Annotated in this window: 231 protein-coding genes, 1 tRNA gene, 4 riboswitches and 1 other annotated feature; of the genes, 165 read left to right on the top strand and 67 right to left on the bottom strand. The window is 47.0% G+C overall.

Features of this window, described 5'->3' with window-relative positions:
- From L7D49_RS04760 to L7D49_RS04735, 6 genes are all read left to right on the top strand, one after another.
- Positions 1-197 (top strand): hypothetical protein (locus L7D49_RS04760; RefSeq protein ID WP_238079671.1); only part of this gene is annotated, 197 nt, incomplete at its 5' end.
- 476 nt (positions 198-673) lie between these two features.
- Positions 674-1,741 (top strand): PepSY domain-containing protein, encoded by a 1,068-nt coding sequence (locus tag L7D49_RS04755; RefSeq protein ID WP_238079670.1) that lies wholly within the window; start codon positions 674-676, stop codon positions 1,739-1,741.
- A gap of 168 nt (positions 1,742-1,909) precedes the next feature.
- The gene (locus tag L7D49_RS04750; RefSeq protein ID WP_238079669.1) at positions 1,910-2,611 is read left to right on the top strand and encodes a response regulator transcription factor; all 702 of its coding nucleotides are present in this window, start codon (positions 1,910-1,912) and stop codon (positions 2,609-2,611) included.
- Positions 2,608-3,969 carry a sensor histidine kinase gene (locus tag L7D49_RS04745; RefSeq protein WP_238079668.1) on the top strand — a complete coding sequence of 454 codons (1,362 nt, stop codon included), beginning with the start codon at positions 2,608-2,610 and terminating at the stop codon, positions 3,967-3,969. Before L7D49_RS04750 ends, L7D49_RS04745 begins: the two co-directional genes overlap by 4 nt.
- Entirely contained in the window at positions 3,966-4,724 is a 759-nt protein-coding gene (locus tag L7D49_RS04740; protein WP_238079667.1) for a PepSY domain-containing protein, read from the top strand. Before L7D49_RS04745 ends, L7D49_RS04740 begins: the two co-directional genes overlap by 4 nt.
- An 18-nt stretch (positions 4,725-4,742) precedes the next feature.
- The gene (locus L7D49_RS04735) at positions 4,743-5,888 is read left to right on the top strand and encodes a glycerate kinase (protein ID WP_238079666.1); all 1,146 of its coding nucleotides are present in this window, start codon (positions 4,743-4,745) and stop codon (positions 5,886-5,888) included.
- Between the two features lie 498 nt (positions 5,889-6,386).
- Here L7D49_RS04735 and L7D49_RS04730 read toward each other — a convergent pair whose 3' ends face one another.
- The 6 genes from L7D49_RS04730 to L7D49_RS04705 form a co-directional block, all read right to left on the bottom strand.
- Positions 6,387-7,490, bottom strand: coding sequence for a nitric oxide synthase oxygenase (locus L7D49_RS04730; protein ID WP_238079665.1), 1,104 nt, complete (start codon positions 7,488-7,490; stop codon positions 6,387-6,389).
- 385 nt (positions 7,491-7,875) lie between these two features.
- A complete protein-coding gene (locus L7D49_RS04725; RefSeq protein ID WP_238079664.1) occupies positions 7,876-8,613 on the bottom strand; it encodes an MBL fold metallo-hydrolase in 738 nt (245 codons plus the stop codon).
- A gap of 58 nt (positions 8,614-8,671) precedes the next feature.
- Positions 8,672-9,265 carry a hypothetical protein gene (locus L7D49_RS04720; RefSeq protein ID WP_238079663.1) on the bottom strand — a complete coding sequence of 198 codons (594 nt, stop codon included), beginning with the start codon at positions 9,263-9,265 and terminating at the stop codon, positions 8,672-8,674.
- Between the two features lie 26 nt (positions 9,266-9,291).
- Complete coding sequence (locus L7D49_RS04715; protein WP_238079662.1) at positions 9,292-9,588, bottom strand: hypothetical protein; 297 nt, start codon at positions 9,586-9,588, stop codon at positions 9,292-9,294.
- Position 9,589: 1 nt separating this feature from the next.
- The gene (locus L7D49_RS04710; RefSeq protein ID WP_238079661.1) at positions 9,590-10,156 is read right to left on the bottom strand and encodes a hypothetical protein; all 567 of its coding nucleotides are present in this window, start codon (positions 10,154-10,156) and stop codon (positions 9,590-9,592) included.
- Positions 10,157-10,254: 98 nt separating this feature from the next.
- The gene (locus tag L7D49_RS04705) at positions 10,255-10,890 is read right to left on the bottom strand and encodes a BMQ_0737 family morphogenetic spore coat protein (RefSeq protein WP_238079660.1); all 636 of its coding nucleotides are present in this window, start codon (positions 10,888-10,890) and stop codon (positions 10,255-10,257) included.
- Positions 10,891-11,093: 203 nt separating this feature from the next.
- Here L7D49_RS04705 and L7D49_RS04700 point away from each other — a divergent pair, with 203 nt between their 5' ends.
- The 4 genes from L7D49_RS04700 to L7D49_RS04685 all read left to right on the top strand — a co-directional run bounded on the left by L7D49_RS04700 (position 11,094) and on the right by L7D49_RS04685 (position 13,582).
- A complete protein-coding gene (locus L7D49_RS04700) occupies positions 11,094-11,771 on the top strand; it encodes a hypothetical protein (RefSeq protein ID WP_238079659.1) in 678 nt (225 codons plus the stop codon).
- 117 nt (positions 11,772-11,888) lie between these two features.
- Positions 11,889-12,527: an exosporium glycoprotein BclB-related protein gene (locus tag L7D49_RS04695; protein WP_238079658.1), complete on the top strand. Its 639-nt coding sequence runs from the start codon at positions 11,889-11,891 to the stop codon at positions 12,525-12,527.
- 139 nt (positions 12,528-12,666) lie between these two features.
- Positions 12,667-12,870: a hypothetical protein gene (locus L7D49_RS04690; protein WP_238079657.1), complete on the top strand. Its 204-nt coding sequence runs from the start codon at positions 12,667-12,669 to the stop codon at positions 12,868-12,870.
- A 274-nt stretch (positions 12,871-13,144) separates the two neighbouring features.
- Positions 13,145-13,582 carry a hypothetical protein gene (locus L7D49_RS04685; protein WP_238079656.1) on the top strand — a complete coding sequence of 146 codons (438 nt, stop codon included), beginning with the start codon at positions 13,145-13,147 and terminating at the stop codon, positions 13,580-13,582.
- A 242-nt stretch (positions 13,583-13,824) separates the two neighbouring features.
- On the opposite strand, the gene L7D49_RS04680 is transcribed toward L7D49_RS04685, so the two are convergent.
- On the bottom strand, positions 13,825-15,057 hold the full coding sequence (locus L7D49_RS04680; protein WP_238079655.1) for an MFS transporter: 1,233 nt from the start codon (positions 15,055-15,057) through the stop codon (positions 13,825-13,827).
- Positions 15,058-15,196: 139 nt separating this feature from the next.
- Between L7D49_RS04680 and L7D49_RS04675 the strand changes: the two genes are divergently transcribed.
- The 4 genes from L7D49_RS04675 (at position 15,197) to L7D49_RS04660 (ending at position 17,878) form a co-directional block, all read left to right on the top strand.
- On the top strand, positions 15,197-16,477 hold the full coding sequence (locus L7D49_RS04675) for a helix-turn-helix domain-containing protein (protein WP_238079654.1): 1,281 nt from the start codon (positions 15,197-15,199) through the stop codon (positions 16,475-16,477).
- Between the two features lie 17 nt (positions 16,478-16,494).
- Complete coding sequence (locus L7D49_RS04670) at positions 16,495-16,788, top strand: YciI family protein (RefSeq protein ID WP_238079653.1); 294 nt, start codon at positions 16,495-16,497, stop codon at positions 16,786-16,788.
- Between the two features lie 84 nt (positions 16,789-16,872).
- A complete protein-coding gene (locus L7D49_RS04665) occupies positions 16,873-17,196 on the top strand; it encodes an ArsR/SmtB family transcription factor (RefSeq protein WP_238079652.1) in 324 nt (107 codons plus the stop codon).
- Positions 17,180-17,878: an SRPBCC domain-containing protein gene (locus tag L7D49_RS04660; protein WP_238079651.1), complete on the top strand. Its 699-nt coding sequence runs from the start codon at positions 17,180-17,182 to the stop codon at positions 17,876-17,878. The genes L7D49_RS04665 and L7D49_RS04660 overlap by 17 nt, the downstream gene beginning before the upstream one ends.
- A 335-nt stretch (positions 17,879-18,213) precedes the next feature.
- Here the strand turns inward: L7D49_RS04660 and metE are convergent, their stop codons facing one another.
- Positions 18,214-20,508 carry a 5-methyltetrahydropteroyltriglutamate--homocysteine S-methyltransferase gene (gene metE / locus L7D49_RS04655; RefSeq protein ID WP_238079650.1) on the bottom strand — a complete coding sequence of 765 codons (2,295 nt, stop codon included), beginning with the start codon at positions 20,506-20,508 and terminating at the stop codon, positions 18,214-18,216.
- A 148-nt stretch (positions 20,509-20,656) separates the two neighbouring features.
- Positions 20,657-20,796: riboswitch (cobalamin riboswitch) on the bottom strand.
- 75 nt (positions 20,797-20,871) lie between these two features.
- On the opposite strand from metE, the gene L7D49_RS04650 reads away from it, so the two are divergent.
- Positions 20,872-21,450 carry an HAD-IIIA family hydrolase gene (locus tag L7D49_RS04650; protein WP_238079649.1) on the top strand — a complete coding sequence of 193 codons (579 nt, stop codon included), beginning with the start codon at positions 20,872-20,874 and terminating at the stop codon, positions 21,448-21,450.
- A 25-nt stretch (positions 21,451-21,475) separates the two neighbouring features.
- Here the strand turns inward: L7D49_RS04650 and L7D49_RS04645 are convergent, their stop codons facing one another.
- Both L7D49_RS04645 and L7D49_RS04640 read right to left on the bottom strand, forming a co-directional pair.
- Complete coding sequence (locus L7D49_RS04645) at positions 21,476-22,222, bottom strand: class I SAM-dependent methyltransferase (RefSeq protein WP_238079648.1); 747 nt, start codon at positions 22,220-22,222, stop codon at positions 21,476-21,478.
- A gap of 57 nt (positions 22,223-22,279) precedes the next feature.
- A complete protein-coding gene (locus tag L7D49_RS04640) occupies positions 22,280-22,810 on the bottom strand; it encodes a hypothetical protein (RefSeq protein ID WP_238079647.1) in 531 nt (176 codons plus the stop codon).
- A gap of 113 nt (positions 22,811-22,923) precedes the next feature.
- Here L7D49_RS04640 and L7D49_RS04635 point away from each other — a divergent pair, with 113 nt between their 5' ends.
- The 15 genes from L7D49_RS04635 (at position 22,924) to L7D49_RS04565 (ending at position 37,909) form a co-directional block, all read left to right on the top strand.
- Entirely contained in the window at positions 22,924-23,427 is a 504-nt protein-coding gene (locus tag L7D49_RS04635; RefSeq protein ID WP_238079646.1) for a GNAT family N-acetyltransferase, read from the top strand.
- Complete coding sequence (locus tag L7D49_RS04630; RefSeq protein ID WP_238079645.1) at positions 23,424-24,293, top strand: phosphotransferase; 870 nt, start codon at positions 23,424-23,426, stop codon at positions 24,291-24,293. The genes L7D49_RS04635 and L7D49_RS04630 overlap by 4 nt, the downstream gene beginning before the upstream one ends.
- A 168-nt stretch (positions 24,294-24,461) precedes the next feature.
- The gene (locus tag L7D49_RS04625) at positions 24,462-25,574 is read left to right on the top strand and encodes a GerAB/ArcD/ProY family transporter (RefSeq protein WP_238079644.1); all 1,113 of its coding nucleotides are present in this window, start codon (positions 24,462-24,464) and stop codon (positions 25,572-25,574) included.
- Between the two features lie 8 nt (positions 25,575-25,582).
- Positions 25,583-27,043: a spore germination protein gene (locus tag L7D49_RS04620; RefSeq protein WP_238079643.1), complete on the top strand. Its 1,461-nt coding sequence runs from the start codon at positions 25,583-25,585 to the stop codon at positions 27,041-27,043.
- Positions 27,033-28,193 (top strand): Ger(x)C family spore germination protein, encoded by a 1,161-nt coding sequence (locus L7D49_RS04615; protein WP_238079642.1) that lies wholly within the window; start codon positions 27,033-27,035, stop codon positions 28,191-28,193. Before L7D49_RS04620 ends, L7D49_RS04615 begins: the two co-directional genes overlap by 11 nt.
- A 126-nt stretch (positions 28,194-28,319) precedes the next feature.
- Positions 28,320-28,835 carry a GrpB family protein gene (locus tag L7D49_RS04610; protein WP_238079641.1) on the top strand — a complete coding sequence of 172 codons (516 nt, stop codon included), beginning with the start codon at positions 28,320-28,322 and terminating at the stop codon, positions 28,833-28,835.
- Positions 28,817-29,344 carry a D-glycero-alpha-D-manno-heptose-1,7-bisphosphate 7-phosphatase gene (locus L7D49_RS04605; RefSeq protein ID WP_238079640.1) on the top strand — a complete coding sequence of 176 codons (528 nt, stop codon included), beginning with the start codon at positions 28,817-28,819 and terminating at the stop codon, positions 29,342-29,344. Before L7D49_RS04610 ends, L7D49_RS04605 begins: the two co-directional genes overlap by 19 nt.
- Positions 29,345-29,364: 20 nt before the next feature.
- Positions 29,365-29,886, top strand: coding sequence for a P-loop NTPase family protein (locus tag L7D49_RS04600; RefSeq protein ID WP_238079639.1), 522 nt, complete (start codon positions 29,365-29,367; stop codon positions 29,884-29,886).
- 16 nt (positions 29,887-29,902) lie between these two features.
- Positions 29,903-30,886, top strand: a complete 984-nt coding sequence (locus L7D49_RS04595; protein WP_238079638.1) for a nuclease-related domain-containing protein — start codon at positions 29,903-29,905, stop codon at positions 30,884-30,886.
- Between the two features lie 572 nt (positions 30,887-31,458).
- Positions 31,459-31,938 (top strand): DUF6530 family protein, encoded by a 480-nt coding sequence (locus L7D49_RS04590; protein WP_238079637.1) that lies wholly within the window; start codon positions 31,459-31,461, stop codon positions 31,936-31,938.
- A 23-nt stretch (positions 31,939-31,961) separates the two neighbouring features.
- Positions 31,962-33,338, top strand: a complete 1,377-nt coding sequence (locus L7D49_RS04585) for an MATE family efflux transporter (RefSeq protein ID WP_238079636.1) — start codon at positions 31,962-31,964, stop codon at positions 33,336-33,338.
- 412 nt (positions 33,339-33,750) lie between these two features.
- Complete coding sequence (locus L7D49_RS04580; RefSeq protein WP_238079635.1) at positions 33,751-34,272, top strand: cysteine hydrolase family protein; 522 nt, start codon at positions 33,751-33,753, stop codon at positions 34,270-34,272.
- A 26-nt stretch (positions 34,273-34,298) separates the two neighbouring features.
- On the top strand, positions 34,299-35,072 hold the full coding sequence (locus tag L7D49_RS04575; RefSeq protein WP_238079634.1) for a nucleotidyltransferase domain-containing protein: 774 nt from the start codon (positions 34,299-34,301) through the stop codon (positions 35,070-35,072).
- 127 nt (positions 35,073-35,199) lie between these two features.
- The gene (locus tag L7D49_RS04570) at positions 35,200-35,967 is read left to right on the top strand and encodes an ABC transporter ATP-binding protein (RefSeq protein ID WP_238079633.1); all 768 of its coding nucleotides are present in this window, start codon (positions 35,200-35,202) and stop codon (positions 35,965-35,967) included.
- On the top strand, positions 35,954-37,909 hold the full coding sequence (locus L7D49_RS04565; protein ID WP_238079632.1) for an ABC transporter permease: 1,956 nt from the start codon (positions 35,954-35,956) through the stop codon (positions 37,907-37,909). The genes L7D49_RS04570 and L7D49_RS04565 overlap by 14 nt, the downstream gene beginning before the upstream one ends.
- Before the next feature lie 27 nt (positions 37,910-37,936).
- Here L7D49_RS04565 and L7D49_RS04560 read toward each other — a convergent pair whose 3' ends face one another.
- Together L7D49_RS04560 and L7D49_RS04555 are read right to left on the bottom strand one after the other, a co-directional pair.
- Positions 37,937-38,962, bottom strand: coding sequence for a sensor histidine kinase (locus L7D49_RS04560; protein ID WP_238079631.1), 1,026 nt, complete (start codon positions 38,960-38,962; stop codon positions 37,937-37,939).
- Positions 38,959-39,633, bottom strand: a complete 675-nt coding sequence (locus tag L7D49_RS04555; protein WP_238079630.1) for a response regulator transcription factor — start codon at positions 39,631-39,633, stop codon at positions 38,959-38,961. The genes L7D49_RS04560 and L7D49_RS04555 overlap by 4 nt, the downstream gene beginning before the upstream one ends.
- 387 nt (positions 39,634-40,020) lie before the next feature.
- Here L7D49_RS04555 and L7D49_RS04550 point away from each other — a divergent pair, with 387 nt between their 5' ends.
- The 25 genes from L7D49_RS04550 (at position 40,021) to L7D49_RS04430 (ending at position 65,056) form a co-directional block, all read left to right on the top strand.
- Positions 40,021-40,431 (top strand): hypothetical protein, encoded by a 411-nt coding sequence (locus tag L7D49_RS04550; RefSeq protein WP_238079629.1) that lies wholly within the window; start codon positions 40,021-40,023, stop codon positions 40,429-40,431.
- Between the two features lie 308 nt (positions 40,432-40,739).
- Positions 40,740-40,904 (top strand): hypothetical protein, encoded by a 165-nt coding sequence (locus tag L7D49_RS04545; protein ID WP_238079628.1) that lies wholly within the window; start codon positions 40,740-40,742, stop codon positions 40,902-40,904.
- A gap of 140 nt (positions 40,905-41,044) precedes the next feature.
- The gene (locus L7D49_RS04540) at positions 41,045-41,224 is read left to right on the top strand and encodes a hypothetical protein (protein WP_238079627.1); all 180 of its coding nucleotides are present in this window, start codon (positions 41,045-41,047) and stop codon (positions 41,222-41,224) included.
- A 178-nt stretch (positions 41,225-41,402) separates the two neighbouring features.
- Complete coding sequence (locus tag L7D49_RS04535; protein ID WP_238079681.1) at positions 41,403-42,080, top strand: response regulator transcription factor; 678 nt, start codon at positions 41,403-41,405, stop codon at positions 42,078-42,080.
- Complete coding sequence (locus tag L7D49_RS04530) at positions 42,077-43,117, top strand: sensor histidine kinase (RefSeq protein ID WP_238079626.1); 1,041 nt, start codon at positions 42,077-42,079, stop codon at positions 43,115-43,117. The genes L7D49_RS04535 and L7D49_RS04530 overlap by 4 nt, the downstream gene beginning before the upstream one ends.
- Before the next feature lie 141 nt (positions 43,118-43,258).
- Complete coding sequence (locus tag L7D49_RS04525; protein ID WP_238079625.1) at positions 43,259-44,032, top strand: ABC transporter ATP-binding protein; 774 nt, start codon at positions 43,259-43,261, stop codon at positions 44,030-44,032.
- Positions 44,010-45,956: an ABC transporter permease gene (locus tag L7D49_RS04520; protein WP_238079624.1), complete on the top strand. Its 1,947-nt coding sequence runs from the start codon at positions 44,010-44,012 to the stop codon at positions 45,954-45,956. The genes L7D49_RS04525 and L7D49_RS04520 overlap by 23 nt, the downstream gene beginning before the upstream one ends.
- A 317-nt stretch (positions 45,957-46,273) precedes the next feature.
- Positions 46,274-47,668, top strand: coding sequence for an alanine/glycine:cation symporter family protein (locus tag L7D49_RS04515; protein WP_238079623.1), 1,395 nt, complete (start codon positions 46,274-46,276; stop codon positions 47,666-47,668).
- Positions 47,669-47,829: 161 nt separating this feature from the next.
- Positions 47,830-49,293 carry a sensor histidine kinase gene (locus L7D49_RS04510; protein ID WP_238079622.1) on the top strand — a complete coding sequence of 488 codons (1,464 nt, stop codon included), beginning with the start codon at positions 47,830-47,832 and terminating at the stop codon, positions 49,291-49,293.
- Positions 49,262-49,831, top strand: coding sequence for an ANTAR domain-containing response regulator (locus tag L7D49_RS04505; RefSeq protein ID WP_238079621.1), 570 nt, complete (start codon positions 49,262-49,264; stop codon positions 49,829-49,831). Before L7D49_RS04510 ends, L7D49_RS04505 begins: the two co-directional genes overlap by 32 nt.
- Before the next feature lie 158 nt (positions 49,832-49,989).
- The gene (gene eutH, locus L7D49_RS04500; protein ID WP_238079620.1) at positions 49,990-51,282 is read left to right on the top strand and encodes an ethanolamine utilization protein EutH; all 1,293 of its coding nucleotides are present in this window, start codon (positions 49,990-49,992) and stop codon (positions 51,280-51,282) included.
- 30 nt (positions 51,283-51,312) lie between these two features.
- Positions 51,313-51,654, top strand: a complete 342-nt coding sequence (gene eutS, locus L7D49_RS04495) for an ethanolamine utilization microcompartment protein EutS (protein ID WP_238079619.1) — start codon at positions 51,313-51,315, stop codon at positions 51,652-51,654.
- 13 nt (positions 51,655-51,667) lie between these two features.
- Positions 51,668-52,180: a EutP/PduV family microcompartment system protein gene (locus L7D49_RS04490; RefSeq protein ID WP_238079618.1), complete on the top strand. Its 513-nt coding sequence runs from the start codon at positions 51,668-51,670 to the stop codon at positions 52,178-52,180.
- Between the two features lie 125 nt (positions 52,181-52,305).
- Positions 52,306-53,754 carry an ethanolamine ammonia-lyase reactivating factor EutA gene (locus L7D49_RS04485; protein WP_238079617.1) on the top strand — a complete coding sequence of 483 codons (1,449 nt, stop codon included), beginning with the start codon at positions 52,306-52,308 and terminating at the stop codon, positions 53,752-53,754.
- A 14-nt stretch (positions 53,755-53,768) separates the two neighbouring features.
- Entirely contained in the window at positions 53,769-55,133 is a 1,365-nt protein-coding gene (locus L7D49_RS04480) for an ethanolamine ammonia-lyase subunit EutB (RefSeq protein WP_238079616.1), read from the top strand.
- Between the two features lie 14 nt (positions 55,134-55,147).
- Positions 55,148-56,143 carry an ethanolamine ammonia-lyase subunit EutC gene (eutC, locus tag L7D49_RS04475; RefSeq protein WP_238079615.1) on the top strand — a complete coding sequence of 332 codons (996 nt, stop codon included), beginning with the start codon at positions 55,148-55,150 and terminating at the stop codon, positions 56,141-56,143.
- Positions 56,144-56,156: 13 nt separating this feature from the next.
- A complete protein-coding gene (eutL, locus tag L7D49_RS04470) occupies positions 56,157-56,801 on the top strand; it encodes an ethanolamine utilization microcompartment protein EutL (protein ID WP_184204826.1) in 645 nt (214 codons plus the stop codon).
- A 75-nt stretch (positions 56,802-56,876) separates the two neighbouring features.
- Positions 56,877-58,343, top strand: coding sequence for an aldehyde dehydrogenase family protein (locus L7D49_RS04465; protein WP_238079680.1), 1,467 nt, complete (start codon positions 56,877-56,879; stop codon positions 58,341-58,343).
- 355 nt (positions 58,344-58,698) lie between these two features.
- Entirely contained in the window at positions 58,699-58,986 is a 288-nt protein-coding gene (locus L7D49_RS04460; RefSeq protein WP_184204830.1) for a BMC domain-containing protein, read from the top strand.
- A 38-nt stretch (positions 58,987-59,024) separates the two neighbouring features.
- On the top strand, positions 59,025-59,891 hold the full coding sequence (pduL, locus tag L7D49_RS04455) for a phosphate propanoyltransferase (protein WP_238079614.1): 867 nt from the start codon (positions 59,025-59,027) through the stop codon (positions 59,889-59,891).
- A gap of 15 nt (positions 59,892-59,906) precedes the next feature.
- A complete protein-coding gene (locus L7D49_RS04450; protein WP_238079613.1) occupies positions 59,907-60,209 on the top strand; it encodes a EutN/CcmL family microcompartment protein in 303 nt (100 codons plus the stop codon).
- Positions 60,184-60,531, top strand: coding sequence for a BMC domain-containing protein (locus L7D49_RS04445; RefSeq protein ID WP_238079612.1), 348 nt, complete (start codon positions 60,184-60,186; stop codon positions 60,529-60,531). The genes L7D49_RS04450 and L7D49_RS04445 overlap by 26 nt, the downstream gene beginning before the upstream one ends.
- Positions 60,532-60,630: 99 nt before the next feature.
- Positions 60,631-61,572: a malate dehydrogenase gene (mdh, locus tag L7D49_RS04440; protein ID WP_238079611.1), complete on the top strand. Its 942-nt coding sequence runs from the start codon at positions 60,631-60,633 to the stop codon at positions 61,570-61,572.
- A gap of 213 nt (positions 61,573-61,785) precedes the next feature.
- Positions 61,786-63,891 carry a methyl-accepting chemotaxis protein gene (locus L7D49_RS04435; RefSeq protein ID WP_238079610.1) on the top strand — a complete coding sequence of 702 codons (2,106 nt, stop codon included), beginning with the start codon at positions 61,786-61,788 and terminating at the stop codon, positions 63,889-63,891.
- 21 nt (positions 63,892-63,912) lie between these two features.
- Positions 63,913-64,088, top strand: a riboswitch (cobalamin riboswitch).
- Positions 64,089-64,240: 152 nt separating this feature from the next.
- Complete coding sequence (locus tag L7D49_RS04430; RefSeq protein WP_238079609.1) at positions 64,241-65,056, top strand: hypothetical protein; 816 nt, start codon at positions 64,241-64,243, stop codon at positions 65,054-65,056.
- A gap of 46 nt (positions 65,057-65,102) precedes the next feature.
- Here L7D49_RS04430 and argS (L7D49_RS04425) read toward each other — a convergent pair whose 3' ends face one another.
- Positions 65,103-66,767 (bottom strand): arginine--tRNA ligase, encoded by a 1,665-nt coding sequence (gene argS, locus L7D49_RS04425; protein WP_238079608.1) that lies wholly within the window; start codon positions 66,765-66,767, stop codon positions 65,103-65,105.
- A gap of 45 nt (positions 66,768-66,812) precedes the next feature.
- Positions 66,813-67,022: a binding site (T-box leader), on the bottom strand.
- A 1,044-nt stretch (positions 67,023-68,066) separates the two neighbouring features.
- On the opposite strand from argS (L7D49_RS04425), the gene L7D49_RS04420 reads away from it, so the two are divergent.
- From L7D49_RS04420 to L7D49_RS04400, 5 genes are all read left to right on the top strand, one after another.
- Positions 68,067-69,314 (top strand): erythromycin esterase family protein, encoded by a 1,248-nt coding sequence (locus L7D49_RS04420; protein ID WP_238079607.1) that lies wholly within the window; start codon positions 68,067-68,069, stop codon positions 69,312-69,314.
- 183 nt (positions 69,315-69,497) lie between these two features.
- Positions 69,498-69,675, top strand: a riboswitch (cobalamin riboswitch).
- A 178-nt stretch (positions 69,676-69,853) separates the two neighbouring features.
- Positions 69,854-72,070: a ribonucleoside-diphosphate reductase subunit alpha gene (locus L7D49_RS04415; protein ID WP_238079679.1), complete on the top strand. Its 2,217-nt coding sequence runs from the start codon at positions 69,854-69,856 to the stop codon at positions 72,068-72,070.
- Positions 72,055-72,504, top strand: coding sequence for a flavodoxin (locus tag L7D49_RS04410; protein ID WP_238079606.1), 450 nt, complete (start codon positions 72,055-72,057; stop codon positions 72,502-72,504). Before L7D49_RS04415 ends, L7D49_RS04410 begins: the two co-directional genes overlap by 16 nt.
- Positions 72,474-73,511: a ribonucleotide-diphosphate reductase subunit beta gene (locus L7D49_RS04405; RefSeq protein WP_238079605.1), complete on the top strand. Its 1,038-nt coding sequence runs from the start codon at positions 72,474-72,476 to the stop codon at positions 73,509-73,511. The genes L7D49_RS04410 and L7D49_RS04405 overlap by 31 nt, the downstream gene beginning before the upstream one ends.
- A 128-nt stretch (positions 73,512-73,639) precedes the next feature.
- Positions 73,640-74,908 carry a serine hydrolase domain-containing protein gene (locus tag L7D49_RS04400; protein WP_238079604.1) on the top strand — a complete coding sequence of 423 codons (1,269 nt, stop codon included), beginning with the start codon at positions 73,640-73,642 and terminating at the stop codon, positions 74,906-74,908.
- Positions 74,909-75,013: 105 nt separating this feature from the next.
- Here L7D49_RS04400 and L7D49_RS04395 read toward each other — a convergent pair whose 3' ends face one another.
- Complete coding sequence (locus L7D49_RS04395) at positions 75,014-75,697, bottom strand: MOSC domain-containing protein (RefSeq protein ID WP_238079603.1); 684 nt, start codon at positions 75,695-75,697, stop codon at positions 75,014-75,016.
- Positions 75,698-75,768: 71 nt separating this feature from the next.
- Between L7D49_RS04395 and L7D49_RS04390 the strand changes: the two genes are divergently transcribed.
- Entirely contained in the window at positions 75,769-76,644 is an 876-nt protein-coding gene (locus L7D49_RS04390; protein ID WP_238079602.1) for a LysR family transcriptional regulator, read from the top strand.
- Positions 76,645-76,667: 23 nt separating this feature from the next.
- Here the strand turns inward: L7D49_RS04390 and L7D49_RS04385 are convergent, their stop codons facing one another.
- From L7D49_RS04385 to L7D49_RS04365, 5 genes are all read right to left on the bottom strand, one after another.
- Positions 76,668-76,904, bottom strand: a complete 237-nt coding sequence (locus L7D49_RS04385) for a thioredoxin family protein (protein WP_238079601.1) — start codon at positions 76,902-76,904, stop codon at positions 76,668-76,670.
- 113 nt (positions 76,905-77,017) lie between these two features.
- Positions 77,018-78,115: a site-2 protease family protein gene (locus L7D49_RS04380; protein WP_238079600.1), complete on the bottom strand. Its 1,098-nt coding sequence runs from the start codon at positions 78,113-78,115 to the stop codon at positions 77,018-77,020.
- A gap of 104 nt (positions 78,116-78,219) precedes the next feature.
- Positions 78,220-78,927 carry an ABC transporter permease gene (locus tag L7D49_RS04375; RefSeq protein ID WP_238079599.1) on the bottom strand — a complete coding sequence of 236 codons (708 nt, stop codon included), beginning with the start codon at positions 78,925-78,927 and terminating at the stop codon, positions 78,220-78,222.
- Positions 78,924-79,772: an ABC transporter ATP-binding protein gene (locus L7D49_RS04370; protein WP_238079598.1), complete on the bottom strand. Its 849-nt coding sequence runs from the start codon at positions 79,770-79,772 to the stop codon at positions 78,924-78,926. Before L7D49_RS04370 ends, L7D49_RS04375 begins: the two co-directional genes overlap by 4 nt.
- Before the next feature lie 276 nt (positions 79,773-80,048).
- Complete coding sequence (locus tag L7D49_RS04365; RefSeq protein ID WP_238079597.1) at positions 80,049-81,062, bottom strand: LytTR family transcriptional regulator DNA-binding domain-containing protein; 1,014 nt, start codon at positions 81,060-81,062, stop codon at positions 80,049-80,051.
- Between the two features lie 237 nt (positions 81,063-81,299).
- Here L7D49_RS04365 and L7D49_RS04360 point away from each other — a divergent pair, with 237 nt between their 5' ends.
- A complete protein-coding gene (locus tag L7D49_RS04360; RefSeq protein ID WP_238079596.1) occupies positions 81,300-82,082 on the top strand; it encodes a GTP pyrophosphokinase in 783 nt (260 codons plus the stop codon).
- 263 nt (positions 82,083-82,345) lie between these two features.
- On the opposite strand, the gene L7D49_RS04355 is transcribed toward L7D49_RS04360, so the two are convergent.
- From L7D49_RS04355 to L7D49_RS04330, 6 genes are all read right to left on the bottom strand, one after another.
- Complete coding sequence (locus tag L7D49_RS04355; RefSeq protein WP_238079595.1) at positions 82,346-83,080, bottom strand: ABC transporter permease; 735 nt, start codon at positions 83,078-83,080, stop codon at positions 82,346-82,348.
- Positions 83,081-83,791 (bottom strand): ABC transporter permease, encoded by a 711-nt coding sequence (locus L7D49_RS04350; protein WP_238079594.1) that lies wholly within the window; start codon positions 83,789-83,791, stop codon positions 83,081-83,083.
- The gene (locus tag L7D49_RS04345; protein WP_238079593.1) at positions 83,788-84,705 is read right to left on the bottom strand and encodes an ABC transporter ATP-binding protein; all 918 of its coding nucleotides are present in this window, start codon (positions 84,703-84,705) and stop codon (positions 83,788-83,790) included. The genes L7D49_RS04350 and L7D49_RS04345 overlap by 4 nt, the downstream gene beginning before the upstream one ends.
- A gap of 126 nt (positions 84,706-84,831) precedes the next feature.
- A complete protein-coding gene (locus L7D49_RS04340; RefSeq protein ID WP_238079592.1) occupies positions 84,832-85,179 on the bottom strand; it encodes a DUF6176 family protein in 348 nt (115 codons plus the stop codon).
- Positions 85,169-86,539 (bottom strand): sensor histidine kinase, encoded by a 1,371-nt coding sequence (locus tag L7D49_RS04335; protein WP_238079591.1) that lies wholly within the window; start codon positions 86,537-86,539, stop codon positions 85,169-85,171. Before L7D49_RS04335 ends, L7D49_RS04340 begins: the two co-directional genes overlap by 11 nt.
- Positions 86,536-87,204, bottom strand: coding sequence for a response regulator transcription factor (locus tag L7D49_RS04330; RefSeq protein WP_238079590.1), 669 nt, complete (start codon positions 87,202-87,204; stop codon positions 86,536-86,538). Before L7D49_RS04330 ends, L7D49_RS04335 begins: the two co-directional genes overlap by 4 nt.
- A 47-nt stretch (positions 87,205-87,251) precedes the next feature.
- Between L7D49_RS04330 and L7D49_RS04325 the strand changes: the two genes are divergently transcribed.
- Positions 87,252-87,500 carry a DUF6366 family protein gene (locus L7D49_RS04325; RefSeq protein WP_238079589.1) on the top strand — a complete coding sequence of 83 codons (249 nt, stop codon included), beginning with the start codon at positions 87,252-87,254 and terminating at the stop codon, positions 87,498-87,500.
- A 763-nt stretch (positions 87,501-88,263) separates the two neighbouring features.
- Here L7D49_RS04325 and L7D49_RS04320 read toward each other — a convergent pair.
- Entirely contained in the window at positions 88,264-88,626 is a 363-nt protein-coding gene (locus L7D49_RS04320) for a hypothetical protein (RefSeq protein WP_238079588.1), read from the bottom strand.
- A gap of 521 nt (positions 88,627-89,147) precedes the next feature.
- Between L7D49_RS04320 and L7D49_RS04315 the strand changes: the two genes are divergently transcribed.
- From L7D49_RS04315 to L7D49_RS04290, 6 genes are all read left to right on the top strand, one after another.
- Entirely contained in the window at positions 89,148-89,609 is a 462-nt protein-coding gene (locus L7D49_RS04315; RefSeq protein ID WP_238079587.1) for a GAF domain-containing protein, read from the top strand.
- Positions 89,606-90,670, top strand: coding sequence for a sensor histidine kinase (locus tag L7D49_RS04310; protein ID WP_238079586.1), 1,065 nt, complete (start codon positions 89,606-89,608; stop codon positions 90,668-90,670). Before L7D49_RS04315 ends, L7D49_RS04310 begins: the two co-directional genes overlap by 4 nt.
- Positions 90,667-91,314 carry a response regulator gene (locus L7D49_RS04305; RefSeq protein ID WP_238079585.1) on the top strand — a complete coding sequence of 216 codons (648 nt, stop codon included), beginning with the start codon at positions 90,667-90,669 and terminating at the stop codon, positions 91,312-91,314. The genes L7D49_RS04310 and L7D49_RS04305 overlap by 4 nt, the downstream gene beginning before the upstream one ends.
- A gap of 21 nt (positions 91,315-91,335) precedes the next feature.
- Positions 91,336-91,863, top strand: coding sequence for a hemerythrin domain-containing protein (locus L7D49_RS04300; RefSeq protein ID WP_238079584.1), 528 nt, complete (start codon positions 91,336-91,338; stop codon positions 91,861-91,863).
- A gap of 282 nt (positions 91,864-92,145) precedes the next feature.
- Positions 92,146-93,165 carry a ThiF family adenylyltransferase gene (locus L7D49_RS04295; protein ID WP_238079583.1) on the top strand — a complete coding sequence of 340 codons (1,020 nt, stop codon included), beginning with the start codon at positions 92,146-92,148 and terminating at the stop codon, positions 93,163-93,165.
- Positions 93,166-93,176: 11 nt separating this feature from the next.
- On the top strand, positions 93,177-93,689 hold the full coding sequence (locus L7D49_RS04290; RefSeq protein WP_238079582.1) for a MogA/MoaB family molybdenum cofactor biosynthesis protein: 513 nt from the start codon (positions 93,177-93,179) through the stop codon (positions 93,687-93,689).
- Between the two features lie 4 nt (positions 93,690-93,693).
- Here L7D49_RS04290 and moaC read toward each other — a convergent pair whose 3' ends face one another.
- Positions 93,694-94,197: a cyclic pyranopterin monophosphate synthase MoaC gene (gene moaC / locus L7D49_RS04285; protein WP_238079581.1), complete on the bottom strand. Its 504-nt coding sequence runs from the start codon at positions 94,195-94,197 to the stop codon at positions 93,694-93,696.
- 112 nt (positions 94,198-94,309) lie between these two features.
- Between moaC and L7D49_RS04280 the strand changes: the two genes are divergently transcribed.
- From L7D49_RS04280 to L7D49_RS04230, 11 genes are all read left to right on the top strand, one after another.
- Positions 94,310-95,566, top strand: a complete 1,257-nt coding sequence (locus tag L7D49_RS04280) for a molybdopterin molybdotransferase MoeA (protein ID WP_238079580.1) — start codon at positions 94,310-94,312, stop codon at positions 95,564-95,566.
- A complete protein-coding gene (gene mobB, locus L7D49_RS04275; protein ID WP_238079678.1) occupies positions 95,563-96,075 on the top strand; it encodes a molybdopterin-guanine dinucleotide biosynthesis protein B in 513 nt (170 codons plus the stop codon). The genes L7D49_RS04280 and mobB overlap by 4 nt, the downstream gene beginning before the upstream one ends.
- Positions 96,062-96,502 carry a molybdenum cofactor biosynthesis protein MoaE gene (locus L7D49_RS04270; protein ID WP_238079579.1) on the top strand — a complete coding sequence of 147 codons (441 nt, stop codon included), beginning with the start codon at positions 96,062-96,064 and terminating at the stop codon, positions 96,500-96,502. The genes mobB and L7D49_RS04270 overlap by 14 nt, the downstream gene beginning before the upstream one ends.
- A 1-nt stretch (position 96,503) precedes the next feature.
- Positions 96,504-96,737, top strand: coding sequence for a molybdopterin converting factor subunit 1 (moaD, locus tag L7D49_RS04265; RefSeq protein WP_238079578.1), 234 nt, complete (start codon positions 96,504-96,506; stop codon positions 96,735-96,737).
- Complete coding sequence (mobA, locus tag L7D49_RS04260) at positions 96,737-97,327, top strand: molybdenum cofactor guanylyltransferase (RefSeq protein WP_238079577.1); 591 nt, start codon at positions 96,737-96,739, stop codon at positions 97,325-97,327. Before moaD ends, mobA begins: the two co-directional genes overlap by 1 nt.
- A complete protein-coding gene (moaA, locus tag L7D49_RS04255) occupies positions 97,311-98,321 on the top strand; it encodes a GTP 3',8-cyclase MoaA (protein WP_238079576.1) in 1,011 nt (336 codons plus the stop codon). Before mobA ends, moaA begins: the two co-directional genes overlap by 17 nt.
- Positions 98,322-98,478: 157 nt before the next feature.
- Complete coding sequence (locus L7D49_RS04250; RefSeq protein ID WP_238079575.1) at positions 98,479-99,441, top strand: 2-hydroxyacid dehydrogenase; 963 nt, start codon at positions 98,479-98,481, stop codon at positions 99,439-99,441.
- Positions 99,442-99,541: 100 nt separating this feature from the next.
- Positions 99,542-100,972, top strand: a complete 1,431-nt coding sequence (locus L7D49_RS04245) for a helix-turn-helix transcriptional regulator (RefSeq protein ID WP_238079574.1) — start codon at positions 99,542-99,544, stop codon at positions 100,970-100,972.
- A gap of 211 nt (positions 100,973-101,183) precedes the next feature.
- On the top strand, positions 101,184-102,857 hold the full coding sequence (gene hutU / locus L7D49_RS04240; RefSeq protein WP_238079573.1) for a urocanate hydratase: 1,674 nt from the start codon (positions 101,184-101,186) through the stop codon (positions 102,855-102,857).
- The gene (gene hutI, locus L7D49_RS04235; RefSeq protein WP_238079572.1) at positions 102,854-104,107 is read left to right on the top strand and encodes an imidazolonepropionase; all 1,254 of its coding nucleotides are present in this window, start codon (positions 102,854-102,856) and stop codon (positions 104,105-104,107) included. Before hutU ends, hutI begins: the two co-directional genes overlap by 4 nt.
- An 84-nt stretch (positions 104,108-104,191) precedes the next feature.
- Positions 104,192-105,511, top strand: coding sequence for a YjiH family protein (locus L7D49_RS04230; protein ID WP_238079571.1), 1,320 nt, complete (start codon positions 104,192-104,194; stop codon positions 105,509-105,511).
- 45 nt (positions 105,512-105,556) lie between these two features.
- On the opposite strand, the gene L7D49_RS04225 is transcribed toward L7D49_RS04230, so the two are convergent.
- Together L7D49_RS04225 and L7D49_RS04220 are read right to left on the bottom strand one after the other, a co-directional pair.
- On the bottom strand, positions 105,557-106,348 hold the full coding sequence (locus L7D49_RS04225) for a TIGR00266 family protein (RefSeq protein WP_238079570.1): 792 nt from the start codon (positions 106,346-106,348) through the stop codon (positions 105,557-105,559).
- A gap of 69 nt (positions 106,349-106,417) precedes the next feature.
- Positions 106,418-107,311 carry a TetR/AcrR family transcriptional regulator gene (locus L7D49_RS04220; RefSeq protein WP_238079569.1) on the bottom strand — a complete coding sequence of 298 codons (894 nt, stop codon included), beginning with the start codon at positions 107,309-107,311 and terminating at the stop codon, positions 106,418-106,420.
- A gap of 221 nt (positions 107,312-107,532) precedes the next feature.
- On the opposite strand from L7D49_RS04220, the gene L7D49_RS04215 reads away from it, so the two are divergent.
- The 9 genes from L7D49_RS04215 (at position 107,533) to L7D49_RS04180 (ending at position 120,232) form a co-directional block, all read left to right on the top strand.
- Complete coding sequence (locus L7D49_RS04215; RefSeq protein WP_418895847.1) at positions 107,533-109,068, top strand: DHA2 family efflux MFS transporter permease subunit; 1,536 nt, start codon at positions 107,533-107,535, stop codon at positions 109,066-109,068.
- A gap of 87 nt (positions 109,069-109,155) precedes the next feature.
- Entirely contained in the window at positions 109,156-111,012 is a 1,857-nt protein-coding gene (locus L7D49_RS20310; protein ID WP_238079567.1) for an SEC-C metal-binding domain-containing protein, read from the top strand.
- A 165-nt stretch (positions 111,013-111,177) separates the two neighbouring features.
- Positions 111,178-112,656, top strand: a complete 1,479-nt coding sequence (locus tag L7D49_RS04205; RefSeq protein ID WP_238079566.1) for an aldehyde dehydrogenase family protein — start codon at positions 111,178-111,180, stop codon at positions 112,654-112,656.
- 71 nt (positions 112,657-112,727) lie between these two features.
- Complete coding sequence (locus tag L7D49_RS04200) at positions 112,728-113,894, top strand: saccharopine dehydrogenase family protein (protein ID WP_238079565.1); 1,167 nt, start codon at positions 112,728-112,730, stop codon at positions 113,892-113,894.
- A gap of 54 nt (positions 113,895-113,948) precedes the next feature.
- Entirely contained in the window at positions 113,949-115,139 is a 1,191-nt protein-coding gene (locus tag L7D49_RS04195; RefSeq protein ID WP_238079564.1) for an acyl-CoA dehydrogenase family protein, read from the top strand.
- Positions 115,140-115,214: 75 nt separating this feature from the next.
- A complete protein-coding gene (locus tag L7D49_RS20305; protein ID WP_336246371.1) occupies positions 115,215-115,337 on the top strand; it encodes an RAxF-45 family protein in 123 nt (40 codons plus the stop codon).
- Positions 115,338-115,611: 274 nt separating this feature from the next.
- Positions 115,612-117,249 carry a ribosomal protection-like ABC-F family protein gene (gene abc-f, locus L7D49_RS04190; RefSeq protein WP_238079677.1) on the top strand — a complete coding sequence of 546 codons (1,638 nt, stop codon included), beginning with the start codon at positions 115,612-115,614 and terminating at the stop codon, positions 117,247-117,249.
- Between the two features lie 141 nt (positions 117,250-117,390).
- Positions 117,391-117,960 carry a TetR/AcrR family transcriptional regulator gene (locus L7D49_RS04185; RefSeq protein WP_238079563.1) on the top strand — a complete coding sequence of 190 codons (570 nt, stop codon included), beginning with the start codon at positions 117,391-117,393 and terminating at the stop codon, positions 117,958-117,960.
- Positions 117,961-118,027: 67 nt separating this feature from the next.
- Positions 118,028-120,232, top strand: a complete 2,205-nt coding sequence (locus tag L7D49_RS04180) for a YhgE/Pip domain-containing protein (protein ID WP_238079562.1) — start codon at positions 118,028-118,030, stop codon at positions 120,230-120,232.
- On the opposite strand, the gene L7D49_RS04175 is transcribed toward L7D49_RS04180, so the two are convergent.
- The 3 genes from L7D49_RS04175 to L7D49_RS04165 form a co-directional block, all read right to left on the bottom strand.
- The gene (locus L7D49_RS04175) at positions 120,216-120,605 is read right to left on the bottom strand and encodes a hypothetical protein (protein WP_238079561.1); all 390 of its coding nucleotides are present in this window, start codon (positions 120,603-120,605) and stop codon (positions 120,216-120,218) included. The two genes, L7D49_RS04180 and L7D49_RS04175, sit on opposite strands and share 17 nt — an antisense overlap.
- Before the next feature lie 50 nt (positions 120,606-120,655).
- A complete protein-coding gene (locus L7D49_RS04170) occupies positions 120,656-120,832 on the bottom strand; it encodes a hypothetical protein (RefSeq protein WP_238079560.1) in 177 nt (58 codons plus the stop codon).
- Between the two features lie 66 nt (positions 120,833-120,898).
- The gene (locus L7D49_RS04165; protein WP_238079559.1) at positions 120,899-121,774 is read right to left on the bottom strand and encodes an SDR family oxidoreductase; all 876 of its coding nucleotides are present in this window, start codon (positions 121,772-121,774) and stop codon (positions 120,899-120,901) included.
- Positions 121,775-121,945: 171 nt separating this feature from the next.
- Here L7D49_RS04165 and pcp point away from each other — a divergent pair, with 171 nt between their 5' ends.
- Positions 121,946-122,557 (top strand): pyroglutamyl-peptidase I, encoded by a 612-nt coding sequence (gene pcp, locus L7D49_RS04160; RefSeq protein WP_238079558.1) that lies wholly within the window; start codon positions 121,946-121,948, stop codon positions 122,555-122,557.
- A 44-nt stretch (positions 122,558-122,601) separates the two neighbouring features.
- Here pcp and L7D49_RS04155 read toward each other — a convergent pair whose 3' ends face one another.
- Positions 122,602-124,074, bottom strand: a complete 1,473-nt coding sequence (locus tag L7D49_RS04155; protein WP_238079557.1) for a DASS family sodium-coupled anion symporter — start codon at positions 124,072-124,074, stop codon at positions 122,602-122,604.
- Between the two features lie 165 nt (positions 124,075-124,239).
- On the opposite strand from L7D49_RS04155, the gene L7D49_RS04150 reads away from it, so the two are divergent.
- Positions 124,240-125,427: a GTP-binding protein gene (locus tag L7D49_RS04150; protein ID WP_238079556.1), complete on the top strand. Its 1,188-nt coding sequence runs from the start codon at positions 124,240-124,242 to the stop codon at positions 125,425-125,427.
- Positions 125,428-125,961: 534 nt separating this feature from the next.
- Here L7D49_RS04150 and L7D49_RS04145 read toward each other — a convergent pair.
- Positions 125,962-127,275 carry a short-chain fatty acid transporter gene (locus L7D49_RS04145; RefSeq protein WP_238079555.1) on the bottom strand — a complete coding sequence of 438 codons (1,314 nt, stop codon included), beginning with the start codon at positions 127,273-127,275 and terminating at the stop codon, positions 125,962-125,964.
- A 141-nt stretch (positions 127,276-127,416) separates the two neighbouring features.
- On the opposite strand from L7D49_RS04145, the gene L7D49_RS04140 reads away from it, so the two are divergent.
- The 3 genes from L7D49_RS04140 (at position 127,417) to L7D49_RS04130 (ending at position 130,893) form a co-directional block, all read left to right on the top strand.
- Complete coding sequence (locus tag L7D49_RS04140; RefSeq protein ID WP_238079554.1) at positions 127,417-129,561, top strand: beta-propeller domain-containing protein; 2,145 nt, start codon at positions 127,417-127,419, stop codon at positions 129,559-129,561.
- Between the two features lie 125 nt (positions 129,562-129,686).
- A complete protein-coding gene (locus L7D49_RS04135) occupies positions 129,687-130,427 on the top strand; it encodes a threonine/serine exporter family protein (RefSeq protein ID WP_238079553.1) in 741 nt (246 codons plus the stop codon).
- Between the two features lie 16 nt (positions 130,428-130,443).
- Positions 130,444-130,893: a threonine/serine exporter family protein gene (locus L7D49_RS04130; protein ID WP_238079552.1), complete on the top strand. Its 450-nt coding sequence runs from the start codon at positions 130,444-130,446 to the stop codon at positions 130,891-130,893.
- A gap of 95 nt (positions 130,894-130,988) precedes the next feature.
- On the opposite strand, the gene L7D49_RS04125 is transcribed toward L7D49_RS04130, so the two are convergent.
- Positions 130,989-132,641 carry a sensor domain-containing protein gene (locus L7D49_RS04125; protein ID WP_238079551.1) on the bottom strand — a complete coding sequence of 551 codons (1,653 nt, stop codon included), beginning with the start codon at positions 132,639-132,641 and terminating at the stop codon, positions 130,989-130,991.
- A 127-nt stretch (positions 132,642-132,768) separates the two neighbouring features.
- Here L7D49_RS04125 and L7D49_RS04120 point away from each other — a divergent pair, with 127 nt between their 5' ends.
- The 3 genes from L7D49_RS04120 (at position 132,769) to L7D49_RS04110 (ending at position 137,423) form a co-directional block, all read left to right on the top strand.
- A complete protein-coding gene (locus tag L7D49_RS04120) occupies positions 132,769-133,674 on the top strand; it encodes a DMT family transporter (protein WP_238079550.1) in 906 nt (301 codons plus the stop codon).
- A 196-nt stretch (positions 133,675-133,870) separates the two neighbouring features.
- Positions 133,871-135,613 (top strand): ABC transporter ATP-binding protein, encoded by a 1,743-nt coding sequence (locus L7D49_RS04115; protein ID WP_238079549.1) that lies wholly within the window; start codon positions 133,871-133,873, stop codon positions 135,611-135,613.
- Positions 135,594-137,423, top strand: a complete 1,830-nt coding sequence (locus L7D49_RS04110) for an ABC transporter ATP-binding protein (protein ID WP_238079548.1) — start codon at positions 135,594-135,596, stop codon at positions 137,421-137,423. The genes L7D49_RS04115 and L7D49_RS04110 overlap by 20 nt, the downstream gene beginning before the upstream one ends.
- A gap of 45 nt (positions 137,424-137,468) precedes the next feature.
- Here L7D49_RS04110 and L7D49_RS04105 read toward each other — a convergent pair whose 3' ends face one another.
- The gene (locus L7D49_RS04105) at positions 137,469-137,939 is read right to left on the bottom strand and encodes a YusW family protein (protein WP_238079547.1); all 471 of its coding nucleotides are present in this window, start codon (positions 137,937-137,939) and stop codon (positions 137,469-137,471) included.
- 107 nt (positions 137,940-138,046) lie between these two features.
- Positions 138,047-139,066, bottom strand: coding sequence for a DUF2804 domain-containing protein (locus L7D49_RS04100; RefSeq protein WP_238079546.1), 1,020 nt, complete (start codon positions 139,064-139,066; stop codon positions 138,047-138,049).
- Between the two features lie 67 nt (positions 139,067-139,133).
- On the opposite strand from L7D49_RS04100, the gene L7D49_RS04095 reads away from it, so the two are divergent.
- Positions 139,134-139,206 (top strand) — tRNA-Ala (locus L7D49_RS04095).
- Between the two features lie 425 nt (positions 139,207-139,631).
- Positions 139,632-141,572 carry a M28 family metallopeptidase gene (locus L7D49_RS04090; RefSeq protein ID WP_238079545.1) on the top strand — a complete coding sequence of 647 codons (1,941 nt, stop codon included), beginning with the start codon at positions 139,632-139,634 and terminating at the stop codon, positions 141,570-141,572.
- A 357-nt stretch (positions 141,573-141,929) separates the two neighbouring features.
- Here L7D49_RS04090 and L7D49_RS04085 read toward each other — a convergent pair whose 3' ends face one another.
- A complete protein-coding gene (locus L7D49_RS04085; protein WP_238079544.1) occupies positions 141,930-142,301 on the bottom strand; it encodes a hypothetical protein in 372 nt (123 codons plus the stop codon).
- Between the two features lie 347 nt (positions 142,302-142,648).
- On the opposite strand from L7D49_RS04085, the gene L7D49_RS04080 reads away from it, so the two are divergent.
- From L7D49_RS04080 to L7D49_RS04070, 3 genes are all read left to right on the top strand, one after another.
- Positions 142,649-143,401 carry a polysaccharide deacetylase family protein gene (locus L7D49_RS04080; RefSeq protein ID WP_238079543.1) on the top strand — a complete coding sequence of 251 codons (753 nt, stop codon included), beginning with the start codon at positions 142,649-142,651 and terminating at the stop codon, positions 143,399-143,401.
- 103 nt (positions 143,402-143,504) lie between these two features.
- Positions 143,505-143,747: a hypothetical protein gene (locus L7D49_RS04075; protein ID WP_238079542.1), complete on the top strand. Its 243-nt coding sequence runs from the start codon at positions 143,505-143,507 to the stop codon at positions 143,745-143,747.
- A gap of 112 nt (positions 143,748-143,859) precedes the next feature.
- Positions 143,860-144,345: an amidase domain-containing protein gene (locus tag L7D49_RS04070; protein ID WP_238079541.1), complete on the top strand. Its 486-nt coding sequence runs from the start codon at positions 143,860-143,862 to the stop codon at positions 144,343-144,345.
- Positions 144,346-144,389: 44 nt separating this feature from the next.
- On the opposite strand, the gene L7D49_RS04065 is transcribed toward L7D49_RS04070, so the two are convergent.
- Positions 144,390-145,226, bottom strand: a complete 837-nt coding sequence (locus tag L7D49_RS04065) for a DegV family protein (protein WP_238079540.1) — start codon at positions 145,224-145,226, stop codon at positions 144,390-144,392.
- Positions 145,227-145,395: 169 nt separating this feature from the next.
- Here L7D49_RS04065 and L7D49_RS04060 point away from each other — a divergent pair, with 169 nt between their 5' ends.
- The gene (locus L7D49_RS04060; protein ID WP_238079539.1) at positions 145,396-145,974 is read left to right on the top strand and encodes a nitroreductase family protein; all 579 of its coding nucleotides are present in this window, start codon (positions 145,396-145,398) and stop codon (positions 145,972-145,974) included.
- Positions 145,975-146,638: 664 nt separating this feature from the next.
- On the opposite strand, the gene L7D49_RS04055 is transcribed toward L7D49_RS04060, so the two are convergent.
- Both L7D49_RS04055 and L7D49_RS04050 read right to left on the bottom strand, forming a co-directional pair.
- Positions 146,639-146,785 (bottom strand): hypothetical protein, encoded by a 147-nt coding sequence (locus L7D49_RS04055; RefSeq protein WP_238079538.1) that lies wholly within the window; start codon positions 146,783-146,785, stop codon positions 146,639-146,641.
- 137 nt (positions 146,786-146,922) lie between these two features.
- A complete protein-coding gene (locus L7D49_RS04050; protein ID WP_238079537.1) occupies positions 146,923-148,323 on the bottom strand; it encodes a dipeptidase in 1,401 nt (466 codons plus the stop codon).
- Positions 148,324-148,485: 162 nt separating this feature from the next.
- Here L7D49_RS04050 and L7D49_RS04045 point away from each other — a divergent pair, with 162 nt between their 5' ends.
- From L7D49_RS04045 to L7D49_RS04035, 3 genes are all read left to right on the top strand, one after another.
- Positions 148,486-149,739: a hemolysin family protein gene (locus tag L7D49_RS04045; RefSeq protein ID WP_238079536.1), complete on the top strand. Its 1,254-nt coding sequence runs from the start codon at positions 148,486-148,488 to the stop codon at positions 149,737-149,739.
- 296 nt (positions 149,740-150,035) lie between these two features.
- Positions 150,036-150,581 carry an RNA polymerase sigma factor gene (locus L7D49_RS04040; protein WP_238079535.1) on the top strand — a complete coding sequence of 182 codons (546 nt, stop codon included), beginning with the start codon at positions 150,036-150,038 and terminating at the stop codon, positions 150,579-150,581.
- Between the two features lie 184 nt (positions 150,582-150,765).
- The gene (locus L7D49_RS04035) at positions 150,766-152,169 is read left to right on the top strand and encodes a phospholipase D family protein (RefSeq protein WP_238079676.1); all 1,404 of its coding nucleotides are present in this window, start codon (positions 150,766-150,768) and stop codon (positions 152,167-152,169) included.
- Between the two features lie 48 nt (positions 152,170-152,217).
- Here the strand turns inward: L7D49_RS04035 and L7D49_RS04030 are convergent, their stop codons facing one another.
- Both L7D49_RS04030 and L7D49_RS04025 read right to left on the bottom strand, forming a co-directional pair.
- Entirely contained in the window at positions 152,218-152,403 is a 186-nt protein-coding gene (locus tag L7D49_RS04030; RefSeq protein WP_238079534.1) for an SE1832 family protein, read from the bottom strand.
- 24 nt (positions 152,404-152,427) lie between these two features.
- Positions 152,428-153,474, bottom strand: coding sequence for a PseG/SpsG family protein (locus L7D49_RS04025; RefSeq protein ID WP_238079533.1), 1,047 nt, complete (start codon positions 153,472-153,474; stop codon positions 152,428-152,430).
- 231 nt (positions 153,475-153,705) lie between these two features.
- On the opposite strand from L7D49_RS04025, the gene L7D49_RS04020 reads away from it, so the two are divergent.
- The 4 genes from L7D49_RS04020 (at position 153,706) to L7D49_RS04005 (ending at position 159,419) form a co-directional block, all read left to right on the top strand.
- Entirely contained in the window at positions 153,706-155,679 is a 1,974-nt protein-coding gene (locus L7D49_RS04020) for a cation:proton antiporter (protein ID WP_238079532.1), read from the top strand.
- A 90-nt stretch (positions 155,680-155,769) separates the two neighbouring features.
- Positions 155,770-156,333, top strand: coding sequence for an NADPH-dependent FMN reductase (locus L7D49_RS04015; RefSeq protein WP_238079531.1), 564 nt, complete (start codon positions 155,770-155,772; stop codon positions 156,331-156,333).
- A 215-nt stretch (positions 156,334-156,548) separates the two neighbouring features.
- Positions 156,549-158,117, top strand: a complete 1,569-nt coding sequence (locus tag L7D49_RS04010) for a putative bifunctional diguanylate cyclase/phosphodiesterase (protein ID WP_238079530.1) — start codon at positions 156,549-156,551, stop codon at positions 158,115-158,117.
- Between the two features lie 15 nt (positions 158,118-158,132).
- Complete coding sequence (locus L7D49_RS04005) at positions 158,133-159,419, top strand: diguanylate cyclase domain-containing protein (protein WP_238079529.1); 1,287 nt, start codon at positions 158,133-158,135, stop codon at positions 159,417-159,419.
- A 27-nt stretch (positions 159,420-159,446) separates the two neighbouring features.
- Here the strand turns inward: L7D49_RS04005 and L7D49_RS04000 are convergent, their stop codons facing one another.
- Both L7D49_RS04000 and L7D49_RS03995 read right to left on the bottom strand, forming a co-directional pair.
- Complete coding sequence (locus tag L7D49_RS04000; RefSeq protein WP_238079528.1) at positions 159,447-160,805, bottom strand: MATE family efflux transporter; 1,359 nt, start codon at positions 160,803-160,805, stop codon at positions 159,447-159,449.
- Positions 160,783-161,253, bottom strand: coding sequence for a GNAT family N-acetyltransferase (locus L7D49_RS03995; RefSeq protein WP_238079675.1), 471 nt, complete (start codon positions 161,251-161,253; stop codon positions 160,783-160,785). Before L7D49_RS03995 ends, L7D49_RS04000 begins: the two co-directional genes overlap by 23 nt.
- A gap of 84 nt (positions 161,254-161,337) precedes the next feature.
- On the opposite strand from L7D49_RS03995, the gene L7D49_RS03990 reads away from it, so the two are divergent.
- Positions 161,338-162,183 (top strand): MerR family transcriptional regulator, encoded by an 846-nt coding sequence (locus tag L7D49_RS03990; protein WP_238079527.1) that lies wholly within the window; start codon positions 161,338-161,340, stop codon positions 162,181-162,183.
- Between the two features lie 62 nt (positions 162,184-162,245).
- Here the strand turns inward: L7D49_RS03990 and L7D49_RS03985 are convergent, their stop codons facing one another.
- On the bottom strand, positions 162,246-162,758 hold the full coding sequence (locus L7D49_RS03985; protein ID WP_238079526.1) for a GNAT family N-acetyltransferase: 513 nt from the start codon (positions 162,756-162,758) through the stop codon (positions 162,246-162,248).
- Positions 162,759-162,963: 205 nt separating this feature from the next.
- Between L7D49_RS03985 and L7D49_RS03980 the strand changes: the two genes are divergently transcribed.
- The 9 genes from L7D49_RS03980 to L7D49_RS03940 all read left to right on the top strand — a co-directional run bounded on the left by L7D49_RS03980 (position 162,964) and on the right by L7D49_RS03940 (position 171,071).
- The gene (locus L7D49_RS03980) at positions 162,964-165,129 is read left to right on the top strand and encodes a DNA topoisomerase III (RefSeq protein WP_238079525.1); all 2,166 of its coding nucleotides are present in this window, start codon (positions 162,964-162,966) and stop codon (positions 165,127-165,129) included.
- A 144-nt stretch (positions 165,130-165,273) separates the two neighbouring features.
- Positions 165,274-165,852, top strand: a complete 579-nt coding sequence (locus L7D49_RS03975) for a hypothetical protein (protein ID WP_238079524.1) — start codon at positions 165,274-165,276, stop codon at positions 165,850-165,852.
- 89 nt (positions 165,853-165,941) lie between these two features.
- The gene (locus tag L7D49_RS03970) at positions 165,942-166,112 is read left to right on the top strand and encodes a hypothetical protein (RefSeq protein ID WP_238079523.1); all 171 of its coding nucleotides are present in this window, start codon (positions 165,942-165,944) and stop codon (positions 166,110-166,112) included.
- A gap of 311 nt (positions 166,113-166,423) precedes the next feature.
- Positions 166,424-166,669, top strand: coding sequence for a hypothetical protein (locus tag L7D49_RS03965; RefSeq protein ID WP_238079522.1), 246 nt, complete (start codon positions 166,424-166,426; stop codon positions 166,667-166,669).
- A gap of 25 nt (positions 166,670-166,694) precedes the next feature.
- On the top strand, positions 166,695-167,183 hold the full coding sequence (gene ybaK / locus L7D49_RS03960) for a Cys-tRNA(Pro) deacylase (protein ID WP_238079521.1): 489 nt from the start codon (positions 166,695-166,697) through the stop codon (positions 167,181-167,183).
- A gap of 273 nt (positions 167,184-167,456) precedes the next feature.
- Positions 167,457-168,095, top strand: a complete 639-nt coding sequence (locus L7D49_RS03955) for a YczE/YyaS/YitT family protein (protein WP_238079520.1) — start codon at positions 167,457-167,459, stop codon at positions 168,093-168,095.
- Positions 168,096-168,225: 130 nt separating this feature from the next.
- Entirely contained in the window at positions 168,226-169,308 is a 1,083-nt protein-coding gene (locus L7D49_RS03950) for a hypothetical protein (protein WP_238079519.1), read from the top strand.
- Positions 169,309-169,380: 72 nt separating this feature from the next.
- Positions 169,381-170,571, top strand: a complete 1,191-nt coding sequence (locus tag L7D49_RS03945) for a glycine C-acetyltransferase (RefSeq protein ID WP_238079518.1) — start codon at positions 169,381-169,383, stop codon at positions 170,569-170,571.
- Between the two features lie 215 nt (positions 170,572-170,786).
- The gene (locus tag L7D49_RS03940; protein ID WP_238079517.1) at positions 170,787-171,071 is read left to right on the top strand and encodes a DUF6958 family protein; all 285 of its coding nucleotides are present in this window, start codon (positions 170,787-170,789) and stop codon (positions 171,069-171,071) included.
- A gap of 37 nt (positions 171,072-171,108) precedes the next feature.
- On the opposite strand, the gene L7D49_RS03935 is transcribed toward L7D49_RS03940, so the two are convergent.
- Complete coding sequence (locus tag L7D49_RS03935) at positions 171,109-171,279, bottom strand: hypothetical protein (protein ID WP_238079516.1); 171 nt, start codon at positions 171,277-171,279, stop codon at positions 171,109-171,111.
- 23 nt (positions 171,280-171,302) lie between these two features.
- Positions 171,303-171,932 carry a hypothetical protein gene (locus L7D49_RS03930; RefSeq protein WP_238079515.1) on the bottom strand — a complete coding sequence of 210 codons (630 nt, stop codon included), beginning with the start codon at positions 171,930-171,932 and terminating at the stop codon, positions 171,303-171,305.
- Positions 171,933-172,139: 207 nt separating this feature from the next.
- Here L7D49_RS03930 and L7D49_RS03925 point away from each other — a divergent pair, with 207 nt between their 5' ends.
- On the top strand, positions 172,140-173,081 hold the full coding sequence (locus L7D49_RS03925; protein ID WP_238079514.1) for an L-threonine 3-dehydrogenase: 942 nt from the start codon (positions 172,140-172,142) through the stop codon (positions 173,079-173,081).
- A gap of 41 nt (positions 173,082-173,122) precedes the next feature.
- On the opposite strand, the gene L7D49_RS03920 is transcribed toward L7D49_RS03925, so the two are convergent.
- Positions 173,123-173,872 carry an IclR family transcriptional regulator gene (locus L7D49_RS03920; protein ID WP_238079513.1) on the bottom strand — a complete coding sequence of 250 codons (750 nt, stop codon included), beginning with the start codon at positions 173,870-173,872 and terminating at the stop codon, positions 173,123-173,125.
- Between the two features lie 170 nt (positions 173,873-174,042).
- On the opposite strand from L7D49_RS03920, the gene L7D49_RS03915 reads away from it, so the two are divergent.
- From L7D49_RS03915 to L7D49_RS03895, 5 genes are read left to right on the top strand one after another with little or no spacing between them, the layout of a single operon-like run.
- Entirely contained in the window at positions 174,043-174,915 is an 873-nt protein-coding gene (locus L7D49_RS03915) for a dimethylarginine dimethylaminohydrolase family protein (RefSeq protein ID WP_238079512.1), read from the top strand.
- A gap of 32 nt (positions 174,916-174,947) precedes the next feature.
- Positions 174,948-175,709: a dimethylarginine dimethylaminohydrolase family protein gene (locus L7D49_RS03910; RefSeq protein WP_238079511.1), complete on the top strand. Its 762-nt coding sequence runs from the start codon at positions 174,948-174,950 to the stop codon at positions 175,707-175,709.
- 21 nt (positions 175,710-175,730) lie between these two features.
- Positions 175,731-177,149 (top strand): amino acid permease, encoded by a 1,419-nt coding sequence (locus L7D49_RS03905; RefSeq protein ID WP_238079510.1) that lies wholly within the window; start codon positions 175,731-175,733, stop codon positions 177,147-177,149.
- Positions 177,071-177,376, top strand: coding sequence for a hypothetical protein (locus tag L7D49_RS03900; protein ID WP_238079682.1), 306 nt, complete (start codon positions 177,071-177,073; stop codon positions 177,374-177,376). Before L7D49_RS03905 ends, L7D49_RS03900 begins: the two co-directional genes overlap by 79 nt.
- Before the next feature lie 20 nt (positions 177,377-177,396).
- Positions 177,397-179,016, top strand: coding sequence for a M20/M25/M40 family metallo-hydrolase (locus tag L7D49_RS03895; RefSeq protein WP_238079509.1), 1,620 nt, complete (start codon positions 177,397-177,399; stop codon positions 179,014-179,016).
- 76 nt (positions 179,017-179,092) lie between these two features.
- On the opposite strand, the gene L7D49_RS03890 is transcribed toward L7D49_RS03895, so the two are convergent.
- The 4 genes from L7D49_RS03890 to thiD form a co-directional block, all read right to left on the bottom strand.
- On the bottom strand, positions 179,093-180,445 hold the full coding sequence (locus L7D49_RS03890) for a YjiH family protein (RefSeq protein ID WP_238079674.1): 1,353 nt from the start codon (positions 180,443-180,445) through the stop codon (positions 179,093-179,095).
- A gap of 282 nt (positions 180,446-180,727) precedes the next feature.
- On the bottom strand, positions 180,728-181,408 hold the full coding sequence (bshB2, locus tag L7D49_RS03885; protein ID WP_238079673.1) for a bacillithiol biosynthesis deacetylase BshB2: 681 nt from the start codon (positions 181,406-181,408) through the stop codon (positions 180,728-180,730).
- A gap of 48 nt (positions 181,409-181,456) precedes the next feature.
- Positions 181,457-181,807 (bottom strand): YojF family protein, encoded by a 351-nt coding sequence (locus L7D49_RS03880; RefSeq protein WP_238079508.1) that lies wholly within the window; start codon positions 181,805-181,807, stop codon positions 181,457-181,459.
- A gap of 166 nt (positions 181,808-181,973) precedes the next feature.
- The gene (gene thiD / locus L7D49_RS03875; protein WP_238079507.1) at positions 181,974-182,807 is read right to left on the bottom strand and encodes a bifunctional hydroxymethylpyrimidine kinase/phosphomethylpyrimidine kinase; all 834 of its coding nucleotides are present in this window, start codon (positions 182,805-182,807) and stop codon (positions 181,974-181,976) included.
- A gap of 220 nt (positions 182,808-183,027) precedes the next feature.
- Here thiD and L7D49_RS03870 point away from each other — a divergent pair, with 220 nt between their 5' ends.
- The 5 genes from L7D49_RS03870 to L7D49_RS03850 all read left to right on the top strand — a co-directional run bounded on the left by L7D49_RS03870 (position 183,028) and on the right by L7D49_RS03850 (position 185,579).
- Positions 183,028-183,786 carry a DUF4230 domain-containing protein gene (locus tag L7D49_RS03870; protein ID WP_238079506.1) on the top strand — a complete coding sequence of 253 codons (759 nt, stop codon included), beginning with the start codon at positions 183,028-183,030 and terminating at the stop codon, positions 183,784-183,786.
- 6 nt (positions 183,787-183,792) lie between these two features.
- Positions 183,793-184,467 (top strand): uracil-DNA glycosylase, encoded by a 675-nt coding sequence (locus L7D49_RS03865; RefSeq protein WP_238079505.1) that lies wholly within the window; start codon positions 183,793-183,795, stop codon positions 184,465-184,467.
- Between the two features lie 48 nt (positions 184,468-184,515).
- The gene (locus L7D49_RS03860; RefSeq protein WP_238079504.1) at positions 184,516-184,692 is read left to right on the top strand and encodes a uracil-DNA glycosylase; all 177 of its coding nucleotides are present in this window, start codon (positions 184,516-184,518) and stop codon (positions 184,690-184,692) included.
- A complete protein-coding gene (locus L7D49_RS03855) occupies positions 184,689-184,970 on the top strand; it encodes a YwdI family protein (protein ID WP_238079503.1) in 282 nt (93 codons plus the stop codon). Before L7D49_RS03860 ends, L7D49_RS03855 begins: the two co-directional genes overlap by 4 nt.
- 228 nt (positions 184,971-185,198) lie before the next feature.
- The gene (locus L7D49_RS03850; protein WP_238079502.1) at positions 185,199-185,579 is read left to right on the top strand and encodes a DUF423 domain-containing protein; all 381 of its coding nucleotides are present in this window, start codon (positions 185,199-185,201) and stop codon (positions 185,577-185,579) included.
- A 67-nt stretch (positions 185,580-185,646) separates the two neighbouring features.
- On the opposite strand, the gene L7D49_RS03845 is transcribed toward L7D49_RS03850, so the two are convergent.
- The 5 genes from L7D49_RS03845 to L7D49_RS03825 form a co-directional block, all read right to left on the bottom strand.
- Complete coding sequence (locus tag L7D49_RS03845; RefSeq protein ID WP_238079501.1) at positions 185,647-185,844, bottom strand: hypothetical protein; 198 nt, start codon at positions 185,842-185,844, stop codon at positions 185,647-185,649.
- 84 nt (positions 185,845-185,928) lie between these two features.
- Positions 185,929-186,162, bottom strand: coding sequence for a hypothetical protein (locus tag L7D49_RS03840; protein ID WP_238079500.1), 234 nt, complete (start codon positions 186,160-186,162; stop codon positions 185,929-185,931).
- 119 nt (positions 186,163-186,281) lie between these two features.
- A complete protein-coding gene (locus L7D49_RS03835; RefSeq protein WP_238079499.1) occupies positions 186,282-186,419 on the bottom strand; it encodes a hypothetical protein in 138 nt (45 codons plus the stop codon).
- A gap of 133 nt (positions 186,420-186,552) precedes the next feature.
- Positions 186,553-186,720, bottom strand: a complete 168-nt coding sequence (locus L7D49_RS03830) for a hypothetical protein (RefSeq protein ID WP_238079498.1) — start codon at positions 186,718-186,720, stop codon at positions 186,553-186,555.
- A gap of 104 nt (positions 186,721-186,824) precedes the next feature.
- Complete coding sequence (locus tag L7D49_RS03825; RefSeq protein WP_238079497.1) at positions 186,825-187,013, bottom strand: hypothetical protein; 189 nt, start codon at positions 187,011-187,013, stop codon at positions 186,825-186,827.
- Between the two features lie 187 nt (positions 187,014-187,200).
- On the opposite strand from L7D49_RS03825, the gene L7D49_RS03820 reads away from it, so the two are divergent.
- Positions 187,201-188,247: a beta-carotene 15,15'-monooxygenase gene (locus L7D49_RS03820; RefSeq protein ID WP_238079496.1), complete on the top strand. Its 1,047-nt coding sequence runs from the start codon at positions 187,201-187,203 to the stop codon at positions 188,245-188,247.
- Between the two features lie 45 nt (positions 188,248-188,292).
- Here L7D49_RS03820 and L7D49_RS03815 read toward each other — a convergent pair whose 3' ends face one another.
- Together L7D49_RS03815 and L7D49_RS03810 are read right to left on the bottom strand one after the other, a co-directional pair.
- On the bottom strand, positions 188,293-188,640 hold the full coding sequence (locus L7D49_RS03815) for a spore coat protein GerQ (RefSeq protein WP_238079495.1): 348 nt from the start codon (positions 188,638-188,640) through the stop codon (positions 188,293-188,295).
- A 23-nt stretch (positions 188,641-188,663) separates the two neighbouring features.
- The gene (locus tag L7D49_RS03810) at positions 188,664-189,083 is read right to left on the bottom strand and encodes a cell wall hydrolase (protein WP_238079494.1); all 420 of its coding nucleotides are present in this window, start codon (positions 189,081-189,083) and stop codon (positions 188,664-188,666) included.
- Between the two features lie 99 nt (positions 189,084-189,182).
- Between L7D49_RS03810 and L7D49_RS03805 the strand changes: the two genes are divergently transcribed.
- Positions 189,183-190,037 carry an aminopeptidase gene (locus L7D49_RS03805; protein WP_238079493.1) on the top strand — a complete coding sequence of 285 codons (855 nt, stop codon included), beginning with the start codon at positions 189,183-189,185 and terminating at the stop codon, positions 190,035-190,037.
- Between the two features lie 27 nt (positions 190,038-190,064).
- Positions 190,065-190,487 carry a GNAT family N-acetyltransferase gene (locus tag L7D49_RS03800; protein ID WP_238079492.1) on the top strand — a complete coding sequence of 141 codons (423 nt, stop codon included), beginning with the start codon at positions 190,065-190,067 and terminating at the stop codon, positions 190,485-190,487.
- A 50-nt stretch (positions 190,488-190,537) separates the two neighbouring features.
- Here the strand turns inward: L7D49_RS03800 and hemQ are convergent, their stop codons facing one another.
- Positions 190,538-191,287: a hydrogen peroxide-dependent heme synthase gene (gene hemQ, locus L7D49_RS03795; protein WP_238079491.1), complete on the bottom strand. Its 750-nt coding sequence runs from the start codon at positions 191,285-191,287 to the stop codon at positions 190,538-190,540.
- Between the two features lie 178 nt (positions 191,288-191,465).
- Between hemQ and pta the strand changes: the two genes are divergently transcribed.
- Both pta and lipL read left to right on the top strand, forming a co-directional pair.
- The gene (gene pta / locus L7D49_RS03790) at positions 191,466-192,437 is read left to right on the top strand and encodes a phosphate acetyltransferase (protein ID WP_238079490.1); all 972 of its coding nucleotides are present in this window, start codon (positions 191,466-191,468) and stop codon (positions 192,435-192,437) included.
- A 29-nt stretch (positions 192,438-192,466) separates the two neighbouring features.
- A complete protein-coding gene (lipL, locus tag L7D49_RS03785; RefSeq protein ID WP_238079489.1) occupies positions 192,467-193,309 on the top strand; it encodes an octanoyl-[GcvH]:protein N-octanoyltransferase in 843 nt (280 codons plus the stop codon).
- 36 nt (positions 193,310-193,345) lie between these two features.
- Here the strand turns inward: lipL and L7D49_RS03780 are convergent, their stop codons facing one another.
- Entirely contained in the window at positions 193,346-193,981 is a 636-nt protein-coding gene (locus L7D49_RS03780; protein ID WP_238079488.1) for an RsfA family transcriptional regulator, read from the bottom strand.
- A 212-nt stretch (positions 193,982-194,193) separates the two neighbouring features.
- On the opposite strand from L7D49_RS03780, the gene L7D49_RS03775 reads away from it, so the two are divergent.
- Positions 194,194-195,492, top strand: coding sequence for an HD domain-containing protein (locus L7D49_RS03775; protein ID WP_238079487.1), 1,299 nt, complete (start codon positions 194,194-194,196; stop codon positions 195,490-195,492).
- Positions 195,493-195,508: 16 nt separating this feature from the next.
- Positions 195,509-196,024, top strand: coding sequence for a YwgA family protein (locus L7D49_RS03770; RefSeq protein WP_238079486.1), 516 nt, complete (start codon positions 195,509-195,511; stop codon positions 196,022-196,024).
- Positions 196,025-196,524: 500 nt separating this feature from the next.
- On the opposite strand, the gene L7D49_RS03765 is transcribed toward L7D49_RS03770, so the two are convergent.
- Positions 196,525-196,713, bottom strand: a complete 189-nt coding sequence (locus tag L7D49_RS03765; RefSeq protein ID WP_207960143.1) for a 2-hydroxymuconate tautomerase — start codon at positions 196,711-196,713, stop codon at positions 196,525-196,527.
- Between the two features lie 68 nt (positions 196,714-196,781).
- On the opposite strand from L7D49_RS03765, the gene L7D49_RS03760 reads away from it, so the two are divergent.
- Positions 196,782-197,312 carry a YwhD family protein gene (locus tag L7D49_RS03760; RefSeq protein ID WP_238079485.1) on the top strand — a complete coding sequence of 177 codons (531 nt, stop codon included), beginning with the start codon at positions 196,782-196,784 and terminating at the stop codon, positions 197,310-197,312.
- 228 nt (positions 197,313-197,540) lie between these two features.
- Here the strand turns inward: L7D49_RS03760 and L7D49_RS03755 are convergent, their stop codons facing one another.
- Positions 197,541-199,601, bottom strand: coding sequence for a transglycosylase domain-containing protein (locus L7D49_RS03755; protein ID WP_238079484.1), 2,061 nt, complete (start codon positions 199,599-199,601; stop codon positions 197,541-197,543).
- 147 nt (positions 199,602-199,748) lie between these two features.
- Between L7D49_RS03755 and L7D49_RS03750 the strand changes: the two genes are divergently transcribed.
- On the top strand, positions 199,749-200,192 hold the full coding sequence (locus tag L7D49_RS03750) for a YwiB family protein (RefSeq protein ID WP_238079483.1): 444 nt from the start codon (positions 199,749-199,751) through the stop codon (positions 200,190-200,192).
- A complete protein-coding gene (argS, locus tag L7D49_RS03745; protein WP_238079482.1) occupies positions 200,189-201,856 on the top strand; it encodes an arginine--tRNA ligase in 1,668 nt (555 codons plus the stop codon). The genes L7D49_RS03750 and argS (L7D49_RS03745) overlap by 4 nt, the downstream gene beginning before the upstream one ends.
- A gap of 342 nt (positions 201,857-202,198) precedes the next feature.
- Here the strand turns inward: argS (L7D49_RS03745) and L7D49_RS03740 are convergent, their stop codons facing one another.
- Positions 202,199-202,522 carry a hypothetical protein gene (locus L7D49_RS03740; RefSeq protein ID WP_238079481.1) on the bottom strand — a complete coding sequence of 108 codons (324 nt, stop codon included), beginning with the start codon at positions 202,520-202,522 and terminating at the stop codon, positions 202,199-202,201.
- Between the two features lie 225 nt (positions 202,523-202,747).
- Positions 202,748-202,939 (bottom strand): hypothetical protein, encoded by a 192-nt coding sequence (locus tag L7D49_RS03735; RefSeq protein ID WP_238079480.1) that lies wholly within the window; start codon positions 202,937-202,939, stop codon positions 202,748-202,750.
- A gap of 286 nt (positions 202,940-203,225) precedes the next feature.
- Positions 203,226-203,412: riboswitch (cobalamin riboswitch) on the top strand.
- Positions 203,413-203,535: 123 nt separating this feature from the next.
- On the opposite strand from L7D49_RS03735, the gene L7D49_RS03730 reads away from it, so the two are divergent.
- From L7D49_RS03730 to L7D49_RS03665, 14 genes are all read left to right on the top strand, one after another.
- Positions 203,536-204,516 carry an ABC transporter substrate-binding protein gene (locus L7D49_RS03730; protein WP_238079479.1) on the top strand — a complete coding sequence of 327 codons (981 nt, stop codon included), beginning with the start codon at positions 203,536-203,538 and terminating at the stop codon, positions 204,514-204,516.
- Positions 204,509-205,501 carry a FecCD family ABC transporter permease gene (locus L7D49_RS03725; protein WP_238079478.1) on the top strand — a complete coding sequence of 331 codons (993 nt, stop codon included), beginning with the start codon at positions 204,509-204,511 and terminating at the stop codon, positions 205,499-205,501. Before L7D49_RS03730 ends, L7D49_RS03725 begins: the two co-directional genes overlap by 8 nt.
- Before the next feature lies 1 nt (position 205,502).
- Positions 205,503-206,975, top strand: a complete 1,473-nt coding sequence (locus tag L7D49_RS03720; protein ID WP_238079477.1) for an adenosylcobinamide amidohydrolase — start codon at positions 205,503-205,505, stop codon at positions 206,973-206,975.
- The gene (gene cbiB, locus L7D49_RS03715; RefSeq protein ID WP_238079672.1) at positions 206,975-207,931 is read left to right on the top strand and encodes an adenosylcobinamide-phosphate synthase CbiB; all 957 of its coding nucleotides are present in this window, start codon (positions 206,975-206,977) and stop codon (positions 207,929-207,931) included. Before L7D49_RS03720 ends, cbiB begins: the two co-directional genes overlap by 1 nt.
- Positions 207,918-208,997, top strand: coding sequence for a threonine-phosphate decarboxylase CobD (cobD, locus tag L7D49_RS03710; protein WP_238079476.1), 1,080 nt, complete (start codon positions 207,918-207,920; stop codon positions 208,995-208,997). Before cbiB ends, cobD begins: the two co-directional genes overlap by 14 nt.
- Positions 208,979-209,599 carry a bifunctional adenosylcobinamide kinase/adenosylcobinamide-phosphate guanylyltransferase gene (locus L7D49_RS03705; protein WP_238079475.1) on the top strand — a complete coding sequence of 207 codons (621 nt, stop codon included), beginning with the start codon at positions 208,979-208,981 and terminating at the stop codon, positions 209,597-209,599. The genes cobD and L7D49_RS03705 overlap by 19 nt, the downstream gene beginning before the upstream one ends.
- Entirely contained in the window at positions 209,565-210,395 is an 831-nt protein-coding gene (locus L7D49_RS03700) for a cobyric acid synthase (RefSeq protein WP_238079474.1), read from the top strand. The genes L7D49_RS03705 and L7D49_RS03700 overlap by 35 nt, the downstream gene beginning before the upstream one ends.
- Entirely contained in the window at positions 210,392-211,156 is a 765-nt protein-coding gene (gene cobS, locus L7D49_RS03695) for an adenosylcobinamide-GDP ribazoletransferase (RefSeq protein WP_238079473.1), read from the top strand. The genes L7D49_RS03700 and cobS overlap by 4 nt, the downstream gene beginning before the upstream one ends.
- Entirely contained in the window at positions 211,129-211,728 is a 600-nt protein-coding gene (locus L7D49_RS03690) for a histidine phosphatase family protein (RefSeq protein WP_238079472.1), read from the top strand. The genes cobS and L7D49_RS03690 overlap by 28 nt, the downstream gene beginning before the upstream one ends.
- Positions 211,680-212,093 carry a bifunctional adenosylcobinamide kinase/adenosylcobinamide-phosphate guanylyltransferase gene (locus L7D49_RS03685; RefSeq protein WP_238079471.1) on the top strand — a complete coding sequence of 138 codons (414 nt, stop codon included), beginning with the start codon at positions 211,680-211,682 and terminating at the stop codon, positions 212,091-212,093. Before L7D49_RS03690 ends, L7D49_RS03685 begins: the two co-directional genes overlap by 49 nt.
- Positions 212,090-212,671, top strand: coding sequence for a cob(I)yrinic acid a,c-diamide adenosyltransferase (locus L7D49_RS03680; RefSeq protein ID WP_238079470.1), 582 nt, complete (start codon positions 212,090-212,092; stop codon positions 212,669-212,671). Before L7D49_RS03685 ends, L7D49_RS03680 begins: the two co-directional genes overlap by 4 nt.
- A gap of 2 nt (positions 212,672-212,673) precedes the next feature.
- The gene (locus L7D49_RS03675; RefSeq protein WP_238079469.1) at positions 212,674-213,159 is read left to right on the top strand and encodes an ECF transporter S component; all 486 of its coding nucleotides are present in this window, start codon (positions 212,674-212,676) and stop codon (positions 213,157-213,159) included.
- A 151-nt stretch (positions 213,160-213,310) separates the two neighbouring features.
- Positions 213,311-213,994: a hypothetical protein gene (locus L7D49_RS03670; RefSeq protein WP_238079468.1), complete on the top strand. Its 684-nt coding sequence runs from the start codon at positions 213,311-213,313 to the stop codon at positions 213,992-213,994.
- A 59-nt stretch (positions 213,995-214,053) separates the two neighbouring features.
- A complete protein-coding gene (locus L7D49_RS03665) occupies positions 214,054-214,245 on the top strand; it encodes a hypothetical protein (RefSeq protein ID WP_238079467.1) in 192 nt (63 codons plus the stop codon).
- A 337-nt stretch (positions 214,246-214,582) separates the two neighbouring features.
- Here the strand turns inward: L7D49_RS03665 and L7D49_RS03660 are convergent, their stop codons facing one another.
- Positions 214,583-214,735 carry a hypothetical protein gene (locus L7D49_RS03660; RefSeq protein WP_238079466.1) on the bottom strand — a complete coding sequence of 51 codons (153 nt, stop codon included), beginning with the start codon at positions 214,733-214,735 and terminating at the stop codon, positions 214,583-214,585.
- A 202-nt stretch (positions 214,736-214,937) separates the two neighbouring features.
- Between L7D49_RS03660 and L7D49_RS03655 the strand changes: the two genes are divergently transcribed.
- From L7D49_RS03655 to L7D49_RS03610, 10 genes are all read left to right on the top strand, one after another.
- The gene (locus L7D49_RS03655) at positions 214,938-217,088 is read left to right on the top strand and encodes a heterodisulfide reductase-related iron-sulfur binding cluster (RefSeq protein ID WP_238079465.1); all 2,151 of its coding nucleotides are present in this window, start codon (positions 214,938-214,940) and stop codon (positions 217,086-217,088) included.
- Between the two features lie 187 nt (positions 217,089-217,275).
- The gene (locus tag L7D49_RS03650; RefSeq protein WP_238079464.1) at positions 217,276-218,472 is read left to right on the top strand and encodes an acetyl-CoA C-acetyltransferase; all 1,197 of its coding nucleotides are present in this window, start codon (positions 217,276-217,278) and stop codon (positions 218,470-218,472) included.
- Positions 218,473-218,834: 362 nt separating this feature from the next.
- Positions 218,835-219,686, top strand: coding sequence for a 3-hydroxybutyryl-CoA dehydrogenase (locus tag L7D49_RS03645; RefSeq protein ID WP_238079463.1), 852 nt, complete (start codon positions 218,835-218,837; stop codon positions 219,684-219,686).
- Positions 219,687-219,757: 71 nt separating this feature from the next.
- Entirely contained in the window at positions 219,758-220,897 is a 1,140-nt protein-coding gene (locus L7D49_RS03640; RefSeq protein WP_238079462.1) for an acyl-CoA dehydrogenase, read from the top strand.
- A 29-nt stretch (positions 220,898-220,926) separates the two neighbouring features.
- The gene (locus tag L7D49_RS03635; protein ID WP_238079461.1) at positions 220,927-222,066 is read left to right on the top strand and encodes an acyl-CoA dehydrogenase; all 1,140 of its coding nucleotides are present in this window, start codon (positions 220,927-220,929) and stop codon (positions 222,064-222,066) included.
- Between the two features lie 12 nt (positions 222,067-222,078).
- Complete coding sequence (locus L7D49_RS03630) at positions 222,079-222,705, top strand: TetR/AcrR family transcriptional regulator (protein WP_238079460.1); 627 nt, start codon at positions 222,079-222,081, stop codon at positions 222,703-222,705.
- A gap of 26 nt (positions 222,706-222,731) precedes the next feature.
- Positions 222,732-225,989 carry a fused isobutyryl-CoA mutase/GTPase IcmF gene (gene icmF, locus L7D49_RS03625; RefSeq protein WP_238079459.1) on the top strand — a complete coding sequence of 1,086 codons (3,258 nt, stop codon included), beginning with the start codon at positions 222,732-222,734 and terminating at the stop codon, positions 225,987-225,989.
- A 266-nt stretch (positions 225,990-226,255) separates the two neighbouring features.
- The gene (locus tag L7D49_RS03620; protein ID WP_238079458.1) at positions 226,256-226,420 is read left to right on the top strand and encodes a hypothetical protein; all 165 of its coding nucleotides are present in this window, start codon (positions 226,256-226,258) and stop codon (positions 226,418-226,420) included.
- A 57-nt stretch (positions 226,421-226,477) separates the two neighbouring features.
- Entirely contained in the window at positions 226,478-227,074 is a 597-nt protein-coding gene (gene rpoE / locus L7D49_RS03615; protein ID WP_336246370.1) for a DNA-directed RNA polymerase subunit delta, read from the top strand.
- Positions 227,075-227,249: 175 nt separating this feature from the next.
- Complete coding sequence (locus L7D49_RS03610) at positions 227,250-228,848, top strand: CTP synthase (RefSeq protein WP_238079456.1); 1,599 nt, start codon at positions 227,250-227,252, stop codon at positions 228,846-228,848.
- Positions 228,849-229,095 lie beyond the last annotated feature (247 nt).

Genomic DNA, 229,095 nt, shown 5'->3' with positions numbered 1-229,095 from the left:
AGGATGCCTTAATTTCTGCAAAGAACGCAGAAATACGGCAAATCGAACTCTTCGTTGTTCGATTGGCTCACCGCCCGCCCCCCGGAAAGCGACCGCCAGAAGCGGAAATCAACTTTACTAGGAATCTAATGCAAGTAACGGTTGTATATTATTTTTATACGCCACAACAAATTAATATGCTTTTGTCTACGCTCTGAATTCATCTCAAAAAAATGAGATGGATTTATTACAGCACCCAATAATACAAAATGCTCGCCATACAACATGCAGCACATCCATATGCGAATACTTTATCGGATCGTTTTTTATTCCTAATAAAGGAACCGACGCTGACGGCAAAAAAGAGAAATGGGAATAGCCAAACTCTGGACTCGGGAACCATGTTTAGGAGTAATAAAGAGACGATGGTTAAAGGAATATAAATAGAAGCTAAGATTTTATCCATAAAAAGTAAATCCACCTCCGACTCCACAGTACAATAGTCTTCGTTGAAAATCAATAAATTATAGAAGTATAAGGTATGTCGCCGTTTTCGAACTCAAATGTTCTACGACGACGAATCTCCCCCTCATATTATGAAATCTATCATTCTCATCAATTTCTAATAATCCTCTCTCTGTCTTCTCATATTGACGGGGTATGCTAAGAGTGCAGAATAAAGGAGGAGATCATTTTGAAGAAGTGGATGTTGATTCCTGCATTGGCGGGAGTCGTTGCCGTCGGTAGCGTAGCCCTGGCTGATGATTCTGTTTCAAGTTCGAGTGCGACAGCTAAGCAGATGTTGACGCTGCAGCAAGCGAAAGAGTTGGCGGTACAGCAGGTAGGTGGGCATGTGACCGAAATCGAGCTGGAGAAAAAGAAATCGGGACCTGTCTATGAGGTCGAAGTGGAGTCGAAAGGGATTGAGTATGAGCTGGACATTGATGCGCTGACTGGCGCGGTCGCGGTTCGCAAGCAACAATCCAATGTTCCGGCAGCCGTTTCGGGCCAGTTGTTATCTGAGGAGCAGGCGATTGCGGCTGCCAAGAAGCTGGCATCTGGCAAGGTCGTAGATATCGAGTTGGACGAAGATAACAAACAGTACTATTATGACATTGAACTTCGTGATGACAACTATGAATATGACGTAAAAGTGCATGCGATCACAGGTGAAATCGTTAAATTCGAGAAGGAGCTTAAATCTGGAAAGAACAATAACCAATCCGGTCAGCTCATGAAGAAAGAGGAAGCCCTCGCATTCGCGAAGAAGCATGCGGTTGGAAATGTGAAAAAGATTGAACTGGACCGCGAAGACGGTCGCCGTGTGTATGAGATCGAGATGAAGGATGATCGCTTCAAGTATGAGCTTACCTTGGATGCAGTTACAGGCGAATTGATTTCATTTGAAAAAGAGCAGTATAAAAAAGCAAGTGCGAAAAAGTCACAGCAAGCTGCAACAAAGCCGGTTTCTTCTAATCACACATTAAAAGTGGTTGAGCCGGCAGCACAAGCGACAACTCAAAAGGTGGAAACGAAGGTAGCTACAGCTACACAACAGTCCCCTAAACAATCTGTGAAAAAGGCAGGTTTGTCGAAAGAGGAAGCGATTGCGATTGCTAAGCGCCATGCGAGTGGTGTAGTAACGGAAATTGAACTGGATGACGGTGTTTGGGAAATTGAAATGGAAGATGGCGATGTCGAATACGAATTGGAAATCGATGCGGCGACAGGTACCCTTGTTTCATTTGAAAAAGACGAGTAAATGAATTAAGCATAAAAACATAAAAACATAAAAACATAAAAACATAAAAACACACAAGTACATGCCAGGCCCCTTAGCCGCCGGGCATGTATTTTTTAAGTAGGGCGACAAATAGACGATAGAGGCTGATTTCGATAGAATAAAAGGAAAACAGATAGGTGAGCGAACATGAGTGAGAAGATTTTAGTCATAGAGGACGAGGAAAGTATCGCACGGGTCCTTCAATTAGAGCTGGAGTTTGAAGGATATGAGGTTGGGATTGCCTATACCGGAACGGATGGGCTAATAACCTACCGGGAGAATAATTGGGATTTGGTGCTGCTCGATTTGATGTTGCCGGGCTTGAATGGGCTGGATGTGCTCCGGCGCATTCGTGCGACAGAGATGGATACGCCTGTTATTTTATTGACGGCGAAAAGTGATGTGTCGGATAAAGTGGCAGGCCTGGATTTGGGTGCGAACGATTATGTGACAAAGCCGTTTGAGATTGATGAACTGCTGGCACGCATCCGCTCAGCTCTCCGCATGTCGAAACGGACGGTACCTGAAAAGGAGGAACATCTCTTTTCCTATGGAGGCCTCTCCATTCACGATCAAACCCGCGAGGTGAAACGGGATGGCAAACTGATTGATCTGACCCCGCGCGAATATGATTTGCTGCTGCATTTATTAAAGCACCCAAATCAAGTACTGACACGCGAGCAGCTGCTGGATGCGGTGTGGGGATACGATTATTACGGCGATACGAATGTTGTCGATGTATACATCCGCTATGTCAGGAAGAAAATCGATAATGGCGATGACACGTCCATGATCCAGACGGTCAGAGGTGTCGGTTATGTATTGAAGGGAGCTTCCTCTGGATCATGAAGCTGAAAACAAAAATTCATTTATCTTCTACATTGCTCATGCTCGTCATTCTCATATTGGCGAACACAGGGATTTATTTTCTCTTTGGGAAGATGTCCAATACAACGGAATACAAGCAATTGTTAAGTCGGTCCAAAGAATTGATGGCGGCATTAAGTGAAATTGACCAAGAAGAGGAAGTACGCATCGTGCTTCGTGCATACGTGCCCGCAAATGGGGCGATCCGGATCATTGACGCATCAGGGGAAGCGACAGTTTCGACAGAATCAGTAGAGAGCTTGGCAAAATTTCATCCCTCTCCTAAACCGGACGAAAAATATGCCATTGGTGAATACGAAGGAGTAGAAGCATTAACAATTTCCGTTCCGATCATCTGGCCATCGGGCGAGGTTGTGACTCTCGAAATGACCCAGCTCTTGACGGATGTAGCGGCCAATTTAAAAATACTGAAATACGTCCTAGTCGGCGTCACCATTTTGGCCATGATTCCGATCATATTATCGAGTATGACTCTCGGCCGTCTTTTGACGCAGCCGATAGAGAAGCTGCTTGCTGCTATGTCTGAAAGCCGAAGGGAAGGGACGTATGAGAAAATCAATACGTTCGCGAAAGGCAAAGATGAGCTGGCTGAAATGGAGCGGTCCTACAATGACATGATGGAGCGGCTCGAAGAGAACTATATGCATCAGGAACAGTTCGTATCGGATGCGTCTCATGAATTAAAGACGCCGTTAACTGTTATCGAAAGCTACGCTCGGCTGTTGAAACGCCAAGGGTATGATAATCGGGCCGTAGCTGAGGAAGCAACAAATGCTATCTTAACCGAGTCTGTGCGAATGAAAGAAATGATTGCACAAATGCTGGAGCTTGCGAAAAGCCATCAAGAGCGCACTTATGAAATCATGCCTCTCCATTTGCCGAATGTTCTTCATGCGGTTGTTCCGCCGCTGCGGCAAACGTTCCGGCGTGATATTCAAATAGAGACGGACGGGGAGGTCATCGTCGAAACGGATGAGAAGCATTTGCGGCAGCTTTTGTTCATTTTGCTGGATAATGCCCGGAAATATAGTGATCGTGAAATTAAGACAGGTGTGCGAAATGGTGCAGAAGGTGCGGAGATCTACGTAACCGATTACGGAAGAGGCATTCCGAAAGAGCATTTGCCTAATTTATTCAATCGTTTTTATCGGGTGGAAACGGATCGAAACCGGAAGACAGGCGGTACAGGACTGGGGTTAGCTATTGCGAAGGAAATTGCCGATTCACTTGGGGTTCACTTGCAGGTGGAGAGCATTGAAGGCCTTGGAACTACTTTCCGTATTGTTTTTCCGACAAGAAAGGGAGAGGATGAAGCATGAAAAAATGGATTCGTAAACCTTGGTTTATTCCGATCCTCTTGACGATACTTATTTTGGCCGTCAGTGAATTTTATTCAAGACAGGTCGTCACGAAAGCACAAACCCTGTCCGAAGAGGAAGTCCGGGAACAGTTGAAAGAGATGTATAATGCCGATATCGTAAATGTTTCGCAAAACGATGATGAATACGAGATCAAGCTGGCACGGGGCGGGGCAGAATATGAGGCGACTGTCGATGCGGAAACCGGCCAGGTGCTCGCCTTGATCCAAACGAAGGAAGTGGCGAAAGCACCTCCCGTCAAGGAGCAGGAAACAGGCAAACCACAGGAGGAAAATACGGGCAAGGAGGATGCTGAGGAGCCATCTTCCGGAACTGCAAGTCAGTCGGACGGCAAAACAGAATCACCGTCTTCAGTGGGAACAAAACCGACAAAGCCTGCGACATCAGGAGGAGCTGCGCAAACCCCTGCCAAAACGACACCAGACAAGAAGCCGGCTTCACAGACTTCCAAGCCTGCCAAGCAGCAGGAGAAAAAATCTGTGTTAATTACCGAGAAACGGGCGCGGCAAATCGCAGTCGCTCAATTAAAGACATCGGCCCCTTATGAAGTGGACGATGTGGATTTCGTGAAAACAGATGAAGGCGGATATTACCTAGTCAACATCGAACTCGATACAGATGATGATCTCGATGAAGTGACGTACCAAATTCATGCGATTTCCGGGGCAGTCATGTCAGTTACGTGGGACGATTAAGGAATGGAGGGTGACATGTTGAAAATCATAGTAGCACCCGATTCCTTTAAAGGAAGTTTGACAGCCCGCGAGGCTGCCCTTGCCATGGAGGAAGGTATACTCGATGCTCTTCCTTCAGCGAAAGTGATCCCGTTGCCACTCGCAGATGGCGGCGAAGGCACGATGGATTGTCTTGTCGACGCGACAGGGGGTCACACGGTTTTTGTCCAAGTGAAAGATCCGCTCCTGCGGGAAGTGGCCGCCCGGTATGGCATACTGGGCGACGGATCCACGTGTGTAATTGAGATAGCGGAAGCGTCCGGCCTGACATTATTAAAGGAAGAGGAAAGGGATCCACTGATTGCGACGTCCTATGGTACCGGCCAATTGATCCGGCACGCGCTGGATGCCGGCTGCCGGACATTTGTCATTGGCCTGGGTGGAAGTGCCACAAATGACGGCGGCACTGGTATTCTCCAGGCACTCGGTTGTCGCTTTTTGGATGCCAAAGGGGAGGAGCTTGCGGCGGGCGGCGGTGCCTTGCGTAAACTGCATCGGATTGATTTATCCCAATTTGATCAGAGAATCATGGAAAGTTCATTTACGATTGCATGTGATGTACGCGCGCCTTTCATCGGGCCGGCTGGAGCTTCCGCTGTGTTTGGCCCTCAAAAAGGAGCATCCGAGGCAGCGGTTGCCTTGCTTGATCAAAACTTAAAACGGCTTGCTGATTGTATCGAAGCGGAGACTGGGATTGCCCTTCACGACATGGAAGGAACAGGAGCGGCTGGAGGAGCAGGCGGCGCCTTGCTGGCATTTTTTAATGGCACCATGAAACCCGGGATTGAAGTGGTCATGGAAGCGATGGATTTCGAAAGGATTGCATCGGAAGCCGATTTACTGATTACCGGGGAAGGGCGCTCGGACGGGCAGACCATAACCGGGAAAGCGCCATCCGGTGTAGCGAGCCTGGCGGAACGCCATCAGATCCCTGTTCTTCTCATTTCGGGGGCTATCGAAGAGGCTTCTCGTGAGATGCTGCGAGCTGTTTTTACTGAAGTACATGGCCTAACGGATTCTGGAATCAACTCCGAAATAGCGATGTCCCAATCGTATCAGCTGCTTCGGGAGAAAACAGCGGCGGTTGTGGGGCGGTATATTGAGAGAGTAAAAAAGTCATATTAAAAAGTCAAAGCTGTTGAATAAGTGCGCAAGATTGTACAAAAGCCAAAAAGCTGATTATCCATTACATGTGTAATCAGCTTTTTGGTTTCGTAACTTATCCCGGTTTTTTGAAAATCAAAGGAAAAAACCGTCACAGTCTTTTGTAAGCTTAAAGGTTATGTGAATTTTAAGTAATGATCAGGTTGATTGCGCATTTCATCCATCGGGTTCCAACAATAAAAGATCTCTTCATTAGTCGCAAAAACATAGTAAATCGTATCTTAAAAGCGTTTTTCGCAAGAGGAGATCGAAACTAAACAGTAGATTCAATATTCATCCGCTTTTAGAAGTACGCAGATTGTTAACAGTGGAAGATAGCCATTGGATTGCTTACTTGTCAGACGCTTCGATGTACCAAACGCATTTGTAACTTAAAACCACTTTTCATGTAATTCCAAGTAGGTGCCGCTCTTCCCCCGCATCACTCTTAACAAATTGAAGGTATATTGAATTTAAATGTTAGCTCTCGCCGGGGTCTTTTTGATTAAAGTAGTTTGGCTTAATAATGTCATTTTTATAAGGTTTATGATAAATATGAGTAGCGGCTGGAGAGAGCGGGGGAATGAGCCATGCCCAATTGCCTGTGACAGTCCTCCCACATGCTTGTTCCCTCTTTTCAAAAGCTTTAAATTGCTTTGCTGCTGTATGATGATCGACAAGTGTAACTCCGGCTTCATAATACGAATGTAAAACTGCGATATTTAACTCAACTAACGCCTTATCCTTCCATAGCGAACGATTAGACCTCGTATCCAATCCCATAAGTTCGGCAACTTTTGGAAGTAAGTTGTACCGATCGGAATCTGCCAAATTTCTCGCCCCAATTTCAGTACCCATATACCATCCATTAAATGGTGCCATAGGATAATCAATTCCTCCAATTTCCAAGCGCATGTTTGATATGATCGGAACTGAATACCATTTCACACCAAGATCGGACAACTCATCTAATTCTGGATGAGTAATTGGTACTTCGAGGACCAATTCATTAGGTATTTCAAATAGTTTTGGTCTCTTTCCGTGTTCTTGGATTATTAATGGAAGAACATCATATGGTGTGTTTTTGCCTCGCCATCCGAGTTGCTCACACATTTTTGTTAATTGAATCGAGATTGGATCTCCAATTACTGTCTTTCCGTCCTTATATCCAGCATATCGAATTAATTGATGGTTCCAAATACGAAGGGGATCGATTCCTTTTTTTCTTGGAGCGAATATAGTAATGGCAGGGCGAATATCACCTTTATTTGTTGCGAATCTGATATGATCCGACAATTTATTAAAAGCATCTTCTGCTGTTTCAATTTCCCGTTCATCAAACACTTGTAGTGTATTCCAAAGTAGACGTCCAATACAACGGTTGCTGTTGCGCCATGCCATTTTAGCTCCGTGTTCCAATTCAAAACTTTTATGCGAATAAGTGCCGGTTGTCGAAATTTCCTCTTCTATTTCTTCAATTCTTTTCAATTGTTCTTCAATGGATAACCCGATTTCGTCGTAGCATGTATGAATAAATTGGATAGCTTCTTGTCGTAAGGTGTTGGTTTTATTTATAGGTGTCATTAGGATCCCTCCATATGACAAGTGTAGCATAAAAAAGTCATTGAAAATGATCAGCCATGAAACATGCTACTACCTCACAAACTGGCTCCTTTCGCTAGTGAAGAAAAGCTGTCAGCGGAGTGACTGTGTATCAATACAAGATTATTTCCAAGATGTAGCCACTATTTCAGACTACCTAATCTGCTATTGAGTTAGTGATTTATTTTAACAATAAAATTAACTTGAAGATATCTAGCTTTATAAGGCTCCAAATTCGCTAATCAAGTTTTTCAGCACCTCCCATTATTGCGGGAGGTGCTTTGGGTGTTTCCATCTACAGAATGATGGAATTCTAGATATGGTTACATGATCAACTTGCTTCATTTCATATCGGACTTGTAGTTATTCAATCCAGCGTATAGACTTTCCCAACAACAGCAAGTTCCACTTCTCCAGCGTATTGACCTCTCGCCGCTTCTGCGATGTTTTCCAACTCGCCGTATTGCGACAGGTGAGTCAGGATTAACTGTTTCGCTTCTGCAAGTCTTGCCAGGGTGCCCGCTTCGCTTCCTGCCATATGCCCTGGAGATTTGCCGAGATATTCCTCGAATAAATTGGCCTCGCTAATCAATAAATCCGCGCCTTTTGAAAATTCGACAAGCGGCTCCGTCCACTCGGTATCTGCAGTGAATACGGCTGTTTTACCAGCTGCAGTGACCTTCATCGCCAAGCAATAAACGGGGTGAACCGTCGGGCAAAAGGATAATGTAAAAGGTCCGACTGTATAACTTGTCCTGTCGGAAATCTCCATTCCAATCGTTTGCTCTTTGTACGACAGCTTCGCAAATCCCTCTTTGTCTTGAGTGTGTCCGTAAATAGGCAAAGGCGGCATTGGATTTCCCGTGTAATAGTTGATGAGCCGGCTGTATTGGAGACTGCCGATATCCGCGATGTGATCTGCATGATAATGACTGATGACGACAGCATCGAGCTGCTCCAGTGGAATGTAATTTTGTAGAGAAGCTAGTACGCCGCTGCCGCAATCGAACAGCAGATGGTACCCTTCGTGTTCTATTAAAAAAGAAGAGGTAGCGCCATTTGCTTTTGGATAGCCGCCCCATATGCCGATGGGTATGATGTTCATGTTTGCACCTCCAGAGAAAGAATTTCTCCTTTTATCATACCCTTTTCCCTTTGGAAGTTCATTGCTCAGATTCGGAAGATTTATTCTTATATAGTTCTGTAAGAGAAATGATTTGCTGCAAAATATAATCCGGTTGGTCGGGCTCTGTTTTTGTAGTCAATCTTTCTGTATATGTTTCCAATAGAGCAATGAGGTCGCGCTGTAATTGACTCAGCTGTTGCTCCTCCCGTAATTGGTTTTGCAAAAGCTCCAATTTTTCCTTCTGATTATCAAGCAACTCCACAAGGCGTTTTCGCTCACTGTGGTCTGTCTGAAGTAAAGACAGCTCCTTTCCTAAATTCTGTGTTACAGTTTCAAGTCGATCGACAGCGTGTTGAATATTGTCCTCGGAAGGTAAGGTATGCGTCTTTCTGCTGTTTTCAAGCGTTTGAATTCGTTTCTGGTAAATCCGTAGCCGTTTCTCCAGCTTTTGATTGGCATACAATAATTGTTGATAGTCCTCTTTGATTTGCCGGTTTTCCTCTTGAATCTCATGAATAAGGCGGGGAGCCGGTTCGGTCGTTTTGTATTTATTCAGTTCAGCGCGCAAAAAAATAATAGTCTGCTTCAATTGCATAGGATCATTACTTTTTATATCACCGAAGTTAACCAAGACGGTCCGGAACCTCCCTCCATAGGTTATTTACGTTTTACGTCATGTAAAATTTCTTCGAAAGCCTCTTTGTTGTCAGCGATCATGCGTTCAATTTCATCAAGTAGGGTCTTTTGAATGACAGTCGGGTTATTCCGGTTTGTCAATCTGGTGAGTTGCAGCTCTTTATTCATGACGATATAAAGAAGCAAAAGATTGATGGTTTTCGAATCAAGAAATACAAAGCTAGTAGAGGAGGGTTCCGATTCGTTCCCTTTTGTTACATCCTCCATCAAACCATTCGTGATTCGCTGGATGGCCTCTTGTATAGCACGTGAATCCATATTATGCCTCCTCCTTGTGATCCGCAGAACCATTGATATTAATCGAATTAAGAGCTGCCATGCCATCAGGAGTTTGGTCGCTAAAAAAAGTGCCAGTTACACTTCCGGCATAATTGGATGATGGGAACCAGATCAATTGGAAGTTCGTGAATGAAAGCAGGCCTCCTGGTGGTATGATTGATATCCCGAGAGGTTTTAATTTGAAAACGGATGGATTGGCAGGATCGTCCATGCGTTCCCATCCATTCGTTAATTTGTTTGATAAGGTCGATTGCGAGTTGACAAACTTTCCTTGAAGCGAAAAGGGGGCATCTTCTGACAACGTGAGGTGAATGATTGGATTCGTAATGTCTACATTGCCAATGTTTTTAATGTGGAAGGAGCCAAGGCAAAAACTTTCTTGCTCCATTCCGTGTGATAATTGCAAAGCGTATGTAAAGTAGCCTATGCATGAAGTTTGGTTCTCATTGGCTTTAGAGAGAGCTGTCTTTAACTCTTTTAAATAAAACTGTGTAAGCTGGTGATGTTCTTTTAGCTTTGCTTCCACAGCAGTGATTCCGTTCTGCACACGACATCCTCCTATATTGTAAAAATAAATAAAGAGAGAGGTCTAGGCCCCTCTCTTTATCATATGAGCCTACTTGTACTATTAGTACTGTTCAAGGGTCAGTCAGGAAATACAGTAGGGCATTGAGGTGGTCTTGCAGGTAGTGGGCATGAGCCGATAGCTAGCTCAGCGCGCGGCTGGCAGAAGTCTGCTAAGAATTCTACTGTTACAGGGAACGTTGCTTGGATGCTTTGGCATGTTCTGATTGAGACTACGAGCCCTGCGAAGGTAATGACACCAGTACCTGGTGTGAATGTTCCTTGCGCACTAATAAAGCAATCCAGTTCTGTGAAAGTTACTGTCACGTCTGTTCCATTTGGTGCACACATGATCACTTGTTCAGAACGGGATACCGGAATTCCAGCGCTGCGGTAAATCGTGCCATTTGGTAGTGTCAATACAATTACGACTGTAAAGTTCTTTTGAATCGTTAATTGTTGAAGACAGACGATGCCTCCGTCAATTGTAAATTGACGATTTTCCCTACGTAAAATGACAACAGGGTTTACTGCGGCTGGCGTTACCTCACAAGTTACAGTTGCGCCTGTTAAGACGGTACCTGTCGTTACACCCGGAAATGTGATTGCAGTAGTAGGGAAGAAATCAAAACGATTTTCTTTGACCACCCAATCATATACCTTATCGACGTTAATGCAGATTAATTCCTGTTCAGGAAGTTGTAGATTATCTTGCATGTAGCTGTCACCTCCATATTTTTATTGGCCTTGCATACGTATCATATGTTGTTTAGAAAGCGTGGCGTGGGCAATGAGCTAGCTTGACTGTGAAAAGGAAAGCAGTTCTTTTGCGGATAAGCATCTTGTCCACTAGTCACCGCCTGTGTCTTTTGATAATAGGATAGTGATGAAGGATTGATTTCGCTATAAGAGGTGAAATGATGGAAGATGCAAATCGTAATGCGGAAATTGAACAGTTAAAGAAGAAAGTGGAGAGATATCGGGAAGCATTATCTTCTATAAAGACAGAATACTCATCAGATGATCTACAGTTGAAGAAGAAGTTCGACGTAGTTGAAAAGAATCTTGATAACTTAGACACCAAAGTAAAGGAATTAGCTCTTCTTCTAGAAGAAGGGCTCCACAAGCTTTCAGAAAAAATTATAGAAGTTAAAGAACGACTCGAAGAAGTGGATCGAAAACGTGAAAGTGGAGGATCTGGGGATCTTCATAGACACACAAAACATCCAGACCATCTCCCTACCCACTCTCGGAAAGAAAGAATGCCCTCTCAACGAAATACAGCGGTGCCTTCCTTTAATCAATTACGAAAACTGGCAGAAAAAACGGCTAATGCAAATACACCATCACCACGCAGTAGGCCATCCTATGAGGTTCCACCCGTACATGAAGAGTCAGAACGTCCGCATATTCCAGAGGAGGATGCTCCAGACTCTCCTATGTCTACAGAGGACATACAGGAAACTAGCCAGTTGATGGAGACTTCAAAGGATGCACCGGTCCTCTCAAAAGGGAAAGAAGCTGTTCCTATTGAATCCATAAGAAATGATAACACGAGTCCGTCTTCCCCGTTTTGGAGAAAATTTAAGAAAAACTGATTAATAGCCTTCCGGATTTGTTGGAAGGCTGTTTTTTTTTTTGATAGGGGAAGTTCAATGCCCGTCCGCTTGAAGAATAGAGGAATAAAATATCGGAGAAAGGAGGTGTTACTTACAATGGCTTGTTATCAAAATGGATGCTGCGGAGATCGCGATCTAATGAATGCAGCCGAAAATAGATGTCATCAATTAGGACCTATTCGTGCAATTGACCAAAATTGCATTTTACCAGTTGATGGCGGAGGACGAGGCGCGATTATTCCTTACGCTTCAGGGGCTGTGCCACTCGCTTTGGTTGAGACAGTAGGCGGAGCGCTTGCATCGGTTCCTTTCTTAGTAGGTTTTGGAACGGCATTCCCGGGTGTTCTCCTTGCAAATGGAACAATTAATTTATCTACTACGATTGCTGCCTTGAACAATGAAGCATTTGTAGTGCCAAGAGCTGGTGCGATTACATCTTTGTTTGCAACTTTTACAGTATTGGCAGCTGTAACTCTTGGAGCAAATAATGCGGTTGTTGCAGAGGTATACCGTGCTCCTGAGGGAAGTACTGTTTTCAGCCCAACTGGTGTCAGAGTTAACCTTGCGCCGACAGTACCGGGTCTAATTGCTGTCGGAACACTTCTAAGTGGAAGTGTTACTGCGGATTTCCCAGTAGCAGCTGGAGATCGTTTACTCCTTGTTTACTCATTATCAGGGACAACCCTTGCTACAGCATTTAGTGGTTCAGGAAGCGCTGGTATGGCAATTGAATAAATTTAATCTAATTGAAAACCTTAATGCCCACTGGTTATCCGGTGGTGCATTTTTTTTGTCTGATCCAACCCATATATAGATAGGATTGCCCGTCCATCTTTTTATACTCTGAATAGTATACAAGAGAGGAGGTGGTAATATGGTTTGTGGAAAAAATGGAGGATGTGGTGGAAGAGTTGTCGATTCAGAAAATCAACAGCTCTATTATCCAACTGGCAATGATTTTCGGATAATTGGTCGTTTTAAAGGGGTGGACCTTGCTTACCTTACACCAACACAAGATTGTGGAGAAGTAGCTGCGCTGTTAAATTGTAGCCAATCCCGGCGGAATGGTTGTTATTAATATCTTAAGTGATCCTTATTTAACGAAAAAAGTTCTTGTAAACGAACAGAAAAATTTCTTTGTCTTGCTTAAGTATATTTGTCCAACCCCTTACTTAAAGTTCGAATAGATTAGTAACAAAGCAAAGGAGGGATGAAAGAAAATGAGTTGTAGAAATTGCCAAGCATCAAGAGGCGGATCTTTGCCAAATCATAATTGCCACCACCAGTGTATCTGTCCGGAAAGTCAGTGCTATTTTCGGGTAACGATACCTTGTGCGGAGTTTCCTAATGGTGTGGTGCCACCACCTCCAGTAGTTGGCGGTGGTGAATCGCAGATTTATTTGGCGGCCAGTACAGTAGCAGCGGCTACGGAATATGTTGGAGTAGGAAGTTCTTCTAACAACTTTGCGAGGAATACGGTAGTTATTCCGCAAAATGCGATCATTACGGGCATGGTTTTCAACATAAGGGATAATACGTTAACCGCTGGGCAGTCTGCCACTGCAGATATTGTATTAAGTAAAACGTGTGGATTTGGGACAATTATAGATACAGGTATTACAGCCACTGTAACTGGACCAAACAATGCCACAACGCCAAATTGTTGTGCGACGACTACTGCTAATTATCCAGTTAATGGATGCGACTTATTATCAGTCCGTGTAACAACTGCAGGTGGCGGAGCATTGCAGGAAGGTGTAGCTGTAACGATTTCATACATTACACCTTAATTAGTGAATTGCAATAAGACCAGTAAAGTGTAGACAAAGTTACGTTTAACTTTGTCTGCACTTTATTATATTCAACTTACTTATTAAAGGCCCTAGATTGGTCAAAAAATATTACAGACCCACAAAAGAGACATGGACGTTTCGTACATTTAAATACAACTATAATTTTGAGACTTTCCTAACAATAACTTTAAAGCTAGAACTTTTAAAGTAAGACTTGATTTAGAGTTTAGGCATCTGATTTAATTACCTACCTTTTCAATCGATCGGATATCTTTGTCAAACAGTAAAAATAGCGACAACAGGACAACCCAAGCTCCCGCTCCAATAAATAATTGATTCACCGGAAAACCTTGTTCTGCAATGATGCCGCCCGCAATGGCGAACGCAGGCATGAGTAGAGAGGAAATCGCGCCGTTTAGGGTAAAGACACGCCCGCGAAACTTGTCTTCGACGAGGACGATGAGCAAAGCGCTATATAGGATGCCGTAGATGGTCATGAGCATACTCATGATGACATATAAGAGAATGCCCATGTACAACGCTTTCGTGATGCCCATGCCTAGAAAGGCGAATCCGGCAATTGACAGCATCAAGAACATAACCGTACCAGGCTTTGCAAATGACGACACTTTATTTGCGACAAGACCGATTAAGATACCGCCAACCGCTGCAAATGCGCCAAATAAACCAAATTCGATTGCTGTGCCGCCGTAGTAGTCTGATACAAGTACTACCACTAAAGATCCCGCTATCGTTGTCGCATTCATCAGGGAAGCAAGCAACGTCAGCTTTAATATAGGCTTGTTGCCCTTCAGAATGGACCAGCCCTCTTTCAACTCCAGGAGCATGGATTTCGTTTTTGGGGTCTCTGCATCCCCCTCTATATCCTCTTCTTCCTCTTTCGGCAAGGAAATGTTAATCACAAAAATAAGAAGGATACTAGCGATAATATACACACCCGAATGAAACAGCATGACGCCGACAAATCCGATCAATGCGATGAGGAATCCACTGATTCCTTGCCCGATCAAATCAGCCGTCTGACTTGTGGAGGAAATGTATCCATTTACTTTCACAATCCGTTGAACGCCGACGATGCGGGGCAGTAGCTTGTTTTTCGCAGGTCCGATGAAAAACATGCAAGTATTGTGGACAATCAGCATGACATAGATGGAAAAGGCGATGCCATCAAGCCAGAACAGATAGAGCAAGGCGAGAGCCACTCCAATCGACACCATCACGATATATCCAATCTGCATGGAGGTTTTCGGTTCCCTTCGATCAACGAGTACGCCAATAAAAGGAGCGATCACTATGCTGGTGAGTGAGTTGACTACCATAAAAAGTGCGGATGAAAGCGGTGATTGCGTAATTTCATATATATACCACATGATGGAGATAATGAAAATGCTGTCCGCCAGTGCCGTTAAAAACTGATTGGTCACAATAAGTGACATGTTTCGTTTAATCAAATCTCTCAGCCTCTCTTTGTTTAATATATTGAACATAACATAATGGAGAATAAAAGTTCAATATATTAAACAAAAATATTTTATTTGCTAAACATGATATACTGGCAATAACAGTAGATTGGACGAGGAGGAGAGCGTGTTGACACATGTCGGAGAAAATATCAAAAGGATCCGAACCGAAAAAAAGATGACCATCTCAGATGTGGCAAATGAGCATGTCTCCCGTGGCATGATTAGTTTAATTGAAAATGGGAAAACGCAGCCGTCCATCGAGCGGTTGCAGCATATTGCCCGGCAACTGGGAGTAGAGATTTCAGAGCTGGTGGAGGAAGTCCCGCGGAGTAAAATGAGACAGGTGCTTCATGATGCACTTGCGTTGTATTATCAACCGGGATGGGAAGGCTTGCCCAAGGCGCTTGAATTGATGAAGCCGGTTGTAGACAACCATTCTTCAGGCTATGAAGCTGCCAGAATGAATGAGATGTATGCGAGGGGCTTGTACTATCTCTACGTACTTGCGATCGAACAATATAACCAGCAGGAACATAACAACTGGGAACCGTATTTGATGAAGGCGATAGAGGTGTACGGGGAGTTGGAAATGGAGTGGCGAGCGGTTAGGTGCTATGCCTTTTTAGCGGATATTGAATTTGATCAGGCTCGTTATCAAGAGGCGATCCAGATTATCGACCGAGCGCTCGAGCAGTTAACGGTCATGGACAGCGTCGAAACGAAGTCCCTTTATATCCAATTGATTTCGCAGAAAGCTTTTGCCTTCGTCGCCTTGGGACGGAACGAGGAAGCACATAAGCAGTTGGATGATGCAATCCAATTTACCCGCGACCATCTGGTGCTTGATCTTTATTACAATGTGCTTAATGCGAAAGCGTGGCTTTACTATGATGAACAGAAAATGGAAGCCGCTCGGGAGTATGTGGAAGACTGCCGTCTGTTTGTCCAGGCGGTCAAGAATATCAGTTTACAGTTTGAACATGAACTGACTTCAATTTTTCTGGAAGAATTTTTTGAGAGGCAATATGAAAAGGCGATTTCCATAGCGGAACAGCTTGTGGCCAAGACGGAAGCTTCGAGCCACATGCCAGGAGAGGTGAAGAAGGAATATCTCTTCGCTGTGAAGAATTTACAAGCTAGGGCACTGACTCAGTTGGAACGGTATGAAGAAGCTCTGCAGCTGTTCACGGACAATCAAATTACGATTAATGAGCAGGTGCAGTTAAACCCGCTCGATTTCGCGATTCGTATCTTATCCAATAGCTATGAAGCGCTTTGTCATGATCATCTGGGGAATAAAGACAAAGCGGTGGAGCTGGCCAGATCGACGGTCGATCAGTTGCACCATATGCCATATTCTTCTTTCTATCATTTTGCAAAGGAAGTGCTGATGAAGGTTACCAACTAACCAAAGGGGTGTATGGAATGAAATTTGTCATTCATTTTACAACAGGATCGGCATGGGAGCAGGGACAGCCGCATTGGAAACAGGGCCTTGTTCCCCATCGTGAATATGTGAGGGAAGCATTGGCGAAAGGGATTTTGATTGCTGGCGGTCCGTTTATGGATCATACAGGCGGATTAATTATACTGGAAGTAGATAATATGGCTGAAGCACAGGATTTTGCAGACAATGATCCTGCTGTAATTGAAAAGAAATTTGAAGCGGCCATTTATCCGTGGGAGCCGCTTGAGGGGATTTTTAATCAATCATCCTAATAGTTAGAATTTTACTTGACTAGTTATCAGTTAGCTTGCTATATTTTATATATAACCAAAAGGTTATATATTGGAGGCTTTGATATGACGGATATTTATCGGGCAATCGCAGACCCAACCCGCAGGAAAATACTATCATTGTTGTCTCGCCATGAATATACGCAGTCGGAGCTAGTCGACCAATTTACCATTTCCCAACCTGCTGTGAAGAAGCATATCGCAATCTTGCTAGAAGAAAATGTAGTGAGCGAGCGGAAGGAAGGACGGTTTCGGGTGTATCGGCTGAATGAGGAAGTCCTTTCAGATGGCTACCAAAAGCTTCAGCTGGAAATCGGAAGTCTGTTGGAAGACAAATTATTGAAATTAAAAGCGTATGTGGAGGGGGAGCAAGATGGAGAAGACAATTGAATCGGTGAAACGGGAGATTTTTGTCAAGGCATCGCCTGACAAGGTATGGAAAGCATTGACTGTTCCAGAAGAGCGGAATCGCTGGGAGACCCGGGAATGCGAGCTCGATGTCCGCGTAGGTGGCACGATGAGCCTTGATTATGGGTGGGGTGTCAGTTATGTCGGCACCATCAAGGAGCTTGTGGAATTTGAAAAAATCGTGCTGGAGGATGCAGAGGGTCATGTGACGATATGGACGATCATGCCACAAGAAGGGGGCTCTCTCGTAGGCATCGAGTATATCGGCTCTTGGTGTGGAGATATTGAGATGATGGAAGCCGACAATATGGCATTTGGTACGTATCAATTCATGCGGAACTTGAAGAGTGTCTATGAGGAAGACGCAGACTTGCGCGGTCGCTTCTGGAAAAGCTGGATCGGTGTGCTACATCGGACGAATCCAGGCGATCAGCTGGGGGCCAAAGTCGTTATAGTTCATGCGAATACACCGGCGGACGGATTGGTTAAAGTCGGGGATATCATTATCCACGTCAATGGCAGCGCAACAGCAACCTATGATGAGGTGGAAATTGCCATCTCTGAAGCGGAAGTTGGCGAACGCATTTTGCTTCGAATGATTCGCGGAGGGGAACAAGTGGAAGTAGAGTTATCTACTGTAGCGTATGGGCAAACGGTCGAATGATTGGTTGATGGATCGGAACAGGGATTTGCTCCTATCCTGCGAAGTGGGGATAACGGGCAGCTGTGTGGTGTTTTGGCTCTTGAGAGGGGAAATAATGTACTTTTAAGTGGTGACAAAGCATGCACATAAATTGTAGTTAAGCGGTGATCAATTCACTTTAGCCGGTGATAGAAGTGGTTTACCCGGTGATAGAACTGTTTTAGCCGGTAATAGACACAAATAAAGCGGTGATAACCCAGTTTTACCCGGTGATTGATTACAAAGAGCTTTGAGACAGCGACAAAAGATCCCCGCCGGGCTATGTCTCATGCCAAGCGGGGATGTCTCCTAATTCATCAGCTTTGGGTTACAGAGAGTTGTTCCCTTACACGCTTTGCAGCAGCCGTCATATTCGTCAGCGAAGCGACGGTTTCGGCATGCTTCCTCGTTTTCAGGCCGCAATCCGGGTTGACCCAGAATTGTTCAGGGGACAGCACCTCAAGTCCTTTTTCAATGATGGCGGCCATCTCGTCTACGGATGGGACACGGGGACTGTGGATGTCATAGACGCCGAGCCCGATTCCTTTATCGTAATGGTAGTCATTGAAGGCGTGCACGAGTTCGCCATGACTGCGTGATGTTTCAATTGAAATGACATCCGCATCCAATGCGCTGATGGAGTCAATGAATTGATTGAAATCACAATAGCACATATGGGTGTGGATCTGCGTTGTTTCCTTGACTGACGCAGTCGCAATCCGGAATGCTTTAACAGCCCAATCCAAGTAATTGTTCCATTCATTGCGCTTTAGCGGCAGGCCTTCTCGCAATGCGGGCTCGTCGACTTGAATCATCGTAATGCCGGCCGCTTCGAGCGCTTCCACTTCTTTACGAATTGCAAGAGCCAACTGGTTGGCGACGGTTTCCCAGCTCACGTCATCCCTGACAAATGACCAGTTGAGAATGGTCACTGGTCCTGTCAACATGCCTTTCATCGGCTTGTCCGTCAGCGACTGCGCGTAAACGGATTCCTTGACGGTCATCGGTTCAACGAATGCAACATCGCCATAGATGATCGGAGGTTTCACGCAACGCGACCCGTACGAGACGACCCATGCCTTTTCGGTAAATACGAATCCGTCCAATTTCTCTCCGAAGTACTCCACCATATCCGTCCGTTCGAACTCGCCGTGAACGAAAACATCCAGGCCGATCTCTTCCTGGATCCCAACCCACTCCCGTATGTTTTCATTAATAAATTCCTCATATTGCACATCTGTCAGCTCGCCTTTTCTCCACTTGGTCCGCGTCTTGCGCACTTCGGGCGTCTGCGGGAAGCTGCCGATTGTTGTCGTTGGCAGAAGGGGCAGCGAGAAAGCGGCTTGTTGCGCAATCTTGCGCTCTGCGTAAGGAAGATTACGGCTGCTGTCTCCATTGCCAAGCGCTCCTATTTCCGAATCCACATCCGCCCGGTTCCGCTCGGGTAAATCAGCAAGACGTTTGCATGCGTCGGCACTTTCTTCGATTTCGCCGAGTACAGAGGCACGTGATTCATTGATGCCTTTAGTGATTATCTGAATTTCCAACAGTTTCTCGTCAGCAAAGGCGAGCGCTCCCCGAAGTGCCTCTTCCAGCTTTGTTTCGGACTTGAGGGAGACGGGCACATGCTGTAAGTTGCAGGAAGGCTGGATGCATAGCTTATCAGCTGATACGAAGTGCAACAGCTCATCTGCAATATTCAATTTCGCCCCAAGATCTGCCCGCCAAATATTGCGTCCGTCAATAAGGCCGGCTCCCAGATGTTTATCCTTTGGAAAACCAAACGTTCGCAAGTTCTTTAAGTTTGCCTCGCCGCCATGCACAAAATCGAGACCGATGCCTTCTACAGGAAGGGTGATTGCCTCCTCATACCACTCGACTGCATCGAAATACGTTTGCAGCATGATTTTTACTTCCGGGACGGCTTTCTTTAGCTGGGAATAAATTTCTTGCACTGTCTTCATTTCATCGCGAGTAATGCTGGTAGATAAAATTGGTTCTTCAATTTGCACCCAATGCACGCCTTCTGCAGCAAGTTCCTTTACAATTTGCTCGTACAGCGGTAGCAACTGAAGGAGAAATGCCGGAATCTCGTGATCTTCATAACCCTTTGATAGTTTTAAAAATGTATAAGGGCCAATCAAAACCGGCTTGCCTTCAATTCCGAGAGCTTCCTTCGCTTCCCGATATGCGGAAAGGGGCTTATTCTCAGTTAGGGCAAGTTTCCGCTGGCCGTATTCCGGAACGATATAGTGATAGTTTGTATCAAACCATTTCGTCATTTCAGAGGCGACCGCTTCTTTATTTCCCCTTGCCATGGAGAAATAGGTTGTAAGCGGTACCTGGCCGCCTTGCCAGTTGTATCGCTCCGGCACCATGCCGAACATGACGGCGGTATCGAGCACGCGGTCATAGAAAGTGAAATCTCCAACGGGAATGACGTCAATGCCTGCCTCTTTTTGCTTTTGAAGGTAGGAAAGCCGCAGTTCCTTCATCGTTTGTACCAGTTCCTCCTCTTGGATCTTCTCGCTCCAGAATGCTTCAAGAGCGCGCTTCCATTCACGGTTTTCGCCGATGTAGGGGTATCCGATTGTGCTGCTGATTGTTGTCATGTAGTCCACCCTTTCTTATTTGATTGCATAAAAAAATACATTTCCAACGGGGAGTCAGAAATGTACGGTATTTTGAAAGGCATGCTGAAAAAAGCACGCACTTCGTCTGCGCGTATCCATCTAACACCTCCCTATCGACCGTAGGTTTACAGCGTTGTTGAACTAGGCTGGTATCTGGCTTCAGCGCAAAGGCTGTCACAGTGGCGGGACCGCGCCGGATTTGATTGCTCACCGGCTTCCCATTTAAGATCTGAGACTTCTCAGATCACCTATTCCGTCTGCTATTCGATTTGATTAAAGGTAGCATGTCCAAATTTTTCTGTCAACCATTCTATCGAAATAGTTTTACAACTACGTTATGATATGAGAAGGGAAGGGGGAAGGGAAATAGGGGGAATTAAAGGCGTTTTTATCGATCGGGATGGAACAATTGGAGGGACCGGACATTTTATTCATCCAAAAGATTTTTCACCATATCCTTTCAGTCGGCAGGCGTTTGCTTTGTTAAAAAATCATCATATTAAGATGTTTGCTTGCACAAACCAGCATCGGATTAGTAAAGGCCAAGCTTCCATACAGGATTTTCAGGATGAGTTCCAGTCGTATGGGTTTGATGATGCTTTTATTTGCCCGCATAGCCCCGAAGAGGGATGTCATTGCCATAAACCGAATCCGGGTCTGTTGTGGGAAGCATCGAGGAAACACGGTATCGATCTATCGCGGACGGCATTCATTGGTGATGTCGGGGCAACGGACATGCTGGCTGCTCATGCAGTCGGTGCTAAGAAAATTCTCGTGTTAACTGGGTGGGGGATAAGTTCCTGTACCGACTACAGGCATAAGTGGGCGGACATTGAGCCCGATTACATTGCTGAAAATCTGCTCGATGCAGTGAAATGGATTATTCAATATAACGGCGAAAAAACTGCGCTTGGGTTGTGAAGTCCAGGCGCAGTTGGCGTTTATTTTATAATTTCTTGCATTTAATAATCAACGTCGTCGGCAGCTTTGTTGCCTTCTCATAAGAATACCAGCGATTTTCATGCTTTTCGCGGTCTTCCTCCGTGAGAGCCACATCCTCGATGATCTTCTCAATTTGAAAACCATGGTCGGCGAGCGTATTAATATATGTACTCACTTTCAATTGCTGCATGATAGCGAGTGCGTGCCACGCTTCGTGATCATACGGGCCTTCCTCGTGATACGATTTATCCAAATGGAGACTCCCATCAATTAATCTCGCGCGGCTATGGAGTGGATGCTCCCAGCTGAAAATAAAAGTTCCGCCTGTTTTCAAATATCGATGGACATTTTGAATAGTCGCCTGAAGATCTGTCGTCCAGCCGAGTGCAAAAATCGAGTAAACCATATCAAAATAATTGCTCGGCAAACCAGGATCGTTCTCCATTGGAGACTCGAATAATTGTACGGGTGCTGTCACATCGGCCAGCACATTTCTAGCTGTCTCGATCTGTGTTTTGGATAAATCAACTCCCCATAACTCGGCAGCCCCTCGTTCATTCATATAAAGCAGTGAATGGCCGCTTCCGCAGCCGATATCCAGCACTTTACATCCTGCCACATCCCCAAGTAGATGCAAGTCTTCTTCGCTAGGCGCAAGCGGCCCATAGTCAGGAAGCGGATTGCGCCCGTAAAAGCGATGTGCCACTTCATCCCAGCTCTTTTTGTTTACCTTAAGTGTTTCTAAAACCATCAACTTAACCCCCTCGCTTCATACGAATATATATTCGGTGTATTTTACGGGATTCCTCTATTTTCGTTTATCATTATAAACACTTAATTTTTCTATCGTGTCGAAAATGGAAGTATAGGTTGCTTTAATGGTTTCTTCCGTCCGTATGTCATTGTAGAGTCCAAATTCATACGTTCTCAGATTGCCAACGAACAAAATCCCAGAAGCATAGGCGTGTCCCATGTCAGGAGCGGATTCAAATGACACTCCTTCTGTTACAAAAGGGAGGGAGCTCTTTCTGGAATCAATGAAAATAGTGGGGATTGTCAATTGCTTATAAATCTCGGCTAGTTCATCATCGGCAGCTTCGGATAATTCTTCCGGCATGATGAAAATCGCATCGAATCGTTCAGGGATGGTCTCCACTTCATACAGTAAATCATCGAACGATAGCTCTTGGAATCGAATCTTGTCTGAATCGATGTCGGGTTGTTCTCCAATGACGCCTATCGTTAAATCTTTTCCTTCATAAGGTGGAAACTCAAAGGACTTTTCCTTGTTACAAGCTGCTAAAAGAAACATGATCAAAAGTAGCGCAATTCTTTTCATTAGCCATCCTCCTATGCTGGATGTATTCGACACTTTTACAAATTCACCTCTCTAGAAAGAGGTATGTGAAGGGTAGAACGCGAAAGTAAGCAGTAAGAAAAGGGGAGGAACTCATGACAAAACAAGCACTGGATATTCGAAAAGCAACGGATGCTGCATCGGTCATCACCTTATTAAAAGAAGTAGCGGCATGGCTGAAAGCGAATGAGATCGATCAATGGGGCTTTTTGTTGGAAGGTGGAGAGGACGAAGAGATCAGGCAGGCCGTCCAGTCGGGAGGTACATATGTGGTTCATCTGGAAAACGAGATGGTAGCTACCTTTACGCTTTACCCGCGCCAAAGTGAATGGGACCAATACATATGGGGAAATGAGGACCAAGCTGACGTCCTTTATCTTCATCGGCTGGCAGTTGCACCTCTCATGATGAGGAAGGGGCTTGGGCAGAACATCTTGCAATGGATTTTCGAAAACTATCATCAATCAATTCGTCTGGATTGTGTATCAGGACATAAAAAGTTAGCCGAATTTTATGCCGAGAATGGGTTTACTCTTGTTGGTGAGTCGAAAGATGGCCATTGTAAGTTTCAAAAAGAAGGCAAGGTGCCAAATAGATGATTGAAACACTTCAAAACAAGGGTATTATCCCGAATGGAAACTATGAGCTTATAGAATTGAAAAGTGGGACGACAAGTGGACGTGTGTATTTAATAGCAGGTGAAGAAAAGTTTGTTTTAAAGTACGATCAACCGATTGGAATCGGGATTGTGGAACGATTTTATGAAGCCTACAGAACCATCGATTTATTCCCAAAAGTATATGCCATTGACTTGGAAAATGGATGGATTCTGTATGAATACATAGATGGTACGACACATACGAATCGGGGACCGAAGTCGGAATGGATGAATCTACTCGTGACTCGGGTTTTGAATCAGTACAAACCGTTCGACCCACAATGGCCATGGGGCCGGGTAGGAGGCGAGCCAAGGTCGACCTGGTCGGATTTTAATCGAAAGAGCTTAGAATATGCATATGAAAACATAGGGGATTTATTACCCAATGAAGACTATTCCCGAATGGAATCGATTGTCGAGGAACTGGCGATGTATGATGTGGACGAAGTGAAATATTACTTGCACGGGGATATGGGTGTCCATAATTTTGTCTTTAAGAATGATAGAATGGCAGGTGTTATCGATCCTTCTCCTCTGGTGGGGCCTATCCTATATGATTTTACTTATGCATTTTGTTCCTCTCCGGATGACCTGACAGTAGAAGCGCTTCTTTCCTCTTTTGAACTGTTGGACTCTGTGCATATGGAAACATCCCGGCTGATTAAGGAAGTTGTATTCCAGTTATACACTCGGATTGGCATATGCAAGCAAGCGCACCCTCATGATTTGGATGCGTATTTGCAGGCTTGGGCGTATTGGAAACGGGTTCTTGAATCCAAGTCTAGTGAGATTACCATGACAGAATAATGACTAGCTAATTCTTTGTGCAGACAAGTTATCTTCTTGTCTGCATTTTTTATCGTTAACCAGAATTCTTCTAAAAACGCCTGAAAGCCGTGTTTTTCTGTCGGCTGGTTATATTTACATTGTATGGTGTCAAGAATAAGAGGACAAACAAACGATAGAGGTTGTTACATGAAAAATACGGGCACGATCAGCACTTTGCATATCATCTTTTTAGCGATGACCGTTATTGGTCTCAAAAATCATGTTACCATATTGCCTCCTTTAATAGAAAAGGTAGGAAGGGATGGTTGGGCTTCCGTTTTATTGGCAGCAGGTGCTGTATTGCCCTGGCTGCTGCTTCTTGTTTACGTAGTAAAAAAAATGAACGGAGTCCCCGCAAAGGATTGGCTGCAAGAAAAACTCGGAAAAGCGGGCTCGGGCTTTGTTCGATATATTATCGCGTTATACTTGATTATTTTGGCTTCCTTTACAATTGACGAAACCTTGCAATGGGTGAACGCGACGTTTTTACCTGAAACTCCGTTTGTTTTCATGTTACTCATTTATGTAATTCTTTGCGTTTATTTTGCTACGACGAGCCTGTCCGTTATTGTGATGGCAAATGTTCTTGTATTAGCTGTCGTTGTCGTGTTAGGCTTTTTTGTTTCCTTCACTAATATTAAAGTGAAAAATTATGAATTATTACAGCCATTTTTCGAACATGGTTTTCATCCGATTGTGCAGGGGGCAATATATCCAGGGTCTGGTTTCGTTGAAATCACCCTGTTGCTGTTGATTCAGCACCGGAGTAAAAAAACACTTGGTTTTAAACATTTTTTCATCATCCTCATGATTCTGTTGTTCTTAACATTAGGCCCGTTTATAGGCGCCATCACAGAATTCGGTCCAATTGAAGCGGCGAAGCAGAGGTATCCCGCTTATGAGGAATGGGGACTTGTCAGCATTGGACGGTTTATTGAGCATGTTGACTTTCTCTCCATTTATCAGTGGTTGACCGGAACTTTTATTCGGGTGGGATTCCTTCTATATATCGCAATTGATTTGCTTGGGTGGGAAAAAAAGAAGCAACAAGTTTGGAGGGTAATTGCCCCTGCTTTCTTCTTTATATGCATCCCGCTTCTGACTTTGAGCGATCATAAATTTCTAATATTAAAAGGTGAATATTTGTTAAAGGGCAGCTTTGCAATCTTCGTTCTACTATCTTTATTCTTTACCGTTCTAACCTTTTTCTCCCGAAAATCAACGAAGAAAGCAAAACAGAATCCAACTGAAGATGGGTGATGAGAAGCATGCAGTCTGCAGAAGATGCAATTACGGTGGACACGTTAAAAAAACTATTTGAGAAATCTGCGGATATTCTTTTTCAGGAGTATACATTTAACGATCAAAAAGTGGTCTTTGTTATTTGTGAAGCAATGGTCGATCAACAATTATTACATGGACTAGTCGTGAAGAGAGTGCAAGATTTTTGCGAAGGAACGGAAACGACGCAGACGGGTCGAGATGTTATAGGGCAACTTCACGTTCCTGCAATTCAAAAACTCACGAAAAAAAGTGACATTATCTCTTTGGTATATACGGGAAACGTTATACTTTGCTTCGAAGACCCCGATGAGATCTACTCCAGCAACATAGCTCATAAGCCGAACAGAAATCCGGAAGAAACAAAATTGGAAGTCTCGGTAAAAGGCCCTCGAGATGATTTTATTGAGGATGTTGCCACAAATATAGCGATCATTCGTAAACGGATTCCAACGAATTCTTTGTGTGTAGAGAAGTTTGAATTAGGTAGAAGGAGTAAGACGACTGTAGCTCTTCTGTATTTTGATGATATTGCGAATAAACAAACATTGCAAACTCTCCAGCAACGTTTAAGTCAAGTGGATATCGATGTTGTATTTAGCGGAGATATTCTAATGGAAAAGGTGGAAAAAAACCCACTTTTATTTCCCCTTCATGACTTAACAGGTAGGCCAGACCATGCGGTGCAATCTCTCGCAAGGGGACGCTTTCTAATATTTGTAGACGGTACGGCGTATGGAATTATTACACCAGCTAATATTGGTCTGCTACTAAAGTCGGGAGAAGATAATGAGAATCCGGTTATTTTCAGCTCCTTTGAACGATTGCTTCGTTTTTCAGGAATTGTAATCGGAGGGATGCTGCCTGCGTTTTGGCTGGCGCTTACTACCTTTCATCAAAACCAGATGCCAATGCAGTTATTGGCCACAGTTGTCGAATCAGGCATGGGGCTGCCATTTCCTACCGTGATGGAAATGTTGCTCATGATTTTCATGTTTGAGTTGTTTCGGGAAGCGGGATTGCGGCTGCCTGCGGTGATTGGAGGAACGATTAGTGTGGTGGGAGGATTAATTATTGGAGATGCGGCCATCAACGCCGGAATCACAAGTCCTGCTATGATTGTCGTCATTGCATCTTCCACTATAGCGACATTCACTTTGGTCAATCAATCGCTTGTCACTGCGGTAAGTATCATTCGATTGTTTTTTATAGCGCTAACTGCATTTTTTGGCTTGTTCGGATTTTTCATTTCGCTTTATTTCGTCATCGTTTATTTGGCGAAGATCAGAGTTTTTGACACGCCATACTTGAACTTCACTTCTGATATTAGTTTGTCCAGTCTATCAAAGACATTCTTCCGGATGCCGACAGCCCAGTACAAGGATCGGCCAGAAATGTTAAATCCACAAGACAAGACTAGGGCTAAAGAGGAGAATCATGAAAAATAAAAAACGTATTTTACTCGTGATGATCATTATGAATATTCTCCTGACGGGCTGTTGGAACCGGACAGAACCCGAGCGTATGCTTTATGTACATGGATTAGGAATCGATTATAAGGATGGAGAATTTCATGTATACACACAAATCATCGACTTTGCAAGTACAGCAAAGATGAATCAGCCAACCCGTTCGCGTGCACAGTCGGAAGTGGGATTGGGAACTGGAAAAACGGTAGATGAAGCAATTTTTAAGCTATACAATTCAGTTGACCGTCGGGTTTACTGGGGACATTTGTCGTATATCGTATTTTCTGAGGAAGCGATGACGGCTGGAGCGGTCAATCCAGTTGTTGATACGTTCATCCGTTACCGAGATACACGTTATGAAGTTCAGCTATATGGTACGAGCGATCCAGTCAAAGATATTTTGCTGACAACGCCTATAATTAATACGGCTATTACATTATCGAAATTAGGAGATCCAAGAAATTCATTTGAACAAAACTCTTTTATCCACCCAATTACAATGCGTACGTTAATTATCGGGTTGGATGAACCGAGCCATGAAATGACACTGCCTTATGTAATTGTCAAAGAGAATTGGGAAACTGTTGACCAAACGAGTAAAGTTGCCGATTTGGCGGGCGTGGGCATTCTGTCGCCTAAGGAGTTTAAAGGATTTATTGCCCATGATAAGGCGAGAGGAATTCAATGGATGACAGACAAGTCGAAGCGTATTGAAGTGTCGGTCAAATCTGGTGAAGAGGAAACGAATCGCCAATCATTAATTGTGGATAGTTTAAAAAGGAAAGTAACACCGACTGTAAATGGATCCACTGTCTCTTTTAAGATTGACGTCAGCTTTGACATAGCCGTGTCTTCAGTCCAAGGAAAAACGACTTATGGAAAGCTGGTTAAAGCAGTTGAAAAACAGGTGGAAAAGGAAATTCGGGAAACATACGAAGAAGGATTAAAATTGGATGCTGATGTCTATCGATTGTCCGAGTACTTATATCGAAAAGATGTGAAATCATGGAAACGTCTGCAGAAAGAAGGAAAGGTAGAGCTCGATGAAGAATCGATCGATTCCATACATGTTCATGTTAGGCGAGTCAAATCGGGGAGAAAGTCGTTGACAGAAGTTTACGGACCGTAAAAAGGATTTCTCGCTCTTCTTCTCGAAGACAGCGGAGTCGGAACAGAAAAACAATTAGCGTGCGATCAATGGCTCGTTCCGTTTCTGGGGACGGGCCATTTTTGTGTGCAGCCGTGAGGTGATAGGATGAGAAAAGTTGTGGTACTGCCTTATTCGAATGTGTGGCCATCGAAGTTTCAAGAAGCTGCTAAGGAATTGCAAGGTGTGTTTGGATCGGAATTGATCGCCATTCATCATATTGGGAGCACATCGGTCGTCGGTTTATCCGCCAAACCGATTATCGATATCATGCCCGTTGTGAAGGAAATTGCGAAGATTGATTCCTTTCATGACGCCATGCAGGAGCTTGGTTACGAAGCGAAGGGGGAAAATGGCATTGCCGGGAGACGCTATTTTCAAAAAGGCGGTGATGACCGGACGCACCATGTTCATGTATATGAGGAAGAATCTCCGGAAATCGGGCGGCATCTTGCTTTCCGGGATTACTTGCGTGCGCATCCAGATATGGCCGAGAAGTATGGCGAGTTAAAAGAAGAACTCGCAATGCGTTATCCAAGTGACATTGCGGCGTATATTGGAGGAAAGGAAAGACTTGCTTTGGAGATTGAGAGGGAGGCTTTGGAGTGGGTGCGAAAGGAATGAAGGCTGCTTTTTTTGATCGGGATGGAACGATCATTGAAGATTATTTGGATGAAGAATGGACAGGTGTTTCGGAGCCTGTTTTCCTTCCTGGCGCAATCGAGACATTGCGTCAAGTACGTCAGAAAGGTTATGACATCATTATTATTACGAATCAATATTTGATTAATGAGGGGTTCATTACAATAAAGCAATATGAAAAAATTCAAGCCAAGCTATTGCTGGAGTTGGAGAAACAGGGTGTGGACATTTTGGCTGTTTATTATTGCCCACATCGCCGGAATGAGGGCTGTGATTGTTGTAAACCGGAAACCGGGATGATACTGCAAGCGTTAAATCACTATCCTTCGATAGATTTGAAGAGTTCCTTTGTAATAGGAGATTCGGAAGTCGACGTGGAGCTGGCAAGGCGAATGGGCATGAGAGGATTTGGCATCAAGGTGCCGATTCCACAGGGCGAGCCAGGTATTAAGCAAGTAAATGAAGTGGCGGATGTGCTGCGATACATATAGTTTGGTAGGGGTGGGTAAATTTGAAACTGTTCGTAATGGGGATTGTGGCGAGCGGAAAAACAACATATGCGAAAAAGCTATCCGCTCAGTTGGGGCTGCCTTTCGTTGAATTGGATTCTGTCGTTTATCATGAGAAAGAAGGACAGCGGGTGAGGCGGTCGCCGGAAGATCAGATGGAATTAATCCGGGAAATCGACCGGTCAGGAGGATGGGTGATGGAAGGGGTCTACCGTCCTTCTTATCACGCGCTGTTTGATATGGCGGATGCAATTATTTGGTTGGATCCGCCTTTGAATAAAAGAAGATACCGCATCTTCCGCAGACATGTGAAACAGGTGCTAGGAATTGAGGCATGTGCATATAAGCCGGATTTTCAGATGCTGGTCAATATGTATAAGTGGACGGAGGACTTTGAGCGGAAGCGGCCGGTGCTACAGGAATACTTGAAACCGCATCGGCGGAAGGTGATTACGGTGAAGGGGGATCCTTGGCTGGATGGGGAATTGAAGGATTTATTAAATTTGAATGAATGTTATAAATAAAGTAGAATTCTAGATAATGATAATCGAAAGGTGTGGAAGAACATTTATTAATAAACAAAGAATGAAGCCTTTACTATGGGAAGGCTTGCAGGCGGCGATGAATCGTTTGCCGGAGTACCACGAAAGTATTCCCGCATTGCAAACAAAGCAGGCCACCGTCCAAGCGGGTTTTGGAGGTGAGCAGGAGCTCGATAAGATTTTCGAGCGATATCCTTTTTCCATGGAATATCGAGTATTTCAAGATCTCTCTCTTTTTACTAGCACCCCCTTTCAGCTAGACACGTTGTTCATCACCCCTTGGTACGCCATTGTGTTTGAAGTGAAAAACATGTCGGGTGAGCTGCTCGTCACTGAAAATCCCCCTCAGCTAATCCGAACATTAGAATCGGGACAAGTGAGCCGCTTTAATAGTCCAATCACTCAATTGGAAAACAACTGCGCGTTGTTTACAGATTGGCTGAGCCGAAGAGGTGTTTCAATTCCAGTATATGGAGTTATAGTGCTCGCCTATCCAAGACAGCATATTGACGTATTTGACACGAATATTCCTATTTTATTCCCCCAAGCGGTTCCTACCTTTATTCGCAAGCTTCCGACAGGAGTTCCTTTGTTGGAAGAAGCAGATTTTGAGCATTTGCTAACAAACCTCCAAAAAAGTCATCGGCAGTTCATTCCTCCTCCAATCTGCACGACATTTTCCATTCCTTCTGAACATATTCAAACAGGCGTCATGTGCCCGAATTGCCATCGCCTCGGCATGAAAAAATATACGGGAGGCTGGCGATGTCTTTCTTGTGGGAAGACAAGCAGGTACGCCCACAAACAAGCCATTCGGGAGTGGTTCCTCCTATTCGGAGGCGCCATGCGCAATCAAGACTGCCGCCACTTCCTCCATGTAGAACGACAACAAACGGCTCATCGATTACTAACCTCCATGGAACTAGAGAAAAAAGGCTCCTATCGGAATAGGACCTATAGTATGAGATTCGATATGGAATAGCGCACTTGATTGTGCGCTTTTTTAGTGGGCTGGAAAAGGGAGTCGGTGGTAAAAGGTCGAGAGACGGTGGTAAAGGAGCTTAGGTCGGTGGTAAGAGGCTGAGAGTCGGTGGTAAAGGAGCTCAGGTCGGTGGTAAGAGGTCGAGAGACGGTGGTAACGGCGTGCAGGTCGGTGGTAAGGGGGAGAGCTTGTGGTAAAGGAGCGTAGGTCGGTGGTAAGAAGTCGAGAGACGGTGGTAAAGGAGCGTAGGTCGGTGGTAAAAGGTTGAGAGACGGTGGAAAAGGAGCGCAGGTCGGTGGTAAGAGGGAGAGACGGTGGAAAAGGAGCGCAGGTCGGTGGTAAAAGGTTGAGAATCGGTGGAAAAGGAGCGTAGGTCGGTGGTAAGGGGTTGAGAGAAGGTGGTAAAGGAGCTCAAGTCGGTGGTAACCGGGTACGACTTGATCGTGAGGATCATGAGTGGAGATGCTTTCTGAGACTAGGGTGTCCTTCAGTTTTTTATTGACAAAAATTAGCGGAAAGTATATATTTACTGCACTAGTAATTTAGTAAATCAGTAAATGAGGAGAGTGGAAATGAAAATTCCTACACATTTGAAACATAAGCCGGTGATTGTCGCGGAGAATTATGCAAATATAGATGGGCGGACGGCGTATAAGACGGATGCTCAAGGGTTATCGCTAGGCTTGGCACAGTGGAATGACCGGGGAAAGGTGGACATTTCAGCGAAGATTTGGCGGCATACTGGGGATAAGTGGTCTCGCCAATCGGAGGAGATGCCGCTGCATCGGGTCTTGGACTTGGCAATTTTGGTATGCGAGGCGCAGCTTTATTTCCGCGAGGCCTATCGTCATGAGGATTTATATGATCCGGAAAATCCCGTCATTAAGCGTGTCGGTTTGCAAGGGGATGCCATGACGGTGGAAGTTTGCACGGAAAATGAACAAATTAAAGAAGATATTCAATTGTTCCAACAAGCTTTGAACGAAGACGGTGAATTAATCGGCGAGCGATTACGCACACTGTCACACATCTTAAAAGAAATGGGTTATTAAATATAACTCTAGAGGATCTAATTATGAATCATACGTTAGTACGCGATGAAAAGGCTTTAAAGAAAGCGTTTATCGGCTTTTTAGTGCCAGTTATGATGGCGAATATTTTACAATCCCTTGGTCAAATTTTTGGGATGTTTTTAGTCGGGAGATATCTGGGAGTCGATGCCTTGGCGGCGATTTCCGCGTTTTTCCCGTTCTTCTTCTTCCTAATGGCCTTTGCAATCGGCCTTGGATCAGGTAGTTCGATCTTGGTCGGTCAGACGTATGGTGCTGGCAATGTCGATAAAATGAAGCAAGTCGTCGGTGTGACCTTGGCGGCGACCACGCTGTTATCTGTAGTTGTTGCGATTTTCGGTGGTTTTTTTATCGAGACGATTTTGCGCATTATGCAGACGCCGGAAAACGTTTTTGAACAAAGTGTTTCCTATGCACGCATCTTATTCTTCACCTTGCCGGTCATGTTCCTTTACATGGTATACACGACATTCCTTCGGGGCGTTGGCGATTCCAAGACGCCGTTCATTTTCCTGGTGATAAGCGTTGTTGCCAATATCGCGTTTCTTCCGGTCCTCATGTTTGGCTGGCTCGGTTTGCCTCGGCTCGGATTGAATGGGGCGGCGTATGCATCGGTGTTGTCCAATTTCATTACCCTTGTGCTGTTGCTCCTTTATTTGCACAAGAAACAACATAGCTTACGGCTAGATCGCACAGTATTGCAATACTTTAAATTAAAGAAGGATATCCTGTCCTCCTTGCTGAAGTTGGCCATTCCGGCGAGCATTAGTATGGTTGCCATCTCAGTCGCGGAAATTGCCATCATTGGTTTCGTCAACATCTATGGCTCCAGTGCAACAGCAGCTTATGGCGTTGTCAATCAAATCGGCGGGTATGCACAGATGCCGGCGATGAGCATTGCGATCGCCACGTCCGTATTTGTCGCGCAGGCCCTTGGCGCGAGTTCGACAGAAATGATTCAACAAATCCGCCAGATTGGCGTCCGCTTGAATTACGTGTTGGGCGGTATCTTTATCGGCGTGATGTATCTGTTTGCCGAGCCAATTTTAGGACTCTTTATTGATCATGGCGAGACGCTGTCCATTGCAAAGGATTATTTATTCATCACGTTTTGGAGTTATCTCATCTTTGGACATATGCAAACAGTTACCGCTACGATGCGTGCAACAGGCGTTGTTCTGTGGCCAACTATCTTTTTGGTGCTTACAATTTGGGCAGTTGAGGTGCCTGCGGCGTATTTCCTGTCTCACCATACGCCTCTCGGAATAAATGGTGTGTGGGCCGCTTATTCGATCGCCTTTTGTGTCAACTTCATTTTGCAATACACTTATTTCAAGACGAAGTGGAAAAAGAAAACGCTGCAGGTTATGCTGCGCGATTAAATTAGTGGAGAACCAGGCTTTTAGAGCTGGTTCTTTTTTTGCTAGGAGTGATTTTTGGAGGTATTGGTGCTTAGGCGTTAGGAGAGTTTGTGGTGATTGTTCGAGAGTCGGTGGTAAAGCGGAGAGTCGATGGTAAATGTGTGAGAGTCGGTGGTAAAGCGGAGAGTCGGTGGTAAACGTGCGAGAGTCGGTGGTAAACGTATGAGAGCCGGTGGTAAGCAGCCGAGAGTCGGTGGTAAGCGTGTGAGAATCGGTGGTAAGCACCCGAGAGACGGTGGTAAACCCAGATGCCGATGGTAACTCAATGTTTCAGCAGGAAACCAATGAGTCCAATAAAATCCTCCGAAGGAAGAAGGATTCTTGTCATCTCAACCGAAATAGAATAGAAAGACAATGGACGGAGGACTAAGTTATGGAAGCTTTATTGGTAATAGATGTGCAAAACGGCATTGTGGAGCACGGGGAGTTTCAAGAGGAATTGGCGAGGATTGAAAAGATGATTCTTCATTTTAAGGAGAAGGGCAAGCCGGTTATTTTCCTGAGGCATTTGGATTCGGTGGAGGAGAGCACTCTCTATGAAGGTTCCCGAGGGTCGGAGTTGCATGAGTCGGTGAAGGGATATGCCGAGCAGGTGATTGAGAAGCGGACGCCGAGTTCATTTTATGAGACGAATCTTGCTGAAATACTGGATGGATACGGCGTGAAGCATGTCTATATCACCGGCTTCATGACGGAGTTTTGCTGCTTGTTTACGTCGATTGCTGCGTTTGACCGAGGGTATCAGGTGACGTTCATCGAGGATGCGACGGGTACGACGAACAACGGACAGACGTATGAGATGGCGGATCTCAATATTCGGGATTTCGTTGGTACGGTGCTTCATTGGTCCGAGGTAATCAATGTGGTGGATTTTGAGGAACTTGAGCTGCCATGACAACGATTCAGTTAGGTTGTGAATAAATGAAACAACAAGAAATTGCCGTTCAGGTTATTTGTGAGAGTTTGAAAAAGGATCCACATGTAGAAGCCATTTTTTTGAAAGGGTCGATGGGCAGAGGCGAGCATGATGAGCATTCTGATATTGATATGTATTGTTTGGTGAAACAGGAGGAGGAGACGGGGTTCCTTGAGAGGCGATTGGAGCATCTGCGTGCTTACCGGGAAGTAATTTTTACCGATGATATTTTCATAGTCGCTCCTCAGCTGATTGCGGTTTTTGATAACTACCTACATATAGATTTATTCACGGTAACACGGGAGTCTTTTCCAGGACATGATCATTTCACCGTGTTGCATGACCCGCATGATGTCATGAAAGAATTTATTGCCACACAAGGCTTGGCGCTCTCCTTAGAAGAATACCGGGATGATGTGATGGACATTGCTTGGTTTTTATTCCAGTATCGCAAGTCGGCGGCACGTGGCAATGACATCTGGTCCGTGCGGATGCTGTCCAATGTAGTGCACCATCTGGCGAGGGCATTACTGCATCGGTACGCGCCGGAGCGGGCACAACTCGGGCTGAAGACGGTTTCGCAGTCGTTGCCGGAAGAGAGGGTGGCAGAAATGATGTCCATTCATGAAAGGGTGACCCCCTCCCGTCATGGGCAAGCGGCGGGCTTGATCAGCAGCCTGCTAGCGGATGAGTATGGATGGATTCAAGAACAATTGAAAGAGGAGACGCAAACGCTTGACTTCTTGCAGCGGATGATCGAACTTCATGCAGTCGGGTAACCAATTATCAAAAAGCCTTCCGAACAAAAATGTAAGATTCGGAGGGCTTTTTGTTCGTTCCTTCGATGGTTTGCGCTGCCGCTGCGGGTTATGATGTTATCAAACATAGACGTGGGGGATTTTTAAGATGGAGATTGTAGTAGAAGCGAAAGGCGTACATAAAGTGTTTGGAACGAAAACGAATTTGGTTCCTGTGCTGGAAGGTGTGGATGTCACGGTCCATGAAGGGGAGTTTGTTGGGATCATGGGGCCATCCGGTGCGGGGAAAACGACTTTGTTAAATATACTCGCGACGATCGATCAGCCGACTTCAGGGAGCATCAGAATTGACGGAACGGAGATTACTGGGATGCGTGACGAACCGTTATCCGAATTCCGTAGATCGAATTTAGGGTTCATCTTTCAAGACTATAATTTGCTCGATTCTTTAACGATTCGGGAGAATATCATGCTGCCGCTGGCGTTTGCCAATCAATCCTACGTGACAACCGATCAGAAGGTAAACGAGATTGCGGAAAAGCTCGGCATTGCGCCAATTCTGGAACGCTATCCGTATGAAACGTCTGGCGGGCAAAAGCAGAGGACAGCGGCGGCCAGAGCGATTATTCATAACCCCAAACTGGTTCTGGCGGATGAACCGACAGGCGCTTTGGACTCGAAAGCATCGATGGATTTGCTGACTGCCTTCCAATTAATGAATCGAGAGTACCGCACGACGATTCTCATGGTGACGCATGATGCGTTTGCCGCGAGTTTCTGTGACCGTGTCATTTTCATGAAAGATGGAAGGCTGTTTACGGAACTGGTGAAGGGAGACAAGGACCGGAAGTGGTTTTTTGATCAGCTTGTCACGACGCTGTCATCTCTGGGAGGCGGCCGTTATGACGTTATATGATGTCGTTTTAAAAAACTTGAAGCACAATATTGGGAAATATGCCATCTACATTGCGTCCCTAGTATTCAGTGTCCTCATCTATTTCACGTTTGTTTCGTTGCAGTACAATGAACAGATTTCAGAAGCGTTCGGGCGTGATGACAAAATGGGGCCGCTTTTAGCCGTCGTTTCTGTTTTGCTTGCCGTTTTCATGATCGTTTTCGTATGGTATTCGAATGCGTTTTTCATTACCAATCGGAAACAAGAAATCGGGTTGTATTCGTTAGTAGGCGGAACGAAGAAAGAAATCGGCCGGATGCTGTTTTATGAAAATATGTGTCTTTGCCTCTTGGCGCTTGGCATCGGAATTGGGCTGGGGCAACTATTTTCAACCTTTTTCAGCATGATTCTTTTAAAGGTAATGGGGATCTCTCTCGTCGTTCATTTTTCAATCAACCTTGGGGCAATTGTGCAAACGGCGATCGTATTCGGCGTCATCATGTTGATCGCATCTCTTCACGGATATTTACTCGTGTACCGCTTTCGTTTAATTGAGTTGTTTCAAGCAAAACATCGCATGCAGCAACAGTGGAAACCGTCCTATTTGCTCGCGGTGCTGGCTGTAGGTTTGGTCGGTGCAGCCTATTGGAGCCTTTTACATGCCTATGACTCGGAAAGCTGGAGTGAACATTTCGGCCGAAACATGACACTCTCCCTTATCGTGCTTGTCGCAGGAACGTATTTATTGTTCCATACGGGCAGTAGCTTTTTCGTGGAATTATGGCAAAGAAGAAAGAAAGCCTATTACCGATGGAAGAATTTATTGACGCTAACACAGTTGAAAAGCCGCCTGAAGAGCAATGGTTTTTTGCTTACGGTCATTTCCGTGCTCAATGGCATGACGTTAGTTGCTTTCGGATTTGCCTATACGATGTATTTTAATACGATGCAAACACTGGGCGACCATGTTCCTTATAGTTATCAGATGGATGTGCAGTCAGTTGAAATGAATAATGAAATTACAAAGGTATTGCATGAAAATAAGGACCATCCTGTTCTCTTTGACGAGACTTTTGATTATTTAATGGTTCCTGGCTTTGCAGAGGGGCTGGATACCATTCCGGGCGGCTATTTTTATTACGGCGAAACGTTTGCGCTGCTGCCGGTCTCCACATATAACTTGCTTGCGAAACGGCTTGGCAGGAATGAAATGAACCCGCTGGATGCGGGGGAGACGGTCATGCTCGGCCGGAATTTCATTGGCTCTCAGCATGAGGAAGAAAATGTGGGACGGACAGTGGTGTTGACGAGTGAGGAAGGGGAGTTTTCATTCCAAGTTACCGGGAACCGGATTGAATCACTTTTTTCGTATGATGTGCAGCCGTCCGTGTTAATTGTAGACAACGGAATGTATGAACGTTTGAAAAAGGGGAATGCCGTCATGATGACCCGGGTCGTTACAGTAGATAAACAGCTGGAGGCGGCCGAGCTCACAGAAGCTTTGCGGGCGGTAATTGAGAGCGGAGAGGTGGATTACCAAGGGGCGCATAGAGGGTTCTATAGTTTCACGGACAGCTATCGAACTGCGCAATCCATTTACGGCCTTCTTGTGTTTGTCTTTGGCTTTATGGGACTCGTCTTTCTGATCGCAACGGGGAGCGTCATATATTTTAAAACATTGACGGAGGCTGCGGAGGATCGGAGACGGTACGAGATTCTGCGAAAGATCGGATTGAGCAGAAGGAAAGTGAAGCAAGTGATTGCCCGGCAGACATCGCTGTTATTCCTCCTTCCGCTGCTTGTCGGGATTGCCCATAGCTGCGTCATTCTCGGGTCACTGTCAAAGGTGATGGACATTCAGTTTGTCTACCCGGTGTCGATTTGTATCGCAGTCTATACTTGTCTTTATTGGGTTTATTACAAAATGACGGTCGCCACTGCGAATAAACTGGTCAATCCATAAACGGGAAGGGGTTCGCCTCTTCCCGTTTTACAATACTGTGGAATAGTAGTCGGAGTTTTTACGGAAATGGACGGTACATGTCGTGAGTCTGCCTTTTTGGGAATCAACGGTCAGCTCATGTCCGAGCTTGTCGGCAATTTTTTTTGCGATGTAAAGGCCAATGCCGGTGGATTTACTGTGAGTGCGGCCGTTCGTTCCGGTGAAGCCGAGCTGGAAAACACGGCCCAAGTCATGCTGTGGAATGCCGATGCCGTCATCTGTGATGTGCAATCGGATTTCCTCGCTATCCTCCTCTGAACGGATGACAACGGTCCCTTCACTGCTTGTATATTTTAACGCGTTGGAAATCAATTCGGTCAGAATATGATGTAACCATTTTGGATCCGTATTTACCAAAAGTGGTTGCACTTGCAGCTCGATTTTTATTTTCCGGCGAATAAATTCCTTCGCATGCTGCTTCACTAACGAGCGGACAATCTGATCCAGTTCCATTTTGGTTATAACATAATCCTGCGCAAAGTGATCAGTTCGCGAGAAGTAGAGCGCCTGCTCGACACTCCGTTCGATACGGGCTATTTCTTCCTGAAGGCTTTGGGTTTCTGGCTGAGTTTTTGATTGGTCAAGGATCAGCTTGCTGATGGCAATCGGTGTTTTGATGTCATGGAACCAAGTCGTCATGAATTCCAATGATTCTTTTTTATCTTGGCGGGTCGCGGTCAGCTGCTGCTGGTGTTCATTGTAGATGGATTGAAAAAAATCCAAGTACAACTGTTGTTCGTACGTCTTCGCATTTCCAACGCCCTCCCGGATGAACATCCCATTGCTCCATCGGGAAGTGAGCGATTTGTATTGTTTATGGATGATGTAATAATCAAATGCCAGATAGGCCATAAGAAAACACACCGAAACGAAGTGAAGATATAGTAAGTTTGTAAAATGAATCGACATTGTCGGTTCGACATACAGCATGATGGTTACGAACAACATGATCAAGAGGTACAAGGCAATGAGCCGTTTTTGATAACGTATGTATGAAAAGAACGAGGTTTTCATATCAGCATATATCCCTGCCCTTTTTTCGTTTGGATATAGTCATCGAGGCCATGTTCACTCAGCTTGCGCCGCAGCCGGTTGATATTGACGGTCAGCGTATTGTCGTCAATGAAATTTTCATCCTCCCACAAAGCAGCCATTAATTCATCCCGCAGGACAATTTCATTTTTATGCTCCAGCAGAATACAGAGAATACGAAATTCATTTTTCGTCAGCTCGATTTCCCCGGAAGGACAGGTGACCGCCGCTTTCTTGACATGCAGCGTCATATCGCGGTGGGACAGAATGTCAGTTTCGGCCTGATGATACGTATAAGTACGCCGAAGGAGCGCATGGATTTTAGTGAGAAGCATCTCCATGGAGAACGGTTTTTGAATAAAATCATCCCCGCCCATATTAAGCGCCATCATCATATCCATCGTTTCAGTACGTGATGATAGAAACACAATGGGGACGTTCGAGTGGCGGCGAATCCGTTCACACCAGTAGAACCCATTCATATAAGGGAGATTAATATCCAGGAGAACGAGGTGTGGCTGGACTTGCAGGAAAAAGTCCTCCACCTTCTGAAAATCTTCTGTTGTATATACATCATATCCCCAACCTTTTAATTCCTGGGCGACGATGTTAGCGATCTTTGTTTCATCTTCCACGATGAGTATCGTGAACATATTCACTCCTCCTAAAGCTCCTAGACGGCATTGGTAACCCGATTGTATCATAAGCCGTTGGGGGAAAAGGTGGTATGACAAAAATGTAAGTTAGGTGTTTTTAGAAGATTCATATATGTGATGGAATATTAGTTGTGAAAATTTGAGGAGCTGAATGGAGCTCGTTAGTGACTACTGGGGACAAAAATATAAAGTATCTAATAGATGAAAATGATATAACAACGATGATAGTTTTTTTAGATATCGTTTGTATAACAGATTTTGAAGCTTAAACTAAACAGGTGCTTTGTTAGAAGATAGGTGAGCTGCAGAGTAGGCTATTTTTACTTGTTAAAAAACACAAGATGGGAACAATAAGGAGTAAAAGTAGAGCTGAGGTGCATCTTGATGGTTAAACCATACTTGATTTTATTAGGATGTTTAGGTTTTGTATTTACCTTTACGCAAATTGTTACTTCCGAAGCACATTCTGAAGCTGAAGGGATGTACGTCACAACAGAGGACATTATTGCAGATATTGTTTTCCCGATTATTGATAAAAGAGTAATACAGGAGTACGGGGGAGATCCGCTTCTTGGCTGGGACTGGAAAAGGATTGTAGGTGTAACTTACAATGACAACCATACTTACGATGTTACAGTAAGGATTCAAATACCTTCCGAAAATCAACGTAATTCGAAAGAAGATTTAGTCATTATGAGGATTTCTCCGTCCTGTAATAGTGGCAAGATTAATCAGTTGAAATGTAACCACGATTTCAAAATTGAAGTAGTAGATTATAAACATTTGTCCCCATAAGAATTTGCACCTTATTGAGCATCGGGTGCTTAGTTCAATAAGGTAGTGAAATATTTAATGGTGATTGTTGAATTTTAGTTATGTGATGATCAGTTTGAGTTAGACGGTGATCGTACAGATTTTGCCGTACAGAAGAGGCTTCCCTTTGATAGTGAGACCGATCGCTTGGACCGGATGAGCTTCGCGTGAGAACTACATGACATTGCCTGCTCGATGGCGCGCTGAATGCCTTTGACCAATCAAGAAATTGATTAAGTCGAGTTGATTCTTTTACAAATATTTTACGAGCGGTTCGGAGGCAAATACGAGTGGTTCGGGAAGAGATACGAGCTGTCACAGGATTATACGAGCGGTTGAGGAGAGATACGAGCTGTTCCAGAATTATACGAGTGGTTGGAAACGAGATACGAGCTGTTCTAGAAATATACGAGCTGTTCGGTTTACAGCTGGTGATAGGGGACATGGGAAGTTAGACCGTATGAACGTGCAGCGAGAATTAACTCGTCCTGACCTGCTCCATGGCGCGCTGAATGCCTTTGGCCAATTAAGATTTTGATTGAGTCGGATTTATTCTTCTCCAAGTATTTTACGAGCGGTTCGGAGGAAAATACGAGTGGTTCGAGAAGAGATACGAGCTGTCACAGGATTATTCGAGCGGTTGAGGAGAGATACGAGCTGTTCCAGGATTATACGAGTGGTTGGAAACGAGATACGAGCTGTTCTAGAAATATACGAGCGGTTCGGTTTCCAGGGGACTGAAGAATGGATGTTAGAGGAAAATTCTTCAAGATGATTCGCAGAATAGCTGTTGAATTGTAGTCATGCGATAGCTAGAAGCGATTTAAACGGTAATAAAATTCGCATACCCGTAGTTCCCTCCCGAGCCCGCTTTCCATAATACATACGAACAGTCAAAAATTCATTCATTTCCGTTATACTAATCCTATATGAAGGGGGACGGCGGGATGGATATGAAGATCTTTATTGTGGAGGATGATCGGGCGATTTTTGATTCGCTACAGGAGCGGCTGGGGCAGTGGTCGTTTGAGGTGGCGGGCCCGGAGGATTTCCATGATGTGATGGGGGCGTTTCTTCGGGAGAAGCCGCAGCTGGTCATTTTGGATATTCAGCTTCCGGCGTTTGATGGGTTTCATTGGTGCCGGGAGATTCGGACGGTGTCGAAGGTGCCGATTTTGTTTTTGTCTTCGCGAGATCATCCGCTTGATATGGTAATGGCTATGCAGATGGGGGCGGACGACTATATTCAAAAGCCGTTCCATTTGGACGTGCTCTTAGCAAAAGTGCAGGCGATTTTGCGGCGGACGTATGCGTATGGGGAGGAAGCGACCGATGTGTTGGAATGGAATGGGGCCGTCCTTGATTTGAAGCGAGGGATGATTCGCCGGGACGGCGTCGAAGTGGAGTTGACGAAAAATGAGTTTTTCATTTTGACTGTGTTGGTGGAAATGAAAGACCAGATTGTCTCTCGTGATGACCTCATTCGAAAGCTTTGGGATGATTCCCATTTTGTGAACGACAATACATTGACGGTTAACGTCACGAGGCTGCGTCAGAAACTTACGGAACTCGGTTTGGGTGATGCGATTGTCACGAAGAAGGGTCTCGGTTATATGGCGGTAACTGTATGAAGGAGCAGACGATGTTTATTCACTTTATCGCGGACCGGAAAAGCTGGCTGCTCTTCTTTTTAGCGGCGCTCGGTGTCGTGGATGTGTTGATTTGGATTGACAAAGGGGTAACACTCTCCCTCAATTCCTTACTGTATCTGAATGGTTTACTCGTCATGGGTTTCGCACTGTTTTTCGTTTGGCGCTTTTTCGCGGAAACCGCCTATCTACGTTCATTGCAACAGTTGCAGCAGGCAATGGAAGGGGATTGGCAGGAGTTATTGCCAAAGGCGAACTATACAAGTGATCAGATGATAAATGATGTTTTGCGGCAGGCCGCGGAAAGTTATTCGAGGAATTTGGCGGAAGTGAAAGCGGCGAGTTTGATTGAGGCGGATTACACGGCAGCCTGGGTGCATGAAGTGAAAGCGCCTCTGACAGCAATGAAGTTGACGATTGATGCCAATCGGGAGAATCCCGCCATCCGGAAAATTGAGTCCGAATGGCTGCGGCTCCATCTCATGCTCGAGCAGCAGCTGTATATTTCCCGGTTGCCCACGATGGAAGCGGATTATGTCATTGAGGAAGTAGATGCGGCAAGTCTCGTTGTAGAAGAAGTGCGTGAACTGGCCTCGTGGTGCCTGGAAAAGAACATCGGCGTCGATTTGATTGGCGAGGAATTAAATGTTAGAACAGACCGGAAATGGTGCCGCTTCATTATCCGGCAGCTGATGACGAATGCGGTGAAATATAGTCAGGCCGGCAGCACGATTCGTGTCGAAACATCCAAAGACAATCGGGGGCATGTTGTGCTGTCTGTCATGGATGAAGGACAGGGCATACCAGCGCATGAAATGCCCCGCATTTTCGACAAGGGCTTCACAGGCGGGACCGGCAGGTTGCACAATGCAGCGACGGGGCTTGGCTTGTACTTGGCAAAAACGGTTGCGGAGAAGATGGGGATTGCCATTGCAGTTGACTCTTCAGTAGGAAAAGGTACAGCCATGCGGCTGCAATTTCCGACAGAAAATGAGTTTGACCAAGTGAAGCGGAGTTGAAAATGAACCGGTGCCTGGAGAACCTGACAGGTATATGACAACAATGTCACATTGGAAGACCGCTTTGTCATGAAAATCAAACGAACCCCGTTTCGAAGCGCGGTACGATAAGGACAACGAATAACAGGGAGGCTATACTACATGGAACAAAATACAGTATTACATGCCCAAAATGTCCGGAAATCGTTCGGTACGCGCGGAAATGTGCAAGAAGTGCTGCGGGGTATCGACTTGCGTGTGCTGAAGGGTGAATTTGTCGGTATCATGGGTCCATCCGGTGCAGGGAAAACAACATTATTGAATGTGCTTGCCACAATAGACCGAACGACAGAGGGTTCTATTCTGATTGGCAATGCCGATATTTCCAGAATGAAGGATCGTGAGCTGTCCGCTTTTCGGCGTGATAAACTCGGGTTCATTTTCCAAGATTATAATTTGCTCGATACATTGACAGTGAAGGAGAACATTCTTCTTCCCGTGTCACTCGGCAAAATGCATAAGCGTGTAGCAGAGGATCATTTCAAATCAATCGCAGACATTTTAGGAATCAAGGAGCTGGCGAATAAATATCCTCATGAAATATCGGGTGGGCAGAAGCAGCGGACGTCTGCAGCGCGTGCGCTCATTAACAAACCATCGCTCGTATTTGCTGACGAGCCGACAGGAGCGCTCGATTCCAAGTCTGCTTCTTCTTTGCTCGGCACCTTGGAGGATGTCAATAAACAACGTGGCGTCACGATCATGATGGTTACGCATGACCCAGTCGCTTCAAGCTATTGCAGCCGCGTCGTATTTTTAAAGGATGGGAAGATTTATTCCGAATTGTACCGGGGCGACAAAACGAGGCAGGCCTTCTTTCAGGAAATCTTGAAAGTTCAGGGCGTTCTCGGGGGTGACAGCGTTGACACTCTTTGATCTCGTCATTCGCAGCATGCGGAAAAACATTAAACACTATTATTTGTACTTTTTTGCTCTCATTTTTAGCGTCGTCCTGTATTTTGTTTTTGCTACGTTGCAGCATGATCCAGCTGTTGTCCAACAGTCGGGCGGAACGATGGGGACTGCGTTCAAGGTGGCAGGAATTCTGCTGCTATTCATTGCGGGTACTTTCGTTGTCTATGCGAATGCGATCTTTTTAAAAAGAAGGAGCCGTGAAATTGGTCTATACCAACTGATCGGACTTACGAAGGGCGCGGTAGCAAGGCTCTTAATTTTGGAAAATACGTTGCTGAGTGCCGGGGCAATGGCAATTGGAATCGGTGCAGGGATGATTGTGTCACGCCTGTTTTTATTGCTGCTCATGAAGTTGGTCGGATTTGATGGTTTTATTGAATTGACGTTTTCGAAGACGGCGGTTCTCCAGACGATTATTGTTTTCATTGCCATCATCCTACTCACGTCTCTTCAAATGTTAGTTGCGGTACGTCGCACGACATTGCTTGGCCTATTTAATGCGGAAAAGCAAGGGGAACATCCGAAAAAGCCGAAAGCTGTCCGTTCTGCGTTTCTTGCGCTTTTGGGCATCGGGCTTATTGCATTTGGCTATTGGCTTTCCGGCCGGATGATGAATGTTTTTCTGTTCATTAACATGCTCGTTGTATTAGCTACAACCATAACGGGAACATACCTGTTATTCAGAGTGACAATTAGCTGGTTGTTTTATCAATTGCGTAAACGCAAGCAAGGCCATCTTGGCTTGAATGGGAGCTTGTCCATTGCTACGCTTATGCATCGGATGAAAGGGAATGCCAATTCACTCACGATTATTACCGTGTTGTCAGCGATGACTCTTGCCATGCTGGCGGGATCCTACTCTCTCTATTATTCAACCGAAAGAGAGACACGTTCCATCTATCCACATGATTTCATGTTTGGCGGGTATGGAGATGCGCAAGAGGAGAAGGAAACAAAGCAATTTACTGAGGAGCTTGATCGGCAAGGAATCTCCTATTTGTATACACCGATTGAAGTAATGAATTTGGACGGACAGTTTTTTGAAGAAGCGACAATGACCAAATGGTTACCTCAGATGTTTTCAGTAAACCTAGTGAACGAAAAACAATTACAGCAAGCAGGCATCGACATCGAAATTCCGGACGGACGCACAGCCTATTTCTACGACGCATCTGTTTATTGGCTGATGAAAACAACGGAAGTCCCTTTTTCTGTGAAATTAACGAATCCGGAAAAAGAGCTAGATGTTTCCATAACAAAGGTGAAAGAAGGCAATATACTTAATCCGCCTTTTGCAGGAACACAGCTCGTAGTCGATGACGAATTTTATCAAGAAATTAAAGAGCAGTTTATTAATGAAGAAGAGGCACATCGGATGGGCACGTTTTTTTCGGTTATGATTTCGGATAAAGATCAGCAGGCTGAAGCTTCTGAGATTTATCAAGATTTTACGAAAGAGAATGACCGCTTAAACTTCCATTACTATGGTCAATATGTATCGACGATGCAATACACGGGGCTACTTATCTTCATTGCAGGCTTCCTCGGTCTCGTCTTCCTCATTTCCACAGGCAGTATTCTGTATTTCAAGCAAATGACGGAGGCCGATCAGGAGAAGAGAAGTTATGCGACATTGCGCCAATTGGGCTTTACAGTGCAGGATATTATGCGCGGTATTGTCCGTAAACAAGTGTTTGTATTTGGAGTGCCGTTAGTGATTGGCTTGTTGCATTCTATCTTCGCTATAAAAGCAGCATCCTTTTTATTCATGTCAGACATTACCGTGCCTGCATCAATCGCGATGGCTATCTATGTGTTGATCTATCTTATTTTTGCCTTGTTGACGGTAGGGTATTATCGAAAAACAGTAAAAGCTGCTTTGTAAATCAAGACGACGCTCCTTACTTTAGGAGAAATCAATCTAATGGAATAGTTCTACTTCGGAAATCCTTATTATTGTCATAATAAACACATTGAAATCCCCTAATGACGATGATACACTACTTCAAGTCGGTAGTTTTTTCGAGCCGAAGATATATAGTTGCCTCGCGCGTTAAAGGCGCGGGCAGTAAGTTTCCTTCTTTAAGGAACCGTCCGATTCCATGTTCGGGCGGTTTTTTCTTTTGTCCGGTATTTAGATGGCTAGATTGAGGGTATGGACAGTAGAGTACATATTTAGTACATAGAGAAGGAGTGTATGGCATGAAAGCATTGGAGTGGCTGGTTGGACCGGCAAATGATTTTATATGGACATACATATTGATCGGCCTGTTGCTTTTAATTGGTTTGTATTTTACGGTGCGCACCCGATTCGTTCAAGTGCGTTTGTTTGGTGAGATGTTTCGTTTGATTTTTGAAAAGAAGGGGAGCGACCATGGGGTCTCGGCGTTTCAGGCGTTTACAATAAGCGCGGCTTCACGCGTTGGGACAGGGAACGTGACGGGGGTGGCACTCGCGATTGGAATCGGCGGCCCCGGGGCTGTGTTTTGGATGTGGGTAATTGCTTTGATTGGCATGGCGACTGCGTTTGTTGAGAGTACGCTCGCTCAAGTGTACAAAGTCCGGGACGGCAGTACGTTTCGCGGCGGTCCGGCCTATTATATGGAGAAGGCGCTGGGATTGCGAAATCTTGGTATTGTGTTTGCAATTCTTTTGACGCTTTGTTTCGGTTTCATTTTTAACGCAGTACAATCCAACACGATCAGCCAGTCGTTCCATGATGTGTTCAGTTTGCCGTATTGGTCGGTTGGACTCGTTCTAGTTGTACTGACAGCGATCATCATTTTTGGCGGAGTTCATCGGATTGTGAAAGTGACGCAAGCCATCGTGCCAATTATGGCGACATTTTACCTGCTCATTGCACTCCTTGTTTTGATCATGAATATAACGGAAATTCCGGGTATGATCGCCCTGATTTTTGAGCATGCGTTTGGCATAAAAGAGATGGCTGGTGCGGGCATCGGGGCTGCGATGATGCAAGGGATCCGCCGTGGTTTATTCTCTAATGAAGCAGGCATGGGGAGCGTTCCGAATGCGGCTGCGACTGCGAACGTCTCGCATCCCGCTAAACAGGGTCTCGTTCAAAGTTTAGGTGTATTTTTCGACACAATTATTATCTGTTCGGCAACGGCCTTCATTATTATATTGGCAGGATTGTACGACACAGGTGAAGAGAGCGGCATCATTTTAACGCAATCGTCGATGGCGGTTCATGTCGGTTCATGGGCTCCGTACTTTGTTGCAGTCGCAATCATGTTCTTCGCATTCAGTTCGATTGTCGGGAATTATTATTATGGTGAAACTAATATTGAATTCATTAAAGCGCATAAAACGTGGATGGTCCTGTATCGAATTGCCGTTCTCGGCTTTGTCATGTTCGGCGCTTTGGCAAAAGTGGATATTGTCTGGAGCATGGCCGATCTGTTCATGGGCTTGATGGCGATCCTGAACTTGCTCGTCATTTTATTGCTTGGCAAGGTAGCCTTTAAAGTGCTGGAGGACTTTACGAGACAGCGGAAACTAGGGAAGGACCCGGTTTTCAAGCGAAGCAACATTCCAGATTTGAAGGGCGCGGAATGTTGGGATGAAACGAAATAATATTTTGAAAAAGTGATAGGAGAGTTTTACAAGCTCCTATCACTTTTTCTATTCTCATACTAAGTCGTATAAAAAATGTAAGTATTGACCGGTCATTTAAGAAGAACTATAATTACAGGAAAAATAATCCGACAATTATTTTTTAGAGGGATGTGAGAAGTATGGTCACTTCTACGTTGGAGCAACTATGCATCCTCTACACTGATTTGACTTATGAGGATATCAGTAGGTTAGAGGAAGTCGCGTCCACGTTGCAATTATATGCTGATATGTCGGACTCCTATATGTTTATCGACTGCAAGATCAAGGACAATGATCATGCGATTGTCGTGGCAGAAGCTTTTCCCCGCAATGCAAACAAAATCTATGAAAACTCCGTCGTCGGAAAAATTGTTTTCGAATCTTTTGAGCCCGGCGTTTTTTATAGCTATAAGAATGGAAAAAAGTCGATAATCCGCCAAGCCATCACACAAGAGGGGAAATCGGTCGATCAGACGGTCGTCCCTATCAAAAATAATTTCCATCAAGTTATCGGTGTACTGATTCAGGAGAAGGAAGTCCTTTCAAAAATGATGTACGATGATGGATACGCCGAAGCGGATTTGTCCATCGTACCGGCACGCAATGGGGAGTTTCTCGCTTCGGCTGTTGGTGGCCCGCCTGTCGTTTCCGATTTACTGATGGAAATGCTCATTCTGACTGATGACAAAGATCAACTCATTTACACAAATCCCGTCGCCTTGAATTTCATATCAGAAATGAGCCGGACAGAGGAAGTGGGCAATGCCAAAATTACAGAGCTGCTCCCGTTTTTGACGCCGGTTTATGACAATAAAGAAGATGTCTTCGTATTTGATTTGACAATCGATCGGAAGAGTTTGGTCGTGAAGAAAATCAAGCTGAAGAAAAAGGACAGAGGTGAGACGCTGCTCATCATCCAGGACTTGACCGAGCTCAGGATGAAAGAGAAGGAACTCATGATGAAATCGGTTGTCATCCAGGAAATCCATCATCGGGTGAAAAATAATTTGCAGACAATCGCGAGCCTGCTGCGGCTTCAAATGAGAGGCTTGCCTGAGGACAGTCAAGCATCATTTGAGGATACACTGAATCGGATTTACAGCATTTCATCTGTCTATGAAATAATTTTAGCTAAAGAACATGCCGATGATGACGATGTAAATATTATCGAATTAACGAGAAAAATCTGTTCCGCCATGGTACTGAATGATGTGAGCTCGAAAGTGGACTTGATTATTCAGCCGAATGGCAATAAAATAATTACATCCTCCAGGAAAGCGGTTTCACTTGCAATCATCGTCAATGAGCTCGTACAAAACTCGTTGAAGCATGCATTTGACAAGGAGGGTGAAGGGGAAATCCGGATATGGTTCACTTCGGATCGAGACTTTCTCGAGCTCCATATTTCCGACAACGGAGTTGGAATGAAAGAGCCGAAACCGTCGCTTGGAACGGAAATTGTCCATAACCTTGTGACCAATGATTTGAATGGGGAATTTCTGTACGTTCCGCAAGAGGAAGGTACGCATGCCGTCGTGACATTTCCAGTGAGTCCGGAGGTGGAGATTTTCTATGAAAAAGAGGATATTAATAGCCGAAGATGAGTCGATCATCCGGATGGATCTCAAGTTAACATTAGAGGACCACGGGTATGAAGTGGTCGGTGAAGCGGGAGATGGCGATCGGGCGGTGGAGCTGGCGTTTCTCCATAAGCCGGACCTTGTCTTAATGGACATCAAGATGCCGAAAATCGACGGGCTGAAGGCGAGCCGGATCATCGGGACTCAATTGGATCTTCCGATACTGCTCATTACCGCATACAGCCAGAAGGAATTTGTCGAGAAGGCCCAGCAGGACAATATTGTCGGGTATTTAGTGAAACCGATTTCAGAAGCAAATCTGATACCGGCGATTGAAGTGGCGCTCCATCAATCCGAGAAAGCGAAACGGCTGAAAGCGAGCATTCAGGACGTGAAACGTGAAGTGGAAAAGCGCAAAACGATTGAGCGGGCCAAAGGGTTATTGATGGAAAAGGAAAATCTATCTGAGCCACAAGCATTCAAGAAAATGCGGGATGCCAGCATGTCCCGGCAACAGACAATGGAGTCGATTGCCAAGGAAGTCCTTGAGTTATACAAGTGAATAATTGAAGCAATGGCGCTTAAAGAAGACCTTTCTTTAGGCGTCTTTTTGTTTTGTTATATACCAAAATTTGGTTAAGGTGGTGGTTTGGAATTAGGCAATCTATCTCTTTATTTGGCAGTGACATTCATGTAATTTGATAAAAGGGGGAATTTATAGTGGAAATGATCGGTACAGTAATCGTCTGGATTATCATGACGTGTGCGGTGCTTGGTGCATTCGCGGCGATCAAAAATCCAGAGGATGGATTAGGAAAGGAATTCATGTCCGGTTTGCACGCGGTAGGTCATATTTTCGTACCCGCTGCTGGTATCATGGCATCCATTCCATATTTGACTTGGTTTATTAGTAAATTTATCGGCCCGGTGTTTGACGCCATTGGTGCGGACCCGGCGATTGCAGCAACAACGATTCTTGCATCGGATATGGGCGGATATCAACTTGCCGATGCACTGAAAACATCGTATGAAGGTTGGATCATGGCGCTTGTCGTCGGATTCATGTCCGGAGCGACCATTGTATTCTCCATTCCGATGGGACTTGCCATGCTCGATAAGCGGGACCACAAGTACATGGCACTTGGCGTCATGTCAGGGGTTTTGACGATTCCAATCGGTGCATTCATTGCATCTGTACTTATTGTGCTTTTCAATACGGACGTGCGTGATGTCATCAGCACGACAGCAACATCCAATTATGAATTTGTCATTAGTTACTTACAGATCTTTATTAACCTTTTACCGTTGCTTGTCTTTGTAGTGGCAATCGCACTTGGATTAAAATTCTTCCCGCGTGCTATGATTTCCGGATTCATGGTATTTGGCCGCGTGATGGACGCTGCGATTAAACTCGTCCTTGTCTTTTCAATTGTCGAAATTTTCACAGGCGTATTCTCAACAGTTTTTGGCGCTTGGGGCTTCGACCCGATCATGGCAGACGAAAAGGATCAGTTCCGTGCATTGGAAACTGCTGGTTATATCGGTATCATGCTTGCAGGTGCATTCCCAATGGTTTATTTGCTGCGTAAATATGCTGCGAAGCCGCTTGAAGCGGGCGGACGCAAGCTTGGCTTGTCCTCGACGGGAAGCGCCGGTATTTTGGCGACAATGGCGAATATCTTGGCGATGTTCTCACTTGTCCGTTATATGAGACCGAAAGACAAAGTCATCAATATCGCATTCGCGGTTTGTGCTGCTTTCTTGCTAGGTGATCATTTATCATTTACGGCCAATTTCCAGCCGACAATCATTTTGCCGGTTATCTTAGGTAAATTAACAGCGGGTGTCTGTGCAATTGCCATCGCCTACAAACTTTCTGTTCCGACTGCATTGAAGCTTGAGGAAAAAGACCGTGCCGATGGTGTCATCCGTCCGGGTGAATACTTGGAGGACGGCGAAGTTGAACAGCCGGTTGAGAAGAAAGAAGAAGAAGCTGTACTGACAAACGCGTAAATACAATAAACTGAGAAGGAAGTGCTTAGATTGAGCGAAGAAAAGAAACGATTCATACAGGAATTTGTCCCAGGGAAACAGCTTACGCTTAGCCATCTAATCGCTAATCCTGATCCGGATATGTTTCAGAAACTTGGCATCCAAGAAGCCGGAGCGCTAGGGATTATGACGTGCACGCCAAGTGAAACAGTCATTATCGCAGGTGATTTGGCGACGAAGGCAGCCAATGTGAAGCTAGGATTCTTGGATCGGTTTACAGGAAGTCTTGTCATCGTAGGAAGTGTCTCGGAAGTTGAGATGGCGATGATGGAAATTAACCGATTCCTGTCCGAGAAGCTTGGTTATACACCGGCGTCCATTACGAAATCGTAAGGAGTGAACGGACATGCAAAACAAAGCGATGCTGATCGGTGCCATTGGTGCCGGCAAATCGACGCTGACGAATGCGCTGCTAGGCAAGCAGGTTCCAGCTGTGAAAACACAGACGCTCATTTATTATGATTGGATCGTTGATACGCCTGGTGAATACACGGAAAACCCGTTGTTCTACAAAAATATTATGGCAACGGCTTTGGAAGTGTCTCATGTGTTTTATCTCCAAGATGCGACGAACGGCAAGACGATCTTTCCGCCGGGGTTTAGCATGGGAGTTCCAAAGATTGGGGTCGGAGTCATTACGAAATGCGATCATCCGGAAGCTGATGTGGAAAGAGCATTTCGCATGATGAAAGATATCATCTCGGAGGGCCCTGTCATTATCACGTCATCCGTCACAGGAGACGGCATAACGCATTTGAAAGAGCTGGTGAAGTGCACGGACATGCGCTCGATGAAAGAGTATGTCCAGAAGACAGAGGATGACCATGTCAGGTTCATCGGTACACTTTACACTGCCTAACAAGTTTGATATATTGGAGATAATACAAGTTCATGAAATCGGCAATGACGCCTTTACAACCCGCGGAGAAATCCCCGGGTCTGTAGAGGCGTTTTTTATTTCATTTTCCGAAATGGGGTGCAGGCGTGAACCAGTTCAATAAAAGGCATGAAACGATCATCAGTGCTGGCATTGATATTGGCACGAGCACAACAAAATTGATCATCAGCCGGTTTTCCTTAATGAATGTAGCAGGTACAACCCATGTACCGCGAATCGAAATCGTAGATAAAGAGATTTTATATAAAAGTCCGGTCTTCCGAACGCCGCTCCTGGATGCGTCGACGATTGACACGCAAGGCGTGGAACGGATCATCCGCTCGCAATATGCAGAGGCGGGTGTGACGCCATCTCAAATCGAGACCGGTGCCGTCATCATTACAGGAGAAACGGCGACAAAGCGCAATGCGAGTGAAATGCTCCATCATCTGTCGCATGAAGCTGGTGATTTCCTCGTTGCGACGGCAGGGCCGGATTTGGAAGGCATTATTGCCGCGAAAGGCTCTGGAGCGTATGACTATTCTGCGAAGAGCGGGAAAGTGATCGCGAACATCGACATCGGCGGGGGAACGGCCAATATAGCCGTTTACAAGGACAAGAAGCTGTTAGGGACTTGTACGATGCATATCGGCGGTCGTCTCATCGAGTTCCAGAATGGCATCGTCCGTTCCATTTCGCCGCCGATCGAACGGCTCCTGGCCGAACAAGGTTGGCGATTGCAGGTTGGCGATCGAGCCGACAGCCCTGCTGTCCAGCAAGTGACAGACTTCATGGCCAGTTCGCTTGCACGGATCCTAAGCAAGAATGTCGCTTCAGACGATCACGTCCTGCTGCTCGGTCATACGCCTTCTTGGCTGGATGACGTGGAAGCGGTCGTTTTCTCCGGAGGCGTGTCCGAGTGTATGTATCAGCACGAGCTCGGACAGGTACAGGTCGCGGCATACGATGATATCGGCAACCAGTTGGCAGCAACATTGAGGCAAAATGGCCGACTGCAGTCGTTCGAATGGCTGGAGCCTGTTGAAACCGTAAGAGCGACCGTGCTAGGTGCAGGCACACAGACAACGGAAATCAGCGGAGCAACCATTCAGGTGGCACCGCATGAGCTTCCTTTGAAAAACATCCCGATTTACCAGCATGATTTCATGTTTGATTTGCAACAAGGGCTGGATCTTTTCGACTCAGCCATTTCCGAGGCGATCGCATTATACGACTCGACCCGGGAAGGGCAAAACTTCGCATTATATATTTCGAATCTTCCCTACATGGGATTTCGGGACATCCAATCATTGTCCCAGGCGATTATCCGTCTGATGGAAAAACGACCTGATCCGTCGCAACCGATCATTTTGATCATCCAATCGGATCATGCCAAGGTGATCGGCCAGACGCTGGTCGCCATGAATGTACAACAGAGTGTCATTTGTGTGGATCAAATCAACGTGGAGACCGGCGATTACATTGATATCGGCAAGGCGCTCGATTCGGGTGTCGTACCGGTTGTCGTGAAAACGTTAACATTCCACACATCGTAAAGGAGGCGCTGCAATTGAATTTATCAACGGTATTAGGCGGCGAACGGTATGTATTCGCCGATCTGAAAGAAGTATTGGCTAAAGCGAATGAGGAAAAATCAGGAGACCGGCTAGCCGGCATCGCAGCGGAAACGGTTCAAGAACGAATCGCGGCAAAAGCGGTTGTCAGCGAATTGCTGGTAAGCGATATCCGAAATAACCCACTTATCCCGATTGAAACGGACGAAGTGTCCCGGATCATCGAGGGCGACATCAATGAAAGAGTATATAACGAAATTAAAAACTGGAGCATTGCGGAGCTGCGCGAGTACATCTTGAGCAATGACGTAGGCGACCGGGAATTAAAGCGGCTTAGCCGGGGTTTAACTTCTGAAGTCATTGCGGCAGTGACGAAGCTCATGTCCAATCTGGATCTTGTCCATGCGGCGAATAAAATTGAGATTCTGTCCACTTGTAATATTACGATCGGTCAAAAGGGAACGCTTTCCTCCCGTTTGCAGCCGAATCATCCGACAGACAACATTGATGGCATTATCGCTTCGTTGAAGGAAGGGCTTTCGTATGGTATCGGAGATGCGGTCATAGGGATAAACCCGGTCGATGACTCCGTGGAAAGCGTGAAACGCATATTGCATGCGACAAAGGATTTTATTAACGATTGGGAGATTCCTACCCAAAACTGTGTTCTTGCCCACGTGACGACACAGATGAAAGCAATCCAGCAAGGGGCTCCTGCCGATATGATCTTCCAAAGTATCGCGGGAACGGAAAAAGCGCATCGCTCGTTCGGTATTTCCGCCGAATTGATTGCAGAAGCAAGAGATCTTGCTTTGAAACAAGGAACAGGTACTGGACCGCAAGTTATGTACTTTGAAACAGGCCAAGGGTCGGAGCTTTCCGCAGAAGCGCATTACGGCATTGACCAGTTGACGCTGGAATCCAGAAACTATGGTTTCGCAAGACATTATGATCCGTACATCGTCAACACAGTCGTCGGATTCATCGGACCGGAGTATTTGTATAACAGCAAACAAGTTATCCGGGCAGGGCTGGAAGACCATTTCATGGGCAAAATGCACGGCATCCCGATGGGCGTTGATATTTGCTACACGAACCATATTAAGGCAGACCAAAACGATATTGAGGACTTGAGCGTGCTCTTGTCGGCTGCGGGTGTAAACTTCATTATCGCGGCGCCGATGGGTGACGATGTCATGCTGAATTACCAATCGATGAGCTACCACGATGTAGCGACACTTCTTCAAACTCTCGGCAAGACACCGGCACCTGAGTATTTGAAATGGCTTGAGAAGATGGGCATCTATGAGAATGGCAAGCTAAGTGCACGCGCTGGCGATGCTACATTGTTTAACCGATAGGAGGTGGATTTGGGATGAATGAACAGCTGATTGAACAAATAACCAAAATGGTTGTGGAAAAGCTTCAGGAAACGAAGGGGAAAGCAGAGACCCGCAAGTCGGATGAAGCGATGCCGGTCAACTTGTTTGCAGACGCACCAGTTGGCCAAGCGCTTGCAACGGAACATCCAGACGCGGGGCCAGCCGGAGCTGTAACCTTCCACCGTACAACGGAACAGAAACAGCCCGCTGCGACTTCCAAAGTTGCCTCTGCAGATGTTGGAGCATGTCACAAACAAGACGCTACGAAACAGTCGGATGCCAAGGAAACGGAACTGGCTGAGCTTCGCAAGAAAACGCCGGCCCGTGTAGGTGTCGGAAGAGCGGGTTCGCGCCCGAAAACAAAAACATGGCTCCAATTCCGATTGGACCATGCGGCAGCTGTCGATGCCGTATACGGTGAAGTGCCGGACGAATTATTGGACCGGCTCGAATTATTCCAAGTCCATTCCAAAGTGGCGGATAAGGAAGAGTATATCCGGCGTCCCGATTTAGGACGCAGGCTGTCGGATGAAGCGAAACAGACAGTTCTGGAGAAATGCAAGAAGGGGCCGACGGTTCAAATCGTTGCATCCAATGGACTGAGTGCAAAAGCGATCGAGGAGAACTTGGAGGATGTCTATTTATCTCTCGAACAGTCTCTCCGCAACTTAAACATCGACATGGGTACGACTTTCTATGTGGATAAAGGCCGTGTTGCCTTGATGGACGAAATCGGCGAAATGCTGCAGCCGGATGTTGTCGTCATGTTAATTGGCGAACGTCCTGGCCTCGTGTCTGCCGAATCATTAAGCGCCTATCTTTGCTACCAACCGCGCATCGGCACGATTGAAGCGGATCGGATGGTTATTTCCAATATCCATAAGGGAGGCATACCGCCAGTGGAAGCTGGAGCTTACTTAGGCACAGTCATCCAAAAAGTGCTGAAATTTGAGGCGAGCGGTGTATCCCTTGTGAACAAAGAAGGCTAGGAGGCGGCAGTCGATGAAAATCTATGCAGATATCTTGTCCATGCAAGTCATCCCGAATGTGAATGAAGAGCTGGCGAAGAAATTTAATCTGAAGCCGTATCAGCGAAGCATCGGTCTTGTCACAACGACTATTGACGATGTCGGCTATACCGCGATTGACGAGGCAACGAAAAAGACCGATGTAGAAGTCGTGTATGCGAAAAGCTTCTATGCAGGTGCTGCACATGCATCGGGCCCGTTATCGGGTGAATTCCTCGGAGTTATCGCAGGTCAGTCGCCGGAAGAAGTGAAGAGCGGTTTGGATTCGATCCGGATCACGATTGAAAATGATGCGTATTTTGAAGCGATCAATGGAAATCCAGATCATGCACTTTATGCGCATACCGTTTCAAGCACTGGCACCTTTTTAGCGGAAATGGCGGGTATCCCGGTTGGACAGTCGTTAGCTTACCTAATTGCACCGCCGCTCGAAGCGATTGTCGGGTTGGATGCGGCCTTGAAAGCGGCGGATGTAACATTATGCGAGTTTTTTGCTCCCCCATCGGAAACGAACTTTGGCGGCGGCTTATTAACCGGCAGCCAATCATCGTGCCAGGCAGCAACAGATGCGTTCCGGGAAGCAATTCAAAATATGGCGAGAAACCCGCTTGGGTATTAATCGCCAATAGTAAGCAAGGAAGGAGTGATTGACTTGGTGCAGGCACTAGACGCTGATTTATTGGCCCTCCAAGAAATGCGTACAGCTGTCAAAACAGCAAAAGAAGCGCAACTTAAATTCATGAGCTACACGCAGCAACAAGTGGACAACATTGTCAAAGCTGTTGCGGAAGCCGCCTTCAAGGAATCCGAACGTCTTGCCTATATGGCGGTGGAAGAAACAGGAATGGGCGTTGCGGTCCATAAGAAAATCAAGAATGAAGTGGGCTCCCGTGATGTATACGAAAGTATTAAAGACATGAAAACTGTCGGCATCATCGGAGAGGACAAAGTGAAAAAGGTAGTGGAAATCGCGGCTCCGTTTGGCGTGGTGGCGGGCATTATCCCGACAACCAATCCAACGTCGACTGCGTTCTTCAAAACACTCATTTCATTGAAAACAAGAAATGCGATTGTCGTCAGCCCCCATCCGTATGCGGTAAATTGCACGCATGAAGCGTTGAAAGTATGTGATGCGGCTGCAGTGAAAGCGGGAGCACCGGAAGGATTAATTCAATGCTTGACGATGTCTTCCATGGAAGCAACGCAGCAACTGATGAAACATCCGGACGTCAATCTCATTCTGGCAACAGGTGGCGGCGCGCTCGTCAAAGCCGCATATAGTTCTGGAAAGCCAGCTTATGGCGTTGGACCGGGGAACGTTCCCGTGTACATCGAGCGTTCCGCGAAAGTGGAAAAGGCGGTCCGGGATATCGTCAACAGTAAATCGTTCGATTACGGCACGATCTGTGCGACAGAACAAGCGATTGTCGTTGATAAAAACATTCTGGAACTCGTCAACCGGGAATTGAAGAAAAACGGTGCTTACATCTTGTCGGATGAAGAAAAGCAAATCATGGAGAAAGTCATCTCTCCTTCACCAGGCAAAGTGAACCCGAAAATTGTCGGCAAGAGCCCGCAAACGATTGCGAAACTGGCCGGCATCTCCATCCCGGAAGGCACCCGTGTCATCATTGGAATGGAAACGAAAGTCGGCAAAGATGTGCCGTTCTCTCTCGAAAAGCTGTCTCCGGTCTTTGCGATGTATGTCGTAAATGACGTCAACCATGCGAAAGAAATTTGCATGGCGCTGCTCAATATCGGCGGACGGGGCCACAGCCTCTCGATTCATACGGAGAATGATTCCATCGCCCGTGAATTCGCAGTAGAAATGCCGGTTTCCCGCATCATGGTCAACACGATGTCTTCCGTTGGAGCAGTCGGGGGAACGACAGGACTCATGCCATCCTTCACATTAGGCTGCGGCACATTCGGCGGCAATATTACATCCGACAATGTAACTGCAAAACACTTGCTGAACATTAAACGGATGGCATATGGCACAAAAGAAGTCACACTCCCTTCCCATCAGGAAGAGAAACCGACTGCTGCAACGGATCAGGTCGTCTCAGAGGTACTGACGAAAGTCGGCTCCGATAGCGAAATCGATCCGGAAGTAGTGAAGAACTTAGTCAGCGAGATTGTGAAGCAGTTGACGAAGTAAATTAGCATCCTTTGAGATTTCTTCAACACTTAGTTGATTGGAGTGGAAGGCAGGCTAAGTCCGCGACGTCCTGTCGCAACGCCTGCATGACTTACATCCTGTAAGCCCACGGCAAACGACTCCAGCGGGAATAGCATTAGTCGTCACGAAGAACGACGTCTGCGAACAAAGCGCAGCGTTGAGAGCACTGAGCTGAAGACCCAATACTATTGAAGGCAACCTAAGTTCGCCGCGTCCTGCGGCAAAGGTTGCACACCCACATCCTGTGGGCGCCCGCGGAAAGCGTCCGCCTGAAACGGAAATCAACGTTTTATAGCAAAAATAAAAAACTAAAACCCATTAGGAGGAAACAAACATGAACAGAGAAGGTACAGCACTAGGAATGGTAGAAACTAAAGGTTTGATCGGTTCAATCGAAGCAGCAGACGCAATGGTGAAAGCGGCTAGCGTTAATCTTGTCGGTAAAGTACATGTTGGTGGCGGAATCGTAACAGTACTCGTACGCGGTGATGTAGGCGCAGTAAAAGCAGCAACTGATGCAGGCGCAGCAGCAGCACAGCGTGTAGGCGAATTGCTATCTGTCCACGTTATCCCAAGACCGCATAACGAATTGGAAATGATTCTTCCTAAAATGGAAGGCTGATTCCAAAGCGAAAATAACAGCAGGAAGGTGGAAGTGGAATGGATCAGCAATTGATTGAACGGATTGTCGGGGAAGTCCTCGGCCAGCTTTCAAAAGACGTGAGCCCAATGCCGGCCCACGCTGTTCCGATTGCCGTTTCTGCCCGCCACGTACATCTGAAACCTGAACATGTGGAAGCGCTGTTTGGAAAAGGTTATGAATTGACGAAACGGTCCGACTTATCACAGCCGGGCCAATTCGCTTCTAACGAAACAGTGGTTGTCGCAGGGCCGAAAGGCAGCATCGAACGGGTGCGCATTCTCGGCCCTGCGCGTTCCCTTTCCCAAGTGGAAGTGAGTTTCACAGACGCCATGAAGCTAGGTGTTAAGCCGCCGCTTCGGGAGTCTGGTGATATCGAAGGGTCCGCTGGTATCACGCTCATTGGCCCGAATGGCAGCATTTACTTGGAAGAGGGCTTGATTGTCGCCCAAGCGCATATTCATATGGCGCCAGGCGATGCTTCGCGGTTCGGCGTGCAAAATGGCGAGTATGTAACTGTTGAGGTGGATGGCATCCGTCCCGTGTCGTTTCGGAATGTGAAGATTCGCGTCTCCGAACGGTATCGGCTGGAAATGCATATCGACACAGATGAGGCAAATGCAGGTTTTATTACACAAGGAACAATCGGACGACTTGTGAAGCCGGGAGCAGAAAATGGGGAAACGGCAAGGACAGAGAATCATGTTCCGCAAAGCGCACCCCAGCCCGTGAACAAACCGTATGAATTTAAGAAAAAGCTGCTTTCCAATGAAGATATCCGTTCCATTCAGGAACAGGACATCCTCCTCGAAAAAGGAACGATTGTGACAGCGCTTGCGAAAGATACAGCGAGGGAACTCGGTAAGACGATTTCCTTCAGAAAGTAGAAAAGGTGATTACGCATGCGAATGGGAAAAGTGATCGGTAACGTATGGGCCACACGCAAGGAAGAAGGCCTGCAAGGGTTGAAATTGCTGATTATCCAGCCGATTGATGCATACGGAAACGCCATCCAGACGCAAATGGTGGCAGCAGACCGGATCGGTGCGGGCATTGGTGATGAAGTCCTGATTACGAGCGGCGGCTCCTCACGTTATATTATGAAAGAAAATCCGATTCCTATCGATGCGGTAGTCATAGGAATCATTGATTCTACAGAAGTGAAGAGAGGCGAAATCGATGAGTCAAGCAATCGGAATGATTGAAACAAAAGGGTTGATCGGTTCCATTGAAGCGGCGGATGCCATGATTAAAGCATCCAATGTGTCCCTTGTGAAGCAAGAGATGGTGGATGGCGGGATTGTGACGGTTATCGTGCAAGGCGATGTCGGTGCAGTCCAGGCGGCTGTGGAAGCAGGTCGTGACGCTGCGTCACGTGTCGGCGAGCTATTGGGATCTCATGTTATCCCTCGTCCAGATGAATCTGTTTACGGCATGGTAAAGCCGGCTCCTGTGGTGGAACCACTGGCTCCGAAGCAGGAAAAGCAATCGGAATCAGCAAAACCGAAATCCACTAAAAAGCAATAAGACGCAATGGCACCTGCAGGCAATAGGCTATGATTCGTCGAAGCCTGACGCATCATGTTAACCCTTTTTTGCAGGCATTGATAAAGGAGATGAGCGAAGTTGGCATTTCGCAGACATAAAATCGCCGTCATCGGAGCCGGGCATACCGGAGCCACTGTTGCTCTTATGATAGCGCAAAAAGAATTAGGCGATGTCGTATTGGTGGACATCCCCGATTTAGTGAACCCGACAAAAGGAAAAGCGCTCGATTTATTGCAAACGAGCCCGGTCCAGCGGTTTGACTCCATGATCATCGGCACATCGGACTATTCCGATATCCAAGATGCCGATATGGTCATTGTTACGGCTGGAATTGCCCGGAAACCTGGCATGAGCCGTGATGATCTTGTCACAACTAACGCGAAAATCATGCGATCTGTTTCAGAACAGATTAAACAATATGCTCCTGAGAGCACCGTTCTCATTTTAAGCAATCCGGTCGATGCCATGACATACGTCTGCTACAAGACGACCGGTTTTCCGAAAAACCGTGTAATCGGCCAGTCCGGCGTACTGGACACCGCACGCTTCAATACATTTGTAGCGGAAGAACTGAACATTTCTGTTGAGGATGTCTCTGGATTCGTTCTAGGCGGGCATGGGGATGATATGGTGCCACTCGTACGCTATTCAAATGCAGGCGGAATTCCGCTTGATAAAATCATACCAGCGGATCGCCTTCAAGCTATTGTCGAGCGGACAAGAAAAGGCGGCGGTGAAATTGTAGCCCTTCTCGGTAACGGAAGTGCCTACTACGCGCCGGCAGCCGCTCTCGTCCAGATGGCGGAAGCGATCATTAAAGACAAAAAGCGTATTTTACCATCCATCGCCTATTTGGAAGGAGAATATGGCTACGAGGATATTTATCTAGGAGTTCCGACTGTCCTTGGCGGCAATGGAATTGAGAGTATCATTGAACTTCCATTAACCGACGAAGAGAAGCGGGCGCTTGATAAATCCGCGCAGTCTGTTCAGGTTGTCTTAGATATTTGCAATCGATAAGATTACTGAATTTATTCGTAGTCGCCCAGGTTGCAATTAATAGAAGATAATAGGAACACTCGCCAGATAGAACAAATCTGCGAGTTGAGAAAAATAGTACAAAAGCATTCCGTTTTCGGAATGCTTTTTTTATGGTTAATTGACACAAATCCTTCAAATTTTTCTAGGTCGTACGATATAAGATGTAGAACATGAAATAGGAGGTAGCACCCAGTGATAAAAAAGAAAAGTATTGCATGGAAATTATCCGGATTGATCATCGGATTGTTTGTTATTTTGTTTGTAATTTACACGGTGACCACTAGCACATTTTTACATAAACAGAGCATGGATGACGCTGAAGAGTTTGCCGTGGAGAATTCCAAGTTAAACGCAACGATCCTTAGCGAACGGTTTGACCGGACAAACGAAATGCTGCATACAACAAAGCACATATTTGAAACATTGCAAGCGAATCATGATCTAACGACAGATGAAGTGATTCATGTCATTGAAAATAACTTGAAGAAGAATGACGATGCCACGGGAATGGCAGCGATTTTTGAAAAAGGTTTTATCCCATTGGATGGCAATATTCAAAATGGACTCGTAGATTCAACAGACCGCTTTGTACCGTATCTGTACAAAAAGGAAGATGGCATCGGCGTGGAACCGTTGAGCGGCTATGACAACCCAGGCGAAGGGGACTGGTATTTAGTACCAAAAAATGAAAAGCGGGCTGTTTTGACCGAACCGTATGAGTATAACGCAGGTGGTCAAACGGTCTTAATGACGACTATCTCGGTTCCACTTATAACGGAGTCGGGGCAATTTTTCGGTGTGTTGACGACGGATATTTCAATCGATTTTCTTAATGATCTCGTTCATTCCATCAAGCCGGTTGGCGGCTATGCCTCCATTATTACGGATGCAGGGGATTTGACGGCCAACAGTCTGAATCCGGAGATGAACGGCACGAACATGGTAGATGCAATTGACTGGGCGCCTGTCAAAGAAAAGCTCGACCAAGGGGAAGCCGGAACACTTTATGTTGATTCCAAGGGATTGAAGGAACTGGCTTTCAACTCGTTCGCGCCAATTACGCTTCCTAATATTGACGAAGTATGGACGGTGCAAACGGTAGTGCCCAAATCCAAAATTTTGGAGACGTACAACGCAATTCTCCTTATGACGATTCTGGCGGCTGTTGTCATGATTGTCTTAATGACGGCGGCAACAGTCTGGTTCATCTTCAAGCAATTAAAACCGCTGTCCTTCTTGCAGAAATCTATTGAAACAGCTGCAACAGGAGATATGACGCACTTTGTAGATGAAAAGCATATCCGCAATGACGAAATCGGCGCAGTGGCAAAAGCGTATAATGATATGCTGCTTCAGACCAACGAAGCGATCCAGTCGGTTCAGCGTTCCTCAAATGAATTGAGCGAATCCTCTTCACATGTGCACCATGCATTTGAAGAAATCGTAGCTTCCAGTGAAGAAGTTTCATTGGCAACAAACGAAATTGCCCAAGGTGCTTCCAAGCAGTCAGAGGATACGGAAGAAACGAGCCGTGTTATGGCGGAATTGGCGGAGCAGATCAATATCCTGTCCCAGCTCTCGCAACGCATGAATGACCTGTCCCATCAAACGATTGAATCGACAGAAAAAGGGATGTCGGAAGTGGCGAATTTGCGTGAACACAATGCTTCTGCGAATGAGATGAATGCGAAAGTGAAGGATCAAATGAGCGCGTTGTCATCCAAAATTGATGCGATCAATCAAGTGATCACGTCGATTCATGACATAACAGCTCAGACGAATCTGCTTGCCTTGAACGCTAGCATTGAAGCGGCACGGGCAGGGGAGCACGGCAAAGGATTTGCGGTCGTGGCGGAAGAAGTGCGTAAACTTGCAGAGCAATCCCGCACGGAAACCGAAGTCATCCAGCAAACTGTCCAGGAGATTCTTGAAGAGTCCAACCAAACGGCAGCAGTTATTGAAACGAACCTAAAAGCAATGGAAGGGCAGAACGAATCGGTATCCAGTACGGAAGCTTCCTTCCATCAAAATGCTGAACTGACAGAGCGGATGAGCGAAGTCATTCAGGAATTAAATGCAGAACTAAATGAGATGCTGACGAATAAGGATCAAGCGATGCTTTCGATCCAGAGTGTGTCGGCTGTGTCAGAAGAGACCGCGGCATCCGCAGAACAAGTCAGTGCGTCATCTGCAGCGCAGCAAACGGAATTGGAACGGGTGGCAGATTCAACAACCCGCATGAAAAATATAGCCAATGAGTTGCAAGAAGTGGTCGAGCGCTTTAAACTACAAGTATAAGTCTCGAAAAAATTGAATAGCACATATTGAACGATGAAATGGTACCGTAACGGTTTAATAGGGAATCCGGAAATCCGGAGCTGTCCCCGCAACTGTAAGCGCAGACGACCACCGATAAGCCACTATAGGCAACTATGGGAAGGCGGGTGGAAGGAGGAAGCGCAAGCCAGGAGACCTGCCATCCATCGTCATAGCGACACTTTCTTCGGGGGTTGAGAGGTGGAGGCGAAACGGATCCCGGTCCATCGGGCTTTTTAGGGTTCCAATTTGTTTCCTAATGATCAATTATGAGCAATCGCTCTGCCGAAGTGGCAGGCGATTGCTCTTTTTCATTGAAAGGAGACGGAAGATGAGAGCAATTCATCAGGAGTATGGCATTGGCGCTGAATTTAATGAGAAGTTTCCGGAATACCTGACACTTGAAAAAACACGTTATACGGAACGAGACATGGAAAGGTTAGAACGGGAATTGACTGCCCGATTTTATTCCATATCCATTTCCAATGAAGACGACCTGCTATTTCTCGCAATGAAAGCAATGCAGCAGGAACAGGTGGACCGGATTGAAAAAGTGGTGGACACGTACTGGGCTTTATCCAATGGGTATATCACACTGTCTACAGATTTGGTGAGTGCATTGTGGGGCATCATCCCTCCGCTGGAGAGTGAGACAAAGAGGGTACGGGTTTCAGATCAACAAGTGATTAGGCAGTTGCAGGAAGGCCTGCCCTTTACTGCGGGCCTGTCTGACCTCTTTTTGGAGAGAGTGTTAGAATGTGGTTCTTGGCAGATGTTTTACAAAGGAGGGGAGGGGACGAGAGGAGTCTCCGCCATTGGCCTGATGAAAGAACTGCTGGGGCAACAAATAAAAAGCAGGCAGCCAGACTTCTTCTTTGAAGATCAAGTGGATCCTGCCTTACCTAAAAAAATTGTTTCGGCTGGGTCCACCTTGCATGTGGAACGAGTTCGGCAGAAAAATAGGATCAACCAGATCGTCGCCATTCAAGTGCGACTTGTCAACAATATGTTGAGCTATTTGGATGATGGCGCGGCATGGATTGCTCCGATTGCTTTTGAATTGCCGGCAGCCTATAAAGTGATTGACTTATACCATCTACAGATGCACGCATGGAAAAATGGAGCACGCCTCACCGTTTGCATATAAAGAAACACGACCTGTGCGATAGGCTGCACAGGTCGTTTTTTAATGATTACATTTCCCGCGGTGCTTGCATGCCGAGCAATCGCATGGACTCCTCCAATACAATGCTGACGCATTGAACAAGGGATAGACGGAACGATTGGTTGACGGCATCTGACAGGATATGGACGTTGCCATAGAACGAGTTGAAAGCTTGCGCAAGATCGATGGCATACTTGGCAATGATGGATGGATCCAGTTCCACGGTTGCTCTTTGGACGGCTTCCGGGAAGTGCTGGAGCTGCGTAATGATATCCCATTCATAATCATTTACAGAAGAGATACCCTCTTCTCCACGCCCATCCGCCTTCCGCAGGACAGCATGAGCCCGGGCACAGCTATATTGGAGATAGGGGCCCGTTTCGCCTTCGGTTTGCAGCATTTTTTCCAGGTCGAATTCAATATCATGTTTCCGGTGCTGCTTCAAGTCGCTGAATAGGATGGCTCCTACACCAACCGATTTAGCCACTTCTTCTTTATTTTCCAAGGAAGGATTCTTCGCTTCAATGTTACGCTTGGCGAGTTCAATGGCTTCCTTCAGCACTTCCTCCAGCAAAACCAGCTTCCCTTTCCGGGTCGACATCTTTTTTCCGTCTTTTAGAATCATGCCGAATGGGACATGTGTAATGTCCTGAGCCCAATCGCATCCCAATTGTTTAAGCACTAGTTTAATTTGTTGAAAATGAAGACTTTGTTCATTCCCGACAACGTAAATGGATTTCTCAAAACCATAAGTGGTTTTCCGGTCGAGTGCCGCAGCCAAATCGCGCGTTGCGTATAGCGTTGCGCCGTCCGATTTCTTAATTAAACAAGGCGGCATCTCCTCGCCGAGGTCAACAACAAGCGCACCATCTGATTCCTTGAGCAATCCTTCTGAATCTAGCCATTCCACAACAGGCTCCATCTTATCGTTGTAGTAGGCTTCGCCATTATAAGAATCGAAGGTAACGCCAAGTAAATCATAAATGCGCTGGAATTCGTTCAGCGACTCCTCTTTGAACCATCTCCAAAGGGCCAGGGCATTCGGCTCGCCATCCTCCAACGCTTTAAAAGCGGCTCTTCCTTCGTCATTTAAGGATAGATCCGTCTCGGCTTCTTCATGGAAACGGATGTACAGCTGAAGCAACGTCTTAATCGGCGCCTGTTCGACCGCTTCCTGGCTGCCCCACTTGCGATAAGCTGTCAGCAGCTTGCCAAACTGGGTGCCCCAGTCACCGATGTAATTGATTTTCACAGGACGATAGCCCGACTTCTCCAGCAATAAAGCGATCGAATTGCCAATAACCGTAGAGCGCAGATGACCCATGGAGAAGGGCTTCGCAATATTCGGAGAAGACATATCGATCGTCACCACACCATCTGCTCCAATCATTGACGATCCGTAAGTCGGACCCTCAGCCAAAATGGAGCGGAGAACAGGTTCCGCAGCGGCATCCCGCTGAAGGAACAGATTGACATAGCCATTCACAGCTTCCGCTTTTTCAATTGCAGGATGCGAAACCGCCGCTGCAATTTCCTCCGCAATAAGCTTCGGCGCCTTCCGCAACGTCTTTGCCATCGAAAAACAAGGCAACGCATAATCGCCCATTTGCGAATGAAGCGGCCGCTCCACCATTTGCGGTTCGATTGGCACAGGACTCACCGTTTGCAACGCCTCTATCACAACTTGTTTCATACCATTAACCCCTTTTTTAGAAAATAAAAAAGCCCCCGTCTCAATCAATGAGACGGAAGCTCGTTCCGCGGTACCACTCAAATTGCCCGATCCGTCGGGCCACCTTTCTCCTAACGGCGAGACACCGGCCTTTCCTACTTCCTTCAGAAAAGCATCTACGAAGTGCGCTTCATGAACCTTCTTCCGCCAGGCTTCCACCATCCCCGGCTCGCTTTGAAAGAAAAGGAGCATTACTCTCTTCGTCAACGATATTGTATATCAATATAGCAAACCGGTGGGATGCGTGTCAATGGGCAAATACGAGCTGTCGTAGAAATATACGAGCGGTTTGGTTTTTAGGCGGTGATAGGGGCTACGAGAAGTTGAACCGCTTGAAATCCGCGAGATGTAACATGTCCTTGCTTGCTCCATGGCGCGCAGAATGCCTTTGACTAACTAAGAAGTTGATTTGATAGTTTGTTCGGGGATTATATGAGTGGTTCGGTGGGAAATACGAGAGGTTAGAAACAAGATAAGAGCTGTTGCAGGATTATACGAGCGGTTGCCAGAGGGATACGAGCTATTGCAGGATTATACGAGAGGTTGGTGACGAGATACGAGCGGTTCTAGAAATATACGAGCGGTTCGGTCTCCAGGCGGTGATAGAGGATACGTGAAGTTGAACCGCTTGAAATCCGCGAGATGTAACATGTCCTAGCCTGCTCCATGGCGCGCAGAATGCCTTTGACTAACTGAGAAATGGATTTGATAGTTTGTACGGGTATGATACGGGTGGTTCGGACGGGAATACGAGAGGTTAGGAACAAGATACGAGCGGTTACAGAATTATACGAGAGGTTGGATATGAGATACGAGCGGTACCAGGATTATACGAGAGGTTGGTGACGAGATACGAGCGGTTCTAGAAATATACGAGCGGTACGGTCGTCAGGCGTTGATACAGGAAGACACGAGAGATTGGATCGTTTAGACTTGCGTGAGAATTAACATGTCCTAGCCTGCCCCATGGCGCGCCGAATGCCTTTGACCAACTGAGAAATGGATTTGATAGTTTGTACGGGTATGATACGAGCTGTTGCAGGATTATACGAGAGGTTGGAGACGAGATACGAGCTGTTCTAGAAATATACGAGCGGTTCGGTCTCCATGCGGTGATAGAACTTACCCGGTGAGTTGACCCTCCCAACCGGTGATAGAACCAATTGACTCAATCATACCCCCCATTTTAAATGACCAATAAAACCTGACCGTTTCCCCGCAAGCCGCTTGGGTATGCTATGGAAGAGAGGAGAGATGGTCATGGCGAAAAAGTTGAGAGAGGCGATCGAGCGGTACGCGATGCCACTGGACGAGGAGGCGCTGGATGCACTCGTGGAAGAGGCGGGGCATGCTGAAGTGGTGATGATCGGAGAGGCTTCCCACGGGACACACGAATTTTACAAGATCCGTGCCGAGCTTTCTAAACGGCTCATTCAAGAAAAAGGGTTCACAATTGTGGCAGTGGAAGGGGAATGGCCGGCTGCTGCAGCTGTAAACCGCTTTGTTAAAGGGTTTGTAGAGGACGGATCCGCGCAAGATGTATTGCAACAATCATTTGGACGCTGGCCGACGTGGATGTGGGTGAATGAAGAAGTGAAGGAGTTTGTCGAGTGGCTAAAACAGCACAATGATGACTTGCCAGAGATGAGTAAGGCAGGATTTTATGGCATAGACATGTATAGTTTGTACGAATCGATCGATGAATTGCTCAAGTTTTTATCCGAAAATCCTCAATACGGAACGGATCTTACTTTAGCAAGACAGGCGTTCTCCTGTTTTGAACCGTACAATCGGATGCCCGAGCATTATGCCCTGTCGACTGCTCATTTTTCCGATGAGTGCATTAGTGAAGTTGCTACGCTGCTGTCATCCATCCGAAGGAATGAAGAACGTTTTGCCAGTCACCATGAAGAGGATCTTAACGTCACGATGAATGCCCTTGTCGCAAAAAATGCGGAGGCCTATTACCGGGAAATGATGCAGGACGACGCAATTTCTTGGAACACTCGCGATTTGCATATGGTAGAAGCAATTAATGAATTAAAGAAATACCATGGTCCAGACGCCAAACTGATCATTTGGGAACACAATACCCATATTGGCGACGCGTCCGAAACGTCTATGAAAGACGACAACATGATCAATGTCGGGCAACTTATCCGGGAGGAATACGGGCTCAACAATACGTTTGCCATTGGATTTGGGACCTACGAAGGATCTGTCATTGCAGCGGATAGCTGGGGCGCGCCTCTGGAAAGGATGACGGTTCCGCCTGCCAAGTTCAATACGTGGGAAGGACAAATGCACGCAGCTGGCCCGGAGGATAAAGTGCTTTTATTCACAGACGATAACCGTCAGCTGTTCAACGAATGGATCGGGCATCGCGCCATTGGGGTTGTCTACAATCCAGAATTCGAGGCGTATGGAAATTTTGTCCCCTCACGTGTTGGCAGCCGGTATGATGGATTTATTTTTATTGATCAGTCAACTGCTTTACATCCTTTGTAGAGCCGTGCAGTTGCTTGCACGGCTTTTTGGATGAACGAAGCGTTTTTGATGGAGGCATCAATAAGTCGGTGTATAATGTTAAAGAATTTGAAAAATCCTCAAAAATAAATTCAAATTCTTTTTACCTATTTACGATTAAACCACAACATGTTAGGGTAGTAGATGTACATAAAGCACAACATATAGTATTTAACGATAGATTGGTACCGTATTCGGTTTAATAGGGAATCCGCAAATTGGAGCTGTCCCCGCAACTGTACGTGCTGACGACCTGCTGACAACCACTGTGGCAAATGCCATGGGAAGGGAGCGGGGAGGAGGAAGCGCAAGCCAGTAGACCTGCCGTCCATCGTGAAGCGACACTTTCTTCGGGGGTTGAGAGGTGGGAGCGAGCGGGTTTTTCGCCTTTCCATCCGAAGGGAGTTCGACCTGATCTGTTTCCTACATACATCCATTAGCGATGTCTCACCGAAAAGGTGGGGCGTCGTTTTTTTATTCCCTAACATCCTATAAGTAGGAAAGGAGCCAAACTGATGACAATGATTCAAGAAAACACAAAGGTGACTGATATTCTGGCGCAATTAAAGGAGGAATTCGGAGAGGGCCGCATTTCTGCTTTGGAAACGGCGAGCCAAAAGTGGCTGGAACGCCATCCAGGTGGAAGTAAGGAAAGTTGGGCAAAAGCGATGGTTTTGGAGGCGCTTAGCAATATTGATGAAGCGTCCACCTATTGGACATTTGTGGCATCCCGCATTTACTTGGACTCTGTTTACGAACAGCAGCGGGCCATTCGCGGCACAGAAGTATACGCTGATTTTGCCGGTCATGTTGAACGACTCGTCCGCCAAGGATTGTACACGCCGGAACTGCTCGATCGCTACTCTGCAGAAGAGCTCACAACTATCGGGACATTCATCGAGCCTGAGCGGGACAAGCTGCTTACATATATTGGACTGAAAACGTTAATGGACCGCTATGCGGCTGTTGATTTTAATAAAAAACCGGTTGAGCTGCCACAAGAACGCTGGCTCATCATTGCGATGACGCTGATGCAAAAGGAGACGGATAATCGTCTCGGCAAAATTGCGGAAGCATACTGGGCGATGAGCAACCTGTATATGACCGTTGCCACACCGACGCTTGCAAACGCGGGCAAGCCGCATGGCCAATTATCCAGCTGCTTCATCGACACAGTGGACGACTCCTTGCAAGGCATTTATGACAGCAATACGGATATCGCGAATCTCTCAAAATACGGTGGCGGCATCGGCGTCTACATGGGCAAAGTGCGCTCCCGCGGCTCTTCTATCAGAGGATTCAAAGGGGCATCGAGCGGCGTCCTTCCTTGGATCAAACAGCTGAACAATACGGCGGTAAGCGTCGATCAACTCGGACAGCGCCAAGGTGCCATTGCCGTCTATCTCGATGTGTGGCATAAGGACATCTTCACGTTTCTCGATTTGAAGCTGAACAACGGGGATGACCGCTTGCGTGCGCATGATATTTTCACAGGCGTCTGCCTGCCGGATATTTTCATGGAGCAAGTAGAAGCACGCGGAAACTGGCACCTATTCGACCCGCATGAAGTACGAACGGTAATGGGCTACTCCCTAGAGGATTTTTATGATGAGACAAAAGGATCCGGATCGTTCCGTGAAAAGTACGAGGAGTGCGCAAACCATCCACAATTGACGAAAGAGACCGTACCTGCAATTGAAGTGATGAAGCGGATTATGCGAAGCCAGCTGGAAACGGGCACACCATTCATGTTCTACCGGGATGAAGTAAACCGGAAAAACCCGAATAAGCACGAGGGCATGGTGTATTCAAGTAATCTCTGTTCGGAAATCATGCAAAATCAAAGCGCCACACAATTCGAGTCGGTCACGTTAGAAGATGATATCGTCGTCACACGGTCGAAGCCGGGCGATTTCGTCGTCTGCAACTTATCTTCCATCAACCTGGGACGAGCAGTGCCGGCGGGCGTATTGGAGCGGCTTCTTACGATTCAAGTGCGCATGCTCGATAATGTCATTGATTTAAATAAAATCCCAGTCGTCCAAGCACAACGGACGAATTCACGGTACCGGGGAATCGGGCTTGGCACGTTCGGCTGGCATCATTTATTGGCGCTTGAAGGAATTCAATGGGAGTCGGAGGAAGCGGTTCGTTACGCGGATGAACTCTACGAACAAATTGCCTTTTTGACAATCAAGTCTTCGATGGAGTTGGCGAAGGAAAAAGGAGCCTATCCGTTATTCGAGGGGTCTGATTGGCAGACGGGTGACTATTTTGAACACCGGAACTATGATTCCAAAGCGTGGCGGGAATTGCGTTTCGACGTTCAGGCGAACGGCATTCGCAATGGCTATCTGATGGCAGTGGCACCAAACAGTTCGACTTCGGTCATTGCTGGGTCAACGGCATCCATTGATCCAGTTTTCAAGCCTTTCTATCATGAGGAGAAGAAAGATTACAAGCTCCCTGTTGTCGCGCCAGACCTGGACCATCACACGTACAATGTGTACCGCCGATCGGCCTATATCGTCGACCAGCGTTGGTCCATTAAACAAAATGCAGCACGCCAAAAGCATGTCGACCAATCGATTTCATTTAATATATACGTACCAAATAATATCCGCGCGTCTGTCCTGCTTGAGCTTCACTTGCAAGCCTGGAAATCCGGCATGAAGACGACGTATTATACGCGTTCCACTGCATCGGACATCGAGGAGTGCGAATGGTGTCATTCCTAATTGCTTATGCATCCTGGAGCGGCAATACCGAGGAAGTGGCGGAATTGATCCGGGATGCGCTAGGCAGGGAAGGAATTGTGGCGACAATGTACCGGATCGGTTTTGGTCCGGTTCCCGACCCGAGGGAGTATGAGGCGATGGTAATCGGATCTTTCACATGGGATAAAGGCGCAACGCCGGATGAAGTGAAAGATTTCGTAGCAGCAATCGGCTACAAACCGGAGCCTGTCTATGTCTTCGGAACGGGGGACACGCAATTTGGCGGAGACGACCTGTTTTGTCATGCAGCTGTCAAGCTTGCACGTTTCTATGCATCGGGCTGCCCGCCTCTCAAAATCGAACAGAGCCCGCGCGGCATCCAAGAAGAGAAAGTCATCGAATGGACGAAAGGAGTCTATGAACATTGGTTACACTTACACGAGTTAAAGTGCTGAATCCGGCCAACCCAAATAAAGCAACAGCGATTTTCGGCGGAAAGGCGAGTGGCATCCTGAATTGGAATGACCTTGCACATCCCCATTTCTATACACTCCGTCAACGGATCCGATCATTATTCTGGACGGCAAACGAAGTTGATATGACGCAAGACGTCAAACAGTTTCCGAACTTGTCCAAAGCGGAGCAGGATGCTTTCCTGAAAATTATCGGCCTGCTTGCGACGCTTGACGGACCACAGACGGTCATCGCAATGAAAATTGCCGATTTCACGACAGATCCTTCGGTGAAATCCATCATGGCGACGATTGCCGATCAGGAAAGTGAACATAATCACAGCTATGCCTATGTCCTTTCTTCCGTTACGACGCTCGACAAGCAGAACGCCTCATTTGAAATGGGACGTGCGGACGAAGTGCTCATGAAGCGGAATGAACGGATTGTCGAGATTTACAATGAGTTCGCTGAAAATCCGACGATTGAGACCGTGCTGAAGTCGATGGTCTACACAACGCTGCTCGAAGGCCTGTTTTTCTACAGCGGCTTTGCGTTCTTTTACAATTTGGCGCGCCATCAGAAAATGGTCGGCACCTCAACGATGATCTCGTATATTAACCGCGATGAGCTACAGCATGGGAAGGCAATCAGCGACATCTTCCGAGCAGCACTTGCGGAAAATCCGGAGTACAACACGGAGGAATTCACAGAATGGATCTACGATCAATTCCGTCATTCCGTTGAACAGGAAATCATTTGGAGCCGCTACGTACTCGGGGAAATCGACGGCATTGATCTCGACGAAATGGCGGGCTATGTTAAATACCGGGCCAACAAAATGCTTCGCATGCTCGGGCTAAGTGAAATTTATCCTGAGTTCACAGACAACCCAATGAAATGGATTCGCGCCTATGTTGACAATTTCGACGACACGAAAACGGATTTCTTTGAGCAGACATCCCGGCAATACGTGAAAACGAGTGATTTGAACGGGTTTGATGATTTGTAAGAATAGAAGAAAGCACGCAATTGCATAATGCATTGCGTGCTTTTATGTTCTATGTATTAATTAAGTTAGGGCGATGGATGACTATTCGTTGCCAAAAGGGGAGCAGGCACCTGTGGGGAGGGGTACAATTGCAACAATACGAACGAAAACTAGAAGCATATATGAATCAATACATGGACTTATGGGACTTTTACGGAGTGATTCAAGTGACCCGAAAAGGCGAGGTGCTATTTGAAAACGCGTACGGATATGCCAGCCTCGAATTTGGAATAAAAAATGAAATGGATACACGCTTCTCACTCGCTTCCGTTTCTAAGCAGTTTACAGCCTTCGCAATTATGATTCTTTCTGACAAGAACATGCTGGAACTCGAAAAGCCGGCTAGATTATACTTGCCCGCTGTGTTAGGAATTGACGAGTCGATTACTGTCCATCACTTACTGACACATACGTCTGGTCTGTATAATTTCACTAACTTTGAGGATGACTTCTTTGCTGGGTACAACAGAATGGACTATTCCCGAAACGATTTCTTCCAGCGTTATATTAGTAAGCAGCCTGCTAAGCCGCCAGGTACAGTTTTTGATTACAACAATGCGAATTATAATGTGCTGGCATGGATCATTGAACAGGTATCAGGAGAAACATACGAAGACTTTCTAAGAAACCACATATTCTTGCCTTTGGATATGTGGAATACCGAAGTGGATGATGGGTGTAAGCCAATAATAAATAAGGCAAGCAACTATGTTCGAGATTTTGATAAAATTATCAAAGCTCCGTATTATAATGAGAAATTCAGCATTGGGGCAGGGGCTATTATTTCAAATTGCGAGGATTTATACAAATGGTATTCGTGCTTGCGAGATCGAAAATTGCTGACAGAGAAAGGGTATGCTCGATTTTTTAGCGAGAACTTGAATAAATACTGCTACGGATTAGAGCACCATCGCTGTTACGATACAGACAGCTATTCTCATGGTGGCGATCATCTTGGAATCAGCACCTTAGCGCAGTATTTCTTCGATGAGGATATTTGCATACTTATCCTTTCCAATAATGAAGCGATCAATCAATACAGGCTGGGCACGGCAATAGCTGATATTATGCACGGAGTTGATGTGGATGCTCCGACAAAACATGAAGAGCTTCCCCTAGATGAAAGGAAGCTTCAAACGTATTGTGGCACCTATTTGAAAGATAAAATTAAAGTAGAATTACATGGCGGCAAATTGTATTTTACAAGATTTACCGGCAATCTCCATATTGAAATCTATCCAGTCGGCGAAGGGAAATTTGCCCGCAGATATTCTGACCAAATGACTCCATACAGTATTGTGGAGAATGAAAACGGCAATATGTCATTTTTCGGCTATGAGAAAGCTAGTGTGAAATGATTTAAATCGCCTAGACGTGCCGCGTAGCACGGTTGTTCAATTTCTTAATTCAGCTATTAGGAAATTGAACTTTTTTGGATTTAAATAAACTGGTAGCTGCTGGCTTCATCTCTTGCCTGACAATCTTTCCCGTGTATCCACCTCATTGCCCTCCAGCCGTCTCTCAAATGTCTTTCGCCAGTTTCCAGACAGCTCATTCACTTTTAATATATGCTGTACCGCATCCAAATCGCTCTTATCATGATGCATAATCCGATTAGCTTCAGCGACGGAGATGGCCTTTTCTTGTGAGTGGAGCGGGATCAATTCATCTGAAGGGGAGACCATTCCCTCTTGCAGCACTCGAAAATAAAACCCGGTAAATCCGGAGTTTTGGACAAGCAACGGCATGTCTTTTCTTTCATAAAGAAGTCCCAATTTGTAACAAGGCTGGCGTGGCTGGCTCACTTGTACGATGGATTCCCCGATTTGAAAGGAATCTCCGATACAAACGTCTTTCTCCGTTAAACCTTCTAATGTCAGATTCTCACCAAAAGCGCCGTAAGGAAGTGGCCTGCCCAATTGTTCTTCCCAGTAGGGATAATGCTCAGCCGGATACGCGCAAACTGCTTTATCAATGCCGCCATGATGGACTAAATCACCTTGCCCATCTCCAATAAAATTTACAGTAGTTAAGAATACAGGTTTGCTAATCGGTTTTTTTTGTATGCCTGTTGTCACTCGTTTATTTCCGAATGGAAGTTCAATCGGTTTTCCAACGTTTAAAGAACGGATTGCCACTTTCCACATGGCATTCACCTCATTTCATTTATCATGTAAAGTTTTCCACTTCGAGTATAATCAAAGGAGGGGGGATGGAAATGGAATTGAGGCAGCTCGAATATTTCATTGCGGTATGTGAAGAGCTCCACTTCACTCGTGCAGCTGAAAAGCTTGGATTGACCCAACCTTCGTTAAGCCAGCAGATCAGCTTGCTGGAACACGAAGTAGGGATAAAATTATTCGACCGGATCGGCAGGCGGATTGCCATCACCGAATCGGGCTCTATCTTGCTGGAACATGCATACCGTGTTTTCCATGAGTTATCTCAAGCGAAGGCGGCCATTGGAGAATTGCACGGGTTGGACAGAGGGGCATTGAAGGTCGGTGCTTTGTTGACCGTCGTCAATACCCTGTTACCGCAGGTTCTCATCGACTTTCATCAATTGTACCCCAAAATTGACATAGCCGTATCCGGAATGCGGACAGATGAGATTAAGGAATCTATACTACATAATGCTATAGATATCGGCATTGTTTATTTACCCTTCGAACATCCGGATATTGAGACTATCTCATTACGGAAAGAGGAACTGGTGCTTGCGATGTCCATACATCACTCGCTGGCCGGGCAGCCTATCGTTCCATTAAATGTGCTTAATGACACAGCCTCCATCTTATTGCCAGAAACATATTTTATCCGCCGGTATCTAAATGAACTTTGTCGACAGGAAGGATTCTTGCCTGTTCCAGCGATAGAGCTGACAACACTCGAGTCGATACTCTTGATGGTCCAAAGGGAAGTGGGTGTGACCGTTTTAGCAAAATCCTATCTACATTCTCTCCGCCACGCAGATCTTTCTATTGCCAAGATTGATCATCCCGCAATGGAAATGGAAATTGGCATTGCGTACAGGAGAAACAAACATCTTTGCTCGGCAAGCAGGGAATTCATTAAAATGCTACAAGAAAAATGAGGCGTCACGAGGACGCCTCTTGGTCATCCCTTTACTTCTTCTAAACTTGCACCGTAATTAATATGATAGACGCTTCCATCAATAACCAACGCAGGAACTGACTTGACTCCTGCCCTTTCGGCTTCTTCAATCCGTCCCCGCTCAGTACCTAGATGTACAATTTCAGGATCAATTTTAGACGAATCGAGATAAGTGACCAACACTTTCTCCGCATCGACACAAACTGGGCAACCGGCATGATAGAAAACTGCCTTTGACATAATCAACCACTCCTCATCCTATTTATGCAGCGCTGCTAATTTGATTATAGGATCAGCAGGAAAGAGAGAACAATAGCAAATCTCCTATCTAAATGATAGGAGATTCCTATGATTCAACTGATGGTAGTTTTTTCATTCTCCATCCAGTCAATCATTTGATGTAGAAGCTTTTTTTCCATCTCCCCGCGCAAGTATAGGGGATGCCAGACCCCGAGCAGTTCGATCGCTTTCTTTAACAGCAGAACAGCGTTTTTTGTATCTCCTTGTATGTAAGACAAAAGCGCATTTCTTTTCGTCTCTGTAATAGCATCCAGTTTTCCGATGGATTTCAGCGCGTTCTCAATGCCGGGATGGCTTGCAAGCCTACCGGTGAAAAACAGAGCTGTGGCGTACGAGATATCGGCTATATCAGCGTACAGGTCATCCGTCTTTCCTGAACGGGTAAAGGCTGTCTGGAGCCCAACAGATGCAGCTTTTTCAGCATGCTCCGGAAGATGAAAGTAATTGATTGTATGCAAAAAACTTGTTGCAGACGGATCCTTCCCAGAGGTGATTAATTGTTCAACCGAATCAATCAATGCCGGATTCCACTGTTTTACATCTGTATTCCGCGACTCTTCCAACAGAATTTGGTGGCCCATTAAGAGAGCAGATTCATGCAAAGGCTCCGTTTTCAATTTCTTAATGACCAAACCGTCTGTAAACACAGACTTGACTGTCGCCGGTTGTAAATTTGAAGCACCGAGCAGGAAATTTACGAGACCAAAGATGAGAAGGAAGGGATGATGCCAGACGCTGAATGCCGCCGCGATGGAAAGAATGCTAATTCCTATGTTCATGAGCGGCCCGCCATAGATATAGCGAATTAATCGGTGTCGCATATCTTCAAGTTCCACCTTCTCAGAAAACCCCATCATGGCTCGTCCAACATAACCTAAAGAGGAGGGAATCCAGTGGAAGTGTAATTTGCCTTCATGCCGCTCCAAGACAAGGGGACCGACACTGATATTTAATACTTTCATTCCTTGTGTGATTCCAAATAGCGCATGCCCTGCTTCGTGAATGAAGACAGTCAGGGCGAAACTGACGAGAGCATACAAGGCCATACTGACGATCATGCCCAAAGACCATGCCTCTGGAAATAAAATGAAGTACAGGACCGCCAATAAACCAATGACGGCCCCAAGTAAAGCTGAACCTACCTGTTTCATATTGTCACCTCTAGCTGAAAAATGTCTTATAAATGAAGATCAGCACGACGCCTGCCAAGAATCCGATCAGTATCCGTCCAAATTGTTTCATACCAATCCCTCCCTTAATCAACCATTCGTTTTTTATAAATAACAGCAGTAAGCATAAACATCACAACCACCCATGCTGCAATGACTGCCAGCTGCATCCATACATCCCCAAACCCTGCTCCCGCTTCGACTTTGATCCCGATTTCAAGGAGTTGGATATTCGGCAAATAAGTCGCCGCTTTTAATATCGGATACTGTTCTGCAAGTGAAGTAATGAATGTCCCAAATGAGAAGATAATCATAACAGGCAATACAATAACAGATGCCTCCATAACTGACTTAGCAAACAGGCCAAGCAAGGTACCAAGAGCAATATAAAATAGGGCGGACAATAGGATGGCAATCGCCACAACTGCAATATTCGCCGGTTTATATTCCGCCAAAAACATACTCAACAAAATAGTGAAAAGTGTTAACACCAAGGATAATAAGCTTTTACCCGTCAAAATTTCAGTCGTGCTGGCGGGAGATAACATCAATCCACGCAATGTGTTCTTTTCTTTCTCCTCTGCAATAAGACAACTTTGTACAAAAGCCGCTACCATCGCAAAAGTAAGGTTAATCAGCATATAATGGGACTCAATTGCTGTGACGCCAATTCGGCCATAAATGGCTGCCAGAACTGGTGACAAAAAAATCACAATAGATACCGCCATGTTCCGTGAAAAATCTTTATAATCTTTCATAAATATTGCGTTTACCCGTTTCCAAGAAAATGTCATGCTAATTTCCTCCCTGTCACTTGTACAAAAATGTCACCGAGTGTTGGCTCGTTCGAGTGGATTGTCTCTACTTCATTGGCTTGCATGTAATCATAAAGCTGCTGTGCTCCTTCAGCACCGGCTGGCAGTATGATTTTCTCCTCGCTTTTCAGCTCGACTGTAATGGTCGAATCGGAAAATCTTTTCTTTAACTTGTCTGGCGCGTCCAGTAATTGAATCCGCCCCTTGTTTAAGAAAGCGACTCGATCGCAAAGTGTCTCCGCTTCTTGCATGTCATGCGTTGTCAGGAATATTGTCGTTCCTTTTTTATTGAGGGCACGCAATCCTTCATATATATGAAGCGTGTTCACCGGATCAAGAGCTGATGTCGGCTCGTCTAGGAATAACAGCTCTGGTTCATGCAAAAGGGCGCGGGCTAACGTGACTCGCTGCGTCATTCCTTTTGATAAAGTAGATATGCGTTTCTTCTGGTCTTCCTGCAAATTGACAGCCGCGAGAACTTCGCCAATTTTTGCGTATGGAACATCATACAAATCGCAATAAAGCTTTAAGTTATCATAGATGGAAAGTCTTCCATACAGGCCGCTGTTATCGGTTAAAACACCAAACCGTTTACGATAGGCGGGCTGTTTTAACTTGGAGATAGACTCTCCAAAAACAAGAGCTTCTCCACTGGTCGGTACCAATTGTCCGGTCAATATTTTAATAGTGGTTGTTTTCCCTGAGCCACTCGGGCCAAGAAATCCGAAAATCTCGCCCCGTCTCACTTGGAAATCCACACTCTCAATTGCTTTTTGATTGGCGAAGATCTTCTCAAGGTTTTTCACTTCGATAATATTTTCCATATTCATCCTCCTGGGAATTGTTCTTCATTTCGTATCTGCATCCTTAGATTAGTAGGAAATGAAGAGGCGAGCAGTATATTCCCGATGAAAAGAGTAACCGAGCTGGTCAATGGAGCAATGGAACCGTGAATGGAGTCTCGAAAAGTAAAAAACTTATTCAGTAAACAGTGTCAACTTGCTAGTTTAAAATGCAGCTAGAGACAGGACATGCCAGGAAACGGCTGGACAAGCGAAAAAAGCCGAAATATTTCCGGGGAAATAATCGGTTTTTCCACATTATTTGAGTCCGAGCATCTCTTTGAGTTCGACCATTTTCGATTTGGAAAGCGGAATTGTCGATTTAGAGATATCCTCCAGGACAAGACTGTAACTATTTCTTGTCCAAGTGACAACTTCCCTAACTTTTTGTAAGTTGACGATGTAGGAGCGATGACATCGGAAGAATCCGAATGGCAATAAACGTTCTTCCAACTCGGTCAATGTAAAGACACAAGAGAAGGACTCTCCCTTAATATGTAAAAAAGTTTGCCCTTCATTACTTTCTATATAATCGATCTCAGGCGGGTTAAAAAGGACAATTTTTTCATTAACCTTAGTCGGTATTTTTTCAAATCGGACAGGTTGTGTGCTCCCAACCGCGCCGGATGGATCAGCTGTCTCTTCGTCCTCATCTGCTTTCATTTGAATAGAACGCAATCCGTTATCATCTAATTGAAAGACGGTATCGGCCGACGTCACAGCACTTTCCAAATTTCCCGTCAGAATAAAGACCACTTTGCCAGCTTCTCGAAGGTGCTGAAGGGTGGACAGGTAAATTCGTTTTGATTCCAAATCTATATTTTGATCGGGCTCTTCTAAAACAAAGATGGCAGGATCTTGAATGAGCAAACAAGCGAGTTGTACCCGTTTTTTCTCCGAATAGGAAAGCTGTTTAATTTTCACAGAACGTTTCCCGTCCAGCTGCACCATCCGCAATATATCATCGAGGGATGCCTTAGAGCCATGAAGCCTTTTCGTAAATTGCAGCATCTCTGCAATGGAAAGGCGCTCATACAAGCCATGATGTAAAAAGAGAAAGCCGGTGCGGCTTGGCTGTTTGAGATTCTCGTCAAAACGAATTTCTCCGTGGGAAAGCAGAGTTTTTCCGAGTAACAGGTGAATCAGCTGCTCCCGGACATTTACGCTTGAATAGACAGCAACAACTTGCCCTTTGTTTACTGTTAAATTGAATGAAGGGAAAATCAAGGAATCATGAATGCGTTTTTCTGCATTTACAAACTCAAGTGTCATCAAGGTGCCTCATTTCGTTTCAATCTTATATAGAGAGTATAACAGCAATTCTGATAGACTCGAATAGATAATGAGTAGATTTTGGATGGGAAGGGTAACGGTGGATTTTCATACATAACTTCTCTATGGAGGCGACTGCGGTAATATCTGAGTGGAAACATTTCATAGGACCCAGTCGTTCCTAATGATAGGAATAAAAAAATGCCAATTCAGCTTTTGTAGGGAGATTAGGACAACATGGATGAATTAACAAAACAATACGTGGTCGGCTTGCGCAATGTGGGCAGCGAGTTAAAACGCTTTTCCATGGTTTATAAATTTGCGCTGGACGAAATGAATACGAAAATTAATATATTGAAGGAAGAGTTTCTTCATATTCATGATTATAATCCCATTGAACACTGCAGTTCCCGGTTGAAATCACCGGAAAGCATTTTGAAAAAGGTGCACCGGAAAGGAATTGAGTTTTCGTTAGAGGCGATAAAAGACAATATCAAGGATATAGCCGGAATCCGGATCACCTGTCCTTTCGTATCGGATGTTTTTAAAATCAGTGAAATGATCGGGAACCAGAAGGATGTAGAAATGGTTGAGGTAAAGGATTATATTACGAATCCTAAGCCGAACGGTTATCAAAGTCTGCATCTTATCGTGAAGATTCCTGTATTCATGTCAGATCGTGTCGAAGACGTGTTTGTGGAACTGCAAATCCGAACAATCGCCATGGACTTCTGGGCTAGCTTGGAACACCGGATATTCTATAAGTATGACAAGGATATTCCTCAGCGGATCAAAAACGATTTGAAAGAGGCGGCGTTGGCCGCATCGGCGTTAGATGCCAAGATGGAGAATATTAATAAAGAAGTCGTCATGATCAAGAATAAGAATAACGAAGAGGCAATTTTCGAGGATACATTAAATGTGCCGCAGCCGATAATCGAATTGCTGTTCAAGGATGTCTTCGAATCATCGCTTGGAGTGCCGAATCAACTATCGGAACTGCCAGTAACGAGTAAATAAGAAAAGGGTGGAATCAAGTCAATTCCACCCTTTTTTAAGGATGTCTTTCACGCCAAAAAGCGAGGGTATCCGCCAAATAAAGGTTCCTAGACGCCAAATACGAAGATTATGCGCCAAATAAAACGGGCTGACTGCCAAAAACCAAAGATTTACGCCAAATTAGAGCGCCGGCGCGCCAAATCCGTATGTTTCTGCGCCAAATGACTACCGCCCGATTCTAATAAGAAGACCGAATAAGCGACCCGCCCCCGAAGTTGTATATCCTAAATTTCTTTCTTCTTAAAATAAAACAATCCTGCCAAGAAAAAGACGGCGAAGCTGCCGATAATTACAATAAATAACGTTTCCGCCGATGTATTCAAAGCACCGAAACTTTCACTCGAATCGGGCATCATCAAGAGAAAAGGCTGCGCCCAAGGATAGTAAGGGCCGAACCGCTCGGAATTGACAATCAGCATGTTTGGAATCGTAAAGATGACATTAATGGCAAGCGGAGCTGCAAAACTAGACCAGGCGACGGAGACAAGTAGTTGCAGTGCGAGCAATGGCATACATGCCAGCCAGCCGCCGGCGATACTTGAACCGAGCACGTTCCATGGAATAGTCTCAGGAAATCCTTTCATACAACCAATGACGAGCAATGCCGCGACGAACAGGAGCTGGGTCAGGCCAATCAATAGGGCGACTAACAGCATTTTCACGACATAGACATTTCCCCGGTGAACAGGCAGGGTAAGGAGTTGCTTCCAACCGCCGCCCGCATGTTCATACCGGCAGACGAAGCTGGCAAAAACACCAGTCAAAAGGGGAAGGAAAAGAATCGCATGGCCGACAGACATCATGCCCATTGTCGTAACCCATTGCATTCCTTCAAATTGCGGCACTTCATTGAACTCCAATAGGCCGATGAAAAATGAAAGCAGCGGACTGACAAAAATTAATAGCCAGATCGATGACTTTCGAAGTTTATAAAACTCAGACTTAAATAAAGCTATCATTCATTTCACATCCCTTCGTGAAAAATCAATGAGACTGAGCAAATAAATGCCGAGTCCTGTGACAATACCGAATAGGACGGAGTAAACCGGTTCCTCCCATTCATTCACGAGCCATGGCCATTTCAATGGCATCCAGTCAGGGAAACCTGTCGCATACATCGAGACAATTGTACCTAAAATGCCTGTCGTTAACGGAATCGCCTGGTTCTTCATTGAGATAGCGAGCCATGTTTGAAGCGCTAAAAAAGGCATGGCAGCAAGGAACGGAAAGAAGCACATCTTAAGTAAATACAGAATCGGAATATTTGTCCCGAACTTGAGACAAATGCCTAAAATAATGGTTCCGACGACCAGCAATATACAGGCCATGAACAATAGAACAAATGAAAGCAGCGCTTTTCCTGCAAATACCTTCATTTTGGAAACGGGCAGGGAGAGGAGCTGTTTCCATGCATTCGTCTGATGCTCTATGTTAGCAATCATGGATGTGAGAATGGTTAGTCCGATCAATATGGTCGGTACGGAAAGCATCGTCACTTCTCCGATGAGCCCTCCCCACAAATCGTCTTTATATTGGCTGGTCAGCCAGTCATACCGGAGTCCAAAATTGACGGCCTGGAGACCAACAACGCCAAGAGGTCCAAGTACAACTAGGAAGAGGATAAGCTTCCGTTTGATTTTAATAAATTCAGAGAGCATCACTCGTGTCATAGAAGACCGCCCTCCTTGCCAGTCAGCTCAAGGAAGATTTCCTCCAACGATTTCTTCTGTTCCTCCACCCGGTAGATTGAGAAATCATGCTCCACAAGAGATTTCACAATAGCCGCCACCTGATCATCCGTCCCGCGGTCAATAAATAGATTGTTTTGAACTAAATCAGTAGTGAACCCGTTCGATAACAGCGTTTTCCACGCAGCTTCCACATCGTTCACAGTTAATTTGATGCTGCTGGACGCCTGCTCCCGCAGCTTTTGGATGGAGTCCTGAAAAATAATTCGGCCTTTTGTAATGATGCCGACTTGTGTCGCCATCTGATCAATCTCCGACAGCAAGTGACTAGACACGACAATCGTAATGCCATGTTCTTTTGGCATGCTTTTGATCAGCTCACGCATTTCCAAAATACCGGACGGGTCCAGTCCGTTCGTCGGTTCGTCCAGAATGAGCAGTTCCGGATTGCCGAGCAGGGCGGTTGCGATGCCAAGACGCTGCTTCATTCCTAAAGAAAAGCCTTTGACGGGGCGTTTTGCGTCTTTTGTCAGCCGGACGATGGAAAGGACTTCGTCAATCCGTGATTTCGGTACATCCAGTAGCACGCGGACCGCTTCCAAATTTTCACGGGCCGTCAAATGCCCATAGTAGGAAGGGTATTCGACGAGAGAACCGACTTTCCGGAGGATAGCCATTTTTTCCTTTCGAATATCCTTTCCAAACATGTGAATCGATCCCTTTGAGGGGCGGGCGAGTCCTAACAGCATGCGGATTGTTGTCGTTTTTCCTGCACCGTTTGGTCCTAAAAAACCGTAAATTTCTCCTTTTTTCACCTTCAGATCAACATGATTCACAACACGCGTTGCTCCGAACTTCTTCGTTAAATTTTTCGTTTCAATAATGAATTCACTCATGTGTATCACCTCACTATCCAGCTTAGCGGGGGTAGGTTAAATCGAAGGGGTAGGGAAGTTTAAATTTCGTTTAAAAAATAAAACCGGATCCACTTGTGTAAAGTGTATCCGGCAGTGTGTCTATTTTTATTGTTCCATAAATCCTTGGATTCTCTTTGGTATCATGACCACTTCGGTCGTCAGATCTTTTGATCCAAACGAAGCATCAATGCATTCATCCCAATAGGCGAGGTGCTGCTTGTCAATCCAATGCTCTGATTCTTCCACGTCTTGGCCGCCCTCGCCACGTACGGAATACCAATATAAGTATTCTTCTCCGTTCAACGTCTCGCGAAAGATCGTTTCCACGAACATCTTTTCACCTTCCAACGTAACAAGGACCTCATCCATATTGTCATTTAGAAACGCCAGCCATTCATCCACGCGCTCTGATTTTCCTTCTTTCACTCGGTATCTAGTTAGTTCAATGTTCATGATAATTGCTCCTTTGTCTCTGGCTAATTGTCATTGTTGTTCCTTGCGTATTTGTTTGGATGTCCCACTCCAAGTTCATTTCCTTCATCATCAAGGAAACGATGGAAAGCCCGATGCCGACTCCTTGAGAGGGCGACTTGGATTTCATTCCGGGACCGTGGTCTTCTATAATCAGTGTTTCATCTTGAATTCGAATGGCAATGAAGCGGCCAGTCACTGCATGCCTATGAATATTTTGCAGCAAGTTATCGAGAATTCGGCTGAACCATTGAGGATCTGCCTGCCAGAAAACTTGCCGGTCGGGTATATCCAATTCCATCGCGAACTGCAAATTCTCGAAAACCGGATACCATGCGGCGAATGAGGTACGGATAAGCCTGACGATATCAATCTTTTCAGGATGGAACGGGTACTTGCCTGTCGTCAAAAGCGTATAGGAGACGAGATTGTCGATGAGCCCGTCCATGTATCTAATTTTTTCATCAAGCAATTTCACGGATTCCGTTCCTTTTTCGCTCAATTGCTCTTGTTGCAGCCGGTAGGCGTGACCGCGAATGGTTGTGAGCGGTGTCCGTAAGTCGTGCGATAAATTGGCAATCAATTCTTTGCGCAATTCCTCTTCCTCGATTTGGCGAAGCCGGCCTTCCTCTACTTCCTGTACCATCCGATTAAAGGACAATTCCAGACGTCCAATTTCATCCTCCCGTGAGACGGCTACCGGGGAAGGGATCCCGCTTTGATCCGATAGGGCCATCGCTTCTTGCAAATGTAGAAGCCGTTTGCGGATACGGTAGAAGAACAAAGTGGAAATGAGAATGAAGACAACAAAAACAGTTAACAACGCAATTGGAAAGAGAAAATTATATTGTTCTCTTAGTTTATCACTTGGACTTTCCATATCAGCCCGGGGCAATTGGAAGACGATAAAACCGTTTCTCCCTTTTTCTCCAAGGAAAGCGACTGTGGTGAATGGGTCGGTCGTCAATCCTCTATGATCTTTCATGAATTGAATGGCGTCCGTTGCACTCCATTGTTGCCGTACTGAAAGATTTTCGGGGAACGTGACACGTGTCTGCCCTTGTGCATCGACCCAATAGAGATTCGCATCTGTGTAAACTTCGTACAGCTGGTGGAATTCGTCCCGGATCTCCTCTTCAGTAGCCTGTTCAAGGTCATTCGCCTTGCTATGCCACATAGCCTCAAGATCTGTTCCGTTATATAAACGATCGTCGGATTCTTTTTCGTAAAGCGTATTGTAAAAAACAATGGATAATCCGGTTATCGAGACGGGCAAAATCATCGTCGCGAATAAAATGATCAAGACGTACTGGGCCAACAACGAACGTCTCAGCCGTTTCATTGCTTCACCCGATACCCGATGCCCCGAATCGTTTCAATGATCGTTGGCCGGCTCGGATCTTTTTCAATTTTTTCTCGTAAATAGCGGATATGGACCTGGAGTGTTTTATCTCCCTCCAGATAGGGCTCCTGCCAAATGCCCTCGTATAATTGCTCTTTCGTCAGAATCTGATTCGGGTGTCGCAGGAGATAGGTGAAAATCTGATGCTGCTTGGCAGTCAATAAAATTTCTTCACCTGCTATCGTTTCAATCCGGTTTTCTTTTAAATTAATTCGCAAATGCCCTAACGCTATTTCTTCAACAGAATCCCTTCCAGACCTCCGCAACAACACATCAATCCGTGCTGCCAGCTCATCGGGGTGAAAAGGCTTCGTCAAATAATCGTCGGCGAATTGAAGCCCGGCCAATTTATCATCTACTGCAGTACGGGCGGACAACATTAAAATTGGAATATCCCCTTGCTTCCGTTTCAATCGCTGGCCAATCGTAAAGCCGTCGAGCCCCGGAAGCATCACATCTAAAATGACAAGATCCGCATCCACCAGGGCCTCATCCGCGCCGTCGCCCGACAGCAGCCAACGTACTGAAAACCCGCGTGACTCCAAATCTTCCTTCACAAATCTCCCAATCTCTCGATCATCCTCTATATATAAAATGGTTCGCATATCATTCCCCCGCAATCTGATATAGCTCTATCCTAGCTGATTGATTGGTGAAATGTAAATCATGGAAAAAAGGAGTTGGACGGTTTAAGACGAAAGAAACTGCAAGGGAGCTGATGGAGTTGAATGAAAACAAAAAGAATCTCGTTCAGAAGGAGAGAGAAGGGAATCCAGTCGGAAATGTGAAAGACAGCCTCGATCAAGGAAGCCGCGGTCTTCGGGAAATGAGCTGGAAAGCGACCGGCGTTTTGATTATTGGAGCGATACTTGTCTACATAGTAATTGTGCTGTTGCGGTGAGAAATGGAGGATAGATTCTTGAAAAAACGAGCAGTTGCCATCAAGCAGCTGTTGCCGAATTGCTTTTTGTATAAAGAGAAGTGAAATGATTGATTGCCAGAAATAAAATACGAGCGGTGCGAAATGATAATCGAGAGATTTCAGGAATATATGAGCGCTCGTGAATGCGATACGAGCGGTTGCCAAAATATACGATCGGTTTCCGGGATAATCGAGAGGTACGGGACAGGATACGAGAAGTTCAAGCAAGTATACGAGCGGTTACTCTGAAGAGAAGGGATCGTCAAAATTCGTGCGGCACTTGGTGAAGTGAAAAGGCCGATTGCTCTATGCAGGGGGCGGATCCAGGTTAGATACGGGAAGTCCCGTGGCAGATATGAGCACTCTTTGTGAATTTACGAGCAGTTCCGCAAAGATACGAGCACTCTTTGTGCTATACGAGGAGTTGCGCACCAGTTATGAGCACAATTTGAGTTATACGAGCAGTCCCAAGGCCAATACGAGCACTCTTTGGAATATATGAGCAGTTGCCATGAAGCAGCTGTCGCCAAATTGCTTTTTGCATAAAAAGAATAAGAGTAGTTCTCGATTGTTGAACTATTGGCCACGAATTCTTCAACTATTAAGAAATGAGCATTCCGGCGACTATTATATCGAAGTGCCTCTCGATGGTCCGAGTTGTCGTATACGTCATCGTTCATTCTGAATAATAAAGAGCAACGGATCCCTTCATAGGAACCGTTGCTCTTTATTCATGAGTTTTCTATTTATCTGAAAGACCACTAATATAGTCTTTGACTTCAGCAATATTATTCGTTTTTAGCAATATTTCTTTTTCATCTGCCATTATGAATACTGGAAGTTCAGTAATCTGGTATTTCTCTAGCTTTTCTTTTGGCCAACTCATTGTCGTGACGGGAATTTGTTGACGTATTTTATACTTTGAAATGTGTTGTAGTAATTCATGTTGATTAATATTCTGATCGCTCTCATCTTTTTCATCATAGATGATGTATAACTCGATAACATCCTCACTTAAAGATAATAGATTTTCCTCCTCTTTTTCAGAACAACTAGAAAGCAGTAGACCCACCCAAATAATAAGCATAATTTGAGCTACTCTCAAATTTATCTTCCTCCAATAATTTTGAGTATATCCTTACTGGATAGATGCATTAATGAATGTAAGAATTATCTTAAATTTTAGCTTTAATTGTAATTATATTAAAGAAAAGGAGTTATTATAAGTGGAAAAAATATTGTTTACGACAGCTACTACTTTTTCGATTTGATGAAAACATATCATCCTGTCAGGACGAAAGTACCTTTTGAAATAGGGTGTTCCCTAATAGGTTCAAGGTGATTTCTGCCGTATGATGGGAATAGTAGAAGAATTGTCTTTGTAATTGAGAAGAGAGTATTCCCTTGACTTGCGATTTGCAGTTCTCTTGTATGATTAATTAAGAATAATGTGATATTTTAGTAAAGAAACGTTGCAATAATAGTCGTCATCTTCAATTGGAAATGAGCAAGTCGGTGGAGCGTGCCGTTGAATTATGCAGGACGGCGCTTTATGCTGTAAGGAAAGCATGTCTAAAACTATGGAAAAGAGGCGCTTCGCTCATTTTCCGTCAGGGAGTCGTAGCCATGAAAGAAGAACTATTTAATGTCCAGCAGGAAATCGAAGGGATTCAAAACGAATTTGATTTCAATTATGTGGGTGTGGCGTTCGTTCAATCGGCGGATCGGCGGTTTGAATTGCGTTGGAAATATGTGACGGGAAACAGGAGTGATCGGCATCAGCGGCTCACGTTGCAGTCGGGGAAAGGGATTGCGGGGCTTGTCTTTAAGACGGGAAAGCCGATGTTTATTTCAAGTGCGGATGAGGAACTCGGCGGAGAGGATCTTTATAATTATCCGATCGTTGTGGCGGAGGGACTTAAGAGTTTTGGCGCCATCCCGCTTTATAAGTATAACCGGGTGAGAGGTGTGCTGTTAGTGGGATACCGGACAGACGGGATGCTGAAGGCTGAGGTTTTTCAGGAATTCCAGAATTGGATTGGTCCGCAGTTTGGTCCGTTTTACAGCAAGGAGATGGTATTCGAATGAATGGAATCAGTGGAATGCAGTTGTCGGAGCTGTTGATGAAGCTGTATGGCAACTCGGCGGAAGCAATCTTTTTTTTCGACCGGGACGGCAATGTGCTCGGGATGAATGATGCGGCAGCGGATATTTTGGAGGAAGATGTGTATCGGCAATTGATGGCTGGCCAGTCGGGAGCGATCTGCCAAACGTGCAAAGGTTATATGAGTTCCGATGAATTGCAGACGTGTGCTTCTTGCTATATGTCCAAGCCGGAAGAGGATATCAGCTCGTTCCAAGTGTATTTTGATACGAAAGGGAAGGGCGTCATCCCGTATTCCGCGAGCATTCAAACGATAGATCAGGAGAATGGTATCCGTGCATTTTTGCTTCGGGATATGACGCACCAGTTCCAAACGCAGGAGGAACTCACCCAGAAGCGGATGATGAAGCGTGTCATTAAAGCGCAGGAGAATGAACGGAAGCGGATTTCCCGTGAACTGCATGATAGTGTGGCGCAGGAAATGCTCAGTTCACTTGTCGATTTGCGTGTGCTGAAGTATATGAACATCAGTGAAGAAGCGTTGAAGAAATTACAACAGACAGAAGGCTCCCTTATGAGGCTGTTGGATGATATCCGCCATTTATCCGTTGAGCTCCGTCCTGCCACTCTCGATGATCTAGGCTTAAAGGCAGCGTTCCGGACGCATTTCAAATGGATTGAAAAGAATTATGGCTTGATGATTCATTTTGATACTGGCCTTGAAGCGGAACGCTACGGGGGAGAAGTGGAAACCGTCTTCTACCGGGTCTGTCAGGAGGCCGTATTCAATGCGCTGAAATATGCGGATGTGGAGGAAATCACCGTTGAGCTTGACGAACAGAATGAGACACTCCAATTGGTTGTGAAGGACGATGGCAAAGGGTTTGATTTACATGAAATCGAACCAAAAGGAACGGGTCTTGGCTTGTTTGGAATGAAGGAACGAGCGGAACTGGTGGATGGCGACTTGACAGTGGAATCGGTGATCGGCAAAGGGACGTCCATCCGCTTGCGGGTGCCTGTGAAGAGGAGGGAGGACGCTTGAAAATTGTCATAGCCGACGATCACGCGGTCGTGCGCAGCGGGTTCATGTATATCTTGAATTTCCAGGAGGACATGGAAGTGGTGGCTACGGCGGCGGATGGCCTGGAAGCGTATGAAATGGTGGCCAAGCATCACCCGGACATCCTGTTGATGGATCTAAGCATGCCACCGGGGGAAAGCGGGTTGATTGCCACCGGGAAAATCAAGGAGGACTTCCCTGAAACGAAAATTATCATTTTGACTATGTATGATGATGAAGAGTATTTATTTCATGTATTAAAAAATGGGGCGTCCGGTTATGTACTGAAGAATTCGCCCGATGAAGAGCTGCTCACGGCGATCCGGACTGTACATGACGGCGGTACATATATCCATCCATCCATGGCGACTTCGCTCGTCCGGCAGTTTGTCCAGAAGGATTACCAGGAGGAAGAAACCGATCCTTATAAAATCCTTTCGAGACGGGAAATCGAAATTTTGCCTCTCGTCGCCAAAGGCTATGGGAATAAAGAAATTGCGGAAAAGCTATTTATCTCGGTAAAAACAGTAGAAGCGCACAAGTCGAAGATGATGGAAAAGCTGAATTTGAAAAGCCGTCCGGAGCTAGTCGAATATGCGCTGAAAAAGAAATTTCTGAACTTCTGAAAAAGGAGGTCCGCACACGTTATGAAATCGACCTATGACGATGAATTGCCGGCAATCGACGTGCTTAAAAATGAACATAATTTTTTGTCGAAACTGATGGGGAGTTGGCATACCGCTGTTTTGGGCTTCCGAAGTAATCGTTATTCACCGGCAGAGGGCAGGGAAGTATGGCAGTCATTGCGCAGACAGATTATGGAGTTTATCGGCCCCTTTCGAAACCATACAGAGAAAGAGGAGGAGTTTCTTTACCCCTTGCTTGTAAAAAACGCGGAAACCGAGAGGGATTTATTCGCCATCAAAAAGGTGAAGGAAGAGCATGCGAGGATTCTGGCAGGTATCGAATTTTTATTGCAGTATTCCTATGAGGATATTAATAATATGACGTTGGTTGAATTAAAGGCAATCGCCAAGGATGCAGGCAAACTGTTTGATCTAATGACTGCCCATTTCAATAAAGAGGAAACGCTTCTGTTTCCAAAGGTTCTCAATACCCTTCGTTCTCCGGAACAGCAACAGCTGTTCAATGATGTTTATACATCTATTATTTGATTGAATGCGAGCCTTGTTTTGTATTTAGTAAAGACTTCTGTAATTCTGGTATACTGAAAGAGATAGAATCGTCAGTTATCGTACTGAGCGAGAACAGTATGTGGAATAAATGCAGAACGGGGAAGCCGATTTAGAAATGCTCATCCTTCATTAGAATGAAGTGTTGAGCGCTGTTATCCGCTATGTCGGTACATTTGTCGATATGACTATAAACCGTTCCGAGGGCGTCCGATCCTATCGATTGGAAGCTCTCGGTTTATTTGTTGGAAAGGGGTGAGGGAGATGGACAGCAGGTACTCGAGACAAATGCTTTTCAAGCCGATCGGGGAAACAGGACAAAAACGGATTGGCTCCGCTCATGTCGTCATCATCGGATGCGGGGCGCTCGGTTCCCCGATTGCGGAAATGCTAGTTCGCGCGGGCATCGGAAAACTAACAATTGCAGATCGTGATTATGTGGAACGATCGAATTTACAGCGCCAGCAATTGTTTACAGAGCAGGATGCGGACGAAGGGACGCCGAAAGTAGTTGCCGCAGAGCGCCGGCTGAAAGACATACGGCGGGACAGTGATATCCGGATTGTGTTGGACCATGTGGACGGTCCATTGTTGGAGGAATTGGTTGCTGACGCTCATCTGATCATGGATGCGACGGACAATTTTGAAACACGCCTGCTCATCAATGACGTGGCTTGGAAGAAAGGCATCCCATGGATACACGGCGCCTGCGTCGGCAGTTCGGGGACGGTATTTCCATTCATCCCAGGCGAAACCGCCTGTTTCAGATGCCTGTTGCCTGTCCTCCCATCCGTCAATGAAACATGCGATACAGCAGGAATTATCGCACCGTCAGTTCAACTGGTGGCGGCACGGCAGACAGCGGAGGCATTAAAGTGGCTGACGGGAAATGAAGACGCCATGATGACGAAGCTGCTTCACTTTGATATATGGAATAATACGCAGGTGGAAGCAGGTATTTCCCGCCTCCGCCGTCCAACTTGCGAGACATGCGGCGAGATGCCGACATACCCGTCTTTACATAAGCCGGAAGGGACGAATTATGCCGTTCTTTGCGGCCGTGAAACAGTGCAAATAATCCCGGATAACGGCCGTGCGCTGACAATGGACGATGGAGAAGACGTCGCGAAGCGGATTGGGAGCGACTATAAGCGGACGCCCTTTTTCATCGAATTTCATGTGGAAGACTATCGCTGCGTCCTCTTTCAAAACGGCCGCCTGCTGATCCATGGGCTGCGAGATTTGAATAAAGGCCGTCAGATATACCATCAATTGTTCGGATAGGGGGAAGGAAGTTGTCGGAACTGCTGCCAACAGATAAACGAAAGCCGATTGGCATAGGCATCTTAACTGTCAGTGATACGCGTACCGCGGCAAATGATAAAAGCGGAGATGTAATAGAAGAGTTGGCGAGAGCAGCAGGCCATCATATTCAGGTGCGCCGAATCTGTTCTGATGAACGGGAATCGATTGAAGCGGTCGTGAATCAATGGCTGCAGGATGCGAGCGTCGATGCGATAGTGATCACTGGCGGAACGGGGATCGGTTTGCGGGATGTGACGATTGAAACGGTGACACCCTATTTTACGAAGCGGATTGATGGCTTTGGAGAGCTGTTCCGCTATTTGAGCTACACGGAAGATGTCGGTTCGAAAGCAATGTTAAGCCGCGCCACAGCTGGGGGGATTGGAGAAAAGGCGCTTTACGCGTTGCCGGGTTCGTCGAAGGCTGTGAAACTTGCCATGGAAAAACTGATTTTGCCGGAGCTCCATCACATCGTGTACGAGTTGACGAAGCACCGGCTTTAATTAGTTAGTCGTTTCCATCGGGTTGGCGTGCGTAATCGCCGTTTTTTCCGCCTGTTTTGGACAGCAGCATCGTCGGCCCGATGACCATGTCCTTGCTGGCTGCTTTGCACATATCGTAAATGGTGAGTGCTGCAGCCGAGGCGGCCGTGAGGGCCTCCATTTCAACGCCGGTCACGCCTTTTGTTTTCACTTCCGCTTGAATTCGTACTTCGTAGTGATGGGCTGTCTCGTCAATATTCCAGGTGAAACGGACATCTACACCTGTCAAAGCGAGTGGATGGCACATTGGAATGATGGAAGATGTATTTTTGGCGGCCATGATGGCAGCGACTTGCGCCACGGCGAAGACGTCGCCTTTTTTATTCGTCCCTTCGGTAATTTGTGAGTGGATCGTTTCGTTGACGACGATGGACGAAGTGGCAACGGCAATTCGGGGCGTAATGGATTTGTCGGAGACGTCGACCATCTTGGCGCGGCCCTGCTCATTGAAATGCGTGAGTTCAGACAATGGATTCATTCCTTCCGTCATAGTACTGTTAGTATAAGAGAGTTCGAATTTTACGAACTCAAGGATAACTAGTTTATTGTATAAGTATAACAGAAGAGGGGAGCGGGTTTGCATGGTGGAAATGAGAAAGCCGATTCCGGTTTCCGAAGCAGTCCGTCTTGTCATGAAACATGTTGCATCGCTTGGGACGGAGAAGGTAGTACTTGATCAGGCGTATGGCAGAATACTGGCTGAGCCGATTGTGGCGAAGCACGATGTACCGCCTTTTGACCGATCGCCTTATGACGGTTTTGCCATCCGGTCGATCGATTCCGAAGGAGCATCCGGCGATAACCGGAAATCTTTCCGGGTGATTGGCGAAATTGGCGCGGGATATGTAGGCGACAAGCCGATTGGTGAAAAGGAAGCATATCGGATCATGACGGGAGCTCAGCTGCCGGAAGGAGCGGACGCAGTCGTCATGCTGGAGCAGACGGTAGAAGGGGAAGCCGATTTTACACTGCGCAAACCATTTGAACCCGGCGAGAACATTTCCTTTAGAGGGGAAGATGCCAAAGCGGGAGAACGGTTGGTGGAAGCAGGTTCCCTCATTCATCCGGGAACGATTGCGCTGCTCGCGACATTTGGTTACGCCCAAGTGGAAGTGGCGAAAAAACCAGTCGCAGGTGTGCTGTCAACAGGAACGGAGCTGCTTGATGTGGCGGATGAGCTCATGCCCGGGAAAATCCGCAACTCGAACGGACCGATGATTCGCGCCCAGCTGGAGCGGATGGGGATTGCATACCGTTCGTACGGGATGATGGAGGACGATCTAGACGCCTGCACAGAACTTGTCGCGAAGGCGATAGAGGAGACAAATCTTCTTTTGACGACAGGCGGTGTTTCGGTCGGCGATTATGATTATTTGCCGGCTATTTATGAGCGGCTCGGCGCAAAAGTGTTGTTCAATAAAGTAGCGATGCGTCCAGGCAGCGTTACGACGGTAGTAGTTTTAGGGGAAAAGCTGCTGTTCGGGCTGTCCGGCAATCCATCTGCTTGCTTTACGGGATTTGAACTGTTCGCACGCCCGGCCATTCTCGGTATGATGGGCAACAGTGCACCTTATATGCCAAGGATGCGAGCGCGGCTTGGAGAGGATTTCTCTAAACCGAACCCATTCACACGATTCATCCGGGCGACTTGGAAATTCACGCCCGATGGAATCATCGCTTCGCCGGCAGGTTTCAATAAATCCAATGCGGTCTCTTCAATCGCCCGAGGGAATTGCCTCATTGTGCTGCCGAGTGGGACACGTGGTTATGAGGCAGGGGACGAAGTCGATATTCTCCTTTTAGGAAGCGAGCAAGGCGTCAGCGAGTGGACGGTATGAAAACATTGCATGTCGTCGGCTATAAAAACAGCGGGAAAACGACACTCATATCAAGATGGGTGCGCTTGCTCAAGGAACAGGGAGTCTCGGTCGCCGTACTGAAACACCATGGCCATGGCGGCAAGCCCGTGATGCCTGATGAAGGAACAGATACCGGTACATTTTTAGCAAACGGTGCAGATGCGACACTCGTCGCGGGAGGAGGTTCGGTTCAATTCATCTGGAATGAAGAACCTGACTTTATGCAGCTGAAAACGCTCGTATCTCTAGGACAGTCGGATGTTTTATTAATAGAAGGCTATAAAGGGGAAAAAGGAGAAAAAGTGATGCTCCTTCGAAACGAGGAAGATTGGGACTCCCTGCGAAGTATAGAAGGGAAACAGCTTGTGATTGGCTGTCCCGATATCGAAACGGATTGTATGCATATTGATTCGCGGGAGAATGAACGGGAAATCGATGAATGGTTTGTCAAATGGATAGCAGGGGGGCGTGCGTATGAAACCGTTTGAAATTGTTGAGGATCCGATTGAAGTAAAAAAATATATGGATTACGTCCTGCATCCGTCAGCGGGGGCAGTGACCGTCTTCACCGGCAATGTACGGGAATGGACACATGGCGTACGGACGCTGTATTTATCGTACGAAGCTTATGTTCCGATGGCGGAGAGAAAGATGGCCGAAATCGGAGCGGAGATGGAGGAAAGATGGCCGGGGGTTCGAGTTGCGATAGCCCACCGAATCGGGGAGCTCCAAATTTCCGATATTGCAGTCGTTATCGCTGTTTCGTCCCCGCATCGGAAAGCGGCGTATGAGGCCAATGAGTACGCCATCGACCGCATTAAGGAAGTCGTTCCGATTTGGAAAAAAGAGATTTGGGAAGATGGCGAAGAGTGGATCGGTGCGCAGAAAAAATATCCGGCGAAAGGGGTGGAGTGAGTTGATTACAGTAAAGTATTTTGCTAGGTTGCGAGATGTGGCCGGGAAAGGCGAGGAGACGCTGGATCGGGAAGAACTGACTGTTGCGGAGCTGCTCGACTGGGCGGAATCGGCATACCCGGGTTTTGGTGCAGACAACGTTCAAGTCGCGGTAAATGAAGAATATGTGTTAAAGGAAGATACGATCCGATCCGGAGACGTTTGCGCATTCATCCCTCCTGTGAGCGGAGGTTGATGCGGACGGCCGGAATTGTCCTTGCAGGTGGCTTGTCCAGCCGATTCGGCTCGCCTAAAGCATTCGCGGAGTGGGAAGGGGTTCCGTATTTTAAGTACACTCTTCAGGCAATGGCTCCTTTTTGTGAAGCGTGCCTAATTGTCACAAGACCGGAGTTGGTGCCGCAGTTTCCAGAAGGAATCAAGATTGTGACGGATCAGGAAGAGATTGCAGGACAAGGTCCGGTTGCGGGCATTTTATCCGGGATGGAGTCAATAAAAGCCGATCATTATGTCGTGTTGCCGTGTGATATGCCCTTCATGGAGCCGGGCGTGATTGGTGAACTGCTAAAGAGGCACCAATCGGGAGTGACGGCAGTCGTTTTAGACGGTAAGAAGCATCCGCTCGTTTCGGTGTGGGATGCCTCGGCAAAGGCTGAATTGCGGCAAGCACTGGAGAGCGGGCGTAGACGCGTGATGGAAGTGCAGGAAAAGATCGGCGTCCAGTGGGTGGATGGCTGTTCATTGACAAGCAACCCTGCTAAGGTTTTCGAGAATATGAATACACCCGGTGTGTTGGAAAGGAGAGAATCAGATGGAGGCGATCGTTGATAAGCTTGGGCGCCCGATCCGTGATTTACGGATTTCAGTGACAGACCGATGCAACTTCAGATGTACGTACTGCATGCCCAAAGAGGTATTCGGTGATGATTATGCGTTTCTGCCGAAAAGCGAACTGCTGTCATTTGAAGAGATCGAGCGATTATCACGCATTTTTGCCTCTCTTGGCGTAAAGAAGCTCAGGTTGACGGGTGGCGAGCCATTGATGCGGCGGGATCTTCCCAATTTGATTGCCAGGCTGATGGATATCGAGGGAATTGAGGATATCGGGCTGACGACGAACGGTGTGCTGCTTGGCCAGTACGCCAAGCCGCTCTATGAAGCGGGTCTCCGCCGGTTGAATATGAGTCTGGATGCGCTCGATCCGGAGCTGTTCGGAGCAATGAACGGCCGCGGCATCAAGCCGGATCTCATCCTTTCCAATATCGATCGAGCGAAGGAAATCGGCTTTGACATCAAAATGAACATGGTCGTACAAAAAGGCGTCAACGAAAAGGAAATCCTGCCGATGGCTTCCTATTTCAAGGAACGGGGCATTACGCTACGGTTCATTGAATTCATGGACGTCGGCAACGACAACGGCTGGAGCTTTGAGAAGGTCGTTACGAAGAAGGAAATCTATAACATGCTGAAAGAGGAGTACGAGATGGAGCCTGCCGAGGAAGCGTATTTCGGCGAAGTTGCGAAACGCTACCGCTATCTCGACAATGGCGCGGAAGTCGGTTTCATCACGTCTGTATCGGAATCCTTCTGTTCCTCCTGTACACGGGCAAGGCTTTCTTCGGAAGGCAAGCTGTACACCTGCCTATTTGCATCCAGCGGCTTCGACTTACGCGAGTTGATCCGCAGTGAAATGCCCGATGATGAGGTTCGTGACCGAATTGTCTCCGTATGGGAGCGGCGCGGCGACCGGTATTCCGATGAGCGAACGGAACAGACGGCGAAAAACCGCAAGAAGATTGATATGAGCTATATTGGAGGGTGAGGAAGAAAACGTTCTGCGGACCGGGTGAAGCGGCTGTGGGACGTTTTTTTCTTTTACCTGTCTAACATTGTGCAAAGCATGGGTAGGTGTTATTCGTTTGTTAGTCAATGACTGAATTATGCTACGATAGATGAAACGATATCGGGAGGTAAGGGGAATGAGACCGAGTGTGTTCATTACAAGAAAGTTGCCGGAGGAGATAGTAGCTCCGCTTCGGGAGAAGTTTGAAGTCAGGATGTGGGACTCCGATGTATCGGCCGTGCGCCGTTCCGTATTGCAAGAGGAAATTGCACAAGTGGATGCACTATGGACAGTCGTTTCAGATCGTATTGATCGCGAGCTGCTGGAAGCGGCTGGACCATTGAAAGTCATCGCCAATATGGGGGTAGGATTCAATAATATTGATATAAATGCCGCGAAGGACAAGGGAATTATCGTCACGAATACGCCGGATGTGCTCACCGAGACGACGGCTGATTTGGCGTTTGCCTTGCTGCTGGCAACGGCGCGCAGGCTGAATCGCGCGGAACGGGAATTGCGCCATGGCGGGTGGTTATCCTGGACACCGATGGGCTTTACGGGAATGGATGTGGGCGGAAAGACGCTCGGCATTATCGGAATGGGCCGGATCGGGGAAGCGGTCATGCGGCGTGCCAGCGGTTTCAACATGCGTGTCCTGTATCATAACCGGAGCCGGAAAGTGGAAGTTGAACAGAAATATGGTTGTGAATACGCGGAGCTGGAACAATTATTAGAGAGCGCAGATCATGTCGTTGTTTTGGCGCCTTTGACAGAACAAACCGCCGGAATGATCGGGCAGCGGGAACTGGGTCTTATGAAAAAAACGGCGACCTTGATCAGCATGTCGCGCGGTGGGATTATCGATGAAGACGCGCTGTATGAAGCGCTGATAAATGAAACGATTTGGGGCGCCGGTCTAGATGTCTGGGAAAAAGAACCGGTTTCCAAGCATCACCCATTGCTCACGCTGCCGAGTGTAACGGCCTTGCCGCATATCGGCAGTGCAACGGTGGAGACAAGGAAAGCGATGATGCAAATGAATGCCGAAGCCATTCTGGCTGTGTTGGAAGGCCAGGAGCCGGATAATCGCATTGTGTAAGGGGTGTTGGGAGATTCCGTTTCTCCCTTCTTTTGCTAAGAGAGGCCCTGCCGAATAAGTGAAACTAGTTTCGAAACTCAAGTAAAACGAAGGTGAAATGATGCACATCTATATGCTTCTTCATGACCCGCTTGAATCACAAGGGTTGAAATGGCTCCTCACATCGCAATGGAATGATATGCAAGTAACGATTGCAGAGCAGGCTGCAGATTTGGAATGGATGCATGAGGCCGATTTCTATATTATCGACATGAAGTTCATTACCGAAGGGAAAATGACCATACCTGCTCATGTGAAATGGCTTGGCCTATCATCTGAACGTACTTTTCAAACCGTGTACGAGGCTTTGTCAATGAAAGCGGAAGATATCCTGTTTAGGCCATTGCAGCCGGAGCGGCTCATATCGCATGTCCAGCAGCTTAGGTTTCGGCGGCGCAATGAAAAAGTGCAGCTGAAACGGCAGAACAAATCCGACCTGCCCCTCACCTATGAAGACTTCCTGGTAGGCAATACATACCCAGACCGGTTATTGCTTATTGGCTTGATCGCCCCGTCTCATCTGGATAAGCTGCGTTATCTCGTGAGAGAACTGGAAAGGTACGATTTTCCGACCCGTTATGATGTGTTTCCATTTTCGGATTTTGTTCTCGTTGTCCATGAAATGAAAGAGTCTGCCGAACTTCAGGAAGCATACCGTGCCTTCTTCTCTGAATGGAAATACCAGTCGGATACGCTTTTGACGATCTATTTGCATGAAGGAACAAAGCGGATCAGCTATCGTGAGCTTTACAGGAAGATGCGCCGGTTTCACGAACGAATCTTTTATGACGGGTACGATATTCTTACATTGGAGGAGAAAGACATCCATTGGCGGGATTTGGATCCATTTTTATCGCCACTTGAACAGAGGAAATGGATTGAGATGTTGGAAAAACAGCAATCTGCCGAAATTAGAAGTTGGATGGAGCAAGATTTCCTGACGTTATCCGCACCGTACCCGAACCCCGAGATGGTACGGATCCGTTTGACGAGCATCTTGGCACAAGTGCGGCGTTACATGACATCAAAATCACTCATATCGGAGGCGGCGGAGAGCGCTTATTTAACCCTATTCGAAACGATCATCCGGGAGCCTGTCGTTTACCGGATCGTCGAGTCGTTCATCACATTTGTCACTACGCTTTTCGGAACAGCACAGATCGTTTCGAGGCAATCCACGCTTGTCGAAGAAAAAGTGAGGGAGCGCATTGCCTTAAATTATTGGAATGCCTCCTGGAGCCTCGCTGCTTGTGCGGAAGAATTGAACATGCATAAGAGCACGCTGAGCCGGAAATATGCGAGCGAGGCTGGGGAGTCATTCAGTGACTCCTTGCTGAAAAAAAGGGTGGAGGAAGCTGAGCGTTTATTGCAAGAAACGGATTTGTCGATTGCGGATGTTGCCATGGCTGCTGGATTTACCCATGCAACGTATTTCAGCAGGCGTTTTAAGGAAGCGACTGGGCTGACGCCTAATCAATATAGAAACAGGTAGCAACGGCGAGGTTATCTCTCGCCTTTTTCTATTAGAAAGGCTGCAAGTCCATGAAAGGACAAAAGGATAGAGACATTATATAAAAATGTGAAATAAAATATAAAAACCTCGTTAAACGGCTGTGAAAGTATAAGTAATAACAAAATAATATAAACAATTAACCGAACATTACCTATAGAATGAAAGTAACGAAAAAAGGGGGTCGTCAAAAATGAAAGCGGATACAATGGAGAAGGTAGTTCAATACAGGGGGACGGAATTGAATACGAAAGGATGGCAGCAGGAAGCGGCGCTTCGGATGTTGATGAATAATCTGCATCCTGACGTGGCGGAGCATCCGGAAAACCTCGTTGTCTATGGCGGCATCGGCAAGGCAGCGCGGAATTGGGAGAGTTTCGACGCGATCGTCCGGTCGCTGAAGGAGCTGGAGAATGATGAAACGTTGCTCATCCAGTCCGGAAAGCCAGTCGTCATTTTTAAAACCCATGCAAACGCACCGCGCGTCTTAATTGCAAATTCGAATATTGTTCCGGCGTATGCGAATTGGGATACGTTCCATGAGCTCGATAAGAAAGGTCTGATGATGTACGGCCAAATGACGGCGGGAAGTTGGATTTATATCGGCTCGCAAGGGATCGTGCAAGGAACGTATGAGACGTTTGCAGAACTAGCGAAACAGCATTTTGGCGGCTCTCTGAAAGGAACCATCACGCTGACGGCTGGCCTTGGCGGCATGGGCGGGGCTCAACCGCTTGCCGTGACAATGGCAGGCGGCGTCTGCATCGCGGTGGAAGTAGATGAGACGCGAATCGACCGCCGAATTGAAACAAGATACACGGACGTTAAAACGGATTCTCTTGATGAAGCGATCCGTCTGGCGGAAGAAGCCAAGAAGGAAGGGAAGGCGCTGTCGATTGGATTGCTTGGTAATGCGTCAGACGTTCTCCCTGAGATGATCGCTAGAGGCTTCAATCCGGATGTACTGACAGACCAGACATCGGCACATGATCCGCTCAATGGCTATATCCCTTCCGGCATGACACTTGCCGAAGCAGCGGAACTTCGCGGATCAAATCCGGAAGAGTATGTGAAAAGTTCAAAAGCATCCATGGCAAAGCATGTAGCGGCCATGATCGACATGATGGATAAAGGCGCGATTACGTTCGACTATGGGAACAACATTCGCCAAGTGGCGAAGGACGAAGGAGTCGAGCGCGCGTTTGATTTTCCTGGATTCGTTCCGGCGTACATCCGTCCGCAGTTCTGCGAAGGGAAAGGGCCTTTCCGCTGGGTGGCATTATCCGGTGATCCGGAAGATATCCGCAAGACGGACGAAGTGATACTTCGTGAATTCAGCTATAATACGCATCTTTGCAATTGGATCAAAATGGCCCAGGAAAAAATTCAGTTCCAAGGCTTGCCGTCCCGGATTTGCTGGCTTGGATACGGCGAACGGGCACGCTTTGGAAAGATTATTAACGACATGGTCGCAAGTGGTGAAATCAGCGCACCAATCGTCATTGGCCGCGACCATCTCGATTCCGGTTCTGTCGCCTCGCCAAACCGCGAGACGGAAGCGATGAAGGATGGCTCGGATGTTGTATCTGACTGGCCTATTTTAAATGCGATGATCAATGCGGTCGGAGGGGCGACGTGGGTGTCGGTCCACCACGGGGGCGGCGTCGGTATGGGATATTCGCAGCACGCCGGCATGGTCATTGTTGCAGACGGCACGAAGGAAGCGGAAGAGCGTTTGGAACGCGTCTTGACGACAGACCCTGGCATGGGCATCGCGCGCCATGTCGATGCAGGATACAATCTCGCCATTAAGACGGCGAAGGAAAAAGGGGTTCATATCCCAATGCTGGAAGGTGAGAATTCTTGAAACCGGTTTGGATTAAACATGCAGCACAGCTAGCGACAATTCGCGGAGAGAACGGTCCGAGAAAACGCAAGGATATGTCGGAGCTCGGCATTATTGAGGATGGCAGTGTATGGATAGAAGACGGCGTCATTCAAGCAGTTGGCACAACGGAAGAGCTGGAACGCAAGTATGGGGAGCGTTCCAAGGAAGCGGAAGTGGTCGATGCGACAGGAGGCCTTGTTACGCCAGGTCTTGTTGATCCTCATACTCATGTCGTCTTCGGCGGCAGCCGAGAACGGGAATTTGAAATGCGTCTGGAAGGCGCCACGTATATGGATATCATGAATGCGGGCGGCGGCATTCATGCGACGACCCGCATGACACGGGAAGCGACAGAGGATGACTTGATCGAGCAAGCTTCCAAGCGCCTGGATTCGTTCCTCGCGCATGGCGTCACGACAGTGGAAGGGAAAAGCGGCTATGGGCTTGACCTCGAAACAGAGCTGAAGCAGCTGCGGGCGATGAAACGGCTGAAGGAGCTTCATCCGATCGACCTCGTGCCGACATTCATGGCGGCACATGCCGTTCCGCAAGAATATAAAGGGAATGAAGAAGAATATATTAATAGCATTATCAATGACATGCTTCCAGTCGTAGCGGAAGAGAAGTTAGCCGTATTCAACGACGTATTCTGTGAAGTCGGAGTGTTTACGCCGGAGCAATCGGAGCGGATTCTTGAAGCTGGGAAGAAGTACGGGTTGATCCCGAAAATCCATGCGGATGAAATTGAATCGTATGGCGGGGCGGAGCTTGCTGCGAAAGTCGGTGCGATTTCGGCGGAGCATTTATTGAAAGCGTCGGATGAAGGGATTCGGAATATGGCGGAAGCTGGTGTTATTGCATGTCTATTGCCTGCAACGGCGCTGTTCCTAAGGGAAGAAGCGGCGAAAGGGCGCCAGATGGTTGATGAAGGGGTGGCGGTCGCCATTTCGACCGATTGCAATCCGGGCTCATCGCCGACTACGTCAATGCCACTCGTCATGAATCTGGCTTGTATATCCATGCGTCTCACACCGGCGGAAGCGCTTGTTGCTGCAACAATGAATGCGGCATGCGCCATCCGGATGGAGGAAAAGATCGGATCGTTGGAAGTTGGCAAGCAAGGTGATGTGGTCCTGTGGAATGCGTCCAACTATCAAGAATTGCAGTATTTGTTCGGCGTGAACCATGTCGGGCAAGTGTGGAAGAAAGGGAAACGGGTTGTAGGATAAGAAATAGCCGTGAATGGCGGGAGAAGCATTCACGGCTTTCTTGTAACGAGAGAAGATTGAATATTCAAATGAGAGGTGAGGAAGATGGCTCAATTGCAGGAAAGTGTGAAAACCCGTTCAACTCCGGGGATGTGGAAGTTTTTTGTGTTCAGTGCAATCGGGGCATTCATGTTTTTTGTGCCCATTACAATTGGTGAAAAGAATTCAATCATGCTTGACCATATCGTGACGTGGATTCAGACAAACGCAGCTGGTGCGCTACCGTATTATGCGCTGTTAGTCATTTTGGCTGGTGCAGTCTATCCGTTTGCTTCAGGAACATGGAAGAAATCGAAAGTGAATATGATTTTCTCGTTTTTCAAAGTCATCGGCTTGATTGTCGGCATCATGCTTATTTTTAATATCGGGCCGGCTTGGCTGTTTGAACCGGGCATGGGACCGTTTTTATTGAATAAACTTGTGATTCCTGTTGGTTTGCTCGTTCCGATTGGCGCTATTTTCTTGGCGCTGTTGGTCGGGTACGGATTGCTGGAATTTGTCGGAGTCCTCGTGCAGCCTGTCATGCGGCCAATCTGGCGGACACCGGGCCGTTCTGCGATTGATGCCGTCGCCTCTTTCGTCGGTTCGTATTCATTAGGGCTGCTCATTACCAATCGGGTTTATAAAGAGGGGAAATATACCGCCAAAGAAGCGGCCATCATTGCAACGGGTTTCTCGACCGTTTCTGCAACCTTTATGGTGGTCGTAGCGAAAACACTCGATTTGATGAGTATGTGGAATCTTTATTTCTGGGTAACGCTCGTTGTCACATTCATCGTGACGGCCATCACGGTTCATCTCTGGCCGCTCCGTTCCATCACGGATGAATATTACGAAGGTTCGACGCCGCAGCCAGAAGTGAAGCCGGAAGGGAAGCGATTTGCAGCAGCCTGGGGCGAAGCGATGGAGACAGTATCCAAGGCGCCATCGTTCGGGCAGAACATCGTCATGAATGTGCGCGACGGCTTGCTCATGGCGATGGCCATCTTGCCGTCCATCCTTTCCATCGGCCTGCTTGGTCTGGTGTTGGCGGAATTTACGCCGGTGTTTGATTGGATCGGCTATATTTTCTATCCGTTCACATGGGCGCTGCAGCTGCCGGAACCGATGCTTGTAGCAAAAGCGAGTGCGCTCGGTATTGCAGAAATGTTCCTGCCGGCGATGCTCGTCGTCGAATCGGCGCTCGTCGTCAAGTTTGTCATCGCAGTTGTATCCGTCTCGTCGATCATCTTCTTCTCAGCTGTTGTGCCATGTATCGTGTCGACAGAGATTCCAATTTCAATCCCGCAATTGCTTGCCATTTGGGTACAGCGGGTCATTCTAACAATTATTATTGTCACACCAATTGCCTTTTTATTGCTATGAATAAAGAGACATCCGGCCGCTCTGTGCGCACCGGATGTCTCTCTATTATTTTCCGCCTAACATATTGAACAATCCGCCTGCTATGCTGCCTTCATCCTTCGAGCCGCCTGGCGTCCCAGGTGCCGCGGCGAATACACGGCTGGCAAGACGGGAGAATGGCAACGACTGGATCCAGACTTTTCCGGGACCGCGCAGAGTAGCGAAGAACAGTCCTTCCCCTCCGAATAAAGCCGTTTTCACACCTTTCACCATTTCGATGTTATAGTCGACGTCATGCGTCATAGCAACCAGGCAGCCTGTATCCACACGCAGCATTTCTCCAGGAGCGAGCGTCTTTTCGACAATCGTTCCTCCCGCATGGATAAAGGCCATTCCGTCCCCTTCAAGCTTTTGCATGATGAAACCTTCTCCACCGAAGAAGCCGGCACCCAGCCTGCGCTGGAACTCGACACCGACCGATACACCTTTGGCCGCAGCTAGGAAAGCGTCTTTTTGACAGATGATTTTGCCGCTATATTGGCTTAAATCGACAGGAATGATTTTACCCGGATAAGGAGCGGCGAAGGAGACATGCTTCTTGCCGGAGCCTGTATTCGTGAAGGTCGTCATGAATAAGCTTTCGCCTGTAATCAACCGTTTTCCGGCTCCCATCAATTTCCCCATCAAACCGCCGCCTGCGCCGGAGCCATCGCCAAAGATGGTCTCCATTTCAATGCCGTCCTGCATCATCATGAGGGAACCCGCTTCTGCAACGACCGTTTCATGAGGATCTAATTCCACTTCTACAAATTGCATGTCATCCCCGTAAAGCTTGTAGTCGATTTCGTGATTGTTCATAGTGAACCTCCAAGTTCATATTTGGTAGTCAATCTACGCTGGGGAAAGGGAAAGGTTTCATTTGATTAATTATTTTATTGCTTCCAAATCAATATATTGCCATAGTAAATTAGCAATTTCATTTGCATGGAGCGTGTGAGGCCCTTCCTTGCTGAATAACTCACGGAAAGAACGGGCGACGGCTTCCATAATATGTTGCTTCTTGTTGGGCTGCTCGAGTTCGCTGAGCAAATAATCCACATACTCCAGTCCTTCCAAGTGCTTCTCTTTTGCTAACGATTTACGAAAGCACTGCAACTTATCGTGGAGTTGTTCTTTAATATCACCAGGGCTTTTCACAGCGGAACTGACGGCAGCTTGTACATCAGAACCGAGCAACGTATCGTTGTGCTCTATCATGTCAAAGATGATGGCATCCACACGTCTAATGGCAAAATGGACGAGTTTATTGATATCCAGCGAATCTTTTGAATAAGCATTCCAAAAATGGATCAGCTGCTTGATCATCCCTAAAACCATAATGGCGCATTCCATCGTATAGGGACGGGCCGTTTCACCATATACATCAATCAAACGGGAAGAAATCCAATTCAATTCTTCTAAATGGTAGGAAGTGACGAACTGTCTCAGTTCCTCATCACCTGAATAAAACACGGCTTCAAAAATCGGCAATAAATTCCGTTCCCGGTTAATATGCATCCGAATCAAAACCTGTTCAGCTAAAATCATCTTGTCATCTTTCCGCTGGCCAATGAGCAGTTCCCGTCTGCGGATGGTGGACTCTTCATGGGCGAATTCTAAGATCGCCATCAAGCATTCATTTTTGGAAGTGAAATAATTATAGAATGTTCCTTTTGAAATATGAGCTTCCTCGATAATGTCCTGAACGGAAGTCGAATTAAAGCCTTTTTCAACAAATAGGCGTTGTGCAGTAAGAAGTACATGAAGTTTGCGTTCGTTCATTTATATAATCCCCCATGTTCCATAAGGTAGGAATCTGTAGTTTTGTACTGTGAGTCTAACTATATTCTAGTGTGAAAAGCTTGTAATATCAATTATTAAAAGTTTTTTTGGATGAAAGCGATTTCTATAATTGATTATTTTGGACTGACGGTATAAAATGTAGAAATGTTGTACGCAAGGTACAATCATGTTAAATAGATATGGGGGAATCAAGCTTGGAAATGGATATTAAAAAAATGCATGAAAAGCCGCCGTATGGAATGATTGCCATTCTGTTCTTCGGGGCCTTCGTTGCCATTTTGAACAATACATTATTAAATATTGCACTGCCTTCCATTATGAATGAGTTTCAGGTCAAGCCATCTGCTGTTCAATGGCTGACAACGGGCTTCATGCTCGTGAACGGAATCATGATTCCGGCAAGTGCCTTCTTCGTTCAGAAGTTTACAAATAGGAAGCTGTTCATCACAGCGATGCTCCTGTTTACTCTTGGTACTGGACTTGCAATCGTCGCGCCGTCATTCGGACTGCTCGTATTTTCGCGGATGATCCAGGCGTCAGGCTCGGCATTAATGATGCCGCTATTGATGAACGTTATGCTCGTTGCCTTTCCAATTGAAAAACGGGGCTCTGCGATGGGGCTTTTCAGTCTTGTTATGTTTACGGCTCCCGCAATTGGACCGACATTATCTGGATGGATTGTAGAACATTACTCATGGCGCACGTTGTTTGAAATTGTCTTGCCATTTGGGATTCTTTCCATTTTGCTCGCGATTTTCAAACTCAAAAACATTACGCCGAATCGTGAAGTTCGCCTTGATGTGGTTTCACTTATCTTCTCAAGCATCGGCTTCGGCGGTTTGCTGTATGGTTTCAGCTCGGCAGGGGATAAAGGCTGGGGTTCGCCAATTGTTTATGGAACCATTGCAATCGGTACAGTTTCGCTGCTCATCTTCATCTTCCGCCAACTTCGCATGAAGGAGCCGTTGCTTGATTTCAAGATTTACAAGCATTCGATGTTCGCACTTGCATCCATCATTTCGATGATCATGTCTGTCGCGATGTTCTCTGGTATGATTTTGACACCGCTGTACGTACAGAATGTCCGGGGTATCTCGCCATTCGATGCAGGTCTCCTCATGCTGCCGGGTGCTATCGTTATGGGCGGAATGGCGCCGATTACTGGGCGGATTTTTGATAAATACGGCCCGAAATTCATTGCGATAACGGGACTTGTCATTACGATTGCCAGCACATTCTACTTAAGCCGTCTTCAGTTGGATTCAGGGTACTACTATTTAATGGCCCTTTATACAATTCGGATGTTTGGAATGTCCATGGTTATGATGCCAATCATGACAAATGGCTTGAACCAGCTGCCGATGAAATCAAATCCTCACGGTACAGCCATCAATAATACGATTCAGCAAGTGTCGGGAGCTATCGGGTCGGCCCTCCTGCTTACTATTATGACAAAGCGCATGGAGAAATCAGGGGAAGAGCTGGCACAACAAGCGATGGCGAGTGGCCAGATGCCAACTGACCAGGCGGCAGCATTGGCGATGCAGAAGGAAATCGGGTTGCAGGCGATGCTCGATGGAATTAACCACTCCTTCTTCATCTCGACACTAATTGCGGTTGCCGGGCTGATTTTGACACTTTTCATCAAGCGGGTGAAACCACCAACTTTTAATGCTGCAAAATCACCGGCTGTGAAAGAAACATTTGAACCTAAAACCCAACCCGTGCAGGAGTAATCTTCCTGCGCGGTTTTTTTGTAGGAAGGGAAATCAATTCGTCATGTAGAATGAGTACTAGAGCATCCAGAAGAAGGAAGTGGTAGTGTGATTGGACGTAACGAACCATGCCCTTGCGGCAGTGGTAAGAAATATAAAAAATGCTGCGCACTGAAAGAAACAGTTACAAATGATCAGCTTGTGCAAGAAGAAACGGAACGGGTAATTCGAAGTTATTTTGAAAGTGGACTTCAGAATAACGTCGACTTTAACAAATTGGATGAATATGAGCGTGAGTGGAAACGCAAAGTCGGCCAGATTGCGGATAAAGAGGATTCGGAAAATACCATGTTAGATGCCTATATGTTCATTGAGCGGGAAGATCTTTGGAATCGGCATCTGATGAAATGGCTGAATACGCCGCTTCGCCCTGGGACGAGAAAGATACTGGAAAGCTGGCGGCAGCCTATCGTTTTGCTTGCAAAAGTGACGAGTGTCAAGGATGGGCGAATTATATGCGAACAGTTGCTTGAAGACAGTTCTTACGAGTTTGAACAGATGGCATATATGGAGGCGCCGCCGAAAGAAGGATATTATTTATTCACCATAGCCTTGCGTGATAATGAACTTTCGGAAAACGGAATTCGCATCATAGACGGTCTTCAGCAATTTCAATCTCCAAATAATTTAATAGAGTCAAAGCTAAGCAAGATGGCGGAGGAAAGCGGATTGTCGAACAGCCGTGAGTTCTATCGTACGCATTTCGCCGACATTTACAAAATGATCAATGGCGTAATGGAAATGACGCTAGAGGAATTAGTTGAACCCGACCAGCTACAGGCCTTTGTTTTGCTGGATGAACAGCTGAAAGCCCATGGGGGTGGCAAAGTGGCGCTGGAGTTTGGACCAGCCTTACTCATGGCATATTACAAGGAATGCAATCCAGTCGTCAGAAAACATGAAGGGGTGGCCGCTGCTGCATTCAAAGTGCTTTATGATCAGGGCTTGCTCGGGGCAAAGCATTGCACACAAAAAGATATCGCAGCATTGTTTGGAATATCCGTATCTTCCATGACAAAGCATATTGAACCTATGTACGAGATCCTCAACAAGGCCGAAGATGAGATGGTGACTAGGGAACAGCCTCAAATCAGTTATCAAATTGGTCTCCACCCTTACGCTACCGAACGAATGAACTGGGAAATGTACCGTAAATCAATGAATCTTGAATTTGATTCAATGGAGGCACTGAATCAGCATTTGATGGAGGAGGGAAACCGGTCATTTATTCCTAAATCGGATGTCGACCGGGCCCAAATGCTTTGCTATGAAGCGTACGCTGCATTCTCTGATGTTGAGAAAGTGGAGGGTTTGATTCGAGAAGCTGGGAAACTCGATCCTGAGTCTGTGGATGTGCATTTGCTCTTAGCGGAACTTTCCACGGATGTGAAAGATGCAGAAAGCCTTATTAAAAAGGCAGTGCAGCTCGGTGAACAAACATTTGAACCAGTTGAAATTCCGTGGGCATTAGTGACGAACCGGCCGTATATGCGTGCGCTGTTCATGCTGGGCGTACTCCAGTTTGAAGAAGATCGCTTTGGCGAGGCGGCTGCTTGCTTTGAAAAGCTGGTTGAAATAAATCCGAGTGATCAGCAAGGCGCTCACTATTTGGCTATTTCTGCGCGTCTGAGAGACGGAGATTGGAAGCGGGCGGACGAACTCATTCACATGTACGAAACGGAATTACCAGATCCTACGCTTTCTTTTTTGAAATGGAAGCTGGAACTCAGCCGGAATAATGGGTGGAATAAAAAAGTTGAAGCGCTTTATGAAAAAGCGAACTTGGAGAATCCATACGTCGACCATATAATTGAAAATGATTTTCCGAAATTCCCCTACCCGGATCATCTCGCGATCGAGCCTGGAAGTTTGGATGAGGCCATGTATATTTGGGGTTTACTATGAAATAAGCCGGGGAGCCAAGCGCTTCCCGGTTTTTTGGTTCGAATAAAAATAATCATCTGATTTACCGTTTATTTCAGAAATAAAGAAGGATTCCGCTGCTTCGTGTCGAAATAGAGTAATTGAAAGCGGTTCCAAAAAGTTCGAGAGTGAAAGGGGAATGTTGTAATGCAATTGAACAATTACATCGGAGGTTCATGGCAAGACGGTGGGGGAGCGAAATATACAGCGGTCACGAACCCGGCAACTGGAGAAGAACTTGCGCAAGTGCGCCTGTCCACAAAGGAAGATGTCGCTCTGGCTGTTCAGGCGGCGAAGGAGGCCCAGAAGAAATGGGCACTCGTGCCGGCACCGAAACGGGCGGATTACTTATATGCAATCGGCAATATCATGAAGGAAAAGAAGGAACATCTCTCAGAAGTACTGACTAAGGAAATGGGGAAAGTGATCGAGGAAGCACGCGGGGAAGTGCAGGAAGGCATCGACATGGCCTACTATATGGCGGGTGAAGGTCGCCGGCTGTTCGGTGAAACCGTGCCTTCCGAATTGATGGATAAATTTGCAATGAGCGTCCGGGCGCCAATCGGTGTTGTCGGGCTGATTACACCGTGGAATTTCCCGGTAGCCATCGCTACGTGGAAGTCGTTTCCTGCGATGGTCGCGGGGAATACATTCGTTTGGAAGCCTGCCACAGAGACGCCAATGATGGCCTATGAAATGGCTCTTATTTTCGAGGAAGTCGGCTTGCCAGCAGGCGTGGCCAATATCGTCTTCGGGTCCGGCTCGGAAGTTGGTACGGCAATGATTGAACACCCGGATGTCCGCGTCATCTCCTTTACCGGTTCGACAGAAACAGGCCGCCATGTTGCTGAAACGGGCGGGCGCCATCTGAAAAAAGTATCCCTTGAAATGGGCGGCAAAAATGCGGTCATCGTCATGGATGATGCCGATTTGGATCTGGCCGTGGAAGGGATCCTTTGGAGTGCATTTGGTACAGCGGGTCAGCGTTGTACGGCATGCAGCCGGGTCATCGTGCATAAAGATGTAAAGGAAGAGCTGGAGCAGAAGCTTCAAGAGGCGATGAAAACCTTATCCATCGGAAATGGTTTGGACGAGTCCGTCAAGGTGGGTCCTGTCATTAACGGAAAAGCGATCGAAAAGATTCAAAAGTACGTCGAAATCGGGAAAGAAGAAGGGGCCAAGCTTATCGCGGGCGGCAATGTGCTGAATGAAGGAGAAATGGCGAACGGCCATTACTTTGAACCGACATTGTTCACAGACGTCAAGTGGGACAGCCGCCTGGCACAGGAGGAAATCTTCGGGCCAGTTGTCTCCTTAATTGAAGTCGGCAGCCTGGATGAAGCGATTGAAGTGAACAACAGTGTCCTGTATGGCTTGTCGAGTTCTATCTTTTCCAAAGATGTGAATACGATCTTCAAAGCGCAGCGGGATCTGGATACTGGCATCGTGTACGTCAATGCCGGAACGACAGGCGCGGAAATCCATTTGCCGTTCGGGGGGACGAAGGGCACAGGAAACGGACATCGGGATTCGGGTGTCGCCGCACTGGATGTGTTCACAGAGTGGAAGAGCATTTACGTGGACTTCAGCGGCAAGCTGCAGCGCGCCCAAATTGATACGGAATAATGTTCCGTCCATCATCGAATTGAAAAGCATCTGAGGACACGGAAATCTTAAAGGGAAGTAGGGGTTGTATGATGAAAGTAGTAGTACTCGGAGCCGGATTAATGGGGAAAGAGGCAGTGCGTGATCTTGTGAAAAGTGATGATGTTCAAAAGGTGTACTTGGCGGACTTGAATGTGCAGCAGGCGGAAGAGTTTGCGGCGAAGCTTTCGTCCGATAAGTTGGATATTCTATCGCTCGATGCGACAAACGATGAGCAATTGAAGGAAGTGATGGGACTTGGGGATGTCGTCATCAATGCGTTATTCTATTCCTTCAATGAAAAAGTGGCCCGGACGGCTGTTGAAATCGGCGTCCATTCCATCGACCTCGGCGGTCATATCGGCGGGGCGACCGATGCCGTGCTGGGGCTCGCGAAAGAGGCCGAAGCCAAAGGGGTAACAATCATTCCGGATCTAGGGGTGGCTCCGGGAATGATCAACATCCTGAGCGGTTACGGGGCAAGCAAGCTCGATAAGGTCGAGAGTATTAAATTATATGTCGGAGGAATTCCGGTGAAGCCGGAGCCGCCGCTCAATTATAATATCGTCTTCTCGCTCGAAGGGGTATTCGATCATTATACCGATCCGTCTCATGTCATTCGTGACGGTCAATTGCTCGAAATTCCGTCCCTCTCCGAAGTGGAGTCCATCCATTTCAAGGATTATGGGGAGCTGGAAGCATTCCATACATCTGGTGGAACATCGACATTGACGAAGACGTTCTCGGATGTGCAGACGTTGGAATATAAGACAATCCGGTACAAAGGGCATGCGGAAAAATTCCAGCTGCTCGTCGATCTCGGCTTGCTGTCAAAGAACAGCGAAGTTGAGGTGGGCGGCTCGAAAGTGAAAGTGCGGGACGTCATGCGGGAACAGCTGTCACCGCAGCTTAAATTAGGCGACAAGGTGGATGCGGTCTTGCTGCGCGTCATTGTCAGCGGAGAGAAAAACGGTGAAACGGCAACGTATGAATACAATCTCGTTACAGAAAAAGATATGACGGTGAATGAAACAGCGATGGCCCGAGCGACTGCCAACACCATCTCGGTTGTTGCGCAGATGATCGGGAATGGAACGATCACCAAGCGCGGAGTCCATCCGCCGGAGAGCATCGTCCCAGGCGAACTATATATTGAAGAAATGAAAAAACGCGGTGTCGACATTGAAGAATCTGTAGGAAAAACAGAAGCACACGTGTAATTTTCAGGGGAGGTGGGAGCCTTCCCTTTCGAATGAAAGAAAGGGGATCGTGACATGAATTTCGAGTTTACTGAAGAACAAAAGATGTTGCGCAAAACAGCCCGTCAGTTTGTTGATGAGGAAATCATGCCGCATATCCAAAAATGGGATGCGGAAGGCGGCTTTGACCCTGCCATTTGGAAGAAACTCGCCGATCTAGGATTCATGGGCGTTTGCATACCGGAGAAATACGGCGGAAGCGGCATGGATTACAATTCGCTAGCCATCCTTTGCGAAGAATTGGAGCGGGGCGACACGGCATTCCGGACGGCTGTCTCTGTCCACATCGGACTCAATTCCATGACGTTGATGCAATGGGCGACAGAGGAACAGAAGCAGAAATATCTCGTACCGCAAGCCGAAGGTAAGAAAATCGGAGCGTTTGGCCTGACAGAACCGGGTGCGGGCTCTGACGTGGCGGCAATGTCGACAACTGCCGTCCGCGATGGCGATCATTATGTCATCAACGGGCAGAAGACGTGGATCTCCCTTTGCGACGTCGCAGACCATTTCCTCGTATTCGCTTATACGGATAAATCCCAGAAACATCACGGCATTAGTGCGTTCATCGTCGAGCGGACATTCCCTGGATTCTCTTCCAAAGCGATTAAAGGGAAATATGGGATCCGTGCAGGCAATACAGGTGAACTGTTCTTCGAGGATATGCGCGTGCCGGCAGAAAACCTTCTCGGCAAAGAAGGGGAAGGCTTCAAAATTGCCATGGCCGCATTAGATAACGGCCGATTCACCGTCGCGGCGGGTGCTGTCGGCCTAATCATGGCATGTCTCGAAGAAAGCGTGAAGTATTGCCACGAACGCGAAACGTTCGGAAAAGCGATTGGAAAACATCAGCTCGTTCAGCGGATGCTTGCCAATATGGAAGCGGGCTATCAAATGAGCCGTCTTCTTGTGTACCGTGCAGGCGAATTGAAAAACAAAGGCGTTCGCAATACGCGCGAAACGTCCTTAGCGAAGTGGCAAGCATGCGATTTTGCGAACAAAGCGGCAGATGATGCATTCCAAATCCATGGGGCTTACGGATATTCTGATGAATACCCAGTTGCACGCTTCTTGCGTAACTCGAAAGCGCCAGTCATCTACGAAGGCACTCGTGAAATCCATACGATCATGCAGGCGGAGTATGTATTAGGCTACCGTGAAGATAAGCGGCTCAGCCATATGCTGCCGGAATGGCCATTTGAATAAATAAGCTATGGTCTATTGCTTGTTTAGTTGATTAATGATAAAATATTTTTACTATTTATTGAACGGAGGTGAGGAATGATGTTGGACACTGTGAATGCGCGTGAAGTACTATTGGAATATTTAGCCACTTCATGTGCGATTACTCATGAAATTGCGCTCAACGGGATACGTATGCCCTTTTATAGACAATTTCAGTAATCACACAGCGGTTCGGCACATCATTCCTTACGAATTAGGAAAGATTGCATAAGGCATTAATAGATTGAGAACGATACGGTTCTTTGCTATTTGGATTCTCCTCTGTTTGCATGCGCAAGCCTTATTTGGCTGTGCCTGTAGCGTGGGGATGAAAGGATGGCGATCAAACCGGAGCACGAACGATGGAAGTGCTTGTCGACCAGTCTGCTACTGCCCGAACGCAGTCTTTTTTTGTGCGCTTTCTGCTGTGAAAACAGGATGAGAGGAAGCGAAAATTATGATTTGTACAATACAGAAGGTTAGCAAGATGTTAGGTGGGACCAACATTTTTGAAGATTTGTCTTTGGATATTAAAACAAGTGATCGGTTAGGAATAGTCGGTCGAAATGGAAGCGGCAAGACGACATTATTTAAATTAATTGCCGGAGTGGAAGCAGTCGATTCAGGGGCGATCCACTTTAAAAAAGGAACGAAAGTCGGCTATTTGTCTCAAATTCCTGTACTCGAAGAGCCGATGACTGGTTACGAAGTACTGAGGAGTGCATTCGGGGAACTGTTGGAAATAGAAGAAAGCTTGAAGGCTCTTGAGACGAAAATGTCATCCGAAGGCGCGGATTTGGAGCGGCTCCTCCAGCAATATGGCCAGCTGCAAGAAGAATTTCTGAGCCGGAATGGCTATGCGATGGAATCGGAAATCGAAAAGGTGATCAATGGCCTGCAGTTACGAAGTTTCATTCATCAGGATTTTGCGGTGATGAGCGGCGGGGAGCAGACGAAAATGATGTTAGGCAAGCTGTTGTTAAGCCAGCCGGATTTATTGCTGCTCGATGAACCAACGAATCATTTGGATTTATTCGCAGTGGAATGGCTGGAGGGGTACTTGACCGAATATGGCGGGACAGTTGTCATTGTGTCCCATGACCGTGCTTTCTTAGATGCAACAGTGAGCAAGATAGCCGATTTGGAAGACGGGGAGCTGCAACTTTACCATGGCAATTACAGTTCGTTCGTCCAGCAGAAGGAGGAGCTGCTGCTGCGCCAATTCCAAGAATACGAAGAGCAGCAAAAGAAAATCAGGAAAATGAAAGAAGCGATCAAGCGGTTGAAACAATGGGCAAACGAAGCGAACCCGCCGAATGCTGGATTGCACCGGCAAGCGAGAAATATGGAGCGGGCACTGGAACGAATGGCCAAAATCAAGAAGCCTTTGGTCGATCCGAAAAAGATGGCGTTGTCGTTTGAACCGACAGAGCGAAGCGGGAAAGAAGTCGTTGTCATGGAAGATGCTAGTAAATCATTTGGTCCGAAGCAGATCTTGTCCAAGGCGAATCTCCATATTTATTGGAAAGACCGGGCGGCAATCGTCGGGCAAAACGGCACTGGCAAATCAACAATTTTAAAGTTGCTAATTGGCCAGCTGGCGGTGGATGAAGGGATTTGTAAAGTTGGCAGCAACGTGAAAATAGGTTTCTTATCCCAACATGCCGAAGCGGCAAATCCGAAAGCGAGACTGATCGATGTTTTCAGGGAAGAGGTCAGTGTAGCGGAAGGGGAAGCCAGACATATCCTAGCGAAGTTTATGTTCTATGGACCGGACGTCTTTAAGCGTTTATCCGATTTGAGTGGCGGAGAGAGAATGAGGCTACGGCTGGCACAGCTCATGCATCAGGATATTAATCTTCTGTTGCTTGATGAACCGACCAATCATCTTGATATCGAATCCCGAGAAGTGTTGGAGGAAGCATTGGAAGAGTTTCCGGGCACCATTTTAGCAGTATCCCACGATCGCTATTTCCTAAATAAAATCTTCGACAGGACAGCCTGGCTAGAAGATGGAGAGTTGACAACGTTTGAAGGTCCGTTCGACTGGGCACGAAGAAAATGGGCGGAACTGTATGAAATGAATTCATAAGTAATGAAGGCCTTCCGAGTGGGAGGCCTTTTGTTGTGCATAAAAAAATCTCATGAAATACTTGAAATTCATTCTAAGAGGGCGTATGATAATGACTGGATGACTGGAATGGTATTTTAGTCAGTTGCAGGAGGTGAAGAAGTGGATCGAAGACAGGAAATTTTGGAGGCAGCTGCTAAATCGTTTTCCTTGTTCGGATACAAAGCTACGACAATGGATCAGGTCGCGAAGATCGCCAATGTCGGAAAAGGAACGATTTATACATTCTTTACGAATAAAGAAGAATTGTTCAATGCCATTGTACTAAAAATGATTGAGGAAATGCGAGCGGCATCGGATTCAGTTGCGGTAGAGGGAGGTTCATTTGAACAAAATGTTCATGCCCGTCTTATGCAATTACTTAAATTCCGAAAAACGCATCAGCTTTACGCCAAACTGATCGACGAGGAAAAAGAACTTCGAACGCCTGCTGTTACAGAAGTACTGGCTGGAATTGAAAGAGAAATTGTCTCTTATGTGAAGCTGAAAATTGAACGGGCTGTCAGCAGAGGTGAGTTGAAACCGTGTAACTCCGAATTGATTGCTTACCTTCTTTTCAAGTCGTACTTGGCTCTTATTGTGGACTGGGAGAAAACGCATGACACAGAATTGACGGAAGAACAAATTACCACGTTGCTGAGCGACACGATTTTCAAGAGTCTCCTGCGCTGAGACTTCTTTTTTGATTTAAAATGACCGAATGAGGTTTATGGTCAAATGGTTTTAAGGAGGAGATAGAATGAAAAAGACGATGACATTTGCGGAATGGAAACAAATCTTCCGCTCGAGGAAGCTGCTCGTCCCAATGCTGGCGATCCTCTTCATACCCGTACTGTATGCGGGCATGTTCTTATGGGCCTTCTGGGATCCATATGCCCAATTGAATTCATTGCCAGTCGCGGTTGTGAATATGGACGAAGGAGCCGAATTGGAAGGGGAGCAATTAGCTCTCGGTAATGAATTGGTCGACAAGTTAGTGGAAAACAAAGACTTTGATTTTCGAAAAGTAAGCAAAGAGCAGGCGGAAAAGGGACTGAAAAACCAAGATTATTATATTGCAATTGAAATACCGGAAAACTTCTCCGCTCATGCGACATCTTTGCTCGACGAAAATCCAGAGAAGTTAACAATCATATACAAACCGAACGAAGGGTATAACTTCCTGTCCGCTCAAATCGGGGAAACCGCGATGGAACGAATCCGGGCGGAAGTGAATAAAAATGTTACGGCTACTTACGCAGAGCAGCTTTTTGATTCGATCACCAAACTGGGCGACGGTTTCGGAAATGCTGCAGAAGGTGCTGGCAAATTGTATGATGGCACGAATGAATTAGCAAACGGAGCCGATGATCTGAAGGGCTACTTGGAAACATTGGCATCCAGCACGGTTACATTGAAAGAGGGCACGGACAGCCTCGCGAAGGGTGCCGATAAGGCTGCCAAAGGTGCGAATGATCTTAACAAAGGGATCGGAACACTGGCATCAGGCGCCGATGAACTCCATCAAGGAGCCCAAAAAGCGACGGCGGGTGCTGCAGATTTGCAAAAGGGCATCGCGAATTACACGGCTGCTGTCGATCAGTTGAAAAGCAGCTACGCTCAAATCGGCCAAAAAGAAGCTGAATTCGGAAGCGCAGTCAGCACGTTGAATGAAAAATCAGATGCCTTGCAAGGTGCGGCTTCCAAACTCGCAGACGGCGCGCAAAATGTCAATGCAGGCCTCTCCAATCTGTCGGACCAATTGGCACCAATTCTTGCCTCGCTTCCGGAAGATCAGCAATCCGGTTTAAAAGCAGCACTCAGCCAATTACAGCAGGGTAGTGCAGAAGTGGCAGGCGGAATGAAGGAATTGTCATCCGGCACTGCGGCGCTTCACGAAGGGACAACACAATTGAATGGCGCAGCCGGCCAATTACGTGACGGCCATGCGCAAGCGCTCGCCGGATTAAATAAATTGAGCGAATCCTCGCCTCAGCTGGCGGGAGGAGCGAATGCATTGGCTGAGGGAAATAGCGCCTTGTCAACAGGTCTTGCTCAGCTCTCACAAGGAGCAAACGCAGCAAAAGCTGGAGCAGGCAGTTTAGCTTCAGGCTTGAACGAACTTTCCACAGGTTCCGGCACTCTGAAGGAAGGAACTGGCACGCTGGCATCAAAATCAAAAGAGCTTGCCGATGGTTCTTCCAAATTGACGGACGGTGTGCATGAATTGAAAGACGGCACGCTTACGTTGAAAGACAAACTGGCCGAAGCAAACGAAACTGCAAGCGAAGTGCATGCAAATGATAAAACGTATGACATGGCAGCAGCACCGGTAGATGTCGATAAGGAAGGCATTAACCACGTACCGAACTATGGAACAGGATTTGCACCATACTTCCTATCACTCGGTCTGTTCGTCGGAGCGTTGCTCGTTTCCATCGTCTTCCCGCTAGTCGAACCGGCCATCCGTCCGACAGGCGCATTCAGATGGCTGACAAGTAAAGTATCTGTCTTGGCTGTGGTCGGCTTAGTGCAAGCCTTGGTTGCAGTAGCCGTTCTCAAATGGGGGCTCGGCTTGGAAACTGAAAACTTCGGATTGTTCGTTCTCACGTCAATCATTACGAGCTACACCTTCATCGCCATCGTCCAAATGCTCGTCTCCATTTTCAGTGACGCAGGACGATTCATTGCGATTCTCATCTTGATCTTGCAATTGACTACGAGCGCCGGAACATTCCCGTTGGAATTAATTCCAGAACCGCTCCAAGTGTTCAACACCCTATTGCCAATGACGTACTCCGTCCAGGCATTCAAAGCAGCCATCTCCACAGGAGACATCGCCCATCTATGGGCAAGTAACGGCATCTTGCTAGGCTTCATCGCCGCCTGTCTCCTTGTCACATTCGGCTACTTTGCACTCGTATTCAACAAACGGTATTCCAAAGAAGTCACAGCGGAAGCGTAATGAAAAACGATCCACGGACAGTAATTGTCCTGGATCGTTTTTTTATGTTGTAGCGGGAGATGCGGGGGAAGGGGAGTGGTGGTGGACTCGGTTGAACGCCGGATAAGAGGGAGGAGCGTAGTGCGAACGCCAATAAACTGATCTGAACGCCAATAACTCCGTTTGAACGCCAATAACCCGGGCTGAACGCCAATAACCCGGGCTGAACGCCAATAACCCGGGCTGAACGCCAATAACCCGGGCTGAACGCCAATAACCCGAGTTGAACGCCAATAACCCGAGTTGAACGCCAATAACCCGAGTTGAACGCCAATAACCCGAGTTGAACGCCAATAACCTGAGCTGAACGCCAATAACTCAGATTGAACGCCAATAACCCGAGCTGAACGCCAATAACTCAGAGTGAACGTCAATCAGACATAGCTAATGCCAAAAAAAGCTCAGCCGCACCAAATCCACCTGTCCTTGCGCCAAATCTGGTCCCATACGCGCCAAATCCACCAGTCCCCGCGCCAAATCCGGTCCCGTTCGCGCCAAATCCAACAGTCCCCGCGCCAAATCCGGTCCCATACGCGCCAAATCCACCCCCATACCCGCCAAAATCCACCCCCACCCCCATTAAAAAAACGACCGCTCACGGCGGTCGTTGCTCTTCACAAATTCACCTTAAGATCCAACATAATCTCCACCATCGACATGGATCGTCTGACCGGTCATGTAGCTGGAGTCGTTGGAAGCCAGGAATACATAGGCCGGCGCGTTTTCAGAAGGCTGGCCGCGTCGTTTTACTGGTGTATCGGCACCGTGCTGTTCCACTTTTTTTGCGTCGAATGTCGCCGGAATGAGCGGCGTCCAGATTGGACCTGGGGCAACGGCATTTACACGAATGCCTTTTTCTGCCAAGTTCAATGCGAGGGAGCGCGTAAAAGTTGTAATTGCCCCTTTGGTAGCGGAGTAATCCAGTAATCCAGGGGATCCATTGTATGCCGTTACGGAAGAAGTGTTGACGATGCAATCGCCTTCTTTCATGTGGGCTAACGCGGCTTTGGACATGAAAAAGAGGCCGAAGAAATTCGTCTCGAATGTTTCGCGCAATTGATCGCCGGAGATGCTGGCGATGTGATCTTGAGGGAATTGTTTGCCTGCGTTATTCACAAGGATATTCAGGCTGCCGAATTCTGAAATGACATCCTCGACAAGGCGTTCACAATTCTCCTCTTCACTAATATCGGTCCGGTATTTTTGCGCTTTGCCGCCATACTTCTCAATGAGTTCAATTGTTTTATTTGCATCCACGTCTTCTGCTTCGTCCAAGTAGGCGATGGCGACATTCGCCCCTTCCTTGGCAAATGCGACTGCAACAGCACGTCCGATTCCGCTGTCGCCTCCTGTGATCAGCGCATTTTTTCCTTTCAGCTTGCCGGAACCTTTGTAGTTCTCATCGTCATAAATCGGAGCGGGCTCCATCTCGGCCTCCACGCCCGGTTGTTGGCTCTGTGTTTGCGGAACGACTTGTTCATCAATTTTTTCATATTTGTCCATAAGGGCATTCTCTCCTTTGATACATATTTCTATATCAATGATTCCCTGTGTGGCGGCCATTAAACGTTCGAAAAGAAGTAGAGATGTAGAGGGTATGAACTCTAATGAAAACTTAGACTAAAAGAAAAAGTCCCTTTTGCGCTATAATAAAAGCTAAAAGGGGATGAGATGATGAAGACATTACTAGTGACTGGATTTGAACCATTTTTGAAATATCCAGTGAATCCGACGCAGAAGATTGCGGACGAGCTGGATGGCATGACGATCGGTGAGTATAAGATTCATAGTGAAATCTTGCCGGTCGATTTCAGCCAATCTGGGGACCTTATCGTAAAACATATTCAGGAAATCAAACCGGATGCCGTTCTCTCGCTGGGGCTATCCGGCGGACGTTATAAAATTACGCCGGAGCGTATCGCTATCAATGTCAGCGATGGTCCGAAAGATAATAGCGGTTATGCTCCAGTCGATGAACCTATCGTAGAAGACGGGGCAGATGGCTATTTTACGAACATGCCGATCCGCAAGATGGTCAATGCTTTGAAGGAAGCAGGTCTTCCAGCAGAGATCTCCAATACGGCGGGCGCCTATTTATGCAACAACGTCATGTATCGGGCGCTCCATTTAGCAAATACCGAACTGCCTGATATGCGCGCCGGTTTTATTCACATCCCGGCTTCTCATGAACTGGCTGTTGAGCATGGACGGGTGCCGAGCTGGTCGCACGAGGATTTAAAGCGTGCCATTCTCATTTGTATTGAAACAGTAAGTAAACCACATTGAAAACGCGCGAAAGAGGGCAGCTTCCTCTTCCGCGCATTTTTTTATTACAAGAGGCCGACCCATTTCCAATATGTCGCACTGAACAGCAAGATAAGCAAATAGCCGATGACGGTGAGCGGAATCCCGGATTTCAGAAAGTCGCCGACCGAGAACGCACCTGTTCCGTAAGCGAGCATGTTTTGCGGTGCGCTTACCGGCAACAGGAAACCGAAGCTGATGACGAACTGTTGAATGAGCACGAAGCCGATGTCGTTCGCATTGATTGCGATGGTAGAGGTCAATGCGATGAAAATCGGAATAAGCGCAGAGGACAAGCTCGTCGCACTCGCGAAACCGAGATGAATCAAAATGTTAAACAGCGACAGCAGTGCGATGGTGGCGAGCAGCGGCATTGTATCCAGTCCCATTGCGCCGAATACTTTATCCGAAAGCCATTGGGCCCCGTTCGTATCGAGCAGGATCGTCCCGAGTGCAATTCCGACCGCAAACACAATAATAGTGCCCCATGGAATGAGGCGTTCTACGGTCTTCCAATCAAACACTCCAATTTTAGGGGACAGCAACACGGCAATGGCAATGACAGTCACTGTCGTTGTATCAAGCGGGTGCAGCTTCTCTTCGGTCGCCCAAAGGAAAAGCAGGATGAGAGAAACGACAATGAGCCTAATCTCCGCAGGCTTCATCGGTCCCAGTTCCTTTAGCTGTCCTTGAATTAACTCTTTTCCGCCTTCTACGACTTTTGTTTCCGGTTTAATCAATTTGATCATGACGAAATAGAGGACGAACGACATGAGGATGGACCAGGGAGCTGCGTATAAAAACCACGTACTCCAGGCAATTGATTCGCCGAACTCCTTCTCAATAAAACCGAGTGCCACCATATTTTGAGCAGCAGCGGTTTTGATTCCGATATTCCATACTGAAACTGCCTGAACAGCGGTAATGACGAGCAATGCGGCAAGCCGGCTGTTTGTCGGCAGACCGAAAGCGGCTACCATTCCAAGCAGGATGGGAACGACTGCCCCGGCACGGGCGGTCGCACTTGGTACGAAGAAAGCAAGGATAATGGATACGAGAATTGCACCAAATACGATAGCGCCGGTCTTCACGCCGACTTTGGATAAGATGTACAAGGCGAGCCGTTTATGCAGATTAGTCGCCTGCATCGCAGAGGCGAGGAAGAGGGCGGCGGCAACGAGTGCGACAGCTGAATTCGAAAATCCACCAAGCGCCATCGTGAGTGCTTTCTTCGTTCCGATATTCACCTCTGGATTTGCCATATCCGGTGAAAAGCCGATCAACAAGGCGACGAGGCCGATAATCATAGCCGCGCTGACGGGGTATGTCACGGCTTCCGTCACCCACAGGATGACCGCGAACGCTAAGATGGCGAGTGCCCGCTGACCCATGACGGGCAGGTCTTCGGGAGTTGGCAAGAGAACAATAAGAATCATGACTGCAAAAGCGAGAGCAATCCAAAAGGGTTTTAGATTATGCTTCTGTTTTTCAGCCTTCATCTGCGCTTCCACCGAGTATCAATCCCTTCTAAATGCTTGTTATGTGAATAGATTACCCTGGAATGATATTTGCAAACGGTAAAGAGAGGGAGAGTTTTTACTTGCCAACTCGGTTGCAACTCTGTATGTTTAAATAGTAATGATTACTATTTAAGGGGCGAAAACATGCAACATCAAATTCCAGTTACCGTGTTAAGCGGCTATTTAGGAGCAGGAAAAACGACATTACTAAATCATTTATTAGCGAATCGGGAAGATAAGCGGATTGCGGTCATTGTGAACGATATGAGTGAAATTAACATTGATTCGACACTCATTCAGGACAGCGGTTTTTCACGCACAGAGGAGAAACTCGTGGAACTGACAAACGGATGCATTTGCTGCACACTTCGTGAAGATTTGATTATCGAAGTTGAGAAGTTGGCTGCGGCAGGAAATATTGATTACATCGTCATCGAATCGACTGGTATTTCTGAACCGATACCGGTCGCCCAAACGTTCACGTACATAGATGATGCAGTTGGAGTAGATTTATCTAAGGTGTGCCGATTGGATAGCATGGTTACAGTCGTCGATGCGTTTCGTTTTTGGAAAGACTACGAAAGCGGGGAGACGCTGCTGGAGCGTAAGGATACGGATGATCCTTATGATCAACGGGATGTCTCTGATTTACTGGTCGATCAATTGGAGTTCGCCAATATTCTGGTCGTCAATAAGTTGGATTTGGTTGAGGAAAGCTATCGAGAACCATTTACTGCGTTTTTACGGAAAATGAATCCGGATGCCGAAATCATTTTGACGGAGTTCGGAAAAGTGGAGCCGTCGCAGCTGCTGGACCGGAAGCTATTTGATTTCGAAAAATCCAGCCAAGGGGCCGGTTGGATCAAAGAGTTGAATGAAGAACATGTGCCAGAAACAGAGGAGTACGGCATCACTTCTTTTGTTTACCGAAGAAAACGCCCCTTCCACCCGGCAAGATGGCAGGAGTGGCTGTCTCATTTGCCGAGTGAAATCGTCCGGTCCAAAGGCTTTTTCTGGCTCGCCACGCGCCCGGATATGGCGGGGTTGTTGTCGCAAGCGGGCGCATCCATCACATTCCAAGGCGCAGGCCAATGGATCGCTGCCTTGCCGAAACGCCAGCAACAACAGATTCTCGATGAGGATCCCGAACTATTGCGCCGTTGGGATGACCAGCACGGCGACAGGCAGACGGAGCTCGTATTTATTGGACTGGACATGGAACGGGAAGAAATTGAAATGCAGTTAGACAAATGCCTGCTGACAGAGCAGGAGATGATGATGGACTGGTCGGCTTTTGAGGATGAACTTCCTAAATTTGTGTCGGCTGGTTGATGTTTGAGGTTCATAGCTCGATTACTGACTTGCGAATTCATGTTATTGGCGTTCAGCTTGTAATACTGGCGTTCGTTCCAGTTATCTGGCGTTCAACCGGATAATCTGGCGTTCGCTCGAGTTATCTGGCGTTCATTCTGATAACCTGGCGTTCGCTTCGGTTATCTGGCGTTCATTCCGGTAATCTGGCGTTCGACCGGATAATCTGGCGTTCGCTTCGGTTATCTGGCGTTCATTCCGATAATCTGGCGTTCGCTCGAGTTATCTGGCGTTCATTCCGATAATCTGGCGTTCGTTCCAGTTATCTGGCGTTCATTCTGATAATCTGGCGTTCGCTCCAGTTATCTGGCGTTCATTCCGATAATCTGGCGTTCGCCCGAGTTATCTGGCGTTCATTCCGATAATCTGGCGTTCGCTCCGGTTATCTGGCGTTCATTCCGATAATCTGGTGTTCACTCAGTTACTAACGTCCACCCGTCTTCAACACAATAAAAAAGCCGGAGAAGTCGCGCAGACTCTCCGGCTCTCTATCAATTAAAAGAAATATAATCCGATGCTGATTACAATGCCGCTTAACACTAAGACGAACACACAATATCCCATGATATCTTTGGCGCGGAGGCCTGCGATTGCGAGTGCTGGCAAGGCCCAGAATGGCTGGATCATGTTGGTCCAGGCGTCGCCCCACGCGATGGCCATGGCAGTCTTCGAATAGCTGACGCCGAGAGTTTGGGCAGCTTCTAACATGATCGGCGCCTGTACGGCCCATTGTCCGCCGCCGGATGGGACGAAGAAGTTGACGAGACCGGCTGCGTAGAATGAGAAGAGCGGGAATGTCGTTTCCGTTGAGATGTTGACGAACCATTCCGACATGACGCCTGCAAGGCCTGAGGCGACCATCATGCCCATGATTCCGGCGTAAAAAGGAAATTGGATGATGATGCCGCCCGCTGTTTTCACCGCATTGGCGACAGCGGCCAGGAAACGTTTCGGCGTGCCGTGGAACAGTATGCCGAGCATGAAGAAAATCAGATTGACAATATTGAGATTCAAATCAAACCCTTTGCCGATGAAGTGCTGAATCAGATAAATTACACCGAGCGCGCCGATGAGCATCGATAGGATATAGCTGTTTTCCATTCGGCTTGCGGGTGTCGGCTTCTCTTCTTCTTCCACAATGATTTCCTCATTCAGCAATTCAGGATCGACGGTCACCGTGTCTTCCCGTTTCGGCATCATGAAACGATTCAACAGCGGGACTGTAACGAACAGAAGACCGACGATTACGAGATTATACGTTGAAAAAATAGTCTCAGAGGTCGACACAACACCCATCATATTCTCAAATGGATGGCCTTCCGTCGCGATGGAAAGCGGAATGGAGCCTCCAAGCCCGCCATGCCAAACGATAAATCCGGAGTAAGCGCTTGCAATCAATAGGCGATAATCAACAGTTGTCACTTTCCGTGCGATTTCTTTTGCGAATAAAGCCCCGATAACCAATCCAAATCCCCAGTTGATCCAGCAGGCGATCAATGAAACGACTGTCACAAGCAAGATGGCGGAGCCAGGCGACTTAGCTAGTCCTGCCAGCGTGCTCAGCAGTTTCTTAAATACGGGACTGCTTGCCAGTACGTGACCAGCCACAAGCACAATGACCATTTGCATCGTGAACTCTAGCAGTTTCCAAAAGCCATTCCCCCAATGGTTGACCATGTCGAGCGGGCCGGAGTCGGTCAAACCGAGTCCGAGCAGAAACACGACGATCGTCAGGATGGCGACAAATATGTACGGGTCCGGCAAATAGCGATCCATGATCGCGTTGGACCAACGCGTTAACACTTTCAAAATCATTCCCCCTTTTTTATCCCTCGAAGTAAGACTATCATATTCTTTCAAACGAAATATAATGTTTGATTCAGAAAAGTGAAACGTAACTGAAGGAAAGGAGTCTAATGGTATAAGAAAAGTTGGAAAGGGTTGGATGGCATGAGGAAACCGTTCAGATGGTTAAGCGTAGCGTGTGTGGTGGCGATCGGTGTGATGATTTTCGCCTTCATGATTGAAAAAGTGGGGATGGCTGCATCGGGAGGTGCGTTCGTCGAGCATGGGTGGAATGTGCAATTTACGGCTCCGCTGAGCAAGCAGGCAATTGAGAAAGAGGTTGTATATGTAACGGACCAGCAAGGGAAGAAAGTCAAGGCGAAACTGGTCTTGAGCAAGGATGGCAAGGAGTTGCAAGTGAAGGGGCTGGAGCCGGGCGAATACGCCTTGAATATCGATGATCAGGCGCTCACGAGAACATTTTTGAAATCTTTCAAGCAAAATAAAATCAAATTCACTATGTACGAATCAATCGAAACTGTAAAATCCGCAGCTGATTTAAAAGCGTATTTTGATATGGCGAAAAATCTACAAGGTAGAAATCAAAGCGAAGAGGTTACTTATGAAAGTGCTGAAGTTGCATCTGATAGTAGTAGCGACAAAGCTTCAAGCGGCAGTTCAGGACACTCGGAAACAAATGTTCAAGTGCAAGGGATTGATGAGCCGGACATCGTAAAGACGGACGGGGATTATGTCTATACCATTGCGGAAGGAACTGTGCGCATTACGGATATCCGGAATGGCCAAATGAAGAAAGCTGCCTCCATAAAAATGGAAGAGGATTTCTATCCATCGCAGCTGTTCATCCAAGAGGATACGCTAATTGTTCTTGGAGAAAAGATGATTCGTTATGATAAGAAATTGGCGGCACAGGATCAGATCATGCCAATGAATGGGATGACGACGATCAGTTTGTACGATATGAAGAAGCGGACAGCGCCTAAATTGCTGAGGGAAGTTTCAGCGGAAGGCTATCTCAGCAATGCCCGCATGACGGATGACACGTTATACATCGTGACCAACTTGTATCCGATGCTTTGGGCGTTGGAGGAAATCGATGGGGCGACTGTGCGTCCGCGGATTACGGATACAGCGGATAAAGATCTCGGCTATATGGCATACGAGGATATTGCCATTCTGCCGGGTGCGACGGAAGCTTCTTATACGGTTGTCACAGCCATTGATCTGCATTCCCCGGAGAAGAGCGAGCTATCAACGAAGGGGTACCTCGGCAGTAGCAATCAGTTGTATATGTCAAAGGACCATCTCTATTTGACGGCGACTAAATACCACTTTGAACAGAATAATTCCAAGGCGATGATTTGGAATCCCGGAACTGCCAATACGCAATTTTTCAAGTTCACGCTGGATGGGGTGAAGGTCGAATTTACAGGGTCTGCTGAGCTGAAAGGGACAGTACTGAATCAGTTTTCAATGGACGAGGATAAAGGCTACTTCCGTGTCGTCATGACGGAAGGGAATATGTGGGATGAAAAAAATCCATCCAAAAACCATCTGTTTGTTTTAGATAAAGGGATGAAGCAGGTTGGTTCGGTGGAGAATCTGGCAAAAGGAGAACGCATCTACTCAGCCCGTTTCATGGGGGATAAAGCTTATATGGTGACGTTCCGCGAAACGGATCCGTTATTCGTCATCGATGTGGCGGACCCGGCAAAGCCGAAAGTACTGGGAGAATTGAAAATCCCTGGCTTCTCCAACTACTTGCATCCACTAGATGAAAATCATCTTATCGGATTTGGTTATGAGACTGTTTCAGAGAAAAATCCATCAGGCGGCGAGCCGTTCATTCGCACGAAAGGGATGAAAGTATCCCTCTTTGATGTCACCGATTTTGCCAACCCGAAAGAGAAAGATATGGTGGTAATCGGAGGGGAAGGCACCTATTCGCCGGTGCAATACGATCATAAGGCGCTGTTCCAGCATGCGGGCCGCAATCTATACGGCTTCCCGGTCAGCGTGTATGGAGAGAACGGCAAGCAGCATCAACTCGATTTCAAAGGGGCAGGCGCCCTCATTTATGAAATAACGCCGGAACGGGGCATCGTCTTAAAGGGTGACCTTGTCCGCAAACCGGATAAGGGCCAGCAATACGAGGAGTGGGAAACGCAAGTGCAGCGCCTTCTCTATAGCAAAGACCGGCTCTTTACGGTATCATACAACGATTTGAACAGCTATGATTTCAATACGTTTAAAAAGCTGGAGCAATTGAAGTGGGACGACAAGAAGTAAGCAATGTTCGGCCAGGAGCGTACATCCATGCTTCTGGCTTTTTAATTTCGTTTCACGAACTCAAATTGTATTTTCGTTTCTTCTTCGATAAGATGGATAGTACAACGTAACAGGGAGTGAGAGAGATGAGCGATAAGGAAATGGCGATTGACTGCTGTTTGCTGGCCGGCCGGCTCATGATGGAAGCGGGGGCGGAGACGTACCGGGTGGAAGATACGATGGACCGCATGGCGAAGACGCAGGACCTTGCCGCCATCCATAGCTTTGTCACTCCGACGGGCATAATTCTGTCTCCGGGAAGTCCTCATCATACGAAGCTGATAAGAATTACGAACCGCTCGACTGACTTGGAAAAAATCGCACTGGTCAACGCGGTATCCCGCAAGTTATCCACTGGGGAATACTCACTGGAGCAGGCCTACGAGCGGTTGAAAGAAATCGAGAAGGCGAATGTCATGTTTCCGCTCTGGCTCCAAATTGCTGCGGCCGCAGTTGCGAGTGGTTCCTTCCTCATGTTATTCAACGGATTGTGGCAAGATGTTGCGGCAGCTATAGTGGCTGGAGGCATCGGTTTTATCGTCGTGACATTCTTTCAGGAATTGACGAACGTCAAGTTCTTTGCGGAATTTGTGGCCGCACTAGCCGTCGCATTAGTCGCCTTTTTTGCAATAAAAACGGGAATTGGCATTGAACTTGATAAAATTATCATCGGGGGCGTCATGCCTCTCGTGCCGGGATTGCTTATCACTAACGCGGTGCGCGATCTGATGGCGGGCCATTTTATGTCGGGCTTGTCCAAAGGAGCGGAAGCTTTTCTGACCGCGTTTGCCATCGGCGCTGGCGTCGCACTTGTTTTATCTTTCTAATGAAGAGGTGTATTGAATGACGTGGATCATACAAGCAGCGCTCAGTTTTCTTGCCGCCATCGGGTTTGGGATCATATTCAATGCGCCGCGGAAAATGTTATTTTATTGCGGAGTCGTCGGGATGGCCGGCTGGCTCATATACAGTGTCAGTGAAACGTTTTCGGAAGATGCGGTCAAGGCGTCGTTTCTTGGAGCATTCGCTGTAGCTCTCGTCGCCCACATTTTCGCTAAACGGTTTAGAACGCCGATGATCGTATTCAGTGTAGCGGGCATCATTCCGCTTGTTCCGGGAGGTATGGCATACAATGCGATGCGCCATATCGTCGAAAATGATTACATCACAGCGATTTCATTCGCGTCTAAGGCTTTTATGGTTTCCGGAGCCATCGCGATGGGGCTCGTATTCGCAGAAGTGAGCATCCAGCTTTTATATCGAGGCCGCTCAAAACGACGGAGAGCGACTTGATAGGGGCCAGGAGGCTCTTTTTTTATTTCAGATAATCCCATCATAAGCCTTTTTCTCAATTAAAAAACGGAGTGCCCGGCAGGCACTCCGCTCTATCATTCAAATGTAATTTGATCTTGTGTTACTGGTTGGCCGATGTAATAGCCTTGGATGGAATCGACGCCCATTTCAATAAGCATATCGAATTGTTCCTGCGTTTCTACACCTTCAGCTGAGACGGTAAGTCCCATTGATTTGCATAGCAGGATCATGCCTTCCACAAGCTGCTTTGTCTTCGGATGAGTCGTCAACGCCTGAATGAAGACTTGATCAATTTTTACACGCGAGATCGGCAGGTTCTGCATATATCTGAAAGAAGCATAGCCTGTCCCGAAATCGTCTAGAACAAATTGTACGCCGGAGTCTTGAAGCGTTTGCATTTGCCGGATAATCGACTTCTCGACTTCTGCCTGAAATGCAAATTTCTCTGTAATTTCCAAGTGGATCCGGTTCGCCGGACAATTCGTGTCCCGCAGGATATCCAAGATCGTATTTTTCATATCCGGCTTACTGAATTCCCGGACGGAAGAGTTGATGGAAACACAAATATTGCGCTTATCCTTGTCCCACTCGGCGGCCAGTTTGGCGGCCTCTTCGATCACGTAGGCACCGATGGCATGAATTTGCCCGTTCTCTTCCGCAATTGGAATCAACTCATCCGGCATGACGTATCCGAGTTCCTCGTCTTCCCAGCGGACAAGCGCTTCATAGAGATTGATTCTTCCAGAGGCGACATCGTACTGCGGCTGATAGACGACTTGCAAATTGCGCCGGTCTAAAGCGGTCAACAGTTTGCGGTCGATCAAGGCTCGCCGGTTCAGCCCCTTATGAGATTCTGCAGACAAAGAGGCGATACGTCCGCCGCCGCTGTCCGTCATTTCCTTCGTAGCGGCTAGTGCTGCGGTGATCAGCTGCGTATAAGTTTGCTGATCCTCAGGGTAGCGTACAATTCCCCCGCTGATGGAGAGCGGCAATGCCGTATGTTCAATGTAGATCGGCTGCTCTTTCAAAAATGCAAGGAATCCTTGTATGTACCAATCCCCATAAGGAGTGAGCAGAGCAAATTGGCCTACACCGACCCGCGCAATCGGACTGTCTTGGAAATAGCGCTTGAGCCGATTCGTAAATTCTTTCATTAAAATCCGTTCAGAGTCGTACGTCTTATGATCTTTCAGTGTATAATAGTGATCGATCGTTATGTAAACAAATGAAAAATGTCGTTTGCTTTCGATATATTCATTAACGAGTGTTTCCAGCCGATGACGGCTCATGAGACCAGTTTCAAAGTCGATGAACGCGATTTCTTGCAGTTTTTCACGAAGCTCGACGTCATCTGTCACGTCTAACTCGAGAAATGTGGCGGAGCAAAGTGTATCGGAATTATCCATGAACGGAACTGCGACCATCTTAACGAAATAAGGATCTCCGTGGCGCGTTGTTTTCTTCGTCGTGCCAAACCAGGATCTTCCGCTAGAGAGACGGCTCCATATTTCATGGGATTGTTCTTGGCCTTCTTCGTCATTCGAAAACATTTGCCAAAACGATTTTCCTAATATCCGTTTAGGTGTCCAATTGCTTGTTTCTAAGAAGTTCCGGTTTGCATATGTAATCAAGCCCTCGCCATCCGTACGGGTTACCATATAATACTTCTCGAGACTATCCATGATATCCGGCAATTCGAGTCTTTTGTCATTCTCGGATTTCAACATTCTGTCCCCTTTCGGATGTGTTATGTAACAAATTATTCATTTGATGATAGTATACATCATAGTTTCGGTGAATAACTAGTCTATCTGTCTGTTTGTAAATAATTAGTCAAAATGGTGGTAGTGCAAAATGAATAGATTAAAAGGAATTCTGATGATCATTTCCGGCGCCATGATGTGGGGCGCGACCGGTCCGATGATGGAATGGATGCTGTCAACTAGCGACATGTCCATCTCTTTTATGCTGACAATTCGCTTGTTGATTGCGGGTTTTTTTATTTTGGCCTTTTTGAAGGTGAAAGGACAAGATATCTTTCGCCCAATGAGGTATAAAGTCTGGCTGCGACAAATGATCATTTTTGGGGTTTTTGGCATGCTTGGCGTTCAATTTACATTTGTCGGGTCTATCAATTCGAGCAATGCAATCATTGCGACGCTATTTCAATTTTTAGCCCCGATTTATATCATACTCTTCGTTTCCCTCCGGCAGAAAGCACTGCCGCCGATTGCGCAAGTGATTGGCATGATTGTGACGATGGTAGGACTGTTTTTTTTACTTACGAATGGCACGTTGTCCGGGTTTGCGCTTAGCGCCACTGCAGTTGCCTGGGGACTGGCTGTCGGTTTCACGTTCGCTTTTTACACACTATACCCTGCGCGGCTGATGAGTGAATGGGGTGTCCTCCTGGTGGTTGGATGGGGGATGCTGATTGGCGGGGCAGTGTTGTTGGCAGCTAATATAACGAAGCTGGGTGATGACTTTGTCTATTTAAGCGATTGGCGCATTGTCACCGTGTTGTCGCTCGTTATTGTAGTCGGGACGGTTGCGTTCCTTTTATTCCTCGGCAGTATGAAATATATCTCGCCTGTCGAGACAAGCATCCTATCAAGCTTTGAACCACTGACTGCCATGATCATCTCCGTTATCTGGTTTGGAAGTGTGCTCGGCAAGTGGCAGCTGGCTGGAGCATTGATCATGCTGATCGGAGTAACCGGGCTGTCGGTTGCGGGAAGCAAGGCGAAGGAAGAAGAATAAAAGTGCTAAAGAGAAATTGTCGATAAACGAGTGGTTGCCGCTCCGTTATCGGCAATTTTTTTAGTATGGCGAAATTGATTTTAAGAAATGTCAAATCATTCAAACTCCATCCTATACATGAAGAGACGCATATGGCATAATAGGTAACAGTCGAAAAATAATTCGTAAAACGAAAGAGTTCTTGGGGGTTCGAAGAATGAAGACAGTTTTTTCTTATGCGAAGCCGTATAAATGGCCAATTCTCATCGCCCTTGTCCTCATGCTCATGGAACTGGCAGTAGAGCTGATCCAGCCATTGCTCATCGCGAAAATTATTGATGATGGAATTTTGGCATCCAATACAACAGTGATTTGGACATGGGGAAGCGCCATGATGGGACTTGCTTTTGTTGCGTTCTTCGCAGGGGCCGTCAATTCGTTTTTTGCGGCCCACGCTTCGCAAAGCTTTGCGTTTGATCTTCGCCAGGCTTTGTTCAGGCAAGTGCAGGCGTTTTCTATGGCAACGTTTCTGCGGTTTCCGACAGCGGGTCTTATCACCCGTTTGACCAGTGATGTGACCATGGTGCAAAACACCTTATTCATGAGTCTCCGAATCATGCTTCGGGCACCGCTTCTCGTAATCGGGAGCTTGGTCATGGCATTTCTCGTTAATGTTAAATTGGCCCTGTATCTCGTCATCGGGGCACCAATTTTGCTAATATTCCTCTTCATTATGGCACGGAGAGGCGTAAAGCTATTTGCGAAAGTGCAACGCCGTTTGGATCGTGTGAACCGGGTCATCCAGGAAAATCTTCAGGCGGTCCGGCTGATCAAAGCGTATTTGCGCGGTATGTATGAGGCGAGCCGTTTTTCGAAAGTGGCGGGATCGCTTCGAACCGATACGGTCACGGCCATGCGGAATATGGAACTGATTTTGCCGGTTCTCATGTTCATTATGAATGTCAGCCTTCTTGCTGTTCTCTGGTTCGGCGCGGCTGAAATTAGAAACAGCGGGGCGCAAGTAGGGGAGCTTGTAGCTATCGTCAACTATGCCATGCGGATGACGGGTGCATTCTCCATGTTCGCTTTTATCATCGTGGCATTCTCGCGTGCGAAAGCATCATCCGAACGGATGGAAGAAGTGCTGCTTGCCGATGAGGATTTAGAGATGCAAGGCGCCGAAAGCTCGAGCCTGCGGAAGTTGGAAGGCGATCTTCGGTTCGAGGATGTGTCCTTTTATTATCCCGGAAAACCGGAGCCGATCTTAGATCACGTTACATTCCATGTGTCGCCTGGAGAGAAGCTGGCGATCATGGGGGCGACTGGATCAGGGAAATCCACACTATTAAACCTTATACCTCGAATTTTCGAATCTACCGAGGGCAGCATCTATGTCAGCGGAGTGGAAGTGAAAGAGTGGCCGCTGAAGGAATTACGGGATGCAATCGGACTGGTTCCGCAGCAGTCGATTTTATTTACAGGATCCATTTTGGATAATCTTTCGTGGGGAGATGCGGAAGCGGCGCCAGATGAGCTGGAAGAAGCGGCCCGGAAAGCGCAAATCCATGAATCAATCGATCTCTTTCCGAAGAAATACGAAACGCGTGTCGGACAGAAGGGTGTCAATCTGTCTGGCGGGCAAAAGCAGCGGTTATCCATCGCCCGGGCGCTTGTCAGAAAACCATCTATTCTTATTCTGGATGACAGTACGAGTGCGCTGGACGTCAAGACCGAGATGGCTCTTTGGGAAGCGCTGGAAAGTGAAGATGCGACCATGCTTGTCGTAACGCAAAAAATCCAGACGGCAAAAGGGGCGGACCGAATCCTCTTGCTCGATGAAGGAAAAGTCGCTGGCTATGGAACGCACGCCGATCTAATGAAGCAGTCTGCTTTATACCGGAAAATAGCGGAGTCGCAATCGGAAGAGGAGGTGATCATCGATGCTGCGAGCAATTCGTAAGCCGTTCGGGTATGAGCCGATCCTGAAGAAAGAGGATATTAAAGGGCCTGGCAGGAAGAAAGTCGAGCGGGCGAGTGACTGGAAATCGGTTTTGCTCCGGATCTGGAAGTTAGTCGATGAACAGCGCGGCTTGTTGATCACCGTGCTTGCCCTCGTCTTTGTCAGTTCGGTACTTGCCTTGCTGGGTCCGCTCCTGATTGGGAAAATAATTGATCTTTACATCATTCCGAAGGACTTCGATGGTCTGGGAGTCGTCATCGGCTGGCTGATTGTGATTTACGCGGGCCAGTCACTGGCTCTTTATTTGCAAAGCTTTTGGATGGTCGGCATTGCGCAGCAAACGGTCTATCGCCTGCGGACGAACTTATTCGAACATCTGCAAAAGCTGCCTGTCACGTTTTTCGATAAACGGCAGCATGGGGAATTGATGAGCCGGGTGACGAATGATATTGAAAACGTCAGCCAGACATTGAATTCATCGTTTATACAGGTCTTTTCCAGTATATTGACGCTCGTCGGCACACTGGCCGTCATGCTCTATCTTAGCCCGATTTTGACGTTATTGACGATGGTCATCGTCCCGGTCATGTTCACGGCGATCCGGTGGATAACAAGAAGGACGGGGCTGCTCTACAAAGAACAGCAGCAGGCGGTCGGTTCACTGAACGGGATGATTGAGGAGACGATTTCCGGACAACGGATCGTTAAGGCGTTTTCACAGGAAGAACGCGTTATGGAGGAGTTCGCGGATAAAAGCGGGAGGCTTCGCCGCACCGGCTTTTGGGCGTTGACTTACTCCGGTTTCATTCCAAAGGTAATGAACATGCTGAACAATGCCAGCTTCGCGATCGTGGCAGGTGTTGGCGGATTGCTCGCGCTGAAAGGCGATGGCCTAGTGACGATCGGAACCATCGTTATTTTCTCCGAATTCGCCCGCCAGTTTACGCGTCCGTTGAATGATCTTGCAAACCAGTTCAACACCGTCCTTTCTGCGATAGCAGGGGCGGAGCGTGTGTTCAAGATTATGGATGAACCGATTGAAAAGGATGAGGCGATAGATCATCAGGACACGGTATTGAAAGGCGATGTCGAATTCCGGGATGTATCGTTTGGCTATGCTGTCGAGACGGATGGTTATACGATCCAAGACGTCTCTTTCCATGTAAAGCCAGGAGAAACTGCCGCATTTGTCGGAGCGACAGGAGCAGGAAAAACAACGATTATGCAATTGCTGGCCCGTTTCTATGAAACCGATGCAGGCCAAATTTTAATTGACGGTATCCCAATTAATGAACTGCCGCGTAAAACGCTGCGCAATCAAATGGCATTCGTGCTGCAGGATCCATTCTTATTTGAAGCGTCGGTTATGGAGAATATCCGATATGGGCGTCTGGATGCGACAGATGAAGAAGTGATTGCGGCGGCGAAAAAGGCGAATGCGCATACATTCATTTCCCGACTGGAAAACGGTTATGAGACCGTGTTGACAGCGGACGGCGGTGAGATTTCGCAAGGGCAGAAGCAATTGCTTTCCATTGCGCGTGCACTCGTTGCCGATCCGGTCATCCTGCTGCTCGATGAGGCGACGAGCAGCATCGATACCGTGACGGAGCTAGAAATTCAAGAAGCACTGGAACGGCTCATGGAAGGGCGCACCAGTTTCGTCATTGCCCACCGTCTGAATACGGTGCGGAAAGCCGATACAGTGTATGTCATGGGGCAAGGTAAACTGATCGAATCAGGAAGCCAGGACGAGTTAATTGAGCGGCAAGGCGTTTATTACCAAATGCTAATGGAAGCAAAAGTATAAAAAATCCCGAAGATGCAGATGGTCGCATCTTCGGGATTTTGGTGTTTACTTCACTTCTTCAATATTTAATTCATTGCCATCATCAAAATGCACCTTTAAATAGAATTTACTGAAGCTGTCTAGGCCATACCATTTGAGAATATCGTCTGTCGCGCGCTTTTTGGACGTGTCTTTTGTAAGATTAATCTCCTTGAAAAACTTATCCAGTTCAGTCATCGCTTTGGCATCCTTCAATTCGACACCTGTGAGTTTATTTACGTAAATGGCGGTCAGTTCCTTCTCCATTGTATATTGATCCTGAATGGCTTCTTTTCCATCGACTTCGATTTCCAATTCAAAATGATCGAATCCATAGGCATTGCCGGTATTCATCGTCCCGCCGTCCTGGTCATCAATATTTTGCACGCTATCTTTACTCGGGTCCGTGCCTTTCGTGTCGTCTTTTTTATTTCCACATGCGCCCAGCACGAGAACAAAGGCTACTAACAAGGTACCGAACAGTAGGAGTTTTTTCATCCGCGCATAACCATCCCTTCATAATATCTGCTACTAGTAGTTTTCCTTCTTTTGTGGAAATTAAACGAGGACTTTTGCAATAAAAAAAACCGGCAAGCGCCGGTTCGTTACCACTTCGCAATATGATCCTCCGAACAGCCAAGCATTTGTCTAATTAACAAAAAGGAGCCGTCATCCAGCTTAATGCGCCCGTTGAAATAGCCGACGGTCTGATGCACTTCGGTTTGAACCAATTGGACATTCGTTGTAGCGGTCCGTTCAAAGAAGGGGGTGAACGTCACGCTGACTTTATCGGAAAATCGGGTTTTGATCTTCCACGGTTCCATGTAATTGGATGGATTATATGAAAAAAGGACATCTTCATGGATTTTCATCATCTTCCCGTCAATGAAAACGGCATTCTCCGTCATGCCGGTCCCGTCTGTCCATTTACCACCAAAGTTGAGCCCGATCCGGCGCCCGCCCGCACGTTGAGAGGCCATCGCCCAATTCCACTGCGCTTCCCTTGGCCAGATGCCGCGTCCGTAATCCAGCACGGCAAAGCTATAATCGGGATTAAAATCATAACGCTTTGAACCGATTTTAACGAAGCCGGCAGTCGGCAAGGAATGATGCTTCGCGGTGAATTGGAAAACATCCCGGCTCCGCGGAATGACTACATTCAAGGACTCATCCTGCGCGGGATGCTTAATATGCAAGTCGGCATGCAGTACTTCACTATCGAAATCAGGAATAGTGACGGAAAGATGGGTCTCTCCCTGCAAATGCACCAACTGGACGGACATCCGTTCATTCATAAACTTCACATTGCCCAGCACATCTTCCGGCATTTTGATCTTCCGCCCGATCGGTAGCGTAATCTGCTTCTCATAAAACCGCTGTGTCTCATAGTCCAGCATATACACAAAGCAGACCGCCGCATAATCCAAATGGCTGATGGTCGCAGAAAACAGAAGATCCTCCCCGAACACACACCAATAGTTCCATTTCTTCTTTCGCATGAAATGACCCTTCAGATTACTCTGAATGATCGGCCGGCGCGCATACCCGATAGCACCCGGATTCAACTGGCCTTTCTTATCACAAAGAAGCACAGGCTCCGTAATTTCCCTCTCAGCATGCTGCAAGGAGATCTCCCCCAATCTGTTGTCTTTTTCAAAATCGTTTGGTATACTCTTATTGTATCAGATATACGGGGCATTAGCTCAGCTGGGAGAGTGTCACGCTGGCAGTGTGAAGGTCACCGGTTCGAACCCGGTATGCTCCATAATTAAAGGAACCTTGTCAAACTAACGTTTGACGGGGTTTCTTTTTTTGTGTTCATGTGGATTTGAGGTGGTTTTCGGCAGTCGTGTACCCAGAGTGTGCCTTTTTGATAAAGTTTCGAGAAAATACATCACTCGCAAGTTCATTATCCTTTTGTGTAATGTGGCCATGAATATTTAATGATCTGCGTCATTCATCAGCATCCCTACTAATCAGTCAGGGGCATCAATATGAAAGTGGTTCAAGAGAAATTAGGACATTCGAATATAAAAACACGTGATTCCATATAGATATAAGAATTTTAGTTTGTTATAAGCACTCTCGGAGTGCTTTTTACTTTGGATTTGGGAGGACTTCCACCTTTCTTGGCGAATAAAGTCACGTGGATAATTTTAACAAAATTTAAACTATTTTTCGGGGGTAAAAATGATACATTTACGCAAGGTTTTAATCGGTGCAATTTTAATGACAATTTTTTTAACAGGATGCAGCGAAGAAGTTGACTATGCAGAATTAGAAGAAACAATAAAGATACTAACATCTGATGAAATGGATGGTCGTCTAACTGGGACAAAAGGAAATGACCTGGCTTTATCATTCATTGAAGAAAAATTCCAGGAAATAGGGTTGGAGCCTATTAGTTCGGATACTGAGGGACTATTACTGAAGTATCCTCATACATTTCATGATCCCGAAAAAGCTAACTATCAAATGCAAATTATTTCCGAAAGTGGCGGCGTTACAGATCTAATTCGTGGTGTTGATTATTTAGAGAGAAACGGTTATAGCAGCTATGAAAAAACTTTGCCTTTTACGTTTGATATTCAAAGTCCGGGGATAGGACAAGGTTATGTTGTATTAAAAGACAGAAGCAATTTCAACGAAGCTTTTGAGAAATCTCAAGGAATATTTATTGTTGAAGAAGTATTTTCGAAAACGTTATCGATTGACACTGTTGATAAACCTCTTATTCAAATCTCCACACACACCTATGACAGATTAAAAGAGACTTCAGGCGGACAAATTAAGGTGAACATATCGGTTGAAGAAAAAACGATAGATGCATATAACATTGCAGGCAAGATTCCGGGTACAGATAATACAAAAGCAATCGTTCTGTCTGCTCATTTTGATCATGTAGGCAAAGTGGGTGATACCATTTATCGGGGGGCCATTGATAACGCTTCTGGAGTCGCAGTGCTACTTGAAATAGCTAGAAAATTAGCAGGCTCTGGTGAAGAATATGATAGTGATATTATTATAGTTGCCTTTAACGGTGAAGAATCAGGGCTTCAAGGCAGTACTCATTTAGTTGAAGAGTTGAGTAGTAAATATAATAGCATTTTCAACATCAATCTGGATTCTATGTATCAAGCACCAGTAAGTATTGTTTCACAGGAAGACATCTCTGAAGATTTGTTGGGGGACATGATATCTGTCTTGGAAGAAAGTAGTGTGGAATATAATACTGACTTGAGTGGCGGGTTAAGAAGTGATCACTCCAGCTTCTTGTATAAGAACATTAACGCATTTACTATTTCCAGCCAGAATGTGACCCCGAAATTACATCTTCCTTCGGATACAATTGAAGAAATAGATGTCCCCTCATTATTGAAAATAGCTGACAGTATCCATGAATTTATCCTAAAAAATCATCACAAAGAATATGTGCACACATACGAGGACAATGAAAACAGCGCTTATCAAGCAGGGGAAGTTGATTTCGAATTCCAGGCAACTGAAAGGGCGAAACTGAATCACAACGAATATACATTTAAACAAAGCCCGAAAGATAAAAATCGTTATTTAATAGATAATCCGGATTTTACATTTACAGATCTTAAGGAATTCAAAAAGTACTATCCAACTGTTAAGTATGAGACTTTATTCGATGATTATCAGTTAAGCAGTATTCGTGTATTTAACTCATACGGCCGGGAAATTGATATGTCCAAGTTGGAAGAAGATAAAGTCTATACGCATGAATTGAGTTCGGATGATCTAGTATCGATATCGTTTAACTATTCAAGCATTACTGATGAGAAGCAAAAGCTTCTTGTAGATATAACAAGGGAAAGCCCAATGGAAGTTGAGGAGCTTGAATATAAAGAAATGGTAATTAAAGGTACGCCATATACACTTGGTTACAACGAAAACAGCGACCATATTTTTGAGTTTTCATATGACCAAGAGGCTAACGGGCATACTTACACGGTGAGCTTTAGAAAAGGGGAGGGGGAAGTTATTGAGTTATATGGCCACCAAGTAACTCATATAAACACATCATTGTCGGAAGAAGATTTTAAAGCCTTGATCGAGGATAGCAAGATTCAAGAATTGGTTCTAAAAACTTTAAACTCCTTCTAATTGATGTGAAACGATATAATATCGAAGAAAAAGCATGATGAAGAATTTATTTGCAGTTGCGATAAACGTTGATATATTTTTGATATATAGACATTTACAACAGAGTACGAAAAAAAGGATACCCTACTGGCAGTGTGAAGATCATCGCCGGTATGCTCCATCTCAAAAGGAACCTTGTCAAACTAACGTTTGATAGGGTTCTTTTTTATGTTCATTGGTTTGGGGCTGACTTTCAGTTGTCGTGTATTGGGAATAGACCTCACTTGTTAGTTCGTTATCCTTTTGAGTAAGAGGCCATAAATACCTGCCTGCATAGTCATGCTTTATTTGATTCTCCGTTTTAATAACATAATGTTACTAAAACTTCTTTTTAGGCTTTATCAATTCTTGCACGTACTCCATGAGGAAGCCTTTAAGGTTGCGATACTCCCGTGTTTGCGAATTGAAAGGTTGCATATCAAATTCATCAAACTCAACAATTATTCCGGAATCAGTTGCATGTACAGATACTGAAGTAATATAGCCCAGTGAGTATCCTTCATTATCATCACCGAACATAACGACAGTATACGGCTTGTCAGCCTTTAAAAAGTCGTCAGCCATCTCCAAGCTAAATAAAAAGTGAGGTCTATTCTTCATTCTTCTTGATAGACTATTGCGATCCTCTGCATTATGAAATAATTGCAGTTCGTGTATTGTTTCGTCGTATAAGTATTTTTTTATCTTCATCGTATTTCCTCCTATATGGATACGGCAATCAATCGGCCAAGTCAGTTAAGTGTACCCTGTTTCTAATACTCATAAGGTCAGACGTGTGTCTGAGAAATAAATTTATTTTTCATCGGATATTAGAGTTCTAGACCTAAAATTATGTGGACTAGTTATTATAAATCCTATTTAAATCAACAAATGTATTTTGGATTTCCCTCTATTATACAGTTCTCTTTATACAGGCATGAAAGGATTTCACTAAAACCGTGTTAAAAGAATAAATGTCTAACAATACAAGTTGCATGCATCGTTTCGCCGCAAAGACGAATACTAACAACAAATAAATTTTGTTTGGGAGTGGGGTCTTGAAACGATTTGTATTGCCGCTGATCATCATCATAATTGTTTTCGGAGTATACGGCAGAACGTTTGCGGATAAAGGAAGGAAGCATTACGAAGAGGCCGGACAGATAATATGGGAAATTAATACGGAAGAAAAAGTGATTGCATTGACGTTTGATGATGGACCCCATCGGAAACATACAACCGAAATTTTAGATCTTCTGAAGAAACATGAAGCGAAAGCGACGTTTTTTATCGTAGGTGCTAATGCCGAGAAGAATCCCGATGTAGTGCTGCGAATGTATGAGGAGGGGCATGAACTGGCCAATCATACGTATTCCCACAAAAGCCGAATGAATGTCTCACAGTTAATTCAGGAATTGAAAAAAACGGATGAAGTTATTTATTCGATAACGGGGCAATCCTCCAAATTATTCCGACCTGTTGAAGGGGAGTATACCGATGAAATTGTCCAAGCCGTTTCAAAAGAGGGATACAAACTGATTATGTGGTCTTGGCACTTGGATACATTGGATTGGAAGAACCCGGGTGTGAATAAAATTGTCGGCTTTGTCTTGAATGGAGCCAAAGAAGGTAATGTTGTACTTTTCCACGATGGAGGCGGCAACCGTCGGCAGACAGTGGAAGCGTTGGAAAAAATCCTTCCCGCCCTCGAAAAGCAAGGGTATACATTTGTAACCATATCCGACATGATGAAAATTAATGAAAAAAATAAAGAGCAAATTGAAGACCGCCAAATTGATAACCTTAAATGAATGTAACCGCTGTTTACGAACACCAACCTGGTAGGATTGAAAATTGAAAAAGGGGTAATAATGAAATAGGCACAATAATTGTTCCAAGAAAAGAGGGTATCGTATGAGTCGGAAAATGACGAGTGAGGACCAAGCGGTTTTGGAAAATGCCCCGATAACGTACTATTTCACGATGATTTTCGCTGCCTTTGGAACAATGTTGGCCTTCTACTACTTATTCCAGGTGATGGAGAAGGTCAACGTTTTCCTCTTTTTCCTTTCAGTTTGTGGAGGTGGCATCCCGGTCGGTTTTATCGGGGTGTTCATTGACTATAAGATGTTGCAAAATCGTTTGAAGAAAAGATGATTGTACAACGAATGAGAAGGAGCCTCCCGTCAGCAGGCTTCTTTTTATTTACCTAGAATAAATCGCATTCCAAGCCTCTTTAGTTCATAAGATGGGCTGAGGGGGCGTTTTTATGTATAACAGGGAAGCGGCTGTCGCCTATGCGAATAAATGGTGGAATGGACGAAATCCTGATTTTCATTCATTTGACGTAGACTGCACCAATTTTATTTCTCAATGTCTGCTGGCAGGCGGAGCGCCGATGTATGGATATCCTAATCGTGAACGAGGCTGGTGGATGCAAGGAGGAACCTGGAGTTTCAGTTGGTCGGTTGCCCATTCCATGCGCTGGTTTTTAGGCGGATCGAAGAAGGGACTGACTACCAGGCAGGTCAGTTCGCCTGAAGAATTGGAATTGGGTGATCTGATTTGTTATGACTTCCAAGGCGACGGGCGGTATGATCATACAACAATTGTGACGGGGAAGGATGGCCAAATGCCGCTCGTCAATGCCCATACGTACGACGCTTATCAGCGGTCATGGGATTACAAGGACTCCTATGCATATTCTCCGAATGCAAAATACTTATTTTTTAAAGTGAACGATCATTTTTCTTAATAGAAATGGGAGCTCTCCAGCTAGGAGGCTCCCTCTTTTATTTTTTAATCAAACCATAGAACGGCCAGTGTGCCTTCTCCTGCATGAACGGCGAGAGTAGAACTAATATCACCGATTTCTACAGTAAGCTGAGGGTTGCTTTTACGAAGCATGTCCTTCAGCTGCTCCGCTTGATCGGGAACATTGCCGTGCATCAAGTGAATATGGGAAGGTTGGCTTGCGGATACTTTATCCACAAGATATTGAAGCGCTTTCTTTTCAGATCGAACTTTGTCGAACACTTCAAGCGTTCCGATGTCCGATAGTTGAATGATCGGTTTTACCTTCAACAGGCTGCCTAGGAAAAATTGCACGCCGCTCATCCGGCCGCCTTTATACAGCTGATCCAACTGTCCGATGAGAATATAATTGTTCATCGTTCCGGCCATGGATTCGAGCTGCTGTTTGATTTCATCCACAGTTGCACCCAATTCATGCATCGCCATCCCTTTTTGAATCAAGCCGGTAATGCCGTACGAGAGGGACAGAGAGTCGATGAACGTGATTGGGAAATTGGCCATTTCAGCTCCTGCCATTGAAGAGGCAAGGGTGCCGCTTAATTTTCCGGAAATATGAACGGCAATCGCTTGCTCATATTCGGTTGCCAGTTGTTTGAACTGCTCAGCGAATTCACCAGCTGACGGCTGGGACGTTTTGGGGAATTCAACAGCCCCTTTAATATTTTCATACAGCTCGGAAGGCGACAAATCAATTCCATCCACAAATTGTTTGTCTCCGAAATGTATATTAAGCGGAATCCAATAGAAATCCGGGTGTTCTTTTAATTCTTTCGGAATGTAGGCTGTGCTGTCCACAATCCAAGCTAACGGTTTTTTCGCCATAGGGGCCATCCTTTTGTAGTTTATTTACGAACGTAGGAATATTATATCATCGAAAGTAATTTGTTTGAATAGTAATAGTTTTGGAGAGCGGGAACAGTCCGTTGTTTTCCTCGGAAAGCGGCAATAGTGTATAATGGTCGCTAGTATGGTAAAAAGGGGAGTTCAATAGATGAATGAACAAGCACTATCAGTCAGAGATGCAATCGTCAATCGCCGGTCGGTCAAAAATTTTAACGGTCAACCGGTCGATGTCGATGATATATTGGCGGTACTTGAGGACGCACGCTGGGCGCCAAATCACGGCAACCGAAATCCTTGGAGAGTGATTGTGGCGACAAATCAGGAACACGTGAAATTGCAGGAACTGTTGAAGGAGTACGGTGTTCCGAAATGGAAAGAGCTGTCCGAGGAAGACTTGGAAAAACAGATGAAGAAATTCACTACACCCGGCGCTGTCGTATTCGTCGTCGTGCCGGAGGATGTCCGCCAAAAAGAAAGGCTGGAAGACTTCGCGGCAGCCAGCACGTTTATTCAAAACGTGATGTTGCTCGCATGGGATAAAGGCATCGGCACATGCTGGAAAACACCACCTTTCATCGACAATCCGAAATTCAGAGAAGCACTGGGCGTCAAGCCAGAAGAGCGCATCATCAGCATGCTACAATTCGGTTATTTCGACGACATTCCGAAAAACCGCGTACGCAAACCGTTGGAAGATATCGTAACGTTCTTCGGAAAAGAAGAGTAACAAAAGGAGCATCCAGGTGACTGGGTGCTTTTTTGATTTGGAAAAGAGTAGGGGGATGAATGGGGAAACGAGTACGCTCGGTTGTGCGGAAAGGTTATGCTAGAGTTATGGGCGTTCAGTTGGAGTTATTGGCGTTCGTCTCGACTTAATGGCGTTCAGCAGGAGTTATTGGCGTTCGTTTCGATTTAATGGCGTTCAGTTGGAGTTATGGGCGTTCGTCTCGACTTAATGGCGTTCAGCTGGAGTTATTGGCGTTCGTCTCGACTTAATGGCGTTCAGCAGGAGTTATTGGCGTTCGTCTCGACTTAATGGCGTTCAGCAGGAGTTATTGGCGTTTGACTTAATTTAATGGCGTTCAGCCGGAGTTATTGGCGTTCGTTTCGATTTAATGGCGTTCAGCCGGAGTTATTGGCGTTCATTTTGATTTAATGGCGTTCAGCGGGAGTTATTGGCGTTCATTTCGATTTAATGGCGTTCAGCCGAAGTTATTGGCGTTCGTTTTGATTTAATGGCGTTCATCTGGAGTTATTGGCGTTCGTTTCGACTTAATGGCGTTCAGCCGAAGTTATTGCGTTCGTCTCGATTTAATGGCGTTCAGCTAGAGTTATTGGCGTTCGTCTCGACTTAATGGCGTTCAGCAGGAGTTATTGGCGTTCGTTTCGATTTAATGGCGTTCAATCGAAGTTATTGGCGTTCGTTTCGACTTAATGGCGTTCAACGGGAAATATTGGCGTTCATCTAGCCCCGCGCCAAAAAAACGGTCTGCCGCGCCAAATCCGGTCGCTCCCGCGCCAAAAAACCGTCCCGCCACGACAAATCCTCACATTACATCGCCAAATACAACAGACAAATAATACTCTCAAACTTCACTGAATCACATGCACACTACCATGCCCCAACTGGCACATGAAAAACCGGGTTCGGCATGTGAGCCAAACCCGGTATTGGTTATTTCTTTAATTCATCGACAGGCAGTTCAGCGAGTTCATAGTAGTAGTCGCCGATGACGCGAAGGCCTTTGTCGAAGTTTTCGAGGTGGAAGTGTTCGTTTGGTGCATGGAAGTTTTCGCTCGAAAGGCCGAATCCCATGAGGACGACTGGCAATCCGAGGATTTCATCGAATGCGGCTACGATTGGGATCGAGCCGCCCATGCGTGTGTAGGCAGTCGGCACGTTGTACACTTTTTCGTACGAGCGGCCTGCTGCTTGGATGGCTGGGTGGTCAAATGGCGTGATGAACGGTTTGCCTTTGTCAAATTCGCTCACTTCCACTGTGACGCCTGCCGGTTTATGTTTTTCGATATGTGCTTTCAGTTTGGCGACGATATCTTCCGGGTCTTGATCCGGTACGAGGCGGCATGTGATTTTTGCGCCGGCTTCGGATGGCAATACGGTTTTGATGCCTTCGCCGGAGAAACCGCCGAAGACGCCGTTTACTTCAAGGGTCGGACGAGTCCAAGTGCGCTCCAAGTAGGAGTAGCCTTTTTCACCGAATAATTCAGACACGCCGATTTCTTCTTTCAACGCTGCTTCGTCAAAATTAAGTGCCGCATACGCTTCCCGTTCTTCTTCAGCCAGCGGGCGGACATCTTCGTAGAATCCTTCGACTGCAATGGTGCCTTCTTGATCATGGAAGGACGCTAGGATGTCGGAGATGGCATGGATCGGATTTTGTACGCCGCCTCCATAAATGCCTGAATGCAGGTCGCTTTTTGCGCCGCGCACATCGATCTGTACGCCTGCCAGTCCGCGTAATCCATAGCAGATAGCCGGTTTGCCAGGTCCGTACATGCCTGTATCGGAGATGACAATGATGTCTGCCGCCAGCTTTTCTTTATTCTCTTCAATATATTTCTCTAAGTTCGGGCTGCCGACTTCCTCTTCGCCTTCAATGATGAACTTCACATTGACGGGCAGCTTGCCGCCGTTTTCATGCATCAACGCTTCTACCGCTTTTACATGCATGAATACTTGTCCTTTGTCATCGCTTGCGCCGCGGGCATACAGCTTATTGTCCCGGACTTCCGGCTCGAATGGCCCGCTCTCCCATAAATGCAATGGGTCGACCGGCTGGACATCGTAATGGCCATAAATCAATAATGTGGGCTTTCCTTCGGCGTGCAGCCAGTCGCCATAGACGACAGGGTGGCCGTCTGTCGGTTCGATGGAGACGTTCTCCAAGCCCGCTTTTTCGAATGAATCCTTCAGCCATTCAGCCGCTTTTTGCATGTCCGCCTTGTGGTCGGACAACGCGCTGATGCTTGGGATGCGCAGAAAATCCTTCAATTGGTCCAAATGGTCGTTCCGCTTTTCAGTAAAAAACGTATCAAGCGATTCTAAATGAGTCAAAGGTATCCCTCGTTTCTAAGTATTTCGGATCTAAAAATAGTATAACAGAAAATAGAAAAATGCGAGTCAGGCAAGCAAGCGAAAACGAGGATCTTATGGTATGATATGTATCATTCAACACAAGAACGGATGCATGGAAAACAAGTTCGGGAGGAACCGCTTTTGTTTATTGCACTAGGATTCTTTTTATTCTTGTCGTTTTTCCTATCAGGGAGTGAAACGGCACTGACCGCAGTGAACCGGATGAAAGTCCAGCTGCGGGCGGAGCAAGGCGAAAAAAAATCAATCAAATTACAAAAACTGATATCGAAACCAGACCGGATGATCACGGCCATCCTGATTGGCAACAATGTGGCTAATATTATGATGCCGACCATCGTAACGATGATCGCGATCGATAAAGGGCTGAATGTTGGTCTAATGACCGGGATCTTGACAGTCGTCCTCATTGTGTTTGGGGAAGTGCTTCCTAAGACGATCTCAGCTACATTCGCGGATCGAATTGCGTATGCTGTCGCACCTACGATTTCTGTGCTTGTTAAACTTTTGACTCCTTTAACAGCATTGCTTGCTTTGTTTACGAACATCTTTATCCGCATCATTTCCAAAGGCGCTGTTACAGAGGCGACATTGACAAAGGAAGAGCTTCGTTCAATGGTGGATATTGCATCGACGGAAGGGACGTTTGAGCAAGACGAATCACTGCGTTTAAAAGGTATTCTGGATTTTCCGGATAAAGACGTTTCCGATGTACTGGAAACACATCGTACGGATGTAATCGGGCTGCCGATTGAATCGACGTATGAAGAAGTGCGGGATACGATTTTAGAATACTTCTATACAAGATATCCTGTTTATGAGGAAAGCATTGATAAGGTGATTGGGGTCTTTTATTCCAAATCACTCATTGAATGGTCCATGCATCCAGAGAAGAAGCTTTCTGAACTGATCGACCACAATCCGTTGTTTGTCGTGCAAACGGCCAGTGTCGAGAAAGTATTTAAACTGATGTTAGCGAAGAAGAAACATTTAGCCATCGTGTTGGATGAATATGGCGGCACGCTCGGTATTGTGACGCATGAAGACATTATTGAGGAAATGATCGGGCAGGACATTGAAGATGAAACAGACATTGACGAGGAAGTTCTTGTCTATGAATCAGACCATCACCAGCTGATTTGCCACGGCCGGCTTGAAATTGTCGAGGTTATGGAGCTGCTTCATGTCGGGTTGCCGACGGATCATGAAACCATTGGCGGCTTCGTTATGCAGGAACTCGGTCATGTACCAGAGCCTGGCGAGAGATTTACATATGAGAATCTATTTTTTGAAATTGAAGAAATGGATCGAAGCCGTATCGTGAAGATGAAAATAACGAAACGACAGGAAGAGCATGATATGAGTCCGGACGAGTAAGTGTCCGGGCTTTTTTGTGCGACGGGCAGTCGAGTCGTTTGCAATAAAACTGTACAAGATAATATGCTAAAGGATAGAAGATGTTGCTCGGGTAATCGGGCAGGTGCGGTTTGATGAGGGGGCTTTGAGAAAGGTTTCTCTACTCGATTGTGCAGGAATGCCGGTTTATATAGGCTGTCACAGTTCTGTCACGCCGCCTTACACATTTGTAAGTGTGTTGAAAGGGAAAGCGATAGTTTGTAAGACGAAAATATTTGATAATGGTTCCAAGAGATACAACACGGAGGGCGTTATCAATGAAAATCGACTTAGCTGAACTACACGATCAATATGGAAAATACATATATCACTTATGCTTGAAACTGACACGCAATAAAGAAGAAGCGGAAGACTTAATGCAGGATGTCTGGCTGAAAGTCGTTCGTTACAGCGGCAAGATGGACAGTGTCGATCGCATGAAAGCATGGCTTACGACGATTTGCATGAACACATTCCGGGATCGTTACCGGAAAGATGTGCGTCGCAGTAAACATGTAATGAACCAGCCTGATACATTGGACGTTCCGATTTTGGATTTGGTTCCAAGCGACAGCATGACTCCTGTGGAAGTGGTGGAGCAATCTGATATTCAGAAGATCGTGCAATCGAAAATTGGTGAGCTGGATGCCATTTACCGAAAAACAATCGAGTATTTCTATGTGCATCAGTATTCGTTAATTGAGATTGCGGAAATGATGAAGGTGTCAATTGGTACGGTGAAATCCCGTCTGTTCCGGGCGAAGAAATATTTGAAAGAATTAATGATGGACGACTCCGCGGCACGTGAGTACGTCTTGGCATAAGAATAAAACGAGTGCAGACCTGGCTATTTGGTCTGCGCTCGTTTTTTATTTTCCTCGGGAGATTATGCTAGTTTGCAAGCGCCTGCTAACGGGAACTTGATAGTAATAGTTCGTGAGTTGGGACGGGGATGATCAGATGAAAAGTTGGAAGAAAAGGAACAAGGGGAAACGGTCCTTGTTCGTTATGATATTACTGTTTGTCATGTTATATGTGGCGGTGATCGCCTGGCACACCTATAAGCCGCTGCCGAAAGGGATTCCGTATGAAGGGGATCTGCACCGGACGGATGATGTAGAAATGTTCACCGATCTGACGTATGCCCAAAACAAGAAGGGCGATGGCATGGTGCATGAGCTGTCTATCTTTGATGAAGTGTACAACATGATCGATGAGGCTGAGTCCTTTATTGTGTTGGATTTCTTTCTGATGGATCATTATTCGGATGAAAAAGTGGAGTTCCCTAAAATCGCGGAAACCTTAACGGCGAAATTGATTCAGAAAAAGCAGGAGAATCCTAATATGGATATTGTGTTCATTACGGATCCTCTCAACACGGGATACGGTTCCTACGCTTCCAAATGGTTTACGAAGCTCGAAGAGGCGGGGATTGAGGTCGTCTATTCTGATTTGGATCAACTGCGGGATTCCACGCCGATTTATTCTGGGCTCTACCGGACAATTTTCCGCTGGATCCATGTGGAGAAAAAGGGATGGATCCCGAACGCGATGGCGAGCGAGGCACCGAAGATGACGCTTGCTTCCTATATGAAATTATTAAACGTCAAAGCGAATCATCGAAAGACAATGGTGACGGATAAAGCGGCTCTTGTGACGTCAGGGAATCCGCATGATGCAAGTGGTTTCCACGGTAATGTCGCATTGAAAGTGAGCGGCGCGGTGATCAATGACATCCTCGAATCGGAAGAAGCTGTCGTGCGGTATACAAATGGCGGTTCATTGCCAAGGGCGGAAGTTCGCGAATCAAAGGATGGCCAATATGCAGTACAGTATGTAACGGAAAGAAAGATACTCGATGCATTGCTTCAAGATATCGGCCGCGCGAAAAAAGGAGACCGAATACGGATGGGAATGTTCTTCGTTGCTATGCCGGAAGTTGTCGAGGCTATTGAGGATGCAGTCGATCGCGGCGTGGAAGTGCAGATGATTCTGGACCCGAACGAAAACTCATTCGGCAATGAAAAATCGGGATTGCCCAATCGGCCTGTGATGCAGAAGATGATGGATGAAACAGATGAGAAGATCCAAGTCCGTTGGTACAACACAGTGATAGGCCAATATCATACTAAGTTAGTCGTTGTGGAAACGAAGCAGGAAACGTATATTACGAACGGTTCCGCCAATCTAACGGGGCGCACGCTGAATAATTATAACCTGGAGGGGAATTTGCGGGTCATCGCACCGAATGACAGTCCGCTTGTCCGTGAGATGAATGCGTATTTCGACCGGCTGTGGAGCAATGAAGATGCCCTATATACTCTCGATTTTGAAGAATATCAAAACGAATTCACGTTCTATCAGCGGGGCATTTATCGATTGCAGGAACTGTTGAAGTTGACGACGTACTAAGAGTTCTCCCATTAAAAAAAGAAAACCGTCCCGTGACGGTTTTCTTGATTATGAAATACTTTCCAACTGCTTGTTCAATTCGGCTAATCGGGTTTCCATCGTAGCGAGGCGTTGTTCTGCTTTGTGCACGGAGTCGGCGTGGCCGGTTGATTCCAGTTTTTCGATATCACCTTGAAGGCTGATGTAGTCCATTTTTAGTTCGGCGATGGCTGCTTCGAGTTGTCGTTTGTCCATTCGGCACACTCCCAATCTTTTTCTTTAGTGTAGCATATCGGACATCTCTTTTCCGCGTTTCGGATATTCCAGCAAGTAACGGATCGCTTCCAGGACGGTATCTTTCCCATTTCCTAAATTGAGGTTCGTTTGCCTGCGGATCGCACGTTTGCGGAGCGGTTCGTGAAGGAGCGGTTCCATGATGGCATTCAGCAGATTGGATTGTTTCACTTTTCGTCCAAGGCCCAGGTGGATGAAGCCGTGGTGCTCCTTCGGGAAACCGAGTCCGAGCTCGAATTCATTCTGCGCTAAGACGATGCACGGAATGCCCATGACAGCCACTTCGTATGGCATATAGCCGGAGCCGCAGAGAATGATATCCGCAGTTGAATAAAGTTCAGCCGTATCATAGGGGGGCTGTACAATATTCGTGTTCCGCCGTCCAAGCGCCATCATCCGCAGCGTGCTGACATCGTGGGGGTATAATTCTCCGACTAGCACAGACACTTTGAGTGGGATCTGCAGCTGCAGGACATGGCGCAAAGCCCGGTAGCTCAGATTGCCCGGATCTTCTTCTCCGAATGAAATGACAAGATGCGGCAATGGGGCAGGCCGGTCTTTTTGCAGGCCGATCTTCCGATACGAGGTAAAGGGGTCATCCGCCATGTACAAATTGCGTTCCATGACGTAATGCTCCATTACATTTTCGCTTTCTTCTTCATACAATGTTTGCAAGACAAGATCCGCCAATCGGCCGCCGTCCCCAAAATCGTCAAAATGAATGAGGGAAGAAACGGATTCTCTGATTTTATCTACTTCCTCCTGAATTGTGGATCCGCTGTCACGTAAAAGCAAAGCTGGTTTGATGACTGCGACGGTATCAGCAAGTGTCGTATTTCGACCGATTGTGATTTCCTGAAAGCCTTCAGGTGCAGCTGGGGATGTGGGACCCGTCAGGAATATGACATTCGCTTCTTCTGACAGGATTTTAGCCAGGATGGCCGCTCTGCGTGCGGGATAGGTCCCTTTAGCATCTGTTCGGGCTACATGAATGGCAATGGTTTTCTTTTCGCGTGTTTCTATTGGAATCACCCTTTCTATGACCTATGAATCCATTACTCTCCCTTTCACCCTATGATTTGAAAAAAGCAGTTATGTCCAGATTCCTGAACGTGAATGGAACGGATGGGAATGATTTCGCTGAATTGTCCAGTTGGAACGGATGATTTCCAATTACAATTTGAAGATATGGTTGAAGAAGTGCATGTAGTAACTAATGGTAGTAGCAAGAAGGCATTTCATTCCTGATGGATGTTCCGTTGTATGGTAAACTGGTTTTTATTCTCGAAGGAGAGGGGGATTCCTTTGTTTGATTCCTTATTATTCGATTTACTGCTTGTCATATTGATTGGGATGCTCTCGCAATGGATTGCATGGCGATACCGGATGCCTGCGATTGTCGTCATGTCGGTCGCTGGATTGCTGGTAGGCCCGATTTTTGGCTGGATTGATCCTCAAGAGACGATGGGGGAACTGTTCAGTCCGATCATCACATTTGCGGTTGCTATTATTCTGTTTGAAGGCAGTTTGAACTTAGATATCCGGGAGATCCGGGGCTTTAGCAAGCCGGTTGGCCGTATCGTGACGATCGGGGCATTCATTGCCTGGATTGCCGGATCGCTGGCCGCCCATTATTTGGCGGGTCTATCGTGGGAGGTCGCGTTCATTATCGGGGGACTGTTCATTGTCACAGGTCCGACGGTGATTCTGCCGCTGCTGAGGCAAGCGCGGCTGAAACCGAGGGTGGCGGCCATTCTCAAGTGGGAGGGAATTGTTGTCGACCCGTTCGGCGCCCTTGTAGCCGTCTTCGCTTTTGAATTTATTAAATTCCTGCAGGCGGAAGTGTCTTTGAAATCGCTGTTGCTCTTCTTTACCGCTTCTGCTTTTGCCGTGTTGCTCGGTTGGGCAGCCGCCCGATTGATGGGGCGGGCGTTCGAGAGGGGGAGCATTCCTGAATTTCTAAAAGCGCCGATCCTCTTCGTCGTTGTGCTGTTCACCTTTGTCTTTTCTGATGAAATTATGCATGAAACCGGTCTGCTCGCTGTTACGGCAATGGGGATGACAATGGCGAATCTGCGTATGACAACATTAAATGATGTACGGCATTTTAAAGAAAATATTTCAGTTTTATTGATCTCCGGAATTTTTGTCATGTTGACTGCTTCTCTCGATTCCCGGATTTTAGTCGATATTTTGAACCCGCATATCCTGTTGTATGTGGCGGCGATGCTGTTTGTCGTTCGGCCGCTATCCATTTGGGTTTCAACGATTGGTACCGAATTATCGTGGAAAGAAAGAACGCTCGTCGGATGGATTGCTCCCCGGGGAATTGTCGCCCTTACCGTGTCCGGCTACTTTGCCACCATATTAGTAGACAATGGTTATAAGGACGCGGAGATGCTGACTGCTTTGACGTTTGCACTTGTTCTGAGCACCGTGGTGCTGCATGGTTTCTCAATCGGCTGGCTCGCAAGAAAGCTGAACTTGACGACAACGGATGAAACCGGCGTGCTACTTGTCGGCGGTTCGAAGTTTGCCTCTGCATTTGCGAAATCCATTCAGGATAACGGCCATGAAGTGCTGATCCTTGACCAGTCCTGGGAGGCTCTGGCGGAAGCAAGAAAACGATCCATTCCTAACTACGTAGGGGATATTCTAACCGAACAGATCGAATACCATATTGATTTAACACCATTTCGTTACATGGTCGCAATGACGGAAAGTGATACGTACAATGCCCATGTTTGCGCCGATTTCGCCCCGGATCTGGGACGGCAGCATCTGTTTCAAACAGCTTTCCATGCCGGGAATGAATCATCAAGCCTCAGTATTTCAGGGGGCCAGACACTATTCAGTCCGCCTGTTTCGATTTATGAGCTGGACGAACGAGTGAATGAGGGGCATCTTATCCGAAAGACATTGATTACGAAGCAATACAGTTACACGCAATATTTGCGAGAAAGGGATGATACATCCATTCTCCTGTATATTTTGCGTTCGGACGGGAATGTGGAATTTTTCACTGCCAAAAGGGAACTTCAGGCGGCTGCCGGCGATTCCGTTCTGGCACTCACTTCTCCGGCTAAGAATATTGCACGTATCAAGGAGAGGCTGTTGGAGGAAAATGGAGAGCGTCCGATTGCGGACAATGAAATTGAAGAACTGTTTAAAGAAGATACAGGGAAAGAAAAGCCGCAAATACCGGGGGAAGCTCCGCGTTCTTCTCAAAAAGAGTAGAGCCGGGCGGTCAGTAAGCTCAATTTCGGGAAACCTCCCCTATTCTTTGGTACGATGGGTAATGGAGAACAGCTAAGGAGGATATGCCTAGTGAAAGTTTTGTTTGTGGACGGGACCATTATCGGCAGCAAAACAGGAGCGGTGCTTGAAACCGTCCGATCGTATATCGACGGTACGGGATGCGGCTATGAGCTTGAACTGATAAGGTTTGCGGATTATGACCACCAATTTGTCGATGGTCGTCCGTTCGATCAATATAATGATGATATGAAAAAACTGGTCCGGAAATTTGAAGAGGCGGATGCCTATATCATTGCAACGCCAATCTTCCAAGGTTCGATTCCGGGCGTCCTGAAAAATGCGTTTGATATGCTTCATCCGCATGCAATGCGATATAAACCAGTATCCATCGTGGCAAACGGCGGCACATTCCAGCACCATCTTGTCGTTGAGAATCAGCTGAAGCCTATTTTGGATTACTTCCGCTGCCTGGTGACACCAAATTATGTGTATACCCATACGAGCCATTTTGATAATGAAAACAATATTATTGATGTAGATGTGCAGGAGCGTTTGCAAGAGCTTGCCCGTGTATTTATCCAATACGCAGAAATGAGCCGGCATCTATCGAAAGACGCTATAGATCAAGACTAAGAATATCCCGCTATTCCATTTAGGATAGCGGGATTTTTTCAAGGAAAACGGTTGGTCCCTTAGTCCTTGTTTTTCCATTTTTTATTTAGGAAAATTATACTGATTTTATTTACTTTATATAGTATTATATTAACTGTATATTGAAAGAATCCGTTTATAATTCCTTTGTTTGGATAAAGTAGCGTTGTATAATAATAGAAATGGAGCAGCGGGGAATGAGAATAAAAACTAAGGGCTTTTTAGATGGCAGGCTGTGGGTTCTCATTTTGGCAGTCATCATCGTGCCGAACATATTGGAAGAAATACTAAGTCAAATTTTTAAATGGAAGTTTGACAATGCTATTTGGTATGAAGTTGTGGATACTACTGTGTTTCTCATCTTCGCCACTCCGATTTTTGCCTATTTAATTAATCGAATGGATGTATATGGGCGCCGCCTGGAGTATCAATTGGTCGTTAACTCGCAGGTAAGTGACCAATTGAGAAGTATGAATGAAGAGCTTAGCTATAATGCGAATCATGATGATTTAACGATGCTGCCGAACCGGAGACAGCTCTTTCGCAAATTGGACCAAAGTACAAATGAAGATCATGTGAATGCCGTCTTATTCCTGGATTTGGACCGCTTTAAAGTTATCAATGATACGATGGGCCATTTATATGGCGATATCTTCATCCGGCAAGTGGCGAAGCGCCTTTGTGAGCATTTGCCCGAAACGTATGAAGTGTTCCGGCATGGTGGAGATGAATTTGTAGTACTGCTGAATCATACGAATCAGTATGAAGCAGAAGGGATATCAGCAGATCTTCTCTCTATATTCAGCGAACCATTCATTATCAATGGGGAGGAAATTTTCACAACAGCGAGTATCGGGGTGAGCTTGTTTCCGAAAGACGGAAGAGATGCAGAGACGTTGCTGAAAAATGCGGACAAGGCGATGTATGAGTCCAAGGAAAAGGGCGGAAATACGTATAGCTTTTATTCCGCGCAGACAGCTGTCGGCGACGTTCGGAAGATGAAAATTGAAAATGGTTTGCGGACAGCGGCAGAATCTGGCCGGTTAGAGCTTCATTATCAGCCGATTGTCAACCTGTCCACTAAACGGACGGAAGCAGTGGAAGCGTTAATACGCTGGAATCATCCAGAACTGGGATTTATACCGCCCAATGAATTTATTTCGATTGCTGAAAAAACGGGAGTCATTATTCCAATCGGTAAATGGGTGCTGGAAGCGGCATGCAGGCAAGTGAAAGCTTGGCAGCTGACAGGTCATCCACAATTGAGCGTGGCGGTGAATGTATCGATTCGTCAAATCAATGAGCCAGGATTTGTTAGTTTTATTGAAGATGTCTTGAAGCGGACGAACCTGTCTCCAGAGCATTTGGATATTGAAATAACGGAATCACTCATGCAAAATGACGAGTCTATTACAGTTTTAAATGAGTTAAAAAAGATAGGGATTAAAATTTCCATGGATGACTTTGGAACCGGGTATTCTTCGCTGAGCATCTTGGGTTATCTGCCGATTGACCGGTTGAAGATCGATCAATCATTCACCCAGGATATGCTTCGGCATCCTCATACAAAATCCATTGTAAAAACAATCATTGATATGGGGCGGAATTTAGGATTGACCCTCGTCGCAGAAGGAATTGAGGAGGAGACACAAGCTCAGGCGCTGCAAGAATTCGGTTGCGATTACGGACAAGGCTACTTCTACAACCCGCCGCTGACAGTGGATAAGATGGAAGTCTGGCTGCAAGGGGAGTATTTGGCAAAGTAAAGGGGGGAGGTTCCGTTGACGGAGACGGACAACCAATTGTTGAATAGGATCTTGTTTGAAGGCATAAAGGAAATGGTGATGGTCATCGGGGTTCGGGAAAATGAAGAGTTATACTATGAATACATAAACCGTGCCGCGATGGAGAGAACATGGCTGACTGAAGAAGCGATAGGCAGGCCGCTAAGGGAAGTAGAATCGCCAGAGAAATTCGAGTTTTTCCGTTTAAATCATCTGCACGTCATCCATACGAAGCGCGAGTTCCATTATGAAGATTCCTATGAAATGGAGAATGGGGAGATGTACTATTCCTCTGTCCGTCTCGTGCCCATGTTGAATGAGGAAGGTCAGGTCACTCATATTGTCATTCATGCCCATGACATGACCGCGATGAAAAAAGCAGAACGTGACCTGGCCAAGTCACAGGAGAAGCTGCATGAAACGGAAGACCAGTTCCGGATCATCGCCAATCATTCACAGGATTTGATTGCCATCCTCGACAACTACGGCAAAGTCGAATATATTTCGCCATCCTGCAGCGATTCGCTCGGATTTAGTAAAGAGGAAATCATGGCAAGGCCGTTTCCTTATTTTATTCACCCGCAAGATTTGTCGGGCCTTGTAGATGCGTTCACCGATTCGCTTAGGCAGCAAAAGCATTTTAAAGTGAAATACCGGATGCGCAATAAGTGGAATGAGTGGATTTGGTTCGAGATTTACGGCTCTCCCGTGTTCAATGAACAGCATCGCATCAACCGGATTGTGGCGATTGCGCGTGATATTACGGTGGATAAGCGGTCGGAGGAACAATTGCGGTATTTCGCCTACCACGACATGCTGTCTGATCTGTGGAACCGCCGTGCTTTCTATGAACATCTTGCTGATGCATTGCAGCGGGAACAGTATCGTCGAGAAGGACTGGCACTCTTGCTGCTTGATATCGACCGGTTCAAATGGATTAACGATCAGAATGGCCATGATATTGGAGATCAGGTCATTGCTGAATTCAGTAAACGGCTGAAAGGTGCCGTCCGCCGCATGGACACGGTGGCGCGGTTTGGCGGCGATGAATTTGCCGTGCTACTGCCGGCGGTCGGTTCACGCGAGGATGCCTTTGCAGTCGCCGAATCGATCCGGCAAGCGATCGCGAAGCCGTGGGTATTCACCGACCGATGTCTTTTGGTCACCACGAGTATTGGACTTGCTGTTGCGGAGGGCGATATGACAGACGATGAATTAATTAAACAGGCAGACGTAGCTTTGTATGAAGCGAAAGAATCCGGCCGAGATTGCTGCAAAGGATGAGCTATGAATGAACAGGCGATTGCTGAATCATGAGCAATCGCCTGTTTTTTGTATATGCTTCTTGGGAAATACGATGTTCATTTTGCTGATTAAATACGTAAGCAAGGCTGTTATGCCTTCTACTAACGGAAATACCCACCAAATAGCCTGGCCTCCAAAGAACTTCGGTAAAAGAATGAGGACCGGAACGAAAAGAATAATGCTGCGCATTAGCACAATTCCGGTTGCTAAACGAATTCGCTCGATGGATTGGAAAAACTCCGCATAGACCAGATTGATTCCGAGGAATAGATAGCCGATCGCAAAATGGGCAAAACCTTGTACTGCGATTTGCTGAATTTCAACTGTACTGTCTCCGAACAACGAGATGATTTGGCTTGGAAACAGCATGATCAAGATGGCGGTGATGGCACCGAAAAGTACAGAAGTGACAATGCCGATTTTTAAAAGGGCTGTTAATCTGCCCGTCAAACCGGCGCCATAGTGGTAGCTGACGAGCGGCTGCAATGCCATTCCAATACCATAGAACACCATCAGAAGGACAGCGTGGACATAATTGACCATCGCATAGGCTGTCACGCCGTCGGCACCCATGTAATGTAAAAAGGTTACATTATAGAAGATGATGATGACAGCCATAGAGGCTTCAACGACAAAGCTCGGCAGGCCGATGGAAACGATTTTCTTCGTATCATGCCAGTTTAGAAATCCTCGAACAAATTTTAAGTTGGCCTGTTTCCAAAAGAAATGAAGGGACAACACCATCAGGCCTGCAACTGTGGACAGTGCAGTAGCGAAAGCCACGCCCGTTACCCCATAATCAAATACAAAAACGAAAAGATAATTCAATAGGATATTGAGAATGGATGTTGTAATCAACCCCATCATGGCAAGCTTCGGATTCCCATCATTTCGAATAAAGATGCTTAACAGGTTTTCGGTAGTGTAAAATACACCAAATAATAAAATGACACGCAAGTACTCATGGACATAGGGATATGTCAGGTCGCTTGCTCCGAATAAATACGCAATTTCCTTTAAGTTAACAAGCAACACGCTAACTAAAGGCAAAACGACAAGGAGCATTAAGACGAATGATAATGTGAAAATTTTCAGGGCGCTTTTTGTCTGTCCCTCGCCGAGCGAGATGGAATAGAGGGTCGCACCCCCCATACCGATCCAGAGAGATATGGAGAGTAAGATAGAGAAAATGGGGACTGCTATATTGACTCCGGCGAGCGCTGTTGGACCAACGCCGTGGCTGACAAAAATGCCGTCAATCAAAATATTGACCGACATAAGCATCATTCCGATTAACGAGGGAAACAGGTAGGATAAAAACAATGGCCGGAGTGGCCGGCTTTCAATGTGAGTCATCGTTGTCATGTTTGTGTATCTCCTTCACCATTACCTTCTCGCCATTTTCATCGAGTTCACCATTAAAAACGAAGCCGAATTTCTTGTATAAATGAATAGCGGCTGTATTCGTCTCATACACACTTAAAAAAAGCTGGCGGCAATGGTACCGGTCGGTCAAATAGCGTACAAGCAGCTCTAAAAAGTGTTTACCTAACCCTTGGTGCTGATAGCGTTCATCAATCAAAAAGCGGTCCAGCCAGACACGCTGCTCATTTTTTTCGTGTGGGAACATGCCGTACATAGCGAATCCGACAGCCGTATCCTCCATGTACAGGCCGACGGGAATAAACCGGCGGTCATGTTCTGCTTCTTGCAAGCATTCCAGCGTACTTTCAATAAAGCCTTCCTGCTCATCCGCAATACGTAATGCTAAAATTTCTTCTTTGTTAAAATCGTCACGAATTTCCGTGAACATAATGTCAAAACCTTTCTCTTTCATTGGGGTTACCTACAATGTAGGGTATATAGTAACTATATAGTCAAGAGGAGACGTTGAAAATTGAGTATTCGAAAAGAGAAACTATTTACAACCGGGGAATTCGCTCACCTTTGCAAGGTCAACAAGCAAACGCTGATCTACTATGATCAGATCGGTTTATTGGCCCCGATCATGAAAGATGAAAAGGGGTATCGGTATTATTCAATTGCCCAATATGAGTTTTTTAGTGTCATTGAAATGTTAAAAGAAGTCGGGATGACATTAAAGGATATTCAAGAATACATGGCAAATAAATCACCCGAGAACTTCTCGGACTTAATGCGTCTGCAAAAAGAGGTCATATCAAAGAAACGCCGAGAACTCGAAATGATTGAAAATATGATTCATGTGAAATCAAAGCTAATCGAAGAGGCATTGGAGATTGATTTTGATAAAATCTCGTTAGAATACTTGCCAGAATGCACAATGTACTTAAGTGACACAATAGAAAATTCTACGGAGGAGCAATTTGTTGCAGCAGTCTCGGATTTTATTGAAGAGTTGTATCGTGCTCAATTGGATTCGGGTTACCCAATTGGTGGAATGACAAAAAGGGAACATGTTCTGAACGGGGATTATTCAAATTACAGCTATTTGTATATGGAGCAGCCAAATCCGAGGGAGGGCCATCCCTATTTCAAATCGGTCGGAGGCAGATTTCTAGTCGGCTATCATGTCGGAACTGCTGACACCATATCGTCCACCTATGAACGATTATTAAGCTATATGCAGCAAAATGGATACCGTCTTGGAAAGTACGTGTACGAGGAATATATTTATGATGCGGTACTGAAAAACCGGGAGGAAGAGTATGTGACAAAGATTATGATGGAGGTGACCACAAATGAAAAAGGACAGATTGGTTGAACATCTCCCAATCTGTTCCTTTATTAAGTCTGCTTGTACCAAACGAAAATTCGAAAGCGAGGTTACAATGCAACCTTGTATACATTGGCATATAGAATTTCTCTGAACTGGCTAAACTCCTCTTCGGTAATCAGACGGGGGTAGCTCATAATTTTCAAGGGCAGGTCTGCTTGCCCTTCCTGCAGTGGCGGTTGCACATAGTCGTAAGGATTGAGATGAAATCCTAATCGTTCGTAAAATCCTATTCTACGCTTGGCAAGCTCCGTATCTGGAAGCTCAACCTCCAAAATCACGGGTTTTGAGGACTCTTCCAAATAGCTGTTCATTAGTCTTCCGCCTGTACCGCTTCCACGCATGACCGGATCGACTGCGATATGCTCTACAAAGCGGAATTCTGCAAATTCCCATGAGGCAATAAATGCGATGATTCTATTATGAAGATCCGATTTCGTCACGATGCGATAATGTGGATCAGTTAACAATGCTTTCTGTCCCTCATATGTCCTCCGCTCGCTGTCCGGAAAAGACACTTCCATCAATGCATATAGTTGATCAAATTCTCTTTCATCACACATTCAGTTCACTCCTTCGCATCTCCTACAGGATAAGCTGTATCCTACAAAATCCTACGAAATTCGATCGCTTTCTGCTTGTACCGCTTTCCTGAGTCAATCTCCGTCATTTTTGCACAGGAAGCGTGTTTCCATACCTACATCCGCCTCGGGTGCAACATCAAGCATTCTCCCGTATAATCGGGGTATGTAGAAAGGGGATTTTTTTATGTCCAAATCAGTCGTATTAGCCGAAAAACCATCCGTTGCGCGGGATATCGCGCGGGTGCTCGGCTGTAATAAAAAAGGGAACGGTTTCTTGGAAGGAACACAATATATTGTTACGTGGGCGCTTGGCCATCTCGTAACGCATGCAGATCCAGAAGGGTATGGCAATGAGTATAAGGAGTGGAAGCTGGAGCTTCTTCCGATCATTCCGGAGCCTTTCAAATTAACGCCGATCCGTCAAACATCAAAACAATTTAATGCGGTGAAGGCAGTATTAAAACGAAATGATGTGAAGGAGGTCATAATCGCAACTGATGCCGGCCGGGAAGGGGAGCTGGTGGCACGCTGGATTTTGGAAATGGCGAAAAATCGCAAGCCTGTCAAGCGTCTTTGGATTTCTTCGGTTACGGACAAGGCAATTAAAGATGGCTTCCGGAACTTGAAGGACGGCAAACAATACGAAAACCTATATGAAGCGGCAGTTGCCCGTGCGGAAGCCGACTGGGTTGTGGGCATCAATGCAACACGCGCGCTGACGGTAAAATATAACGCGCAGTTATCCACGGGACGTGTTCAGACACCAACCCTTGCGATGATTGCAGAACGGGAAAAACAGATACGGGACTTTAAACCGAAATCCTACTACGGCTTGCAGGCATTAACAGAGTCGACCCGCTTCACATGGCATGACCAAGCGGGACAGACGCAATCCTTCCAAAAGGAAGCTGTGGAAAAAGTGCTTGCACGTCTTGACAGCATCCACTCTGGAAAAGTGAAGGACGTAAAAACAACACCGAAGCAGCAGCCGGCTCCTTCCTTGTTCGACCTGACGGAGTTACAGAAAGAAGCGCATCGCCGCTGGTCTTGGTCTGCGAAGGAAACCTTATCAACGCTCCAAAACCTCTATGAGCGCCACAAAGCGGTGACGTATCCGCGTACGGACTCGAAGCATTTGACTTCCGATATGGCAGGTACGCTGAAAGAACGGATCAAGGCGGTTGATATCGGTCCATACCGGAAATCAGTGAATGCTTTGCTGCGCAGCGGCCAGGTAAAGCCGCAAAAAGGAGTCATCGACGACAAAAAGGTCTCCGATCACCATGCGATCATTCCGACAGAGGAAACACCGGTTTATCAAGACTTGTCCGATAAGGAACAGCGTTTGTATGACTTGATCGTCAAACGGTTTTTAGCCGTCTTCTTCGGATCGTTCCGCTATGACCAAATGACAGTGGAAGTCGAAATCGGCGGTGAAATGTTCAAGGCAAAAGGCCGGACAGTGACCGACGAAGGGTGGAAGGCTGTATATTCCACGGATGAAGAAGAAGAGGATACAGACCGCCTACCAGCATACAAAAAAGGCGATGAAATCAAGGTCAGAGCTGTCGTTATGACAGACGGACAGACGAAACCGCCTGCACGTTTCAACGAAGGGACATTGCTTGCCGCTATGGAGAACCCGGCGCAATTCATGGCAGGGGAATCTAAGGACTTGATTAAAACGCTTGGTGAAACAGGAGGCCTTGGAACCGTTGCAACACGTGCCGACATTATCGAGAAGCTATTCAGTTCGTTCGTCACCGAGAAAAAAGGCAACGACATTTATACGACATCCAAAGGAAGACAGCTGCTCGAGCTCGTCCCGGACGATTTGAAATCACCGGCGTTAACAGCCGAATGGGAACAGAGTTTGACAAAGATCGCTGCCGGGAAGATGAAAAAAGACGTGTTCATGAAGGACATGATCGACTTCTCGAAAAAGACCGTCAAAGAAATCAAAACGGATGATAAGAAATTCCGCCATGATAACGTAACAGGAAAAATGTGCCCGGACTGCGGCAAACCGTTACTAGAAGTGAACGGGAAGCGTGGCAAGATGCTCGTCTGCCAAGACAGGGAATGCGGACACCGCCGGAATGTCTCTACATTGACGAATGCAAGATGCCCAAATTGTAAAAAGAAACTGGAGCTGCGCGGAGAGGGCGACGGACGGATTTTCGTCTGTAAATGCGGACATAGGGAGAAGTTGTCAGCCTTTGAAAAACGACGCAACCAGTCAGGCGGCAAGAAAGCCGACAAGCGGGATGTGCAAAAATATTTGAAGAAGCAGGAAGAACCGGAAAATACAGCAATGGCAGATGCGCTAAAGAAACTATTTGAAAAGTAAATTTTAGCTCTTTTGTCTGATAGTTCGCTAAGTGAATAATGGATATAATTTCTTTATTACGAAGTGGGAGGGAGATTTCCTCTCACTTCAACAGATCGTGTAAAAGGGGCGGCCTGGCAAGAGGCCGGCAGGAGGTGAAGGAACATGAACGCCATCATGACATTCGCGTCAGCAGCGGACCAGATGCAGCGGTACGATGCAGCGCGCAGACGAAACGCCGAGCACGCCTATGACAGACAAGCCGACTACAACGGCCGGAATCAAAAGACGCTGGCTGATTTGGAAGCGCTGCTGCTCGGGAAAAAAGAGGCAGAAGCGCAGCAGTTTGTAAAATTAGGTGCGGGGCAGATGAAACAAATTACGCCGCCACTCGGAAAGACACTGGAAGAAACCATCGACCTATGGCGAGAAGTCCGGCGAGAAGCAAACTCGGTCTCCGAACCAACAACCGCCGATCACCAGCTCGCCGCCACAGCATCCGCAAAAATCCGGGAAACCGAAGCCCGTCTTGCGATGCAAAAGAAAGCCAAAGCGGAATTGACGGAACTAACCAACCAGGAACGCAGCGCGGCAATCATGCCCCACCCTTCTGCCGACCACCGTCCATTCAAAATCACGGCGGACAAACAATTCGCCAAAGCCATCTCCGCCTACACCATCCAGGTCGAAGCGAAATCGAGAGGCTACGGACTCGAAGGACCGCAATACTACGTAAGTGCATAAATGGAAAGGCTGTCCTATTAGCAGGGCAGCCTTTTTTCATACCGATATTTAATAACAGGACTGAGTCGCCATGGAGAGATGTGGGTAGTGTGAAAGGAAACGAGGAGTCCTGGGGATATACGAGCGGTTCAGGCAAGGATACGAGCACTTCTGGAAATATACGAGTGGTTGCAGAAATATACGAGCATTTCTGGAAATATACGAGCGGTTGTAGAAATAAACGAGCACTCTTGGGAATATACGAGCGGTTGCAGAAATAAACGAGCACTCCTGGAGATATACGAGCGGTTGTAGAAATATACGAGCACTTCTGGAGATTTACGAGCGGTTATAGAAATATACGAGCTGTTGGAGAAAAGATACGAGCTGTTGAAGCGAATATACGATCGGTCGTAGACGAGTTAATGTGTGCAACGGAAATGCGGGCACCACGGGAAATGGTTTACACTGTCTTCATGCTGTAAGCTTTGGCTTATGCATAGGCTTTTCGTGATTTAATTAGGCGTGTTCCTTGGAAAGCTGCCAATTCGCGGGGAATTGCCAAGTCGTCGCCTGCTCTGTGGCGCGCTGAATGCTTTTGACCAATCAAGAAATCGATTGGATGGTTGAAATTTTATCTGTCTGGAAAAGATACGAGCTGTTTGGACACATATACGAGTGGTTGGAAACAAGATACGAGCTGTCACAGGATTATACGAGCGGTTTGCAACAAGATACGAGCTGTTCCAGGATTATACGAGTGGTTGGAGCTGAGATACGAGCTGTTCTAGAAATATACGAGCGGTTAGGTATCGAGATGTTGACGGCATTCAACTAAACAAACAATAAAAGGATGGTGCCGGATGGCGAAGAAGAAAGCAGTTAAGACCAATGCAGTACGATTGTTGGAAAGTGAAGGGGTTCCGTTCGAAGTAATCGAATATGATGTGAGCGATGGCCAGCTGGATGGGGTGTCGGTTGCAGAGAAGACCGGACAGCAGGCGGACTTGGTGTATAAGACGCTCGTTACGATTGCTTCTCCATCTGAGTTGTTTGTTTTCATCATACCGGTTGCGGATGAGCTGGATCTAAAGAAGGCGGCTAAGGCGGCCGGCGTGAAGAAGTTGGAGATGTTGCCGCTGAAGGATTTGACGAAGGAGACGGGGTATGTGCGTGGCGGCTGTACGGCCATCGGGATGAAGAAGCAGCTGCCTGTCATCATTGATCAATCCGCGAAGCCGCTTCCGACTTTTATCGTAAGTGCGGGAAAGCCTGGTTTGCAAATGAAAGTGGCGCCGGCGGATTTCGCCCGGGTGGCGAGTGCTTCCTTTGCCGCAATTGTGAAAGGGTAATTATATTTCGCCCGTTTGGCCGGCGTATCCTTTTCGACGATTGTAGAAGGGGAATCGCTCGTACTTCAAAGAAGTGTGTCGCGGCGCTTGATCAATTGGGATCGCATATTTCCTAGAGTCCACTTGCATGTTACTATTAGAGAAGAGGAAACGCTGCTGTGCATGAAGGCTGCGTGAAGGAATGTAGTTCGGTAGTGTCCTGCCGCGAAGTGTGTGGCAGTCAAGATAGATAAACAAGTGGCCCTGCGAACGGGCTTGGAAAGAAGAATGCGAATGAGAAGGATATTTGTATGGCGCTGGGTGTTTTTTCTGGTTGGCATGATGATTATGTCGCTTGGGATTTCGATGACCATTAAAGGGAATCGACTCGGCATTGGGCCGTGGGATGTGCTGCATGTCGGGTTGTACCGAAATTTAGGATTATCGATCGGTTCCTGGAGTATTATTACGGGTTTTATTATCATCGTCAGTACGGCGATAGTTCTCCGGCAATGGCCAAGGCTCGGGACATGGTTGAATATGTTCATGATCGGTCTGTTCATCGACTTATTCAATTGGCTGCTCCCGGATTTCGCCTCGCTTGGAGGGCAGGCGGTTATTTTCACGCTTGGTGTAATTGTGACGGCTTATGGGGTCGGGGTTTATGTTTCGCCGAATGTTGGGGCGGGTCCCCGGGACAGTTTGATGCTGATTCTTGTGGATAAGCTGGGGGTCAGTGTGAAGGTCGTGCGGACCAGTATTGAGGTCATCGTCGCCATCATCGGATGGATGCTCGGGGGACCGGTCGGAGTTGGTACCGTTCTGATCGCGCTGCTGATCGGGCAAATTGTCCATTATGCTTTGCCGCAATGCAGGAAATTGTTATTGAAAATTGCTGGTGAAGAGGACGAGGAAGTTTTATTCAGAAGGTAATATACATAGCTGCAAAGACGCTCTCCAAAGGGCGTCTTTTCTTTTTGTGAATCAATCTAGTACAAGCCGTGCATTTTTTCAAACCTTGGGCATAAGGTAGATTTAGGTTATTCAGATCCATTTGGAAAGGATGGTTACGATATACGGGACAATTACGGAATATATGGGGACGGCCTACACGGGGCATGGAATCTCACATAAATATGACAAGTTGATTGACACGGCAAAGCATGTGATTTTTTTAAAGAGTGCACCGACGAATGCATTATCCCCGCTTTTGCAGGATATCGCATCCCATTTTATCAAGCGCGGCTTTTTTGTTGATCGTTTTATGAATCCAATTCAACCTGATAAGACAGACGCTGTGTATGTCAGGGGGGAGAACTTGCTAATTTTGCAGGCCTCCCATCCGGTGGCGGTGGAGCCGGTTGAACTCGGCGGGCGGCATAAAGTCGTTAGTTTTTATGACGTGTATGATGACAGGAAGTTAAAAGAGATGAACGACCGGGTCGTGGCCACGAAGGCGGAAGCAGAGGAAGCCTTGCAAAAAACGTTATCCTCACTGTCAGAGGCGAAGCAGATCCATGATGATTGGGAAGCGGTCAATATTGTGCGGATGATGTGGAAGGAACATGAGCAACTGATCGAATCGCTGAAACAGGAATTATTCGGTTCCATGAAGCTGCATAAGGAATCGGGCGTGTCCCATCGGATTATCGGGTCCCTTTCGGCAGGAGGAGCAAAGGATTTCATTCCGTCGATTACGTCTCGCGCAAAACGGCGGCTGCTGATCAAAGGGTTGTCGGGATCGGGAAAATCAACGTTGATGAAAGCACTTGGCAAAGAAGCCGAGCGGCGGGGCATCGACGTGCTGTATGGCTGGTGCGGGTTGGATCCAGCAAGTGTAGATCTTGTGTTATTCCCGGAATTATCCGTTTGTCTATTCGATGCGACCAAACCGCATGAATATGAGCCGGAATTAAAAGGGGATGAAATATTGGATCTCCTATCACTGTGTGCAGAAGATCCCGAGGCGGAAGGTAAAGTGGCGCCGATCGAGGAAGCGTATAAGGAAAAAATACTGGATGCTTCCGGCTATATGCATGCCTATGCAAACGCCATGCGAGAAGTGAAGACGTCCCTTGACTCGGCGATTGACCAGAAAGTCTTCGCCGAACGGGCAGCTACCGTTTGGGATCTCCTTCCTTCCTAAGATGTAACTTTCAGCGAAACGCCCCCAACTATGCTAAAATGAGGGCACCACTCGTTTGAAAGGAAGATCACATTGTCGAAAGCATTGCATTCATTTTTAGAAGAAAACTTGAAAGAATTACGCGATCAAGGTCTATATAACGTAATCGACCCAGTTGAAGGTCCAAACGGCCCTGTCATCACAATCAATGGCAAACAACTGATCAACTTATCATCCAATAACTACCTCGGTCTCGCAACAAACGAGGATTTGAAAAAGCTTGCCATTGCGGCAACTGAAAAATACGGTGTCGGAGCAGGGGCAGTCCGGACGATCAACGGAACGCTAGATATCCATGTGGCCTTGGAAAAGAAATTGGCAGAGTTCAAAGGAACAGAAGCTGCAATTTCCTACCAATCCGGATTCAACTGCAACATGGCGGCCATTTCCGCTGTCATGAATAAAAATGACGCGATTCTTTCCGATGAATTGAACCATGCTTCCATTATCGACGGATGCCGTCTTTCCGGAGCGAAGATTATCCGTGTCAAACACCAAGACATGGATGACCTTCGTGCGAAAGCAAAAGAAGCGACTGAATCCGGCCAATACGGTAAAGTGATGTACATCACGGACGGAGTATTCTCTATGGATGGGGATATTGCCAACCTGCCGGAAGCGGTCAAAATTGCGAAGGAATTCGACTTGATCACATACGTGGATGATGCGCATGGATCGGGTGTAACTGGAAAAGGAAAAGGAACTGTGAAGCATTTCGGTTTGGAGAAAGAAATTGATTTCCAAATTGGAACACTTTCCAAAGCGATTGGTGTTGTCGGCGGTTATGTCGCAGGTACGCAGCAGTTGATCGACTGGCTGAAAGTCCGTTCCCGTCCGTTCTTGTTCTCCACAGCACTTCCTGCAGGCGATGTGGCGGCTATCATGGGAGCGCTTGATAAAATCATGGAATCCACAGAGCTTCATGACAAGCTTTGGGATAATGGCAACTACTTAAAAGCGGGATTGAAGAAGCTCGGATTTAACATCGGAGCGTCCGAAACGCCGATCACTCCTTGCATTATCGGAGAGGAAAAATTGACGCAGCAATTTTCTAAGCGGTTGATCGAAGAAGGCGTCTACGCTAAATCGATCGTGTTCCCGACAGTACCAAAAGGCACAGGGCGTGTACGTAACATGCCGACTGCTGCCCATACAAAAGAAATGCTTGATGATGCGCTGGCCATTTACGAGAAAGTCGGTAAAGAACTAGGTGTCATTCAATAAGAAAAAGATCGGATGGGCGCATTGCCTGTCCGATCTTTTTTATTTTGGCTTCATTTCAATAACTACCTAAGCCAAGCCATATAGGAAGGTAGATAGGAGTTGTAACATCTTTGAAATACTACATGAATATTTCTTCCTAAAAAAGTTCTGCAATCTATGAATAAATTAATAGAAAGCGGGTAATAACTTAATATAAATGCCGTGAGGTGAATTCTTTGAGATATAACGAACACGTACAACTGCTGCAACGGAATGGCAGAAAAGGCCCTTCCATTGTCAGATTCAGATATGACAAAATAAAAAAAGCGATGCTGCATATAGCCGGTGAGAAAGACTGGATTTCATTCGATGAATTATCGAAAAAGACGTTGAGACGGCTGACGCCGTTTGATGGGAACAATCAATGGTACATGGAAGCGCTCGTGACGGATTTAGAGGCACGTGGGTTATTTGAATGCTCGCAAGTTGATGGTGATCTCTTTATCCGAAAAGTGGGCTAAATGAAAACCCGCCAAATTTGGCGGGTTTTTCATATGGCTATTTAGTTGGCAAGTGTACTTCTTTTACTACTTCATCGGCAAATACAGTTGTAATTTCTCCATTGGGAAGTTCAATGTCATACCGTGTCTGTTCGTCCAATCGCACTTCAACAACGAGCCCTCGCAGGCCATTAGTCAATTCGACATACGAATCTTCCACGTATTCCATCGATTCACACCTCCTTCCGAAGATTAAACCTTTCCTTCTTCCAATCGTTTCATTGTATGGAATATAACATAACGTTGCATACCAACTGCATGCTGCACTGCCTTGTCGGCTTCTTGCCGGAATTGTTGCTCGTCTTTTCGCTTCCAGGCAATTGCGGCCTGCAAGGAGTGATACGTCCATGGCGTACGAATTTCTTTCGCCAGCTCTTCAGCTACGGGCAAATCCTTTTTCAGAACAGCGGCTAATCCGCTGTAGTAGTTCTTGAAGTCGGGAGAGGCCATCGTTTGGGCAACCTCTCTTAACTTTTTTGTATCCTTTTGATAAAAGGCTAAATTGGCTTTGTAGATCTCCTGTACTTCAGCTTGTGGATAGGAGGCAATAATCCGTTTCAAAGACTGGATCACATCTTCCTTGCTTCCGTATGCCAGTGCATGCGCATAGCCAAATAATGGCTTGCTGTGATTCGAGACAATAAATCGGTCGATCATTCGGATGCTTTTGGAGCGATAAGTAATAAAGATTGGATAACCAAATGATATGCCAAATGTGGCCAACAGAATGAGTACAAAGACGAGCCACAGGTTCAATTGCAATTTTAGCAGCACATAAAAGGCAATCATCATGCCGATAAAAAGAAATAATTTACCCTTCATGGGTACACCTCAGTTTTTTCCTTTAGTATAGCAGATGACAGAGAAAAATGGGTGCGACATGTATATATTGGAAAGTAAAAATGCTGGTTGTATTTACCGGAAGTACATAATATAATCAAATGATACCGGAATAATAACATTTTCATTTATTCTGAAATAATTTGTCCTTCCCAAAAATACACTTGTCGATTAGGAGGAGTATGCGATATGAAAAAGATCATCGTGACAGGAGCCCTTGGCCAAATCGGTTCCGAATTGATAGAGAAGCTTCGTTCTGAATATGGAACAGACAACGTTTTGGCAACTGATATCCGAAAACCTGAAGGGGAAACGTCCGGCCCGTTTGAATTGTTGGATGTGACGGATGGCAAGCAGATGTCGGAGCTTGCTAAAAAATTCGGAGCTGACACGATCATGCATATGGCAGCACTATTATCCGCGAAAGCCGAGGAGAATCCATTATTCGCCTGGAACTTGAATATGGGTGGATTGATGAACGCGCTAGAAGTGGCGCGGGAACTTGACATGCAGTTCTTCACACCAAGTTCAATCGGTGCATTCGGGCCATCCACGCCGAAACAAAATACACCGCAGGATACACTTCAGCGTCCTACGACAATGTACGGAGTCAACAAAGTGGCAGGCGAATTGCTGTGCGATTATTATTACCATAAGTTCGGAATTGACACACGCGGCGTCCGTTTCCCGGGCCTCATCTCTTACGTGGCACAGCCAGGCGGGGGAACGACCGATTATGCGGTTGATATTTATTACAAAGCGATCGAGGAAGGAAAGTACACATCGTTCATTGCTGAGGGCACATATATGGACATGATGTATATGCCGGACGCTTTGCAGGCGATTGTCGACTTGATGGAAGCCGACCCGGCGAAATTAATCCACCGGAATGCCTTCAATGTAACGGCTATGAGCTTCGAGCCATCTCAAATTGCGGCAGCTATTCAAAAGCATATTCCGGACTTCCAAATGGCTTATGATGTAGATCCTGTGCGCCAAGGAATTGCGGACAGCTGGCCTGATCATATCGATCCTTCTGCAGCGATCGAAGAGTGGGGCTTCAAAGCGAAATACGACTTGGATGCCATGACTGAAGACATGTTAGCAAAACTAAAAAAGAAATTGTCCTAATAGGAAAAACCGCGAATCGATGTTCGCGGTTTTTTGAATTTTTATCGTCTATCCGATGGCCGGTAGCCAAGTTTGTTGGAAACTCTTTGTCCGATATCAAGGATTTGCTGAATGAGAAAGTCAAGCCGGTCCTCTGTAAGGTTGAATGATAAAGTCCCAATACTGATGGCCCCGATTACTTCTCCAAAACCGTTCATGACGGCCACCGCTACCGACGAGGTGCCTTCTGTTCTCTCCCCATGACTCACGGCATAGCCTTGCTGGCTAATTTTGACGAGTTCAGCCTCTATTTTTTTCATCTCGCCTGCCGAAACCAATCCAGTTAAAATATCAATTCGCCGGTTCACCGGCATAGCAGCCAACATGGCTTTGTTCGCCGCTCCGATATGCATCGGAATCCGACTTCCCAGCTGGTCATAGATCCGTATCGGATTGTTTTCGCTATCAATGCGCTCGATAATAATAGCTTCTTCTCCTGAAGGCTTGCTTAAGTAGACGCTTTCTTCCACTTCTCTTGCCAGCCGATCCAATTCAGGACGGATTTTATTCACATAATCCATCGTGTCGTAGACTTGAAGCCCATATTCCAGCCAGATCGTTCCGAGCCTATAGTATTTCGTTTGCTCGTCCTGCTCGACCATACCTTGTTTGATCATCGCTTGCAAAATGCGATGGAGTGTACTAAGTGGCAATTGACATACCTGTGCCAGTTCGGATATCGGCAAACCGACTTCAGTTGGTTGGGACGCTAGTATTTTGGCAATGGTCATTGCCCGATCGATAGATTGCATAACAAAGCACCGCCTAAGAAAATAGTCAGATAAAATAAATGAGTTCGAAGTGAAAATGTAATTATTTTTTTCTAAACACATTGACATTATATCATGACGGGAATATATTTTACATATAATCTTTCCTTTCAACGGAAAGTGTTTCCGCTATGCGGAAAAGGGTGAGTGAAATGAAATATTGTTCTTCTATGTTTACACCGTTGCAACATGTCATTGTGAAGCATCCCAACGAGGCATTTCGAAGTCAAGCACATTTGGCGGACGCTTGGAAAACATTTAACTATTTAGAGGAACCAAATTTTGAAGAGGCTGTGGAAGAGTTCACGAATTTCATAGAAATCCTCGAGCAGCATGTCGAACGAATAGATTACTTGCCGGCTTCAGAGAAAGTGGGACTGGATTCCCTCTATGCACACGATCCGGTGAAATTCACGCCAGAAGGGGCGATCATTTTAAAATCCGGTAAATCACTGCGGCAGCCGGAGGCGGAAGTGTATAAAGAATTTCTGCAAGAAAAGGGCATTCCCATCGTAGGTGAGTTGACGGGAGATGCAGTAGCTGACGGAGGAGATATCGTTTGGCTGGATGATCGGACACTCGTAGTCGGCCGGGGCTACCGGACTAATGACGAAGCGATTCGCCAATTAAAAGAGCTGACAGCGGATATGGTAGACGAGTTTATCGTGGTGCAGCTTCCGCATGATTTAGGGGAAGCGGAGTGTCTCCATTTGATGTCCTTCATCAGTATGGTCGACAAAGATTTGGCTGTTGTTCATTCCAGACTGATGCCTGTATTTTTTAGACAGCTGTTACTCGAACGGGGCATTCAGTTAATCGAAGTGCCTAAAGAGGAATATGACGTGCTCGGCTGCAATGTGCTAGCCCTGGCGCCGCGCATTTGTGTAATACCTCGTGGAAACGATTTCACGAAACGGCAATTGGAAGAAGCCGGTGCGACCGTATATGAATATAAAGGCGACGAAATCAGTGTGAAGGGGACGGGTGGACCAACATGTCTGACTTGTCCGGTTGTCAGAGGATAAGAAATCAAATCAGGGAAAAGGAGCATCTGTTTATGTTTAAAAATGTAATCGTCAAGACGCCGGGAAAGAGCTATTTGAATGGGTTAACGACTTCTGATTTAGGGACACCGGATTATGATGTGCTGCTCAAGCAGCATGAGGCTTACGTAGAAGCTTTAGAAAAATGCGGAGTGGCTGTTACTCATTTGCCGGCCAGTGAGGAATTTCCGGATTCTACGTTTGTGGAAGATACGGCCGTATTGACGCCTGATTTTGCTGTCGTTTCCAATCCGGGAGCTGATTCCAGAAATCGTGAAATTGTAGAGATGGAACCGGTTCTTAGAAAGTTCTACGATAAAGTATTTCATATTGAAGCGCCAGGCACGTTGGACGGCGGTGATGTGCTTCAAGCGGAAGACTGTTTCTACATCGGCATTTCTGAACGGACAAACGAAGAAGGCGCTCGTCAATTAAAAACAATTCTTGAAGGGGAAGGGTATGAAGCGACAATCATCCCATTGAAGGAATTCTTCCACTTAAAGACAGGCATTGCGTACGTTGGGGAAAATCGCATGGTCGTAGCAGGCGAATTTATCGACCATCCAGCTTTTGATTCCTATGAAAAAATCATCATCGGGAAGGAAGATGAGTATTCCGCCAACATGATTCGTGTCAATGACTACGTCATCATCCCGAAAGGCTATGAGGAAACGAAACGCAAGTTGGCGGAAGCCGGCTATGAAACGATTGAATTGGACATGTCAGAAGTCCGTAAGCATGACGGCGGTTTAAGCTGTCTGTCGCTTCGCTTCTAATTTGAATGGGAGGGGAACCGAATGTCAAACACAAGGGGAAATACCGAACCACTGGAATTGAACCGCTCGATGAAAAGCCGTCACTTGCTCATGCTATCGCTTGGCGGCGTCATCGGGACGGGGCTGTTTTTAAATGTAGGGTACACCATCAATCAGGCTGGACCAGGCGGAGCGATCATCGGTTACCTGATCGGCGGATTGATTTTATACATGGTCATGACATGTCTTGGCGAACTGGCGGTTCATATGCCGGTAACCGGATCGTTTCAACTTTATGCAACCCGCTATATCAGTCCTTCTGTCGGTTTCTCCTTGGGCTGGATGTATTTCGTCGGTTCAGCGGCCACAGCCGGAGTAGAGTTTACCGCAGCAGGAATTCTCATGCAACATTGGTTCCCCCATATTCCCGTCTGGGTTTGGTGCGCAGCATTCATGGTGTTGCTGTTCTTCCTCAATGCCCTGACGACAAAAGGGTTCGCTGAAGCGGAATTTTGGTTTGCTGGAATTAAAGTGCTTGCTGTTATCGCGTTTATTATCATCGGAGTGGCGGCCATTTTCGGATGGATTCCGTTAGCAGATCGGCCTGTGCCTCACTTGACGAATCTGGCGCCAAGCGGCCTGTTTCCGGCGGGGATCGCTATCATCTTTGTGACGATGATGAATGTCATCTTCTCGTATCAAGGCTCTGAGCTGGTCGGAATCGCGGCAGGAGAAACGGATGATCCGGGCAAAAATATCCCAAGAGCCATTCGGACCATTCTGTTCAGGATTGTAATATTTTATATCGCCTCAATCATCGTGTTGTCCGCGATATTTCCTGCGTCTGAACTTGGGCTGTTAGAAAGTCCATTTGTGACGCTGATGAAGATTGCTGGTGTGCCGTACGCGGCGGGAATTATGAACTTCATTATCCTGACCGCCATTCTGTCTGTCGGAAATTCATGCTTATATGCATCCACCCGTCTATTATGGTCGATGGCAAATGAGGGAATGGCTCCAAAGCTTTTCGGCAAACTGACGAAAAGGAAAGTACCTTTAAACGCATTGTATTTTACAATGGCCTTCTCGCTATTGTCTTTATTGACAAGTGTTATGGAAGCGGATGCAGTATTTGTTCTCCTCATGTCGATTGCAGGCATCGCGGTGACAATTTCATGGATGGGAATTGCGACTTCACAGCTTATGTTCCGCAGACGGTATTTGAAAGCCGGAGGCAGCATAACCGATTTAGGGTTTCGCGTGCCTTTCTATCCTGCGATTCCAATCGTCTGTATTACGTTTTGTTTGTTGATTCTCGTATTCTTGGCTTTTGACCCGAGCCAGCGTATTGGCTTGTTCTATGGAGTAGGGTTTTTCATCGCTTGTATGGTATTTTACAAAGTGAAATTGCAGAAGAAGGAGCAGGAACTTACGGAAGTGAAGGCGAAGCCTGTAGAATAAAAACTTTTTACGCCTTGAATTTTTTAAATATTTGGAACGATGATCCGCATAAAATAGGAAGAGAGGATGCACTTCAAGGGCCATCAAGGTTTGAACTGGTGTACATCCTCCTCTTCATTTCATATCAAATCGCACAACAAGCAGGGGAAACACCCAAGGCAATAGGCAAGGCCGCTTCTTCCAGTGTACTCTTCGGAGATCCGCTGTCGCTAAAAAGCTATCTATAACAAAGTTAGGGGTTTTTGAAATGAATCAATACAAATGGAATACATCTGAAACGCTGCGGGAATTACTATGCGAACTTGTCAGCTGGGACAGCCAAACGTTGACAGATGGAGAACGGACTTTTTCGTCAAAGTTGAAAATGAAACTGGAGCAGCTTCGTTACTTTCAAGAGCACCCACAGCAGTTAACATTGCATGACGCAGGGCTGGGTCGCAGCACATTGACGGCGCTTTACCGGCATCCAGACGCTGTGGAGACAGTTGTGTTGATCAGTCATTTTGATACGGTCCAAACTGAAGAGTATGGAGTGTTGGAGCCGCTTGCCTATCATCCGGAGGAGTTGACCAAAAAGCTGCATGAGTTCAAACATGAGCTGCCCCTCGCTGCACGGGTGGATCTCGAATCCGGTGATTACTTGTTTGGCCGTGGAACGATGGACATGAAAATGGGCCTTGCTCTACACATGCAATTAATTGAAAAGGCGAGCATCGAGCAATGGCCGATTAATCTTTTGCTGACAGCGGTTCCGGATGAAGAAGTGAACTCGGCAGGCATGCGTGCAGCCGTCAAGGCGCTTGTCCGCTTACGAGACGAATATCGCCTTACGTACAAACTCTTTTTGAACAGTGAACCGTCCTTCTCGCAGGGGCCAACGGATACGAAGGAATATATCTATTCCGGCACCATCGGAAAGATCATGCCGGCTGCATTGTTTTATGGAAAAGAAACACATGTTGGCGAGCCGCTCAAAGGAATGACAGCCAATTATATTGCTTCCTTCCTGACGCAGCGGATGGAATGGAATGAAAAATTCCGTGAGACGGATCTCGGGGAAAGCACGCCGCTTCCCGTTTCATTGCAGCAGAAAGATCTAAAATTCCAATATTCCACCCAGACCCCTTATCGCGCCGCTGCGCTCTATAACGTCTTTTTATTCAAACGGACTGCAGCAGACGTCATGGACGTGTTCGAGGAAGTGGCAAGAGAGGCCATGACGGCATGCAATGAAAGCTATCAGGCCATTTGTGAGCGGGAACAAGTGAAAGGCATCGGTGAAGTGAGGGTACTGCGTTATGAACAATTGCTCGCTCACGCAGAAGATAAACTGGGAGCAGCAGAAGTGGATCGGTTGAGAGCGCAGGTGCTGGCGCATGATGAATGGGATGACCGGGAGAAATCTCTTCGCATCGTGGATGATCTAATGATCCAATGCCAAGAGCTTGCACCGGCGGCCGTACTTTTGTATGCGCCTCCGTATTACCCGGCTGTCAACTCGTCCCATGACCCGTTCATCCAGGAAGCAGTTCGTCTTGTGCAGGAAACGGCCAGATCCTTCGACATTTCACTGGAGCAGATTCATTATTTCAATGGCATTTGTGACTTAAGCTATGTGAATTATGACGATTCAGCGAATGGCTGGACGTCTTTCGAAAGGAATACGCCTGTTTGGGGCGAGACGTACAGCATACCGTTTGAAGAGATGGGCGAATTGAAAGCGCCTGTGTTAAATGTCGGGCCATTCGGAAAGGATGCACACCAGAAAACAGAACGGCTGCATGTAGAAAGTGCCTTTAAAGAAATGCCGGTTCTTCTGGAAACGCTTATTCAAAAGTTGTTTTGCAAAAAGATAGATGTCGCGTAAAATCGAAAATGACAGTCCTCGTGTATAGAAAAATCCCCTCTCTGCCAAATACCGGCCGTGAGGGGATTCGTTTTTATTAAAACAACAGATGCGCTACACCCGCAACAATCGGCAGGGCGATGAGCGTACGCAAGACGAATATGATAATGAGGTCTAAGATGTTGATTGGAATTTTCGTTCCGAGAATCAAACCGCCGACTTCTGACATATAAATCAGCTGTACAACGGAAATGGTCGCGATTGTAAACAACGTAATTTGCGATGTAATGACACCGTCAGCCAAAATGACAGGCAAGAACATATCAGCGAATCCGACCACCATTGACTGTGCCGCATTTGCCGCTTCAGGAATGCCGAGAACGGATAAGATCGGTTCAAATGGTTTTCCGAGAATCGTGAAGACGCTCGTATATTCAGCCAGCATCAGAGCGATCGTACCGAACGCCATGACGACAGGTGCGACGCCAAGCCACATATCAAATACATTTCGCATGCCGTCTGTGAAAATCTTACCGAGGTTCCGGTTTTTTGATGCAGTGACGAGGGCGTTTTCCAAGCCGTGGCTGAATACATTGTATCCTTCCGGCAGCTTTTCCTCTTCCCCTGTATATTCCCGACCATCGATATATTCGTCCTTCTTGCCGCGCAGCGGATAAATCCGCGGCATGATTAGCGCAAGGATGATCCCTGTACCGACCACGGTGGCGTAGAATGGAAGGAAGTAGCGATCAAGCCCCACCGTATCAATAATGACGAGTGAGAAGGTAATGGAAACGACAGAGAAAGTTGTCGCGATAATCGCTGCTTCTTTTTGTGTATAATGGCCATCCTCGTACTGCTTGCTCGTAAGGAGGACACCGATTGTACCGTCTCCAATCCAGGAAGCGAGGGCATCAATAGAGGACCGTCCCGGCAATTGGAACAAAGGCCGCATTACTTTTACCATCATCGTGCCGAAGAACTCAAGAAGACCGAAGTTCAATAGAAGCGGCAACAGGAGGCCGGCGAATAAAAAGATGGTGAATAGGAAAGAAACAAGACCATCCGGCGCCAGCAAAAGACCTCCTGTATTTTCACTCCAAATCGCTTCAGGACCCATTTTGAATGTGACCATGATGGCGAAAACAGCACCCAGAACACGCGTAATAGTCCAGAAAGGCGTTACCTTAAAGAGACTTTCTAATACGGAAGGTTTATTTCCGTCTTTTGGAATGAATAAAAAGATGGCAGAGCCAAGTGCTGCAATTACAATGATGACGGTGGCTGCCATTGGCATAGCCGGTTCTACAATGCCCGAAAGCAAATCGGCCAACTTCGCAATCGGCACTTTCCAGCCGCTTTCAAATGGCAAGGGGATCATGAATAAGATAATTCCAAGTATAGATGGAATCAAAAAGTAAAACCAAGTGGATAAGCGGAACTGATTCAACATACTCTCTCCTCTAATGTATAAATATGATATTTTTATGAATGTTTATACATGATATAGTAGATTAGTTCGAATGTAAATGGTGACGTAAAAAGTCCTACTAATCAGTCAATTGGATAGACCGAGTTAGCAAGTCGCTGCCGTAATACCAATATGTTATAGCCGATTCTATCTAATAGTAAACTTCAAAATTACAGTTATTTTATAGAGATATAGTAATGGAAGCGCTTGCAAAATTAAAGAAGGAAAGGAGCCGCCTGCTTCCAGACGACTTCTTTCGATTTATTCGAAATCCTGGTCCCATCGATACGTGTAAAATCGTTCATAATGAAGCCATTTTAACGCCTCTGGGTCTTGTTCAGCCAAGCGTTTTTCCATATCCTGCATCATCCAGACAGTTTGGGAGGCGTGGGCATTCATCGTTGCTAGTTTTTTCTTTGCAGCGCCTTCCACGTGATGGATAATATCCGGCTCCCCAAGCACTTCCTTCGTATTATGGGCAAAGGCAATTGTATAGAGGGTCGGCCGTTCATCTTCCGGCATGCGCCGGATCGCCCGGACTACCGCTCTTGCCGTTGCATCATGATCGGGATGGACAGACAGGTTCGGATAGAAGGAAATAACGAGCGACGGCTTCGTCTCGTCAATCAAATCCGCAACGAGCTTCACCATTTTTTCATCATCTTCAAATTCGACCGTCTTATCACGAAGCCCCATCATGCGCAAATCATCAAGGCCCATCGCTTCTGCCGCTTTCATCAGTTCCTTTTTCCGGATCTGAGGCAGCGTTTCTCGATTGGCGAATGGGGGATTGCCGAAATTCCGGCCCATTTCCCCTAACGTCAAACAGGCATAGGTGACTGGGATGCCCATTTCACGATAGGTGGAAATCGTACCGGACACGCCGAACGCTTCATCGTCCGGATGGGGAAATATTACAAGCACATGGCGTTCTTGTTTTATCATAAGAAATCCTCCTTGCATAATTATAGTAACGCGTCCGCTGTGGTCTTAATATGTAAAAGGCGTTTTGCTGATTTCTAGCGATACGGCAAGCTTGCCGTCCGGGTCCAGGCCTGCCATTAGCAGCCTTCCATGTTCATCAAGTGTATAATGCGTGATCCCTTGAGCATAAACCCATCCGTACGGCAATTTCAATCCGATCCGGTGCGGTGATTCGCCCGCCACTTTTCCAAGTTCGTATTTCACGACGACATTGCGAATAAAAGCCCCCGCATTGAAAAACCCTTCCTTGAAATGAGAGGCATAAGATCCATTGGTCGTCTCTAAATGTATATACACGTCTTTATTCGCAAAGGAATCAATCAGTTCTTGCAAATGAGCCGGTTGTACGAGTTCCATTCATACTCCTCCTACTTACATAGTCATGTATTTATTCAGTATAGCGAAACGTTTGGATGATTGCAGTATACGTGCTTGATGGGGCACGTCCTCGTTCATCTGCCTAAATCGGTTCCGAATGAATAAAAAGAGGAAGCCTCTGCGGAGAGACGGCTTCCCATCAGAATTAGATTTCTGTAGTCGTAATTTCGGGCGCTCCCAAACGGTTTTTCGCGCCATGCATTACAGGACCGACATACTCATTCAACTTCCAGCCGTTCGCGATAGCCGCTGTAACAAATTTCTTCGCTTCGATCACTGCTTCGCGGACACTAAGGCCATTCGCAAGGTTCGCTGTGATGGCAGCTGCAAAAGTGCAGCCTGCGCCATGATTGTAATGCGTGTCCGTCTTTTCAGCTTCTAGCAGCGTAAATGTTTGGCCGTCATAGAACAAGTCTGCCGCTTTGTCATGCTGCAATTGCTTGCCGCCTTTAATAACAACATTTCTCGCGCCAAGTGAATGTATTTTTTCAGCGACTGACTTCATTTGATCAATAGACGTTGGTGTTTTCATGCCAGCCAATTGGCCTGCTTCGAACAAGTTAGGTGTTACGATTTCCGCCTTCGGCAATAAATAGTTCACCATCGCATCGACAGTACCTGGATTCAATACTTCGTCTTCCCCTTTACAAACCATGACCGGGTCGATGACAACATGGCCAAGCCCGGATTCGTTTATTGCCTCTCCAGCTGTCTGGATGACTTCTTCTGTACTCAACATGCCTGTTTTAATAGCATCGACGCCTGTCGAAAGGGCTGTTTTCAGTTGCGCTTTCAATACATCGATGGGCAGGGAATAGACATGATGCGCCCAATTGTTATCGGGGTCCATTGTGACAACGACCGTCAAGGCAGTCATGCCATAGGTTCCGTGTTCTTGAAATGTTTTCAAGTCGGCCTGAATGCCAGCGCCGCCTGATGTATCTGATCCTGCAATGGTTAGTGTCTTTTTCAACGTCATAACAGAAAACCCCTTTATGATGGTTTACGTACGTCTTTAATGGTAATCAAAATGAAGAAAAAATACAATTGTCGGAAATTGTCTCTTTCCAGGAGACTCCTGCACAGGGCATCTTTTCAGTTGTTGAATCGGAAACTTTTCGATAGGCTGAACGTACAGATTACTAGCGAAAATACGTGAAAAAGAGAGAAGTGGCGTATAGAGGAGGGTGAAGCCAGGTATGGGAAATAAGAAGAAGATTAAAGAGATGGAAAAGATACTGGAAGAGCTGAAAGCGGCGGAGGGAGAACAGGCTGTCACAATGGAAGCCGTGACAGGCAGAAGACGGCGGACAAGCTTTTGGAGAATGGGGAAGGCTTTCTTTTCCATGTGGAGAAGATCGATACTTCTCATTGCAGTCCTTGTTGTGCTTCTTGTCATCGCTTTGCCATTCATTACCTTCTACTATTTAAAATCAGGTAGTACCTTTACAGAGGACAAAGGTGTCTTTTTAGAGAGAATTCAAGATTTGAATGAAATTGCGACTGCAGAATCGTATACGAAGGTCATCATCGAAAGACAGGATAACCAGTTATTCGGCCAGAGCATCGGCGTTAATCTGCCCGGCACGAAACGCCAATTGCTCGTTGTCATTCCAGGATCGGTGAAAGCGGGAGTGGACTTGAGCGATCTAACGGAAAAGGATATTACCATAAGTGAAAAGAACAAAACGGCTACATTAGAATTGCCGCCTGCTACCTTCCTCGGCGGGGCTGAAATTTACTTCGACCAGGTTGAAATCTATTCCTATGAAGGGGTCTTCCGGGAAAAGGCCGACATTCAAGAAGGCTACGAACTCGCAGAGGAAGCGAAGAAACTGATATTGGAAGAGAGTGCAGGACAAGGGGTCTTGCAAATGGCTGAACAAAATGCAGAGAAGACGTTGAGAGAAATGTTTTCATTCGCAGGCTACGAGGTAACCATCAACTTCAAGGAGTGACATGCGTTGAAACAAGTGTTTAAGAATGATTGGGACGAGGTGCTGGCGGAACAGTTCCAGCAATCGTATTACTTACAATTAAGAGAGTTTTTAAAAGAACAATATGCTTCAGCGCCTATTTATCCACTGATGGAGGATATGTGGACAGCCTTTCAATTGACGCCGTTCCATCAGGTGAAAGTCGTGATTTTAGGGCAAGACCCTTATCATGGCCCCGGGCAGGCGCACGGCCTCAGTTTCTCCGTAAAAGAAGATGTGAAACTGCCGCCCAGCCTTCGCAACATTTTCAAAGAATTAAAGACGGATATCGGTTGTGATATCCCGGTGCATGGTATGCTGACGGGATGGGCAGAGCAAGGCGTACTGCTCCTCAACACGGTGCTCACGGTACGGGAAGGCGAGGCCCATTCCCACCGGGGCAAAGGATGGGAGCTCTTTACAGATGAAGTGATCCGAAAATTATCAGCTCGTCATGAACCCGTTGTCTTTGTGTTATGGGGAAAACCTGCTCAAGCGAAAAAGAGTTTGATTGATATGAATCGGCATGCGATCATTGAATCGCCGCATCCAAGTCCGCTTAGTGCGAGCCGCGGCTTTTTCGGCAGCCGGCCATTTTCAAAGGTGAATGAACAATTGCAGCAATGGGGCGAGCGGCCAATTGACTGGTGCCGTACTGTGTAATTTGCATGCCATCCGTGATACAGTGGAAAGAGAAAGAGGGAGATAACCGTGACGGTTAACTGTTTTCAATGCCGGCATTTCTTTGTGACGTGGGAGCCTCAGCATCCGCGCGGCTGCAAAGCTTATGGGTTTAAGACCCGCGAACTCCCTTCCGTTGTCGTCCGCCGATCTTCGGGGATGGAATGCATGCATTTTGCACAAAAGAAGGGAGAAGCCGGAAAATGATTTCGCATGAACAAGTGTTAGCTGAAATGGAACGTCAACTGCAACAGGCCAGAACGGCCCGGGACGAACGCGCTGTCCGTGAAGCGCTTGCCGCCATCCGCTCACTATGTGAAGTGGTGCTCGGCGCTGCCCCTTCAGTAAGGCCAGAGCGCACGGAGCTGCCAAAGGAGCCAGTCCAGCAGCAAATTATCACGCAGTCTATTTCTTCAACAATGCCACTAGAGGGCAGGCCGTTAGAGGAAGAGGACGCCAATGGCGGGTCGCTTTTCGACTTTTGATAGCTCGTTGAGACACCTTGGTTGTACTCAGATTTCATGGTTCTGTATGCAAATTGTCGAAAACTTGTCATGCCATCCATAGGGTAAAACAGGTGGAAACGAGGTACGATAAGTAGAGCAGGTTTGGGTTAGGAGATGAACGGGTCGGCTTTTGCCGCATTGGTTCGATACAATATCCGTAGATTACCCCCTTGAAAGGTACTCGAATTGAAGGAGAGAAGGATACATATGCCATTTTTCATTATCGCGGGCGCAGTAAACGCCGCTCTCGCAGTCGCACTCGGGGCATTTGGTGCCCACGCATTGAAAGAAAAACTTTCGGAACATTATCTTGCCATCTGGGAAACCGCTGTGCAATATCAAATGTTCCACGCACTTGGTCTCATCGCAGTCGGAATTCTGATGAGTTCCTCCTTGCTCGGGCCTTCCACGCAGCTTAGCTGGGCAGGATACTTGCTGCTTGCAGGCATCATCATCTTCTCCGGCAGTTTGTATGCATTAAGCCTATCCGGCGTAGGCATACTCGGCGCCATTACACCAATTGGCGGCGTAGCCTTCATCGTCGGCTGGGTAATGTTGATCATCGCAGCGGCCAAATTTGGGAAATAAAAATAGGACAGCGGGACTCTTTTGATGGAGTCCGCTGTTTTTTTATTTGCGTGGGATGGGGGATTTATCATGCAGGGGAAAGAGTGAGTTTATTGCACTTAGCGCGAGTTGGAGCAGGCGATAAGGTGTTCATTCCCGCGTCCAGCTGGAGCAGGCGAACCGCTCGTAAATGCTTACGTACCGCTCGAATAATCCGAAGACAGCTCGTATCTCGTTTCGAACCTCTCGTATATTTCTGGAACCGCTCGTATATTTTTTCAACCACTCGTATATTCCGCTGACCGCTCGTATAATTTGGGGGCGGCTCGTGTCTCATGATTTTTTTAGACAAAGTAAACCAACGATCAAATCAATTTCTTGATTGGTCAAAGGCATTCAGCGCGACTTGGTGTAGGCGATGATATGTTACTTCCCGCGTCCAGCCGAAATGGGCGAACCGCTCGTATCTGCTTCCGAACCACTCGTATAATCCGAAGAGAGCTCGTATCGTGTCTCGAACCGCTCGTATATTTCTGGAACCGCTCGTATATTTTTTCAACCACTCGTATATTCCGCTGACCGCTCGTATCTCCGTTCGAACCACTCGTATAATTTGGGGGCGGCTCGTGTCTCATGATTTTTTAGACAAAGTAAACCAACGATCAAATCAATACCTTGATTGGTCAAAGGCATTCAGCGCGACTGGGAGCAGGCAATGATCTGTTACTTCCCGCGTCCAGCGGAAATGGGTGAACCGCTCGTATCTGCTTCCGTACCACTCGTATAATCCGAAGAGAGCTCGTATCGTGTCTCGAACCGCTCGTATATTTCTGGAACCTCTCGTATCTGCTTCCGAACCACTCGTATATCCCGATGACCGCTCGTATCTCGCCCAAAACCGCTCGTATAAATTGGGGGCAGCTCGTATCTCAAAATATTTTTAGAAAAAAGATAAACCGACGATCAGATTCATTCCTTGATTGGTCAAAGGCATTCAGTCCAACTGGGAGCAGGCAAGAATCTGTGACTTCCCGCGTCCAGCCGAAATGAGCGAACCGCTCGTATCTGCTTCCGTACCACTCGAATAATCCGAACACAGCTCGTATCTCGTTTCGAACCGCTCGTATATTTCTGGAACATCTCGTATCTGCTTCCAAACCACTCGTATATTCCCTTGACCGCTCGTATCTCCGTTCGAACCACTCGTATAATTGGGGGCGGCTCGTGTCTCATGATTTTTTTAGACAAAGTTAACCAACGATCAAATTAATTTCTTGATTGGTCAAAGGCATTCAACGCGACTTGGCGCAGGCAATGATCTGTTACTTCCCGCGTCCAGCGGAAATTGGCGAACCACTCGTATCTGCTTTCGAACCACTCGTATAATCCGAAGACAACTCGTATCGCGTTTCGAACCGCTCGTATATTTCTGGAACCTCTCGTATATATTTTCAACCACTCGTATATCCCGATTACCGCTCGTATCCCGTCCCGAACCGCTCGTATAATCCACGAACTACTCGTATCTCATCCCGGGCCACGTGACTATTTCTCTTGCATGGCTATTTTGTATTATTTTTCGGAAAATATACACAATCTTCCTGCTGGCCATTTGATACACTATAGGAAAGGAGGCGTTTCCATGAATGCTACAAAGTCCCGTTCCAAGACACCTTTATTTGCAGTGCTTCTCGTAGCCGTCGTTTTCAGCAATTATCTGGCGTACCGGTTGCCGGCGATTCCGTTGCCGCAGGATACCCGGGGGATGGTGATTGGCTCGCTCGTTGATTTATCGATTGTTGCACCGCTGCTCATTTTGGCGATGACGCGGAAAAAAGGGTTTACCCTGAAACGGTTTGTTACGTTCATGGTGCTTGGCCTTGTCGCGTCCCGGTTTATCATTCCATCCACCTACTTTGCGCCATTTGCCTTTATTCCGTACATTGCAATTGGTGGAGAGGCACTTTTCCTGTTAGCGGAGCTCGGCTTGATTTTTCTGCTGATCAAACATATACCATCTATTTTTAGAGAGATGAAACTTCAACAAACGAGTGGCTTATTTGCATTTCCTGCCCTAGTGAAACAGAAAGTATCCGGGCATCCGCTCGTTTCCATGCTGGCTGCGGAATCGCTTATGTTTTATTATGCTTTTGCATCGTGGAAGCGAAAACCGGAACTCGCTGAAAATCAGTTTACGTTGCATCAGAAAACCAGTTTAGTGGCGTTTTACATTATGCTGATTCATGCAATTGCCATTGAAACAATCGGCTTTCATTGGTGGCTGCACGAAAAATCGGTGCTTCTCGCGATAGGCTTGCTTGTCCTCAATGTCTATTCCATCGTCTATTTCCTTGCTGACATCCAAGCGGTACGGCTCAATCCGGTAACTGTTGGAGAGGATCGACTGTATGTATCACTTGGCCTTGGTAAACGGATGGAAATTCCGTATCAGGCTATCGAGAGGATCGAATGGGGAACAGAAGCTGAAGCGGTATCGTTAAAAGATAAAGAAGTCATCGACTTTATCGCCAGGGATTTTGAAGAGGGGAAAGCGCATTGCGTCATTCATTTTAATGTCCCGTTGACGGCCACAATGCTTCTCGGAATGGAGAAACCATTCAGGAAGGCGGCTATACGCCTGGATGAACCGATAACATTTCGGCGATTGCTTGAGGAAAAGATGGCCTAACAAAAACACTTCCGTCATGGTTTTTATGGACGGAAGTGTTTTTGCTTATCCTAATGGATTCTGATTAAAATAGTTCAGTTCCTCATTGAACTCTGCATAATCAAAATAGATCATCGGGAACAGATAGCGTTTGTTCGTCCCGACTTCACTCAGAATGACGTGATCTCGTCCGGCTGCTTCCACTCTTCCGACAACGGCTAGTGTGTTTTTGCCCGGCTCAATGGCATGCTCGAACGAGAAGTGGAAAACTCCAGGCTTGCCGCGGTTTAAACGTAAAATGTTTTCAATGTAAGATTGCTCTCCCGTAGCTGGCGGCCTGCCGCTTGGCAACGTCACTTGGGGTGGAACCATCTGCTGTTGCGGGTAAGCCGGATTCCAATAATATTGGACCATGTTTCAACTTCATCCTTTCATCTTTAAATTTGAGGACAATTTTCTTCTGTTGGGGAAAAGAAGCAATGCGATTTGTAACGGCCGGTATTCGGCTGATTGTACCATTGGGCAGGGCAATCTCCGGTCGGTCTGAAAAACCAGAGGGAACGGGTCGCTGGATGGAAACGTTCTCCGTTGATCACGCGCCTGGCCCGCCGGAGATCTTGTTCACGTGCGCGCTGGTAAAAATAACCCTTCTGCGTCGCTTCAAACCCGCCCGGCTGCTGGAACACCATTTGCTGTATCGTCCGGATATTTTGGAAATCAAGACAGTCCCCACGCACCCGATTTACCCCGACATTGCCGACCATCAGCATACCCAAATCCCCTTCACCCTCCGCTTCGGCTCGCATCAATCGGGCTAACAGATCCACTTCCTTGTCAGTGGCTTTAACAACGGCCACAGCAAAACCCCCTCACGACTACCATATGAAGAGAGATCGCCAATCATACATAAAAAAAGATTCGGATTGTGATAGAGTAGTTGGAAAGGGGGGAGCAATATGAAAATTGAAAATATCATTCCGGATTTTATTCACAATTACGAAGCGTCCGATCCGTTTGGACGTGAAGAGCTGGAAACATATATACAGAGCCACTCGAGTCTTTTTGAACTGTATTTTCCGGCCCATTGCCCAAGGACGGAAGAACGCCTGCAGCTTGCCTTGCAACAATATCCCGCTAAAGTGGATGATCTCAAAACATTCTCTGCAGACATGCCGGATGTTTTGTTAAAACTGGAACAGGATTTTGAAAAGACGTTTGGACTCGATTTGGAATTAACATTCAAATTAATCGTCGGGACATTCGGTTCCAATGCATTCGTTACGCGGACTAAAAAGAGAACCATATATTTCGCGGCAGAAAAGCTGTCTCCGATAAAAGAGCATCTGGAAGTGATTGCTGCCCACGAAATCGGCCATGTCACTCATTTTGCCCTCGGAACGAAAAACGGAATTGACTGGTCCAGTATTGAATGGACAAGCGGATTAACGACTCTTTACACAGAAGGCATTGCCACCTATCTCTCTATGAAGATGGTGCCGGGGCTGCGCGAATCCGTCTACTACACCTTTGACAATGAAGGCGATCCTTGGGCCTCCTGCTTCCATGAAAATAAAGCCGAAATCAAACGGCGTTTCCTCGAGGATGCCATGGCGGGATGGGATATGCCGAAGGAGAAGGAGTGGTTCCGCTTGTCAGGGGGCTCCTATTTCGGTTTGAATCGTATCGGCTACTTGCTCGGAACTGCCTATGTCCAGCACCTCGTTGACCGGATCGGTGAGGAGGAAGCCTTGACGTATTGGGTAGGACAAGATGTGAAGGAAGATATATTGGAATGGCTTGGAGAGGAATGAAATTGCTCAGCCTTCGAGGACACAATGATGATTAAAGAACTTCTTTCTAAAAATGAAATCCTGGAAGCTTTTCCAATTATGAAGCAGCTTCGGCCTCATTTGAATGAAAACAGTTATGTTGAATTAGTGATGGCTACCAAAGAGAGTGACGGGTATAGGATGTTTGCTCTCTTCGATAAAAATACAATGACTGCGGTTATCGGCTTTAAACCGATGATTACACTTTCAAGCGGCCGGTATGTATGGATTTGCGATTTGGTTACAGATCAAACGATACGCTCGAAAGGGTATGGAGAAAGACTGCTGACATTTGTGGAGGAATGGGCCAAAGAAAATAAATTCGGCAGCATTTCTTTGTCTTCAGGCCTGGAACGGACGGGTGCCCATCGTTTTTATGAAGAGAAAATGGACTACACCAAAGCTAGTTATGTGTATAAGAAATATCTATAGGCATTCAGCATAAAAAAGACCGCCCAACCGGACGGTCTTTTTGTGTGAAATTATATCTGGAAGAATGCAGCCTTTTGATCGCCGTCTAAAAGAGTTCCGACGAAGAAGGAGCCGAAGACGCCGTAGCGGGCGCTCACTTCATCAAAACGCATTTCGTAGACAAGCTTTTTGAACTGCAGGACATCGTCTGAGAAGAGGGTAACGCCCCATTCAAAATCATCAAATCCAACAGAACCAGAAATGATTTGCTTCACTTTGCCTGCATAGCCGCGGCCGATCATGCCGTGGCTGCGCATCAATTCTTTCCGCTTGTCCATATCGAGCATATACCAATTGTCATCGCCTTCGCGTTTTTTATCCATCGGATAGAAGCAGACGTACTGGCTGCGTGGAAGTTCAGGATACAGGCGCGAGCGGACGTATGGATTTTGATATGGATCATCATTTGATTCGCCTGCCAAGTAGTTCGATAATTCAACGACCGATACGTAAGAATACGCCGGCACGGTGTAGTCGGCAATCGTCAATTTATTGAATTCAGCTTCGAGCTGTTGAAGTTCATCCATTGTCGGACGAAGCATCATGAGCATGAAATCCGCTTTTTGGCCAACGACTGTGTAGAAAGCATGGCTTCCTGTCTTTTCATTGTCAGCTGTTTGCAGTTTATCTAAAAATGCCATGAATTCAGCGACCGCTTCTTGACGCTCCTCTTTCGAGATTAACTTCCAGGAAGCCCAGTCCATCGTGCGGAAATCATGTAATACATACCAACCATCGAGTGTTATTGCAGCTTCGTTCAAGTGGATTCAAACTCCTTTGCGTTTTGAATTTATTCTACTATCAGTGTAGCATATTGAACCCGTGAAAGCGGCAACAGGGGCTTCATGTCATCAATTTGACAAGAAGTAAATGGCTGTTCCGATTCCCCTTGGCAGTGGTATGCTAAGAGGACAGAAGAAAAAGAAGGGTGGATGCCGGATGACAGATTTATTCAACCAGCTGCGACAACAACTGGACAACCGCGGAAAGAGGATTGTTTTGCCGGAAGGGACGGATGTCCGGGTTCTGACAGCCGCAGTGCGCTTGCAAGAGGAAGGCATTGTGAAGCCAATTCTGCTCGGTAATGAACAGCAATTACAACAAGCTACAGCAGATGCATCAATACAGATGGACGGAATCGAGTGGATTGATCCGGAACAAGCACCATATGTCGAAGAGCTGATCGAAATGTTCGTGGAACGCCGAAAAGGAAAGGCGACTGTGGAACAGGCGAGAGAGCTACTGAAGGACGCGAACGTCTTCGGAACGATGCTCGTTTACTCGGGACGTGCGGACGGACTTGTCAGTGGGGCGGCGCATTCGACTGCGGATACAGTACGGCCGGCACTCCAGATCATTAAAACAAAGCCTGGCGTATCAAAGACGAGCGGTGCTTTTATTATGATAAAGGGCGAGGAGAAGCTCGTATTCGCAGATTGCGCGATCACCATTGCGCCGACAGCCCAGGAGCTGGCGGAAATCGCATTGGAAAGTGCGAAAACAGCGAAGGCATTCGGCATCGATCCGAAGGTCGCGATGCTGTCATTTTCGACGAAGGGTTCCGCTGTCTCTGAAGAAACGGAGAAAGTAGTAGAGGCTGTTAAAATTGCTAAAACGCTCGATCCGGAATTAGCATTAGATGGCGAATTCCAATTTGATGCGGCCTATGTTCCGGAAGTGGCGGCGAAAAAAGCGCCGGACTCCGAGCTTAAAGGGGACGCGAATGTATTTGTCTTCCCGTCGCTTGAGGCAGGTAACATCGGCTATAAGCTTGTTCAACGGCTTGGCGGCTATGAAGCAATTGGCCCGATTTTGCAGGGGCTGAATGCGCCGGTCAATGACTTATCCCGCGGATGTTCTGCGGATGACGTGTACAAGCTGTCGCTGATCACAGCGGCACAAAGCTTGTAATTTGAAGATGGAAAGTGCAGGAGACATATATGAAGTCAAATGAAGAACTATCGCTTCATATGCCGAAATGGCGTTTTATGGACGAGTCATTCTCAGCCAGAGGGCGTTCGGCATTAGAATCATTTGCCGCAGATGATACACTATGCCACTTAGTTGGACAGCAGATGAGCAGTCCGGCCGTTCGCACATGGGTGCATGATCATACAGTGGTTCTTGGCATCCAAGATCATCGGCTTCCCCACATCGAGGAGGCTGTTCCGTTAATTCATGAGGCGGGCTATCAGACCATTGTCCGGAACTCCGGGGGTCTTGCCGTTGTGCTCGACAGCGGGGTGCTGAATATCTCCCTTGTTTTATCGGAACAGCAAGGCTCCATAGACATTCCAGAGGGATACGAAATGATGGTCGCCTTCGTAAAACACCTTTTCCCGGAAGCGGCAGACCGGATTGAGGCTTACGAGATCGTCGGCTCTTACTGCCCGGGCACATATGATTTAAGCATGGAAGGGCGCAAGTTCGCTGGAATTTCCCAGCGGAGATTGCGGCAAGGTGTGGCAGTCCAAGTGTACTTATGCGTGGAAGGGAGCGGTTCGGAAAGGGCCAAGCTTATCCGTACGCTGTATGAGGCGGGCCTGCAAGGGGAGGAGACAAAGTTCGCCTATCCCGTTATCGAGCCGGATGTCATGGCCTCCTTATCCGAGCTTCTGGGGACAGAGCTGACTGTGAGCGATATTGTCATTCGCACTCAGCTGTTGCTGCGGGAATTGAGCGGTGATCTCCAAATGGGCGGTTTCACGCCTGAGGAACTGGAGCTGTATGGATTTTATTTAAAACGAGTCGTCGAGCGCAATCAAAAAATGCTGCGTGCTTGAGATTGTAAAGCTGATAGAATAAAAAAAACCGCCGGATCAATTGTTGGCCGGCGGTTCTTTTGATACGAGATTCCCGTTTTTCTCCATCGTGAAGACAGGGGCAACCCGATCTTCCGTATCTTCCAACGTCACGAGACGGCGTGCGCGGTTCATAATTTGCACAAACTGCTCGTAATCATTGCGAAGTGTAGCGTTTTCGCGTTGTAGTTTCTCGATTTCCTGCTCTAACATGTGCACTTTATCATTTGCCATCTTGGCTGTATGCTTCCAGCGAAGTGATTCCGAATCTCCTCCGCCGTTATGATGCAAGCGGATTAAATAGGCAATGATTGTGTCCAGGGAGAGAGCTGAAAGCGGAACTGCCGCTTTTTCTTCGCCTTCACCGTTAGTTCCTGGCGTAAACAGCTGCTGGCTGCGTCGTTTGAAATCGGGACCGAGGACGCGCATCGCTTGTTTCCGTTCCTTTTTCGCTTCTGACAGCTCTTTCTCGTAATCTCTCCGCACGACTGCGTTCCATCTAAATCCACAAGCGGCGGCCGTTCTGTTCAGCGCATCTCCGACTTCTTCGAATGCGCTCAATTGTGTGCTTCCTTCGCGGACATGCCGCAATACCGTTTCAGCTAATAAAATATCATCTTGTTCTAACCAAGCATCTTGTCTGACCTTCACCATTTCCATGCCTCCTGCCAAATTCATAGTCTTTCTAACCTAAGGTCAGTGTGTACAACACAGAATACTTTTATTCATTCAAACTGCAACACTTCATAAAAAACATTTGATTCAACCTGTTGTCGATAGTCTGTTCCAAATCACTACATTTGCCATCTTCCGTTCGCAGTACTTTTTGATATACTTAAGAAAATGGATGGCCGGAGGTGCGGGAGATGGAATACAAAAATGAAAAGCTTCTGGAAGAGAAAGTATTCAAAGATCCGGTTCACCGATATATCCATGTACGGGACCAAGTGATCTGGGACGTCATCGGCACACGGGAATTCCAGCGGCTGCGCCGTATCCGGCAGCTTGGGACAACCTATCTCGTCTTTCACGGAGCGGAGCACAGCCGTTTTCAACATTCACTCGGTGTCTACGAAATTGTAAGACGCATCATCGACGATGGATTCAGCGGGCGAGCTGAATGGAACGATGAAGAACGTCTTGTTACGCTTTGTGCTGCTCTCCTTCATGATTTGGGCCACGGCCCTTTTTCGCATGCGTTCGAAAAGGTATTCAGCCTGGATCATGAGCAATTCACGCAGCGGATTTTGGTTGGCGATACGGAAGTGAACGCCGTTCTGCGAAAAGTGTCTCCTGATTTCCCGCAAAAAGTGGCCGATGTCATCGGCAAGACATACCCGGACAAGCTTGTCGTCAGCATGATCTCCAGCCAAATCGATGCGGACCGGATGGATTACCTCCAGCGAGATGCCTACTACACCGGCGTTTCCTACGGACATTTCGATATGGAACGAATCTTGCGCGTCATGCGGCCTGCAGAAGAACAGGTCGTCATCAAGTTTAGCGGCATGCATGCGGTGGAAGATTATATAATGAGCCGATACCAAATGTATTGGCAAGTGTATTTTCACCCGGTTTCGCGTAGTGCCGAAGTCATACTGATGAAAATCTTGCATCGGGCGAGACAGCTGCACAACAGCGGATACCAATTCACCTATGACCCTGTCCATTTCCGCTCTTTTTTCAATCAAACTTTTCAACTGGAAGACTACATATCACTGGATGAAAGTGTCTTATTAGCGTATTTCCAATGGTGGCGCAAAGAGAAAGATGCCATATTGGCAGACTTATGCGACCGTTTTATTAATCGGCGGCTGTTCCAATACGCTGAATTCGATCCGGCGAAGGAATACCGGAAGATCGGCAAGCTGGAGCAACTGTTTAAAGATGCCGGCTTGGATCCGGAATATTACCTCGTTGCCGACTCTTCCTCTGATTTGCCATACGACTTTTACCGTCCGGGCGAAGAGAACGAACGCGTCCCGATTTACTTGCAGATGCCAGGCGGCGAATTGCGGGAGCTGTCCCGATCCTCGGACATCGTGGACGCCATATCAGGCAAACGCCGAACCGACCATAAAATTTATTTCCCTGAAGATCTTTTGATCGAGAAGAAAGACGAAATACCGCTTTACGCGGACATGCTTAAAATGTTGAAAGAATGAGAGAGGAGTGGGCAACTTGTTGCAAGAACATGCCAGAATTGTACAGTTCATTTCACTGGCGCAAGAAGTGAGCGGTCGAAAAAAACTGCAGAAAATGGTATACATCGCAAAAAAAATGAACTTTGCATTCGTTGAAAAATATGAGTTACATATGTACGGACCGTACTCGGAGGAGTTGACGCTGCGCGTAGAAGAACTGTGCGCCATGGGATTCCTGTCCGAACAATGCACGGACAAAGGATCCTACGTCCAATATCACTACAACGTCACAGAAGAAGGGGAACGCTTCCTCGAAACAGCCGACACACCCCATGAAATGCTCAGCATCTGTATCGGCAAGCTGAACGGAAAAAGCTCCCGTTTCCTGGAACTCGTTTCGACCCTTCTCTACTTCGACCATCTGCCAAAAGAAGAGCAAGTGGCCAAAGTACATATTGTCAAAAGCAAACTCAACTTCACAGAAGACGAAATGACCGCAGCCTTCGAATTCATCGAAGAACTGCAACAATGCACAACCATCCCAGCCGGCTAATTGCCGGCTTTTTGTGTGGCTTGAAGAGAGGGGGAATCGTCTGAGTGTGAAGAACCAAGTTCAATGTGGCAATAAACCCGGGTTTCTCCGGCAAACTACCGTTTTTGGTGGGTACGTAAACAGCTTGAGCTTATAGTGTTCGGCTGACTATTGGTATAAGAAGAAGTAACACGACAAATCCATCTGAATTGTAGTCAAGCGGTGATCAATTCAGTTTAGGCGGTGATAGAAGCGGTTTACCCGGTGATAGAACGGTTTCAGGCGGTGATAGAAACCGTTTACCCGGTGATAGAATGGATTTAGACGGTGATAGGCGATTTAATGAGGATTATATTGGCTGAAGGGGCTGGAATTAGGGGAGCTAACCGAAATACTCCCTCCTGTAGCCACTCCCCCTAGAAAGTTAATATCCGGAACCATAACAACACCGACAAATACAAAATCGTCCTTGCATTTCATTCCAAATAAAAAAACCGGCATAGGCCGGTGGACTGTACAACTTATTCTGCGTCACTCAAGCGCTTTCCAGCGACGGCATAATGATTTTTAGACATCTCTTCGATGAACACGACAACGTTTTCGACGGGAGCTCCTGTTGTTTCGGAGACAACTGCTGTCACTTTTTCGCAGAGTGCACGTTTTTGTTCTTCTGTACGGCCTTCGATCATTTTTACGGTTACGTATGGCATACCATTTCCCCCTTCCTGCGATAATTCGGTATAGTGTATATAATAACAGAGTAGGAGAGGATATAAAAATGGCGAATGAAGAGAAACCTAAACAAAAATTGGGATTCACCATTATAAAGAACGATCCGACAGACGGCCATAAGGGCTTTGGTATCGGGTCGTTATCGCTTGAAAATATTTCGCCGGTCATCGTGGATATCGAGGCGGAAGAAGCCCGCATCGAGATAGGGGCGATGCATGCCCGCAGTGAGACGGAGCGCGGCGTGAAATTTACAACAAACCGGGAGGACTCGGAAGGCGGGAAGCCGTATTGGCTCGTTTGGGTGACGATCGATTTTAAGGAAGCCGGACCGTACTATGCGGGTGTGACTGCTTGTGAAATGGTCGTCAATAAGGAAAAACGGCGCGGTTACAAAATTCTGGCCGATCATGTGAATAAAATGGATAAATCGCTGAAGCGGCAAATCATTGTGGATGAGATGGATGAGAAGTCGAAGCGAATCCTTGCCGATTTCCTGCAATCGCATAACCCGGAGATGTGGGAACGGAGCGAGCCGAAACTGCGGATTGACCTGGGTTCAGAGTCGCCGCATTTATGAACAAAATGTGACATTTCCTTAAGACCATTGCATCCGAGGTTGAATGTAAACGAGAAAGGAAGTACACTAAAAATACAGCTTGCCATTGTAAGCTAGGACAACCGGAATAGCGCAGTCTGCGCCTGTATGTTTACAACCCAAGCAAATACGGGCGAGATGCCTAGATCGGTAAAAAAGCTATCCATCCTCTTAGTAGGACGGATAGCTTTTTTGATGGTTCCTCGTCTTTTATTCAAAGAAGGAGAATGGGAACAGTTCGAAGGAACCTTCTTCTTCGTCGTTACCGGACAGTCGGTCCTCCCGCAAGCTGCGATCGGTGCAAAGTTTTTGCGGCATATCCTTTTCCTTCACGTAAACCAGACGCTGTTTCGGACATTCATTAACCGCAATTCCGCCGGTTTCCACATCCACGATGACTCCGTTCACTCCGCTTGGCGGGACGAACGGTTCTTCCGTCTTCCCTTCGTGCACCTTCTCCATGAAGTCGATCCAGATCCGCTTGGAGGCGGCTTTGTCTTCAAACTCGGTCAAATTCTGCCCGACATCAAATCCAGTCCAAATTCCGGCTGTCAGCGACGGAGTAAATCCGATTAAGTATTGGTCTGAAATGGTCGTTCCGGACTTGGCTGCATAAGGACGCGTCTGCTTCGGCCGCATCGTCAGGCCGGTGGAAATCAAATAATCATTGAACACCGGATCAAACATACCTGTCATCAAATGAGTGAGGACGAACGCATCCTGCTCTGTAATCACACGTTTTTTTGTCGTTTTCGGCTTTTCATAAACGGTCCGGCCTTGCGCATCAGTAATGGATAATATAGTCGTCGGTTCCACTTTCAATCCGCTAGAGGCGACCCGGTTGTATGCATTGGTCATCTCTTTCAATGTGACAACGGAAGTGCCGAGTGCAACGGCCGGCGACTCTTGAAATTTCACATGCAGGCCGAGCCGCTCCGCCATATTATTGAACTTTTTATAGCCGACTTTTTCTAGCGTCTTAACCGCATAGATATTATCGGACAAAGCGATGGCCTGAGCCAGGGAGATCGGATGGCCGGCAAACTTTCCGTTAATGTTTTTCGGTTCATACGTGGAACGCCCTTCGTCATAGGTGAAAATGGTCCGCTCGGTCGACATGAAAGTCAGCGGGCTAAAGCCGTCTTCCAGAGCTGCCGCGTAAAGAATCGGCTTCATGGCGGAGCCCGGCTGCCGCTTTGCCTGTGTGGCTCGGTTAAAAGGACTTACCGCATAATCAGTGCCTCCGACCATGGAGGTAATGGCTCCGGTTTCCGGTTCCATCGAAATGAATGCGACCTGCAAATCGTTTTTCGGCATCCATTTGTCCACCATCTCTTCTGCGGCCTGCTGATGGTGCAAATCGAGCGTCGTTCGAATCGTCCATCCGCCTTCCCCAGGATAGCGCCCTTTTTCACTCAAAACTTTTTCAGCCTCTCTCCACACTTCATCCAAGAAGTAAGGCGCTACCCGTTTCATTTCCGACCACTCGTCTGTCTTTAACGCGATTGGTGTATTTTTTGCCCGTTCTTCCTGCACTTCCGTAATAAACCCTTGTTCCTCCATCAAATGAAGAATCGTCAATTGCCGGTTTCGCGAACGTTCGGGATTATCGATTGGCGAATAGATGGAGGGCCCCTTGGCAATGGCTGCGATGACGGCCGCCTCCTCGAGAGTCAGGTCCTTCGCCGGTTTGGCAAAATAAAACTTGCTGGCCGCTTCGACTCCGTACATCCCGTGATCGAAGTAGACCGTATTCATATAGCCTTCCAAAATCTCGTCTTTCTCATAGAAAATCTCTAGACGATAAGCGTACAGCGCTTCCTTTAATTTGCGGTTCCACGACTTCTCGTGTGTCAAATATAGATTACGGGCATACTGCTGAGTGATGGTACTGGCGCCTTCCGCCATTCTCATCGTTTTCACATCTTTCAGCACAGCCCCTGCGATCCTTCGGTAATCAAACCCGTTATGCTTATAAAAATTGCGATCCTCTGTCGCAATGAACGCATCCACCAGGTGAGGTGAAATATTATCTAAGCCGACCCAATACCTGCGTTCAGCCGAGTATTTATCGCCGATTTGCCGTCCGTTCTTATCGAGAAAGACAGACGCCTTGGGCACGCTCAGTGAGGGGGCACCCGCAATTTGCGCATAAATCCGAAGACATAACAGGGCTGTGAAAAAGGCGGTAACTCCGGTGATGGCAAGCATAAGGAAAGTGCGCAGCAATCTCCGCTTCTTCTGTTTTTTAATAAAATCAGACCGTTTCATCGCATCGGAACCCCCTTAAATGTTTCATTACCAACAGTATGGACACGCATCAGAGGATTAAACGGGCGGAATTGGGAAAACTTCGTTGGAAAGTTTGCAGCAGAAACGATATAATGGATAGATATTTGAGTAGGAGGATGGTTCTGAATGGAAACTGCGAATACGGAACGTGCCGTGGATGTCAAACTGCGGTCGACGATCATTCATCCAGGCCAGCCGGCAGATAAACATACACTGCAAGCAAAAGGTGTCATCATTGAAAAAGCGGGCAACCTATATTTGCGGTTTGAAGAAAAGCAGAATGGCCAAGTCATCCGGACAACGGTCAAACTTGGCGATGAGGAAGCGCTCATCATGAGGAGCGGTGCGGTGCAAATGCGTTTGCCGTTTTCCATCGGAACACCGAGACCGGGTACGTACGGAAATGGTCCAGCCATGTTCAATCTGCTAGTAAAGACAAAAGAACTTCAAATTGATACGGATAAAGCAGGCGCAGTAGGGGATTTTCATGTCCATTACGAACTGCATGCGGATGGAGCGCTGCTCGGTACATATAAGCTTCAAATTTCTTTCATGGAGGGACAAAAATGAACGCTGTAGAAAAGATACAACAAGAAATCAAATCGGCTTTCCGAAAAGCGGTTATCGCCGCTGACCTGGTGGCAGAAACAGAGATTCCGGAAATTCTACTGGAAACACCGAAAAACAAAGAAAACGGGGATTATGCGACGAACATCGCCATGCAGCTGACGAAGCTGGCGAAGAAGCCGCCACGCGTCATTGCGGAAACTATTTTGGAGCATTTGGAAACTGCGGATACAGCCATTAAATCAGTAGAAATCGCAGGCCCGGGCTTCATAAATATTCGGTTGAAGACCGATTTCCTTGGAGATGTAGTGAAAGCGGTACTGGCTCAAGGAACGGATTATGGACGTTCTACATTTGGCCAACACGAAAAAGTTCAAGTCGAGTTCGTTTCTGCCAACCCGACGGGCGACTTGCATCTAGGACATGCGCGCGGCGCATCCCTTGGCGATTCCCTCTGCAACATTCTTGATTTCGCGGGCTTCGACGTATCCCGTGAATACTACATTAACGATGCCGGCAATCAAGTAAATAATCTGGCTCTCTCAGTGGAAGCTCGCTACTTCCAGGCACTCGGCATGGACAAGGACATGCCGGAAGACGGCTACCATGGCCAGGATATTATTGAAATCGGAAAGACACTTGCGGAAGAGTACGGAGATCGGTACACACATATGCCGGAAACAGAGCGTCTTGAGTTTTTCCGCAAGTACGGACTTGAATACGAACTGGAAAAGTTGAAGAAGGACTTGGAAGACTTCCGGGTGCGTTTCGACAATTGGTTCTCAGAGACTTCTTTATATACCGATGGAAAAATCGGCATCGCACTCGATAAATTACGTAGCAATGGCCACGTCTTTGAAGAAGACGGCGCAACGTGGTTCCGTTCCACGACATTCGGCGACGATAAAGACCGTGTGTTGATCAAGAACGACGGAAGCTACACGTACTTGACGCCAGATATCGCGTATCATGAAGATAAGATTCGTCGTGGTTTTGACAAGCTTATCAATATTTGGGGCGCCGACCACCACGGCTATATTCCGCGGATGAAAGCAGCCATCGAAGCGCTTGGCTACGATCGCGACACGCTCGAAGTCGAAGTTGCCCAAATGGTGCAGCTGTACAAAGATGGCGAGAAATTCAAAATGAGCAAACGGACAGGGAAAGCAGTCACGCTGCGCGAACTGGTCGAGGATGTCGGTTTGGATGCCGTCCGTTACTTCTTCGCCATGCGTTCCGGCGATTCCCAAATGGACTTTGACTTGGATCTGGCCATTTCCCAGTCCAATGAAAATCCGGTCTACTATGCCCAATACGCACACGCGCGCATCTCATCCATCTTGCGCCAAGCGGAAGAAAAAGGCATGGTCGCTTCTACCGACCACGTGGACTTGCTGCAGTCGGAAAAAGAAGTCGAACTGCTAAAGAAAATTGGCGACTTCCCGAAAGTAGTCGCGGACGCAGCACGCCTGCGCTCGCCACACCGCATCGCAACATACATCCAGGAGCTGGCGGCTACCTTCCACAGCTTCTACAACGCAGAAAAAGTGCTCGACCCAGACAATCGCGACCAATCCGAAGCACGTCTGGCCCTCGTCACTGCAACACGCACAACAGTTGCCAACGCCTTGAAACTCATCGGCGTCGCAGCGCCTGAAAGAATGTAAAGAAAACCCTCGTCTGTCCCGGTTCATCGGGAGAGGCGGGGGTTGTTTTGTTATTCGTCTGAAGGGGGGACCTTTGAATGTAGGACGCATTGTGTAACCGCTCAAATCCTGTCCAGTCAGCAGGGGGATTCTGTAATCCGGCGTATCTCGTTTCGAACCGCTCGTATTTCCTTCCGAACCTCTCGTATATTTCGTTTACCGCTCGAATCCCGTTTTGAACCTCTCGTATAACTTTGTAACCGCTCGAATCCCGTTTTGAACCTCTCGAATAATTAAATTACCGCTCGAATCCGACTTGCAACCGCTCGTATCCTGACGGGTCAGCTGGGTAGATTTTTGTAATCAAACATAACTCGTTTCAAACCGCTCGTATTTCCTTCCGAACCTCCCGTATATTTCATTTACCGCTCGAATCGCGTTTCGAACCACTCGTAACCGCTCGTATCCTGTCCGGTCAGCTGGGGGGATTTTGTAATCATAAGAATCTCGTTTCAAACCGCTCCTATTTGCTTCCGAACCTCTCGTATATTTGATTAACCGCTCGTATCCAGTTTCGAACCACTCGTATAACTTTGTAACCGCTCGAATCACGTTTTGAACCTCTCGTATAATTAAATAACCGCTCGAATCCGACTTGCAACCGCTCGTATGTTTTTCTCTCCACATGAAATCCGCCTGGCCTCCTAATTAAATCGCACTCGTTTTCAGTCCGTTCATACTTGGAGAATCGAATTTACGACCCAAACTAAAAACCAACCCCTTGAATTGTTAAGTACATTCGGCGCGCCATAGGTTTTCTGATGACTTACTCATCTACGCGAACACGCCGATTTCATCCAATGATAGAATGCTCGTCGTTTAGATGGCATAATGCTTAGCTTATCCATTTGGCTACCGCTCGTATCCAGTTTCGAACCGCTCGTATTTGCATCCGAACCTCTCGTATATTTCATTTACCGCTCGAATAACGTTTTGAACCACTCGTATAACTTTGTAACCGCTCGTATCTCGTTTCGAACCACTCGTAAAATTGATTAACCGCTCGTATCCGGTTCCGAACCTCTCGTATGTTCTCCTCACCATGTAAAAATCCACCCGGCCATCTAAATAAATCGCCCTTGCTTACACTCCGTGCATGCCCGCAGTATCAAGTCTACAACCAAAATTCCTTAGATGGTAAAGTGCATTCAGCGCGCCATCAGCTTTCCAGTTACGTAATCCTCCTCGCGTACCAGCCGCACCGTTCTCAAAATTTAAACTACACCAAAAGCACAGGAAACTCGTCATTTCTCCACTCTTGTAATATTCGCTGCAACTTTCCGTCTATCGACAAGGAAATGTTTTATAGTATAATGGTTGCGTACACAATTACATATCCGAACATGAAGGTGCCCCGCCATCAACGACGGGGTTAAAAGGGAAGCCGGTTCGAAGCCGGCGCGGTCCCGCCACTGTAAGTGCGAGCTATCCGCCTGATGCCACTGGATCTGATCCGGGAAGGCGCGGTACGCGATTGGAGCACGAGCCAGGAGACCTGCCTTTGTGAATCACCCGCAACCCTACGAGGATAGGTTTGGTGAAGAGTCGGTGCGCTTTGGCGCGGCCGGATTTTTACTAGACGTTGTCCTCCGTTTATCTGACGGGGGATTTTTGTTTGGAATCATTAGGAGGAAGACAGGATGAAGAAGTTTTGGCAACTTTGGTTGACGGCTATATTCGCCGCATTGCTTTTGACGGCATGTGGCACGTCGGATGAGCCAAAGAAAGAGGATGCAACAGAGCAAACGAGCGAACAAACAGCTGGCGATTCCGAGCAGGCAGCTCCTGCGTTCCCGGTTACATTGACCGATGCGGTTGGCAATGAGTTCACATTTGAGGAAGCACCTAAGAAAATTGTTTCCTTGCAATCGAGCAACACGGAAATCCTGTTCGCTCTTGGTTTAAATGATGAAATTGTCGGCGTTACTGATTTCGATAATTACCCGGAAGAAGCGCTTGAAAAAGAAAAGGTTGGCGGCATGCAATTCAATGTCGAGCAAATCATTGCTATGGGCCCGGACGTTGTGTTCGCGAATGAAATGGGACAAAGCTCAGGTGAAGAAGGCTGGCAGCAAATCCGCGACGCGGGTATTCCGGTGTTTGTCGTAAAAAATGCGAAGAACTTTGATGAAACATATGAAACGATCAACACGATCGGAGAAGCAACAGGCAAGACGGAAGAAGCTGAAAAAATCGTAGCGGACATGAAAGCGAAAGTGGACGAAGTCGTTGCGAAAACAAAAGACGTCGAGACAAAGAAGCGTGTCTTTGTTGAAACATCCGATGCACCTGACATTTATGCACCTGGCAAAGGGACTTTCATGCAGGAAATGCTTGATATGATCGGTGCAGAAAACGTTGTAACGGCAGATGACTGGGCCTTGATCAGTCCTGAAGAAATCGTGAAGCAAAACCCTGACGTGATCATTGTCATGTACAGCTATGTGCCGGATATCGTGGAGAGCGTGAAAAACCGCGACGGCTTCAGCGATATTACAGCTGTCAAAGAAGACCGTGTCATTCAAGTTGATGAGAATATGACGAGCCGGACAGGCCCTCGCCTGGCGCTAGGACTGGAAGAAGTGGCGAAAGCCATTTACCCAGAGGCGTTCGGTGAATAAAACAGGCATCGCCTACATCGTGAGTGCCGCCACACTTGTTGTGGCGGTATGGCTCGGTGTATCCATCGGAACGGTGAAAGTGCCGCTGAGCACGTTCTGGGATTCGTCGGATACTACAGCAACAAATATTCTATGGAAAATCCGCATGCCGCGCGTCATATTGGCGGGCCTTGTCGGTGCATCGCTTGCCATCGCAGGTGCTGCGTTCCAAGGATTGCTGAAAAATCCGCTTGCCGATCCATACACCCTCGGAGTGTCATCCGGCGCCTCGGTAGGTGCGGTTGTGACACTCTTTTTTGGCTTATCCATTCCGATGCTGGGCGCGTATACGTTGCCAATCTTCAGCATGGTCGGCGCCGCAGTAACGATGTTCCTCGTGCTCGGATTTGCCAGACTCGTCGACCGGTCCATGAAAATGGAGACGATCATCTTGACTGGTATCATTTTCGGGTCGTTTCTCGGCTCAGTCCTCTCGCTGATGATTGCGCTGACCGGGGAAGAGCTGCGGCAAATTATCGGCTGGTTGCTCGGAAGTGTGTCGATGCGCGGTTGGAAATATATCGTCATGGTGCTGCCATTCGTTATCATTGGCTCATTCATCCTCTGGCTCAACCGGCGGGAGCTGAACGCCATGCTGTTCGGCGAAGAGCGGGCGCATCATTTAGGTGTCAATGTACGCAGGCGTAAATTCATGATTCTCATCGGAGGTTCCATTTTGACGGGTTCAGCTGTGGCTGTATCTGGGACGATTGGTTTCGTAGGCCTCGTCGTTCCGCATATGACAAGACTTCTGTGGGGAGCGGATCACCGTCATTTATTGACGCTATCTTTCTTCAATGGAGCGACGTTATTAATTATTTGTGATTTGATTGCACGAACAATCATTTCGCCTTCGGAACTGCCGGTCGGTGTCATCACTTCGTTCATCGGTGCGCCAGTATTCGCATACATCTTTTATCGACAGAGACGGAAAGGGGCCATGTAATATGCTCAAGGTGCACAATCTGTCAGGGGGATACGGGAAGGAACCGGTCGTCCAGCACATCTCATTTGAAGTGAATAAAGGAGAGATACTCGGTATTTTAGGCCCGAACGGCAGCGGGAAATCAACCTTGCTGAAAATTATATCCGGCATTTTGCCGAAACAAGAAGGAACCGTTGAAATCGACGGGCAGGATGCCAGTGTTTATTCACAAAAACAATTCGCCCAAAAAGTGGCGGTGCTGCCGCAGCTTCATGCCCATGCTTTTTCGCATTCCGTCAAAGAAACCGTATCGCTCGGCAGATACCCGCACCAGTCCGGGCTTTTCTCGACTTGGTCCAAAGAGGATGAACGAGCGGTACAGGACGCGATGGCGTATACCGGGGTAACGAAATACGAACATACGCCGATTGAAATTCTGTCAGGCGGCGAGCAGCAACGTGTCTTCGTGGCCCAGGCGCTGGCACAGGAAGCACCGATTTTATTGCTGGATGAACCGACGAACCATCTTGACATTGCACACCAGCAACAATTGCTTGATACAGTGCGCAGCCATGCGGTCGAAAAAGGAGTCACGGTCGTCTCGGTCTTCCATGACATCAACCTGGCTTCTCTTTATTGCGATCGGCTATTGCTTATGGAGAAGGGACGCATCGCCATGATCGGCAGCCCGCTCGATGTCGTCAAAGATTCCATGATCAGCAGTGTGTATGAGGCGCGGGTCAAAACTCAGCCGCATCCGGAATTGCCAAAACCGCAGATGACGCTCCTTCCTGATACAATGGATGAAATGAAGCCGTTCATCGTCACGAAAGAGCAGTTTGAGGTCTCTTCAAAACATGTTTCGCTAACAGCCGACCAGCCGCTAAAGACATTATCTTCTGCTGTACACAATGCTGGAATGGGCTGGTATCGGGCTTTCGTCAACCGTCATGTCGATGCGAATTACAATTGTGATGATGTTCAGGCGGAAAATGCGGCCTATCTGGAGCGAGAAGGATTCCATCTAACAGAAACGGTAGGCATGATGACGGCTGTCACGACGGAGCATGTAGAAATTGAAGAATTCAATGGGGAGTTTGGTTCCATTATTATTGCGGTGACTGCCGGCGTCGGCAATGCGGTCGATGTATCCAAGACACTTACCCGGGATCAGGAGCAGCGCATCGGGACGATTAACACGTGGGTCATTGTGAATGGACATTTACCGGATGAGACGTTCATCCAGGCGATGATTACAGCGACCGAAGCGAAGACGAAAGCCCTTCAGGATGAAGAAGTTCTCGACCCGCTCACTGGAACGATTGCAACGGGCACCTCAACGGACAGCCTGCTAGTTGCGGCGACGCAAAGGGGAGAGTGGCTGCCGTATGCCGGTCCCATCACGCCGTTAGGCAAACTGGTCGGTCACGGCGTGTATGAGTGCACAATCCGCGCGATTCGCGCTTACAAGAAAGCGAAGGGATGGACGGTATGATTCCCGCACATTTTATTGCCATCGCTATAGGGTTTGTTCTCGATCGCCTCATTGGAGATCCGCCGAACTGGCCCCATCCTATCAGATGGATCGGCACGTCCATTTCGAAATTGACCCGTTTGTTGAATAAAGGACGATGCCGATTTGCGAAAGGGGCGGTCCTGTTTGTTGTCATGATTACCATCGTGACGGCTATTGTCCTAGCCATCGTCAGCATTGCTTACCAAGTCAACTTGTACGTAGGCATCTTGGTCGAAGCCCTTCTGATCGCCATCGGATTAGCACAGAAAAGCTTGAAAGACGCAGCGATGGATGTCTATGAACCTCTTAAGGCGGGCGATATGGGGAAAGCGCGTGAAAAGCTGTCCTGGATAGTTGGAAGGGATACGGAGCATTTGGAAGAAGGGGAGATTGCCCGTGGCGCCATCGAGACAGTGTCCGAAAATACGGCGGACGGCGTGACATCCCCCTTATTTTGGGCGTTCCTCTTCGGGGCACCCGGATTATGGCTCTATAAAACCGTGAATACGCTCGATTCCATGGTTGGCTACCGGGATGAACGGTATGAGCAATTCGGCAAATGTTCGGCACGTGCGGATGATGTGTTGAATTTCCTTCCCGCACGGATCACTGGCTTGCTCATGATGCTGGTTACCCGGAATGAATTAGGCACGCCTCTCTCCAAACGGCTTGCTGGATGGCTCCGGGATGCTCGCAGGCACCCGAGCCCGAACAGCGGGTATTTGGAAGCTGCTACTGCATGGCAGCTTGGCGTCAAACTTGGTGGAACTAATACATACAGAGGCGTTGTGTCGAACCGTCCGGAAATTGGGCCGGGCACGACACCGCTTCGCGCGATGCATATTCAAAAGGCCATCCGTCAAATGCATACAGTGGCGTTTGTTTTTTGGCTTGTGATGACCGGAGTAGGAGTGTTAATTTATGCGATTACCTGATCATGGGGCGAACCCCCGTCAGCTCTATAAGCGATTCGGACTGGAGGCGCCAGAGCAAATTCTCGATTTCAGTGAGAACTGCAATCCGGAAGGACCGCCACAAACTGTGCTGGATATATGGCCGGATTTAATGTGTAAGCTATCCGCCTACCCGCACCCAGATGGTGAGCCCTTTAAGCAAGCGGCGGCTGCTTTTCACAACGTGGACGCAGCGAAATTGCTCGCTGGAAATGGGGCTGCGGAATTGTTGGCGCTTCTAGCGGCACGGTATCGCGGCAAACGGGCGATCGTCGTCCATCCGACGTTTTCAGAATATGAAGCAACCTTGCGGGCAAACGGAGTGAGCATCCAGCCAATTGTGGCATCGGAGGAAAACGGTTTTCAATTGCCGCTTCAGCCGATATTGGACTCTATGGAGCAGGCGGATGTCATCTACCTTTGTACGCCGAACAATCCGACGGGCATCCTGCCGACACGGGAAGAATTGAGGACTATCATTTTGCGGGCAAGGGAAGTCGGGACTGAGGTCGTTCTCGATGAAGCATTCATTGATTTTGTGGATGAATCCTTGTCATTCATCCCTGAACTAGATGCATTCCCGCACATGATCGTCGTGCGTTCGATGACGAAAATGTATGCAATTCCCGGTATTCGTCTCGGGTATATCGCGGCGGACCCATCCATTATCGGAGAAATGAAGAAGACAGCTCCCCACTGGAACGTGAATGGCATCGCTGCTGAAATCGGTGCGATCTGCCTTGGCGAACAGGAATACCGGGAGCGGGCGATCGAACACGCGAAAGTGGAACGTGAAAAAATAACCGCCTTTTTACGGGCAGAAGGATGCACGGTAACAGATTCCGTCTCCAATTTCTTGGCGTTCTCATTGAAAGAGGGTCAGGACGCAAACAAATTGTATTCGGACATGCTCGCGCGTGGCATGGTATTGCGCCATTCGGAGAATTTCCAAGGGATGGACGGCCGCTGGCTGCGAGTCGGCATGAAAAGCGAAACGGATTTGAATCTGTTGAAAGAGGAGCTGTATCGATGGTTCGCAGCCAACTGACGTTCATCAGCGGCGGGGTCCGCTCGGGGAAAAGTTCGTTCGCGGAAGCAATGCTTGTTAAAGAAGCGGAAGAAGAGCACGGCCGACTCGTCTATATCGCATCTGGAACAGCAACAGATGAGGAAATGGAGAGTCGGATTCGCAAGCACCAGTCGGATCGAGCCGGACACAATTGGCTGACGATCGAGCAGCCGACCCGCTTGGAAGAGGCACTCAGCACAATCCAGGAAGGTGATTTCGTCCTCTGGGACTGCCTGACTACATGGCTCGCGAATGAATTGTACGACGGATGGGAAATTGGGGCGCCGTGCATTGGACAACCGGGTTGCATGGAATGGAAAGCGGATGAAGTGATCCGGACGATTCAGGCGATCGCGAAGCGGGCGTCTCGTTTCATCATCGTGTCGAATGAAGTATTGGATGAACCGGCCTCCATCTATGAAGAAACAAGAATCTATTGCGACTGGATTGGGCGGCTGCACCGGCAGATTGTCCAGCTGTCGAGTACAGCAATCGAAATGGATCATGGCATTGCGGTTTATTGGAAACGGGAGGAGGCAAGCAGGGATGAACGGACTAATGGTCATGGGCACGGCGTCTGACGTCGGCAAAACGATGCTCTGCACAGCGTTTTGTAGATCGCTCGCGAATGAAGGAATCAAAGTCGCTCCTTTCAAATCACAAAACATGTCTCGGTTTGCTGCGGTTCTCCCGGATGGGAAAACGATGAGCCGGGCGCAATATTTGCAGGCGGAAGCCGCTAAGACGGCGCCAATTATCGAGATGAATCCGATTTTATTACAGCCTTGCGGCAATCAAACATCGAATGTCTTCATGAACGGAGAGAAATTCGGCCCTGTAGAAGGGATGGCCTATCGCGATCAATTTTTCGAACGCGGCATCGAAGCGATCCGTTCCTCTCTCGATAAGCTGGCCGGCCTTTACGACACGGTCATCATCGAAGGAGCGGGCAGTCCGGCGGAAGTGAACTTGAATGACCGCGAACTGGTCAATATGCGTGTTGCGGACATGGCGGATGCTCCGGTCTTGCTCGTTGCGGACATCGAACGCGGCGGTGCGATCGCTTCAATCGTAGGAACGCTTCAATTGCTGGCGCCAGAACACCGGGCCCGTGTCAAAGCAATTGTTATTAATAAATTCCATGGAGATGTCGAATTATTTCAGGACGGCATTGAATTCATTGAGTCCTATACGGGCATCCGTGTGGCAGGCGTCATCCCGTTTAAAGCAGACCATGGCATCGAAGAAGAGGACATGGAACGCGCAGTGCAGGACGCCCCGCAAGGAATCGATCGTTATGACGAATGGGCGGCGTATATCCAGGCACATATCGATTGGCTGTACATCAAATCACTGCTCACGGGTGAAGCGAAATGACCGGACTGATGCTGGCATTGCAGTTTTTCACATCCATCCCTGTGCGGAAAGAGCTGCCGCTCGGCAAGAAGGAAGTGACCGGCATGTACATGGCGCTCCCGTTCATCGGCGCGCTTATCGGCTCCGTCATGTTCGGCGCGGCGTGGCTCTGTACAGAAATGCTCGGCATGGGATCCTTCCTGACAGCGGTCATCGTCGTAGTGGTTGGAATCGGACTCACGGGCGGTCTGCATGTCGATGGATTTGCGGACGCCGGAGATGCTTTTTTCTCCTACCGTGACCAGAAAAAACGGCTCGAAATATTAGAAGACCCTCGCATCGGCGCATTTGGTACGATGGCCATCGTATTATTGATTGCCGGCAAGATCGCTTTGTTTCAGGAATTAATTGCCGCAGGGAAAGGGAATGTGCTGCTTTATGTGGCGGTTCCTTTCCTGGCAAGGGCAGGGATGAATGTATATTTCGCGTCCATCCGAACAGCGAAAGAGGAGGGGCTGGCGTACTTCTTCCAAGGGAAACTGAAGAAGGGCATCCTTTTCGGCTGGTCGATTGGGATTGGAATTGTTGGTTTGATTCTTCTGGGGTACTACTTCGGAAACATTGTGCTTTCTGTTATTCTGTTGGGCGTAATAGCACTCGGTTTGTTGATTTACCGTCGATGGTCGGTCCGTAACTTCGGCGGCGTAACCGGCGATTTGGCCGGTGCGTTTGTGGAAGGGATGGAGGCGCTAGTATGGTTGACGATCATCATCTGTATTTGATTCGCCATTTGCCAACTGAAGGGAATAGGAAGCGCCAATATATAGGCTGGACCGATGAGGCGATTTCAAGTGGCCACGGCAGGTCGCGGCTGGATTTATTCGGTGAGGTCAAGACAGTGTACGGAAGCGATTTGCTCCGTGCGAAGGAAAGTGCAGCTGTTTATTTCCCCGAGGCGGCCTACGTGGCAGATAGCAGGTGGCGGGAGTGCCATTTCGGAGATTTTGAAGGAAAAACATATGCGGAGCTGGAAACGGATGAGGAGTACCGCATGTGGATAGACGATCCAAAGGGAGTGGCTCCAAGAGGCGGAGAATGTTTGGCCGAAGTGGAAGCGAGAGTGCGGTCAGCGCTTTTGGATATGCCGTCCGGAAGCGTCATTGTCACACATGGCGGGCCAATTCGGTCGATGTTAGCGCTTTTTTCACCGGAAGGGCCAAGTGATTTTTGGTCATGGGCTGTTCCGCATGGATCGGTTTGGAAGCTGGTGTGGCGCCATTACGACGACTTGAAGGAGGGGTTGCCGTGCATATCTTTATCGGAGGTGCCCATAACGGAAAGCGAGAGTTTGTAAGAAACTGGATGGAGGAGCCGTCCCAATGGGAGTGGGTCGGTGAGGGGCATGCATGGAGTTTGGACCGTTTGGCGGAAGTGGATTCGGAATTCATTGTACTGGACCGCATCGAGGAGTGGCTGGAGCGTTCTTCAATGGACGAAGCCGATGCATGGAATCATATAATAAAAGGAATAGAAGGCAAGGAAACCGTCGTCATTCTGACGGATATTGGCCGTGGCATTGTGCCGGTCGATCCGGAACAACGGAAACTTCGGGATCAATGCGGACGCCTCTACCAATGGCTTATGGCGGAAGCGGATGAAGTGACCCGGATCTGGTACGGTCTTGCACAAACATTGAAGAAAAGGGGAGAGACAGGATGAAAATTTATACACGAACTGGGGATAAGGGGAAAACAAGTTTAATCGGCGGGCGCGTCGATAAGGACAGCTTGCGCGTTGAGGCTTATGGAACGATTGATGAGCTGAATTCATTTATCGGGAAAGCGATGACGGAGCTGGATGCAGATAAATTCAAAGATTTATTGGAAGACCTCGAAGCGATTCAAAACGAATTGTTCGATGGCGGCGGGGACTTGGCCAATGTAATGAAGGAGCGCCATTATAAATTATCGGAGGAGCCGATTGAAGTCCTCGAACAGCGGATCGATGCCTTAATGGAGGAAGCACCGCCACTCGAGAAATTCATTTTGCCAGGAGGCTCGCCTGCAGCCGCGACGCTTCACATCGCGAGAACCGTGACAAGACGGGCAGAACGTCTGACCGTAACGTTAATGAAAGCGGAAGAAGAAGTGCCGCCAACTGTACAGAAATATTTAAACCGGCTATCCGATTATTTATTTGTAGCAGCGCGGATTGTCAATGCGCGGATCGGCGTGCCGGATAATGAGTATGTCCGCAGTGCGAAAGTGTTCCGGACAGGGAAAAAGAAAGAGGACTGAACATGCAACTGAAGAGACTGACGTTAACCGCAATTTTTGCGGCACTATGCGCCATCGGAGGATTTATCAAAATCCCTTCCGGCATCGGTTCGCTCGCGCTGGATACCGTGCCGGCATTATTGGCCGCGGCATTTTTACCGCCGGTTTTCACCGGCCTCGCATCGTCGATCGGCCATTTGTCGTCTGCCATGTACGCGGGATTTCCGCTCGGGCCGTTCCATTTGCTCATTGCGATCGAAATGTTTGTCATTTTGTTTGTGTTTGCGAGACTTCATAAAAGCGGCCGGCACGTATGGAAATGGCTATTCTTCATTGTCGCAAACGGGCTGTTGGCCCCGTTGCCATTCTATTTCCTCGTGTCTCCGGCATTCTTCATCGGTGCCGTTCCGGCGATTTTCCTCGCCACAGTATTAAATGCAGCGGTTGCCGGTATCGTCATGCCGGCGGTAGAGAAGGCGATGAGCCGGAGGGCTGGTTTGATTCAATGAGGGTTGCGGTGGAAATGAAAAGCGGTTGGATGGAGAAAACTTTGAAGCAGGTTTGAATCAAGAGACACAACGTTTAATTGGATGATTCAATAAGGACCTGTAGGGAAACTGAAATTTGGTTAGACGGAAGGTAGGAAGGCGGTTGGAGCGAATGAGAAATGCAGTCCACTTGGAAGGCGGTTTGATTCTTTCGACCGATAATTCCGGAGGTATCGGAATGAAGGCGGCGGATATCGTCAGCGTTCCCGATCGGACGACCGCACGATTTGCCGCCCGCGTGGCACTGCTCGAACAATGGGCGGCAGGAGCTGAACCGATCGCCGCGCTCATCCATAACTTCAGCGGTCCGGAAAGCTGGCCTGCCTATGAAGCCGGCGTTCGGGAAGTATTTGAAGAAGCCGGTATAGCACCGCCGTCGATAACAGGGAGCACTGAGACAAACATGACTCTTCTGCAATCTGCAGTTGCGGTTACCATGATCGGCAAACAGATAAGGGCCGTGGAAGAAGGGGAAGTCGTTTGGTTCACTTATGGCGTTCCTCTCGTCGGAAACGCTGTGCTTGAACAGGAACAGCAAGTCGCCTCGCTTCGTGCCATTCGCGAAGCGCTTCAATTTGGGCTGGTCAAGCGTCTATGGCCTGTCGGGTCAGGCGGTTTGCTGAAAGAAGTGCAGGATTTATTTGAGAGTGATGATATAACAATTCAATCTCCACTCGATATGGCAGCCTCCGCGGGACCATCCACCTGCGTACTCGTCGCTGTCCCTGTAGGTGGCGTGGACGAAGCGAAATCGCATTTTGGAGAGAACTTGCATGAGCTGGTTGTGGTGCGTTGAGTTGCAAAGTAGTTGGGTGAAACCTGTAGATCCTTTGAGGAAAGGGATTTGCAGGTTTTTTGTTTTGGTTGGACTTTGCTGGTGGTTTAGGTTATCTGGCGTTCGTTTTGATTTACTGGCGTTCGGGCGGGTTATCTGGCGTTCGTTTTGATTTACTGGCGTTCAGGCGGGTTATCTGGCGTTCGGTTTGTTTTACTGGCGTTCAGGTAGGTAATCTGGCGTTCGATATATTGGCGTTCATCCGGAGTTAATGGCGTTCGTTTCGATATATTGGCGTTCATCCGGAGTTAATGGCGTTCGTTTTGTTATATTGGCGTTCATCCGGAGTTAATGGCGTTCGTATTGATATATTGGCGTTCATCCGGAGTTAATGGCGTTCGTTTTGAATTATTGGCGTTCATCCGGATTAACTGGCGTTCGATTTGATTTACTGGCGTTCATCCAGATTAATTAGCGTTCCAACTTTATTTGGCGTTTTCCTCAGTAATTTGGCGCGGTCTCCGGTTATTTGGCGTTTCTCTCGCTGATTTGGCGCGATACCCAGTTGATTTGGCGAATTCCTCAATAATTTGGCGCGAGGCCACCAGTTTAGGTGAGGCCCCCGGTTAATTTGGTATCTCCTTCAAAGTTTGACGCAAGCCCCAAGTCTATTTCCATTCCTATTACAATCGCCGGACAATCAACCCAACTAACTTTACTCACCAAACCAATCCTGCCGGCCATTTCAATCTCCAACCCCAATGTCTCCATACCCCCTTTATCCGCCGCCCCCAAAAACAAATTCCCTACACATCAAAAAACTCCAACTTTCCTGAATGATTGAAAATAAACGTTGACTGAATGCTCATTCATATTCTAAACTAGAATCAGAATATCGACATCTGTATAATTTTCTACTACACTATTCGTAACGTTCATATGATTGGGAAAGGGGAGAACATGGATGAAACCGTTATTGATTGCCAACTTGGTTTTGTTCCTTGCGGTTACGGCGTATGCTTTGGCGTTGTTCACATATTTGATTCGCACGCGTGTTGAGTATATTAAGCTTGGCCGGAAAGAAGAGTTTGATAGCCGGGTTTCGGAGCGTTTGCGGGAAGTTTGGGTCAATGTGTTTGGCCAGAAGAAGTTATTGAAGGATAAGAAAAGTGGTTCGATTCACGTCATGTTTTTCTATGGGTTCCTGCTTGTGCAATTTGGGGCGATTGATCTCATTTGGAAAGGGCTAAAACCGGGGTCGCATTTGCCGTTTGGTCCGATTTATGGTGCGTTCACTTTTTTCCAGGAAATCGTCGTTTTCATGATTTTAGTGGCGGTTGTATGGGCTTTCCATCGCCGTTATGTTGAAAAGCTTGTCCGTTTGAAACGAGGATGGAAGTCGGGGCTTGTCCTTATTTTCATCGGGACACTCATGTTGTCTACATTGGTTGCGAATGGCATGAATATGATTTGGCAGGGGCATGAAACGACTTGGACGGAGCCTATGGCGTCCGCAATTGCAAGCGCTTTCGCATTTTTATCGCCAACAGCAGCAGCGGCCATATTCTTCGTTGCCTGGTGGATTCATTTGCTAACATTGCTGACGTTCCTCGTTTATGTGCCGCAATCGAAGCACGCGCATTTGATTGCTGGACCGGTTAATACGTATATGATGCGCTTCGACCGTCGCGGGAAATTGGCGCCGATCGATTTTGAAGCGCTGGAGGAAGCGGAAGACGAAGATGATATGCCGGCTCTTGGGGTTGGCAAAATCACCGATTTCACGCAGAAGCAAATGATCGACTTCTACGCGTGCGTGGAATGCGGCCGCTGTACGAATATGTGCCCGGCAACAGGCACGGGTAAAATGCTTTCGCCGATGGATTTGATTACAAAGCTTCGCGATAATTTGACGAATACTGGTGCACTTGTAACGAAGAAGCAGCCATGGGTGCCGACATTCGCCTTCAAGCAGACGAAGGGGAATCAAATTGCACTCGCTGCTGGTATGGAAGGCGCGACGATCGACGATATTTACAGCCCGTCACTCATCGGGGATGTCATTACCGAAGAGGAAATTTGGGCTTGTACGACTTGCCGGAATTGTGAAGATCAATGTCCGGTTATGAATGAGCACGTGGATAAAATCATTGACCTGCGCCGTTATCTTGTTATGACGGAAGGGAAGATGGATGCGGATGCACAGCGGGCGATGACGAATATCGAACGCCAAGGAAATCCGTGGGGCTTGAACCGGAAGGAGAAGGAGAATTGGCGCGATGCACGTCCGGACCTTCATATTCCGACGGTTAAGGAATTGAAAAAATCGGGTGAAGAATTCGAGTATCTGTTCTGGGTCGGCGCAATGGGTGCGTTCGACAACCGTTCACAGAAAATCGCACTTGCGTTTGCGCATCTGATGAATGAGGCAGGCGTGAAGTTCGCGATTCTCGGTAATAAAGAAAAGAACTCAGGAGACACGCCGCGACGCCTCGGGAACGAGTTTTTATTCCAGGAACTTGCGACTGCGAATATTGAAGAATTCGAGAAAAATAGTGTTACGAAAATCGTGACAATCGATCCGCATGCCTATAATATTTTCAAAAATGAATATCCGGATTTTGGATTCAAAGCGGAAGTGATCCACCATACGGAGCTTCTTGATCAGCTGGTGAAAGCCGGCAAACTGGAACCGAAGCATGCGATCAATGAAACGATTACGTTCCATGATTCCTGCTACCTCGGCCGCTACAATGACGTGTATGATCCGCCGCGTGAAATTTTGAAAGCTATTCCGGGCGTTAACCTCGTCGAAATGAAGCGGAATCGCAATGATGCAATGTGCTGCGGAGCTGGCGGCGGTCTCATGTGGATGGAAGAAGACGCAGGGCACCGTGTCAATGTTGCTCGTACAGAGCAGGCGCTTGAAGTGAGCCCGGGCATCATTTCTTCCGGATGTCCGTTCTGCTTGACGATGTTGTCAGATGGAACGAAAGCAGTTGAAGTCGAAGATAAAGTCGGCACATATGATATTGCAGAGTTGCTAGAGCGTTCTGTTTTCGGTGAAGATTGGCAGCCGGCAATCGAGGAAGAGGAAGAGCCGGTTATGCAATAAGATGTTTGCAGACAGAACAGAACAGCGATATAATTAAGAAAATATGAAATACCAAGAAGACTGGTAGTTTCCAAAACCGAAGAGGGAGTGCGCAACACTCCCTCTTTTTCTAAATGAACATCGAGCGAGCGTTCAGTCGTCGATGGAAAATAAAAATGTAAACGCTATCAAAACAGGAGGGGTTGGAATGGCGAAGACAGTTATTCTCGAAGGGGCACGCACACCATTTGCAAAGTTGGGAGGTGCACTTTCCAAGAAAACAGCAAGTGATTTAGGGGGCCTCGCGATCAAAGGGGCATTGGATCGTGCAGGCGTTCAGCCAGATGAAGTCGATGAAGTCATTATCGGTACTGTATTGCAGGCAGGCCAAGGCCAAATTCCATCGAGGCAAGCCGCGACAAAAGCTGGCATTCCATGGAACGTCAAAACAGAGACGATCAATAAAGTGTGTGCTTCTGGTATGCGAAGCGTCACACTCGCTGATCAGCTCATCCGGCTTGGCGAGGAGGAAGTGATCGTGGCAGGCGGCATGGAATCAATGTCGAACGCACCGTATTATGCACCTGGCGTCCGGTTTGGATTGAAGATGGGGGATGCGTCCCTTGTTGACGGCATGATCTACGACGGCTTATCTTGTTCGTTTTCACCGGAACGTGTTCATATGGGGACATATGGCAACAGCACAGCTGAAGAGTTTTCCATTAGCCGCGAGCAGCAGGACGAATGGTCGCTTCGAAGCCACGAACGTGCGTTGAATGCAATCGATGAAGGCTTCTTCGCAAAAGAAATCATTCCCGTCGAAATCCCTCAGCGTAAAGGAGATCCGGTTTTGGTAGCGCTCGATGAAGCGCCGCGTCGCGATACTTCGCTTGAATCATTGGCTAAATTACGTCCGGCTTTCGGAAAAGACGGCACCATCACGGCAGGGAACGCTCCGGGAGTCAATGATGGGGCATGCGCGCTCGTGTTAATGAATGAAGAGCGTGCGCTGAAAGAAGGTAAGAACCCGCTTGCCACAATTATTGGGCATGCGGAAGTGGCGGTTGAACCACAAAACTTCCCGCAGACACCTGGTTTAGTTATTAACGAGTTATTGAAAAAGACAGGGAAAACACTTGAAGATATCGACTTGTTTGAAATAAACGAAGCATTTGCAGCCGTGGCGCTTGCCAGTTCACAAATCGCAGGACTTGATCCAGAGAAAGTGAATGTGAACGGAGGAGCGGTGGCACTCGGTCATCCGATCGGTGCAAGCGGCACGCGGATCATTTTGACACTTGCCTATGAATTGAAACGCCGAGGCGGCGGTATCGGCATTGCATCCATCTGTTCGGGTGGCGGGCAAGGCGACGCCATCATGATTGAAGTGGCAAAAGAAAAGTGACAGCTTGGGGTAAGGCAACGAGTTACATGCTAATTTTGGATGCCATTTGACGTATCAGCAGTAACTAGTAACTCTGAGGCGCTACTTATAAGCGGTTTTATGCTCGGTATGATCCGGTTTATGCGCGCCTGGCCATTGGTTATGCGCGGATAAGGCGGCGGTATGCGCGTGTGTCGCGAACTTATGCGCGGCTAAACGGTTTTATGCTCGGTTCCATCCCGTTTATGCGCGCCATGCCGCCGGTTAAGCACATCCCTTCAGCGTGGCAGAATGATTCAACGACAAAAGAGAATTTATATTAAAACTAAATTTAATACATTTGCAATCTAACAGATCAAGTAAGGGGAACGGAGGAAATGGACATGGAAATCAAAAAAGTGATGGTGATCGGTGCGGGACAAATGGGGGGCGGCATCGCTCAGGTTTGTGCGCAGGCCGGTTATGATGTGAAGTTGAATGATATTAAAGAAGAATCCTTTGTGAAAGGGTTCGCGGTTATTGAAAAGAACTTATCTCGCAATGTGGAAAAGGGTCGTCTGACAGAGGACGAAAAGGCAGAGGTGCTGGCTCGCATTACGAAATCACTCGATTTGCAGGATGCTTCGGATGTGGATATTGTCATCGAAGCGGCCGTGGAAAATATGGACATTAAAAAATCCATTTTCAAGCAGCTGGATGGCATCGCTCCTGCGCATGCCATTCTTGCGACAAACACGTCGTCATTGCCGATTACAGAAATAGCAGCGGTGACGAATCGTCCGGGCAAGGTGATCGGAATGCATTATATGAATCCGGTGCCGGTCATGAAACTTGTGGAAATCATTCGTGGATTGGCAACAGAAGATGCGGTATACGATGCGGTGGAAGAGATGACCCGCAAACTGTCTAAGACACCGGTTGAAGTGAATGACTTCCCTGGATTTGTCGCGAATCGTGTTTTAATGCCGATGATCAATGAAGCGATTTTTACGTTATATGAAGGCGTTGCATCCAAGGAAGCGATCGATGAAGTGATGAAGCTGGGCATGAACCATCCGATGGGACCGCTTCAGCTCGCTGATTTCATTGGCCTTGATACGTGTTTATACATTATGGAAACGTTGTACGAAGGATTCGGCGACTCCAAATACCGTCCGTGTCCGCTGCTTCGGAAATATGTGAATGCCGGCTGGCTCGGCAAGAAATCGGGTCGCGGCTTTTATGAATATGCCTGACGAACATCACGTCAGGTTCTGAGACCAGGTCACTATGAGACCTTAAGTAAATGGCAAAGGAGATCAATCAAATGGATTTACGATTCACCGAAGAACAGCAGATGATGCGGACCATGGTGAGGGATTTCGCTAAATCAGAAATTGAACCGTTCATTCCGAATATGGAGGCGGGGGAATTTCCACGGGAGATCCTGAAGAAGATGGGGGAACTCGGTTTGATGGGCATTACGGTGCCTGAAAAATATGGCGGTTCGGAGATGGACTTCGTTTCCTATATCATCGCCATTCATGAGTTGTCGAAGGTGAGTGCCGTTGTCGGCGTCATTCTCTCCGTTCATACGTCTGTCGGGACGAATCCGATTCTTTATTTCGGTACTGAGAAACAGAAGGAGACGTATATTCCGAAGATGGCATCCGGTGAATACTTGGGGGCTTTCTGCCTGACAGAGCCACAATCGGGCTCTGACGCGGGGTCATTGAAGACACGGGCCGTGCGGCAGGATGATCACTACATAGTAAACGGCTCCAAAGTATTTATTACGAATGGCGGGGAGGCAGATGTCTACATCGTATTCGCTTCCACCGAGCCGAAACTTGGAACGAAGGGCATTACCGCCTTTATTGTCGATAAAGGCACGCCGGGTCTCGTGATCGGCAAGGACGAGGAGAAGATGGGCTTGCACGGTTCGCGGACCGTCCAATTGACTTTCGAAGATATGAAAGTGCCTGCTGCAAACCGGCTTGGCGAAGAAGGCGAAGGGTTCAAGATCGCCATGGCGAACTTGGATGTCGGCCGGATCGGCATTGCCGCCCAGTCCCTTGGGATTGCGGAAGCGGCTTTGGAAGCGGCATCCGGATACGCGAAGGAACGCGTGCAGTTCGGTAAGCCGATCGCTGCCAATCAAGGCGTTGGCTTCAAACTCGCTGATATGGCGACGGCAGCTGAAGCGTCAAGGCTACTTGTGTACCGGGCTGCCCAGCTGAGAGCGGAAGGGAAGTCATGTGGTAAGGAAGCTTCCATGGCTAAATTGTTCGCTTCGCAAGCAGCGATGGACAATGCAATCGAGGCAGTGCAGGTTTTCGGCGGCTACGGCTACACGGAAGACTACCCGGTGGAACGATATTTCCGCGATGCGAAAGTGACGCAGATCTATGAAGGCACAAGCGAAATTCAACGCCTCGTTATTACAAAAAATCTAATCAACTATTAACATAGACAACTCAATAGGAGGAAAATGAGATGGACTTTAAATTATCAGAAGAACATGAAATGATCCGGAAAATGGTTCGTGATTTTGCAATGAAAGACGTTGCGCCAACAGCAGCGGAACGTGATGAAGAAGAACGATTCGATATGGATATCTTCAAGAAAATGGCGGAGCTCGGCTTAACAGGCATTCCTTGGCCGGAAGAGTACGGCGGCATCGGCAGCGACTATCTTGCCTATGTCATCGCAGTCGAAGAGCTCTCACGTGTCTGCGCTTCCACGGGCGTAACACTTTCCGCACACACCTCTCTAGCAGGATGGCCGGTATACAAATTCGGTACAGAGGAGCAAAAACAGAAGTACCTTCGTCCAATGGCAGAAGGAACGAAAATCGGCGCGTACGGATTGACGGAGCCAGGCTCAGGTTCAGATGCGGGCGGCATGCGCACAACGGCGAAGCTGGACGGCGATCATTACGTGTTGAATGGCTCGAAGATCTTCATTACAAACGGCGGCATAGCAGATATTTATATCGTCTTTGCTGTAACGGATCCAGAGTCGAAACATAAAGGAACGAGCGCTTTCATCGTTGAGAAAGATTTCGCTGGTTTCTCAGTCGGCAAGAAAGAGAAGAAACTTGGAATTCGTTCCTCGCCTACAACTGAAATCATGTTTGATAACTGCCGCGTGCCGAAAGAGAATTTGCTTGGTGAAGAGGGAGAAGGTTTCATTATCGCCATGAAAACACTCGACGGCGGTCGGAACGGAATTGCGGCTCAAGCAGTCGGCATCGCGCAAGGCGCACTCGACGCAGCGGTCGATTATGCGAAAGAGCGTGTTCAATTCGGCAAACCAATTGCGGCAAATCAAGGAGTGGGCTTCAAGCTCGCTGATATGGCGACGGCAACGGAAGCGTCCCGCTTGCTTACGTACCAGGCTGCGTGGCTGGAATCGAACAATCTTCCGTACGGAAAAGCGTCTGCGATGGCTAAATTGATGGCTGGCGATACGGCGATGAAAGTGACGACGGAAGCGGTTCAAGTGTTTGGCGGCTACGGCTATACGAAGGATTATCCAGTTGAACGCTTCATGCGTGACGCGAAAATTACGCAAATTTATGAAGGAACGCAGGAAATTCAGCGTCTTGTCATCTCCCGCATGTTGACGAAGTAACGGAGGTGCGTAATGCAATTGAAACGTGAAGTGAAATCATCTGTCAAAGATGAAGGGTTGATTGAAAAAAGACGCGAGCAGATTATTGACGGCGCGGTGAAGCTCTTCAAGGAAAAGGGGTTCCACCGCGCGACGACCCGCGAGATCGCAAAAGCGGCCGGGTTCAGCATCGGCACGTTATACGAATATATCCGGACGAAGGAAGATGTCCTTTATTTAGTGTGTGACAACATTTACCACGAAGTGCAATCCCGGCTCTCCTCTGTCATGCAGCAGGAAGGGACGCTGGAGGGGCTGCGGGCTGCGATCGGCGAGTACTTCAGCTTGATCGATGATATGGCGGATGAATTTGTTGTCATGTATCAGGAATCGAAGTCCTTGCCGAAGGATGCGCTGCAATATGTTTTGAAAAAAGAGCTTGAGATGGTCGGCTTGTTTGAAAACTTGCTTGCGTCTTGTGTCGCATCAGGTGAATTGCGGCTGGCGGACAAGGAAATCAACCTGGCTGCCCACCATATCGTCGTTCAAGGGCAAATGTGGGCGTTCCGCAGATGGGCCTTGCACAGCCGCTATTCAATAGAGGAATTTATTGAAATGCAAACAGAGCAATTATTCAAAGGGATCACATCACGTTCGTGAAATGAAGCAGAAGGGGTGGTTCACTCATGGCAACAGTAGATATTTATAAACCAAAGCATCATGTCCGCTTCGTGACGGCATCCAGCCTGTTCGATGGACACGACGCTTCCATTAACATCATGCGCCGCATCTTGCAGTCAACGGGTGCAGAAGTCATTCATCTCGGTCATAACCGTTCGGTCGAGGAAGTCGTCAATGCGGCAATCCAGGAGGATGTGCAAGGCATCGCTATTTCTTCCTATCAAGGCGGACATGTCGAGTATTTCAAGTACATGCATGATCTTCTGCAGGAAAAGGGAGCCCCACATATCCGCATCTACGGCGGAGGCGGCGGTGTCATTTTGCCGAAGGAAATCAAAGAATTGCATGATTACGGCATTGCGTGGATTTTCTCTCCGGAAGACGGTCGCAAGCTCGGTCTCCAAGGGATGATCAACCGGATGATGGAAGAATGTGATTTTCTGACGGAAAAAGCGGATGAGCTGGCGAATCTTGACCGTGTCAGCACAGAGGCGCCTGAAGTACTTGCCAATTTGATCACGTATGCGGAAGAAATGCATGACAAAGGCAGCGAGGACGCGAAAGCGTTCATCGAAAAGGCAAGAAGCATGTCGAAGCAGACGCCTGTTCTTGGGATTACGGGGACAGGGGGGGCCGGGAAAAGTTCATTAACAGATGAATTGATCCGCCGCTTCCTTCGCGAGCTGCCGGAGAAGAAAGTCGCTATCCTGTCAGTAGATCCGACGAAACAGAAAACGGGAGGCGCACTTCTTGGTGACCGGATCCGGATGAACGCCATCTTCAACAAACGTGTTTTCATGCGCAGCTTGGCAACACGCGGTTCCAGAACTGAACTGTCCGGTGCCATCCAAGATGTGCTCGATGTCGTGAAAACGGCCGGCTACGATTTGATTATCGTGGAGACGAGCGGAATCGGGCAAGGGGACGCGGAAATTACGGAAATATCCGATGTGTCGATGTATGTCATGACGAGCGAATTCGGTGCGCCGACGCAGCTGGAGAAGATCGACATGATCGACTTTGCGGACTTGATTGTCATTAATAAATTCGAACGGAAAGGGTCCGAAGATGCGTTGAGCCAAGTGCAAAAACAGTATCAGCGGAGCCATATGCTGTTCGATAAGGACTTGGATACGATGCCGGTGTACGGCACGATTGCGAGCCAATTCAATGATAAAGGAACAAATTCGCTTTTCGCAGCGCTTGTAGGGAAGCTGAATGAAAAATGCTCACTCGACTGGGAAACATCTTACACAGAGTTCGTCAAGACGCAAAAGCAGAACGTCATCATTCCAAACGACCGGACGCATTACTTGCGTGAAATTTCCGGGACGATTCGGGACTATCATAAAAAATCAGCCCAGCAGGTGGACCTTGCGCGTAGGCTTTTCCAATTGGAAGGTGCACTTCAGGCGGTTAAGGATTCTGCCCCTGAGGATGCGCTCATTGCATCACTAGAGTCGCTTGCGGAAGGCGTGCGTGAGGAGCTGACAGGCGAATCAAAACGGATTCTTCAAAACTGGCAAGCCTTAAAGCAGGCGTATGCAGGCGATGAATTCGTCACAAAAATCCGGGATAAAGAAATCCGCACGATCCTGAGGACAACAAGTTTATCAGGACTCAAGATCCCGAAAATCGCACTTCCGAAATATGAGGACTATGGCGAAATCCTGCGCTGGGTGTACAAGGAAAACGTACCAGGTTCCTTCCCATACACAGCCGGAGTGTTCCCGTTCAAGCGCGAAGGGGAAGATCCGAAACGCCAATTCGCGGGAGAAGGGACGCCGGAACGGACGAACCGCCGTTTCCATTACTTGTCGAAAGACGACGACGCGAAACGCTTATCGACAGCCTTCGACTCCGTAACGTTATACGGGGAAGATCCTGACGAACGGCCGGATATTTACGGAAAAGTCGGGGAGTCAGGCGTCAGCATTTGTACATTGGAAGACATGAAGAAACTGTACGACGGCTTCGACCTTTGTGCGCCGTCGACATCCGTTTCAATGACCATCAACGGACCAGCTCCAATCATCTTGGCGATGTTCATGAATACGGCAATCGATCAGCAGGTGAGAAAGCTGGAAGAGGAACTCGGCCGGACATTGACTGTCGAGGAATTCACTGACATCCGGGAAAAAACGCTCCAAGTCGTCCGTGGTACAGTACAGGCGGATATTCTGAAAGAGGACCAAGGACAGAATACATGTATCTTCTCGACGGAATTCGCGCTCCGGATGATGGGGGATATCCAGCAGTACTTCATTGATCATAAGGTGAGGAATTACTACTCCGTCTCCATTTCGGGCTATCATATTGCGGAAGCCGGGGCCAACCCGATTTCGCAGCTTGCGTTTACGCTGGCAAACGGTTTTACGTATGTTGAATATTATTTGAGCCGTGGAATGAAAATTGATGATTTCGCGCCAAACTTATCGTTCTTCTTCTCGAATGGCCTTGATCCGGAATATACGGTCATCGGGCGGGTGGCGCGCCGCATTTGGGCAGTCGCTATGCGGGAGAAATACGGCGCCAATGAACGGAGCCAAAAACTGAAATACCACGTCCAAACATCAGGCCGCAGCCTGCATGCGCAGGAGATTGATTTTAATGACATCCGGACGACGTTGCAAGCTCTTATGGCGCTGCAAGACAATTGCAACTCGCTCCATACGAACGCGTATGATGAAGCGATCACGACACCGACGGAAGAATCGGTGCGCCGGGCAATGGCAATCCAAATGATCATTACGAAGGAACATGGCCTGTCTAAAAATGAAAACCCGCTCCAGGGGGCTTTCATTATCGAAGAACTGACAGACCTCGTGGAAGAAGCAGTCCTTCAGGAGTTTGACCGTCTGAATGACCGTGGCGGCGTGCTCGGTTCCATGGAGACGCAATACCAGCGCGGCAAAATCCAAGAGGAATCGATGCATTATGAGATGAAGAAGCATTCGGGCGAATTGCCGATTATCGGCGTCAACACGTACCTGAACCCGAATCCGCCATCGGAAGAAGACATCGATAACATGGAAATCGCACGCGCGACGAAAGAAGAAAAAGAAACGCAGATTGCCAATTTGCGTTCGTTCCAACAGCAGCATGAAGAGAAAGCCGAGCAGGCGCTTCGTCATCTTCAGGAAGTGGCGACAACGGGCGGCAACATATTCGCTGAACTGATGGAAACCGTTAAAGTGGCAAGTCTTGGCCAAATCACAAACGCGTTATACGAAGTGGGCGGCCAATATAGAAGGAATATGTAAGGGAAGAGCTACAGAAACTTGAAGGACGATCCACCAGCGGATCGTCCTTTCTTCCATGCCAAGTGACTAACTAATGAATAAATAGGGTACACATAACATATGTAAATACTTGGGCGTTTTATTAGAATGCCGAAAAACCATAATTCCAAATCATTGGATTCATAGGACGTCAAGACTAAAACATTTTCAATTTGTTGGATTCTTAGTGGATTTTGGATGTTCAACATCCGTATAATAAGGATACAAGCGAAGGGGGCCAGGCCGGCATGAAAACGTACCATCACGCAATCATCATTTTGATCATTATTGTCCTGATTTATTTCATGTACGGTGCCGGTTTGGGCGCGATCCCATTCTTGCTCGCAGCCTCGTACCTTTCGTGCCTGAGCATCAAAGAGTTCAGACGATTCAAGAAGAGTAAAAGATGGTAGCATAATAGGGACAGCTTTGTATATAATGATAAGTATGCTTATGTTCAGGGAAAGGACGTGCGTCTATTGAATCTTAAAGAAATGACAAAAGAAGAACTAGCTGAAGAATCCATGATTGACATTGCGTTTGCCATTTTAACAGACCGGCGCGAACCATTGACCCTTCAGCAGTTGATGGATGAAATCCGCGAATTGACGGGTATGAATGAAAATCAAATGCAAGACAAGCTCCTGCAATTTTATACGGATATGAACATCGACGGTAGATTCCTTGCTATCCACGATAATCGTTGGGGCCTCCGTGAGTGGTATCCAGTCGATCAAATCGAAGAGGAAACAGCTCCAGTCGTTAAAGTACGCAAGAAGAAAAAGAAGAAGGCGTATGACGATGAGGACGAGGAAGAAGAGGAAGATCTCGTAGAAGACGAGGATGAAGAATTGTTCGATGAGGAATATGATGAACTCGACGAAGAAGATGATGATGAAGACCTCGATGAGGAAGAAGAAGAGGAAGACATCATCGAAATCGAAGAAGATCTAATTGATGCGGACGATGAGCTGGAAATCATTCCGGACGAGGAACTCGACATTGACGAGGAAGAACTCGATGAGGAAGATGAGGAAGAGTTAGAAGAGGACGAAGAAGATCTCTAATAATTATTGCTTGACTTCGAGCTCCTGAAGAATTAAGATTTAATTGGGCTCCTTGAAAAAGGACACATGAATTCATGTATATGCGCTCCTCTTGTAGATAGACTACAACGAGGAGCTTTTTTGTTGTTTCATATGCATCCGGTCACACCCCGAAAAAAGAATGGAGGAGTTATTCATGACAAAATACGTATTTATTACCGGCGGTGTCGTATCTTCGCTAGGTAAAGGAATCAACGCAGCATCTCTCGGACGGCTTCTCAAAAACCGCGGATTACAAGTGACAATGCAAAAATTCGATCCATACATTAACATAGACCCAACGATGATGAGCCCGTTACAGCATGGTGAAGTGTTCGTCACCCAAGACGGCGCAGAAACGGATCTCGACATCGGCCATTACGAGCGCTTTATCGACATCGAATTGAATAAGTACTCCAACATCACAATGGGGAAAGTGTACTCGAACGTTCTTCAAAAAGAGCGGAACGGTGAGTATAACGGAGCGACTGTCCAAGTCATTCCGCATATCACGAATGAAATCAAAACATTGATCAAACGTGCAGGGCAGGAAATGAAAGCGGATGTCGTCATCACGGAAATCGGGGGCAGCGTCGGCGATTTCGAATCTCTTCCATACCTTGAAGCCATCCGTCAAATGAAAACAGACCTTGGCAAAGATGATGTCATGTACATCCACAACACGCTTATTCCTTACTTGAAGGCAGCAGGCGAAATGAAAACAAAGCCGACGCAGCATAGCGTTAAAGAACTTCGCAGCCTGGGCATCCAGCCAAACATGATCGTCGTGCGCAGCGAATATCCGGTGCCGCAGGAAATGAAAGATAAGATCGCTCTTTTCTGTAACATCAAACCGGAAGAAGTCATCGAGGCACGTGACGCAGAAACATTGTACGAAGTGCCGCTCCGTTTGCACGAGCAACGCATGGATGACATCGTTGTCGAGTTCCTTGGCCTTGAAACAAAAGCGCCTGAAATGGGCAGCATCGAGGAAATCGTCAGCCTCGTGAAAAACTTGAAAAACAAAGTACGCGTGGCCCTCGTAGGAAAATACGTGGAGTTGCAAGATGCTTACATCTCCCTCGTGGAGGCATTGCGTCACGCGGGCTATGCGTTTGATGCCGATATCGACATTAAATGGATTAACTCGGAAGAAGTGACAGAAGGCAATGTAGCGGAGATGCTAAAAGATGTCGAAGGTCTTATCGTTCCTGCTGGTTTCGGCGAGCGGGGCGTAGACGGCATGATTCATGCAGTTGCCTATGCACGCAAGCACAATCTTCCATTCCTCGGCATCGGCCTTGGCATGCAGCTGGCTGCAGTCGAATATGCACGCGATGTCATGGGACTTGGCAATGCGCACTCTGTTGAATTTGACGCGCATACAAAAGATCCAATTTTCGTCATCCACCCGGATTTCCGCGGCAGAGAAGACGAAAGTGCACTTCGCCTGGGCAATTATCCATGTGAAATCAAACAAGGCACAAAAACATACGAAGCATACGGTAAAGATTTCGTAGAAGAGCGCCATCGCCACCGCTACGAATTCAATACGGCTTATAAAGAGCAATTTGAGCAAGCGGGCATGGTCGTAGCCGGCATCAGCCCGGATCAGCGGCTCGTTGAAATCATGGAACTGCCAAGCCACCCATTCTTCATCGGCTGCCAATTCCATCCGGAATACGCATCACGTCCGACGCGTCCGCAGCCGCTCATTCGTGAATTCGTCAACGCTGCGCTTCAACATAATAAATAAAATAATCCTGGCCGCACGCGGCAAACAGGTTGATAGTTCGAACGATGAAAACCACCCTTCAACAGTTGAAAACAGCTGCAAGAGGGTGGTTTTTACGTTGGAAAAGCCGGCGAGTTATTGGCGTTCATCCGGAGATATTGGCGTTCAATTCGATTATCTGGCGTTCATCCGCGTTTTCTGGCGTTCAATTCGATGATCTGGCGTTCATCCGCGGTTTCTGGCGTTCCTTTCGATGATCTGGCGTTCA

This window comes from Sporosarcina cyprini (assembly GCF_022048975.1).
GTDB lineage: Bacteria > Bacillota > Bacilli > Bacillales_A > Planococcaceae > Sporosarcina > Sporosarcina cyprini.
Note: the sequence above shows the minus strand (reverse complement) of the source record. Positions and strands in the feature narration are given on the sequence as shown.

Excerpts from the sequence above, each read along its gene's own strand:
- L7D49_RS04750 (WP_238079669.1), top strand. The coding sequence starts at position 1,910 with ATGAGTGAGAAGATTTTAGTCATAGAGGACGAGGAAAGTATCGCACGG.
- L7D49_RS04745 (WP_238079668.1), top strand. The coding sequence starts at position 2,608 with ATGAAGCTGAAAACAAAAATTCATTTATCTTCTACATTGCTCATGCTC.
- L7D49_RS04740 (WP_238079667.1), top strand. The coding sequence starts at position 3,966 with ATGAAAAAATGGATTCGTAAACCTTGGTTTATTCCGATCCTCTTGACG.
- L7D49_RS04730 (WP_238079665.1), bottom strand. The coding sequence starts at position 7,490 with ATGACACCTATAAATAAAACCAACACCTTACGACAAGAAGCTATCCAA.
- L7D49_RS04725 (WP_238079664.1), bottom strand. The coding sequence starts at position 8,613 with ATGAACATCATACCCATCGGCATATGGGGCGGCTATCCAAAAGCAAAT.
- L7D49_RS04715 (WP_238079662.1), bottom strand. The coding sequence starts at position 9,588 with ATGGATTCACGTGCTATACAAGAGGCCATCCAGCGAATCACGAATGGT.
- L7D49_RS04705 (WP_238079660.1), bottom strand. The coding sequence starts at position 10,890 with ATGCAAGATAATCTACAACTTCCTGAACAGGAATTAATCTGCATTAAC.
- L7D49_RS04700 (WP_238079659.1), top strand. The coding sequence starts at position 11,094 with ATGGAAGATGCAAATCGTAATGCGGAAATTGAACAGTTAAAGAAGAAA.
- L7D49_RS04695 (WP_238079658.1), top strand. The coding sequence starts at position 11,889 with ATGGCTTGTTATCAAAATGGATGCTGCGGAGATCGCGATCTAATGAAT.
- L7D49_RS04690 (WP_238079657.1), top strand. The coding sequence starts at position 12,667 with ATGGTTTGTGGAAAAAATGGAGGATGTGGTGGAAGAGTTGTCGATTCA.
- L7D49_RS04670 (WP_238079653.1), top strand. The coding sequence starts at position 16,495 with ATGAAATTTGTCATTCATTTTACAACAGGATCGGCATGGGAGCAGGGA.
- L7D49_RS04665 (WP_238079652.1), top strand. The coding sequence starts at position 16,873 with ATGACGGATATTTATCGGGCAATCGCAGACCCAACCCGCAGGAAAATA.
- L7D49_RS04660 (WP_238079651.1), top strand. The coding sequence starts at position 17,180 with ATGGAGAAGACAATTGAATCGGTGAAACGGGAGATTTTTGTCAAGGCA.
- metE (WP_238079650.1), bottom strand. The coding sequence starts at position 20,508 with ATGACAACAATCAGCAGCACAATCGGATACCCCTACATCGGCGAAAAC.
- L7D49_RS04650 (WP_238079649.1), top strand. The coding sequence starts at position 20,872 with ATGAGAAGGGAAGGGGGAAGGGAAATAGGGGGAATTAAAGGCGTTTTT.
- L7D49_RS04645 (WP_238079648.1), bottom strand. The coding sequence starts at position 22,222 with ATGGTTTTAGAAACACTTAAGGTAAACAAAAAGAGCTGGGATGAAGTG.
- L7D49_RS04640 (WP_238079647.1), bottom strand. The coding sequence starts at position 22,810 with ATGAAAAGAATTGCGCTACTTTTGATCATGTTTCTTTTAGCAGCTTGT.
- L7D49_RS04635 (WP_238079646.1), top strand. The coding sequence starts at position 22,924 with ATGACAAAACAAGCACTGGATATTCGAAAAGCAACGGATGCTGCATCG.
- L7D49_RS04630 (WP_238079645.1), top strand. The coding sequence starts at position 23,424 with ATGATTGAAACACTTCAAAACAAGGGTATTATCCCGAATGGAAACTAT.
- L7D49_RS04625 (WP_238079644.1), top strand. The coding sequence starts at position 24,462 with ATGAAAAATACGGGCACGATCAGCACTTTGCATATCATCTTTTTAGCG.
- L7D49_RS04620 (WP_238079643.1), top strand. The coding sequence starts at position 25,583 with ATGCAGTCTGCAGAAGATGCAATTACGGTGGACACGTTAAAAAAACTA.
- L7D49_RS04615 (WP_238079642.1), top strand. The coding sequence starts at position 27,033 with ATGAAAAATAAAAAACGTATTTTACTCGTGATGATCATTATGAATATT.
- L7D49_RS04610 (WP_238079641.1), top strand. The coding sequence starts at position 28,320 with ATGAGAAAAGTTGTGGTACTGCCTTATTCGAATGTGTGGCCATCGAAG.
- L7D49_RS04595 (WP_238079638.1), top strand. The coding sequence starts at position 29,903 with ATGATAATCGAAAGGTGTGGAAGAACATTTATTAATAAACAAAGAATG.
- L7D49_RS04590 (WP_238079637.1), top strand. The coding sequence starts at position 31,459 with ATGAAAATTCCTACACATTTGAAACATAAGCCGGTGATTGTCGCGGAG.
- L7D49_RS04585 (WP_238079636.1), top strand. The coding sequence starts at position 31,962 with ATGAATCATACGTTAGTACGCGATGAAAAGGCTTTAAAGAAAGCGTTT.
- L7D49_RS04580 (WP_238079635.1), top strand. The coding sequence starts at position 33,751 with ATGGAAGCTTTATTGGTAATAGATGTGCAAAACGGCATTGTGGAGCAC.
- L7D49_RS04575 (WP_238079634.1), top strand. The coding sequence starts at position 34,299 with ATGAAACAACAAGAAATTGCCGTTCAGGTTATTTGTGAGAGTTTGAAA.
- L7D49_RS04570 (WP_238079633.1), top strand. The coding sequence starts at position 35,200 with ATGGAGATTGTAGTAGAAGCGAAAGGCGTACATAAAGTGTTTGGAACG.
- L7D49_RS04565 (WP_238079632.1), top strand. The coding sequence starts at position 35,954 with ATGACGTTATATGATGTCGTTTTAAAAAACTTGAAGCACAATATTGGG.
- L7D49_RS04560 (WP_238079631.1), bottom strand. The coding sequence starts at position 38,962 with ATGAAAACCTCGTTCTTTTCATACATACGTTATCAAAAACGGCTCATT.
- L7D49_RS04555 (WP_238079630.1), bottom strand. The coding sequence starts at position 39,633 with ATGTTCACGATACTCATCGTGGAAGATGAAACAAAGATCGCTAACATC.
- L7D49_RS04550 (WP_238079629.1), top strand. The coding sequence starts at position 40,021 with ATGGTTAAACCATACTTGATTTTATTAGGATGTTTAGGTTTTGTATTT.
- L7D49_RS04535 (WP_238079681.1), top strand. The coding sequence starts at position 41,403 with ATGAAGATCTTTATTGTGGAGGATGATCGGGCGATTTTTGATTCGCTA.
- L7D49_RS04530 (WP_238079626.1), top strand. The coding sequence starts at position 42,077 with ATGAAGGAGCAGACGATGTTTATTCACTTTATCGCGGACCGGAAAAGC.
- L7D49_RS04525 (WP_238079625.1), top strand. The coding sequence starts at position 43,259 with ATGGAACAAAATACAGTATTACATGCCCAAAATGTCCGGAAATCGTTC.
- L7D49_RS04515 (WP_238079623.1), top strand. The coding sequence starts at position 46,274 with ATGAAAGCATTGGAGTGGCTGGTTGGACCGGCAAATGATTTTATATGG.
- L7D49_RS04510 (WP_238079622.1), top strand. The coding sequence starts at position 47,830 with ATGGTCACTTCTACGTTGGAGCAACTATGCATCCTCTACACTGATTTG.
- L7D49_RS04505 (WP_238079621.1), top strand. The coding sequence starts at position 49,262 with ATGAAAAAGAGGATATTAATAGCCGAAGATGAGTCGATCATCCGGATG.
- L7D49_RS04490 (WP_238079618.1), top strand. The coding sequence starts at position 51,668 with ATGCAAAACAAAGCGATGCTGATCGGTGCCATTGGTGCCGGCAAATCG.
- eutC (WP_238079615.1), top strand. The coding sequence starts at position 55,148 with ATGAATGAACAGCTGATTGAACAAATAACCAAAATGGTTGTGGAAAAG.
- eutL (WP_184204826.1), top strand. The coding sequence starts at position 56,157 with ATGAAAATCTATGCAGATATCTTGTCCATGCAAGTCATCCCGAATGTG.
- L7D49_RS04465 (WP_238079680.1), top strand. The coding sequence starts at position 56,877 with ATGCGTACAGCTGTCAAAACAGCAAAAGAAGCGCAACTTAAATTCATG.
- L7D49_RS04460 (WP_184204830.1), top strand. The coding sequence starts at position 58,699 with ATGAACAGAGAAGGTACAGCACTAGGAATGGTAGAAACTAAAGGTTTG.
- pduL (WP_238079614.1), top strand. The coding sequence starts at position 59,025 with ATGGATCAGCAATTGATTGAACGGATTGTCGGGGAAGTCCTCGGCCAG.
- L7D49_RS04450 (WP_238079613.1), top strand. The coding sequence starts at position 59,907 with ATGCGAATGGGAAAAGTGATCGGTAACGTATGGGCCACACGCAAGGAA.
- L7D49_RS04445 (WP_238079612.1), top strand. The coding sequence starts at position 60,184 with ATGAGTCAAGCAATCGGAATGATTGAAACAAAAGGGTTGATCGGTTCC.
- L7D49_RS04430 (WP_238079609.1), top strand. The coding sequence starts at position 64,241 with ATGAGAGCAATTCATCAGGAGTATGGCATTGGCGCTGAATTTAATGAG.
- argS (WP_238079608.1), bottom strand. The coding sequence starts at position 66,767 with ATGAAACAAGTTGTGATAGAGGCGTTGCAAACGGTGAGTCCTGTGCCA.
- L7D49_RS04420 (WP_238079607.1), top strand. The coding sequence starts at position 68,067 with ATGGCGAAAAAGTTGAGAGAGGCGATCGAGCGGTACGCGATGCCACTG.
- L7D49_RS04415 (WP_238079679.1), top strand. The coding sequence starts at position 69,854 with ATGATTCAAGAAAACACAAAGGTGACTGATATTCTGGCGCAATTAAAG.
- L7D49_RS04410 (WP_238079606.1), top strand. The coding sequence starts at position 72,055 with ATGGTGTCATTCCTAATTGCTTATGCATCCTGGAGCGGCAATACCGAG.
- L7D49_RS04395 (WP_238079603.1), bottom strand. The coding sequence starts at position 75,697 with ATGTGGAAAGTGGCAATCCGTTCTTTAAACGTTGGAAAACCGATTGAA.
- L7D49_RS04390 (WP_238079602.1), top strand. The coding sequence starts at position 75,769 with ATGGAATTGAGGCAGCTCGAATATTTCATTGCGGTATGTGAAGAGCTC.
- L7D49_RS04385 (WP_238079601.1), bottom strand. The coding sequence starts at position 76,904 with ATGTCAAAGGCAGTTTTCTATCATGCCGGTTGCCCAGTTTGTGTCGAT.
- L7D49_RS04380 (WP_238079600.1), bottom strand. The coding sequence starts at position 78,115 with ATGAAACAGGTAGGTTCAGCTTTACTTGGGGCCGTCATTGGTTTATTG.
- L7D49_RS04375 (WP_238079599.1), bottom strand. The coding sequence starts at position 78,927 with ATGACATTTTCTTGGAAACGGGTAAACGCAATATTTATGAAAGATTAT.
- L7D49_RS04370 (WP_238079598.1), bottom strand. The coding sequence starts at position 79,772 with ATGGAAAATATTATCGAAGTGAAAAACCTTGAGAAGATCTTCGCCAAT.
- L7D49_RS04365 (WP_238079597.1), bottom strand. The coding sequence starts at position 81,062 with ATGACACTTGAGTTTGTAAATGCAGAAAAACGCATTCATGATTCCTTG.
- L7D49_RS04360 (WP_238079596.1), top strand. The coding sequence starts at position 81,300 with ATGGATGAATTAACAAAACAATACGTGGTCGGCTTGCGCAATGTGGGC.
- L7D49_RS04355 (WP_238079595.1), bottom strand. The coding sequence starts at position 83,080 with ATGATAGCTTTATTTAAGTCTGAGTTTTATAAACTTCGAAAGTCATCG.
- L7D49_RS04350 (WP_238079594.1), bottom strand. The coding sequence starts at position 83,791 with ATGACACGAGTGATGCTCTCTGAATTTATTAAAATCAAACGGAAGCTT.
- L7D49_RS04345 (WP_238079593.1), bottom strand. The coding sequence starts at position 84,705 with ATGAGTGAATTCATTATTGAAACGAAAAATTTAACGAAGAAGTTCGGA.
- L7D49_RS04340 (WP_238079592.1), bottom strand. The coding sequence starts at position 85,179 with ATGAACATTGAACTAACTAGATACCGAGTGAAAGAAGGAAAATCAGAG.
- L7D49_RS04335 (WP_238079591.1), bottom strand. The coding sequence starts at position 86,539 with ATGAAACGGCTGAGACGTTCGTTGTTGGCCCAGTACGTCTTGATCATT.
- L7D49_RS04330 (WP_238079590.1), bottom strand. The coding sequence starts at position 87,204 with ATGCGAACCATTTTATATATAGAGGATGATCGAGAGATTGGGAGATTT.
- L7D49_RS04315 (WP_238079587.1), top strand. The coding sequence starts at position 89,148 with ATGAAAGAAGAACTATTTAATGTCCAGCAGGAAATCGAAGGGATTCAA.
- L7D49_RS04310 (WP_238079586.1), top strand. The coding sequence starts at position 89,606 with ATGAATGGAATCAGTGGAATGCAGTTGTCGGAGCTGTTGATGAAGCTG.
- L7D49_RS04300 (WP_238079584.1), top strand. The coding sequence starts at position 91,336 with ATGAAATCGACCTATGACGATGAATTGCCGGCAATCGACGTGCTTAAA.
- L7D49_RS04295 (WP_238079583.1), top strand. The coding sequence starts at position 92,146 with ATGGACAGCAGGTACTCGAGACAAATGCTTTTCAAGCCGATCGGGGAA.
- L7D49_RS04280 (WP_238079580.1), top strand. The coding sequence starts at position 94,310 with ATGGTGGAAATGAGAAAGCCGATTCCGGTTTCCGAAGCAGTCCGTCTT.
- mobB (WP_238079678.1), top strand. The coding sequence starts at position 95,563 with ATGAAAACATTGCATGTCGTCGGCTATAAAAACAGCGGGAAAACGACA.
- L7D49_RS04270 (WP_238079579.1), top strand. The coding sequence starts at position 96,062 with ATGAAACCGTTTGAAATTGTTGAGGATCCGATTGAAGTAAAAAAATAT.
- mobA (WP_238079577.1), top strand. The coding sequence starts at position 96,737 with ATGCGGACGGCCGGAATTGTCCTTGCAGGTGGCTTGTCCAGCCGATTC.
- moaA (WP_238079576.1), top strand. The coding sequence starts at position 97,311 with ATGGAGGCGATCGTTGATAAGCTTGGGCGCCCGATCCGTGATTTACGG.
- L7D49_RS04250 (WP_238079575.1), top strand. The coding sequence starts at position 98,479 with ATGAGACCGAGTGTGTTCATTACAAGAAAGTTGCCGGAGGAGATAGTA.
- L7D49_RS04245 (WP_238079574.1), top strand. The coding sequence starts at position 99,542 with ATGCACATCTATATGCTTCTTCATGACCCGCTTGAATCACAAGGGTTG.
- hutU (WP_238079573.1), top strand. The coding sequence starts at position 101,184 with ATGAAAGCGGATACAATGGAGAAGGTAGTTCAATACAGGGGGACGGAA.
- L7D49_RS04230 (WP_238079571.1), top strand. The coding sequence starts at position 104,192 with ATGGCTCAATTGCAGGAAAGTGTGAAAACCCGTTCAACTCCGGGGATG.
- L7D49_RS04225 (WP_238079570.1), bottom strand. The coding sequence starts at position 106,348 with ATGAACAATCACGAAATCGACTACAAGCTTTACGGGGATGACATGCAA.
- L7D49_RS04220 (WP_238079569.1), bottom strand. The coding sequence starts at position 107,311 with ATGAACGAACGCAAACTTCATGTACTTCTTACTGCACAACGCCTATTT.
- L7D49_RS04215 (WP_418895847.1), top strand. The coding sequence starts at position 107,533 with ATGGATATTAAAAAAATGCATGAAAAGCCGCCGTATGGAATGATTGCC.
- L7D49_RS04205 (WP_238079566.1), top strand. The coding sequence starts at position 111,178 with ATGCAATTGAACAATTACATCGGAGGTTCATGGCAAGACGGTGGGGGA.
- L7D49_RS04200 (WP_238079565.1), top strand. The coding sequence starts at position 112,728 with ATGAAAGTAGTAGTACTCGGAGCCGGATTAATGGGGAAAGAGGCAGTG.
- L7D49_RS04195 (WP_238079564.1), top strand. The coding sequence starts at position 113,949 with ATGAATTTCGAGTTTACTGAAGAACAAAAGATGTTGCGCAAAACAGCC.
- L7D49_RS20305 (WP_336246371.1), top strand. The coding sequence starts at position 115,215 with ATGATGTTGGACACTGTGAATGCGCGTGAAGTACTATTGGAATATTTA.
- L7D49_RS04180 (WP_238079562.1), top strand. The coding sequence starts at position 118,028 with ATGAAAAAGACGATGACATTTGCGGAATGGAAACAAATCTTCCGCTCG.
- L7D49_RS04165 (WP_238079559.1), bottom strand. The coding sequence starts at position 121,774 with ATGGACAAATATGAAAAAATTGATGAACAAGTCGTTCCGCAAACACAG.
- pcp (WP_238079558.1), top strand. The coding sequence starts at position 121,946 with ATGAAGACATTACTAGTGACTGGATTTGAACCATTTTTGAAATATCCA.
- L7D49_RS04155 (WP_238079557.1), bottom strand. The coding sequence starts at position 124,074 with ATGAAGGCTGAAAAACAGAAGCATAATCTAAAACCCTTTTGGATTGCT.
- L7D49_RS04150 (WP_238079556.1), top strand. The coding sequence starts at position 124,240 with ATGCAACATCAAATTCCAGTTACCGTGTTAAGCGGCTATTTAGGAGCA.
- L7D49_RS04140 (WP_238079554.1), top strand. The coding sequence starts at position 127,417 with ATGAGGAAACCGTTCAGATGGTTAAGCGTAGCGTGTGTGGTGGCGATC.
- L7D49_RS04135 (WP_238079553.1), top strand. The coding sequence starts at position 129,687 with ATGAGCGATAAGGAAATGGCGATTGACTGCTGTTTGCTGGCCGGCCGG.
- L7D49_RS04130 (WP_238079552.1), top strand. The coding sequence starts at position 130,444 with ATGACGTGGATCATACAAGCAGCGCTCAGTTTTCTTGCCGCCATCGGG.
- L7D49_RS04125 (WP_238079551.1), bottom strand. The coding sequence starts at position 132,641 with ATGTTGAAATCCGAGAATGACAAAAGACTCGAATTGCCGGATATCATG.
- L7D49_RS04120 (WP_238079550.1), top strand. The coding sequence starts at position 132,769 with ATGAATAGATTAAAAGGAATTCTGATGATCATTTCCGGCGCCATGATG.
- L7D49_RS04115 (WP_238079549.1), top strand. The coding sequence starts at position 133,871 with ATGAAGACAGTTTTTTCTTATGCGAAGCCGTATAAATGGCCAATTCTC.
- L7D49_RS04110 (WP_238079548.1), top strand. The coding sequence starts at position 135,594 with ATGCTGCGAGCAATTCGTAAGCCGTTCGGGTATGAGCCGATCCTGAAG.
- L7D49_RS04105 (WP_238079547.1), bottom strand. The coding sequence starts at position 137,939 with ATGAAAAAACTCCTACTGTTCGGTACCTTGTTAGTAGCCTTTGTTCTC.
- L7D49_RS04090 (WP_238079545.1), top strand. The coding sequence starts at position 139,632 with ATGATACATTTACGCAAGGTTTTAATCGGTGCAATTTTAATGACAATT.
- L7D49_RS04085 (WP_238079544.1), bottom strand. The coding sequence starts at position 142,301 with ATGAAGATAAAAAAATACTTATACGACGAAACAATACACGAACTGCAA.
- L7D49_RS04075 (WP_238079542.1), top strand. The coding sequence starts at position 143,505 with ATGAGTCGGAAAATGACGAGTGAGGACCAAGCGGTTTTGGAAAATGCC.
- L7D49_RS04070 (WP_238079541.1), top strand. The coding sequence starts at position 143,860 with ATGTATAACAGGGAAGCGGCTGTCGCCTATGCGAATAAATGGTGGAAT.
- L7D49_RS04065 (WP_238079540.1), bottom strand. The coding sequence starts at position 145,226 with ATGGCGAAAAAACCGTTAGCTTGGATTGTGGACAGCACAGCCTACATT.
- L7D49_RS04060 (WP_238079539.1), top strand. The coding sequence starts at position 145,396 with ATGAATGAACAAGCACTATCAGTCAGAGATGCAATCGTCAATCGCCGG.
- L7D49_RS04040 (WP_238079535.1), top strand. The coding sequence starts at position 150,036 with ATGAAAATCGACTTAGCTGAACTACACGATCAATATGGAAAATACATA.
- L7D49_RS04035 (WP_238079676.1), top strand. The coding sequence starts at position 150,766 with ATGATATTACTGTTTGTCATGTTATATGTGGCGGTGATCGCCTGGCAC.
- L7D49_RS04030 (WP_238079534.1), bottom strand. The coding sequence starts at position 152,403 with ATGGACAAACGACAACTCGAAGCAGCCATCGCCGAACTAAAAATGGAC.
- L7D49_RS04020 (WP_238079532.1), top strand. The coding sequence starts at position 153,706 with ATGGTAAACTGGTTTTTATTCTCGAAGGAGAGGGGGATTCCTTTGTTT.
- L7D49_RS04010 (WP_238079530.1), top strand. The coding sequence starts at position 156,549 with ATGAGAATAAAAACTAAGGGCTTTTTAGATGGCAGGCTGTGGGTTCTC.
- L7D49_RS04000 (WP_238079528.1), bottom strand. The coding sequence starts at position 160,805 with ATGACAACGATGACTCACATTGAAAGCCGGCCACTCCGGCCATTGTTT.
- L7D49_RS03995 (WP_238079675.1), bottom strand. The coding sequence starts at position 161,253 with ATGTTCACGGAAATTCGTGACGATTTTAACAAAGAAGAAATTTTAGCA.
- L7D49_RS03985 (WP_238079526.1), bottom strand. The coding sequence starts at position 162,758 with ATGTGTGATGAAAGAGAATTTGATCAACTATATGCATTGATGGAAGTG.
- L7D49_RS03980 (WP_238079525.1), top strand. The coding sequence starts at position 162,964 with ATGTCCAAATCAGTCGTATTAGCCGAAAAACCATCCGTTGCGCGGGAT.
- L7D49_RS03975 (WP_238079524.1), top strand. The coding sequence starts at position 165,274 with ATGAACGCCATCATGACATTCGCGTCAGCAGCGGACCAGATGCAGCGG.
- L7D49_RS03965 (WP_238079522.1), top strand. The coding sequence starts at position 166,424 with ATGCTTTTGACCAATCAAGAAATCGATTGGATGGTTGAAATTTTATCT.
- ybaK (WP_238079521.1), top strand. The coding sequence starts at position 166,695 with ATGGCGAAGAAGAAAGCAGTTAAGACCAATGCAGTACGATTGTTGGAA.
- L7D49_RS03955 (WP_238079520.1), top strand. The coding sequence starts at position 167,457 with ATGAGAAGGATATTTGTATGGCGCTGGGTGTTTTTTCTGGTTGGCATG.
- L7D49_RS03950 (WP_238079519.1), top strand. The coding sequence starts at position 168,226 with ATGGTTACGATATACGGGACAATTACGGAATATATGGGGACGGCCTAC.
- L7D49_RS03935 (WP_238079516.1), bottom strand. The coding sequence starts at position 171,279 with ATGGAATACGTGGAAGATTCGTATGTCGAATTGACTAATGGCCTGCGA.
- L7D49_RS03930 (WP_238079515.1), bottom strand. The coding sequence starts at position 171,932 with ATGAAGGGTAAATTATTTCTTTTTATCGGCATGATGATTGCCTTTTAT.
- L7D49_RS03925 (WP_238079514.1), top strand. The coding sequence starts at position 172,140 with ATGAAAAAGATCATCGTGACAGGAGCCCTTGGCCAAATCGGTTCCGAA.
- L7D49_RS03920 (WP_238079513.1), bottom strand. The coding sequence starts at position 173,872 with ATGCAATCTATCGATCGGGCAATGACCATTGCCAAAATACTAGCGTCC.
- L7D49_RS03915 (WP_238079512.1), top strand. The coding sequence starts at position 174,043 with ATGAAATATTGTTCTTCTATGTTTACACCGTTGCAACATGTCATTGTG.
- L7D49_RS03910 (WP_238079511.1), top strand. The coding sequence starts at position 174,948 with ATGTTTAAAAATGTAATCGTCAAGACGCCGGGAAAGAGCTATTTGAAT.
- L7D49_RS03905 (WP_238079510.1), top strand. The coding sequence starts at position 175,731 with ATGTCAAACACAAGGGGAAATACCGAACCACTGGAATTGAACCGCTCG.
- L7D49_RS03895 (WP_238079509.1), top strand. The coding sequence starts at position 177,397 with ATGAATCAATACAAATGGAATACATCTGAAACGCTGCGGGAATTACTA.
- L7D49_RS03880 (WP_238079508.1), bottom strand. The coding sequence starts at position 181,807 with ATGGAACTCGTACAACCGGCTCATTTGCAAGAACTGATTGATTCCTTT.
- thiD (WP_238079507.1), bottom strand. The coding sequence starts at position 182,807 with ATGACGTTGAAAAAGACACTAACCATTGCAGGATCAGATACATCAGGC.
- L7D49_RS03870 (WP_238079506.1), top strand. The coding sequence starts at position 183,028 with ATGGGAAATAAGAAGAAGATTAAAGAGATGGAAAAGATACTGGAAGAG.
- L7D49_RS03855 (WP_238079503.1), top strand. The coding sequence starts at position 184,689 with ATGATTTCGCATGAACAAGTGTTAGCTGAAATGGAACGTCAACTGCAA.
- L7D49_RS03850 (WP_238079502.1), top strand. The coding sequence starts at position 185,199 with ATGCCATTTTTCATTATCGCGGGCGCAGTAAACGCCGCTCTCGCAGTC.
- L7D49_RS03820 (WP_238079496.1), top strand. The coding sequence starts at position 187,201 with ATGAATGCTACAAAGTCCCGTTCCAAGACACCTTTATTTGCAGTGCTT.
- L7D49_RS03815 (WP_238079495.1), bottom strand. The coding sequence starts at position 188,640 with ATGGTCCAATATTATTGGAATCCGGCTTACCCGCAACAGCAGATGGTT.
- L7D49_RS03805 (WP_238079493.1), top strand. The coding sequence starts at position 189,183 with ATGAAAATTGAAAATATCATTCCGGATTTTATTCACAATTACGAAGCG.
- L7D49_RS03800 (WP_238079492.1), top strand. The coding sequence starts at position 190,065 with ATGATTAAAGAACTTCTTTCTAAAAATGAAATCCTGGAAGCTTTTCCA.
- pta (WP_238079490.1), top strand. The coding sequence starts at position 191,466 with ATGACAGATTTATTCAACCAGCTGCGACAACAACTGGACAACCGCGGA.
- lipL (WP_238079489.1), top strand. The coding sequence starts at position 192,467 with ATGAAGTCAAATGAAGAACTATCGCTTCATATGCCGAAATGGCGTTTT.
- L7D49_RS03780 (WP_238079488.1), bottom strand. The coding sequence starts at position 193,981 with ATGGTGAAGGTCAGACAAGATGCTTGGTTAGAACAAGATGATATTTTA.
- L7D49_RS03775 (WP_238079487.1), top strand. The coding sequence starts at position 194,194 with ATGGAATACAAAAATGAAAAGCTTCTGGAAGAGAAAGTATTCAAAGAT.
- L7D49_RS03765 (WP_207960143.1), bottom strand. The coding sequence starts at position 196,713 with ATGCCATACGTAACCGTAAAAATGATCGAAGGCCGTACAGAAGAACAA.
- L7D49_RS03760 (WP_238079485.1), top strand. The coding sequence starts at position 196,782 with ATGGCGAATGAAGAGAAACCTAAACAAAAATTGGGATTCACCATTATA.
- L7D49_RS03755 (WP_238079484.1), bottom strand. The coding sequence starts at position 199,601 with ATGAAACGGTCTGATTTTATTAAAAAACAGAAGAAGCGGAGATTGCTG.
- L7D49_RS03750 (WP_238079483.1), top strand. The coding sequence starts at position 199,749 with ATGGAAACTGCGAATACGGAACGTGCCGTGGATGTCAAACTGCGGTCG.
- argS (WP_238079482.1), top strand. The coding sequence starts at position 200,189 with ATGAACGCTGTAGAAAAGATACAACAAGAAATCAAATCGGCTTTCCGA.
- L7D49_RS03740 (WP_238079481.1), bottom strand. The coding sequence starts at position 202,522 with ATGTGGAGAGAAAAACATACGAGCGGTTGCAAGTCGGATTCGAGCGGT.
- L7D49_RS03735 (WP_238079480.1), bottom strand. The coding sequence starts at position 202,939 with ATGGTGAGGAGAACATACGAGAGGTTCGGAACCGGATACGAGCGGTTA.
- L7D49_RS03730 (WP_238079479.1), top strand. The coding sequence starts at position 203,536 with ATGAAGAAGTTTTGGCAACTTTGGTTGACGGCTATATTCGCCGCATTG.
- L7D49_RS03720 (WP_238079477.1), top strand. The coding sequence starts at position 205,503 with ATGCTCAAGGTGCACAATCTGTCAGGGGGATACGGGAAGGAACCGGTC.
- cobD (WP_238079476.1), top strand. The coding sequence starts at position 207,918 with ATGCGATTACCTGATCATGGGGCGAACCCCCGTCAGCTCTATAAGCGA.
- L7D49_RS03705 (WP_238079475.1), top strand. The coding sequence starts at position 208,979 with ATGGTTCGCAGCCAACTGACGTTCATCAGCGGCGGGGTCCGCTCGGGG.
- L7D49_RS03700 (WP_238079474.1), top strand. The coding sequence starts at position 209,565 with ATGAACGGACTAATGGTCATGGGCACGGCGTCTGACGTCGGCAAAACG.
- cobS (WP_238079473.1), top strand. The coding sequence starts at position 210,392 with ATGACCGGACTGATGCTGGCATTGCAGTTTTTCACATCCATCCCTGTG.
- L7D49_RS03690 (WP_238079472.1), top strand. The coding sequence starts at position 211,129 with ATGGTTGACGATCATCATCTGTATTTGATTCGCCATTTGCCAACTGAA.
- L7D49_RS03680 (WP_238079470.1), top strand. The coding sequence starts at position 212,090 with ATGAAAATTTATACACGAACTGGGGATAAGGGGAAAACAAGTTTAATC.
- L7D49_RS03675 (WP_238079469.1), top strand. The coding sequence starts at position 212,674 with ATGCAACTGAAGAGACTGACGTTAACCGCAATTTTTGCGGCACTATGC.
- L7D49_RS03670 (WP_238079468.1), top strand. The coding sequence starts at position 213,311 with ATGAGAAATGCAGTCCACTTGGAAGGCGGTTTGATTCTTTCGACCGAT.
- L7D49_RS03655 (WP_238079465.1), top strand. The coding sequence starts at position 214,938 with ATGAAACCGTTATTGATTGCCAACTTGGTTTTGTTCCTTGCGGTTACG.
- L7D49_RS03650 (WP_238079464.1), top strand. The coding sequence starts at position 217,276 with ATGGCGAAGACAGTTATTCTCGAAGGGGCACGCACACCATTTGCAAAG.
- L7D49_RS03645 (WP_238079463.1), top strand. The coding sequence starts at position 218,835 with ATGGAAATCAAAAAAGTGATGGTGATCGGTGCGGGACAAATGGGGGGC.
- L7D49_RS03640 (WP_238079462.1), top strand. The coding sequence starts at position 219,758 with ATGGATTTACGATTCACCGAAGAACAGCAGATGATGCGGACCATGGTG.
- L7D49_RS03635 (WP_238079461.1), top strand. The coding sequence starts at position 220,927 with ATGGACTTTAAATTATCAGAAGAACATGAAATGATCCGGAAAATGGTT.
- L7D49_RS03630 (WP_238079460.1), top strand. The coding sequence starts at position 222,079 with ATGCAATTGAAACGTGAAGTGAAATCATCTGTCAAAGATGAAGGGTTG.
- icmF (WP_238079459.1), top strand. The coding sequence starts at position 222,732 with ATGGCAACAGTAGATATTTATAAACCAAAGCATCATGTCCGCTTCGTG.
- L7D49_RS03620 (WP_238079458.1), top strand. The coding sequence starts at position 226,256 with ATGAAAACGTACCATCACGCAATCATCATTTTGATCATTATTGTCCTG.
- L7D49_RS03610 (WP_238079456.1), top strand. The coding sequence starts at position 227,250 with ATGACAAAATACGTATTTATTACCGGCGGTGTCGTATCTTCGCTAGGT.